This is a genomic window from Streptomyces sp. NPDC055400, from assembly GCF_053644375.1.
This window is the reverse complement of the sequence record NZ_JBSHLM010000004.1, coordinates 1-228,773: the sequence shown is the minus strand read 5'-3', so window position 1 is coordinate 228,773 and position 228,773 is coordinate 1. Positions and strand designations below refer to the sequence as shown.

Below are 228,773 nucleotides of genomic sequence, written 5' to 3'. Positions count from 1 at the left end.
CGACGCCGCACCGCCCGCCGCGCCCACGAGGCCGCAGAGGACTCCGAGGGCTCCGGGCAGCGTGCGCCCGGGACGCTCGACGAGCTCCGGGTCGGCGACCGGCTCCGGGCGCGAGGGCGACCGCGGCGGCATCCGGCCCGGTACGCGCGGCTCCTCGCCGCCGCTCTGCCTGCGCGCGACAACAGCCGGCGGCAGCGGCAGCGAGACGGCCTCGGCCCCGTCCCGGTAGAGCAGATGGACCGGGATCTCCGTGGTGGCCTCGCCGTGGATCAGCCGGGCGGGGTGGCCGCCGGACGTCTCGGCTCCCGGCTCGTCGAAACCCGCGGCGCGTGAGCCCGCGGGCCCCCCTTGACCGTCACGCGCATCGCCGCCGTCGGCCTCCGCGGGCAGCTCGGGCCCCTCCGGCCGCTCCGTCATCGTACTCATCCTTGCCTCCGTGCTGGATCCGTACATCCGCGATGACCTCCGGCCTGGCGGGGCCGGAGGGTTCGGGGTGTGCGGCGAGGCGAGTCGCCGCGCACCCCCGGGGCCGCGTGCGGCCGGCCGGGCCTCACGCCCCGCCGGCGGCCGGCCGGTGGGCGATCACGAGAAGAGCCGTCGCCAGGTCTCGGGCCCCGGGTAGCCGTCGGCCGCGCCGCCGCGCCAGCCCTGGGACCGCTGGAACGCCTCGACGCCCCGCCGGTCGCCCTCACCCCAGCGGGGCCCCGGGCCCTTCGTGTAGTTCTTGCCGAACCCCTTCTTCACGAGTTGCCTGCCGAGCTGGGTGACGTACGCGTTGCTCGCGCCCGGCCGGAACATGCCGCGCCCGGGATAGGGCGGCACCTTGGACGCGGCGGGGCCGGGGCCGGCAGTGCCGGTGGTGGGCGGGATGTCCTTGCCCTTGCCGCCGACGAGATAGGCCCAGGTCTTGGGGCCGGGCCGGCCGTCGGCGGCCGAGCCGGTCCAGCCCTGCGCGCGCTGGAACGCCTGCGTGGCGAGCCGGTCGGCCTCACCCCAGCGCGGCCCGGGCCCGGTCTTGTAGAACCGGCTGCCGCCCCGGTCGACGAGCATCTTCCCGAGCCGCGTGACGTTGGCGCTGTTCGCCCCGGGACCGAACGACTTGACGCCCGGGAACTCCGTCGACACCGAACCGCCGACCGCCACCTTCGCCTGCTTCAGCCCCTTGTAGCGATAGGGGACATAGTGGGACGAGTTGCTCCAGTAGGCATAGGGCGTGGACTGCTTGCGGGTGCGGGGCGGCGTCTGCTCGTACGCGACGTAGTAGGTGTGCGTGTAATCGGTCCAGCCGCCGAAGATGACGACGTGCGAGCCCTTCTGAGGGTTCGACGGATTGTGGAAGAGCAGCATGTCGCCGGGCTGCAGCTGCTCGCGCGTGATGCGCGTCCCGAATTTGTTGAGACTCCCGGTCCATTCGTTGCTGCCGAGCTTCCACACCATGGAGACGAAGCCGGAGCAGTCCTGCCGGTAGCCGTCGCTCCAGAACTTGACCATGCTGTACGGCACCTTGGCGGCGATCCAGAGCTTGGCCCGGTTGATGATCGCCGCGCGGGTCGTGGCCGGCAGTCCGGTCACCTGGCCCGGCGGCCCGGCCGGGCTGCCCGCCGGTCCGTGCAGCGGGCCCGAGCCGCCCTGCGGGGTCGGGGGCTCGTCCGAGGACGGCAGCCCCGGCCTGGCCGGTCCATGGGCGGCCGCGACGGCGGGCACCGTGTGCGCGCCGCCGATGACCGTGCCGGCCGCGGCGGCGAGGACGAGGGCGCGCCGGGCGCCGTGGGCGGCGGGGTGGCCGCCGAGCCCGATCGTCAGCGACGACGGGGCGCTCCCGGCGGCACGCCGCCAGTGAAGGCACCCCGGGCAGTCACAGTCGCTCGCAGGATCGAATTCCTCGAACACCGGAGCTTCCATGCGATTCCCCTCACACTCCAGAATGAAATGTCCGACTATCAGTACAAACGGAAGCCTCTCAACTCTCTGGCGATATCGCATGTTGACGGTCCAAATGATGCATTTACCTGACAAATAGGGTGATACGGACAGGCGTGGTGGTCCGGAGCACCCCAGGGATTCAGGTAGAGTTCTCCAGGTCAGCAGGCGCCGCTAGCTCAGTTGGTTAGAGCAGCTGACTCTTAATCAGCGGGTCCGGGGTTCGAGTCCCTGGCGGCGCACCGACACAGCGATGGCCCTCCACGAAAGTGGGGGGCCATCGCTATATACCGGCCCGCCCCGACACAGCGAAGGCCCTCCGCGCGAGTGGAGGGCCTTCGCCATTGCCGGACCCTCCTCGTAAGCGGGAGTCTTTCTGCTGTTCGGGGGGCGTACGGACGCCGTTCCTGCCGATAACGTGGGGCCATGGCGCGCGACCTCCAGGAGCGGATCAAAAAGCTCATCATCGACCGGCGGCTTCCCTCCGGTGCCTCCCTGCCCACCGAGCCCGAGCTGATGGAGCTCCTCGGCGTCAGCCGGAACTCCGTGCGCGAGGCGCTCAAGGCCCTCCAGGCGATGGGCATCGTGGAGATCCGGCACGGCTTCGGCACGTACGTCGGGCCGATGTCCATGGCCCCCATGATCGAGGGGCTCACCTTCCGCACCGTCGCCGGGCACTACCGCGGCGAGGACAGCCTGCTCCAGCTCCTCGAACTGCGCGAGGCCGTCGAGACCGGCCTCATCGCGCGCCTCGCCGGCCGCGTCCCCGACGCCGACCTCGCCGAACTGGACGCCCTCGTCGACCGCATGGACACCGAGGCCGCGGCCGACGGCGCCGTGAGCCCGGGCACGGACCGCGCCTTCCACGCAACGCTCTACCGCGGCCTCGGGAACCCGCTGCTCGGCGAGGTCATGGAGGCGTTCTGGGACGCCTTCCACCGCGTGCGCACCGACCTCGTCGCCATCCCGCACGACCCGAAGGTCACCGGACTCCAGCACCGCGAGATCGTCGATGCCGTGCGCTCCGGCGACCCGCTGCGGGCGGAGCGTGCCATAAGGGAGCACTTCGGCGACATCCGCGCCCGGCTGAGCACCCCGGCGGACACCCGCGGCGAGCGCCCCGCGAGCAACACCTGAGCGCCCCGGCGAACAGCCCGGCGGGCACCGCCGGCAAGCAGCGCCTGAGCACCCCGGCGACTACCCCTGCAGGCAGCCCCGCGGGCACCCCCGGCGAACGCTCCGGCGCGCGCCCGATGCGCGGCACCTGAGCCCCCGGCGTGCGCCCCGTGGCCAACGCCGGCGTGCCCCGTCCGCCCCAACAGGCGCACCAAATCGCGCGTATGACCGGTAAACAGCTTGTTTCGCTTCCTTTCGCCCTTGCGATCATGATGAGGTGCATAGAACCCTGTCCTGGAGCCATTGGCTCCGATGAGGCAGGCGGTACACGGCAGTTGGGGCCGGCACTCGGCAGGCGCCGGTTGCGCTCGACTCAGGGGTGGGGGCCCCGTTCATGAAGCGATGCCGAGGGGGGCATCATGCAACCGGAAGGCCGTCGTCTCAGTCTTAGACGGGGGACCGTGGCCTGCCACTGACACGTCCGGCGAGGTCGAGGGGGACCGACCCGGACGGATGACCGACGACCACGCAGTGACTTGCGTGCGGGGGGAATGACTCATGACGTCGACGCCGACGGGCGCCCGGCAGAACTTCGATCCGTCCCAGACCACCCAGCTACGCGTGCCGCCGCATCGCACCGGCGGCTTCCGGCGCATCAAGAAGAGCCTGCCGCGCTACGACTACGAGCACTACAGCCGGCTCGCGGGCCCGCTGACCCAGCCCGAACCCGGCAAGCCGTACAAGGTGCAGTACCGCTCGCTGCTCTCGCAGGAGCCGCACCGGCTGCGGGCCGCGCTGATGCTGGGCGCCGCGCCGCTGCTCTCCCTCGTGCTGCTCTTCTGGCTGCTCCAGCCCGAGCACTGGACCGAACGGGACTACCCGGCCTACGACTTCCTGCCCGCGCTCGACGTCGTGATGCTGGTGTCGATCGGCCTGATCGAGTTCTTCCGCTGCATGAACGTGCTGTCGAACGCGCACGCCACGCTCGTCGCCCGTGACCCGATCCCGGTGGTGCCCGAGACCGGCACGAGAGTCGCGTTCCTGACCTCGTTCGTGCCCGGCAAGGAACCGATCGAGATGGTCACGAAGACCCTGGAGGCGGCGGTCAAGCTGCGCCACCGGGGCCTGTTGCACATCTGGCTCCTCGACGAGGGCGACGACTACGAGGTGAAGGAGGTCTGCGAGCGCCTCGGCGTGCACCACTTCTCCCGCAAGGGCGTGGCGAAGTGGAACCAGGCCAAGGGCCCGCACCGCGCCAGGACCAAGCACGGCAACTACAACGCCTGGCTGGACGCGCACGGCGACGAATACGACTTCTTCGCCTCTGTCGACACCGACCACGTGCCGCTGCCCAACTACCTGGAGCGGATGCTCGGCTTCTTCCGCGACCCGGACGTCGGCTTCGTCATCGGCCCCCAGGTGTACGGGAACTACGACAACTTCGTCACCAAGGCCGCCGAGTCGCAGCAGTTCCTCTTCCACGCGCTGATCCAGCGCGCGGGCAACCGCTACGGCGCGCCCATGTTCGTCGGCACGTCGAACGCCGTACGCATCAGGACCCTCAAGCAGATCGGCGGTCTGTACGACTCGATCACCGAGGACATGGCGACCGGCTTCGAGATCCACCGCGCCAAGAACCCGGCCACCGGCCGGAAGTGGCGGTCCGTCTACACGCCGGACGTGCTCGCCGTCGGTGAGGGCCCGAGCGCCTGGACGGACTTCTTCACCCAGCAGATGCGCTGGTCGCGCGGCACGTACGAGACGATCCTCAAGCAGTACTGGAAGGGCTGGTACTCGCTCCCGCCGAGCAAGCTCTTCAACTACACGATGATGATCATCTTCTACCCGATGTCGGCCCTCAACTGGATCCTGGCGGCGCTGAGCTGCGCCCTGTTCCTGGGCCTCGGCGCCTCGGGTGTGAACATCGACCCGACGGTCTGGCTGATGCTGTACGGCAACGCGTCGGCGCTGCAGATCGGCCTCTACATCTGGAACCGCCGGCACAACGTCTCACCGCACGAGCCCGAGGGCTCCGGCGGTGTGGCCGGCATGGTGATGTCCGCGCTGTCCGCACCGCTGTACGCGAAGGCGCTGTTCGACGCGGCCCTGCGCCGCAAGAGCAAGTTCGTCGTCACGCCGAAGGGCGACTCGGCCAGCCCCGACCGCTGGTTCGGGACGTTCCGGTACCACTGGTACTTCGTCCTCGTCTTCGCCGGGTCGATCGCCGCCGGCTTCGTGTACGGCCACTCGCACCCGGCGATGATCACGTGGGCCTGCTTCGCCCTGCTGATCACGGCGCTGCCGATGTTCGCCTGGCGGTACATGCTGCGCCAGGACAGGAAGCAGCCGAAGCCGCCCGCCGCCGGAGCGTCCGCGCCGCCGCAGCAGGCTCAGCAGGCCGGTGCGCACGCCGCGCAGCCGCACGCCGTGCCGCAGCAGAAGCCCACCTGGGCCGCCGACGGGGGCAACGACCAGACCATGCAGATTTCCCTGGGGGGACGTAACAAGTGAAAGACGGTGCCAGCCGCCGCCGTGCCCGACGCATAGCCATCGGCTCGGTGGTGGTGCTAGCGCTTGCCGGGATGAACGGGCCGTGGCTCTACCGGTTCGGGTCGGCCAAGTACCACGACTACAAGATCAACAGGCCCGAGTACAAGGCCGAGAACGGCAAGTGGGACATCGTCGAGTTCCCCAAGGAGTACCGGCAGAACACCATCCACGCCGCACTGCTGCACACGGGCAAGATCCTGCTCGTGGCCGGCTCCGGGAACAACCAGGACAACTTCGACGCGAAGAAGTTCGACACCCGGCTGTGGGACCCGGTGAAGGGGACGATCAAGAAGATCCCCACGCCCAGCGACCTGTTCTGCACGGGCCACACCCAGCTGGCCAACGGCAACCTGCTCATCGCGGGCGGCACCAAGAGCTACGAGAAGCTCAAGGGCGACGTCACCAAGGCCGGCGGCCTGATGATCGTCCACAACGAGGACCCGGACGAGCCGAAGACGATCCCCAAGGGGTCCAGGTTCACCGGCAAGGAGAACGGCAAGACCTTCGTCACCAGCGAGAACATCACCATCGAGCGGGCGAGGAAGGTCTTCGACCCCAAGACGGGCAAGTTCCTGCGCAACGACCCGGGCATCCGCCGGGTCTACGTCGAGGCGCAGAAGAGCGGCACGAAGTACGAGACGGGCACCCAGGACAACTACCGCGTGCAGGGCCTCAAGGGCGCCGACGCACGCAACGTCTACGGCATCGCGCAGAAGCTCGCCCTCGACAAGAAGGACTTCCAGGGGATCAGGGACAGCTACGAGTTCGACCCGGTCGCCGAGAAGTACATCAAGGTCGACCCGATGAACGAGGCGCGCTGGTACCCGACGCTGACCACGCTCTCGGACGGCAAGGTCCTCTCGGTCTCCGGGCTCGACGACATCGGCCAGCTCGTCCCCGGCAAGAACGAGACGTACGACCCGAAGACCAGGAAGTGGACGTACACCAAGGGGATCCGCCAGTTCCCGACCTACCCGGCCCTCTTCCAGATGGAGGACGGGAAGATCTTCTACTCGGGCGCCAACGCGGGCTACGGGCCCGACAACGTCGGCCGCACGCCCGGCATCTGGGACCTCGGGACCAACAAGTTCCGGAAGATCCCCGGGCTGAGCGATCCGAAGCTGATGGAGACCGCCGGCACGGTCGAGCTGCCGCCCGCGCAGGACCAGCGCTACATGGTGGTCGGCGGCGGCGGGGTCGGCGAGTCCAGGGAGTCGAGCCGCAGGACGCGGATCGTCGACCTGAAGGCCAAGGACCCGAAGTTCGTCGACGGCCCCGAGCTGGAGAAGGGCACGCGCTACCCGCAGTCCTCCACGCTCCCCGACGACACGGTCCTGGTGTCCGGCGGCTCGGAGGACTACCGCGGCCGAGGCGACTCGAACATCCACCAGGCGCGGCTGTACGACGTGAAGACCAACACGTTCAAGCGCGTCGCCGACCCGCTCGTCGGACGCAACTACCACTCGGGCTCGATCCTGCTGCCCGACGGCCGCGTGATGTTCTTCGGCTCGGACTCGCTCTACGCCGACAAGGCGAACACCAAGCCCGGCGTCTTCGAGCAGCGCATCGAGATCTACACCCCGCCGTACCTGTACCAGGACGCGCGGCCGAGCCTCACCGGCGGCACGAAGACCGTCGCGCGCGGCGGCACGGCGACGTACCAGTCGGACCACGCGACGGCGATCAGGACGGCCCGGCTGATCAGGCCGAGCGCGTCCACGCACGTCACGGACGTCGACCAGACGTCGATCGCCCTCGGCCTGAAGAAGTCGAAGGACAGTGTCACGGTGACCGTCCCGAATGACCGCAGCCTGGTCGAGTCGGGCTGGTACATGCTGTTCGTGACGGACGATCAGGGCACGCCCAGCAAGGCGCAGTGGGTGCACGTGCCGTAGGGGACCGTACGTAAGGGGGTGGGGGGCAAAAGCCCCGCACCCCCTTGCTGCTTTCCCTGCCGCCGGCCCTACTTACTGGCCTTGGCGAGACCGATCGCGTACTCCGGCCACCAGGCGCCCGCCTTCGGACCGCCCTTGCAGTCGCCGTCCGACTCGCCGGGCCGCTTGACCCACAGGTACGCCTTGACCAGGGGGTCGCCGGTCTTGGTGCCGGGCTCCTCGCCCAGCGCACGGCCGGGCGGGTTGCACCAGCGCTGGTCCGGATCGCCGCCCGTGTAGGGGCCGTTCCCGTTGCGGCTGGTGTCGATGACGAACGGCTTGTTGCCGACCTTCGCCGAGAGCTCCTTGCCGTACTTCACGGAGTCCTCGGTGGTGTAGAAGTTCGACACGTTGACCGAGAAGCCGTCGGCCTGGTCGATGCCGGACCACTGGAGCGGCTGGAAGATCTGGTCGGGCTTGCCCCAGCCGGCGTTCCCCGCGTCGAGGTAGACCGTCGTGTTCTTCAGCGACTTGAGCTTGCCGACGGCGCCCTTGAGGAGGTCGTAGCGCTCCTCGTGGAACTCCTCCGGCGTGCAGTTGTCCACCATGTGCTGCACGGCGTCCGGCTCCAGGATCACCGTCGCGTGCCGGTCGCCGATGCCCTTGGCGACACTGTCGATGAACGCCCGGTACTGGTTCCCGTCGGCCGCGCCGCCCTTGGAGAACTGGCCGCAGTCGCGGTGCGGGATGTTGTAGAGCACGAGCAGGGCGTCCCGGTCGGCCTGGTCGGCGGCCTCGGTGTAGCCCCGGGCCTGGTCCTCCGCGTTCTCCGGGAGGATCCACTCGCCGCTCGGCTGCTCGGCTATCTTCCGGATCTGCTCGGCGTCGTCCTTCTTGCCGGACTTCTCGTAGGCGGCGACCTGCTTGGCTGCGCTGCCGTCCGGGTTGACCCAGTACGGGTCGGACCCCTTCGGCTGCTGTTTCACGGGTGACGGTGAGCCGTTCTTGTCCTTGCCGTCCCCGGAGGAACAACCGGACACCAGCAGCGCCGCCCCCACGGCCGCCGCTACCGCCCTCACCCCCCAGGCGCCGACACCGCGTACGCGGCCTGCGTCCTTGCGGTACATCCACTCCCCCTTGGGTGCCCTGTACGACTCTCAATCCTGGCATACGGGCCGTCGCGACCACGAGGGCGGACAGGGTTCGTCAAATACCTGTTACAGCCCCCGCGTTCGGCGTTCACCGGGTGAGCGAGAGCGCATCCGGACTTGGCGTCAAACAGCCTCTAGGCCATGTCGCCCATCCGCTCTACAGTCGTCGTGAGCGGCCCGAGCCCCCGCCGGCACCACCCCTTCGAGAGGGCAGGTCTCTCTCCCGACCTCCCGCGCCGACGCCGGGTTACTCCCGCAGCCCGAGCGCGCGCGGTCGAGGACCAGCCCGGTCGGCGGCTTCCCCCGGGGGGAGCGGGTCGCCGGCCGGGCCAGGTTGTCAGCTCGCGGACGCGGGCGCGTTGGTCACTGCGGTGAGGTACGCGGACACGACCACGTTGGCGGTGTAGGTGTGCGACGCCCGGTCGAAGGAGCCGCCGCACGTGATCAGCCGCAGCTCGGCCCGGTCGGACTTCCGCTGCCCGTACGCCTTCCGCGCGTCGAACCGTGCGCGGCTGAAGACCTGCACGTCGTCGACGGTGAACTCGGCGACGGAGCCGTCGTCCCGCCCGACCCGCACCTTGTCGCCCGGCTTGGCCGAGCTGAGGTGGTAGAAGACGGCCGGCCGGGTGTCCGTGTCGACGTGCCCGACGAGCAGGGCCGTGCCGCGCTCGCCCGGCTTCGCGCCGCCGCCGTACCAGCCGACGACGCCTGCCTGCGAGAAGGGCGGCGGGTCGATCGCGCCGGCCCCGTCGAGGCCGCTGACCGTCACCGGCGCCTCGATCTTCAGCGCGGAGACGTCGACGGTCTGCGGCTTCGCGCCGGACACCGGCATCGGCTTGTGCGCGGGCGGCAGTTCGATGCCGGGCGGCCGTCCCACTGCGGCCGCGTCGCCGGTCGTGGGCGCGGACAGGCCGTGGAAGTCGGTGACTTCACGGCCCCACACCCACAGGCCGAGCAGCAGTACGGCCCAGGCCACTCCGGTCACGAGCCGCCCGTTGCCATGAGGTCGTTCGCCGTCAGCCATGATCGGCCCCCGCTCAGTCGGAGCGGCGCCGGCGGACGCTGCGGAAGGCCACGGCCACGGCCGCGACCGCCGCGAGCACCAGACCGATCACCGCGTGCCAGGTGCCGGGGCCCTCCCCGCGCACTTCCTCGGCGATCTCGGTGCTGTGGGCCGCGGTGAGCTGCGCGGTCCCGCCGCCGCCCGCGTGCACGGCCGCGGTGGGGGTCGGCGTGGGCCGGCCCGGCTGCAGGACCTGGACGCTGCCCCTGACCTTGTCGTCGGCGCCGTCGCAGGTCACCCTGACCTCGTAGACCCCGGGCGTCGCTGACGCGCGGATCCGGGCCTGCGTCGTCAGGGTGGGCTGGTCGGCGGACCGGGCGAGGTCGCCGGGCGTCTCGAAGGCATCCGAGTAGACCTTGCCCCTGGAATCCCTGCAACCGGAGACCCTGAGGTCGACCTGGGTCCCCGGGGCGGGGGCGTACGGGGTGACGGTGATGGAACCGGTGGATCCGTCGGGTTCCCCGCCTTCCGCGTGGGCGGCGGCGACGGGCAGTGTCACCAGAACGGCCGCCGCCCCTATGGCACGGAGAGCGAACATCTCTCTACGCATTGTGAACCTCCTGTATGGAAGGGTCACGCGCGCAGGCCCGATCCGCATCCCGGGGCCGCCGGAAAACGCCGGCCCCGGGAGCGGGATCAGACGAGTTCGACCAGGTCAGCGATGGAATTGACGACCTCGGAAGGCCGGAAGGGGTAACGGTCGACGTCGGCCCTGCCGGTCAGTCCGGTCAGGACGAGGAAGGTCTTCATCCCGGCCTCCAGGCCCGCGAGGACGTCGGTGTCCATGCGGTCGCCGATCATGGCGCTGGACTCCGAGTGCGCCCCGATCGCGTTCAGGCCGGTCCGCATCATCAGTGGGTTCGGCTTGCCCGCGAAGTAGGGCTGCTTGCCGGTCGCCTTGGTGATCAGCGCGGCGACGGCGCCGGTGGCGGGCAGCGGGCCCTCGGTGGAGGGGCCGGTCTCGTCCGGGTTGGTGCAGATGAAGCGGGCGCCGTTGTTGATCAGGCGGACGGCCTTCGTCATGGCCTCGAACGAATAGGTGCGCGTCTCTCCGAGAACCACGTAATCGGGGTCGTGGTCGGTGAGGACGTACCCGATGTCGTGCAGCGCCGTCGTCAGGCCGGCCTCGCCGATGACGTACGCCGTGCCGCCGGGACGCTGGTCGTCGAGGAACTTGGCGGTGGCAAGGGCCGACGTCCAGATGTTCTCGACCGGCACCTCCAGGCCCATGCGGGTCAGCCGGGCCTGGAGGTCGCGGGCGGTGTAGATCGAGTTGTTCGTCAGCACGAGGAAGGGCTTGCCCGACTCACGGAGCTTCTTGACGAAAGCATCGGCGCCGGGGATCGGCACACCCTCGTGGATGAGCACACCGTCCATGTCGGTGAGCCACGATTCGATGGGCTTGCGCTCTGCCATGTGCCGGTCTCCTGCCATACAAGAAAACACTGGGGCCAAGAAATAGCTGGGACGCCGGGACCACTCTGTGCCGACGCCCCCAAGCCTAATCAGCACCGGCTGATCTTGACCCCGCCGAGCCCGCGGCAGTGGTCCGCAGGTCAGCTGCCCGTCGCCGACTTCCAGTCCTCCACGTACGTCTGGAGGTTCTTGTCGATGTCGTTCCAGTCGGGCTCGAAGATCTCGACGCCGTCCATCACCTTGGACAGGGCGATGGCGTTCTCGTCGGTGGCCTTGACGTCCTTGCGCGCGGAGAAGCCGCCGCCGATGGAGCTGACCTGCTGCTGCGCCTTAGTGGACAGCATGAAGTCGAGGAGCTTCTTGCCGTTCTCGCTGTGCGGGGCGTTCTTCACGAGGCCGCCGGCGTAGGGCAGGGCGAACGAGGTCGGCTTGCCGCCGGCCTTCTTCGGGAACCACAGGCCTAGGTTCGGCATGGTCTTGGACTGCGCGAAATTCATCTGCACATCGCCGTTGGCGACGAGGAGTTCACCCTTGTCGACCTTGGGGGCGAGCTTGCCGGTGGAGGCGGACGGGCCGACGTTGTTGGCCTGGAGCTTCTTCAGGTAGTCCATGGCGGGCTTGTTGCCGCCGAAGTCGTGCATGGCCTTGACGACCACGGCGGTGCCGTCGCCGGCGACGCCGGGCGTGGAGTACTGGAGCTTGTTCTTGTACTTGCCGTCGAGCAGCTCGTCCCACGTGGTGGGCGGCGTCTTCAGGTCCTTCTTGTTGTAGACGAAGCCGAAGTAGTTGTTGACGACGGAGGTCCAGGTGCCGTCGGCGCCCTTGTCGGCCCCATCGACCTGGTCGGCGTCCTGGGGCGTGTACTTCTCCAGGAGGCCCTTGCCGTCGGCCTGCTGGATGAACGGCGGGAGCGTCACGATCACGTCGGCCTGGGTGTTCGACTTCTCGCGGGCGGCGCGCTGCACCATCTCGCCGGAGCCGCCCTCGACGTAGTTGACCTTGATGCCGGTCTTCTTCGTGAAGTCCTTGAAGACCTGGTCGTACCAGCCGTCGCCGTTCTCGCCCTTGAGGCCGTCCGCGCTGTACACGGTGACGGACTTCTCGTCGGAGGCGGCGGAGTTGCCGCCGCAGGCGGAGAGGGTGGCGGCGAGGGCGAGGCTTCCGGTGACGGCGGCGATCGGCTTGAGCGTGTTTCTGCGCATGGCGAGGTGAACTCCTTGCAGGGATACGGGTATGAGGGTCAGCGGTATGAGGCTTTGGTGCGGATCCGCGAGACGAGCAGCAGGACGAACAGCGTCGTCGCCATGAGGATCACGGAGATCGCCGATCCGGTGAACAGGGAGCCGCGGTCGGTGATCGCGTAGATCTGCACGGGCAGCGGCATCCAGTCCGGCGGGTAGAGCATCATCGTGGCGCTCAGCTCGCCCATGGACAGGGCGAAGCAGAGTCCCGCGGCCGCGTTCAGCGACGGCAGCAGGAGGGGCAGCTTGACCTTCCACAGGACGTACGAGGGGCGGGCGCCGAGGGAGGCTGCGGCCTGTTCGTACGCGGGGTCAAGTCGTACGATCGCGGCCGAAACCGACTGATAGGCGAACGCCGTGACAAGAATCGTGTGCGCCAGGATGACGATCCAGCGGGTGCCGTTGAGCACCAGCGGCGGCTTGGAGAACGCGACGAGTACGGCGAGGCCGACCACGACGGACGGCACGGCGACCGGCAGCATGAACAGGGCGTCGAGGACCCTGCGGCCGCCCTTCTTGAGCGCGGCGGCCGCGAGCGCGGCCCAGGTGCCGATCAGGAGGGCGAGGAGGCTGGCGCTGACGGCGGTGACCAGGCTGGTGGTCAGTGCCTGGAGGGACGCGCCGCTGGTGGCGGCCTGGTAGTGGCCGCCGGTGAATCCGGTCGGGAAGGCGCTCGACCAGTTCGTGGCGAACGACGCGGCGACGATGACGAGCAGCGGCAGCGCGAACAGAGGCAGGAAGAGGGCGAAGAAGAGGACCCAGGTGGCCCACTTGCCCTTACGGCTATGCACCAGCACGGCGGCTCACCACCCGGTAGAGGCCGTAGAGGCCCACGGAGATCAGGACGTTGACGACGGCGACCACGCACGCGCCCGGGTAGTCGGACTCCAGGATCGCCTTGCTGTACACGAGCATCGGGAGCGTGGTGACGCCCTTGGCGCCGGTGAAGAGCACGATGCCGAACTCGTTGAGGCACATGACGAGGACGAGGCTGCCGCCGGCGGCGAGCGCGGGCAGCGCCTCGGGCAGGATGACCTGCCGGATGATGCGGGCGGGCTTCGCGCCCAGGGAGGACGCCACCTCCAGCTGCGCGGTCTCGATCTGCGAGAACGAGGCGAGCAGGGGCCGCATCACGAACGGTGTGAAGTACGTGATCTCGGCGAGGAGCACGCCCCACGGGGTGGTGAGGAACTGGAAGGGCCCGGCGGCGGCGCCCGTGACGTCCGTCCACAGTCCGTTGGCCATGCCCACGGACCCGTAGACGAAGAGCAGCGCGAGGGTGATGAGGAAGGACGGGAAGGAGAGGAACACGTCGATGAACTTGGCGACGGCCTTCCCCCCGGGGAACGGGACGAACGCGATCACGAGCGCGAGCGCGAACCCGAGCACGAGGCATCCGACGGTCGCCCCGACCGCCAGCCACACCGTCGTCCCGAGCGCCTCCCGGAACGCGGACGACGCGAAGACGTCGGCGTACGGCTTGAGGGAGGTGCCGCCGGTGTCGGGCTGCACGGACTGCTGCACGACGAGGCCGAGCGGGTAGAGGAACACGAGGGCGAGTACGGCGACGGGCGGCAGCGCCCACACAAACTTCGGCGTCCCCGTGCGGGGCTTCGCGGCCTTGCTCACCGGCGTGCTCAGCGTGGCGCTAGCCATCCTTGCTCACCCCGGCCGAGAGCAGCACCGCGTCCTCGGGTGCGAAGTGCACGGTGACCTCGTCGCCGAGCGCGGGCGGGGTGCGCAGTTCGCGCAGGTCGGCCTTGAGCCGGTGCCCGTCCACGTCGACGTACAGGCGGTGGGTGGAGCCGCGCCACTGGACCTCGGACACGGAGCCGGTGAGGGCGTTGGGCCCGTCGCCGAGTCCGACGAGGTGGGGGCGCACGCACAGGGTGGCGGACACCCCGGAGGCGACGTCGCCGGTGGGCACCTTCAGCTCGGCTCCGGCGAAGGACACCGATCCCGAACCCACCTGTACGGGAAGGAGGTTGGCGTTGCCCACGAAGGAGGCGGTGAACTCGGTGCGGGGCCTGCGGTACAGCTCCTGCGGGGTCCCGCAGTCCTGGAGCCGCGCCTTGTCCATGACCGCGATCCGGTCGGCGAGGGTGAGCGCCTCGACCTGGTCGTGGGTGACGTAGAGGATCGACACGTCGGGCAGCTCGCGGTGGAGTCTGGCCAGTTCGGCCAGCATGCCGGAGCGCAGCTGCGCGTCGAGCGCGGACAGCGGCTCGTCGAGCAGGAGCACCCCGGGCCGGATGGCGAGGGCCCGCGCGATGGCCACCCGCTGCTGCTGTCCGCCGGACAGCTCGCGCGGGTAGCGCTTCGCGTAGGACGCCATGCCGGTCATCTCGAGTGCCTCGGTGACCCGGGCGGGGATCTCGGCCTTGGCGACCTTCTGGGCCTTCAGACCGAAGGCGACGTTGTCCTCCACGCGCAGGTGCGGGAAGAGGGCGTACTGCTGGACGACCATGCCGATACCGCGCCGGTGGGGCGGCAGGTCCGTGACGTCGCGGTCGCCGATCAGGACGCGGCCCGACGCGGGCCGCACGAATCCGGCGACGGCGCGCAGGGCCGTCGTCTTGCCGGAGCCGGACGGGCCGAGCAGCGCCATGACCTCGCCGGGCTCGACCGTCAGGTCGAGGGAGTGGAGGACGGTGTTCGTGCCGTAGGCGACGGACACCTTGTCGAAGCGGATGCCGCTGGCCATCAGCTCTCAGCTCCCGGGCGCACGGCGGGTATGGGGTCGGTCTTCTCTCTCACGGCGGCCACGCTCCTCGGGGTGGATGGCCCGTATTGGTCCGCACGGCAACGGGACGGTGAACGGGCACCCAAGGTTGGCCTAGACCCGTTACGTTCCCGTTACCGAAGTGGGTCAACTGCCACCCCGGGGCGGTCAGTTGCCCAAACGCGTGGTGAACGAGAACCGGTCCCCCCGGTAAAGCGTCCGCACCCTTTCCGTGGGCCGGCCGCTCGTGTCGGACGACACCCGGTGAATGAGAATCATCGGCAGGGCGGGCGGCGTGCCGATCAGGAGGGCCTCGCGCGGCGTGGCCAGCACGGTCTCGATGCGCTCGTCGGCGGACCCGAACTCGATCCCGAGCCGCTCGTGCACATACGTGTAGAAGGACGAGTCCGGGTCGAAGTCGACGTCGAGGCGTGGCATCCGGGCCACGGCGACGTAGGTGCTCTCCAGGCCGACGCGCTCGTCGTCGGCGAGCAGCACACGCTCCATGTGCCACACCGGCTCGCCCCGCTCGACCGCGATCTCGTCGGCGAGGGCGGGCGGGCACGGGAAGCGGTCGAGGCCGATGAGCGTACGGCCGGGGCGGCGGCCCTGCCGGCGCACGCCCTCGGTGTAGCTGGCCATCGACAGCGGCTGCTCCAGCTTGGGCCCGGCCACGACCGTCGCCCGGCCCTGACGGCGCAGGCGCCCTTCGAGCAGCAGCTCGCGCAGCGCCTGGCGCACGGTCTCGCGCGCCACCTCGAAACGCAGGGCCAGATCCCGCTCCGTGGGCAGCGGCTCGCCCTCGCCCAGCTCGTCGAGGAGCGCGGAGACATGGGCCTTGACCGCGTAGTACTTCGGGATGCGGCCGTGCTCGGGGATGCCGGCGCGTACGGGTGCGCCAGGCGCCTGGTCGTTCGGGTAATCCACTCAGGGATATTCGCAGACATTTGTTAACGGGGTGTCGGGGGCGGCCCGGGAGTGCGGTGCGCGCGGCGGCGCGCGGCGGGCGGTGTGGCCGGAATCCGCCCCTCACTCGCGGCCGGAGCGCAGCCGCCGGGAGCCCGCCACGAGGGCCGCGCCGCCGACGAACAGGGCGCCGGACGCGAGGCCGAGACCGCGCAGGGAACCCGGCCCGGTCCGCGCGAGCTCGTCGGGCGGGAGGGGGCGGCCGTCGGGGTCGGCCCCGACGCCTGCGTCTTCGCCCGCATCTGCGCCCGTGTCATCGCCTGCGTCTTCGCCCGTATCTGCATCGGTGCCGGTGCCGGCGCCTGAGTCGCTGCCGGTCGTCGGGCCGGTAGTGGGGCGGGTCGTGGAGCCGGTGGTGGGGCCCGTCGTGGGGCCCGTCGTGGGGCTGGTCCCGTCGGTGGGGCGGGCGCTCGCGGTGCCGCTGTCCCGGCCCGGCTTACGCAGGCCGTCATCCCCGGTGTCGGGTTCGTCGCGCCGCTCGCCGGGACGCCTTCCGGACTGCTCGCCCTCCTCGTCGTCGGTGAGCGTGAACCGGTAGGCGCCCGACTCCCCCACCCAGTCGCCGTCGTCGTCCCGGCGTCGCACGACGGCCGCGTTGGCGACGACGCTGTTCGGCTCGGCGTCGGAGGTGAACGTGAGCCGCGCCTTGACGGTGACCGTCTTGCCCGGGCCGACCCGGAAGCCGGGGAAGCCGTCGTCGAAGACGCCGACGTTCTCGTCCCACTCGGTCCGCTCGAAGCGCACGGGGTGGTAGCGCTTGCCGTCGGAGAACTCCAGCTGGATCTGCCGCGTCGCCAGCGTCCGCTTCTTGTCGATGAGCACGACGACGGGGTGGATGCCGGCGCACTCGGCATCGGTCTTGTTCGTGAGGACGAGGGACCAGGTGCGGAAGCCGCCGCCGGGGTGGTACGTCGTGGGGCCGCCGCGGATCCGGGTGCTGATCGGGAAGTCGGCGGGGTACTGGGCGGCGCAGGTGGGCTCGAGCGGGGCGGACCCGGCCGGGACCGGATCGGCCGCGCGGGCGGGGCCGCCGGTCACCACGGAGGTCAGGGCCACGGCAGTGACGGCGAGCGGGATACGCGGTCGCATGAGGAGCCTTTGTGATCGCGGGGCGGGACGGGTACTGCCGTGGCGACCGTGTCACGCGCGACGCGCCCCGTGCCGGACCAGCAGGGCCCCGTACGGCCCGATGCCCGAGCGATTCCGCTCGATCAGCTCAGATTTCCTTCATTCCGGTTGACCGGGAATGTCCCTCATCCTGCTGGCCGGAAAGTGACCGTGCGCACGTCCGTACAGGGGGGCGAGGACCAGCTGGGCGGCGCCCTCGACCACCGCGGTCGCGGCGCCGGGCGCGCGCAGGACCGGGACCTCGACCGTGCCGCCGCGCCGCGCCCGCTCGCCGAGCACCGCCCGCACCCCTTCGACGAAGCTCTCCTCGGCGGCCGCGACCGTGCGCCCGCCGAGCAGGACGAGGTCGATGTCGAGGAGGCCGACCATGTTCGCCGCGCCCTCGCCGAGCACGCGCGCGGCCTCGTCGAAGGATCCGGCCGCGACCGCCGCGAGGCACAGCGCCTCGATGCAGCCGCGGTTGCCGCAGCCGCAGAGCGGGCCGTCCAGCTGGATCACCTGGTGGCCGAATTCGCCCGCTCCCGTGCGCGGCCCGCGATACGGCGTGCCGCCCAGGACGAGTCCGGCGCCGAGCCCCGTACCGAGGTGGAGGTACGCGAACGAGTCGCCGCATCCGGCGAGCGCGAGGCCGAGCGCGGCCGCGTTGGTGTCCTTGTCCACGACCACGGGAAGCCCGAGCCGCTCCGCGAGCGCGTCCCGCAGCGGGAACCCGTCCCACTCGGGGAACCCGGTGACGCGGTGCAGCACGCCGGAGGAGTGGTCGAGGGGCCCGGGCAGCGCGACGCCCACACCGAGGACGCGGGGGGTGAGGGGCGCCGGGTGTACCGGGTCCTGCGCGTCGGGGCTGTCCGGGTCCCGGTCGTCCGCGTTCCCGGCGCCCGCGCCCGCATCCGCTCCCGCGCCCGCATCCGTGAGCAGTGCCTCCACCTCGCTCGCCGCCGCCTCCACCACCGCGTCGCCGCCCGCGCCGAAGGCGAGCGGGGCGCGGCGTTCGGCGACGACCGTGCCCGCGAGGTCGACCAGGACCGCCGTCAGTTCGTCGCGGTCCAGGTGGAGCCCGACCGCGTGCCCCGCGTCCGGCACGAGGCGCAGGACGGTGCGCGGCTTGCCGCCCGTCGAGGCGCGGCGGCCGGTGTCCGTCACCAGGCCCTGCTCCCGGAGCCGCGCCGTGATCTTGCTGACGCCCTGCGGGGTGAGGCCCGTGCGCTCGGCCAGTTCGAGCCTGCTGATGCCCGCGTCGCCGGCCGTGCGCAGCAGATCGAGTACGAGTGCGGCGTTATGGCCTCGCAGCACCGTCAGATTGACCCCGGAGTAAGCCCTGTTCACTCCCCCATTGTCCCTTCCGCTTGCACTTTGGCAACACCGTTGCTTAAGTGGATGCATGACTGAAGGCATGACATCAGGTACGGCTGGGGCCACCGGCTCCCCCCTCCGCGTCGGTCTCGTCGGCTACGGCCTGGCGGGCTCCGTCTTCCACGCCCCGCTGATCGCGGCGACCGACGGCCTCGTACTCGACACGGTCGTCACCTCGAACCCGGAACGGCAGGCGCAGGCCCGCGCCTCCTTCGGTGACGGCATCCGCTTCGTGGCCACGCCCGACGAGCTGTGGCCCCTGGCCGACGAGCTCGACCTGATCGTCATCGCCTCCCCGAACAAGACGCACGTACCGATCGCGACGGCCGCCCTCAAGGCGGGCCTCCCGGTCGTCGTCGACAAGCCGATCGCCGGCACCGCGGCCGAGGCGCGCGAGCTCGCGGCCCTCGCCGGGGAGCGCGGCCTGCTCCTCTCGGTCTTCCAGAACCGCCGCTGGGACAACGACTTCCTGACGCTGCGGAGCCTGATCGCGGACGGTGAACTCGGCAGCCTCGGCGACATCTGGCGCTTCGAGTCGCGCTTCGAGCGCTGGCGGCCGCAGCCCAAGGGCGGCTGGCGCGAGTCCGGCGACCCGGAAGAGATCGGAGGTCTCCTCTACGATCTCGGCAGCCACGTCGTCGACCAGGCCCTGGTCCTGTTCGGCCCGGCGGTCTCGGTCTACGCGGAGTCGGACGTGCGGCGCGCGGGCGCGGCGGCCGACGACGACACGTTCATCGCGATCACGCACGCGAGCGGCGTCCGCTCCCACCTGTACGTCTCCGCGACCGCGGCCCAGCTCGGCCCGCGCTTCCGCGTCCTCGGCTCGCAGGCCGGCTATGTGAAGTACGGCCTCGACCCTCAGGAGGCGGTGCTGCGCGAGGGCACGATCCCGGCGGCCGGCGAGCCCTGGGGCGTGGAGCCCGAGTCGATGTGGGGGCGGATCGGTTCCGGAGAGTCGCCTCTGACCGGCGGCGGACGCCCCGTCGAGACGCTCCCCGGCGCCTACCCCGCGTACTACGCGGCCATCGCCGCCGCGCTGCGCGGCACCGGCGAGAACCCGGTCACCGCCGAGCAGGCCGCGGCCGCGCTCGACGTCCTGGAGGCGGCCCGCCGCTCGGCCCGCGACGGTGTGACGGTGGCCCTGTGAGCGCGCCGACGGCCGAGGAGATCGAAGAGCAGGAGCGCCGCCTGGTCCTGCCCAGGTTCGGTTACGAGGACGCCTGGGAGCTGGGCTCGCTGCTCGTCGAGCTGGCCCGGGAGCGCAACGCGCCGGTGGCGATCGACATCACGCGCGGCGGCCAGCAGCTCTTCCACGCGGCGCTCCCGGGCTCGACCCCGGACAACGACGCCTGGATCGCCCGCAAGCGCCGCGTCGTCGAGCGCTATGCCTGCTCGTCGCTGCTGGTCGGAACCCGTTTCCGGGCGAAGGGCACGACGTTCGAGGACTCGTCCAGGCTCGACCCGGACACGTACGCGGCACACGGCGGCGCGTTCCCGCTCGCCGTCGAGGGCGCGGGAGTCATCGGAGCGGTGGTGGTCTCCGGCCTCCCCCAGCTGGAGGACCACGCACTGGTGGTCAAGGCCCTCGACCTCTTCATCGCCGGGTAAGGGGAAGCGCCCCTGAAAGGGGCGCGGGGAACTGCGCGCTCAGCCACAACGGACCGCGGCCGACAAACGACCGCCACCCGATGGCCCCCGCAGTTCCCCACCTGACCCAGCGGAGCGCTTACGCGTCCTTGAGCTCCTGGCGCTGGCGCCCCAGACCCTCGATCTCCAGCTCCACCACGTCCCCGGCGCGCAGGTACGGCTTCGGCTCGGGCTGCCCCATCGCCACGCCCGCCGGCGTCCCCGTGTTGATCACGTCGCCCGGGTACAGGGTCATGAACTGGCTGACGTACCGGACCACCTCGGCGACCGGGAAGATCTGGTCGGCCGTGGAGCCGTTCTGCTTCAGCTCGCCGTTGACCCACAGTTTCAGGCCGAGCGCCTGCGGGTCCGGGACCTCGTCCGCCGTCACGAGCCAGGGGCCCAGCGGGTTGAACGTCTCGCAGTTCTTGCCCTTGTCCCACGTGCCGCCGCGCTCGATCTGGAACTCGCGCTCGGAGACGTCGTGCGCCACCGCGTATCCGGCGATGTGCGCCAGGGCCTCCTCGTGCGACTCCAGGTAGCGCGCCGTGCGCCCGATGACGATCGCCAGCTCGACCTCCCAGTCCGTCTTCACGGACTTGCGCGGTACGAGCACGGTGTCGTCGGGGCCGACGACCGTGTCCGCCGCCTTGAAGAAGACAACGGGCTCCGACGGCGGCTCGGCGCCGGTCTCGGCGGCGTGGTCGTGGTAGTTCAGGCCGATGCACACGACCTTGCCGATCCGCGCGACCGGCGGGCCGACCCGCAGGCCGTCCGCGTCCAGCACGGGCAGCTCGCCGGACTCGGCGGCGGCCCGTACGCGGCCCAGCGCCGCGTCGTCGGCGAGCAGTTCCCCATCGATGTCGGGGACGACTCCGCCCAGGTCACGCAGGACACCTTCGGCATCGAGCAGGGCCGGGCGCTCCGCCCCCGCGGTACCGACTCGCAGCAGCTTCATGGTTGAGACTCCTTGATCGAGGAGGGACCTCCCGACGGGTGCAGCCATCGGAGGACTGGTCGATCGTCCAAGGTCCGCGTCCAGTCCGCAATACCCCGTTCACGGACTGGACCTCCCCCAAGCTCTCGAAGAGCAGGGGGACCCCCGCCTAGGCAGGAGCAAGCGCCGCGGCAGAGGGCATGTCGCGGTAGAGGACAGCCCGCTCGACGGCGCTCCACGTCGTGCTCGTGACCACGTACAGGGCGGCCGCGAGCGGCACGAAGCCCACCGTGAACAGCGTCATGAACGACATCAGCGGCATGATCTTCGTCATCGAGGCCATCGCGCCCGCGCCCGGCGCCTGCGGCCCGTCCGTGGCGGCGGCCGGCAGCACCGGCTGAGCCGCCATCTGACGCTTCGTACGCCCGTAGTTGAAGCTCGCCACCGCCGCGATGATCGCGAACAGGACCAGATAGACGACGCCCTGCGCGCCGAAGAGCCCGCCGTCCGCGAGCGCGTCCTTGAAGCGCCCGCCGAGCGGCGCGGCGCCGAGGGTGTGGCCGAGCAGGGCGTTGGGCTCGCCGCCGATGCTGCCGTTCGAGAACAGGTGGTAGAGCAGGAAGAAGGCGGGGAGCTGGAAGAGGCTCGGCAGGCAGCCGGACAGCGGCGAGACCTTCTCCTCCTTGTGCAGCTCCATGATCGCCTTCTGGAGCTTCTCGGGGCTCTTCCTGTGCTTCTTGCGCAGCTCGGCGATGCGCGGCTGGAGCTTGGCGCGCTGGCGCTGCCCGCGGGCCGAGGCCCGGGACAGGGGGTGCACGAGAAGACGTACGAACGCGGTGAACAGGACGATCGCCGCCGCGGTCGCCGAGGTGTGGAAGATCGGGTCGAGCAGGTCGGCGATGTGCTCGACCAGGCTGGCGAAGACAGACATGAACGTCGACATGGGTGAGCCCTCCGGGGGTCCCGTCGTGCCGGAATCGGAAGACCGCCGGGAAGGGCGGCCGATCGGCGTGACGGCCCGTAGGGGACTGCGGGTGGAGCGGGTCCCCTACGCGGCCGTCAGGAGGAGACGGCCGGGTGCTCGGGGTCGGCTGCGCCCGCGGGCGTCGGGATCGCGCTGCGGCAGGAACGCGGTGCGCTGCGCACGGTCGCGCATCGTGGTGCGGACCCGGGTGCGGGGCACGGCGGGGGCGCTGCGCGCGGCGAGCAGGGAGCAGACGGCGAGTGCGGAGCCCGCGGCGGCGGTCGCGGCGAGCGCGACGGCGGCGGTGAGGCTGCCGGTGTCGACGAGAACGGTCTCGACGAGGAGGAAGAGGAGCAGGGCGGCGGGCCGCAGGGCCGTGCCCCAGGTGCGCGTCATGTCCGGCGTCCCTCCTTCCCGCTGCTCGGTCCCGTCCACGTGTTGTGGCGTTCCGCCCCGTCGACGTGTTGTGGCGTTCTGCCCGTTATACAGGATGAGCCCGGATCGGATGAAGGGGCGGCTTCTCGGCCCCGCGCTCACCGGGGCCGCGTCCACTCGCTCACCGGGGCCGCATCGACCGCAGCTTCCCCCACACCGCGAGCCGGAACTTGGACGTGTACTCGGGCGTGCAGGTGGTGAGCGTGATGTAGTACCCCGGCTCGCTGTACCCGGCGCCCCGCACGACCGCGCTGCGCGGCACGCCCGCGATGACGCCGCCGTCGCGGGCGGAGGTCTGCGCGAGGGTCTTGTCGACGACGTACGTGTACTCGGCGCCGCGCGTACGCACCTGGACCTCGTCGCCCTTGCGCAGCCGGTTGATGTAGCGGAAGGGCTCCCCGTGGGTGTTGCGGTGCCCGGCGAGCGCGAAGTTCCCGGCGCGGCCGGGCTGGGCGGTGGCGGGGTAGTGGCCGACGTAGCCCTTGTTGAGGACGTTCTGCTTCCCGACGCCCTCGGCGACGGGGACGGTGAGGCCGAGGCGGGGGATGGTGAGGACGGCGTAGGCCTGGTCCCAGCGGGGTTTGGGGGGTGCGGTGGCGGGAGTGGTGCGCCGGGTGGACCGGCTGCCGTCGCCGCCCGCCCCGGATCCGGCCGGGCTGTCGCCGGCGGCCGGAACGGAGGCTCGGTCCCGGCCCCCGTCGCCCTGCCCGTCCGAGGGGGTGGCCGCCCACTCCCGCTCCAGCGCCCGCACCTTGCGCTCGGCGCCGGCCCGGGCCTCGCGGTTGGTCCACCACAGCTGATGGACGACGAGAAGGAGAAGGACGACCCCAACGGTGACGGTGATCTCGGCGCCGGTCCACAGGGTGCGGCGCAGGGTCGAGGGGCGCGGCCCCTGCGGACGACCGAGGGTCGAGGGGCGGCGACCGAACGCACGGCGTCCCGCGCGCAGAGCCGAGTGCCGTCGCCCGGACGCACGGAGTCCCGCGCGCGGCCCCTGCCGCACGACGACAGGGCGCCGCTCCCGATCCCGGTCCCGGCCCCCTCGCCACTCCCGCTTCCGCTTCCGCTCGCGCACGGCCGCAAGATAGACCCTGCCTCCGTAACTCACCAGTCACCTTCTCGGCCGTAAACGACCGAGCTTGTTCGCTCTGAAGCGTCTACACCTTGTCGCGCTCCCGACTGTCCCCTACGACGGGACGGTCACGGGTCGCATCTCCCCTTCGGCTCCGGCTATGCCGGGGTGGCGGGGACGGGCATGGTGACAAATGCCCACGCCGAGCGTGCGCGCTCGCGCACGTTGACCCCGGCGACGACGTCGGCGGGTCCAGCGAGACCGCACCGACGACAACAGAAGTGGTCCCGAGTGGGCCGGTTGGCCTTCTCGGTATGGCCGCAGCGCGGGCAGCGCTGCGAGGTATGGGCCGGATCCACCTCAAGGAAAGCCACCCCGGCCTGTCGGGCCTTGTAGGCGAGATGCTGTCCGAGCTGGTGGAAGGGCCAGGAGGAGAGCGTGCCGCGCTGGTCGCGTCGAAGCCGTACCCGGTCCCGGATCCCGTCGAGTTCTTCGACGGCGATCCCACGACCGGTGCGTTGCGCAACCGACACGATCTCCTTGCTGATGCGGTGGTTCAGGTGGGTGGCATGCCGCTTCTCCTTCTTCGACCGCCGCGCCAGACGGCGGGTGGCCGAGCACGTCTGCTTCTTCTGCAGCTCAGCCCGTTTGCGGGCGCACCAGTTCCGGTAGCGCCGCAAGCCGCGGCCCTGGTAGTTGGTGCCGTCGGAGGTGGTGGCGAGGCTGACGATGCCGCGATCGACACCGATGAAGTCCGCCGGCTCCACGACGTCGGGTTCGGGCAGGTCGCAGGTGGCGATCAGGAACCACTTCCCGCCGCGCTGCACGAGATCGGACTCACCCTTACGGTGCTCGTCCAGGACCTTCAGCTGGCCGGCGGAGCCGGTATAGCGAAGGGTCTTCATCCGGCCGTCGACAGTCCAGATCGAGACCGTGCGTGCATCGCTCTGCCAGGACAGGCAGCGGTCGTCGAACGGCTGCGCCGCCTCGGGCCGGAAGCTGACCGGGCTGTTCATCGCCTTGCGGTAGCGCTTCGAGGTGGCCTTGCCGAGGAGTCCGGCCCTGGCCTGAGCAGCCAGCGTGGCGTAGGCATCGACGACCTTCTTCACCACCCGCACCGCGGGCTGCGCCGATAGTCCGAAGGCCGCCTTGATGTCTGCGTAGAGAAGTTTCTGCAGCCCGTTGCGGTCCTTCACACCCGTGCCGAACGCGACGGATGCGACGTGGGTGGCAGCCCGGTTGCAGGCGCGCAGGGTCGTTTCCAGAGCCGCCGCCTGCTCGGGCGTCGGCAGCAGCTTGACCTGCACCACCAGCTTCATGACACCTGACGCTAGAGCCAACCCCCGTACACACAACCGACTTTCGTATCCTTTTGCGCGATCCGGTGACGTCCTGGACAGGTGTTCGCATTTCCCGGCGCCGCCGGGCAGAACCGATCGCGGGCGCTCCGCACCCTTACGAAGCCGACGGCATACGGCGACGCTCCGCGTCGCGAACACAGGAGCCGATTCCCCCCTGGCGTGAACGCCAGGGCCTCCTCAACAGAGCCAGGTGAAGACCGGCCGGCTGTCTGCGGGACCGGCCAGTCCCCCACCCCTGCCGCCCGACCGGTCCGCCCTTAAGATCGCGCCTCATGGGTCCCCTCTGGCTGCTCGCACTGATCCCGTTCGCAACGGGCCTCTTCCTGTCCGTCTCGCAGGTTCTGCAACTCGTCACCGAGACGCTCCGGCGCAGCACCGGCACAGTGGTCGACGCGACCGTGACGGGCCACGTCGCGTCCAACGAGGCGTCGTACGCGGCGCTGCACCCGGTGGTCAGCTGGACGGCGGCCGACGGCACGGCGCACGAACAGGCGCTGCCCGACGAGGTGGGCCCCCACGCACTCCCGGAAGGCCGCCGCGTACGCATACGCGTCGACCCGGCGCACCCCGCGCTCGCGGCCCTGGACACCGACCGCCGCTACCGCTCCTGCGTGGCCTGGCTGTGGACGGGAACGGTCCTGTGGGCGGGAACGCTGGCCGTGGTGGTCGGGCGCTTGGCGTACATATGGAACGAAAGCAACGGATACGTGAGCCGGTGGTGACCTGGCGCCGGTGACGGTGGTCGGCAGTACCGTGTCCCCCATGCGCCCCGACACGCCTGCTACGCCCGCCGAGCCTGTAGACCCTGTCAACCACATCGCCGAAGCCGAGCGCCTGGAGCGCATCGCCGGCCTGTACCCGGAGGACGCGGAGCAGCTGCTCCTCCAGGCCGCGGCGCACTACGAACTGGCGGATGTCCGCCAACGCGCGGCCTCGCTGTACGACGGCCTCATCGCCGGACCGCCGTCCGAGCTGGAGCAGCCGCATCTGGTGAAGGCCCTGATGGCCGCGAACCTGTGGGAGTACGGCCACGAGGCGGAGGCCCGCGCGATCATCACGGGCATCCGGACGGCGGCCCCGAAGGACCCGGCCGCGTACGTGATCGTGGCGGGGGCCCTGGAGTCGCACGACGAACTGGAAGCGGCGCACGAGTCCTTCACGGAGGCCCTGACGCTGCTCCTGCCGGAGGCGGAGCGCACCAACCCGCCGTACGAGACGCACTCGCTCCTCCTGGGCCGCCACCGCGTACGCCGCCTGATCGGCCTGGAGCACGACGAGTGGGACGCGCTCGCCGACCGCGTCCACAAGTCCGAGGTGACCCTGGACGAACTCCACGACCCGAACCGGACGTGGGCGCTCGGCTCGGACAACCCGGCGGAACTGAGGGCCGAAATCCTGCGCCTGCGCGCGGAGTTGGGCTCGTACAGGCAGGCACTGTCCCGCCCGTTCCCGGTGGCGGTACTGCACTGGACGGAGTCGGAACTATCGGAACTGGTGGCGGCCTACCCCTCCCTGTCCGCCGAATACCCCTCCCACGAGGAGCACTTGGCGACCATAGAGTCCTCCCTCCGCGAACTCGCGGCCTCCGGCACCCCGAACCTGGGCATCGTCACGGGCACGGTCCCGTCGTACGAGGCGTTCGCGGCGTCGGAGTCCTCGTCCCCGACGGACGCCTCCCTGCTCCCGCAGTACGCCACGACGCTCGCGGCCCGAGGCCGAGCGGTGCCGTGGCCGCCGGAGCGGGGGGCGGAGTGCTGGTGCGGGTCGGGGCGGGGGTATGGGGAGTGTCATGGGGCTGAGGGGTAGAGGTTCATGGGCCTCGGCCGAGTGATCCAGCGGGGCGCGTCAGGAACGGCAGCCCACTCAAAACTCCTCACCCAGCCAGAACATCGTTAGCCCCTGATAGAACGTCTGCATAAGCCAGATGACTTTCGGGGGCAAGCGTGTCTGACATCAGCAACTCAACGTCGGTTCCGTCAGCCGGGCTGTACGAGCAACTCATCACCATGCGTTTTGAGAAGCAGCTCAAGGAACTAGCCAACCTCGGATGGAATCCGGTCAGCGGTGCCGTCGGCGAGCAGTCCGTTCCCCACGTGCTAGCACGGCACGTCGCCTCGACGGTGAAGCGAGTCCTCGAAGGCGTAGCAGCCGAAGAGCGAGTGCACGCCGCCAACCACATCCTGGAGTCCATAGGCACCCTGGACGGTGCTCGGGAGTGGGTAGAGCTGGTGGCCGATGGGCCTCACCAACTCCTGGCCCTGGCAAGGCAAGAGGCGCCAGGCGTCTTCGCCATCCGGCCTGCCACTCCCCTCTCTGATGCTGGGCTCATCACCAACTCACCAGATGACCCCAGCCTCGGCTTCGAGCTGCGCGCCGAGCTCGCCACCGCAGACCGCGTGGACCTACTCTGTGCCTTCGTCAAATGGCATGGCTTGCACGTCATCGAAAAGTCCTTGGCAGCAGCGCGCGAGCGGGGTGTACCTATTCGCGTCCTCACGACCACCTACATCGGCGCTACCGACCGCCGAGCCCTGGATCGGTTGGTAACTGAATTCAATGCCGAAGTTAAGGTCAATTACGAGACACGGTCGACGCGACTCCATGCCAAAGCCTGGCTGTTCCATCGCAATAGCGGGTACGACACCGGGTATGTAGGCAGTTCCAACCTCTCCAAAGCGGCTCTCCTCGACGGCTTGGAGTGGAACGTACGGCTGTCCTCCGTTGCTACACCCGATGTAATGCGCAAGTTCGGAGCAACGTTTGACGCGTACTGGAGCGATCCATCCTTTGAGTCGTACGATCCAGAAGCTGACGGGACACGCCTAAAGGAAGCGCTCCTCATCGCGAGCGGCTCCTCGTCGAAAACAGACGCCCCTCGCAGCATCACACTCTCTGGCCTCGAAGTCCGCCCGTACGCGCATCAGCGCGACATGCTCGAGCGCCTCGAGGTCGAGCGAGAGGTACACGATCGGCACAGCAACCTTCTTGTGGCCGCTACTGGAACCGGTAAGACAGTGATGGCCGCGCTCGACTACAAGCAGCTCCGTAAAAAGGCTGGACGCGACCTGCGGTTGCTGTTCGTCGCGCATCGCAAGGAAATCCTCCAGCAGTCGATGCGTACGTATCAAGACGTGCTGGTGGACGCCAACTTCGGGGAGGCGATGCACAGTGGAGAGTCACCCGAGCAGCGGACACATGTGTTTGCCAGCGTTCAGTCACTCAATACACGCGCCTTGGAAAGCTTGCCGTCTGATCACTTTGACGTGATCGTCATCGATGAATTCCATCACGGAACCGCACCGACGTACCGAAAGATCATCGAGCACTTCAAGCCTATGGAACTGCTCGGACTGACTGCAACGCCGGAGCGAGCAGACGGCCACAACATCCAGGATGAGTTCTTCGATGGGCGGATCGCTGCTGAAATGCGGCTCTGGGAAGCCCTAGAGAACGACCTTCTCAGCCCTTTCCACTACTTCGGCGTCAGCGACAATACCGACTTGAGCTCAGTAACTTGGAAGCGGGGCGGCTATGACGAAACCGCCCTCAGTAACGTAGTTACGGGCAATAAAACCCGAGCTCGGCTCATCGTAAAGAAAGTCCAAGAGAAGATCGCAGATCCGGGATCCATGCGAGCCCTGGGATTCTGCGTCTCGGTCCGGCACGCAGAGTTTATGGCCGACTTCTTCCGATCCGCTGGACTGAATGCCGTCGCACTGTCCGGCAAGACAGACGCGGGTGAGCGCAAGCGGGCACTTGACGACCTCAAGACTGGGGATCTCCAAGTCATCTTCTCGGTCGACCTCTTTAACGAGGGGTTGGATATTCCCGATGTGGATACGTTGCTCTTGCTACGCCCTACGGCCAGCGCAACGGTCTTCCTTCAGCAACTCGGACGCGGTTTGCGGCGCACCGAGGACAAGGCTGTACTGATGGTGCTCGACTTCATCGGCCAGCACCGCAAGGAGTTCCGCTTCGAGAACCAGTTTCGGGCACTGACAAACCTCACGCGCAAGCGACTCCTCGACCACATTGAAGCGGACTTCCCTCAGCTTCCATCGGGTTGCCAGATCCTCCTAGAGGAGAAGGCCAAGCGCACCATCCTCGACAACATCAAGGCACAAATCGGCGTGAACGTGACTGCGCTCTCCCGAGAGGTAGCGGACTACGGCGAGACTCGGTTGAGCCGCTACCTCGAGGAAAGCGGACGAGAGTTGAAGGAGCTCTACCGCGGTAGTGGCAACTCGTGGACGGGCCTGCTCCGCAGAGCTCGGCTCCTCAAGAGCGAGCCGCCAACAGGTGAAGCTGCACTCCTCAAGCGCGTGCCATCCTTCCTGCACGTCGACGATCCGCTCCGGGTGGCGGCATACACACGGATGCTCGAGGACGACGCGCCCGCCTATGTGGACCTCGACGGGCAAGGGCAGGCCTACGCCCGCATGCTCTTCTTCCAGTTGTGGCCGCTAGGCGGCACTACGCGCAAAGGCTTCGCGGACTATGACGCCGGGTTCGCCGCCCTACGCGAGCAGCACGCAATGCGCAGCGAGTTGCGTCAAGTACTCGCATACAACCTCGCCCACACCGAACATGTCCCGATCCCCCTGCTTGGCGACCATGCCGGGGTGCCGCTGACCGTCCACGCCTCGTACACCCGCGAGGAGATCCTTCCGGCGCTTGGTCAGTCGTACATCGGAGGGTTTATGCCGGGCGACTTCCGCGAAGGTGTGAAGTGGTGTGAGTCCTTAAAGACGGATGCCCTGCTGATCACCCGGGAGAAGAACGAGAAGGACTTCTCCCCGCAAACTCGCTACCACGACTATGCCGTGACTACGAAGCTCTTCCACTGGGAGTCTCAGAACCAGACGTCGGAGAGCTCTCCCACCGGACAGCGCTACCAGCACCATGTCGCCGAAGGCAGTCACGTTCTTCTCTTCGTGCGCCGATACAAGAGCACCGATATCGGCGGGGCCCAACCATGGATGCTGCTTGGCCCGGCAGAGTACGACAAGCACGAGGGCAGCAAGCCGATGGCGATCACGTGGAAGCTCAAGCACGAGATTCCGGCGGAAGTGTGGACGTACTCGGCCGTAGCCGCAAGCTAGTCACGGTCAGCGGAGGGCCACGATCGCCCCGGTCGTGGCCCTCCTATGTGGGGGACTGGCGCGGGTCGCGCAGCACCTGCCCGGCGAACTCAAGGCAACTAGTCCGTAGGGACGTCACGTCTCGGCCCTCCTCTGCCCACCGAGCCCATCTCAACTCAAGGTTTCCTGCGGCATCGGCGACTCCATGTTGGGCTTGCGTTAATGCCACTGCAGCTTCAGCCGTCTTGGCTCTGAGGAGCTGGGCCAAGCGCACCGCTTCATCAGGACCCCAGAGGGCCAGTTGGCGCGTACAGGACTGCAAGGTAAAGATGTGGTTGGTGAGTTCGTCACGTTCGGCATCGGGAAAACTGCCACCGCGACGTATCACGGCAGCTGCTCGCTTCAGCGCGTCCTCTGCCGCCGAGTGAGCATCCAGTAGCTTCGTGCAGGCCTGTTGCCGCTGCTCGCGTACCCACTGAAGATGTTCCGCTGCGGCTTGCCGCTCCATTTGGACGAGCGCCGGCCGGGTACGGATGGCCACCGAACCGTCAGCACTACCAACTCCTCTTCAGCGAACCAAGAGTGATCGACTCCGTGACCCCACACAACGTAATCACCCTGCTGGGCCAGGAGCACACGGCGACCGGGGAGTTCCACGTGGAAGCGACCGCTGATGAGGACCACGAGAGCCGTTCGTTCCTTGCCCCTGACCCACTGCATTCGCTCGTCGCCACGCGAGTGGACGCCCCATTTGATCCCTACAGCCTCACTGTGGCGAGGATCTGCGGCGTTCTTGAAGTGCCCGAGGAGCCATCCCCGGTCCAGCGCCGCGTCCTCGCCCGCGTGTCCCACACACACTGCCGTTCATGTATCTGGCCGCTAGCCGCCGCCCGTTTCGCCGCTCACAGGAGCGTGACTAGTGCTGTGACCGGGATGGTCCACCGTGATCGGAAGGCGGCTCGCGGGACGAGCACACGCGCAACGGCTGGTATTACTGGGGCATGCAGGAAGAGACGGCACGCTCCGCGATCGACACGTTCATCTCCGCGTTTAACGCCTCGGACGACAACTATGTGACTGCCCTGCTCTCCCAGGCCCTGACCTCAGACGTGGTCTTCTGGGGGCCGTTGGGTCGCAGCGAAGGAATCGCGGCGGTCGAGCGGTTCGTGCTGGACATCCGGCGCCACCCGGCGGGGACCGGCACGATGGTGCGCTGCTCAGCGGTGGACATGCCTGACGAGTGGGCCCGGTACCAGTGGGTCTTCACCACGCCGGATGGAGGCCCCCGCCTGGCGGGAACGGACGTCGTCCATCTGCGGCGGAGCCTCATCGATCAGGTCATCGTCTTTGCGGGCGAGATCGAGCCGTCCGCCTCCTGAATCGTCCTTCTGTCGCTGTCCTTCTCGTGAACTTGTCCCTTTCGGCACTCCGGGGCTGCGGTTCACGGTCGGTCAGGCTGCGGCATTGAGGGGGCGTCTGCCGCAGCGGATGACCTTCTCGCTGCGGATGCGGGCGCGTTCCTTGCGTTGGGCGGCAAGTACGTCGGGGTGGCGGGCGTTGGCGTTGCGCCAGCGCAAGTAGCGGTGCAGTGCCTGGGCGGCGCCCGCACGGAATTCCGCAACACGCCCTGGTCGGTCAACAGGCTCCCATTCCCCGGGGGTTCGTCGGCGTCGTGCCGTAGTGGGTGCCCGATCGGGAGGTGCGGCAGCGTTGCGATGACTGTCATACCTCCAGCCCGAGAGTCAGGAGTGGAGGCTTCCGGCCTTGATCGCTGTGACGAACGAGGACCAGCCAGTCGCAGGGAAGACCAGTGCGGGCCCGTTCGGGGTCTTGGAGTCGCGGACGGGGATGCCTACGGGGTGGTTGTCCAGGACTTCCAGGCAGCTGCCGCCCTGGTCGTTGCTGTAGGAGGACTTCCGCCAGCCCTTCAGTGACGCCGCGTGCGGGATGCTTCGGTCAGTCATGGCGTTCGTAGTCCCTTGCTGTTGCCCTGAGTAGAGCCAATGATTCCTTGAGCGGCAGCGCGTTGCCCAGGGCGAAATCGTAGCGATGTTGCAGCTCCTGAACCACGGATGGGCTGTCGTGGATCTTTCCCATGTACAGCCCCTCGCCGTACGCCATGGGTGGCTGGTCCTCGAACCACATCAGCGTGAGCATGTTGTTCAGCAGGGGATGGATGCCCAACGTGAAAGGCAGTACGTGTAGTTGGATCCGGCCGACCTCGATGAGGCTCGTGAGATGACCGATCTGCTCCGCCATCACGTGCGGGCCGCCGATTTGGCGGCGTAGTACGGCTTCGTCCAGTAAGGCCCACACTACGGGCGCCACTGGATCCGCAAGGATCTTTGCGCGCTCAAGGCGTGTGACAAGGCGCCTGTCACGCTCCTCTTGCCCCACAGGAGGGAACGACGTGCCCAGAACCGCACGTGCGTACCTTTCCGTTTGGAGGATGCCCGGGATGAAGGACAACGCGAACTCGCGGATGATGGTGGCCTGCTGTTCGAGCTGAAGGGCCGTCTCAAAGTACTCGGCGACCGCCGCATCTTCCGCCGGCAGGAAGCTACTCAGCACGTCCCCCGTGTTCAGCGCCTTGTCCAGCCGCTGCGCATCCTCCTTTGACGGAAGACGACGCCCGGCTTCAATGTGCGCGATGTGCGAACGCGTCATGATCGCCCTGGCGGCCAGCTCCTGTTGAGTCAGGCCAGCCGCCTCGCGCTGAGCCCTGAACCAATCCCCATAGGTGCTACTCATCGTCAACTCCCGTGTGACAGCGGCCTAGTCACCACAAACCCCCTGGTGAGCGTAATGGTCGCCGTACCACTCTGTAAGTAGATCGCTACACAGCGATGTCCATGCAGGTCGACCTGCCCTCAGGTACGGAAGACCCCCGCGACCGCTAACGACGGTCCGGGGGCATGGCCACCAACCTCACTGGAGTTGATGACGTGTTGAACTCTATCGCCCGACTTATCGAGCCACTGCTGCGGCTTGCGTGGCCCGCATCCGGGCGGCATCGACAGCACACGGCGGCGCCGCTGGACCCCGTACCCGTAGTCCCCACTCCGCCCCGCCGCCCCTCCCCGCACACGGCGCCCCTCCGCGGAGAAGACTCCCGACTCGTCCGCCCCTACCTCCTCGCCCACGAGCAGCGGGAGCAGGCGAAGCGGCAGCGCTCCCGTCGCCGCGCCCTCTGGCTGGCCGTGCATGGCGTGGACATCGGCCCGCGCCGCATCCACGGCATCGAGGTGGTCGCGTGATTCACCAGGGCCACGACGCCACATCCGTCAGCCGGCCCAGGCTCCTGCCCTGGTCCAACCTCGACGGGAATCCCTGCTACCTCCTCAGCGACGGCACGGGCAGCAGCCCTCTCACCCGCGTCGCCGACAGCGTCGAGTCCGTTCAGCTCGACATGGCCGAAGAGCTCCTCGACCACGCCACCGACCTGCTCGGCGACAGCAGGCCGACCGCGCACCAACTCCGCTTCCTGGCAGCCCGATTGGCCGAGGCACTTCACGACGTGCACCGCATCGCCCGTAGCAGAGGCGCCCGCCTCCCCGTGCCTGATGGCCATGACGACGAGCCGGCCAGACGCTGAGTTACAGACGAGCGCGGGTCAGTAAGAGATCGCAGATGACGCCCGGTTCCCGCGCGGCGTCCGTCAAGGCTGGTCATACCAAGTGAACGAAGCGATGCGCCAGCCCTCCGGCAGGCGGACGAACTGGATGGACTTCGTGCCGCCGCCCTCGAACGGTTCGCCGTTCATGACGCCTGACTTGCGGTACTCGCCGAAGCGCGCTGCGATGTCGCCCGCGATCTCGGTCCGTTCGGTCGTCTCCCACTCGGAGAACTCAACCAACCGGCCGTCCGACAGGAGCTTGCGGCGCGGCTCGATGAACTCGTCCACCGTGTAGGCCGTGGTCGCCGGGCCGGTGCTCACGATCAGCGCACCCGGGATCGTGAGCCGGCGGATCCGGTCGACGTCCGCCTCGCTGCCGCCCCTGTTGTCGAACGCGCCGAAGAACTCGGCCGTGATCGCGTCTATCTCGGACTTGGCGGCCATGGCGGTGTCAGTGGTGTTGGGCATGGCCGGGAACGTAGCACCCCAGCCTTCGGTCGCGAATCGTCTTATTGGGCGGCTTTCAATTTCCTTACGCGGAGCATGTCTTGGGGTACCTGTACCCGTGTCCCGTGCCACATGTCCCGTGACCGACTGTTTGCTGGCCCCCTACTCCCCGCCCGGCCCCCGTCCCTCCCCGTAATCCGCCACGAACCCGCCCCCGCCCACCTGCACCGCCACCCGCGCCAGCCACCCCGACGGGCTGTACGGCGCCGGAGGGTCGACCTCCATGCCCAGTTCCGCCAGCGCCTGTGCGTAGTCGGATTCGTCGAGGGGCAGCGCCAGCAGCTCGTGGAGTTCTCCGGCCAGGCGCGCCACCAGGTGCGGGTCGGTCGTGGCCGCGTAGTCGGCGATCGCCTCGTCGTGGTCGGCGAACTCGTCCGGCATGTCCTGGGAGAACCAGCCGCCGAGGAACTGCGCCGCCTCCGGGTAGCGGGCGTGCCACTCCCAGTGGGTCAACGGGGAGGTGAGCGGCGGGACTTCGCCCTCTTCGATGCTGTGGCCAGTGCCCAGGGGCGCGTGTGCCAGGTGTGGCGCAGATAGGCGGTGAGGGCGGTGCTCGGCTTGTCCTCGGTGTCGTCGGCGGCCTGGCCGGCGTAGGCGCGCATCACCTGGTCCAGCTCGCCGTAACGTCGGTCGTGTTCGAGGGGGTTCATGGGCAGGGCTGCGGCGTCCTCTACGGGGTGATACGGGTGGCTACAGGTAGACCGGGAACGTGGCGTGCACGACGAAGCCGTGCGGGCTCGCGTCGTCCCGCTTGACGATCACGCGTGCGGACCGTACGTCGACGGGGTCGCGGCCCGCCAGCATCATCGCCTGGAGCAGCACCCGGCCGACCGGGTCGGGGCGGGGGCGCGAGCTCGCGCAACGGCTGCGCGACCAGGGTGGCCCACCGACGGCGGCCTGGCCGCACGGCAAGCCGTCCATCGGCGGAGCGTCCACCTTCGAATCGGTCGAGAAGGCTCAGGAACTCACCCAGCACAACATCGACGAGAATTCCGAAGAGAGGACGGTCATGACCGGGTGGCTCGGCTTCTGGTTGGCGGCCGAGTCGTGCTTCCACTCGTATGCACCGCGAGCCGCATACGACGGCGCCCTGGATCCCCGTACGCGGGGAACCGAACCTGCCCGCAGGTGCCGCAATCCCGCGCGTTAGCCTCGAATCGGTCCACGTCCACCCCGGGCCGCACATGACGGAGAAGCGAGGCAGTGATGGCGAAGGTACCGGCGGCCGCGGTGGCCGCGAGCGGGATTGTCGGCGGGTACGCCGTGGCCCGGTTCACCAAGAAGCGGCAGCTCGGCGGCGTCGTGCTGGCCACCGCCGGCATCGCGGCCGGGGCTCAGTGGCGGCAGGCCGCCGGGGGCAGGGTCGCCGCCGTGCTCGGTGGTGCCTATGTCGCCGCCTTCGCCGGGTCGCACCCGCTCGCCAAGAAGCTCGGCGCCTGGCCCGCCGTGTTCACGGCCGCCGGGGGCGTCGCCGCCGCGTCGTACGTGCTGGCCGACCGGCGCTCCTAGACCCTGATCCGGACGAAAGGCTCTAGCCCGGCTGCCGGTGCCCCAGCACGTTCACCACTCGCCCCTCCGGGTCCCGTACGAAGAAGCGGCGCACGCCCCACTCCTCGTCGCGCAGGTCGTGGACGATCTCCGCGCCGGATGCCCGTACCTGCTCGTAGACCGCGTCCACGTCCTCGACCTCCACGCTGAGGTCCGGGATCACGGGCGCGGTCTCGTCGTGGGTGAGGAAGCTGACCTGGGCGGTCGGGTTGGAGGGGGACACGAGGGTCATCACCCAGCCCATGTTCATCGCCTCCTCGAAGCCGAGCAGGCCGTAGAAGCCGCGGTTCTCGGCCATCGACTCCGGGGACTTCGTCGTGAGGTTCGGGGCGATCCTGCGGATGCTCATCGGGGGGCTCCCGGGCGGTGGGGTGAGGTGGCGTGGGGTCCGGTCGGTGCACGGACTCCCGGTCATCCTTGCGGAAGGCGCGGGTCACCTCCCCCTGAACGTCGACCTGTACGCGCCCGGCGACACTCCGAGGCCCGCCTGGAAGTGCTGCCTGAGCGACGCGCCCGTGCCGAAGCCGGCCTCCGTCGCGATGCGGTCGACGGTGTGGTCGGTCTGTTCCAGGAGTTCGCGCGCGCGGTCCACGCGGCGCTGCGTCAGCCACTGGACCGGGGTGAGGCCGGTCTCCTCCCGGAAGCGGCGGCTGTATGTGCGCACGGACATGGCTTCGCGCGCGGCCAGCTCGGCGAGGGTGAGGGGCTCGGCGAGGCGGGTGAGGGCCCACGCGCGCGACGCGGAGGTGGACGTCAACCCCTCTGATTCCACGGGGCGTTGGATGTACTGCGCCTGGCCGCCCTCCCGGTGCGGCGGCACCACCGTGCGGCGCGCCACCTCCGCGGCGACGGCCGCGCCGTGGTCGCGGCGGATCATGTGGAGGCACAGGTCGATGCCCGCCGCCTCGCCCGCCGACGTGAGGATCCGGCCCTCGTCGACGTACAGGACACCGGGGTCCACCGTCACGGACGGGAACGTACGCGCGAAGAGATCGGCCGACATCCAGTGCGTCGTCGCGCGCCGGCCGTCCAGGAGTCCGGCGGCGGCGAGGACGAACGAGCCGGTGCAGATGGAGGCGATGCGGCGGGGGCTGGACCCGCGCGCGTCGTCCGCCCCGCGCAGGGCCTCGGCCAGCTCCGTCGGCAGGCCGCCCGGCCCGAGGCCCTCGTCCGTCTCGTGCGACGCCGGTACGAGGACCGTGTCCGCGGCCGCCACCGTCGCCAGGCCGTGCTCCGCGTAGATCGGGAAGTCCGCGTCGGTACGGATCCTGCCGGGGCGCGGGGCGCAGGTGCGGACGTCGTAGAGCGGCTCGCCCGTAGCGGAGCGTGCCGTGCCGAACAGCTGGTGGACCAGGCCGAGTTCCATGGGCAGGACGCCGTCCCTCACGAGGACGGCGACGGTCCGGCGCCGGCCGCGCTCCGGGGTCGCGCGCCTTACGGAAGTCATGGCCAGATTCTTTCACATCATGGCCATCTGGCCAGTCGTGGCGGCGGGTGCCTCCGTCACAGAGTGAAGCCATGAAGCCGCATCCCCGCAAACCCCGATCGCCCTGGACCGTCGCCGCCGGTGCCGCGCTCGCCATCGTCACGGCCGGGGCGTTCAGCACGCTCGCCGGTCTGCTCGTCGGGCCGCTGCACGAGGATCTCGGCTGGTCACGGGCGTCGGTCGGGCTCGGCTCGCTCGTGAACATGGTCGTGTACGGGGCGAGCGCCCCCTTCGCCGCGGCGCTCATGGACCGGCTCGGGATGCGGCGCGTCGCCGTCGGCGCCCTGTGCCTCGTCGGGGCCGGGGCCGGGCTCGCGACGACGATGACCGCGCCCTGGCAGTTCGTCCTGTACTGGGGCGTGCTGGTGGGCCTGGGGACGGGGGCGACCGCGACGACGTTCGCGGCGACGGTCACCGAGCGGTGGTTCGTCGCGCGGCGCGGGCTCGTCACCGGGCTGCTCACGGCGGCGAGCGTCGTGGGGCAGTTCGTGTTCCTGCCGGTGCTGTCGTGGGTGATCGACGCGTACTCGTGGCGGGCCGCCGCCGCGGCACTCGCGCTCGCGGCCGCCGGCGCGCTGCCGGTGGTGTGGGCCGCGGTGCGCGATCCGCGCAAGGGGCCGGCCCGTACCGACGACGTCGCCCGGCACGCCCTGCGCACGCTCGCCCGCGCCGCCCGCACCGGCCCGTTCTGGCTGCTCGCCGGGACCTTCGCCGTCTGCGGCGCCTCGACGAACGGGGTGATGTGGACGCACTTCGCGCCCGCCGCCCACGACCACGGGATGCCGGTGACGGTCGCCGCGTCGCTGCTCTCCCTCATCGGGATCTTCAATGTCGCGGGGACGGTGGCGTCCGGATGGCTGACGGACCGGGCCGATCCGCGCCGGCTGCTCGCCGTGTACTACGCCCTGCGCGGCCTCACCCTCCTCGCCCTGCCGCTGCTCCTGACGTCGGCCGTGGACGCGCCGCTCGTCGCGTTCACCGTCGTCTTCGGGCTGCTCGACGTGGCGACCGTGCCGCCGACGATCGCGCTGTGCCGCGCCCACTACGGGGCGAACGCGCCGGTCGTGTTCGGCTGGGTGAGCGCCGCGCACCAGGTCGGGGCCGGGGCCGTGGCGCTCGCGGGCGGGATGGCGCGGGACGCCTTCGGCTCGTACGACCCGGTGTGGGTGGGCGCGGGCGCGCTGTGCGCGGGGGCGGCGCTCCTCGCGCTGACCGTACGGAGGCCGCGGGGGCAGCGCGTCACGCCCCCAGCGCCCGCGACACCGCGTAGATCGCGAGCCCTGCCAGCGAGCCCACCACCGTGCCGTTGATCCGGATGAACTGCAGGTCACGGCCGATGTGCGCCTCGATCTTCTTCGAGGTGTGCTCGGCGTCCCAGCCCGCCACGGTGTCGGTGATCAGCGAGGTGATCTCCTTGCGGTACGTCGTCACGACGTACGTGGCCGCACCCTCGACCCAGCCGTCGACCTTGTCCTGGAGGCGCGCGTCCGTCGCCATCCGGGAACCGAGGGAGAGCAGCGAGGCCCGTACGCGCAGCCGCAGCTGGCTGCGCTCGTCCTCCGCCGCCGCGACGATCATGGCGCGCACCGCGGACCAGGCGGAGGCGATCAGGTCCTGGACCTCGGGACGGGCGATGACCTCGGACTTCAGTCGCTCGACGCGCGCCCGCGTGTCCGTGTCGGACTGGAGGTCGGAGGCGAAGTCTCCGAGGAAGCGGTCGAGGGCGCCGCGGGCCGGGTGCCCGGGCATGTCGCGCATCTCGGTGACGAAGCGGAGCAGCTCCTTGTAGACGCGGTCGCCGACCTTCCTGTCGACGAACCGCGGGGTCCAGCCGGGGGCGCCGCCCTGCACCGCGTCCATCACGGAGTCCTCGTGCCGCACCAGCCAGTCGTGGGCCCGTGCGCAGATGAGGTCCACGGCCCGCTTGTGGCCGCCGTCGGCGACGATCTTCTCCAGCATCTTGCCTATGCCGGGCGCGACCTCCTGCGCGTCGGCCCGGCGCGTGATCGCCTCGCCGACGACGGCCTGGACGTCCGAGTCGCGCAGCACGGTGAGGGCGCCGCGCAGGGCGGTGGCGAGCTCGGCCGTCACCCGATCGGCGTGCTCCGGTTCGGCCAGCCAGGTGCCGAGCCGGCTGCCGATGCCGACGGCGCGCAGCCGCTGCCGTACGACGTCGGAGGAGAGGAAGTTCTCCCCGACGAACTCGCCGAGGGAGACGCCCAGCTGGTCCTTCTTGGTGGGGATGATCGCCGTGTGCGGGATGGGGATTCCGAGGGGGCGGCGGAAGAGCGCGGTGACCGCGAACCAGTCGGCGAGGGCGCCGACCATGCCCGCTTCGGCGGCGGCGGCGACATAGCCCGCCCAGGCGCCGGCGCCGGAGTTCTGGCCCCATTTGGCGAGTACGTAGATGACCGCGACGAGCAGGAGCAGACCGGTGGCGGTGGTCTTCATCCGGCGTACGCCGCGCTGCTTCTCCACGTCGGCGGGGCTGAAGGAGCCGGGGCCCGCGCCGAACGGGGCCGGCCGCGTACTGAATGAGGAGCCGCCCGCGCGGGCATGCTCACTCATGCCCGCTTCGCCCGTTTCCTCCATACCCTGCGAGCCGCGCGCGGCCGCCGCGCGCTTCGCGTCCTCCGCTTCGTCCACTCAGCTCACTCCGCCCGTCACCAGTCCGCTCATCCGGCAGTCCCCCGTGTCATCCCTCTCACACATTGTCCCTACCTGACCGACTCCCGGAACGGACGACAAGTTCCCCGCGTCTCAAAAGGCGGAGGGGGGCAGTGTCGGCTTCCTCCCGACCCATGACGCATCATGGGATCATCACACCGGAGCCTCGGGCTCCCGCTGCCCGAGGAGACACCCCCGCATGACCAAGCGCCACGGTTATGCCCTGTTGGCCGCGGTCGCGGCCCTGGTCGTCGTGATTTCGGCCGCCATATACCTGGGCGTCTCCGGCGCCTTCGACGGCTCGCAGCGCACGGTCAGCGCGGGCCCCCAGCACCCGCAGAACTCGGCGGCCCCCGCCTCCACCGGCACCTGGTCGGGCAGTTGGTCGGCCTCCCCCGCGGGCGGCGAGCCCGGCACGGAGACCGACGGCCTCGCGGGCCGCACCGTGCGCAACGTCGTGCACACCAGCATCGGCGGCACGAGCGCCCGCATCACGTTCTCCAACCTCTTCGGGCAGCAGCCGCTCAGCATCACGCACGCCTCGGTCGCCGTCGCGGCCGCGCCCAACACCCCGGCCGCCGCGGCGGGCACCCTGCGCCGCCTCACCTTCGGCGGCAACACCTCGGTCGTGATCCCGGCCGGCTCCCAGGCCATGAGCGACGCCGTTCGGCTGCACGTCCCGCACGACGCGGACATGCTCGTCACGAGCTACTCGCCCACCCCGTCGGGCCCGGTCACCTACCACCCGCAGGCCCGCCAGATGTCGTACGTGGCCCAGGGCGACCGCGCGGAGGACGCGACCGGCGCCCCGTTCACGCAGCAGACCCCCTTCTGGCGCTACGTCACCGCGCTCGACGTGCTGAGCAACGAGTCGGACGGCACCGTCGTCGTGATAGGCGACTCCCTGACCGACGGCGTCACCTCGACGGTGGGCGCCAACCGGCGCTGGACGGACGACCTCGCCGACCGGCTGCGCGACGAGAACGGCGCGGCCCGCTACGGCGTCGTCAACCAGGGCATCAGCGGCAACCGCATCCTGTCCGACGGCCTCGGCCGCCCCGCGAACAACCCGAGCGGCCTCTCGCGCTTCGACCGGGACGTCCTCGACCGGTCCGGCGTCAAGGCCGTCGTGATCGCGCTCGGCGTCAACGACATCCTGCGCAACCCGCACCAGACCGACCCCGACAAGATCGTCGAGGGGCTGCGGGAGCTGACCCGGCAGGCGCACACCCGCGGACTGCGCGTGGTCGGCGCGACGCTCATGCCGTTCCAGGGCCACCGCGGCTACGAGCCCCGCCTCGAAGGCGTGCGCCAGGCCGTGAACGCGCAGATCCGCTCCGGCAAGGTCTTCGACGAGTTCGTCGACTTCGACAAGGCGCTGCGCGACCCGTACAACCCGCGCAAGCTCCTGCCCGCGTACGACTCCGGTGACCACCTGCACCCGAGCGACTCCGGCTTCCGCAAGATGGCGGACACGTTCAACCTGACGACGCTGAAGGGGTCGACGCCGGCCGAGCTGTAGCGCCCGGCCCGGCTCCACCACCGCCGCTCACGGCGCGGCTGCAGCACGGCTCACGGCACGGCTGCACCACCCGCCCACGGCACGCTGCACCACCCGCCCACGGCACCGGCTGCGCTACCCGCTCAGGGCGCGGGTGCGCTACCGCTCACGCCTCTCGCGGCGCTCCTCCGCCCGCTCCCACTGGCGCTCGCGCCGCTCCTCGTGGCGCTCGTGCCGCAGCTGATGGCGTTCGGCGTGCCGCTCGCGGTGCCCCTCGAGCGCCTCAAGGTGCGCGGCCATGCGGTCCAGCTTGTCCTGGCGGCGCTCCTCCTTGAAGCGACGGCGCTCCTCGCGCCTCGCCTTGCGCTCCACGCCGACGCCGCCCATCAGGGCGAACCCCCGCACGACGACCCGCGGGGAGCCCGGCGTGCCCTCGCCCGACGCCCGGTCGTCGACGCCGCCCATGATGCCGAAGCCCTTGACGGTGACATCCAGCTCCGGCGGCACCTTGACGTGGATCCCGCCCATGATCGCGAAGCAGTTGATGACCACGTCGCGGGACGCGAACCGCGCCTCCCGCAGATCGATCTCGCCTCCGCCGAACATCGCGAACGAGGTGAACCTCTCGCCCACCGTCCAGCGCCCCTTGCGGCCGAACCCGCCGAAGAACGCGAGCGCCCACGTGGACGTGGCCTCCCCGCCGATCCGCGTCCGCCAGTCGAGCGCGCCCTCGGGCCGCGGCTCCTTCACAAAGCTCACCGGGGTCTGAGGCGCCGCCGCGCCCGCCGCCGGCAGATCACGCGTGAGGGGCGCCAGCTCGCCGTACGTACGCGCCTTGTACACGGCCTCGAGCCGCTCGTCGAACTCCTCCATGTCCAGGCGCCCCTCGGCGAGGGCGTCCCGCAGGACCTCCGCGACCCGGTCCCGGTCGGCGTCGGAGGCCCGCAGCTCGGGCAGGTCGTTCGGCTCGGGGCGCTCAGGGCGTTCGTCCGTCATGGGAACAGCCTACGAGGGCGCGGCCGTTCCTCCCAGGGACGGCTCCTCACGGGCGTACATCCGGGCGATCACGGACTCGATGTCCGGCTCCCGCACCGACAGGTCCGCCAGCGGATACTGAGCCGCGATCTGCGCGACCAGGGGCGCCGCCGACTGCGCGGCCGGGAACGCCAGCCACTGGCGCGGCCCGTCCACCTTCACCACCCGCGTGAACTCCACCGCCAGCGGCGGCAGTTCACGCTCCAGGTCGACCACGAGGGTCCGCTCGCTCTCCCCCACCTGGTGCAGGCCGGCGAGCTGCCCGTCGTACATCAGGCGGCCGTGGTCGATGACCATGACGCGTTTGCACAGCTGCTCGATGTCGGTCAGGTCGTGCGTGGTCAGCAGCACCGTCGTGCCGCGCTCCTCGTTCAACTCCCGCAGGAACCCCCGCACCTTGACCTTGGAGACGACATCGAGACCGATGGTCGGCTCGTCGAGGTAGAGCACCTCGGGGTCGTGCAGCAGGGCCGCCGCGATGTCGCCGCGCATGCGCTGCCCGAGGGAGAGCTGCCGTACCGGCGTGTCCAACAGGCCGCCCAGTTCCAGGAGTTCGACGCACCGGTCGAGGTTCTCCCGGTAGCGGGCGTCAGGGATGCGGTACATGCGGTGCATCAGCCGGTACGAGTCGATCAGCGGCAGGTCCCACCACAGCGTCGTGCGCTGCCCGAACACCACGCCGATCCGCCGCGCGAGCCGCGTCCGCTCCCGGGACGGCTCGATGCCCGCGACCCGCAGCCGGCCCGCGCTGGGCGTGAGGATGCCGGTCAGCATCTTGATCGTGGTCGACTTGCCGGCGCCGTTCGGCCCGATGTAGCCGACCATCTCGCCGCGCGGCACGCCGAAGGTCAGCGAGTCGACGGCCCGCACCTGATGGCGCTCGCGCCGCAGCAGGCCCGTCTTCCTGCGCACGTCGAAGACCTTCTCCACGCCGTCGACCTCGATGAAGTCCTCAGTCATACGCCTTCAGCTCCCGGTGCTGCGGTACGAACGGACACCCGCGCGCCAGGCCAGACCCGCGAGCACGCAGCTCGTGGCGGCCACCAGCGGCGGCGTGAAGGCGAGCCACCAGGGCAGGCCGATGGGATAGGGGCGGCCGAGCACGTACAGCGCGGGCAGCCAGTTGACGAAGGCCAGCGGCACGACGAACGTCACGCCGATCACGAAGTCCCTGGCGAACACCGTCGGCGGGTACTGGAGCAGCGTCAGCCCGCCGAACGTGAACGCGCTCTGCGCCTCGGCCGCGTCCTGCGCCCAGAACTGGAACGCCGCCCCGGCCACGTACACCGCGCCGAAGATCGCAGCGCCGCTCAGCACCATCACCGGCAGCAGGAGCAGCCTGGCGGGCGTCCAGTCGAGGTCGAGGCGCGTCAGGGACCAGCCGAGGACCAGGGCACCCTGGAGGAAACGGCCGAGGCGGCGCAGGCCGAAGCGGTCCGCGGCGACCTGGACGAGCACCGGGGCGGGGCGCACCAGGAACGCGTCGAGGGAGCCGTCGCGCACCCGCAGCCCGAGATCGTCGACGCTGCCGAGCAGAAGGGCGGTGATCCCGAAGGAGACGGAGGCGGTCCCGTACAGGAAGGCGGTCTCCGCGAAGCTGTAGCCGCCGATCGAGGTCGCCTGCGAGAACATCATCCAGATCACGACGAAATCGAGCGCCGTGACAAGGAAGTTGGTGAGGACCGCGGCCGCGAACGACGTGCGGTAGACCAGGGTGGAGCGGATCCACATCGCGGCGATCAGGCCGTAGACGCGTACGCTCCCGCCGACGTCAGCCACCTTGAAGCACCACCTTGCGTGTCGCGGAGGACTGGAGGAGGCGGCCCGCGGCGAGCAGGACGACCGCCCACCCGGCCTGGAAGGCGTACGCGGCAAGGACCTCGGCCGCGCCGGAGCGGGCCCCGAGGAGGATGTCGGCCGGCATCTGGAGCAGCGACGCCCACGGCAGCACCCGCGCGATGTCGCCCAGCGCGCCGGGCATCGCGTTCAGCGGCAGCAGCAGCCCCGTGAAGAACATCCCCACCAGACCGCCGAACTGCAGCACGCCCGACCCGTCGAGCAGCCAGAACGCGCTCAACGCCAGCACATAGCGAATCGCGAAGCTCACCACCACCGCCAGCACCACCGCCACCAGGAACTCCAGCCACACCACCGGATCGCCCGGCAGCGCCAGCGGAAAGGCGAGCGCGCCCACCGTCAGCGGCACCAGGCCCCGGCTGAACAACTGGAACACCGCCCGCCCCAAGTCCCCGGCCAGCCACCACAGTTGAAGGTCGACGGGCCGGTACAGATCCACGGCGATGTCGCCGTTGCGGATCCGCGCCACCATGTCGACGGCGAAACCCGCGTTGAATATCGACAGGGCCTGCGCGAGCGCCTGCCCGATCCACACATACGTCAGCGCCTGCGCCTGGTCGTACCCGCCGAGCCCCGGCCGCTCGTCCCACAGCGCCATGTACGTGTACGCCACGATGAACCCGAAGACGGTGTTCGTGAACACGCCCGCCGCGGTGGCCGAACGGTACGTCGCGTAGCGCCGGAACCCTCCGGCGGCGACGGCCGCGTACAGCCGGAAAGTCCCCACCGACAAGCTCCCGCCCTCGTCTTCCGTTCTGGACCAAAGCGCAGGAGCCTAGCGGGAACAGGGTGTACCGTGCCACGCATTTTCGGGACCCCCGGCGCGTGCCACGCCCCGGCCGCGCCGCCCATCGATGCCAGAGTGTCCGGCAGGAAGTAAAGAGGCGTACGTGACGTACGGAGGGAAACAGGAGTTCCACAGGGCATGAGCGACGAGCCGCAGCAGCCGAAGGCCGCACAGTCCGGGAACGCCGGGAAGGCCGGGAAGCCGGCGAAACGCACACGCCCCCGTCGCACGGGCCGGCGCCGCCTGATCCCCACCTGGCGCATGGTCCTCGGCACGGTCTTCGGCTTCCTGCTCCTGTGCATCGGCCTGTTCACCCTCGGCTACGTCCTCGTCAAGATCCCGCCCGCCAACGCCACCGCCACCGCGCAGAGCAACGTCTATCTGTACGCCGACGGCAGCCAGCTCGCCCGCGACGGCGAGATCAACCGCGAGAACGTCTCCCTCTCCCAGATCCCCAGGCCCGTCCAGCACACCGTCCTGGCCGCGGAGGACCGCGACTTCTACAGCGAGTCCGCCATCGACCCCAAGGCGATGGTCCGCGCCGCCTGGAACACCCTCACCGGCAAGGGCAAACAGTCCGGCTCGACGATCACCCAGCAGTACGTGAAGAACTACTACCTGGGCCAGGAACAGACCATCACCCGCAAGGTGAAGGAGTTCTTCATCTCGATCAAGCTGGACCGCGAGGAGAGCAAGGACCACATCCTCGAGGGCTACCTCAACACCAGCTACTTCGGCCGCAACGCCTATGGCATCCAGGCCGCCGCCCAGGCCTACTACGGCGTCGACGTCGAGGACCTCACCACCGCGCAGGGCGCCTACCTCGCGGCCCTCCTCAACGCCCCCAACTCGTACGACGTCATCGCCCACCCCGAGAACAAGGCGCGGGCCGTCGCCCGCTGGAACTACGTCCTCGACGGCATGGTCAAGGAGCACTGGCTCAGCCCGGCCGACCGCCAGAAGATGACGTTCCCCCTGCCCGACGACGCCAAGGGCCCCGCCGGGATGTCCGGCCAGCGCGGCTACCTCGTCCAGGCCGTCAAGGACTACCTCACGGACAAGGGCGTCATCGACGAGGACACCCTGGCCGTCGGCGGCTACCGCATCACCACCACGCTCCAGAAGAACAAGCAGGACGCCTTCGTCAAAGCCGTCGACGACCAGCTGATGTCCAAGCTCGACAAGAAGAACCGCGCGGCCGACCGCAACGTCCGCGCCGGAGGCGCGGCCATCGACCCCGCGACCGGCAAGGTCCTCGCGATGTACGGCGGCATCGACTACACGAAGCAGTACGTCAACAACGCCACGCGCCGCGACTACCAGGTCGGCTCCACGTTCAAGCCGTTCGTCTTCACCTCGGCCGTGGAGAACGCCTCCACCACCCAGGACGGCCGCACCATCACCCCGAACACCGTCTACGACGGCACCAACGCACGCCCCGTGGAAGGCTGGAGCGGCGGCTACTACGCCCCCGAGAACGAGGACAAGACCGACTACGGCCCCATCACCGTCCGCACCGCCACCGACAAGTCCGTCAACGCGGTCTACGCGCAGATGGCCGTCGACGTCGGCTCCGACAAGGTCAAGCAGACCGCGATCTCCCTCGGCCTCCCCGAGAACACCCCCGACCTGACCGAGTCCCCCTCGATCGCGCTCGGCCCGGCCACGGCCAGCGTCCTCGACATGACCGAGGCGTACGCCACCCTCGCCAACCACGGCAAGCGCGCCACGTACGCCCTCGTCACCGATGTCACCAAGGACGGCGAGAGCGTCGACCTGCCCGACCAGCGCACCAAGCGCGCCGTCACCCGCGAGTCCGCCGACACGACCACGTCCGTCCTGCAGAGCGTCGTCGAGGGCGGCACCGGCACCGCCGCCCTCGCCGCGGACCGGCCCGCCGCCGGCAAGACCGGCACCGCCGAGGAGGACACGGCGGCCTGGTTCGCCGGCTACACCCCCGACCTCGTCACCGTCGTCGCCGTCATGGGCCAGAACCCCTCGACCGGCGCCCACACCCCGCTGTACGGGGCGCTCGGAATGCCCCGCGTCAACGGCGGCGGCTTCCCGGCGCAGATCTGGGCCCAGTTCACCAAGGCCGCGCTCCAGGGCAGTGCGCCCAAGGACTTCGACCTGGACCTGGAGTCCGGCGCCGATCAGCCCGAGATCCCCTCGGCCGCACCGGACGAACCGTCCATCGAACCGAGCACCGGCGAGCCCTCCAGCGAACCCCCGTCCGAACCGGCGTCGTCCGGCCCCCCGACCGCACCGTCCACACCGGCCGAGCCCACCCTTGAGACTCCGTCACAGGAACCGAACCCACCGTCAGGACCGGTGAACGAACTGTTCGGTGACTCGGAGACGACCCGCGACTCCGAACCCGACCCCGGGCAGTGACCGGGGTCGGCGTCCAGGGGGACCCTAGTGGCCCGACGTCGCCTTCAGCCCCACGATCGCCACGATCAGCAGCACGATGAAGAAGATCCGCGCGGCCGTCGCCGGCTCACCGAGCGCCAGCATGCCGACGACGGTCGCACCGGCCGCACCGATGCCCACCCACACGCCGTAGGCCGTACCGATCGGCAGGGTCTTGGCGGCGTAGGAGAGCAGCACCATGCTGGCGACGATGCCCGCGCCGGTGAACACGCTCGGCCACAGCCGGGTGAACCCGTCCGTGAACTTCATGCCGATCGACCAGCCGACCTCGAGAAAACCGGCGATCACGATAAGAACCCAGGCCATGACAGGCACCTCCGTCAGTTGGATCAACAGGGGTGCGTCGTCTTTGCGATACCCGGTACGGCGCGTCTCGTCGGGATCACCCAAAGGTAGCAAAGAACGCACAAAAGGGCTGGTGACAACGGTCACCAGCCCTCTCGCGAAGTAACTACGAGACGTACTGCTCTATACGAGACGCACTGCTCTACAGGTACAACCCCGTCGAATCCTGGGAACCCTCGAACCGGTCCGCGGCCACCGCGTGCAGATCGCGCTCACGCATCAGCACGTACGCCACGCCCCGCACCTCGACCTCGGCCAGGTCCTCCGGGTCGTACAGCACCCGGTCGCCCGGCTCCACCGTCCGCACGTTCTGCCCGACGGCCACCACCACGGCCCAGGCCAGGCGCCGCCCGACCGCCGCCGTCGCCGGAATCAGGATGCCGCCGCCGCTGCGCCGCTCGCCCTCGGCGGTGTCCTGCCGCACGAGCACACGGTCGTGCAGCATGCGGATGGGCAGCTTGTCGTGCTGGGTGCTGTTCTTCTCGCTGTTGGCGCTCACGCCCCGAACCTACCTGCCGCGGCCACGCCCGTACGCAGCAAGGGTCAGCGCTTGCGGCGCCGCGCGGTCACCGCGAGCAGCCCCACGAGACCGACCACGACGACAGCCGCCGGAAGGATGCGCTCCACACGCGGCGCGCCCTCCTCGGAGACGAACTGCGCCTTCACGTCCGACACCAGCCGGTTCGCACTCACATAGGCACGCCCGACGGAGTGGTCGACACTCGCGACGAACTTGGCCTTCGCGTCACCGACGATCGTCTTCGGGTGCACCCGCACCCCGATCTCGTCGAGAGTCTCGGCCAGCGCCTCGCGACGGCGCTTTATGTCCGCCTCGATCTGCGCCGGGGTCCGCGCATCCGACGTTCTCGACGTGTCCGACACCGCGCTGCCTCCGTGGTCGCTGTTATGGCACTGGTCGTGGACAGTCTGTCAGCTCGGCGGCCGCCGCACCCCACGGCACCCCCATTACGCTCGGGTCCCGTACCCGTATCCCGTACGAGGAGTCCCACCATGAGCGAGCGACTGACGACCGGCGACACCGCCCCCGCCTTCACGCTGCCCGACGCGGACGGCAACGAGGTCTCCCTCGCCGACCACAAGGGCCGCAGGACGATCGTCTACTTCTACCCGGCCGCCCTCACCCCCGGCTGCACGAAGCAGGCCTGCGACTTCACGGACAACCTCGACGTCCTCGCGGGCGCGGGCTACGACGTGATCGGCATCTCCCCCGACAAGCCGGAGAAGCTCGCGAAGTTCCGCGAGAAGGAGAACCTCAAGGTCACGCTCCTCGCCGACCCCTCGAAGGAGACCCTCGAGGCGTACGGCGCCTACGGCGAGAAGAAGCTCTACGGCAAGACGGTGACGGGCGTGATCCGCTCCACGATCGTCGTGGACGAGGACGGCAAGGTCGAGCGGGCCCTCTACAACGTGAAGGCCACCGGCCACGTAGCGAAGATCATCAAGGATCTCGGGATCTGACCCGCCGGGCCGCGGACCACCGCAGGCCTTCCGGGTACGCGCAGATGTGACGGAAGTCCCCTTCACAAGGGACTTCCGTTTGCGATCGCTACCTCTGAGCAAGTGATTCCCTGGAACAACGCGTCCACAGAAGGGATCACTCCATGTCGGGCGTCCTCGACCCGGAGCAGACCGGGTCTGCCGCCGACCCCGCGGCGGTCAAACGCCACAGGACCCTCTTCCGCGCCGTGAAGCGCAGGAAGAACCCGCCTCTGCGGCGCACGGACATCACCGTCACCGACGAGGCAGCCGTGAAGCGGGCGGTCAAGGCCGCCTCGCTCGGCAATGCCATGGAGTGGTTCGACTTCGGCATCTACAGCTACCTCGCCGTCACCATCGGCCACGTCTTCTTCCCCTCCGGGAACGCGACGGTCCAGCTGATCTCCTCTTTCGCGACCTTCGCCGTCTCGTTCCTGGTCCGCCCCATCGGCGGCATGGTGTTCGGCCCCATGGGTGACAAAATCGGCCGCAAGACGGTCCTCGCGGCGACGATGATCCTCATGGCGATCGGCACGTTCGCCATCGGACTGATCCCGTCCTACGCCACCATCGGCTTCTGGGCACCCGTCCTGCTGATCTTCTTCCGCCTCGTCCAGGGCTTCTCCACCGGTGGCGAATACGGCGGCGCCTCGACCTTCATCGCCGAGTACGCGCCCGACAAACGCCGCGGATTCTTCGGCAGCTTCCTGGAGTTCGGCACCCTCGCCGGCTACGTCGGCGCGGCGGGCCTGGTCACCGTCCTCACCACCCTCCTCGGCAGCGCGGGCATGGAGTCCTGGGGCTGGCGCGTCCCGTTCCTGGTCGCCGGCCCGATCGGCCTCGTCGGCCTCTACCTGCGGCTGCGCCTCGACGAGACGCCCGCCTTCCAGAAACTGGAAGACGAGTCCTCGCACCGGGCCTCGGACGCCGCGTCGCACGTCGAGACCACCGCCAAGGGCGACCTGGCCAGGATCTTCCGCGACTACTGGCCGACGCTCATCCTGTGCATCTGCCTGGTCGGCGCCTACAACGTCACCGACTACATGCTCCTGTCGTACATGCCGACGTACCTGTCCGACGAGATGGGCTACAAGGAGTCCCACGGACTGCTCATCCTCATCGGCACCATGATCGTCCTCATGCTGGTCATCAACCAGGTCGGCAGGCTCTCCGACCGCTTCGGCCGCAAGCCGCTCCTCATGGCCGGGATGCTGGGCTTCTTCTTCCTCTCCATCCCCTCGTTCCTGCTGGTCAAGAACGGCGCCCTGTGGGCGGTCTCGCTCGGCATGCTGCTGCTCGGCCTGTCCCTGGTCTGCATGCTCGGCACAATGTCGGCGGCGCTCCCGGCCCTCTTCCCCACCCAGGTCCGCTACGGCTCGCTCTCCGTGGGCTACAACCTCTCGGCGTCGATCTTCGGCGGCACGACCCCGCTGGTCATCACCGCCCTGATCAGCGTCACGGGCACGGACATGATGCCCGCGTACTACGCCATGGCGGCGGCCCTGGTCGGCATCATCGCGGTGGCCTGCATGAAGGAAACGGCCCAACAGCCCCTGGCGGGCTCCCCACCGTCGGTGGGGACACCGGAGGAGGCAGCAGAACTGGTGGAGTCCCAGGCGCGAGCGCCGAGGTTCTGAACCACGCGGCCCCGCAGCTGGTGCTGGAGATCGACCACATCAACGGCGACCGCCCCGACAACCAGCAGGAGAATCTGCGTCACCTGCGCCCCAATTGCCATGCCCTGATCGCCACTTGGAGCAGAGGCGGCAGGGGCACACCCCTGCCGCCCGACTCCGCCGTACACTGACGGGACGGACTGCGCCAGGAAGGCGTGATGTCCGTTTTATCGCGGTCGTGATGGAATGGCAGACATGTCGGGTTTAGGTCCCGGTGGGAGAAATCCCGTGAGGGTTCGAATCCCTCCGACCGCACACACAAGGGCGCTCCCCAGCGGGGAGCGCCCTTCGTCGTACGCAGCGAGAGCTCAGCCCAACAACTCCCGCACCACCGGCACCAGCGCCCGAAATGCCTTCCCCCGGTGGGAGATCGCGTTCTTCTCGTCCGGGGTCAGCTCCGCGCACGTGCGCGTCTCCCCGTCCGGCTGGAGGATCGGGTCGTAGCCGAAGCCGTTCGAGCCCGCGGGGGCGTGGCGCAGGGTGCCCCTCAGTTGGCCCTCGACCACTCGTTCCGTGCCGTCCGGCAGGGCCAGCGCCGCTGCGCACGCGAAGTGGGCGGCGCGGTGGGTGTCTGCGTCGATGTCGCCGAGCTGGGCGAGGAGGAGGTCGAGGTTGGCCTTGTCGTCGCCGTGGTGGCCGGCCCAGCGGGCGGAGAAGATGCCGGGCGCTCCGCCGAGTACGTCGACGCACAGGCCCGAGTCGTCGGCGACGGCGGGCAGGCCGGTGGCCTGGGCGAGGGCGTGGGCCTTGAGGAGGGCGTTCTCGGCGAAGGTGACGCCGGTTTCCCTGACGTCGGGGATGTCGGGGTAGGCGTCCGCGCCGACGAGGTCGTGGGGCAGGCCTGCGTCGGCGAGGATCGCCCTGAGCTCGGTGATCTTGCCGGCGTTGCGGGTGGCGAGGATGAGGCGGGTCATGGGGACCAGTATCGCGCCCGTGTTCATGCCGGTGTTCATGCCGGTGTTACGGCGTGCAGACCTTGGTCAGTTCGCCGGCGGCGTCCGTGACGGGGCTGATGTCGGGGGTTTCGTCGCCGTTCTTGATGGCCGTGCGGACGTCGCCCACGGCGGTGTTGAGGTCGTCGACGGCCTGGGAGACGTCGGCGTTGTCGGTCTTGTCGCCGATCTTGTCGAGGTTCCTGTCGATGGAGTCGAGCGCCTTGTCGGCCTGCGCGGGGTCGTTCGTCGCGTTCTCGACGGCCTGCTGGAGGTCGCTGACGCTGTCGGCGATGGAGTCGGCGGTCTGGACGCAGTCGAGCGCCTTGTCGAGCGCGCCGCAGCCGGCGGCGGCCGGTACGGCGATGAGTGCCGCGGTGGCGGCTATGACGGCGATGCGGCGACGGTGGCGTGGGCGCGCGGCCATGGATCGGTCCTCCCCTTGTGTGCGGACGGGCGCACGGCGAGATGCCGTGCGCCCGTCCGTAGTGACGCGGTTGGCGTCTTTCGGGTTGCCACCCTACTTGGCGTTCTCTTTACCTTTCCAGGGTGGCCTCGAGTGCCGCGCGCTGGGCGGTGGCGAGGTCGGCGCAGCCGGAAACGGCGAGGTCGAGAAGGGAGTTGAGTTCGTCGCGGGCGAACGGCTCGGCCTCGGCGGTGCCTTGGACCTCGACGAAGCGGCCGTCGCCGGTGCAGACGACGTTCATGTCGGTGTCGGCGCGCACGTCTTCCTCGTAGCAGAGGTCGAGGAGGGGGATGCCGCCGACGATGCCGACGGAGACGGCGGAGACGGTGCCGGTGAGGGGCTGGCGGCCGGCCTTGATGAGCTTCTTGCCCTGGGCCCAGGTGATGGCGTCGGCGAGGGCGACGTAGGCGCCGGTGATGGCGGCGGTGCGGGTGCCGCCGTCGGCCTGGAGGACGTCGCAGTCGAGGACGATGGTGTTCTCGCCGAGGGCCTTGTAGTCGATGACGGCGCGCAGCGAGCGGCCGATGAGGCGGCTGATTTCGTGGGTGCGGCCGCCGATCTTGCCGCGGACGGATTCGCGGTCGCCGCGGGTGTTGGTGGCGCGGGGGAGCATCGAGTACTCGGCGGTGACCCAGCCTTCGCCGCTGCCCTTGCGCCAGCGGGGGACGCCTTCGGTGACGGAGGCGGTGCAGAAGACTTTGGTGTCGCCGAAGGAGACGAGGACGGAGCCTTCTGCGTGCTTGCTCCACCCGCGTTCGATGGTGATGGGGCGGAGCTGTTCGGGGGTGCGGCCGTCGATGCGAGACATGGGAGGGAGCCTAGCGAAAACGTCGAAGGCCCCGTTCCGGGTGTCGGGTGCGGGGCCCTCTTCGTGTGGTGCCTAGGCGGGTTGCCGGGGTCTCACATCATGTCTTCGATGTCGGCGGCGATGGGGTCGGCGTCGGTGCCGATGACGACCTGGATGGCGGTGCCCATCTTGACGACGCCGTGGGCGCCGGCGGCCTTCAGGGCGGCTTCGTCGACCTTGCTGGGGTCGATGACCTCGGTGCGCAGGCGGGTGATGCAGCCCTCGACCTCTTCGATGTTGTCGAGCCCGCCGAGCCCGGCGACGATCTTCTCAGCCTTGGTGGCCATGTGGTTCTCCCTGACTTCTCTCTCGGCCCGCCATGGGCCCGCTTTGTCACGGTAGCCCACGGTTGGCCCATCTTCACGAGCGGTCATGTAGCCCGTGACGAATGATGACGATCACGGAGTCATGCCCTCACAGGCTGGCGCCGGCCGACCCGTCCCGCAACTGGTCTACACCAGTTTCCCACGACCGCCAAACGTACCGCCACAGTGGCTTGTTCCGGGAGGACGCCTATGAGCGCCGACAGCGCGGCCGTCTATAAACCCAGTCCCTGGAACAACCTCTTCCAGGGACTGCAGAAGATGGGTCGCAGTCTCCAACTCCCCATCGCCGTACTGCCGGCGGCCGGCATCCTGAACCGGCTCGGGCAGCCGGACGTCTTCGGTGACCAGGGCCTGGGGTGGACCGATGTCTCCAAGGTGATGGTCGGCGCCGGTGGCGCCCTGCTCGACGGCGCGCTCGGTCTTCCGCTGCTGTTCTGCATCGGTGTGGCGATCGGCATGGCCAAGAAGGCGGACGGTTCGACGGCGCTCGCGGCGGTCGTCGGCTTCCTCGTCTACTACAACGTCCTGCGCCAGTTCCCCGAGGGCTGTCCGGCCGGTTCCCAGGCGGTCGCCACTGGGTGCCAGGTGACGGTGAACCACACGGTGGCGGCGTACACCTACCAGAACCCGGGTGTCTTCGGCGGCATCGTCATGGGTCTGCTCGCCTCCTTCTTCTGGCAGCGCTTCCACCGCACCAAGCTGGTCGACTGGCTCGGCTTCTTCAACGGCCGCCGTCTCGTCCCGATCATCATGGCCTTCGTCGCCATCGCCGTCGCCGCGATCTGTCTGTGGATCTGGCCGCCGATCGGTGACGCCCTGGAGAGTTTCAGCGACTGGCTCGTGGGTCTTGACTGGCTCGGCTCCGGCATCTTCGGCATCGCGAACCGCGCGTTGCTGGTGATCGGCCTGCACCAGTTCCTGAACGTGCCCATCTGGTTCCAGTTCGGCACCTACACGAAGCCGGACGGCACCGAGGTGCACGGTGACATCAACATGTTCCTGGCGGGCGACCCGAACGCGGGCCAGTTCACGTCGGGCTTCTTCCCGATCATGATGTTCGCGCTGCCGGCCGCGTGCCTGGCGATGACGCACTGCGCGCGCCCTGAGCGCCGCAAGGTGGTCGGCGGCCTGATGCTGTCGGTGGCCCTGACGTCGTTCGTCACCGGCATCACCGAGCCGATCGAGTACTCGTTCCTCTTCGTGGCGCCGGTGCTCTACGCGATCCACGCTGTCCTCACCGGCGTTTCGATGGCGGTGACGTGGGCGCTCGGTGTGCATGACGGCTTCAGTTTCTCGGCGGGGCTGATCGACTACGTCATCAACTGGAGTCTGGCGACGAAGCCTTGGCTGATCATCCCGATCGGGCTGGCCTTCGCGGCGGTCTACTACGTGATCTTCCGGTTCGCCATCACCAAGTTCGACCTGAAGACACCTGGCCGCGAGCCCGAGGACCAGGTCGAGGACGTCACGAAGGCCTGACCTCCCGCTTCCCCTCCACATCCCCAAAGCCCCCGGACCTCCTGGTCCGGGGGTTTTGTTCCGCGCCGTCGCATATGACCGAGCGCACAGGGATCCCGCGAAAGAGCAGGTTCCTTATACGACCTTCACCGTGCTACAACAGGTCTACACCACTGAGTGGTGTAGACCACGCGGCCGCAGGGCCGGGTTCCCGAGACGCCGCCGTCCTCACCTTGTCCCCCGGGCGGCGCCTTGCCTACTGGAGGAAGTTGTGACCACGGCCAGTGCCGCCCCCGCGGCCGCCAAGAAGAAGGGCGCGGGCGCGATGGCTGTCATGCAGCGCATCGGCCGCAGCCTCATGCTGCCGGTCGCGGTGCTGCCCGCCGCCGCGCTCCTGGTCCGGTTCGGGCAGCCCGACATGCTCGGCAAGGACTCGTTCCCCACCTTCATCACCAAGCTGGCGTCGTACATGTCGGCCGGCGGCGGCGCGCTGCTCGACAACATGCCGCTGCTGTTCTGCGTCGGCATCGCCATCGGCTTCGCCAAGAAGTCCGACGGCTCCACCGCGCTCGCGGCCGTCACCGGCTACCTCGTGTTCCAGAAGGTGCTCGCCACCTTCACGGACAGCAACCTGCCGAAGGTCGCCGCCGTCGTCGACGGCAAGATCGTCATGAACGAGGCGCCGGTCAACGCCGGTGTGCTCGGCGGTGTGGTCATGGGCGTCGTCGTGGCCCTGCTCTACCAGAAGTTCTACCGGACCAAGCTGCCCGACTGGGCGGGCTTCTTCGGCGGCCGCCGCCTCGTCCCGATCCTCTCCGCCTTCGCGGGCCTGGTCATCGGCATCGTGTTCGGTCTCATCTGGCCCGTGCTCGGCGCCGGTCTGCACAACTTCGGTGAGTGGCTGGTCGGCTCGGGCGCGGTCGGCGCCGGCATCTTCGGTGTCGCCAACCGCGCGCTGATCCCGATCGGCATGCACCACCTCCTCAACTCGTTCCCGTGGTTCCAGGCCGGTACGTACGAGGGCAAGAGCGGCGACATCGCGCGCTTCCTCCAGGGCGACCCGAGCGCCGGCCAGTTCATGACCGGCTTCTTCCCGATCATGATGTTCGCCCTCCCGGCGGCCTGCCTCGCGATCGTCCACTGCGCCCGCCCCGAGCGCCGCAAGGTCGTCGGCGGCATGATGTTCTCGCTCGCCGCCACCGCGTTCGTCACCGGTGTGACCGAGCCGATCGAGTTCACGTTCATGTTCATCGCCCCGGCCCTGTACGCGATCCACGCGGTGCTCACCGGTGTCTCGATGGCGCTGACCTGGGGGCTCGGCATGAAGGACGGCTTCGGCTTCTCCGCCGGCGCGGTCGACTACTTCCTCAACCTCGGCATCGCGACCAACCCGTTGGGTCTCGCGCTGGTCGGCCTCTGCTTCGCGGTGGTCTACTACGTGATCTTCCGGTTCGCGATCACCAAGTTCAACATTCCTACGCCGGGCCGTGAGTCCGACGAGGAACTGGCCGAGATCCTCAAGGCCGAGAGCAAGTAGGCCCCGGCCCCCCGCACCACGGCGAAGGCCCCCGGAACCGATTCGGTTCCGGGGGCCTTCGCCGTGCCGGGCTCAGATCTCGTACACCCGCCCGGGCGCGGCCAGTTCGGCCGGACCGTCGTACGCGGCGCGGGCGTCCGCGAGGTTGACCTGGGGGTCCGTCCACGGCGGGATGTGGGTCAGGACGAGGCGGCGGGCACCGGCCCGGGTCGCGGACTCGCCCGCCTCGCGGCCGTTGAGGTGGAGGTCGGGGATGTTCTCCTTGCCGTGCGTGAACGCCGCCTCGCACAGGAACAGGTCGCTGTCCGCGGCGAGTTCCTCGAGCGCGACGCACACGCCCGTGTCACCGGAGTACGTGAGCGACCTGCCGCCGTGCTCGACGCGGATGCCGTACGCCTCGACGGGGTGGCACACCTTCTCCGTGCGCACCGTGAACGGGCCGATGTCGTGCCAGCCCGGCTTCACGGTGTGGAAGTCGAAGACCTCGCTCATCGAGGAGGCGGAGGGCGTGTCCGCGTAGGCCGTGGTCAGGCGCTGTTCCGTGCCCTCGGGGCCGTAGACCGGTATCGGGGCGCAGCGGCCGCCGTCGTGGCGGTAGTAGCGCGCCACGAAGTAGCCGCACATGTCGATGCAGTGGTCGGCGTGCAGATGGCTGAGGAAGATCGCGTCGAGGTCGTAGAGACCGCAGTGGCGCTGCAGCTCGCCCAGGGCGCCGTTGCCCATGTCGAGTAGCAGCCGGAAGCCGTCGGCCTCGACGAGGTAGCTCGAGCAGGCCGAATCCGCGGACGGGAACGACCCCGAGCAGCCGACGACGGTGAGCTTCATAAGAGCTGGAACCTCCGCGCTGGCAGTCAGAGAGCGGGATGGGAGCAGGACGGGAACAGAAAGAAGAGGGGTCGAGCGGTCCGTCGAGCGTAAGGCGCAAAAGGGCCGGTCGCTCCTCCGTCGTGGGCCGTTGTGGGAGAACTCACCTGCGCTGTCACCGGTTCGGGGGGCGTGCGTCGGGTGCGGCGTCGCGCGGGTGCCACCGGTACCGTCGTCCGTATGGACACGTCATGGTGGCTCGCGCTCGCCGCGGTGCTGCTGCTCGCGCTCGTCGCGGCGCTCGTCGACGGGTGGGGGCGCGGGCACCGTCGTCGGCCCGGCGGCCGGACCCGCCCGCCGCGGGGACCGCGCGCTCGCGGCGAGCGGCCGCAGCCGGGCGAGATCTGGTGGGCTCAGGTGCCGTACGAGGACGGACCGGGCGGCAAGGACAGGCCGTGCCTCGTGCTGGCCGTGCACCGGCGGCGGGTACGCGTCGCGAAGATCACCAGCAAGTACCACGACGAGCGGGCCGGGGTGATCGCGCTGCCGCCCGGGTCGGTCGGGGACGCGCACGGCAGACCGAGCTTCCTGGAGACGGACGAGCTGCGTGAGGTTCCCGTGGGGGACTTCCGGCGCAGGGCCGGGGTGCTGGATCCGGTGGTGTGGGACCAGGTCCGGTATCTGGCGGGGTGACGGCGGCCGGCTTACGTGAGGAAGCGGGCTGACGCGAGAGCGGGGGCCGGGCCGCATTGCTGCCGGCCCGGCCCCCGCTCTCACGATGCGTGCTTACGCCCAGAGCTGACCGTGCAGCGTCTCGATCGCTTCTTCGGTCGTGGCCGCCGTGTAGACGCCGGTCGACAGGTACTTCCAGCCGCCGTCGGCCACCACGAAGACGATGTCGGCGGACTCTCCGGCCGCGACCGCCTTGCGGCCGACGCCGATCGCCGCGTGCAGGGCCGCTCCGGTGGAGACGCCCGCGAAGATGCCCTCCTGCTGGAGGAGTTCACGGGTGCGGGTCACCGCGTCCGCGGAGCCCACCGAGAAGCGGGTGGTCAGGACGGAGGCGTCGTACAACTCGGGTACGAACCCCTCGTCGAGGTTGCGCAGGCCGTAGACCAGGTCGTCGTAGCGCGGCTCCGCGGCGACGATCTTGACGTCCGGCTTGTGTTCGCGCAGGTAGCGGCCGACGCCCATGAGGGTCCCCGTCGTGCCGAGGCCCGCCACGAAGTGCGTGACGGACGGCAGGTCGGCGAGGATCTCGGGGCCGGTCGTCGCGTAGTGGGCGCCCGCGTTGTCCGGGTTGCCGTACTGATAGAGCATCACCCAGTCCGGGTGCTGCGCGCTCAGTTCCTTGGCGATGCGCACGGCCGTGTTGGAGCCGCCCGCCGCGGGCGACGGGATGATCTCGGCGCCCCACATGGCGAGCAGGTCCCTGCGCTCCTGCGAGGTGTTCTCCGGCATGACGCACACCATGCGGTAGCCCTTGAGGCGGGCCGCCATGGCCAGCGAGATGCCGGTGTTGCCCGAGGTCGGCTCCAGGATGGTGCAGCCGGGGGTGAGCCGGCCGTCCTTCTCGGCCTGCTCGATCATGTGGAGCGCGGGGCGGTCCTTGATGGAGCCGGTCGGGTTGCGGTCCTCCAGCTTCGCCCAGATCCGTACGTCCTCGGACGGCGAGAGCCGCGGCAGCCGCACCAGGGGCGTGTTGCCGACCGCGGCGAGCGGGGAGTCGTACCGCATCCCGATCAGGCCATGCCGCCGGCCACGGCCGGCAGGATCGTGACGTTGTCGCCGTCGGCGAGCTTGGTGGTGATGCCGTCCAGGAAGCGGACGTCCTCGTCGTTCAGGTAGACGTTCACGAAGCGGCGCAGCTGCTCGCCGTCCACGATGCGCGCCTGGATGCCCGTGTGGCGGGTCTCGAGGTCGGCGAAGAGCTCGGCGAGCGTGTCCCCGCTGCCCTCGACGGACTTCTGGCCGTCGGTGTAGGTGCGGAGGATGGTCGGGATGCGGACCTCGATGGCCATGGCTGAGGGCTCCTGTCGGGAGAATTCACGTGGTGTGGTCGCGCGGCGGCGCGGGGCAGTGCCTGGGTGTACGGGGTACGGGGTCGTACGCGGGTGCGGCGCCGCGGCTCACGGCCGTACGGCGAATCGGTTCAGCGCGGACAGATGGCGCTGGCGAGGCGGCACAGGTCGACGTGAAGGCGCGCCACGAGCAGCATGCCCGGCGTCTTGTCACTCACGTCGTGGAGAACCATGGGCTCATCGTATCGATTCCCGGCGGGGGTCCCCGAATGTGATCTCAGCATGCGGTCGATATCCGTCCGAATTCTGGGACAACAGAATGTATGGGGCCGGAGTCTACGGGGTGATCTCGACCTCTTCCTCGGTCACGACACCCTCGACGATCCGGAACGAGCGGAACTGGAAGGGTCCCGCGTCGTCGGTGTCCGCGGTGGAGACGAGGACGTAGTGGGCGCCCGGCTCGTTCGCGTACGTGATGTCGGTGCGGGAGGGGTGGGCCTCGGTCGCGGTGTGCGAGTGGTAGATGATCACGGGCTCCTCGTCCCGGTCGTCCATCTCGCGGTACAGCTTCAGCAGGTCGCCCGAGTCGAACTCGTAGAACGTGGGCGAGCGGGCGGCGTTGAGCATCGGGATGAAGCGCTCGGGCCGGCCGGTGCCCACCGGTCCCGCGACGACGCCGCACGCCTCGTCGGGGTGGTCGGCGCGCGCGTGGGCGACGATCTGGTCGTGGAGGGCCTGGGTCAGGGTCAGCATGGGGCTCAGGATAAGCAGACGGGCCCTGCCGTACCGGAGTGCGGTACGGCAGGGCCCGGATGCTGAGACGCGGGGGGTTGCCCCTCAATGCTGGACTGCTGGACTACTTGGACTGCTCGGACTTCTCCGGCTGCTTGCGCTTCGCGAACGCCGCGCTCTGCGGGTTGCGGCTGCGCAGGACGACGTAGGAGATGCCGAGGATGACGGCCCACAGCGGCGCGCAGTAGAGCGAGACGCGGGCGTCCTTGTCGATGCCCATCAGCACGATCACCATGCCGATGAAGGCGAGCGCCAGGATGCTGGGGATGATGCCGCCGGGAGCCTTGAAGGAGGACTGGGGCAGCTCGCCGCGGTCGGCCTTGATGCGGTAGCGGATCTGGCAGATCAGGATGACGATCCAGGCCCACATGCCGGAGATGGTGGCGAAGGAGACGACGTAGTTGAACGCCTCGCCGGGCCACTGGTAGTTGATCCAGACGCCGACCAGCATCATCGCGGCGGAGACCGTCGTGCCGATGAGGGGCGTGCCGGACTTGGTCAGCTTGGTGAAGAACTTCGGGCCCTGGCCGTTGAGCGCGAGGTCGCGCAGCATGCGGCCGGTGGAGTACATGCCGGAGTTGCAGGACGACAGGGCCGCGGTCAGGACGACGAAGTTGACGATGGCGGCGCCGACGCCGAGGCCCATCTTCTCGAAGGCGGCGACGAACGGGGAGACGCCCGGCTGGAAGTTCGTCCACGGCACGACCGAGAGGATCATGATCAGCGCGCCGACGTAGAAGACGGCGATGCGCCACGGCACGGTGTTGATGGCCTTGGGCAGGACGGTCTTCGGGTCCTTGGACTCGCCCGCGGTGACGCCGACGAGCTCGACGGCGAGGAAGGCGAACATGACCATCTGGAGGGTCATGAGGGTGGAGCCGATGCCGTTCGGGAAGAAGCCGCCGTCGGACCACAGGTGCGTGACGGAGGCGGTGTCGCCCGCGTCGGAGAAGCCGACCGTGAGGATGCCGGCGCAGATGAGGATCATGCCGACGATCGCGGTGACCTTCACCATCGAGAACCAGAACTCCAGCTCGCCGAAGAGCTTCACGGAGATCAGGTTCACGGCGTAGAGGATGAGGGTGAAGACGAGCGCGGTGAGCCATTGCGGGACGCCGTCGTGGGTCCAGTACTTCATGTACTGGGCGGCCGCGGTGACCTCGGTGATGCCGGTGACGACCCAGAAGAGCCAGTACGTCCAGCCGGTCACGAAGCCCGCGAAGGGGCCGATGAACTCACGCGCGTACTCCGAGAAGGAGCCCGAGACGGGGCGGTACATGAGGAGCTCGCCGAGCGCCCGCATGATGAAGAAGATGACGAGGCCCGCGATGGCGTACGCGAGGATCAGGCTGGGGCCCGCCTTCGAGATGCCCTTGCCCGCGCCGAGGAAGAGGCCGGTCCCGATGGCGCCGCCGATGGCGATCATCTGGATCTGCCGGGCACCGAGACCGCGCTGGTAGCCCTCGCCCTCACCGGACTCGCCGGGGGCCTGCACGGCCTCATTGCCGTCGTGTTGCTTTCCGACCTGCACTGAGGTCATGGTGTTGCGCCTTTCTCCATGCCGATCCGTGCCGCTGCGGCTCGGATCGACTGTGACGATCCTCGGGGTTCTGGCCCCCTGGATGGATGGAGCTGTGCCTACCGGCGGTCTGCCGGTCGGGGCGCACCCGACGGGACAGGGGTGGCGTCCGTCGGGCGGTCGTGAAGATTTATCACGGCGGCAACACTGATCGAGAAAGCCGCGTGTGGCACACACCACTGGAAAAACCGGACAAAAAGCCCCTCGTATGGCATACGCGACCGCTCAAGTGACAGGATCGTTATCCGGAATTGAGCAACCGCTGAGCGAACGCGCTTACATGCGGACTCTCAGCGTCCGGTCGATATGTCCCGACAGATCAGGGCATAAGGGTTTCGACCAGAGTCTCCTGGAGCCCACCCAGCCACAGATACGCCATCACCATCGGCTTGCGCGGGTCCTCGTCCGGGAGTCGGTAGAGGAGGTCCGTGTCCTCTTCGTCCGTGATGTCGAGGCGGGTGCCGATGGCGAGGCGCAGATCGTTGAGCGCGCGCATCCAGCGCACGGACTCCTCGGGCGAGAGCTTGAGGACCGCTCCCCCTTCGCCGGAGGACGTCAGCGCGTCGAGCGATCGGATCACGGCGAGCGCGTCCTCGCGCTTGCCGGCCCGCAGGTCGTTCTCGGTGAAGCGCCTGAACTCGGCGGCGTGCGCGCGCTGTTCGTCCGCCTTGTCCACCGTCGCCTCCTCGTCGCCCGGCCCGCCGTAGGCGTCGGGGAAGAGGCGCTGGAGGACCGGATCGGACGGCGGCTCGCTCGGGCCCTCCGCGAAGAGTTCGGCGAGCGGGTCGTCGGGCGCGTCCCCGCCGGGCCCGGGGCCGATCAGCTCCAGGAGCTGGACCGCCAGGGAGCGGATGATCGAGATCTCGACCTCGTCGAGCGCGACGGCAGCGCCGCCGCCGGGAATCGGTTCGAAGTGTCCTGGCATCAGGTGCGTCGCTACTCCGTCGCTGCTTGCGTGCGCTACTTGCGGTCCTGCTGAAGGGTGGCCCACAGACCGTAGCCGTGCATGGCCTGAACGTCGCGTTCCATCTCCTCGCGGGACCCGCTGGAGACGACCGCGCGACCCTTCTGGTGCACGTCGAGCATCAGTTTGGTCGCCTTGTCCTTCGAGTATCCGAAGTACGTCTGGAAGACATACGTCACGTAACTCATGAGGTTGACCGGGTCGTTGTGCACGAGCGTGATCCAGGGGACGTCCGGCTCGGGTACGGCGAAGGTCTCCTCCGCCGACTCGGTGCGTTCGATCTCTAGGGGTGCAGGAGCCGTCACACAGCCCATGCTGCCACTAGGGGGCGGCGACCGCACAAATGGGCCACGGAAATCGTCACACTGACGCTAATTGGGGGTAGCATCCCGGATATGAACACAGCGGACCTTGGCCTGCCGGTGGATGTTCCGTCGACAGCGCTCTTCACCGATCACTACGAGCTCACGATGCTCCAGGCCGCGCTCAAGGCGGGCACGGCCGACCGGCGCTCGGTCTTCGAGGTCTTCACGCGCAGGCTGCCCGAGGGCCGCCGCTACGGCGTCGTGGCGGGCACGGGCCGGGTGCTGGACGCCGTCGAGAACTTCCGGTTCAACGCCGGCGAACTGGGCTTTCTGCGCGAGCGCGGCATCATCGACGAGCCGACCCTCGAATGGCTGGCCGCCTACCGCTTCAGCGGCGACATCTGGGGCTACCCCGAGGGCGAGGTGTACTTCCCCGGCTCCCCCATCCTGCGGGTCGAGGGCTCCTTCGCGGAGTGCGTCCTCCTCGAGACGGTGATCCTCTCCATCCTCAACCACGACTCGGCGATCGCCGCCGCCGCCTCCCGCATGGCCTCCGCCGCGGGCGGCCGGCCGCTGATCGAGATGGGCGCGCGCCGCACGCACGAGCTGGCCGCCGTCGCCGCGTCCCGCGCCGCGTACGTGGGCGGCTTCGCCACCACGTCGGACCTCGCGGCCGGCTTCCGGTACGGGATCCCGACGGTCGGCACGTCCGCGCACGCCTTCACGCTGCTGCACGACACCGAGCGCGACGCGTTCCGCGCCCAGGTCGACTCCCTCGGCGAGGGCACGACCCTGCTCGTGGACACGTACGACGTCACGGAGGCCGTGCGCCTCGCCGTGGAGATCGCCGGGCCCGGGCTCGGCGCCGTGCGCATCGACTCCGGGGACCTGCTGCTCGTCGCGCACCGCGTCCGCGGGCAGCTCGACGAACTCGGCGCCACCGAGACGAAGATCGTCGTCACCTCGGACCTCGACGAGTACGCCATCGCCTCGCTCGCGGCCGCGCCCGTGGACGCGTACGGCGTGGGAACGCAGCTGGTCACCGGCTCGGGGCACCCGACGTGCTCCATGGTCTACAAGCTCGTCGCGCGCGCCGAGTCCACCGACCCGAAGGCGCCGCTGCTGCCCGTGGCGAAGAAGTCCATGGGCGCGAAGACGTCCGTGGGCGGGCGCAAGTGGGCCGCACGGCGGCGCGACGACCAGGGTGCCGCCGAGGCCGAGGTGATCGGCACGGGTCCCGTCCCGGCCGAGCTCGTCGACCGGCAGCTCCTGGCCGAGCTGGTCAAGGGCGGCACGGTCGTCGCGCGCGAGCCGCTGGACGCGGTACGCGCGCGGCACATCGAGGCGCTCGGCGGGCTGCCGCTCTCGGCGACGCAGCTCTCGCGCGGGGAAGCCGTGATCCCTACGGAGTATCTGGTGGACGCGCCCGCCTGACACTCAAACGCCCCCTCCCGCAACGCACTTCAAGTCTCTACGCTCGAAGTCTCCCAGCCGAAGGACACCCGCCATGCGCCGCGCCTTGATCGTCGTAGATGTGCAGAACGACTTCTGTGAGGGCGGCAGCCTCGCGGTGGCGGGCGGGGCCGATGTGGCCGCGGCCGTCACCGAGCTGATCGGGCAGGCGCCCGCGGGGTACCGGCACGTCGTGGCCACCCGCGATCACCACATCGCGCCCGGTGACCACTTCTCCGAGTCCCCGGACTACGTCCACTCCTGGCCCCCGCACTGCGTGGCGGGCACGGAGGGCATCGGGTTCCACCCGAACTTCGCGCCCGTCGTCGCGTCCGGTGCGATCGACGCGGTGTTCGACAAGGGGGCGTACGCGGCCGCGTACAGCGGGTTCGAGGGGATCGACGAGAACGGGGTGTCCTTGGCGGACTGGCTCCGGGCCCGGGGGATCACCGAGGTGGATGTGGTCGGGATCGCCACGGATCACTGCGTTCGCGCCACCGCGCTGGATGCGGTGCGGGAGGGGTTCCGGGTGCAGGTGTTGCTTGATCTGACGGCGGGGGTGGCCGCGGGGACCACTGCGGCCGCGCTGGACGAGATGCGGGGCGCCGGGGTCGAGCTCAGCGGCAAGCCTGTCGTCTGAGCTCTTCCTCCCCTCAAACGCCGGAGGGGCTGGTCGCCGGGGTGGAGGCCGAGCTGGAGTAGACGGCCCGGCCGGGCTGTCTCGGTCTCAGGAGCGCTCTGATCGGGTGCCAGAGTTCGCCCGCCGTGCAGTGGGGGGCGGCTCGCCACAGGAGGCCGTCAGGGTGGTGCAGTACCGCCGTGATCTCGTCCGGCGTGGGGGGCTCCGCGTTGCCCCGCAGGTAGATCGCCCGCAGGCCCAGGTTGCGCAGCCGGGTCAGGGCACGGGCGCGGTTCGCCGCGTGCACCAGGACCCGTACCGCGCCGTCGTCCGGCGACGGGCTTGGCACGGTCAGCGCCACCACCACGGTGCCGTTCGGCAGCTTGCAGAACCCTCCTGCGGACATGACTGTCACACCCCCGTGAGACGTAGTGTCAATAAGAAACCCACAGGACGCACCTAAACACGATCGGCCGCCGCCCGCTAGAGGGCGACGGCCGATCATGCTCTGACCTGCGGCGATGTGGACTACTTCACCGAGGGGCCCACCTTCACCGTGATCGACGAGCCGTCGAGCGGCTGCCCGACGATCGAGATCCGGGTGTTGGTGTCAGTTGTCTGGACACTGCCGGTCGCGTCCTCCTTGTACCAGTACGTGCCCTTGTGGTCGTCGAAGACCGGGACGCCCTGCTGTGCCGGGATCTTGGTCTCGACGCCGAGCCTGTGCAGCGAGAAGCCCGGGTTCGGGAACCAGCTGAACGCGGCGTCGTACGGCTGGATCTTGTTGGTGATGTACTTGCCGTCGGCCCACTTGAGCGGCTTGGCGTGGGCGTCGACCGGCAGGATCAGGCCCTTGCCGGGGTGCTGGCCGACGTTGTTGTTGCGCTGCGAGGTGTCCCACTGCCAGATCATCAGGCCGGGACGGTACGAGTAGTGCTCGACCCAGTCGTTCTTCGCACCGCCGTCGCGCCAGCCGAAGTTGTACGGGCCGACCTTGAGGGTCTTGTCGTAGGAGACGTACTGGCGGTTCTCCGCGAGGTAGAACTGCGGGAAGTCGCCCGTCACGGCGGCGCCGACGCGCGAGAAACCGCGCGCGGTCCAGCCGTTGTCGTCACCCTCGGCGTTGTCGGTGAACAGCGCCTGGCCGTCCGCCTTGACGGTGAGGTTGTCGGCGGTGAAGCCCATGCCGCCGGCGCCGCCGTCCGTCTTGTAGCGGAAGCGGACGCTGATCTTCTGGCCCGCGTAGGCGTCCAGCGGGAACACCAGGTGCTGGAACTTGCCGGAGACGCCGGTCAGGGCCGGCTTGTCGCCGCCGTCGCGCGGGATGGTGACGCCGTCGGCGGTGCCGTCGATCGTCTTCCAGCTGGCGCCGTCGTCCGTGGACACCTGCGTGTACAGGTAGTCGTAGTCCTTCTCGATGTCGTACCAGCCGTCGAGTTCGAGGGCCGCCTTCGACTTGCCGGTCAGATCGACCGGGCGCGTCAGGGTGTTGGAGAGGTCGTCACCGTAGTCCGACCACCACTGCTTCGCGCCCTCGGTGGGCTTCACGATGTCGGTGGTGACGTTCTTCTTCTCGGGCAGCTCGACGACGAGGGCCTGCTTGCGCTTGGTGTTGTACGCCGAAACACCCAGCGTGTGCGTCGACTTGGTCGCCGCCTTGGCCTTGTCGTAGTTGAGCCAGCCGAGCTGCAGCTTGTCCCAGGCGGTCATGTCGCCCGGCATGTCGCCGATGGCGTCCTTGCCGGTGCCGAGCCAGGAGCCGGCCGACATCAGGGACCAGAAGCCGACCGAGTTCTCGCCGCTGTACGAGGTGTCGTACAGGTCGGGCAGGCCGAGGTCGTGGCCGTACTCGTGGGCGAAGACGCCGAGGCCGCCGTTCTCCGGCTGCATCGTGTAGTCACCCACCCAGATGCCGGTGTCGCCGACCGGGGTGCCGCCCGCCTTGAAGCCCGTCGGGCCGGTGTCGCCGTCGTCGCGGCCGTAGGCGTAACCGCGGTGCGCCCACAGGGAGTCGCCGCCCTGCGCGCCGCCGCCGGCCGACCCGTCCTCGCCCGCATGGACGATCTGGAAGTGGTCGATGTAGCCGTCGGGCTCGTTGAAGTTGCCGTCGTTGTCGTGGTCCGTGCGGTCCCACTGGTCGTACTGGGACAGGTCCGCCTTGATGTCGGCGTCGGACTTGCCGGCCGCCTTCTGCTGCTCGACCCACGCGGTCACGCCGTCGCGGACCAGGTCCTCGACGTTCGGGCAGTTGTCGGCGCCGCAGTAGTTGGAGCCGTAACGGGCCTCGTTGTAGGGGACCTTGGCCCAGTCCGAGACCTCGCCGTCGACCGAGTAGCGGCCCGACGACGTCTTCTCGTAGTAGGTCTTCAGCGAGTCGACTCCCTTGCCCGTACCGAAGTACAGGTCCTGGAAGTGCTTGCTGCTGTAGTCCTTCTGCCAGGCCGTGCTGTTGTTCCTGGCACGATCCGGCTCGGCTATCTGGTTGTGCAGCGGGCCGGGCGTGCCCCCGTACTTGGGCTTCAGGTCAGGCGTGTCGTCGTCGGCGCGGTCGACCAGCGTCGTGTTGTCGACCTTGTCGCCGAACTCCGTCAGGATCGTGAAGATCTTGTCGGTCCGCTCCCGGCCCAGCTCGACGTACTTGTCCTTGCCGAGCTTCACGACCTGCGAGCCGTCGCGCTGGACGACCTTCGACTTCCCGGAGAGCACCTGCTCCAGCGCGGTCTTGCGCTGCTGCTCCATCTGCCGGCTGAAGGGGCCGCCGATGACGTGCCCCTTGCCCCCGTACGTCTTGCCGTGCGACGTGGAGCTTCCTACGGCCGGGGTGTCGGCCTGGGCGCCCGTCGCGAGGACCGATCCGGCAGCCGCGGTCGCGGCCAGCGTCACGAGCACGGCGACGGATCTCAACGCCCGTCTCTTGGTGGTCACTTGATGGTTCCCCTCCTCCGTGGCCTCTCGGCCACGTATCACAAGTGACGCTATTTGACCGGAGGTGAAGGAGAAATAACAGACCTTGACTGGGACAATCGCAGTGCACTATGCAGGGGCGTGGCACCGGTATCCGGACGCGGGCTTCCCCCCAACGGGCGCGCCGAACCGTCCACTTCGTGGACTCGGTGACTCCGTGCGCCCCCCGTGCACCGGCACCGTGGGTTAGGTCACGCTTACCGCCCGTTCTCCTCGGGCATGCGTCGGATGAGAGTCATTTGACGGCGCGCTACGGCCAAGTCGACCCGGCTCCGCACCCCTTACATATGCAGCTGCCAATGGCTCCTGCTATACGCCAGTGAAGCAAGCATCCGCTGTCCCGAGGACGGATAACGCCATGCCGCGTCCGACTGCCGCACAGCTCGCCTACGGTTCCGCGACCGTGATCTTCTCGACACTCGCCATGCTGCTGTTGTCGCAGACGAGTTCGGGCCTCGGCCTCGCGGTCATCGCCCTGGCCGCACTCGGCCTCGGTCTCCTCGTGGCGCTGACGGTCCCCCTGCCGAAGTCGCGGCCCGCCGCCGCGCCGGCACCCGGGACCGCCGACGCCGGGGTCGTCACGGACGAGCGGGTGCCGGTGCGGCGGGCCGTCGTGCCCGCGGCGGCCCCGCAGGCCGCCCCCGAGTCCGTGTACGAGGTCGCGCCGTCCGGCACACGCGGACCGGCGGGCCCGTGATCCACGGACCCGCCACAAACACCGCCCCGCGTCTGCTCAGCCGGTGCTGACCACCACCGTCTTCGCGGCCTTGTCGTGCAGGCCCTGCTTGTAGGGCTTGTCGAAGAAGCTCCAGCCGCCGCAGATCGCGGTCCAGATGCAGGCGCAGCAGAACACCGCCGGCAGCCACAGGACCGCGGCGCGCACCAGGTTGGTCTGGACGCTGGGCGTGGCCCCGTCGTTGAGGTTCGCCACGCGCAGCTTGAGCAGCCGCTTGCCCAGGGTCTGGCCGGTCTTCGCGGTCATGAACGTGTCGTACCCGATGTAGAGGACCGCGGCGAGGACGGACTGGCCGAACTGCCTGCCGTACTGGATCTTGTCGGGGTTCGTCTGGTACTCGGCGATCCCGAACGCCCAGGACAGCAGCCCCACGACGATGCTGACCAGGATGATGTCGATGATCCGCGCGAGCACGCGCTTGCCGCTGTCCGCCAGGGGCGGCATCCCGGCCAGCGGGTCATCCCCGTAGGGGCCACCGCCGTAGGGGTCACCCCCATAGGGGCCTCCTTCACCGCCGCCGCCGTACGGGGGCGGTGGGGTGCCGCCGGGCGGGGGCGGCGGGGAGTCGTACGGGTTCCCCGGGCCCGGGGGGTTCTGCGGACCCTGCGGGTTCTGCGGGTCCTGGGGAGTCCCGTACGGGTCCTGCGGGCCGTCGTACGGTGAGCCACCGCCGCTCTGGGACGGCGGCGGCTTTCTGAACGGGTCGTCTTCCGGGGGCTGGCCTGAGCCGGGGGGCGGCGGTTCGGTGCTCATGGCCCGAGTCGACCGCGAACCCCCCGATTCCGCATCCGGCGAGCCGCCGTCCGGGGTACGACGGCCCGCCCCTGCGATGGCCGGGCGGGACGGCGGGGGTCAGCCCGCGACGAACGTACGGGCCGCCTTGTCGTGCCAGCACTGGCGCCACGGCCGGTCGAACAGGCACCACAGCACGCCGACGACGCCGATGGCCAGCAGGCCCGTCACGCTGTACACCAGCCAGCGCCGAAGCGCCGCGCCGAACGCGGGCGGCTCGTGCTCCTCGATGTCCCGCACCTGGAGCCCGCACACCTTCTTGCCCAGGGTGCGGCCCCACTTGGCGGTCGGCAGGGCCTCGTAGAGGACACCGGCGACGAGGAGGACGGCGAGGACGATGCCCAGGTAGGCGCCGGTCGTGCCGTCCAGCAGCCAGACCGTGGCCTGGCGGCCCGACGCCTTCGCCGCGTCGATCTTCCCGTCGATGTGGTCGACGGCCTTGGTCCCGAGCGGGACGGCCGCCACCGCGGTGATCGCGCCGAGCACCACCGTGTCGATGAGCCGGGCCGCGAGACGCTTGCCGGGCCCTGCGGGCCGCGCCGACGCCTGCGCCTGGGCCGCCGCCAGGAACGGGTCGTTGGCCACGGGCTTCCACGGCGTGACGGGGCCTTCCGGCTCCGCGGGTTCGCCTGCGGCAGGCTGAGCGAACTGGCCGGGCTGCCCGGACTGACCGGGTTGGGCGAGCTGGTGCACCTGCTGCGCCCAGGACGGCGAGCCGCCTCCGGGGCCGGAGGTCATGGGGGTGGCGGATGCGGCACCGGCGGCCTGCGGCGGGACCGCGCCAGGTCGGCCGGGGTGGGGCTGCTGCGCCGGGGTGGGGGCCTGGGGTGCGTGCGGGTGAAGGGGGGCGGCTTGGGCGGCGTGCGCCTGCTGGGCCTGCACCTGCTGGGCCTGGGGCTGCTGCGCCGGTCCCTGCGGGGCGAAGCCCGCTTGAGGCTGCGGCTGGGAGCCGGGCCTGGGCAGGGCGTCGGGCTGCTGGGGCGCGGGCTGCTGGGGCGCCTGCGAGTGCTGGGCGATGGGCGGTTGGGGCTGAGCCTGCTGGCCCTGGCTCTGGCCCTGACCCTGCTGCCCCTGTACCGCGGGCCCTTGCTGGCCCGGCACCTGCCGGGCGGACAGCGCTCGCATCGTCATCGTGCCCTCGGGGCGGTCCACGGGCGCCGTGGGCCGGCGGAACGTGACGGTCCCTTCCGTGGGCGGCGTCGGGGGCTCCGGCTGTGCGGGGCGGTTCGTGACCGCGCCGTCCGCGTGCTCCTCCTGATGCTGCTGCGGAGCAGGCACGCGCGGGTCGGCGCCCCAGGACACACGGCGGTCCTGCTCGCCGCCGAAGCCGGTCTGGCGGGACGCGTCCGCCTGCCAGGCCGTGGCGGGTTCGGGTGCGGCCGGCTCGTCCGAGTACCGCTCCGGCTCCTCGTCGAGGAAGACCGGGCCGGTCTCCTCGACGGGCAATGGCGAAGGAGAGGGAGAAGGCGGAGGGGTGGGGGCGGGCTCTGGGGCGGGGGCCGGGGTCACCCCGGCGGGGGCGGCGAGGGGTTCGCCGTCGGACGGGGCCGGGCGGCTCGTGCCGGGCACCCACGCGGCACCGTTCCAGTACCGGACATATCCGGGAATGGACGGGTCGGGGTAGTACCCGTCGCGGGGCCTGTCGTCGCCGGGGGCCGGAGTTGGGGCGCTCATGTCCGTCGTCCCGTATCTGCTCGGGGGTTTTGTTGGGGGTCCACATCTATCAGACCACCGCCCGCCCCCGGGCGGGTCCGCTCGTACGGACCACTTTCCGGGGACGCCGGAAAAACTTTCCGGAACTCGCGTAATGCTCCGCGCCCTTCGCCCTCTCTCCTTGCACGGGCCCGCTCTCGCGTGCCCCCGCACGACCCGTACGAGGAGAGGAAACGCACGACATGCACACCGTGGTGGAACGTGAACTCGAGCTGAGGCTCGTCCTGTCGCCCGAGCGCAGCATCCCCGTCCCTGCCCGGCTCACCTACCGCACCGACGACCCGTACGCCGTCCACATCGCCTTTCACATCGGCTCCGAGAACCCGGTCAACTGGACGTTCGCGCGCGAGCTGCTGGTGGAGGGGGTGTTCCGGCCGTGCGGGCACGGGGACGTGCGCGTGTGGCCGACGAAGGTCGACCGCCGCAGCGTCGTCCTCATGGCGCTGAGTTCACCGGACGGCGACGCGCTCCTGGAAGCGCCCGCCGCCGCCGTGTCCTCGTGGCTGGAGCGGACGCTGCGGGTGGTCCCTCCGGGCTCTGAGTCCGGGCGGCTCGGCATCGACGACGGCCTCGCCGAGCTGCTCGCACCCACCGGCGGCCGCGTCGACGAACTGTGGCTGAGCGACCCGTGGCCCTCGGACGAGTCCAAGGACGGTGAATGAGCGCGCGTCCGACGGGGGCGGATGCCTGCAGAAGAACGAACCAGGAGCGGCGGGCGTCAGAAGAGCTTGCCCGGGTTGAGCAGGCCGAGCGGGTCGAAGGCCGCCTTGACGGCGCGCTGCATCTCGATGCCGACCGGGCCGAGCTCGCGGGCCAGCCACTCCTTCTTGAGGACGCCGACGCCGTGTTCGCCGGTGATGGTCCCGCCGAGTTCGAGACCGAGCGCCATGATCTCGTCGAAGGACTCGCGGGCCCGCCGGCCCTCGTCGGCGTCCTGGGCGTCGAAGCAGACGGTGGGGTGCGTGTTGCCGTCGCCCGCGTGGCAGCAGACGCCGATCGTCAGGCCGTACTTCTCGGCGATCCGGTCGACGCCGCTGAGCATCTCGGCGAGCCTCGAGCGCGGCACGCACACGTCGTCGATCATCGTCGTGCCCTTGACGGCTTCGAGCGCGGTGAGCGAGAGGCGACGGGCCTGGAGAAGGAGTTCGGACTCGGCGGCGTCCTCGGCGGGGACGACCTGGGTCGCGCCCGCGGCTTCGCACAGGGCGCCGACGGCGGCGAGGTCGGCGGCCGGGTCGAGGGTGTCGAAGGCCGCGAGGAGCAGCGCCTCGGTGGTCTCGGGCAGCCCCATGTTCGCCATCGCGTTGACGGCCTTCACGGTCGTACGGTCCATGAGTTCGAGCAGTGACGGGACGTGACCGCCCTCCATGATCTTGCAGACCGCGTCGCAGGCGGCGTCCGTGGAGGCGAATTCGGCGGCCAGGACCAGCTGCTGCGGCGGCTCGGGCCTGAGCGCGAGCGTGGCCCGTACGACGATGCCGAGGCTGCCCTCGGAGCCGACGAACAGACGCGTGAGGTCGTAGCCCGCGACGCCCTTGGCGGTGCGGCGTCCCGTGGACAGGAGCCGGCCGTCGGCGAGGACGACGTCGAGTCCGAGGACGTACTCCGCCGTCACCCCGTACTTCACGCAGCACAGGCCGCCCGACGCCGTGCCGATGTTCCCGCCGATGGTGCACATTTCCCAACTGGACGGGTCCGGCGGGTAGTAGAGGCCCTTTTCGTTGACGGCCCGGGAGAGCGTGGCGTTGATGACGCCCGGCTCGACGACCGCGATCCTGTCGACGGTGTTGATCTCCAGGATGCGGTCCATCTTGACCAGGGACAGCACGACGCAGCCCTCGGACGCGTTGGCCGCGCCGGACAGGCCCGTGCGGGCGCCCTGCGGGACGACCGGGACGCGCAGCTCGGTCGCGGTGCGCATGACGTGCTGGACCTGCTCGACGGTGCGGGGCAGTACCACGACGGCGGGCGCGCCCGCGGCGCAGAAGCTGGCCATGTCGTTGGCGTACGAGGCCGTGACGTCGGGGTCGGTGAGGACCGCCCCGGCCGGGAGGCCTTCCTGAAGTCGTTCGGTGAGTGTGCGGCTCATGATCACAGCGTCGCACTCGGGGCCATCGGTGTGAACCCGTCTGAGACGCCCTTCACGTGCCGGGATGTTGCCGTGATGTGCTCTTCGTATTGACGCACAGTGTGCGTCATGAAGACCGAGCGGACCGGGCAGATCGAAGCGGAGCGGCCGGCTGCGGCCACTGGTCACGAGCCGGGGCGCCCTCTGTCCCCGCTGGCGAAGGGCGCACTGGTCAGCGCCGTCACGGGGGCCCTGGTGCTCGGCGGCATCCTGCTGGTGCCGCCGTCCTCGCCGGAGCGCGGCGCGGCGCCCGCTCCGGGGTCCGCCGGCCGCGCGGCGACCGCGGAGGCCGCGGGGGCCGAGGCGTCGCTGCCCGATCTGACGGCCCTCATCAGGGACCGCGAGTCGTATCTGCGGGCCCATCCGCGTGACGACCGGTCGTGGGCGGTGCTCGGGGCCGCCTACGTGGAGCGGGGGCTGAGGACGGCCGACTCGGCGTACTACCCGAAGGCGGAGCGCGCCCTGCGGACCTCGCTGAAGACGCGGCCCGCCGGGAACGTGGACGCCCTGAACGGGCTCGCCGCGCTCGCCAACGCGCGGCACGACTACCGCGCCGCGAAGAAGTGGGGCGAGGCGTCCGTGAAGCTGGCGCCGAAGCGGTGGACGACGTATCCGCTGCTCATCGACGCCTACGGGCAGCTCGGGGACTACAAGGCCGTGGACCGGGCCCTGGAGAAGCTGACGAAACTGCACTCGGGCGCGGCCGTGATGGCACGCGAGGGGCAGGTCTACCGGGCCCGCGGCTGGCGTGACGACGCGCTCGCGTCGCTGACCGACGCGGCGGCGCTCGCCTCGACGCCGTCCGAGCAGGCCGCGTGCCTGCACCGGGCGGGCGAGCTGACGTGGGAGCGGGGCCAGCCCGCACAGGCGCTGAACTACTTCGCCCAGGCCCTCGCGGCCGACCCCGACCAGGACGCCTCGCTCGCCGGGAAGGGCCGCGCCCTGACGTCGCTGGGCCGTACGACGGAGGCGCTCCAGGCGTACCGGAGCGTGCTCGCCAAACGCCCGCGGCCCGAATACGCCCTGGAACTGGGCGAGTTGTACGAGTCGATGGGGTTCAGCGACGCGGCGAAGGAGCAGTACGACCTGCTACGGGAGCGGGTGGACGCGGACGGGGCGAACGGGGTCGACGACTCGCTCCTCCTCGGCCGGTTCGAGGCGGACCACGGGGAACCGCGGGCGGCCGTGACCCGGCTACGGGCCGAGTGGGGGCGGGCGCCCAGCGTGCAGACCGCGGACGCGCTCGGCTGGGCGCTGCACAAGGCGGGCGACGACAAGGAGGCGCTGACGTACGCGAAGCGCGCGACGGACCCGGAGCACGGGGGCACCGTACGCAGTGCGCTGATCGCCTACCACCGGGGGGAGGTGGAGAGGGAGCTGGAGCTGGACGGGCCCGCCCGCCGGCACATCGGCGAGGCTCTGCGCATCAACCCGGCGTTCTCGCCGCTCCTGGCCCCGCTCGCGAAGGAGGCGCTGGCCGCGCTGGGCGCCCCGTCGACCGAAGGGCCGCCCGAGAAGGTGCGGAAGCCGAAGACGAACGCGGCACCGTCGCCGAGGCCCCACGCGGCGCCCCGGAGCCCGGCCCCCGAGCGCCCCGGATCCCGGCGTCCGCCGGGCGAAAGCCCCGCGGCCCGCCCGGCCGCCCCCGTCGCGCCGCCCAAGTCCGCGGCCCCGCCGGCCACGCCTCCGGCAGCCTCGGCCCCGGCCCCGGCCAATCCGTCGTCCCAGCAGGCTCCTCAGGCGCCCAAGTCCCCAGGCACGTAACCCCCCGAAACCCGGGGCCCCGGAACCCTAGGGCCTGGCTAGATCACGCCCGTCCCGATGAGCCCGTTCCGCGTGATCAGGGACGCCAGTTCTTCCTCGCTCAGGCGGTCCGTTCCCGCGGGGCGCCTGGGCAGGACCATGTACCGCGTCTCCGCGCTGGAGTCCCAGACCGTGATGCCCACGGACTCCGGGAGCGTCACGCCGAACTCGGCGAGGACGCCGCGCGGGTCCCGCACGACACGGGAGCGGTACGCCTCGCTCTTGTACCAGCCGGGCGAGGGCCCGAGCAGGCGCAGGGGGTAGCAGGAGCACAGCGTGCAGACGATGACGTTGTGGGTGTCGGCGGTGTTCTCGACGACGCGCAGCCGCTGCTTCTGAACTCCCCCGGCGGCGAAGCCCAGTTCACCCACCGCTGCGGTGCCGTCGGCGAGGAGCCGCTCGTGGTAGGCCGGGTCGGTCCACGCGCGGGCCACGACCTTCGCGCCGTTCACGGGCGAGGCGCCCGCCAGGAACCCGTCGATGACCTCGTCGACGGTGTCGCCCCCGACGATGCCCCGCGCCTCCAACAGGCTTTCCAGGCGCCGCACCTGACGGGAGATCACCGCGTCCTCGTGCGTACCGGACATCACTCGGCCTCCCTCAGATAGCTCTCCGACAGGTCGAGTACGACGTGGTGGTCGCCCTCGCCCCACAGCTCGCGCGCCGCGAACCGGACCGCGTAGATCATCTCGACGGGGGCGTCGTCCCGCCCCTGCGCGCGCACGTCGGCGAGCGGCGCCCGGCCCTCCGGCTCGACCACGACGCCCCGCTTGCCGCGGGCGTACCGCGGCAGGCGTGTGTGGTGCGGCGGGTCGTGCGGGTACGTGCGGACGCGGGCGCCGGCCGCGAACCGGTCAGTCATCGCGCAGCGCCCCTTCCTCGATGACGCCCTTGCGTTCGAGGAGCGTGCGGATCGCGTGGAACCACCGCTCGTAGTACGAGGCCGCCAGGTACTCGCCCGGCGGCATCGTCTCGATGGCGTCCCTGAATTCGTCGAGGTTGAAGACCCCTTTGACGAGGAGCGCGCGCTGGAGGGCGAAGACGCGCGCCTCCCAGTCCGCGTGAAAGGGCTCGGCGTCGTCGCTGGTGTCGATGGCGCCGAACCCTGTCATGCCGCCCACGTCATTGATCCTGGCCATGACACCAGCCTAGACGCGGTCCCTACAGATTGCCGCGCTTGTCCTGCTCGCGCTCGATCGCCTCGAAGAGGGCCTTGAAGTTGCCCTTTCCGAAGCCCATCGAGCCGTGCCGCTCGATCATCTCGAAGAAGACGGTCGGCTTGTCCTGGACCGGCTTGGTGAAGATCTGCAGCAGGTAGCCGTCCTCGTCGCGGTCGACGAGGATCTTCTGCTCGCGCAGGGTCTCGACGGGCACGCGCGTCTCGCCGGCCCACTCGCCGAGCGTGTCGTAGTACGAGTCGGGGGTGTCGAGGAACTGGACGCCCGCGGCGCGCATGGTGCGTACGGACTCGACGATGTCGTTCGTGGCGAGCGCGATGTGCTGGACGCCGGCGCCGCCGTAGAACTCCAGGTACTCGTCGATCTGGGACTTCTTCTTGGCGATGGCCGGCTCGTTGATCGGGAACTTGACCTTGAGCGTGCCGTCCGCGACGACCTTCGACATCAGCGCGCTGTACTCGGTCGCGATGTCGTCGCCCACGAACTCCTTCATGTTCGTGAAGCCCATGACCTTGTTGTAGAACGCCACCCACTCGTTCATCCGGCCGAGCTCGACGTTGCCGACGCAGTGGTCGATGGCCTGGAAGGTCCGCTTGGCGGGCGGCGCGACCATCGGGGCGGCGGCCTCGAAGCCCGGCAGGTAGGGGCCGTCGTACCCGGTGCGCTCGACCAGCGTGTGGCGGGTCTTGCCGTACGTGGCGATCGCGGCGCGCACGACGGTGCCGTGCTCGTCCTTGGACTCGTACGGCTCGGTGATGCCGCGGGCGCCGTGCTCGACGGCGTACGCGTACGCGGCGCGGGCGTCCGGGACCTCGATGGCGAGGTCGACGACGCCGTCGCCGTGCTCGGCCACGTGGTCGGCGAGGAAGTGGCCCCAGTCGGTGGCGACCTTGATGACGGAGGTGAACACGAAGCGGGCGGAGCCGTTCGTGAGCACGTAGGAGGCCGTCTCGCGGCTGCCGTTCTCCGGGCCCGAGTAGGCCACGAGCTTCATGCCGAAGGCGGTCGAGTAGTAGTGGGCGGCCTGTTTGGCGTTGCCCACGGCGAAGACGACCGCGTCCATTCCCTTCACCGGGAAGGGATCGGCCTCGCGCGCGGTGTCGGGGGTGGTCTGGGTGTTCGCAGAAGTAGCTGCCATGGCCCGAGGCTCTCTCCGAACCACAAGGTGCGCAATAGTTTGAGATTCCGGTGGTCAATCTGCTCAGCGGATTGTCAATATGGGCGGGCGATCTGTACAGGATGACCACCACGGAGGCCCGTATGGCGATCGATCATCTGGACGGGCAGCTGATCCTGCTGCTCGCGCGCGAGCCCCGGATCGGGGTGCTCGAGGCGTCCCGGCGCCTGGGCGTCGCGCGTGGCACCGTGCAGGCGCGCCTCGACCGGCTTCAGTCGAACGGAGTCATCCGGGGCTTCGGACCTCAGGTGGACCCGGCGGCCCTCGGCTATCCGGTCACGGCGTTCGCCACGCTGCAGATCCGGCAGGGCCAAGGCCCCGACGTCAGGGCGCACTTGACGACCGTCCCCGAGGTCCTCGAACTCCACACGACGACCGGCACCGGCGACATGCTGTGCCGTCTCGTGGCCCGCTCGAACGCCGATCTCCAGCGGGTGATCGACCGGGTCGTGGGTTTTGATGGCATCGTCCGGGCTTCCACCGCGATCGTCATGGAGAACCCCGTTCCGCTGCGGATCATCCCGCTCGTGGAGCAGGCCTCGTCGGATTCCTGACGCGCACGTCCTAGGCGCGCACGTCCTGGACGCTCGCGGAGTCCGCCCGGACGAGGTGCGTGCCGGCGCTGCGTCTTCCCGGGGACAACCCCGGACCACCGGCTGAAGCCGGCCGGACGACAGCCCGGCGCAAGGAGGTGAGGCCCGTGAACTTCTGGGACTACATCAGCGCGGCCCATCAGCAGCTGCTGGCGGACGCCTACCAGCACGCCAGCGTGGTCTTCCAGTGCATGGTCGTCGCGACCGTCATCGGCGTGGTGATCGGCGTGGTCACCTACCGCAGCGAGTGGGCGGGCAACCTCGCCACCACGACGACCTCGACCATCCTGACGATCCCCTCGCTCGCCATGATCGGTCTCCTCATCCCGATCGTCGGCCTCGGCGTCCCCCCGACGGTCATCTCGCTCACCCTGTACGGGCTGCTGCCCATCGTGCGGAACTCGATCGTGGGCCTGCGGGGCGTGGACCCCTCCCTGATCGACGCGGCGCGCGGCATCGGCATGTCCCGCACGGCCCGGCTCGCCAAGGTGGAGCTGCCTCTCGCCTGGCCGCCGATCCTCACCGGGATCCGGGTCTCCACCCAGATGCTGATGGGCATCGCCGCCATCGCGGCCTACGCGTCGGGCCCCGGGCTCGGCAACGAGATCTTCCGCGGCATCGCGTCCCTGGGCAGCAAGAACGCGCTGAACCAGGTGCTCGCGGGCACGGTCGGCATCATCATCCTCGCGCTCCTCTTCGACGCCGCGTACGTCCTCATCGGCCGCCTGACCATCCCGAGGGGGATCCGTGTCTGATTCCTTGCCCGAGACCCCCACGGCCGCCGCCACGGCGACCGCAACCGCCGATGGCGGTGCCGGGGAGTCCGGCTCCACGACCGGGGCGACGATCGAGCTGGAGAACCTCACCAAGCGCTACCCCGGATCGGCCGCGCCCGCCGTGGACAACGTCAGCCTGGAGATCAAGGCCGGCGAGACCGTCATCTTCGTAGGACCCTCGGGTGGCGGCAAGACCACCCTCCTCAAGATGATCAACCGGCTCATCGAGCCGACCAGCGGCCGCATCAGGATCGGTGGCGAGGACGTCACGGACATGGACCCGGTGAAGCTCCGGCGCAAGGTCGGCTACGCGATCCAGTCCTCGGGGCTCTTCCCCCACATGACGGTCGCGCAGAACATCGCCCTGGTGCCGAAGATGATCGGCTGGTCCAAGTCGAAGATCAAGGCGCGCGTCGAGGAGATGCTGGACCTGGTCGGCCTCGACCCGGGCGAGTTCCGCGGCCGCTACCCACGCCAGCTCTCCGGAGGCCAGCAGCAGCGCGTGGGCGTGGCACGGGCGCTGGCGGCCGACCCGCCCGTGCTCCTGATGGACGAGCCGTTCGGCGCGGTCGACCCGATCACCCGCGACCACCTCCAGGACGAGCTGATCCGCCTCCAGCGGGAGCTGCACAAGACGATCGTCTTCGTCACCCACGACTTCGACGAGGCGATCAAGATCGGCGACCGCATCGTGGTCCTGCGCGAGCGCTCGCACATCGCCCAGTTCGACACCCCCGAGGCCATCCTCACCAACCCCGTCGACGACTTCGTGTCCGGCTTCGTCGGCGCGGGCGCGGCCCTCAAGCGCCTCAACCTCACCCGCGTACGGGACGTGGAGGTCACCGACTACCCGACGGTGCAGGTCGACGACCCCCTGCAGACCATTTTCGACAAGCTGCGCGACGCGGGCACCAACGAACTGCTCCTGCTCGACAAGCGGCGCCGCCCCTACAAGTGGCTGCGGCGCGGCGACCTGATGCGCGCCAAGGGGTCACTGGCCCGCGCGGGAACCCTCGTGCACGACACGGTGACCCGGGACGCGACCCTGCGCGACGCGCTCGAAGCGGTCCTGACCGACAACGCGGGACGCGTCGCGGTCACCGGGCGGCGCGGCGAGTACGAGGGCGTCGTCGACATGGAGACGCTGATGAACTCCGTACACGAACTCCTGGACGCCGACCGGCTCGAGGCCGTGGAGCACCAGCACGAGCTGGAGGAGCTGCGGGCCCAGCAGACCCATCAGGAGCAGGAAGGCGAGGGGGGACTGAAGGCGTGAACACCCCCAAGTCGCCTCCGGACAAGCGTCCGGAGGGCGAGCACGAGGTGAAGGGCGTCGCGTTCCGCGACGAGGGCGAGGCCGAGCAGGAGGCACCACCACCGCCGCAGGTCCGCGAGAAGCGCCGGATCTCCTGGCAGAAGCTCACGTTCCTGCCGGCCGTGATCGTGGCCGTGCTGCTGGCCACCTGGCTCTGGTTCCAGCAGGCCACCCTGGACACGATCACCGAGAACGCCATCTCGGGCGGTCAGGTGTGGAAGCTCGTCAAGCAGCACATCTACCTGACGGTGGTCTCCACGTTCTTCGTGCTGATCATCGCGATCCCGCTGGGCATCCTGCTGACCCGCAGGATGTTCCGCAAGGCGACCCCGTTCGCCCTCGCCTTCGCCAACATGGGCCAGGCCACCCCCGCGATCGGCCTGCTCGCCCTGCTGGTGATCTGGCTGGGCATCGGCCGGCGGTCGGCCCTGATCGGCATCATCATCTACGCGATCCTGCCCGTGCTCTCCAACACCATCGCGGGCCTGAAGGCGAACGACCCCACACTCCTCGAATCGGCGCGCGGTATCGGCATGTCACCGTTCGGCGTCCTCACCAAGGTCGAACTCCCGCTGGCCGTACCGCTGATCCTCGCGGGCGTGCGCACGGCGCTCGTCCTGAACGTCGGCACGGCGACCCTCGCCACGTTCGGCGGCGGCGGCGGACTCGGCGTCCTGATCACCACCGGCATCACCAACCAGCGCATGCCGGTCCTGGTGCTCGGCTCGGTCCTGACCGTCGCGCTGGCCCTGCTCGTGGACTGGCTGGCGTCGCTCGCCGAGCTCCTTCTGCGGCCACGCGGACTGGAGGCGCGGACATGAGGCGTACGCACCGTGCGGCGGCGGCAGCGGGCCTCGTCGCGTCACTGCTCGCGGGCTGCGGACTGACCAGCGGCAGCCCGCTGGTCGACGACGTGAAACCGGGCTCGATCGGCAAGGGTGAGCCGCTCAAGGGCGCCAATATCACCGTCACGTCCAAGGAGTTCACCGAACAGCTGATCCTCGGCGCCATGATGGGCATCGCCTTCAAGGCGGCCGGCGCCGACGTCCTCGACCGCACCGGCATCCAGGGCTCCATCGGCGCCCGCGAGGCCGTCAAGAGCGGTGAGGCGGACGGGATGTACGAATACACGGGCACCGCCTGGATCACCTATCTGGGCCACTCCACCCCCATCCCGGACCCGCAGGCCCAGTGGCAGGCCGTGCACGACGCCGACCTCAAGAACGGCATCACCTGGCTGCCGAAGTCCGCACTCAACAACACGTACGCGCTGGCCATGAACGAGGCCAACTTCAAGAAGTACGGCACGAAGACCCTCTCGGACGTGGCCGCCCTCGCCAAGAAGAACCCCAAGGCCGTAACGCTGTGCGTGGAGAGCGAGTTCGCCAACCGCGCGGACGGGCTGCACGGCATGGAGAAGGCGTACGGCATGAAGATCCCGACCGCGAACGTCACGCAGATGGACACCGGGATCATCTACACGCAGGCCGCGAAGGGCACCTGCACCTTCGGCGAGGTCTTCACGACCGATGGCCGCATCAGGGCGATGAAGCTCAGGGTGATGGCGGACGACAAGCACTTCTTCCCGAACTACAACGCGGCCCCGGAGATGAACACCAAGTCCCTGGAGAAGTATCCGGCGATGGCGAAGGTCATCGAACCGATCACGAAGAAGCTCAACAACACGGTCGCGCAGGAGCTGAACGCGAAGGTGGACGTCGAGGGCCAGGACCCGCACACCGTGGCGAAGGAGTGGCTGGTGCAGGAGGGGTTCGTGACGGAGTGAGCCGGCCCTGGGTCTAACAGCTGGGGACCTTGCTCCCGTCACCCTTGTCCAGGGCCGTCAGCGCCGAGACCGCGCCCCGGAGCGTCGTCACGGGGATCAGCCGCATGCCCTTGGGCACCTCGGCCTTGGCGTCGCCGCACTCCGCCCTCGGCACCAGGAACACCTTGGCGCCGTCGCGCCAGGCGGCCTGCGTCTTGAGCGACACCCCGCCGACGGCGCCGACCTTCCCGCCGGAGGTGATGGTGCCCGTACCTGCGATGGAACGGCCGCCCGTGAGATCGCCCCCGCTGCCGTTGCCGTCCAGCTTGTCGACGATGCCGAGGGAGAAGAAGAGCCCCGCGCTCGGCCCGCCGACGTCAGCGAGCTGGAGGTTCACCTTCACCTCGTCCGGGGACTTGCCCAGAAAGCCGAGCGCGGCCTCGGTCGCGGAGTCCTGCGACTTCTTCATCTCGCCGAGGTTGTGCTGCTCGATCTCCTTGGTGGAGTCACCCGAGGGGTACACGGCGTCGCGGGGCATGACGGCACGGTCCGTACGGAACCAGCTGTCGACGACGTCACCCAGGCTCACGTCCGCGTCGGGCCCGGTCGCCACGATCGTCACCATGCGCAGCTTCCCCGTGGTCTCCCGGGTGGGCGCCCCGGAGATCTCGATGACGGGCTTCCCCTTCGAATCCCCGAGCACATCGGTGGTCGGCCCGGGCTGCGCCAGCGCGAACGGCAACGGCGCAAACCCCGCCACGGCAAGCAGAGCCACCACAGGCAGAGCACACACGGCAAGGGCCCTGGGCCGAGAAATCCGAGAGAGAAGCACGAGCCCAATCTAACGCGAGGGACACACGGGACGAGGGCGCCCCATAGAGGCACGGGGAACCGCGCGACCAGCCACACCCGCCCCGCAGCCAACAACGAACCGGTCGTTCAAGGGGCGCGGGGAACTGCGCGACCAGCCACACCCGGCCCGCAGAAGACAACGGACCGCTTCACTCAGGGGCGCGGGGAACTGCGCACCCAGCCGAGACGAACCCGCAGAAGACAACGGACCGCCGACAAGGGGCGCGGGGAACTGCGCAAACCGCCCGGCACTGATACCCCGCACAAATAACCGGCACGCAGCGCGCCTAGCGCAACGCGTCGGCAACCTCCCGCGCCGCATCAAGAACCCGCGGCCCCACCCGCTCAGGGACGGAGTCCGAAAGCATCACGACCCCCACACTCCCCTCGAGCCCGCCCACCCCCACCAGCGGCGCCGCGGCGCCACAGGCACCGGCCTCCAGCTCCCCGTGGGTCAGCGTGTAACCGGGCTCAGGCACCAGCCCCTGCCGCGCAGCGAGTATGGCGCGGCCCGCGGCCCCCCGGTCGAGCGGATGCCGGAAACCGGCCCGGTACGCCACGTGATAGTCCGTCCAGGTCGGCTCGACGACGGCCACGGCGAGCGCTTCCGAGCCGTCGACCAACGTGAGATGCGCGGTGGCCCCGATGTCCTCGGCAAGGGACCGCAGCGCCGGCAGCGCAGCTTCCCGTACCAGCGGATGCACCTGGCGGCCCAGGCGCAGCACGCCGAGCCCCACCCGCGCCCGCCCTCCGAGGTCGCGTCGGACCAGGGCGTGCTGTTCGAGCGTGGCGAGCAGGCGGTACACGACGGTGCGGTTCACGCCGAGCTTGTTGGACAGCTCGGTGACCGTCAGTCCGTGGTCGGTGTCGGCGAGCAGCTTGAGGACACGCAGTCCCCGGTCGAGCGTCTGGGAGGTCTCCGCGGTCACGACGCCCACTCCTTAGTGGTGAAGGCGGCGGCCCCCTCCGCGGCGGTTGCGACGCCGGTCCCGTGGGCGACGCGCGTCAGAGGCCGCCGGTCGGCAATCGACCCGGTTCGGATGGTCCCGGGCGGAGGCGCATGGCGCACCGGCTGCGCTCCGCGGCGGCTCTGCCACGGGGCGTGTGCGTTGCCGGGAATGTAGCGAGGTCGTCCCGCTCAGCGGAAGACTCCGTCCAGAATCCGGGCAGTAACTATCCTGACCTGTACCGATTGCCCCGATACGCGGGGGGTGACCAACGGAGCGTGCACCACGTCTGCACGTAGCGCACACGATTCCCGGCACGCGCGACCCGGCCCGCCGCGGGCCCCCATGAACCCCACGGGTCACAGAGGCCCCGCGCAACGCCCCTTGAGGGACGTCACTTCATCCGGGTGGCCCACTCCTGGACCTTCGCGATGCGCTGCCGCAACTGCCCGGCCGTGGCCTCCGCGCTCGGCGGCCCCCCGCACACCCGCCGCAGCTCGGTGTGGATGACGCCGTGCGGCTTGCCGCTCTGATGTACGTACGCCCCGACCATCGCGTTCAGCGACTTGCGGAGTTCGAGGAGCTCCTTGTGCGAGACGACGGGCCGCCGCTCGGCCGGCATCTCGAGAAGATCGGCCTCACTGTCCGGCTTCTTCTTGCTGTGCGCGATCTGCCGGGCCTGCCGCTTCTGGAGCAGCATCTGCACCTGGTCGGGTTCGAGGAGCCCGGGAATGCCGAGGTAGTCCTGCTCCTCCTCGCTGCCCGGGTGCGCCTGCATGCCGAACTCGGCACCGTCGTAGAGGACCCGGTCGAACGTGGCCTCGGACTCGAGCGCCTCGAAGGAGAACTGCTCCTGCTCCCCCGTGTCCTCGTCCTCCTGTTTGTTCGCCTCGTCCATCTCCTGCTCGGACTCGGCGTAGGGGTCCTCCTCCCCGTCCTTCTTCGGCTTGTCGAGCACGTGGTCGCGCTCGACCTCCATCTCGTTGGCGAAGCCGAGGAGGTCGGGGACGGTGGGCAGGAAGACGGACGCGGTCTCGCCGCGCCGCCGTGAACGGACGAAACGGCCCACGGCCTGCGCGAAGAAGAGCGGGGTCGAGATCGTCGTCGCGTAGACACCCACGGCGAGCCGGGGCACGTCGACGCCCTCGGACACCATGCGGACGGCGACCATCCAGCGGTCGTTGCTCGCCGAGAAGTCGTCGATCCGCTTCGAAGCACCGGTGTCGTCGGAGAGGACGGTGGTGGGCTTTGTGCCGGTGATCTCCCGGATCAGCTTGGCGTAGGCGCGGGCGGAGTCCTGGTCGGCGGCGATGACGAGACCGCCGGCGTCCGGGATGCCCTTGCGGACCTCGGTGAGCCGCTGGTCGGCGGCGCGCAGCACGCTCGGCATCCACTCGCCGCGCGGGTCGAGGGCCGTACGCCAGGCCTGGCTGATGGCGTCCTTGGTCATGGGTTCGCCGAGCCGGGCGGCGATCTCGTCGCCGGCCTTCGTGCGCCACCGCATGTTGCCGCTGTACGAGAGGAAGATGACGGGCCGCACGACGCCGTCGCCGAGCGCGCTGCCGTAGCCGTACGTGTAGTCGGCGGAGGAGCGCCGGATGCCGTCCCTGCCCTCCTCGTACTGGACGAAGGGGATGGGGTTGGTGTCGGAGCGGAACGGCGTTCCGGTGAGGGCGAGTCGGCGGGTCGCCGGCTCGAAGGCCTCCAGGCACGCCTCGCCCCACGACTTGCTGTCGCCGGCGTGGTGGATCTCGTCGAGGATGACGAGGGTCTTGCGCTGCTCGCTGCGGTTGCGGTGCAGCATCGGCCGCACGCCCACACCCGCGTACGTGACGGCGACGCCCTGGTACTCCTTGTTGAGCGGACCCGCGCTGTACTCGGGGTCCAGCTTGATCCCTATGCGCGCGGCGGCCTCGGCCCACTGCTTCTTCAGGTGCTCGGTCGGCGCGACCACGGTCACCTGCTGCACGACATGGTGGTGCAGCAGCCAGGACGCGAGGGTGAGCGCGAACGTCGTCTTGCCGGCGCCCGGGGTGGCGACGGCGAGGAAGTCGCGCGGCTGCTCCTGGAGGTACCTCTCCATGGCCCCTTGCTGCCAGGCACGCAGCTTGCCCGCGGTGCCCCAGGGGGCGCGGCCGGGGAAGGCGGGTGAGAGGTGGTGGGAGGAGACGGAAGAGGCGGTGGCGGCGGTGGTAGTCACGGTCTCCGGGTTCGACGAGCGCGGGAACGGGGCGACGAGGCGGGTTACGCGTAGGGGGACGGGGCGACGAGAAGCGGTACGGGGCGATGATCGGAGCGGTCGGGTACGTACGACAACCGGGCCACCCTACCGGTGGGCCCCTCACTTCCCGGGGCAGACTCGGGGGCTCGGGCACTGGATGCGACAGGCCTCACATCGGTCGTGCGGTGGGCCTCACTTCGGTCGTGCGGTGGGCCTCGCACCTGTCATGCCGGGGCCCCGCACCCGTCATGCCGGGGGCCTCGCACCCGTCCGTCAGCGCCGCTCGGCCCGTACGCGCGTGGCCACCCACGCCCCCGCCAGCGCGACCGCGGCCATCGGCAGGAATACGGCTGCGAACGCCGCCGGATGCGAGCCGCCGGCCGCCGTGGCGCCGTACCCGGCCCCCACCGCTCCGCCCCCGAGCGCGGCGAACGCGGCGCCGCCCACGGCCAGCAGGACGACGTTGGAGAGGCCGTCCGAGATCTGCAGCGCGGCCGAGTTCGCCCCCGCCTCCTCCGGCGCGGACAACTGGAGCAGCAGCACGCTCGTCGACGAGATCACCAGGCCCATCCCGAGACACCCGAAGCCCCACGCCACCGCCACGATCCACACCGGCACGGCCGGGATCAGCACGCTCGGCGCGGTCACGATGGCCGCGGCCACCAGGACCATCCCGCCCGCCATCATGCGCTCCCGGTACGGCTCGAGGCCCGGCCGGGACTGCACGTACGAGCCCAGCGCCCAGGTGGCCCCGCCCGCCGCCAGTGACAGCCCGGCCGTCATCGGCGAGAGCCCGCGCTGGGTGACGAGCATCAGCGGCACGAAGGACTCGGCCGCGATGAAGGATCCGGCGGCGACCCCGCGCAGGAGGACGACGGCGGGCAGCCCGCGGGCGGCGCAGTAGGTGCCCCGGGGCAGCAGCCCGAGCACCGCCGGCACGAGCAGGGCGACGCCCACGGCGCCGGGGAGAAGGGACACCCAGGCCAGGTCCTGGGCCGCGTACTGAAGGAACCCGGCGCCGAAGGAGATCCCGAGAGCGAGCCGGATGCGGCGCCGGTCGACGGCGCCCGGGTCGGCGCCCTCGGCGGGCCCGGAGGCGCGGCGCCGGATCTGCGGCAGGGCGAGCGCGAGCGGGAACACGACCAGCACGGGGATCCCGATGAACACCCACCGCCACCCGAGGTGCTCGGTCACGGCGCCGGACGCGAGCGGCCCGACGACGGAGGGGACCACCCAGCTCGCGGCGAAGGCGGCCATGATCGCGGGCCGCAGGCGCTCCGGATAGGCGCGGCTGACAACGACGTACAACGCCACGATGACCAGCCCGCCCCCCAGCCCCTGCACGGCCCGCCCGGCGATGAACATCCACATGGACGCCGCGGTGCCGGCGAGCAGCAGCCCGGCCGCGAACGCCGCGATCCCCGCCCCCAGAGGCGCCAGCGGCCCGCGCCGGTCGGCCCACTGCCCGGACAGCACCATGCCGAAGAGGCTGGTGGTGAAGTAGGCGGAGAAGGCGAACGCGTACAGCGACACCCCGTCGAGCTCACGCGCGGCCACGGGCATGGCGGTCCCGACGGCGGTGGCCTCGAACGCGATCAGCAGAACGACGGAAACGATGCCGATGCTGAGGGCGCGATAGCCGCGCCCGAGCACGGCTTCGCCGGTCTTGACGTCGGCAGCGAGACCGGCGGCGAGTTCGGCACCGGGGTCGGCGGGGATGTCGGAGGCGATGTCCCGGGCGACATCGCCTCCGACACCGGACGGTTCCAGATCGGTCATGGGCTTCAGAGTAAGGGGCACGACACCGATTGACCCCTGTCGATGGTCCTCGTTCCCCTGGTCCCTTGGTCGTACGACTCCTCGTACGCGCCCCGCCCACCATGAACGCCGTGTGGCAGTCACATTGCGCCCCACGCGGCCCTCTTGGCGCGGCGGCCCACGGGCCGTACGGTCAAGACATCGGGTTCAACGAAATTTGTTCCGAACTCAGTTGGCCGTGTGCCCGAGTGGTTTAGGGATTCGCCTGCAAAGCGAAGCACACCGGTTCGATTCCGGTCACGGCCTCGACCAGCTCAACGGAGCTGAGCCGCAGCCTTAGGGGTGGCCCACCATTGGTGGGCCACCCCTAAGACGTTCCGGCGACACCACGGCGACCGCCCGCCCTACGCCGTGTCAGCCGATACTCGGCACCCCATCAGGGAGGCGAGTCGCGCTGCCACAGCCTTCCACCCGCTGCCCCAGGGCTCGCGCGCTGTCCGCCGCCAGTGCCGCGACTCTCGCCATGGTGGGCCGATCCTTCAGCTTCCCGCTCTCGCCTCCCAGACTGACAGTTACCTGAAGCAGGCCGTCGTGCCCGTTGACGCGGGGGCAGTTCACAAAGAGCTTGACGGCGCGGCCCTCCACATACCCCTTGGCCTTCCCAAGACCGACGGGCAGATTCCCCGGCTTCCTGGCGTCCCGATCGACATCTTCTTTCCTGTACCCGTCGGGCCAAAAGATCATGTAGTAGCCAATGTGAACCGACTTTCCGCCACCCGAGAGAACACATTTGCCGGGCGCTGACAGCGATCCCCGCGGCGAGAAGTCGAACGCGTACTCCTCGAAGGCTTCCCCTCGCTCCGGCAGCAGTGGCCGGAGCGAATCACCGGGCAGAGACCGCGAACACACGCGGTCGGGCACAGCAACGAGCGGGTCGTCGGACAGCCAGAACTTCCAGACGCCGAATCCGGCCAGCAATGCCACGATCAATGCAACAGGAACGACAACCCCCTTGCGCCAGCCCGCACGTTCCGGCTCTGAAGCTATGTCTTGCATGAGACCTTCCCTGCCGCCTACTGCTGACCCTGACCGTAGCTGTCCTTCACCTACTCGGACGCAGTAGTGGCCATGCTCTTCGCCTGGATATCGCTGACACCTGCCTCTCTGGCCGCCGTATATGTCGCGTCACGTTCTCGCCAGTCGACCGTTCCTGGCATCGAGCCACGCCGTCAAGGTCGACCGGACACGTCACCCACGACGGGCCGCCCGTCACCCGCCCCATTACTGGGCTGCACCGCCCATCACCCGGACGTGGGGTGACCAGCGCGTCGGGTCCGTCGTTGCCCAGAATCCCGCCTCGTCTCAAGAGAGTTGAGAGTTGAGCGAGGGGTGCGGGATGCGAGCACGGACACACGGGGAGGACATCAACACCATGGTCATCGGACCTGCTCAGGGGCAGCAGAACCTCGCTTCGTCGCCGGCGCGGAAGCGCGCCGCGGCCCGGGCGATCGAGAACCACATCGAACCCGACACGCGCCGCTCAGGCGAGTGGGCGGATGACGACACAGGGGCGGCCGTCAGGGCGTTCGACGCGAAGGACGGGCACGGCTGGGTCACGTCATCGGCCCTGAAGAAGGCGCACAAGGCCTGGGGGGATCAGGTGAAGTCCCTTATGAACAGGCTGAGTTCGGAGAAGGTGTCGCTGCGCGCCACCACGGCGCTTCTCCAGGGGACGGACTTCGGGGTAGGGGCACATGTCCGGACGTCGTCATCGCTCGACCGCTACTGACCGCCGTACGACCTGCCCCCGACCGGCGCACGAGGACCGACCCATGCCCACGTACCACGAGATCATGACCACCGACCTCGCCACGCTCACCACGGCGGCCGACCGCTGGGACGGTATGGCGAAGGAATTCGGAAAGCGGGAGACGGAATACAAACGGGATGTGCACGGCATCACGCCCGGCCCACCGTCCCCGTCCACCTGGACCGGCCTGAGCGCCGACGCGGCCGGGAAACGTTTCGACGTAACGCTCCACGAATTCCAGAACGCCCAGACGGAAGCGAAGGCGATCGCCTCGCTCCTCCGGGATGCTCACGCGCAGTTCGCCACCTTGCGCGGCCACCTCAAGTCCGAACGCCAGGAAGCAGTCAAGGCCGGCATAAAGGTCTCGGACCGGGGAGTGGTGGCGTACGACGAGGAACGCGCGGCCGCGAGCGAGTCCGGCTCGGCAATGCACGACCCCGGCAGCAGGGCCGAGGTTCACAGGGCGGTCGAATCCTGGCAGGGGCGCATCGACAAGGCGGTGCGCGCGGTAGGGGACGCCGATACGGGCGTTGAGATCGCACTGAGCGCAGCGGTCTTCGACTCCGACCTCACCGACGGTACAGGCAACGGCTTCAACTCCCGCGCCAAGGGCGACATCGAACAATACGAGGTCGACGTCGCAAAGGAATCCGCCCGCAAGCTCGCCAACGGCGAGCGACTCACGCCTCACCAAATGGCCGAACTGCAACGCTCGTTGCGCGACAACAGCCGTGACCCGGCATTCAGTCGCACCCTTCTGGACAGCCTGGGCCCGAGCGGCACGATCCGCCTGACCAATAACCTGGGCGATCTCGCCCACGTGACGGACCCCCGGCACGCGGCGGACTACGCATCCCTCGAAACGGGCCTCGCCAACTCCCTCGCGACGGCCACCAAGAACCCCAATTCCACGTGGTACAAGGACTGGCGGACGGAAATGCGAAGGGCGGGCGTCGCGCGCTACGAGACCGAATTCCAGGCGGCCAGGCTGGACAAGGTCCGCGGATACCAGTCACTGGTCACGCTCATGCAGCACGGCGACGGGTACGGGCGGGACTTCCTGGAGGACCTCGGCGACGACATGATCAAGGCCGAGAAGAAGAACCCCGATATCTGGGACCTCAAGGGCGAATACAGCGGGAAGAAGGACGGGTGGTTCGCCAACGACCCGGTCGACGGAGTACTCGGCGTCATGAGCCACGAGCCCGCCACGGCCGCGCATTACCTCAAAGACGACGACCGCATGAAGTACCTGATGCACGACCGCGACTGGAAGATCACGCTGCACACGGAGGAAACGCCGAAGGCGACGGTGTACACGCCGTCCCTCGACACGGACACCCACGCGGGCTTCGCAGCGGCGCTCCAGGCGGGAGCGACGGGCCTGGACCCATCGGACCCGAACGCGAAGTACGTGGACCACTCCGCGGACAACAACAAGGTGTTCAAGTCGTCGCTGAAGTACCTGGCGGATGAGGGCGACAAGTTCCCGGCGTCATTGCGGGAGCCTATGGCGAAGATTCTGGTGAATCATGGGGATACGGTGCATGCGGCGGCCGGCGCAATCGACATGAACGAGGCACCGCTGGCGCAGGACCAGCTCTACGAGGTCGTGAAGCAGGTATCCAAGGACCAGGGGTCGTATGCGGCACTGAACAGTGGCATCAACCATGCCATGGTGGCTGATATTCACGAACCGCACCAAAAGTATCCTCACGACTCACTGATTCAAGCAGGCCGAACCGTGGGGTTCCTTGAGCAAGCTCGAGTTGAATCTGCCGGAGACCCGAAGACCGCGGAGTTCAAGCACAAGTGGGTGGTCGATCAGGCCATCGGCTATATCCCCGTAGGCGGCGACGAAATTCAATCCGGAGTTGACTACGTGACGGACAGATGGCTCGCCGACGAGCAGAAGAAGCTGGACGACAAGGCCGCCGACGAAAACATCGCCCACTACAGGGACCGGAACGAGCAGCTGACGGCCATCGCAGAGCAGTGGCGCAAGGTCCACGGCACCGACGACGACTCAGCTTACGGTTCCCAGAATGAGATCAACCAAGCTGCAACGGCGGGAGTCGACTGCGCTCGGGGCGTGTCAGGAGACAAGAACCAGTGAAACTCACCCGGACCCTGATCAGACTCGCAGCACCATTGACTTGCGTTCCCCTGCTCTCGCTTGCCGCTTGCAGTGGTCCACAGCCAGAGATCCCAAAGAAGATCTGCGGAACAGGAGTCGCCCCAAAGATCACCAAGCCGCTACTCAGGTCCACAGGGAAAGTCAGTGAGTGGCGCACCGCAGGATGGGGCGGCAAGGGGCACGACGTGTGCACCGTTTCCGTCGACAATGCCGAGGCCTTTGACGTCACCTTGACATGGCATACGGATTCCATCGACCCCTTGAAGTACGCGTCACCGAATAACTCCGTAACGGGCTTATGGGATCCAGAGCGCATGAACTTGGCGGATCGAGCCGCAATTGGCGATGACGGAGCGATCGCCACAACGCGATGCCAAGGGGATCAAATCGAGTACTTCACGTTGGCCCTCAAACTGGCCCACGATCGCAAGGTGCCGCACCTGAAGAGCGACATCACCACGTTCATGCGTGCCTACATGCCCGCCACCATGAAAACCGTGGGCTGCACTCACCCCTGACGAGCGAGCGCATGCGACGCGTCATCCCCCAGCCGCAAGAATGACGCCCCCACCCACAACAATCACCGCGAACGCGACGAACACCGCCACGAACAGCAGCAGTTTCCCCGCGGAGGGGCCCGGCTCGTAAGAGCGCGGCTCGGGTCCGGCCGCCGGATCCTGGCGACCTGAAGGCTCACCTGTCGTCACCACTACCGTCCTCTCTCCGCGAAGTTCGCACTCCCAAAGTACGACCCCGCCGAGACCCGCAGTCAGCGACCCCGCCCCCGTCGGCGCGCCAGGCAGCCTCTCACCCGCGGAGTGAACCTCCCCGCGCAGAGCGAACCTAACGACCGGTCGCACGGGGCCCCGTGTCAGATACGGGGCCCCACCGACCACTCCTGCCACCCCCGTGACGCGGCAGTGCCGCCACACCATAGGCCTGGACCACTGCAAATCCACGGTGCGGCCATTGAATGATCACCGGGCTTCCGCAAACGGAATGAGGGCCGCCCAGCCACGGGGGAAGCTGGACGGCCCTCTTACTCAAGAGTAAGTACACGGCGGCGGATGCGTGCCCTCAGATAGCCGAAGTTTGCTCGATCTGCACGCCCGGCGCGCGACCGTCACACACACGTCTGCGCTGGTCATCGCCATGAACGAGTCGTGCGGGCGGCGCCGCGAGGCCACGCCGATCCGGCTGGAGTCGACCGTCAGCCCGGTCACTCACCCCCACCAGGCCCGCCACCGGAAGGACCACCACCCGGGCCACCGGATGAGCCACCAGACGGGTCGCCCAACACATCACCGGACGCATCACCAGCCGCGCCACCGAACACACCCCCACAAGCCGCCCGATACGCGGCCTCGGCGCTCGTACGGACCAGGCGCGCATCGATGGCGCTGCGCATGATGAGGAGCCGGTAGTAGAAGGGCGCACTCAGCGCAGCAATGACTTCGTATGCATCCGTATCCGGAGGAACCTCGCCCCGAGCGACGGCCCGCCGCACCAACTGCGTCACGACCTCGGTCCGCGCCGTGAAGGCACCACGGACGATCTCCGCGATACGGGGGTCGTGCGCGGCGGCGGCGACGACGGCCTCGATGAGGTTGCGGCTACGCGGCATGGCGTGGAAGTCGGCGATGGCCTGGGCCAGTTCGTACAGGTCCTGCCGGAACTCACCGGAGTCCGGAGTGTGGATGGTCCGGCTGTGCTGGGCCAGCAGATCGACGACGACCCCCTCGACGCTGCGCCAGCGACGCCTGATCGTCGAGACGTGCACACCGGAACGCGCCGCGAGCTTGTCGAGCGTGAGCCCGCCGAACCCGGTCTCGTCGAGCTCCTCCAGAGTGGCCCGGAGAACGGCCGCGCGGGTGCGGGCCGTGCGCCCGCCCGGACGGGCGGCGCCGGGCTGTGGTCGCTCAGTCATCGACGCCAATCTAATAGGCACCGGATCTTCACGTGCGGTCCGGCCCATTCCTCCCGGTTCAGCACCTTCCGTCAGCCGTGTCGCCCGATAACGTGAGGGCACCTTAATGCGCGGTGGCGAGCGTTAGAGCGTCGTCGCGCAAGGTAGTACGGGGGTACGCGAGGCGCAGGCCAAAAGGCCTGCGCCTCGAACAACGGGGGACATCACCACCGCTGCCGCGCCGGCACCGCCGCGCGGCAGCGGTGCCATGCCCTAGGCGGAGGGCCCCACCGCGGTGACCAGACGACAAGTGCGAGGATTCGGGCTCGGGCCGCGTGGTGGCGGGCAAGAAGGCCCCGCTCAGGAGCGGCCCGCACTCCGGCTGCGGCACGATCATGACCGTGGATTCCAGCTGATGGCGGAGCAACTAGTAGCCGAACTGGCCAATAACGCGATCACCCACGGCCGCGTACCGGGCAGGGACTTCCGCCTGACACTCACGCTCACACCGACGGACACGCTGCGTATCGAGGTGACGGACGCACGAGGAGACACAATGCCGCGCGAGCCGGGCTACGGCCTGCTCCTGGTCGAGGCATTGGCGGACGCCTGGGGTACGAGGCTGGACCCACCCCCAACGAAGACGGTATGGGCCGAATTGGCATCATCAAAGCCGTCCTGACCACATCGAGGTCTTCACGACGCGGTAGCCCAATACCCGGTCGGTCACGCGGTCAAAACCAATAAACCCGGGAGAGAACCCTCCCCAACCTCCCCCAACCCCCGGCGCTGCCCGACGGAAGCCCGACTGGGGATGACGTTCGCAGGCTGAGGCCCGACCACGGCCCTGGGGTTGCCTCCAACCGAGACGCGATCGCTTCACCCTCCCGAACCTCAACCCACGAAAGTCAGCCCCCACGCACAGAAGCAGAACAACGAGAGAGATGGAGGCATCAGCAACCACCCCCAAAGACCAACCACGCAATCCAAGAACCCGAACCCGCGCCCGCTCACCCACAAGGGTGATCAGACCCAACTCAGCTTGCAGAAAGCCCCGTTCACACCCCACGCTCACCCAGAGCAACACAACTCGAGAGCCTCGAGAACATAGAACGGCCCCCGCAGGGACTGGCATCCCAAGGCGAGGGCCTGACCACCAAGGAAGTTAGGCCCCTTCCCGATGGCTGATCAGCAGCTTAACGCGCCCCCGCGCGCCCAGCCCCAGGTTCCGACGGACGTTCCCCCGGGCGGCATCCGTCACATCAACCGCCGCCACGCGGACCGCTTCACGGTCGTAGGCAACCACCTGGTCCAACACCGCCAACTCTCCCTCACGGCAATCGGCCTGGCGGCCCACATCCAGTCGCTCCCACCCGGGGCAAGCGCCACGATCAAAACCCTGGCGGCCCGCTTCCCGGAGGGCGAGGTCCGCATCGCAGCGGCGTTACGCGAACTGGAAGCACACGGCTACCTGACCCGAACCCGAGAACGCCTGCCGTCAGGCCGAGTGATCACGCGCACGACGTCGTACAACAACCCACCGACGACGATTGGCAGTTCAGCGCCAAAGCCCTCGCGGAAACCCCACACTCCGGCAACTCCCCCGCGCCCAAATCTGCCAATCACCGCCTCAACACCACCGGCCGCGACCTCCGAGCACTCAACGCCCTCCGAACCGGCCGTGTCACTCCTCGCAGGCCTACGCCGCTACGACCCCCGGCTCCTGCTCGCAACCCGCGACGTACACCGCCTGGCGCCAGCGGTGGCGACATGGCTGGACCGAGGCATCACCCCAGAAGCAATCCGCCGAACCCTCACAGCCGGCCTCCCCCAGGACCTCCTCCGCAGCCCGGCAGCCCTCCTGTCCCACCGCCTGACGGAGCTACTCCCGCCCCCCTGCCCCCACGCGCACCAACGGCCCCGCCCTCACCCCGCCCGGCCCCCCCTCCAGAACTGTGACGGCTGCGACCGAGCATTCCGCTCCCCAGAGCCAGGCAAATGCGCCACATTCCGCCCCTCCCTACAGGAGGCCGCGTAACCAAATGCCCCACGAACACCGCAATACGAAGCCCTACTTGGCGATGCGAGAGCAGCTCCACACTCTGGACGACACACTTCCCGGCAGATTGGAGATCACGCGGGAGGGGATCATTCACGACGCCACGAGGCCCAACGGTCCCCACGAGCTGACTGTGCTCCGCATCAGGAGACGCCTGGAACAGGCAATGCCGGATGACCTCGTCGCCCACACGGGAGCCCCCGACGTGGAGGATTTTCCCCACCAGATCCTGCGCCGCCCGGATGTCATCGTGATCGCCGAGGCCGACATGGAGGGCGAGGGCGCATTCGATCCGCGCACTCTGCTGGCCGCCATCGAGGTGGTCTCCCACTCCAACCCGGACAACGACTGGGTAAGCAAGATGAGGGACTACCCGCTCCTGGGCATCCCCGCCTACGTGATCTTCGATCCTCGAACGGGCACCGGCGCCGCGATGACAGACATCCACCCCACACCTGAGGGCCCGCGCTACGCAACCCGCAAGGACTTCGTCTACGGCGAGACTGTCACCGTCGCCGACGGGACAATCCCCACGGGCACACTCCCCCGCTACCCCTGACCATCCCGCTCACTCCTCACGCCGGGCGCTCACGGACCGTCGCGGGATCACGGGGCGCTGACCACCGTAGTGCGCGTTCGGATTGTGCTGACCGCTGCACAGGGCGGCGCGGGTGGCTGCGTGCTGCGGCGTTTGCGGCGTGCGCTGCCGGGACTGCGATGCCGCAGCCATAAGTGCGGCGCCGCCCATGCCCATCCACAAGAGGTGTTGCTGTCGCCATCCCTGGACACCACGCCGGTGAGGCGGACTTGTCGCCTTCCGGGGCCCCCGGAGGGTCGGTGGACGGTGACTTGGCGGCTGCGACGGGGTAGGCCGGGAAAGGGTACTTTCTCCCCTTAGGACTGACAGCCTCCAAAGAATGAGGACGTGACGGACGCAGCCCCCGCTACGACGACTACTCGCCCGGCAGGAGGCTGCCCCTGGAAGGTCACCGCCGTCGTGATGGGAATTCTCCTCGTCCTCACCGGGGCCGACAATGAATCCCGTTCAGTTCATTCACCGTCTGACCCCGGGGCCCGCTACTGAGCGTCATCGAGGCCCTGAACTCCGCCGTCACCCGACCGAGGAGGGCGGTTCCGAAGGAATGGCCGGCTTGTTCTGACACCTCAGGGCCCGCGCCATCACTTGCGTTGAATGCAAGAGGTGCTTCATGTGCTCTCGGGCTGACGTATCACCAGTGAGGGTATCTGTCATCACCCCGGCCAGCGGCGTCTCATCTAGCTGCTGAGGCGGTGTACCCGAAATCTTGCACCTGACATACACCCCGTACTCGGCCTTACCGTGGACGTCCTGCCGTTGATGAAGTTGCACATCGGAGTTCAAAGACGTCATGGTCCCGCCCTCTTCGCCGGAATCAGAGTTGAACGGCACAGACGAAGGACCGTACACGAGGGTGAACACCTTCTCTCTGCCCGAAACATAGCGTCTGACATCACAGATCTCCGCTGCCCAATTCTGGGCATCAGGATCATACGGATTCATTTGCTTGTAATATTCCGAGCGCGCCTCTTTCAGGTCCGTACCGGAATCACCTCCGTCAACTTCGAGCTTACCCGCTTCCCGTTCGAACCACGCCACGCCGGCCGTTCCGAGCGCCTCTCCGCAAGCGCTCCTCGGAGACCCTGCCTCTTTGCCTCCATCAGTACAAGCGGTCACCACGAGGGCCATCATTATCGGGAAAAGCATGTGAACGGGTTTTTTCATGCTTAGAATCCTCGAACATCATCGGTATCGCTGCGGGCCGCACCTCTGTTGTAAGCGTCTTCGGCTTCTACCGATAGATCCCAGACGTCATCGTCTTTCTTTTCATGCGCTTGCGCATAATTCAGAAGTGGCGTCATAGCATTATGTTGACCGGTTTTCTTGGCCTTATCAATGCTCTCAAGCGCGTCCTGCTTGTTGTCGAACTCGTTCGCCTTGAGCCAATCGAGCGTCTCGTTCCCCGCCTGAGTTTCCGCAGCCCCTCCGACAACCTCGAAGGCCAACGGGACGGCGATCGCTGCTGCGGCATGAGTAGGAATGATCACTTCTGAGGCGACACCCACAGTCGTGCCCACTACAGCACCGGTGAAGAAATCACGCCATGCTCCCTGTTTCTCCAGCTCTCTATTGGCCGCATCCTTCGCTTCGCCATATTCGTTACCAATGCTCTCGAAACGCGCTTGGTCAAGCAGGCCATGCATCATGATGCTGTGCATGGCTACACGCTTCACGTCCCCTTCATCGTCTCCCTGGGCGACCATCAGGCTGGTCCCGTATGCCTGCTGCGCCGCAGAGACGGTGTTGTAGGACCCTTCATCGCTTCCTAGAGCCCGAAGGAAGTTCGTTGCGTTCTGCGAACCAAAGTCCTGGAGATGATGCTCGGCATTGCCAAAGCGACTGTTGCGACCATTATCTCCGGAACTACCCCCGAAATCAGCTTCCGAATAGTTGATACTGTCGATATGCCCAGCCGCGATGTTCGCAAGGCTGTCACGTATCCCCGGCTGCTTGTCTATGGTCTCTGCCGAATTATAGTTACCCACGACTCTTGAGACGAGTTCGGTACGCGCTTCGCGCGCCGCGATCTGCTCCTCGGTCTTCATGAGCGGGATGTGAGGGTCCTTGTCGTCGTAGTCATAACCCAAGGTTGCCGATTCCAGCGCGTGACCGAGGTATTTGAAGCCGGTCGGCTTCCCATCATCGCCCATCGGCCACTTACGAGCGTCGTCGCCGTGGCCCACAAGATAATCCCAGTTGCTGACCTTTTTCCCGTCCTCAGAGGTGGATTCACCAAAGAAGTCGAGCGCGGCCTCTGGGTTGTGACTCATTCCCTCCATATAGCCAGCTACAGGGTCGTTCGCGGCCCCCGTAGGAGGGTAATTCAGGTTCGTGGTGTCGCGCCACATGACGTCAGGATCGCCACGGAATCCGCGTTCGAACTTAAGAAGCCCCTGCCCGTAGTCATGCATAAAGTCGGAATCGAACTTGCCCTTGCGCATCAAGCTGCTCATGACCTGGAAGCCATACGGCCCCATAGGGAGGCCCTGGATGGGGAAGGGCTTGCTTCCGGCAGCGATCACATCATGCTTCCAGTCCTGCATCGCCTGACTGTTGCCGTGGGAAGCGTTGGCGAGGGTCATGCTGAGATTGTCCTGGACATGCGCCAACAGCTTGGCCCGATCTCCATCTACTGCACCACCAGGCGGGGCAGCAAGGTCGCGCCAGAACTGGAGCGTGCCCTTTGCCCCCAGATCGGTGGCCAACGTTTCGGTGAAGCCAGGATTGTCACGCTGATCCCTGAGCGAGTCGTTGTAACGCCTCAGCTCCGCGTCACTCCAATCCTTTACGTCCCCCTCACGGATCTTCTTGGCCCAGTACTTCGCGTCCGCCTCGCCCTGCATACGGTCGGCGTCCTTCAGGCCACTCACGCCCTGATCGGAGAAGTCGTATCCGTGCTTGGCGAAGCCCCGCAGCGCACGCGCGGCGATGCGGTCGTCCTCGTGCGCCTCCCAGAGGATGCGCTTGACCCTGGCCTGGGCCGCGTCCAGTTCGGCATCCGTAGGCTTGTGGATCTTGTCATCATTGCCGGCGGCGGCGCCTGACGGGACCGCGGAGTGAGCTTCACCCTTTTCGTCGATATAAATGCTGCTCTTCGCCACATCATCGATGGCGGTTTTCAAGTCCGCCTTATGCTTCGTGAACGCTGCGTGCGCATCACGCAAAATTGCGAGGACACTCTCGGCCTCTGTAACCACGTCGTCGAACTCCGAGGCCGTCTTGGTCACGAAGCTTTTACCGACAGTGGCGTTGACCCCGTTCCAATTCGCTGCTTCAGTGCGGGACTTGAGCTGCGCCGCAGTGACGCCCGAGCCGTCGGCGCTGCCGCCCTCTCCCGTTGCGAGATCCCGTAGCTTGCGGACCATATGTTCCCAGTCCGTGACCGCCGTCTTAAGGGTCCCAAGCCGCAAATTGGTGAGTTGCCCAGCTGTCAGCATGCCCGTCCCCGTCACTTGAGATAGTCCTGAATGCGCGAGGGAGTCATAAGGTGCCCCGTGGCGTCGCGCATGCCCATCTGGATGTGAACATCGTCCTTCGCGTGCTGGGCACGTGTGAAGTCGAGATGGTTCGAGATATGGGCGCAAGCTTCCTTGAGCGTGGCCAGCTGAGTGTTCCACGCGTCGTGCAACTCGAGCAGGCCCGAACCCATGTCGAGGCCATCGTTGAAGAGGTCGATCGAGGCGTCGAAGATGCTGGGGCGGGCGTAGTCGCCGTCGACCCTCAGCCGTTCGCGCAGGTCGTGTGCCATATTGCCAAGCTTGCCCAGTTCATCATCGTGGACGACCAGGTCACCGTCCTCACTCCGGCCGCCTCCCGGGCCACCAGAGTTGAGCTCCAACTTCGCGGATTCCTTCTCCGCGGCTTTGGCCTTGAGCTGCTCCCACTCGTCCCACGCCATGACGTGAACCTTCCCCCGTACGTTGGTCGTTCATATGGACGCCTTCGCACCATGCACGTTAGCAACTGGCACGGTCCCTGTGCCGGGCCAGGGAGAGAGCGCATACTATGCGCGCTTTTGTTGATTCTTTCCCTCCCCCACACATATGCACCAGGCTGTCTGGGGTACAGCGTTCACGCCGACCCATTCGCCGGGCACAGTCAGGACGCCATGCGGGGCTGGGCACTTGGGCAGTGCTTACTGACCGGCGGAGGGGCGAAGGTCAAAGTCGAGTACCGGCTGCTCCAGGGTGGCGACTACACCCGCGCCAACGCCGAGCGCAATGCCCGCAAGTCCGGCCATACGCCGCTGACGCTCGGGGACGCGATCGGGTATCTGAACGGCACCGGCGCCCACGTTTTCGTCAACTGCCCAGTGCGTTCGGGCGGCGTCGAGCTTCTGTCAGTCAGGTCGGCATGGGCAGCGGCGGAACAGACATAAAGGGCCGCGCCGTTTGCGCCAGCGCGGCGGCGCTCGCCGCCGACACTGTCCGGCACGCCGCCCAGGACATCCGGCAGTGCGCCGACGCGGAGAACCTGCCGGATGGTGCGCCTGCCGTCGGGTGAGCCGGGGCGCCTTCGGTCTCTCGGCCTACCGAGGAGGGTTCGCGGTGCCGGTGCGATCGTTCCGTACACCGCAGCCCAACCGCCCCATGAGCTGCCCGCTCAGTCCCCTTCCGCCCCTCTAGTAGTCTCGCCGAGCAGTTGAAACGGACGGGGGTAGTTACATATGCGCATGCCAGAGGTTGGGGTGAGGAGCGGCGGTCAGGCCCTTCGACGTACAGGTCCCTACACCGTCATCACCCGCCTCGACGCCCCCTCCTCCCAACGCCCCACCCCCGTACCCGTCCCAGAGACCCGCTACATCGCCCGTAGCGCCGACGGTGACCGGACGGTTCTACTCAGCATTCCGCTCGCCGGCGCCGACTCCCAACGCTTCATGGTCGAGGCCGACGCCTCCCGTTACCTGCTGGGTCCATGGGTCTCGCCCGCCACGGAGGTGGCCCCGCCCGGCGAATCCCCATGGCACGCCCGCCCCTATGTGCCCGCGCTGCCGCTGCCCACCGCGCTGGCCGTGCACGGCGGCCCGCTCCCCGAGCGGACCGTCCGCGCCGTCGGTGCCGCTCTCGCCGAGACCCTCGCCATCGCGCACGGCCAGAACCTGACGTACGCGGGCGTCTCCCCCGCCGCCGTTCTGCTCGCTGCCGACGGCCCACGCCTGACCTGCTTCGGAGCCGTACGGGCTGCCGCTCCCGACGGCACCGCGCGTTCCGGTCTCCCCGGGCTCGATCCGGGAAGCCTGCCGCCGGAACAGGCCACGGGCGGGCGGCCACGACCCATGGGCGACGTATACGCGCTCGGGGCGTCCCTCGCGTACGCCGCAACCGGCACCACAGCCCCGGAACGGGACGAGCTGCCGCCCGCGCTGCGGGCGGTCACCGGACGGTGCCTTGCACGCGACCCGGGCGAGCGGCCTCAACTCGCCGAATTGCAGGAGGTGTTCACCCCGGCCTCCACATCGCCCGTCGCCACGCAGACCGGGTCACGCGCCACCGCCCTCCTGAGGCCCGGCTGGCTGCCGGCCCGCGTCATCGCCGCCATCGCCCATCAATCGGCGGCGCTGCTCGCCTCGGAGCCCCACTCGCTCGCCCCGACCTACCGCCCTCAGGACTGACAGCGACCAATGCCCTCCCCACTCACGCACGACGACCCCGTCGCCCTCGGCGCCTACCGGCTCCTGGCCCGCCTCGGCAGCGGCGGCATGGGCACCGTCTATCTCGGGCGCACGGCCCGCGGCCGTACCGTCGCGCTCAAGACCATGCACGCGCGCATCGCCGCCGATCCGGATTCCCGTACCCGCTTCCGTCTCGAGGTCGATGCCGCGCGCGTCATCGGCGGCCGGTACGGGGCTCAGGTCGTGGACGCCGATCCGCACGCCGAGACGCCGTGGCTCGCCACCGAGTACGTGCTCGGGCCACCGCTCGACGAAGCCGTCCAGTGGAACGGCCCCCTGCCGGAGGCGTCGGTTCGGGCGCTGGGGGCCGCGCTCGCCAACGCCCTCGGGCAGCTGCACCGCTCCGACGTCGTCCATCGCGATCTCAAGCCGTCCAACATCATGGTCACCGCGTACGGGCCTAAGGTCATCGACTTCGGTATCGCCCGGGCGATCGGGGACGCCCGGCTCACGCGGACCGGCGCCGCCGTCGGCACGCCCGCCTTCATGTCCCCCGAGCAGGCGACCGGACAGGAACACGACGCGGCAGGCGACGTGTTCGCACTTGCGGGCGTCCTGGTCTACGCGGCGACCGGCCACGGCCCGTTCGGACAGGGCCAGCCGGCGGACTTGCTGTACCGGGTGCGGTACGGGGAACCCGACCTCGGCGCCGTACCCCCGTCCCTCCTCCCCCTCCTGACCCGCTGCCTCGCCAAGGACCCGGCGCTCCGCCCCACCACCACTGAGATCGCGGCCCAACTCCACGACGGCAGAGGCGAATTCGCCGACCACCTCCCGGATACGGTCCTCGCGGAGATCGGGCGTCGGGCGAGCGAAGTGTGGGGTGTGGCGGAGCAGCTGATGGCCGCGCCTGCCGAGGGCCCTTCCCCGCCAGCTCCAGCGCCTGCGCAGACGACCGCCGGACACTCCCTCTCCCGGCGTCGGCTCCTGACCCTCGGCGGTGGTGTCGCAGCAGGCGTCACCGCGGCAGCAGGAGGGTTCTGGTACTGGCACGCCCAGTCCGGGGCGGGATCCGATCCCGGGCCTCACGGCCGGCAGGCCGACGACGGTGCGAGCACCAAGCGGACGACGGGGCTCGCCCCCTTGTGGAAGCTTTCGGACCGCGACCGCCGGCACGAGCTCGGCCCGCTCGTCCCTCATCCCGTTCAGGGCACCGTCCTCATGGACCGCGGAGGCCTCGCCGGGCTGGCCCCGACCATCGGGGCCGCGATCTGGAGCGCCATCAGCGGAGCCGGGAGTTGGCAGTACGCCGTTGCCGGCGACAAGGTCTACCGCATCGAGGTGCGCGACCCGGACTCGAACCAGAAGCGTCCCCCACTCGAGGTTCACAGCGTGAGCAGCGACAGCGGCCAGACCCTCGCCACTGTCGCCCGCCTCTCCGACAGCAACGGCAGGCTCAGCGGCAACCAGCTCCTGTGCGTCTCTGACCAGGTCCTCTACCTGGCTGTCGGGGACGGCACGGACCCGCCCAACGGCACGGGAGAGTTCCTCGCGAGCCAGAAGTGGACCCTGCGTGCCGTGAACGTCCGCACCGGCAGGACCCTGTGGACGCAGCCGCTGCCCTCGCGGCCCGACAACAGCATGCGACTGCACTTCCTCGCCGCGCGGGTCATCGGCAACCGCCTGGTGACGTTCCAGGAGCGCGAGGAGGGTTCCGTACGCGTCGTCGTGCGAAACGCCCTGACCGGTGCGGTGAGTTGGGACAAGCCCTATCCCGTCGTGGACCCCGAGACCGTACGCGAAGGCATCGCGGCGGACGACTCGCACATCTACCTGGGCGCCGGGCAGCTGCGGGCCCTGCGCCTGAGCGACGGCCGGCAGGTCTGGTCTTCCAAGCCGGCCCACGGATACGGCGAGACGTACGGACCCCCGGCCCTCACATCCGGTGTCCTGTACGCGGTGGTGGAAGGGGCCGGCCTGGTCGCCGTGGACCCACGCAGCGGAAAGCAGCGATGGGCGGAGAAGAGCAGCGTCGCGGGCAATGCCTTCACGACCTGCCGTCCCGTCGTCGGCCGCCGGTACGCCTACTACCGGAACGGCGTGACGCTCAGAGCCGTCAGCCTCTCCTCGCACACCGCCGCACGGACCTACGTCACGTCCGGCGAAAGATTCTTCGGTGATGAGCAGAACGACGTCATCATCGCGGTCGACGCCAAATATGTGGCCGCGTACCCCCTTGCGTGACCCGCGCGCACAAGCCCCCTCCTCCGCCCCAGAAAGCCAACTCCCATGAAACCCCTCGGCACCGGCGCCCCCCTCCGCCTCGGCCCGTACCGTCTGCTCGGCGTCCTGGGCGAGGGAGGAATGGGCAAGGTCTACGTCGGCCAGGACGCCGCCGGGACCCCGGCGGCTGTCAAGGTGCTACGCCCCGAACTCGCCCATGACACACATCTGGCACAGCGTTTCGTCCGCGAGGCACAGGCAGCGCAAGCCGTACGGAGTCCGGGTATCGCCGCCGTACTCGGGGCTCAGACCGAGGGCGGACGCCCGTGGATCGCCACCGAGTTCCTTGCCGGGCCCACCCTCGACCAGGCCGTGGACGCCTACGGTCCGCTCGACGAAGACTCCGTACGGGCCCTCGCGGCCTCGCTGGCCCGCACCCTCGCCGACATCCACGCGACCGGGTTCATCCACCGCGACCTCAAGCCGCCGAACATCGTCATGACGTCGAACGGACCGCGCGTCATCGACTTCGGCATCGCCCGCCCCGAGCACGGTCTCACCCTCACCACGACCGGCCAGGTCCCCGTCACCCCCGGCTACGGCGCTCCCGAGCAGGTCCTCGGGCAGCGCGTCTCGCCGGCCGCTGACGTGTTCTCCCTCGGCGCGGTCCTCGTCTACGCGGCCGCCGGCAGGGCCGCGTACACCGGCGGGCACATCGCCGCAGTCCAGTACGAGGTGGTCCACGGCGAGCCCCAACTGGACGGCATCGCAGACTCGTTGAGAACCCTGATCGGTCCATGCCTCGCCAAGGACGCGGCGGCCCGCCCCGCTCCGGGGCAGATCACGGCCGCGTTCGAGGAGCCCGGAAAGACCCGTCGGATCTGGCGGCGCGGACCACTCGCCGAGGCGATCAAGGAACGCGAGGACAGTGCCCGGCAGTTGACGGGACAGGTCTCGCCCGCGGCGACACCGGGCCTGACCCGGCGGCGGCTGATCACCGGCGTCGCCGCGGGAGGCACGATCCTCGCGACAGCGGGAGGAGGCACCGCCTGGTGGCTGGGAGCGCAGAAGAAGGAGGAGGCACAGCAAAGCAAGGACCCCTTCTACATTCCGCCGCCGGTACGCACGCCCAAGGCCACGCTCGACACCGGAGCGGGCAGCACTCCCACAAGCCTGTGGACGGCATCCGACGTGATGGACGGCCCGCACCAGGGTCTGCTTCCCGTACGGGACGTCCTCGTCTTCGCGGCCCTGAGCGGCGGATTCTCCGCGCACGACGTCAGAAACGGGAAGAAGAAGTGGACCGTACCCGAGGCGCAGGTCAAGGCCCGCTGCCTCTCGCTGTCGGACCAGCTGGTCGCGCTGGCGGACGATCAGGGAACGCTCCGCACCTTTGTCGCCTCCACCGGTCGGCCCAAGTGGACGTGCCGGGCGGCGGAGGCGAAGGCACTCGTCGCCGCGGACGACGACGCGGTGTACGTGATCACCAAGAACGACCGACTGCGCAGTATCGGCCGGTCCGACGCGAAGATCCGCTGGACCTCCGAATTCCCCGCCGAGTACCGGGGAAAGGTCCAGTACCGCGCGGTCATCGGTGACGGACTACTGGTGTTCGTGGGAGACGACGGCGGCATCGTCACGATGGCCACAGGCGACGGCCATCCCGTATGGTCCTTCCTGCAGAAGACGGATCTGGGCATCGCCCCGGCCGTCCACAAGGGAATCCTCTACGTCAACGGCGAGACCCTGACGGCTCGCCGCTTGCGGGACGGGAAGAAGCTGTGGGAATCCCATCCCGCGTACCACCTCGGCGCGAAAGCCTGGGGACCACCCTTGGTGGACGGGAAATCGATCTACGCCAATGACGGGGACCACACCCGGCGCATCCACATGAAGGACGGCTCAGTGGCTTGGTCGACGCTGGGCAAGGCGAGCTATTTCAGCCCCGTGCTGCGACAAGGAAGCGGGCTGTGGGCCTACTTGTACAGGGAGGACTCGGCTCAGATCAGCACCATGAAGATCGAGGACGGCACAGCCGCTTGGGCGTACGACCTGCCCAAGACGGAGTACCTAGACGTGGCGGCTGACGGCAACCGCGTCTTCGTGCAGCACGACACCTCGATCACGGCCCTGTCGGTCTTCTGACCTCCGGCCCCTGCTGCCCGTTGGAGGGGGAATTCGGGCTGTAGTAGTGGTTCGAGGAAGGCGGCGGGGCGTACGCCGGGTGCTGTGGCCCGCCCGGAACGTAGGGTGGCATAGCGGGCGGCGACTGGGTGACCCGGCGCTGACGACGTCGAACCAGCGGAACGGCGACGCCCGCGCCGATCAGCACAGCTGCGCCCACGCCGATCCCGATGCCCAGCGAGGCGTTGCTGTCGCTCTCCTTGCCGACGGTCGACGTCGCAGCGCCCGAGGCCTTCGGCGACGGGTACGTGATCACCTCGGGGGCCGGGTAGTCCGGGAGGGGGTACTTGTCGGCCGGGCCCTGGTCGCCCGGGGTCTTCAGGGCGATGCGGGGGCGGACGATGCCGTAGCCGATGGCGTCGTTGCGCTTCGCGCCGTCGGTGGGTCCTCCGATGGTGTTGAGCATGACTCGCAGGACCTGGTTGTTGGTCCAGTCGGGGTGCTTGGCCCAAATGAGGGCCGCGCTGGCGGAGGCGATGGCTGTGGCGTCACTGGTGCCGTAGGTCTTGCAGAAGCCGGTCTTGCCCGTGCAGGCGTGAACCATGGCTTCGCCTGGGGCAGAGATGTCGACCTGCTTGCCGTAGGTCGACCACGACGTCCGGTGCAAGTCCTTGCCGATTGCGCCAACGCCGACCACGCCTGGTGTTGCCGCAGGATATTCGAGCGTATTGCCCTTGTTCCCACTGTTGCCAGTTCCAGCAAAGATCAACGAGCCCTTCTTCAGTGCGTAGTCGACAGCTGCCGAAAGCTGAGGCGAGCCCTGCGCCTGCGCCTGAGAAATATTGATGACCTTCGCGCCTTCGTCGGCCGCGTACCGGATTCCCTTGACCAGCGCGTCGAGGAACTCTGCGCTCGATTCGGCCTCACTGGACGCCTCCATGGCGTCCGGCAGACGGATCGGGAGGATCTTTGCGCCCGGCGACAGGCCGAGAGAGCCCTGTCCGCCTCCGTAAGCACTTGTCCCAGCGATCAATGCAGCCATGCCGGTGCCGTGGCCCTCGTAGTCAGTGTATTCATCTCCCGACTGACTGGCCGGCGCGAGATCCTTGCCTATGAGGATCCTGCCTCGCAGATCTGGGTGGTTACGGTCCACCCCCGTGTCGATGACGGCGACCGTGACCCCCTTGCCCGTGCTGGTCTTCCACATGCCGTTCGCCTGCATGGCATCGAGATACCACTGCTGGGACCGGATGGAATCCGCATGAGCCGGGGCGGTTGCCACACCTGCCAGCAGCAAACCAAGAACGGCTGAGACGGCCGCGCCACGACGTCGTAGTCGACGTCGGGAGCAAGTAGACCCGGTCCTATCCGTAGTCGTCACGCAGACGGACCCGGCCCCTGCGGACCGCCGCCGTACAACGAGTTCGCGTCGTGGCTCGTGGGGTGGTTCTGCGGAGCGCCGTAGGGCTGGTACGGAGGCTGCCCGGGAGCGGGGGTGGGCGCGTACGGGTACGCAGGCGGCTGCTGAGTTGCGCTCCGCTTGCGGCTGCGGGTGACACCGACGGCGACGCCCGCACCGATCACCACAGCGGCGCCGACGCCGATGCCGATCCAGACCGGGGTGTTGCTGTCATCGTTCTTGGACGCGGCGGAGCCGGCGTCGTCCGGGGCCTGGTAGCCAGTGGGCTTGGAAGGCTCGGCGGACGGCGACTTGGCGGCCACGGGGTACTCCGGCAGCGGGAACGTGTCGGCCGGGCCCGGGTTGCCGGGGTTCGTCAGGGCGATGCGGGGGCGGACGATTCCGTAGCCGATGAAGTCGCTGCGCTTCGCACCGTTGGTGGGTCCGCCAGCAGTGTTGAGCATGACCCGGAGAACCTGGTTGTTGGTCCAGTTCGGGTGCTTGGACCAGATCAGGGCGGCGCTGGCGGAGGCGACAGCAGTGGCGTCACTTGTGCCGTGGCTCTTGCAGAGACCGGTCGCGCTTGCCTTGGTCCCACAAGCGTGGACCATTTCGTCGCCTGGAGCTGAGATGTCCACCTGCGGACCATGGGTGGATTCGGCCGTCACGCCGAGGTCCTTACCGACGGCACTTACCCCTACCACCCCTGGAGCGGCAGCGGGATACTCCACTGTGTTTCCGTCCTTACCGCTATTACCGGAGGACGCGAAAATCAGCGAACCCTTCTTCAACGCGTAGTCCACGGCCCCCGTGAGCTGGTCCGACCCTGACAGGACGCCCTGGGAGATGTTGATGACCTTGGCGCCATGATCCACCGCGTATCGGATCGCCTTGGGCGCGAGCTCGTTGAACTGCCCAGCCGATTGGTACTGGTTCCCCAGCTTGCCCCCGTCCGGGATCCGGATCGGAAGGATCTTGGCGTCCGGGGCGAGACCGAACGAACCCTGCCCGCCATCACGCGCCCCGGTTCCGGCAATCAGCCCGGCCATTCCTGTGCCGTGACCGGCATAGTCGTTGTGCTCGTCACCTGGCTCCGTCGGCGCGAGATCCAGGCCGTCCAGCACCCGCCCGCGAAGATCGGCGTTTTGCGGGTCGACGCCCGAGTCAATAACCGCGACGGTGACGCCCGAACCCTTGCTGGTGCGCCACATGCTCTCCGCCTTCATGACGGTGAGGTACCACTGATCGTCGCGTGGCGTTTTCGCCAGGGCAGGTGTGGCTGCAGCGCCCACCAACAGCAGACCGAGGGCTGCGGAAGAAACAGCTCGGCGAGCGTACCGACTCGTGCTGGTGGGCATGCAACTACCTCTCGGTGTTCTCTGATGTGCCGTCAACGACCGGCGGCGCATTACGCCGGGTGTCCGGCTGCCAGGTTCCCTCGTCCTCAACGAGGTAGTCGGGCCGCGAACCCTGTGCTTGGCTGCGCCCTCCGTCGGGGCGAGCGCCCTGAGGCGTAGCTCCGCCGTGTCCTGCCTGGCCCGTACGGTGCGATTCCTCTGGTGCAGCGCCGGCAGCAGGCCCCTGGCCGCGTACCAGGCCTGAGCCACCCGAACTGAAAGCACGACTGTTCGCACGGCCTGGCTGCTGTGGACGACCGCCCACGATGCCGCCGTTCTCGCCAGTCGCTCCAGCCACCCTGCGGCCCGCAGCAGTCCCCTGGGGGTTCCCGCTCGCGCCGATGGTGGTCGGCTTGGCACCCGTCGGACCCTGCCCTGTGGCGTTCCGGCTGTTGGCTACGCCCTCAGTCCCAATCACGTTGCCGCGGGGAATTCCCTTCGCAGGCTGACCCGTTACTGGTTGGGGTCGGCCTCCCATCACACCGTTATTGGTCGGCAAGCGGCCGCTCGGAGTGCCGGTCCGTCCCGTGGAGGTGGCGTTCTGGCCCGGCATCATCGGACCACGCGCGCCAGGCGTCGATGGGCGACCCAAGGCGTTCTCCGAAGGCATGCCTCCGGGTCGCACAGTTCCCTTGGCGTTCGGCGAGATCCCACGCGCCGTAGGTCCGGTGCCACGCCCGGTGAGGGGGCCTTGGCCTCGGTTGCTTCCGTACGCGGGCGAGACAGGAATGACGGGACCAGTGACCAGCGGCGGGGTGACGTTGGGCCCCATCACGCTCGGTCCGGGCTGCGCCGGGCCCGGAGGCGTCACCGGCGGTTTGACGTCGGGGAGCGTACCGACCGAGTCGATGCCCATATGCGTTGGACGCTCGTCGATGACCGGGGTGGGCTGCTCTGGCGTGACAGAGCCTCGGCGCACCGGGGTCACGCCCGGCCTAACTACCGCGTCTGGCACCACAGTTCCGGTTACAGGGGCCGTCCGACGGGCCGCTCCTCCGTACCCCTCCGTACTGTCACGCTGGCTAACCTCCGGCACAAACGCCATAGGCGGCGGCGGGAACTTCGGCCTCGGCAAGGCATCCATCTGCGTAGAGGACAGCGAATACGCTTGCCCCAGCTTCCGCATCTCGCCGGCGGCTTCCTGCCGCACCTTCTCCTTGTCCGCCGCGATCGCCTGCAGTTCGCTCGACGACTTGCGCGCGACGGCTGCGGCGTCCGGGTCGTTGTGAGCAGCGGTTGCGGCGTCCAGGTTCGCCTTGGCGCTCGCCTTGTCACGCGGGATGGAGGCCTGCGCGGTACCGATCGCTTCCGATGCGCGAGTCAGCCATTTCGCTGAATCCTGGCTGAAATCGCCCAGCGCCAAGGTCGCATTGGCCAAATCTCCCGACCAGGTGCGAAATGCCTCCGCGCCCTCACCCTTCCACTTCACCCACTGGGGGCGAACCTTCAGGTCCTCAGCGATCGAGTGGATCTCTTTGGCCGCTGCCTTGAGCTTTTCAGCAGCGGCCTGCACCGATCCTGAGTTCGCTTGATCGAGCCAGTCGAGCATCGCTTCGTGGCTCATGCCGTCGAACGGGTCTCGTGCCATCAGGCCGCTCCATGCTTGTTACCGGCACTGGGGGTCGCCTCGGGCTTCGGCGACGACGAAGAAGCGGGCTCATCCGGCTTGCTCTTGGTGCCCTCGGCATCTTCCTTGCCGATGTCATCCATTTTCGGCCCCTCCCCCTGATGCCACAGCTTGGACTTCTCCGGGTCGTAATCGCCCCCGTAGTGGTCCTTCGTCTCCGCCGCGATCGCTGCCATCCGGTCGCGGATGTCGGTGTCGATGTTCGAGTAGCCCTTGTGGGAAGCGAGCACCGCGATCCCCATGCCCTCGATGGAGTCGGACAGGACCTTCGACAGGTTCTCCAGCTGCGTGAGTACTGTCTGGTACGACGTGAACAGACCGGCGGCGTCGCCCCAACCGCCCGCGCCGCCCCCGAACTGATGGCGGCTGAGCGGTTCCTGGCCGATCTTCTTCGGTCCCGCGTCCGACCCGCTGAGGTCCTTGATGAGCTGATCAACCCGCTGCTGGAACTTGGTGAACGACTCCAGCTCGGTGACGATGTCACCCACCGCCGCCTGCGCAGCCCCCACCGCTCCGAGTACGCCGAAGAAGGCCCACGGCGACTCGCTGCCGCCGCCCTTGTCCGCTGCCTCTGCCATCGCGTCCTCCCCGTTCCCCGCGTCCCCGTGTCCCGTACAGACCGCTCGTCGAGCGGCGGCGGCCGGCGTCGTTCAGACCGCTCGTCCCGTCGTGTCGTCCGCCGAAGGTCATCGGCCGGCGCCCTCGTCTACGAAGTCTCGACAACAACTCTAGCCAAACGCACTGTCAGTTCACACGCCGCCCGTTGCAGAGTCCATCGACATCGCGTCACACAACGACACGTCACGTCACAAGTTGCAACGGGCAATGGGGGCTTGGAGATTCACTCCGTTGACGACGCCATCGCCGGAGCGGACGCCTTCGTCACCACCGCCGCCTGCGGCCGGATCGGCAGACGGTTCACCGGGCGGCCCGTGGCCGCGCGGACCGCTGAGGCCACCGCCGCCGGGGACGCGACCACCGGGACCGCGCTGGCCGCCTTCGCTCCGAAGGGGGCCACTACGTCCCGTTCCTCGACCAGTTTCACGATGCGGATGTCGGGGGCGTCCAGGGACGTCGGGAGTGCGTAGCCCGTGAAGTCGGGGTGGCGGACCAGGCCCCTGGGGGTGCGGAGGTTCTCCGTGAGGGCCGCGCCCACGCCCTGCGTGACGCCCGCTTCGATACGGGCCGCCAGCTGGGCGGGGTTGAGGACCCGGCCCACGTCCTGGGCTACCGCGAGCTCCACCACCCGTACCGAACCGAGTTCGATGTCCACGTCGACCACCGCGCGGATCGCGCAGAACGCGAGGCCCACGAAGGCGTCGCCCTGGCCGTCGGCGTCGAGGGGTTCGGTGGGGTGCGGGCGGCACTGGGCCGTGGCCCACAGTTCCTTGCCGTCCATGGCCTCGGTGACCGTCGTCGAGAGGACTCCGTCGTACGACGTGATCTTGCCGTCGGCGATCTGGAGCAGCTCCGTGGACATGCCGAACTTGTGGGCGAGGGGCTGGAGGAGTTGGGTGCGGACCATTTTCGCCGCCCGTTCCACCGCTCCGCCGGAGACCCACGTGTGGCGGCCCCGGCAACCCGGGCCCGCCGGCGGCTGGTCCGTGTCGACGGGGGCGACCTGGACCTCGTCGATGCCGAGGGTGTCCTGGACGATCTGGCGGGCCAGGGTCGTGAAGCCCTGGCCGGTTTCGACCGCCGCGCAGATGACCGTCGCCACGCCGTCGTGGACCTTCACCGTCGCCGTCGACACCTCGTCGGTGCCTTCCGCGCCGAGCATGTGCACCATCCCGATGCCGTAGCCGACGCCGCGGCGCACCGCACCCGGCTCGCCCGCGCCCTCGGGGCCGCCGGGCAGCAGCCACTGGTCCTCGGGGGTGTCCCTGGGGAGCTCCGGGAGCGGGAAGTCCCGCACCGCGCCAAGGAGTTCGGCGACCGGCGCCGGGCACGTCACCGTCTGTCCGGTCGGGAGCACGTCGCCCGTAGCCATGGCGTTGCGCAGGCGCAGCTCCGCCGGGTCGATGCCGAGCTTCTTCGCCAGCTTGTCCATCTGCGCCTCGTACGCGGCGCAGACCTGGAGGGCACCCTCTCCGCGTACGTGGCCGGACGGCGGGTTGTTCGTACGTACCGCCCAGCCCTCGATGAAGGCGTGCGGGACGACGTACGGGCCGCAGGCGAAGGAGACCGCGGCGGCGAGCGCCTCCGAGGACGTGTCGGCGTACGCGCCCGCGTCGAGGAGGATCTGCGCCTCGACCTTGACCAGCTTGCCCTCGGCGTCCGCGTGGTGGCGGTAGCGCAGGAGGGTGGGGTGGCGGTGGGTGTGGCCGAGGAAGGACTCCTCGCGCGTAGCGGTGAGTTTGACCGGGCAGCCGGTCCTCAACGCGAGTAGTCCGAGCGGGAGTTGGAAGCTCTGGTCCTCGCGGTCGCCGGTCGCGCCGGGCACGCCCGTGACGACGACCTTCACGCGCTCGGGTTCGAGGCCGTAGCGGGCGGCGGCGAGGTCGCGGTCGCCGTGCGGGTCGGTGGAGGCGATGTAGAGCTCCACTCCCCCGTCGGGCCGCGGGACGGCGAGGCCGGCCTCGGCGCCGATGGGGGCCGGGTCCTGGCGGCCGATGCGGTACTGGCCCTCGACAACGATTTCGCCGACCGCGTCCTGGTCGCCGTGGCGCAGGGGGATGTGGCGGATGAGGTTGCCGTCGGGGTGCAGGGGCTCGGCGGCGAAGGACTGCTCGGGGTCGGTGACCGGTTCGAGCAGCTCGTACTCGACGATGACGGCCGCGGCCGCCATGCGCGCGGTGTCCGGGTGGTCGGCGGCGACGGCGGCGATGGCCTCGCCGTGATGGCGTACGACGTCGGAGGCGAACACCGGGCGGTCCGCGGCGCGGTGGCCGGGCAGGGGCGCTCCGGGGACGTCCTCGTGCGTGATGACCGCCCGTACACCGGGCATCTCCCGCGCGTGGGTCGTGTCGATGGAGAGGATCCGCGCGTGCGGGTGCGGGGAGCGCAGGACGGCCGCCCACAGCAGGCCCTCGGCCCACAGGTCGGCCGCGTACGGGAAGGTGCCCTCCGTCTTGGCGCGCGCCTCGGCGGCCGCCAGGGAGGCCCCGAGGCCGTGCGGCAGCGGCTCGGCCACGGGGGCCGCGGGCGCGGTGGCTGCTGCTTCGTCACTCACGCCAGGCCTCCGTCCTGAATACCTTCGGTCGCGCTGGGTCCCGCCTGGTGCGGGATACGGGCTGCGCCCCCGGCGTCACCCGCAAAGGCGGCCGGGCCCGTCGAGTCCGTCTCGGCGGCCGCGGCCGTCGCCGTCGCCTCGCGTTCCGTGACGACCTGCTGTACGGCGTCCAGGATCCCGCGGTAGCCGGAACAGCGGCACAGGTTGCCGCACAGCGCCTGCCGGGTCTCCAGCTCGGTGGGGGCCGGGTTGCCCTCAAGGAGGTCGTGCACCGTCATCGCCATGCCGGGCACGCAGAACCCGCACTGGACGGCGCAGCCGCCGGCGAGGGCGCGCTGCACGTCGGAGGGCTGTCCGTCGGCGGCCAGGCCCTCCACGGTGCGTACTTCGCTGCCGGCCGCGGTGGCGCCGGGCACGAGGCAGGAGGCTACGAGGCGGCCGTCGACCTGCACGTTGCAGGCGCCGCACTCGCCCTGCGAGCAGCCGTCCTTGGCCCCGGCGAGGCCGAGGCGTTCGCGCAGGACGTAGAGCAGGGACTCGCCGATCCAGGCGCCGGTGACGGGGCGGTCGGTGCCGTTGACCCGCAGGACGTAGGAGGCGAGGGGGTGGTCGTCGTGGAGAGGGGCGACCACGGCGTCGGGGTCGGGCTCGTCGGGGGTGGCGTCCTCGGGGGCAGGGGCTTCGGCGGCCTCAGGGGTCTCGGGACCCTCGTCGGCCTCAGGAGCCTCCTGGACCTCACGGAGCTCGGAAGCCTCGGCGGCCGGCATCCGCACCGGCCCCTCCGCCGGCTCGGCAGCCACGTCCGCGAACGCGTGCGCCTCGTCGGCCACGGTCCCGACCGGCTCGGTTTCGCCGTGTACGTCGCGTACGTCGTCTGCGTTCCCCTGTGCCGGCTCCGGCTCCGGCGCGAACTCGGGCTCAGGCTCCCCCGCCGGCTCCCGCGCCCATTCCTCCGCCGCCCAGGGCGCGACCGCGCCCCCCGGCAGCGTCGCCGGAGGCGTCCGGCCCCACTGCGCGGCGAGGGACGACGTGGTGAACTCGCCCGACTCGTCCGGAAGATCCCCCTCGGCGATCACCGGGATCGACCACTGCCCGGTCTGCCCGGCCTGCCCCGCCGGTTCGGCCTGCCTCGCAGGTTCGGCCACCGGATGCTCGTGGGCGGGCGGCTGCTCGACGTCCGAGAAGTTCCACTGCCCGGTCGCCCCGGCCCCGTGGCCGTACGAAGGCATCGCCTCCGGAGCCGCCGGCTCGATGCGTTCCGCGTGTTCCGCGTGTTCGGCAGGTTCGGGCCAGTGCACCTCACCCGTAGCCGCCCCCGTGGGCGCCGCCTGCGCGCCCGTCAGGTCGGGCGGCAGCACCCACACGCCCGTCGCCGCCGGGTCCGTGGCCGCGGGGCCGCCGGGCGCGATGGTGATCTGCGGCGGCACGTAGCCGTGTCCCGGCGCGGCCAGCGGCACGTCGGGGAGGCCGCCCTCGGGGAGCTGCACGAAGGCGGTGGCGTCCGCGTCGTAGTCGCCCTGGGGCAGCGGCTCCCAGCCGCCGCCCTGGTGGCCACCGTGGTTGTGCTCGTCAGTCACGACAGCGCCCTCCCAAGTGCACGTCGGGCCAGCGCGGCGACCGTGCGCCGCAGGTGCAGTACGGCGGGCGGCAGCTGTTCCTGGGTGCCGTCCGGCGCCGGGGCGGCGTCGGGGATGCAGGCCGCGGCGACGTACTCGCCGAACGCGGTCAGCGCCTCGGGCACGAGCATCCGCTCGCCGTCCCAGTCGATGAGCGAGGCCACCCACTGCTCGGCCTCCAGGGGCCGCAGCGGCATGGGCGCGACGGCGCCGACCGCGCACCGTACGCCGCGCCTCGCGGGGTCGAGGACGAGCGCGACGGACGCGAGGGCGCGGCCGGGGCCGGTGCGGCCGGTGGCCTTGAGGAAGGTCTGCGGGGCGTGCAGGAGCGGCACGCGTACGAAGCCGATGAGCTCGCCGGGGCTGAGCATCTCCATGCCCGCGAGCAGGTGGGAGACGGGGACCTCGCGCCGCGCGCCGCCGGGGCCCGCGATGATGAGGGTCGCTTCGAGGGCGGCCAGGACCGGCAGGGTGTCGCCGGTCGCGGCGGCGGAGGCGATGTTGCCGCCGAGGGTGCCCGCGTTACGGATCTGGGGCGGTCCGGCGGCGCGGGCCGCGGCCGCGAGGGCGGGGATCAGGGCGGCAAAGTCGGGGCGTCCGATGCGGGCGTGGGTGAGGCCGGCGCCGAGCAGGGCGTGACCGTCCTGGTACTGCCAGCCGCGGATCTCGCTGATGCGGCCGAGGCCGACGAGGGCGGCGGGGCGCAGCAGTCCGGCGTTGACCGAGGCCATCAGATCGGTGCCGCCCGCGACCGGGACCGCGGCGGGCATGGCGGAGAGTGCTGCCACGGCCTCGTCCAGCGAGCCCGGGAGCGTCACGGCCTGCGTTGCGTGCGTGGTCAAACCGGCTGCCCCTTCCCGATGTCCGGCACTTCGCCCGGCGGCTTCGGCTGGTGAACCGTCGTTCGCGCCGTTACGCCTGTTCCGCCGTACGGTACGTGCTGACAGGCCGGACGTGGCAACTCTGGCACATCTTCCCGGGGGCCCGGCGAGGGGGTCCGCTAGGAGGCTTTCGCCCCGGGGACCAGGGAGATGGGTCGTTTTCGCCCCTGGTCACCGGTCGGCGCCCATTGCCACTCTTCGGTGATTTTTGTAAGGCTTTTTCGTGCGGTCCCACGGTCCCAGGGCCGGAGCCCCGGGGCACGCGTACGGCGGGCGTCTCACACGTTCGGGGGCGCCCCCTCGATCGGGCGTCCGAGCACACCCGGTCGCTGCTGCCACGGAAGGGGGCCCGTGGGCGGGCGGTAGCCGACGCCGAGGGCGTCGAGGCGGGCGTAGTGGGCGGTCATGCGGCGCCGGAAGTCCGCGTAGTCGCGCTCGGCGGGTGCGGGCAGGGCGCTCCAGGCGACCTCGGCGAACGCGGCCAGGCGTGGGAACACCTGGTAGTCGACGCGCTCCTGGCTCTCCATCACCTCGGTCCACACGTTGGCCTGGGTGCCGAGGACGTGCCGCGCCTCGTCCTCGGTGAGCTGCGGGGGGACGGGCTCGAAGCGGTAGACGTCCTCCAGCGTGCGGACGTATCCGATGGGCATCGGCTCGTCGTCGCCCGGCGCCTGACGGTGGTCCAGGTACACCTGCTGCTCGGGGCACATGACGACGTCGTGTCCGGCGCGGGCCGCGGTGATGCCGCCCTGGTAGCCGCGCCAGGACGACACGGCGGCGCCGGGCGCGAGGCCGCCCTCCAGGATCTCGTCCCAGCCGATCAGGCGGCGGCCGCGTTCGGTGAGCCAGGTGTCGAAGTGCCGGATGAACCAGGACTGCAGCTCCTCCTCGTCCTTCAGGCCGAGTTCGGCGATCCGGGCCTGCGCGGCGGGCGACTGCTTCCACTGGTCCTTGGGGCACTCGTCGCCGCCGATGTGAATGAACGGCGAGACGTCGGCGGGGAAGAGGCCGAGGAGTTCCTCGAATACGCCCTCGTAGAAGCGCAGGGTGTGGTCGGTCGGCGCGAGTACGTTCGGGGTTACTCCCCAGTTGTCCCAGACGGTGAGCGAGGCGGTGTCGACGACGTCCGTGTTGCCGAGTTCCGGATAGGCCGCGATGGCCGCCTGGGAGTGGCCCGGGACATCGATCTCGGGGACGACGCGGATATGCCGCTGGGCGGCGTACGCGACGATCTCGCGGATGTCGTCCTGCGTGTAGAAGCCGCCGTGCGGACGGTCGTCCCACAAAGGTGAGGCGCGGTGGCCGAATTTCGTGCGTGCGCGCCAGGCTCCGTGCTCCGTGAGCCTGGGATGGCGCTTGATCTCGACGCGCCATCCCTGGTCGTCGGTGAGGTGGAAGTGGAAGACGTTCAGTTTGTGCGCGGCGAGCAGGTCGAGATAGCGCAGGACGCCGTCCTTGGGCATGAAGTGGCGTGACACGTCGAGCATCAGGCCGCGCCAGGCGAAGCGGGGGGCGTCCTCGACGGTGCCGGTGGGGACCGTCCATGTGCGGCCCGGACCGACGGGCGCGCGCCGGAACGCGTCGGGGCCGAGGAGCTGACGGAACGTCTGGGCTCCCCAGAAGACACCGGCCGCGCTGCCGCCCTCGATACGGACCGCCCGCCGGCCGACACTCATCCGGTAGGCCTCCGGGCCGAGTTCCGTGTCGATGCGCAGCTCGATACGGGTGTCGCCGTCACGCAGGTCGACGCCGGTGCCGGCGTCGTTCAGGGCGAGGCCGGTGGCCGCTCCGACGGTGGAGCGCAGCCAGCGGGCGACGCCCTCGGTGCCCGCGCCGGCGTCGATCGTGGTGGTGTCGCCGAGTTCGTGGAGGCCGTCGCCGGGCGCCGTCCGGCGGGGTGCGGGAATGAGATCTGCCGAGGTCACTGACATCAGTCCTTAACCGCGCCGCCGAGCCCGGACACCAGGCGCCGCTGTACGAGTACGAAGAAGACCAGTACCGGAATGGTCATTACCGTCGACGCCGCCATGATGCCGCCCCAGTCGTTCTCATCGGGTTTGAAGAAGACGAGCAGGGCCATGGGCAGGGTCGACTGCGAGGTGTCGCTGATGATGAAGGACTTCGCGAACAGGAAGTCGTTCCAGGTGGAGATGAACGAGAACACGCTGGTCGCCACGAGACCGGGAAAGACCAGCGGGAAAAGGATCTGCCAGAGGAACCTGGTGCGGCTCGCGCCGTCGATGTACGCCGCCTCCTCGAGCGCTTCAGGGACGGCCTTCACAAAGCCCCGGAGCATCCACACGGCGAACGGCAGCGAGAACGCCAGGTGCGGCAGGATCAGTGAGCCCAGCGTGTTGAGCTGCCCGAAATCCCGCATGAGGAAGAAGAGCGGAATGGTGAGGGCCTCGACGGGCACCATCTGCGCCACCAGGAACATGATGAGAAGCGTCGTGCGGAACCTGAACCGGAACCTTGTCACCGCGGTCGCCGCGAGGAATGCGACGAGGGCGGAGAGCACGACGACGGTGCCCGCGACGATCAGGCTGTTGAGGAAGTACCGGCCGAATTCCTGCTGTTGGAAGACGCGCCGGAAGGAGTCGAGGGACGGCGCGAGCGTCCAGGGCCTCGGCTCGGCCGACTCGATCTCCCCGGCCGGCTTGAAGGCGCCGAGCACCATCCAGTAGAGGGGGAAGGCGACGACGAGAGCGATCAGGAGAGCGGACGCCTCGGCAGCGAGCCGCCACGGCCGCCGCACCCTCACCCGGACCCGTACGGACCTCACAGCGCGCACGGGACTCGCAGCGCGTACGGAGCTCACAGCTCCTCCCCTCTGCGGCGCAGGATCCGCAGGTAGCCGAGCGTGACGGCGAGCAGGATCAGCAGCATGACGACGCCGATCGCCGAGCCGAGGCTGTACTGGCTCGACGCGAAGGCCTTCTGGTACGCGTACACGTTGAGCACGAGGTTCTGGCCCGCGATGCCGCCGCCGTTGGTCATGACGTAGATCTGGGTGAACACCTTGAAGTCCCAGATGACCGACTGGACGGTGACGACGAGGAGGATCGGCCGCAGCATCGGCGCGAGCACCGAGCGCCAGATCCGCCACTGCGAGGCCCCGTCGAGGGCCGCCGCCTCGACGACCTCCTCCGGGACCGCCCTGATGCCCGCGTACACGGTGACCATCACGAACGGGAAGGAGCACCACACCACTTCGAGCAGGACGAGTGCGAAGGCGCTGTAGCGGCCGTACGTCCACGAGAAGTCGCCGAGCCCCAACACCCGGTTGACCGGGCCGAAGTCCGGGTCGAAGAGGAACATCCAGACCGTGGAGCCGGTGACGGCGGGGGTCGCCCAGGCGCCGAGCGCGGCCAGCATCAGGGCGAGCCGGGGCAGGGCGCGTACGCGGGTGAGCAGGACGGCGAGGGCGCAGCCGACGGCGAGGGTGGAGACGACGCACACGGCGGCGAACAGGACCGTGGCGAGCAGCACCTGCCGGAACTGCTCGTCGGCGAAGAGCGTCGCGTAGTTCCCGAGCCCCTGGAACGTGGTCGGTTCGCCGCCGCTGACCTGGGCCTGGGTGTATTCGAGGAACGAGATCAGGCCGAGTTGGCAGACGGGGTAGACGAGGAGCCCGCCGAGGAGGAGCAGGGCGGGGGCGAGATAGAGCCAGGGGGTCCAGGCGCCGGTGCGGCGGGCGGTGGTGGTGGCCACGCGGTCAGCCCGCGGTGCGGAAGGCGGCGTCCATCTTCTTCGCCGCGTCCCGCGAGGCCGTCGCCACGTCCTTACGTCCGCTGACGATCTCCTGGAACATGGTCGGCAGGACGAGCGAGGCGTCTATCTGGCCCCACGCGGGCGAGGCGGGCACGAACCTGGCGCCGGCGCCGAGGGTCTTGATGAAGGGCGCGACGAAGGGCTCCTTCTTCGCGACGCTCTCGCGGACGTCCGTGTACGTGGGCAGGAAGCCCATCGCGTCGAAGAGTTCGCCCTGCGTCTTCTTCGAGGCGAGGCTCTTCATGAGGTCGACGGCGAGCGTGCGGTGCGAGGTGCTCCTGAGGACGCCGATGTTGTTGCCGCCCGCGAAGGCCGGCGCGATGTCGCCCTTGTCCGCGCCGGGCAGCGGCACGACGGCGTACTTGCCCTTGACCTTGCCGTCCTCCATGGCCTGGTGACTGAAGTCGCCGCCGATGGCCATGCCGGCCTTGCCGGAGGCGAAGGCGGTGACGGTGTCGTTGCCGCCCATGCCGGCGCACTTGGCCGCGGGACAGTTGTCGCCGCCGAAGAGGGACGTGTAGGCCTCGATGCCCTTGCGCGCGGCCGGGCTGTCGATGGCCGACTCGTAGGATCCGCCCTTCTTCTCGGCGAGTTCGCCGCCCTGGGACCAGATGAACGGCATCGCGCCGTACGTGTACGCGCCGCCGACCGCGAAGCCGTACAGGTCCGGCCTGGCCTTGTGGATCTTCCGTGCCGTGGCGGCGAGCTGGGCCTGTGTCGTCGGGACGCCGAGCTTGAGGTCCTTGAAGACGTCGGTGCGGTAGTAGAGGGCGCGCACGCCGACGAAGTAGGGGGCGCCGTAGATCTTTCCGCCGACGGTCACGGACTCCTCGGCCGTCGGGTCGGTGTCCTTGGCCTCGGACCAGGCGCCGAACTCCTTGGTCACGTCGGCGAGGCCGCCGTCCTTGACGTATCCGGCGGTGTCGGTGTTGCCGTACTCGATGACGTCGGGGGCGCTCTTCGGGTCGTTGAAAGCGGCCTTGATCTTCTCGGCGCGGGTCTCGACGGGTATGTACTCGACCTTGACGTCGGCGCCCTTGTGGTCCTTCTCGAAGGCGGCGACGGCCGCGTCGACGACCTTCTGCTTCGGCTGGTTGTTGACCTCCTGGAAGAGCCAGACACGCAGGGTCCCGCTCTTGTCGTCCCCGGCGGAGCCGTTGTCCGAGGTCCCGGGGGCGCAGGCGGTGGCGAGGGCAAGTGCGGCCAGGGGCAAGGCCATTCGGACGGGGAGCTTCATGGGGCAGCCTCCGAAGTGTCGTTGCAACATACGCAATGGCGGTTTTGCTGTGCACAACACAGAGGAGGCTAGGAGGTCCAGACCACTGAGCGCAACGGTCGCGCAGGCAGCACAAAGGCCCCCATGGCGCGACAGATGCGCACCTCGGGGGCCTTTCGCAGCAGCCTCAGGAACCTTCCGCGGCGACGCGAACCGCCGCTTCCCGCCCTCTCGCTCCTGCCTCTACTTCTTGTCCTTGCCGCCCTTGTCCTTGTCGCCGCCGGCGCCCATGGACTCGTAGATCTCCTTGCACATGGGACACACGGGGTACTTCTTCGGGTCCCGGCCCGGCACCCAGACCTTGCCGCAGAGCGCGACGACCGGCGTCCCCTCGAGGGCGCTCGCCATGATCTTGTCCTTCTGGACATAGTGGGCGTAGCGCTCGTGGTCGCCGTCACCGTGCGACGTCTGCGGCGTCGGCTCTACGAGGGTCCCCGTACCTGTCCCGCGCTCGGGCTCAAGAGTGCTCATAAAGGCCAAGGGTACTTAAGCGCCGGGAGAAGGGGCAGCGGCCTCGGGGTGAAGGGCCCGCACGCCCGGTTTCCGCCGGTCACGGCACCGGCCGGCGGCCTCAGTTGAGCGACGGATCGTCCGGGTAGGTCGCCACCATCGCCAGGTCGCTGCGCTGGCGGCGCAGCACCGCGCGCCACAGCCCTTCGGGGTCCGTCGACGAGACGTCGCCCGGCTCCGACTCGACGACGTACCAGGCGCCGTCCGTCAGCTCGGACTCCAGCTGGCGCGGGCCCCAGCCGGCGTACCCCGCGAAGATCCGCAGGGATCCGAGGGCGGAGGCGAGCAGCTCGGGAGGGGCCTCCAGGTCGACCAGGCCGATCGCGCCGTGGACGCGGCGCCAGCCGAGGGGCCCTTCGTCGCCGGGGATCACCGCGACGCCGAGCGCCGAGTCGAGCGAGACCGGGCCGCCCTGGAAGACGACCCCCGGATCCCCGGCGAGCTCGCCCCAGCCCTCCAGGATGTCCCCGACCCCGACCGGCGTGGGCCGGTTGAGGACGACGCCGAGCGAGCCCTCCTCGTCGTGGTCGAGGAGCAGCACGACCGCCCGGTCGAAGTTCGGGTCCGCGAGGGCGGGTGTGGCCACGAGCAGCCGCCCTGTGAGCGAGGACACCTCGGTCATGCCAGACATGATCCCGCATCTTGCCGCCGAGCGGGGAGTCAATGCCCCTTCCCGGGTGCGCCCAGCTCAGAGACGCCTCGCGCGCCCCGGGTGTGCGCCGTGAACCGCCTCCGGAAGGTGACCCTCCGCGCCCGTTTAGCGACATTTCGTGTTGTAGCGAAGTCATGACGTCCTCCCTGCGCACTTGGGCTTACGGAAGGGGGGTAGGCGGCCCTTACGCTTATGCCTTGGCCCGCCCAGCGGCCCGGCCCGAAAGGCCTCGCCCGACGGCTCCGCCCTGCGGGCCTGTCCATCTGTCCTGTCCATCTCATCGGAACGCGAGATTCATGACCGTCACCGACGATGTACTGCTTGTCCACGGCGGAACCCCGCTGGAGGGCGAGATCCGTGTCCGCGGCGCGAAGAACCTCGTGCCCAAGGCCATGGTCGCCGCGCTGCTCGGCAGCGAGCCGAGCCGGCTGCGCAACGTCCCGGACATCCGTGACGTCCGGGTCGTACGCGGCCTCCTCCAGCTGCACGGCGTGACGGTCCGCCCGGGTGAGGAACCCGGCGAGCTGATCATGGACCCGTCGCACGTGGAGAGCGCCAACGTCGCCGACATCGACGCGCACGCGGGCTCCTCGCGCATTCCGATCCTGCTGTGCGGGCCGCTCCTGCACCGGCTCGGCCACGCGTTCATCCCGGGTCTCGGCGGCTGCGACATCGGCGGCCGGCCGATCGACTTCCACTTCGAGGTGCTCCGCCAGTTCGGCGCGACCATCGAGAAGCGGGCGGACGGCCAGTACCTGGAGGCCCCGCAGCGGCTGCGCGGCACGAAGATCCGGCTGCCGTACCCGTCGGTCGGCGCGACCGAGCAGGTCCTCCTGACGGCCGTGCTGGCCGAGGGTGTGACCGAACTCTCGAACGCGGCCGTGGAGCCCGAGATCGAGGACCTCATCTGCGTCCTGCAGAAGATGGGCGCGATCATCGCCATGGACACCGACCGGACCATCCGGGTCACGGGTGTCGACAAGCTCGGCGGCTACACGCACCGCGCCCTCTCGGACCGCCTGGAGGCCGCGTCGTGGGCGTCGGCCGCGCTGGCGACCGAGGGCAACATCTACGTCCGCGGCGCCCAGCAGCGCTCGATGATGACGTTCCTGAACACCTACCGCAAGGTCGGCGGCGCCTTCGAGATCGACGACGAGGGCATCCGCTTCTGGCACCCGGGCGGCTCGCTGAAGTCGATCGCCCTGGAGACGGACGTCCACCCCGGCTTCCAGACCGACTGGCAGCAGCCGCTCGTCGTGGCCCTGACGCAGGCCTCGGGCCTGTCCATCGTCCACGAGACGGTCTACGAGTCCCGGCTGGGCTTCACGTCCGCGCTGAACCAGATGGGCGCGCACATCCAGCTCTACCGCGAGTGCCTGGGCGGCTCGGACTGCCGCTTCGGCCAGCGCAACTTCCTGCACTCCGCGGTCGTGTCGGGCCCGACGAAGCTCCAGGGCGCCGATCTGGTCATCCCCGACCTGCGCGGCGGCTTCTCGTACCTGATCGCCGCACTGGCCGCCCAGGGCACGAGCCGTGTCCACGGCATCGACCTGATCAACCGCGGCTACGAGAACTTCATGGAAAAGCTGGTGGAACTCGGCGCGAAGGTCGAGCTCCCGGGCAAGGCGCTCGGCTAGCGCCGAGCTGGGCGGTATTCGTCTGCGGCCCCCGGTGGGGGCTGGTCGCGCAGTTCCCCGCGGAACTGCGCGACCGGCCACGACGAAGCCCGCAGACGCTCACACAGAACGCCACGAGGGGCGGTACCCGGGAATCCCCGGGTACCGCCCCTCGCGCTTGCCTGACAGGCGCTTACTTGCCCTTGGCGGCTTCCTTGAGCTTGGAGCCCGCGGACACCTTCACGCTGAAACCGGCCGGGATGTTGATCGGCTCGCCGGTCTGCGGGTTGCGGGCGGTGCGAGCGGCACGGTGCGTGCGCTCGAAGGTCAGGAAGCCGGGGATGGTGACCTTCTCGTCGCCCTTGGCAACGATCTCGCCGACCGTCTCGGCGAACGCGGCCAGCACGGCGTCGGCGTCCTTGCGGGTCACCTCGGCGCGGTCGGCCAGCGCGGCCACCAGCTCACTGCGGTTCATGTTTGTACTCCCGTGTTCTTCTTGCCGTTGAGGCGTGCCACGCGGCGGAGCCGCATGTTGGGCACAGCGAAGCCGATGCTGCCAGGGTCCTCGGTCAGGCCCCGGACCCGGGTCCGTCTTCAGACCCTCGCGCCCGAAGACGCATCCTGCCCCCACCAGCGGCGGGAAAGCCAATCCGGCGCCCTCGGGGGTCACCGAAATGCGTCGCCGTCCCGGACTGGGGCGGGGTCGGGGCCGTGCTTCCCGGCCACCCTAGAGGGCAGCCAGGGGCCCCGCATTCCGCGACGCGCCGGGCCTCAGGAGGCCGTGGCGCCTGTCACAGCAACGCCGGCGGCCTTCGCGGCGTTACGCACCGCTCCGGCGACGGCGCCCGCGACCTTGTCGTTGAAGACGCTCGGAATGATGTAGTTGGGGTTGAGCTCGTCCTCGCTCACCACGTCCGCCAGGGCGGCCGCGGCGGCCAGCATCATCTCCGTGTTGACCGTACGCGACTGGGCGTCGAGGAGGCCACGGAAGACGCCCGGGAACACGAGGACGTTGTTGATCTGGTTCGGGAAGTCCGAGCGGCCCGTGGCCACAACTGCCGCCGTCTGACGGGCGATTGCGGGGTCGACCTCGGGGTCGGGGTTCGCGAGCGCGAACACGATCGCACCCTCGGCCATGGCCGCCACGTCGTCCCCGTCGAGCACGTTCGGAGCGGAGACCCCGATGAACACGTCGGCGCCGCGCACGGCCTCCTTGAGCGTGCCCGTGAGGCCCTCGGGGTTGGTGTTGTCGGCGATCCAGCGCAGCGGCGAATCGGCCTTCGCGTCGACGAGGTCCGCGCGGTCCGCGTGGACGACACCGTGGATGTCGGCGACGACCGCGTTCTTGACGCCGGCCGCGATCAGGAGCTTGAGAATCGCCGTGCCGGCCGCACCCGCACCGGACATGACGACGCGGATGTCGCCGATGGCCTTACCCGCGACACGCAGGGCGTTCGTCAGGGCGGCGAGGACGACGATGGCCGTGCCGTGCTGGTCGTCGTGGAAGACCGGGATGTCGAGGGCCTCGCGCAGGCGGGCCTCGATCTCGAAGCAGCGCGGCGCGGAGATGTCCTCGAGGTTGATGCCCGCGAAGCCGGGGGCGATGGCCTTGACGATCTCGACGATCGCGTCGGTGTCCTGGGTGTCCAGGCAGATCGGCCAGGCATCGATGTCGGCGAAGCGCTTGAAGAGGGCCGCCTTGCCCTCCATGACCGGCATGGCGGCCATCGGGCCGATGTTGCCGAGGCCGAGCACGGCGGAGCCGTCCGTCACGACCGCAACGGTGTTCCGCTTGATCGTCAGACGCCGGGCGTCCTCGGGGTTCTCGGCGATCGCCATGCACACGCGGGCCACACCCGGCGTGTAGATCATGGACAGGTCGTCACGGTTGCGGATGGGATGCTTCGACTGCATCTCGATCTTGCCGCCGAGGTGCATCAGGAACGTACGGTCGGAGACCTTGCCGAGGACGACGCCCTCGATGCCGTTCAGGCCCTCGACGATCTCGTCGGCGTGAGAGGTGGAGCTCGCGGCGATCGTGACGTCGATACGGAGTTTCTCGTGGCCGGACGCCGTCACGTCGAGACCGGTCACCGAGCCTCCGTGGGACTCCACGGCCGTCGTGAGTTGGGATACCGCTGTTCCGCTGGCGGGCACCTCAAGGCGGACCGTCATCGAGTAGGAGACGCTGGGCGCCGTTGCCATGGCCGACTTCCTCTGCTTTCACCGTGTGGCTGCTGCTGTTTTTCCGTCCGATCGTCGCACCTACCGCTGAGTACGTGGTAGCCGCCCCGGATTGCGAACGTTTTGTTCACCGCCCGGACAGCACCCCGGTCGCGCACTTTCGGAAAGTTGTTTCCACCATACGAGAAGTGCTGGGAAACAGAAAGAGGTCCACGTCAGGTGACGTGGACCTCTTCCTACGTTGATGACACCGGCCCGCCATGCTCGCCTCGCGGCAAGTGGTCGCTCGTAGCGACGAAGGTTGGGCCCGGGGGCTTGGATCGAGCCGGTGCCACGTCCAAGGTAACAAAGGATCCCCGTAAGGCAATTCCCATCCCTCGAACTCATTCACGCAGCAGGTCCGGCACCCCGTCCGCGTCGGGCTCGTCGCGGCTGCCCGAGACGACCGTGAGCTGCTGCGTGGCGCGGGTCAGCGCCACGTACAGGACGCGCAGGCCCGCCGGGGACTCGTCGGCGATCTCCGCGGGCGACACGACGACCGTCGCGTCGTACTCCAGGCCCTTGGCCTCGAGGCTGCCGAGCGCGACCACGCGGTCGCCGAGCCCGGCCAGCCAGCGCGCCGCCTCGTCCCGCCGGTTCATCGCCACGACGACGCCGACCGTGCCGTCGACCTGGTCGAGCAGGCGCGCCGCTTCCTCGCGGACGGTGGACCCGAGGCCGTCCCGTACGACCGCGAACCGCGGGCGCACGCCCGTCGAGCGGACCGCCGAAGGGGACTCGGAGCCCGGCATGGCGAGCGCGAGGACCTTGGCGGCGAGCTCGGCGATCTCGGCCGGGTTGCGGTAGTTCACGGTGAGCGTGAAGCGGCGGCGCGGGCGGGAGCCGAGGGCCTCGTCACGGGCCTCGGCCGCCTCGTCGGGGTCCGACCAGGACGACTGGGCGGGGTCGCCGACCACCGTCCAGGTCGCGTGCCGGCCGCGGCGGCCGACCATCCGCCACTGCATGGGCGTGAGGTCCTGCGCCTCGTCGACGATGACGTGCGCGTACTCCGTGCGCTCCTGGGCCAGGCGCTCGGCGCGCTCGCGCTGCGTCTCCTCGCGCGAGGGCATCAGCTCCTCCAGACCGGTGAGCTGGTCCAGGGGGTCGTACTCGCGCTTCTTCTTCGGGCGTACGGGGGTGCCCAGTACCGCGTTCAGCTCGTCGAGGAGCGCCACGTCGTGCACCGACAGGGCGTCGCGGCGCAGCGAGCGGGCGACCTTGCGGACCTCGCCGGGGTTGAGGATCCGGCGTGCCCAGCGGCCGAGGCGACGCTCGTCGCCCATCGCGGCGAGGACCCCGCGCGGGGTCAGCTCGGGCCACCACGCGTCGAGGAAGCGGATGAAGTCGTCCTCGGAGGTGATGTCGTCGTCGAACGACGAGCGCAGCTCCGCGGCGAGTTCCGGGTCGCTGTGGCGGGTACCCGCGCCGGACTGCGACCACAGGGCGTCCAGGAGGAGCTTGCGGGCGCGCGGGCGGAGCATGTTGACGGGGGCGGTGCCGCTCAGCGCGTTCTGGCGGATCCTCGCCAGGTCGGCGGCCTCCAGTTCGAGGCGGCGGCCGAAAGCGACGACGCGCAGGCGCGTGGGCTGCTCGGCGGGGGCCGCCGCGTCGTCGTCGGGCTCCTCGCCGAAGGCCAGCTGGCCCGTGCCCCGCGACGGCTCCTTCGCGGGCGTGCCCGCCTCGAGCGCGCCGCGCGCGGCCTTGCGCAGGACGCGCAGCATCCGCGAGGAGCCCTTGACACGGGCCACCGCCGGGGAGTCGTAGACCGTGGCCTGCGCCCCGGAGACGTCGTCGGCCAGCGAGCCGACCGCGCGGATCGCGACCTGGCCCTCCTCGCCGAGCGAGGGCAGGACGCCCTCGGTGTAGGCGACGAGGAGCGGGGTCGGGGAGACGATCAGGATGCCGCCCGCGTACCGGCGGCGGTCCTGGTAGAGCAGATACGCGGCGCGGTGCAGGGCGACGGCGGTCTTGCCGGTGCCGGGGCCGCCCTCCACGTACGTCACCGAGGCGGCGGGCGCCCGGATCACCAGGTCCTGCTCGGCCTGGATGGACGCCACGATGTCGCGCATGGTGTGGCTGCGGGCCTGGCCGAGGGCGGCCATCAGGGCGCCGTCGCCGATGACGGGCAGCTGCTCGCCGTCGAGGTGCGCGGTGAGCTCCGGGCGCATCAGGTCGTCCTCGACGCCGAGCACCTTGCGGCCCTTGGAGCGGATGACCCGGCGGCGTACGACCCGTCCCGGATCGACCGGGGTCGAGCGGTAGAAGGGCGCGGCGGCCGGCGCGCGCCAGTCGATGACCAGGGGCGAGTAGTCGGCGTCCAGGACGCCGATCCGGCCGATGTGGAGCGTCTCGGCGATGTCGGCGGTCCGCTTCCCGTCAGCGTCCTCGCGCACGGACCCCTCCGCGGGCTCCACGGCCGTGTAAGCGCCGTCCGGGCCCTTCTTGCCGTCCTTGCCGAGCAGCAGGTCGATCCGGCCGAAGAGGAAGTCCTCGAACTCGTTGTTGAGCCGGTTGAGGTGGACTCCGGCGCGGAACACCTGGGCGTCGCGCTCGGCGAGGGCGCCGGGCGTGCCGACCTGCCCCCGCTGGGCCGCGTCGTTCATCAGGAACTCGGCCTCGTGGATCTTTTCCTCGAGCCGGCGGTACACCTGGTCGAGGTGTTCCTGTTCGACACCGATCTCGCGATCCCGTACGGAATCGCGGTCCTGGTCGAGCGCGGTTTGCTGATGAGCCTGAGCGGCCACCGGGCCCCCTTCTGACGTGCTGGGCAGCCGTCAAAGGTACGCGAAGGGAGGCCCGGGAGGCTACGCATCCGGCTGCCGGGGCTACGCGTCGACCTCCACGAGGCGTTTGCCGTCGAGGGTCTCGACCTCGAAGTGGTCGATGGCGTTGCGCTCGAACGCGGCGCCCCCGTGCACGTACAGGGGGTACTTCGACGCCCCGTGCTTGCTGCCGGGAATGCCGTAACCCCACTGCGGGACGGACCAGGTGGTGACCGTCTCGCGCCGGCCGTTCTTCCCGACCGCGATCAGGGAGCACTTCAGCGGGCCCTTGACGTTCTTCAGCTCCAGGACGGTGTGGGTGCCCCAGGCCTTCTTCTCCATGCCGATGGTGGCGGTGACCTTCGTGGCCGGGTCGGTCGCCCTGACCTTCTCGTCCATGTGGTTGAAGAACGCGTCCTCGGCGGGGCTGGTGGGGTGGGCCCCCTCGGCGACGTTGTCGGTCCCGCCGTCGTTCACGGCGAGCACGGTCAGCGGGCCGCCGATGATCAGCGCGGCGGCGGCCGCCACCAGGTACATCCCGCGGCGGCGCTTGCGTGCCCGCCTCTGCGCCACCTCGTCGAAGAGCCGGCCGGCGAGCCGGTCGCTCGGTCGGGCGCCGAGCTGCGCACCGAGGCGTTCTCTGCCGGGGGTGCCCTGCGGTTCGGGGATGTCCGCGAGCGCGGCGAGCATCGGCTCCATGCCGGCGAACTCCTCCAGCTGGCGCGCGCACAGCTCACAGCCCGCCAGATGCGCTTCGAAGGCGCTCGCCTCGGCGTCGTCGAGGACGCCGAGCACGTAGGCACCGACCGTCTCGTGAACGTCACCGGACCCATGCGGTCCGTAGTCGTCGTACGAGGCACTCATGCCGTCACCCCCCGCTCCTCCAGCGCCAGCTTCATGGAACGCAGCGCGTAGAACACCCGTGAGCGCACCGTTCCGCTGGGTATACCGAGTGTCTCGGCCGCCTCGTTGACCGTACGCCCCTTGAAGTACGTCTCCACCAGCACCTCGCGGTGGGCGGGCGTCAGGTCCTCGAGCGCGTCCGAAAGGGTCATCAGCCACAGCGCCTTGTCGATCTCGTCCTCCGCGGGGATGACCTCCAGCGGCGACGGATCGACCTCCTGCGGCCGGGCCTGCCGGCTGCGGTGGCCGTCGATGACGATGCGCCGGGCGACCGTCACCAGCCAGGGGCGTACCGAACCGGTCGCTCGGTTGAGCTGACCGGCGTTCTTCCAGGCACGGATGAGCGTTTCCTGTACGACATCTTCGGCGCGCTGCCGGTCTCCCGCCACCAGCCTGAGCACATAGGCCAGAAGCGGACCCGCGTGCTCGCGGTAGAGCGCGCGCATCAGCTCCTCGTCGGGCTCAGGAGGCTGCGGCGCGCGATGTCGTGCCCTCGGCGGGCGTTCATCGGCCACGGCGGAATCCTTGCGCACGCCTACCTCCGCTGTCCCCTGGTTGAGCGTTCCGGCTGGGTCGCCGCTCGGCTGGACGCACCCCAGTACGTAAGAGGTCCGCGATGTGTTCAATCGATCCGCCGGGACATGCCAAAAGGGGTTTCGGGGCGGTCTTCGGGTGATCTTCAGGCCCGGGCGAGTGCCGCCCTGCGCCGGTGTCGCGCCACCCGCTCACGGTTGCCGCACACCTCGCTGGAGCACCAGCGGCGGCGCCGCCCCCGGGACGTGTCGAGATAGATGATCGGGCAGCTGTCGCCCTCGCAGCGGCGCAGGCAGGAGCGGGCGACCGGGTCCGTGAGGAGCTCCACGGCGTCACGGGCGACGGCGGAGAGCAACTCGCCGCAGCCGGGGTCGGCGTGGAGGGCCCTGGCGAGGGTGCCGTCGGTGCCGCGGGTCGCGCGGGGTGCGGGCGGCGCCGCGCGCGCGAGGGTGTTGACCCGCTCCAGGGCGGCGGACGCGGGCCTGCCGTCGAGTTCACCGCGCACCAACTGGCCGATATGACCGCGCAGTTCGACCATCTCGGCGAGCCAGGCGGCGTCGGCGTCCCGCAGCGGCGTGTCCGCGGGCACGAGCCCCGAGCCGACCAGCCAGGCCCGCAACCGCCCCACCGAGTCGAGCCGTTCGTCGGGGTGCGCCGTGGCCAGGAGATCCAGCGAACTGCGCCCGGAGTCGAAGCGCAGCTCGTACGAGGACGATGACGATGGCGATGCCATTCCCCTACAGTGCCCGCCCGCACGCACCGCCGGAACCCCTGGTACCGGGCCCCTCACGAAGGGTTCACGCTCCTCCGCGCCACCGCGGCCCACCACGGCCTCGTCGTGCTCCACGACGGCAAGGAACTCGCCGCCGCGGGCCTGCCGGCGGCCCTCGACGGGCACAGCGTTCACCGCACGCCGAACCGACTCAGTCCGTCCCGTACTTGGAGTCCGCCGCCGGGTCCAGGGCCAGGCGGTAGCCGCGCTTGACCACCGTCTGGATCAGCTTGGGGGTGCCGAGGGCCGTACGGAGTCTGGCCATCGCCGTTTCCACCGCGTGTTCGTCGCTGCCCGCGCCGGGCAGCGCGCGCAGGAGTTCGGCGCGGGGGACCACCCAGCCGGGGCGGCGCGAGAGGGAACGCAGGAGCGACATCCCGGCGGGCGGTACGGGGTGCAGGTCGCCGTCGACCAGGACGGCCTGGCCGCGGATCTCCACGCGGTGGCCCGCGATCGGCAACGTACGGGCCCTGCCCGGGAGCTCGGCGCACAGGAGCTGGACGAGCGGCCCGAGGCGGAAGCGCTCGGGCTGCACCGTGTCCACGCCGTGGGCCTGGAGCGGCAGCGCGGTGACGGGGCCGACGCAGGCGGGCAGGACGTCGTGGCGCAGGGCGGCGAGCAACTCCGGGAGCTGGCCCCGCAGTTCGGCCCGGGAGAGCAGGGACACGGCGGCGGGCGCGCTGGTGAACGTGAGCGCGTCGACGCCCCGCGTGAGGGTCGCGTCGAGCAGCCGGTCGAGAGGCCCGATGTCCTCCGGCGGCATCCACCGGTACACCGGCACCCCCACGACATCGGCGCCCGCCTCGCGCAGCGCCTCGACGAACCCGGGCAGCGGCTCGCCGTGCAGCTGGACGGCGACCCGGCGGCCGTCGACGCCCTCGTCGAGGAGCCGTTCGAGGACCTCGGCCATCGACTCGGACGACGGGGACCACTCCTCGGTGAGCCCGGCGGCCCTGACGGCGCCCTTGACCTTGGGCCCGCGGGCGAGCAGTTCCACGCCGCGCAGCCGGGCGACGAGCGCCTCGCCCAGGCCCCAGCCGTCGGCGGCCTCGATCCAGCCGCGGAACCCGATCGCGGTGGTCGCGACGACGACGTCGGGCGCGTGGTCGACGATCTCCTTGGTCGCCGCGAGGAGCTCGCTGTCGTCGGCGAGCGGGACGATGCGCAGCGCGGGCGCGTGCAGGACGGCGGCGCCGCGCCGCTGGAGCAGCGCGCCGAGTTCGTCGGCGCGGCGCGCGGCGGTCACGCCCACGGTGAAGCCCGCGAGGGGGCCGTGCTGCCCCGCCGGAGGGCCCTGCTGTGCGTCGTACATCTGGCTCTCGTCCCGCTCGGGTGGTTCTGCCGGGGTCGACCGAGCCTGTCAAGTTCCCGTGACGGGCTCGGTTCCCCATGATGTCAGCGGTGTTACGTCACACCTCGGCGTAGCTGAGCCGGGGCTCCGTCTCGGCGGCCTCGACGGGAGCCTCGGCACCCGCCGGGCGGCGAAGGTATACGGCCCAGGTGAGGGCGAAGCACACCGCGTAGAAGACGAGGAACCCGACGAAGGCGGCCGTGCCGGTGCCCGCGGTCTGGAAGGACTGGCGGAAGGCGAGGTTGATGCCGAGCCCGCCGAGCGCGCCCACCGCGCCGATCAGCCCCATCGAGGCCCCGGACAGGCGCCGCCCGTACGCCGCGGCCTCCTCCCCCGTAAGCCCTCGGGCCGCTGCCTTGGCCTGGAAGATGCCGGGGATCATCTTGTACGTCGACCCGTTGCCGAGCCCGGTGAGCACGAACAGGGCGATGAACGCCGTGGTGAACAGCGGCAGCGACTTCTGCGTCGACGCGAGGACGACCACGGCGGTGGCGGCGGCCATGCCGACGAAGTTCCACAGCGTGATGCGGGCGCCGCCGAACCGGTCGGCGAGCCGGCCGCCCACGGGCCGGATCAGGGAGCCGAGCAGCGGCCCGATGAACGTGATCGACGCGGCCTGCAGCGGCGTCCTGCCGAACTGCGTCTGCAGGACGAGCCCGAACGCGAAGCTGTAGCCGATGAACGACCCGAACGTCCCCACGTAGAGGAACGACATGATCCACGTGTGCGGGTCGCGCACGGCCTCCTTGGCGGCGCCGGTGTCGTTCTTCACGGTCGCGAGGTTGTCCATGAACAGCGCGGCACAGATCGCCGACACCGCGATGAGCGGGATGTAGATCCCGAGCAGGACGCGCGGCCCGCCGCTCGCGCCGATCACGGCGAGCCCGGCGAGTTGCACGACGGGGACACCGATGTTGCCGCCGCCCGCGTTCAGGCCGAGCGCCCAGCCCTTCTTCCGCAGCGGGAAGAAGGAGTTGATGTTGGTCATCGACGAGGCGAAGTTGCCGCCGCCGACCCCGGTGAGCAGCGCGCACACCATGAACGTCGTGTACGAGGTCCCCGGCTCCATCACGGCGAACGCGGCAACCGTCGGGACCAGGAGCAGGCTCGCCGCGAAGATCGTCCAGTTCCGACCGCCGAAGCGGGCGACGGCGAAGGTGTAGGGCACGCGGACGACCGCGCCGACCAGCGTGGCCATCGAGACCAGGAAGAACTTGCCGGCCGGGTCGATGCCGTACTCGGGCCCCATGAACAGGACCATCACGGACCACAGGGTCCAGATCGAGAACCCGATGTGCTCGGACAGGATGGAGAACGCGAGATTGCGCCGCGCGACCTTCTCGCCGCCCTCGCGCGACCAGAACGTCTCGTCCTCCGGATCCCACCTCTGGATCCAACTCCGGGCTGCCATCACACGCCTCCAGGGTCACGGTTCTCGGCTGATGACCTCGAACGTAGGGAGGCGGGATTACCGCGCTGTGCCGCACCGTGACCGCCGGGGAACGTTGCTCTCACCGTACGCGGGGCCCGGCGGTGAGCTTCGCTCCACGGCGTGGGTCAGGTCGTGGGCGTGGATCAGGACGTGGGGCGTTGGTTCAGCTCGTGGTGCCCGCCCACTTGAGGCCGGCCGAGCCGCCCTTGTCCCACTTCAGCGTGACCACGTCGTCGGCCTGCGTCAGGTTCGCGCCGAAGACCTCGTCGCCGGTGTCCTTGCCCATGCACTTGACGGCGATCCGGAACGCCCCGCCGCTGCGGTTCTCCCCGATGCCGGTGCAGATGCCCTTACCGCCCGCGTCGATGTAGGACACGCTGTACTTGCCCTTGGCCGTGCCGGTCGCGACCTTGTCGCCGACCGTGAGGGTCCTGGCCTGCTCGTCCTGCCACTGGCCCTGGTAGCCGGTGGACCCGGCGGGCCGCTCCTCCGCCGTCCCCGTGACATCGGACGGCTCCTCGACGGGGTCCTTCGTCGCGGGGTCCTCGGTCGCGGGGTCGTCGGAGGGCTCGTCCGATGTGGTGGGCTCCGCGGACACGGAGTCCTGCGCCTTCGGCTTGTCGCCGCCTCCGCCGCTGCTCGTGGCGAGGAAGATCCCGCCGACGATCACGACGAGCGCGACGACCGCGGACCCGACGATGACGGCGGTCCGGCGCGTGTTGCCGCCCGGCGGGGGCGGGGGCGGCGGATAGGCGCCTCCGCCGTAGGGCGGCTGCCCGCCGTACGAGGGCTGCCCGTACGGGGGTTGGCCCTGCGGCTGTCCCTGCGGGGGCTGACCGTAGGGGGGTTGGGCTCCGTATCCGGGCTGGTCGCCGTAGCCGGGCTGTCCCCCGTAAGCGGACCGGTCCCCGTAGCCGGGCCGGCTCTGAGGTGCCGGTGCCGGTGGCGGGGTCTGCGGTATCTGCGGCGGAGCCGGTGGCGGGGTCGGCGCGCCGGCGTACGGGTTGTCCTGCCCGCCGCCGGACGGCACCGGCGGCGGGGTGGGAGGCGGTCCGTACGCCGGGTGGTGCCCGGATCCGTCCTGCGGCGGCCGGCCGGGAGGCTGTGTCATGTCGGTCCGGGTTCCCCTCGTGGTCATACGGTCACTGGTCGCTCACGCCCCAACCTCCCCCACCCCCACCGGCCGCACAACCCCGTCTATGGGGACGCCCCCTAGCGGCTGTGTGCCCGCTTCTTGACGCCGTTCGGCCACAGCCGCGGGCGCCGCTTGGCGGCCAGGTCCTCGATCCAGCCCGTGCCGAGGACCGCGAGGGCGATCAGCGGCCAGGTCAGCACGAACATCCAGAGCATGTACGTGGAGTCGAGGGCGCCGCTCCATCTCGCGTCCTCCATGAACGGCAGGTTGTACGCGAGGTCGATGATCGGCACCGTGGCCATGATCAGCATGTTGTGCCAGAGATAGATCGTGACCGCGCGGTTGTTGGACAGCGTGATGAGCTTGTCCCACTTGGCGAGCCGGCCGGGCAGCTCCTGCCAGGACGGCGAGTACTGGAGCAGGATGACGACGAACCCGAAGGACCAGGTCGCCTGCGCCAGCGGGATGTCGTTCAGGTCCCAGCCGTCCGGCCCGAGATGGCCCGAGGCCCACCACAGTCCGAACGCCATCACGATCGCCGAGCAGGACACCGCGAGATAGCGCGGCACCTTCGCGAGGACGCCCTCGTGGTGGGCGAAGCCGAGGACCCAGCAGCCGCCGTAGACCGCGAAGTCGGTGACCGCGTTCCCCGTCTCGCCGGGGATGGTGACGATGCCCGTACCGACGACGGCCGTCAGCGCGAGCGGCGCGAGCAGCGTCGCCCACGGCACCTTGCGGAACGCCCGGAGCAGCAGCGGGGAGGCGATGACGAACCAGAGGTAGGCCCGCAGGTACCAGAGCGGGCCCGCGGCCTGCGCCGGCCAGGTGTCCTCCAGGAGGCCCGCCTTGTCGCCGAGGTGCCAGGGGAACGACGGCGCACCGACAGGCACAAAGTAGTTGAACAGGCTGATCCAGCCCCAGGTCCCGCCGCTGTCGGGGTCCTCGCCGGGGTTCCAGCCGCCCAGGAAGAGCAGGGCGAGGACGACGACGCTGAACGCCCACATGGGCGGCAGGAGCCGGCGGATACGGCCCCTGATCACACCGATCGCGGGCCGGCTCAGGGAGCGCGCCATCAGCGATCCGGCGAGCGCGAACATCACGCCCATGGACGGGAAGAGGACCGTCAGCCAGGCCCACCCGAAGAGGTGGTAGGCGACGACGCGGACGAGCGCGATGGAGCGCAGCAGGTCCAGATAGCGGTCGCGGCCCGGCTTCTCGGGCGTGGCGGCCTGCGCGGGCGGGGCGGGCGGAGCGGGCGCGGGCGCCGCTTCCGGTGTGAACGGCACCTGCGGGAACGGTACGTGCGGCATGCGCCGCGTCTGCTGGAACCCGCTCTGGCCGCCGGTGGCGGGAGTGGGATACGTCATGCGACGGGCCTCCGATCGTTGCCACGCGAAGCCCGCTGGCGCGGAATCGCCCCCGGTGCCTCCACCGCTCCGGTGCGCCGCAGCTTCTGCCAGCGCAGCCGGCCGCCGGTGAGCGCGGTGATCCAGGACTGGAGCAGCACGACGTACATCAGCTGCCGGTAGAGGATCTGCTGGAGCGGGAGTGAGATGAGATGGGTCATGCGTTCGCGGTCGAGCCGGAAGGCGTACGCCGCGCAGACGGCCTGGATGGCGAGGACGCCGAGCCAGGCGACGATCGTCTTCTCGGTGGGGCCGAACACGAGGCCGTAGAGCAGGAAGACGTCGATGAGGGGCGCCAGGAGCGGCGCGAGGACCATGAAGAGGGCGACGAAGGGCAGTCCGATCCGGCCGAAGCGCCCGGAGGGGCCCGACTCGATCACGGAGCGGCGGTGCTTCCAGATCGCCTGCATCGTGCCGTACGACCACCGGTAGCGCTGGGACCAGAGCTGCTGGACCGACTCCGGGGCCTCGGTCCAGGCGCGGGCCTTCTCGGCGTAGACGACGCGCCAGCCGTCCCGGTGCAGGGCCATGGTGACGTCGGTGTCCTCGGCGAGCGTGTCGTCGCTCATGCCGCCGATGCGCTCCAGGGCGCTGCGGCGGAAGGCGCCCACGGCCCCGGGGATCGTGGGCATGCAGCGCAGCATGTCGTACATGCGGCGGTCGAGGTTGAAGCCCATCACGTACTCGATGTGCTGCCAGGCCCCGATCAGGGAGTCCTTGTTGCCGACCTTCGCGTTGCCCGCGACGGCGCCGACGCGGCGGTCGCCGAAGGGCTGGACGAGCTCGCGGACGGTGGACGGCTCGAAGACCGTGTCGCCGTCCATCATCACGATCAGGTCGTAACGTGCGTTGGCGAGGCCGCGGTTGAGGGCGGCCGGCTTGCCCGCGTTGTGCTGGCGGACCACCCGGACGCCCGGCAGGCGCAGATTCTCGACGATGCGGGCCGTGCCGTCGGTCGAGCCGTCGTCGATGACGATGATCTCGATGGGGTGCTCGCTCGACATGAGTGAACGCACCGTGTTCTCGATGCACTTGGCCTCGTTGAACGCCGGGACCAGGACCGACACCGGTTCGGTGACGGCCGGTCCCCAGGAGAATCCGCGGCGCCGCACGCGCCGGGCGTGCGCCCCGGACAGGAGGAGCATCAGGCCGAAGCGGGTGAAGACGAGGACGCCGATGACCGCGAGTCCTACGGCGAGGACGTCCGTCACGTTGTCCGAGGCCTCGACGGCGTAGATCCACGCCTTGCCCTTGGCCAGTTCGAGACCGTGCACGGGCGTGTGGGCGCTGGGTGCCCCGAGCGCTTCGGTGAGGTTGACGAAGTCGTATCCCTGGCCCTGGAGCTGGGGGAGGAAACGGTCGAGGGCGGCGACGGTCTGCGAGCGGTCGCCTCCGGAGTCGTGCATCAGGACGATCGCGCCCTTGCCGCCGTGGGGCGTGGCACGGCTGATGATCTCGTCGACGCCGGGGCGCTTCCAGTCCTCACTGTCGGTGTTGTTGACGACGGTGATGTATCCGCGGCTGCCGATGTACTTGGTCACCGGCCACGACTTGTCGTCCATGGCGTCGGCGAACGAGGAGTAGGGCGGCCGGAACAGCGAGGTGCGGATGCCGGCCGCGCCCGCCAGGGCCGTCTGGTTCTGGGTGAGTTCCCAGTCGATGCGGCTCTTGGACTGGTACGAGAGGTCGGGGTGGTTGAACGTGTGCAGGCCGACCTCGTGCCCCTCGTCGACCATGCGTTTGACCAGGTCCGGGTAGCGGGAGGCCATGGTGCCGGTGACGAAGAAGACGCCGTGCGCGTGGTGTTCCCTCAGGACGTCGAGGACCTTCGGGGTCCACTGCGGGTCGGGGCCGTCGTCGAAGGTGAGGACGAGCCGGTGGTCGGGCACGCTCATGCCGGTCTCACGCCCGCCGCGCGTGTCGATGACGGGTCCGCCCTCGAGGATCTTCTCGGGCACGTGATCGGTGGCGGCGGGCGGCTGGATGCGGTGGTCGGCGAGGATCTCGCTGTGCACGTACCCGCGGAGCATGAGCATCGCGAGCAGGGCGACAAGGAGCAGCGACGGAAGCAGATAGCGCATGGGCAGGCGGCGGCGACGCGGCGCCCTGCGGCTGCTGCGTGAGCGGGAGGACATTTACAGGATGCCGCTTTCCGGGGACGGGGCCGATGATGGTCCGGCCGGACTCCGACTCGGGTCGACGGGCGCGAGGGACGACTCGGCGGGCGACGCCGCGACGGTCTCGGTGCCGCCCTGGGCCACCGGGGACTCCGTCGGCTCGACGGGCGCTCCGCTGTCGGACGGGGACGGCTCGCCGGGGCCCGGTGAGCCGGGCTCCTGCGAGGGTCCGGGGCCCGGGTCGGCGGGCGAATGACCTGGGTCGGGCTTGCCGGCGCCGTCGGACGGCTTCGGGTCGGGCGACGTGCCGGGCTTGTCGTCCGGCTTGGCGCTCTCGCTGCCCTCGGGCCCGGTCGACGAGCCGGCACCCGGCTCGCTGGACGCCGTTCCCGTGCCGGAGGCGCTGGGACCGGCCGTGGCTCCCGTCGACGAGGACGGCTCGGCCGCCGGGGCGGCCGGCAGCGGCGGTGTGTCCACCTTGCCCGCGGGCTTGTCGCGGTCCTGGCCCGTGATGGGCAGCCAGGGAGCGTTCGAGTTCCCGGAGAGCAGCGTCGCCACGATGACCACGGCGTAGACGGCGCAGATCATCCCGACGATCGCGCCGAAGCGGCGGTACCTGCGGTTGCGCCGGCCCGAGTCGTCTACGAAGACCGGGACTTCCTTGTCGGCGGCACCCTCGCGCCGCGCAGCGATGAGTTCGTCCAACTGACGTCCTGTGCCGTCGAGTTGGACCGTCACTTCATTAGGATCGTGAGTCTGCCCGGAACGGGCATTTTCTCGCCAGTGTTCCACCGTACGCACATCCCCCCAAGGACATGAACATGGGTGCGCGCACGACGTACCGAGCTCTCGTCGTTCGGACCGGGCCCCCACCCGATCCGAGCGCCCCCCTTATCACAATCCGCTCGGACCAAGAATGTAGCGCACGCGAGTGACAGCCACGCCCAACCCTCAGTCCTGACTCATCATGATGAGTGCATCTATGGCCGGAATCCAGGCGCCTGGGGGCTTACGGAGCCAGTCGTTCTCCTCCGCGAGCGTGGCCGCCGCCGCTCGGAGCGCGTCGATCCCCGGGTGCACGAGCCCCGTCGGCCACACCAGCGACACCGGCGACAGGGGCACGGGGTCGGTCAGGGGCCTCACGACGGAGCCGGGCATGGCCGGGAAGTCCCCCGCGGCGAGCACCGGGGTCCCCGTCTTGGCCATGATCCGCCGGAACTCCTCGACGCCCACGGCGAGGGGCGCGGGCGCCGCGACCGCTATCCCGCGCCCCTCGAAGAGCCGCCCGGCCAGGTCGGTCCACTCCGGTGTCCGGGGATTGCCCGCGCCCGCGTATACCGTCTCGCCCGCGAGCCGCCCGAGCGGAACGGCGTCCAGAGCGGCGAGAGGATGGTCCTCGGGCAGGACCACCGTCATCGGCTCGTACCGCACGGGCTGCTGCGAAAGGCGCGCCCGCACCGCCGGGTCGAGCCCCGCGTACCGCCCGAAGGACGCGTCCAGGCGGCCCGCCGTCATCTCGGCGGCGGCCCCGGTCAGGCCGCTCTCGTAGCGGGCCATCAGCTCGCACTGGGGGGCGAACTCGCGGGCCCGCTCCAGGATGCGCTCGAAGACGAGGCCGGGGCTGTTCACGTCGACGAGCAGCGGCCGCGTCCCCGCTGCCGGGCGGCGCACGAAGGCGGCGAGCAGTTCGTCCTGCGCATCCAGCACCCGCCGCGCGTACGGCAGCAGCCGCGCACCGTCCGCGGTCAGGGCGACCTGGCGCGTGCTCCGCGCGAACAGCTCGGCGCCGAGCTCGCGTTCGAGGCGGCGAATGTCCCTGCTGAGGGCCTGCTGGGCGACATAGAGCCGGGCGGCGGCGCGGGTGAAGTGCAGCTCCTCGGCAACGGCGAGGAAGGCGCGCAGCAGCCGGGGCTCCAGGTGGGCGGGGGCCGGTGTGCCGGGCGCGGCTGACTGGTCGGGCATCCGGCGAACTTACAACGCGGGCGCGTGAATCGGTACGGAGAAGGTGTTGGACCGGGCGCACGGCCCACGACGACGCTGATCACATGCCCGACGCGATATCCGAGCCCGCCACCGCCCCCCCGGCCTCCACCGCCCCGCCACAGCCCGGCCGCTCCCCGTACGTCCGACTGCTCTCCACCCCCGGCGCGCTCGCCTTCACCCTCGGGAACCTCCTCGCCCGGCTCCCCATGGGCATGTTCAGCGTCAGCGCCGTCATCATGATCGCCGGGGCGCACGGCTCGTACGCGCTCGCCGGAGCCGTCACCGCGACCGGGATGGCCGCGACCGCGGTCGTCGCCCCGTGGACGGCGCGCCTCGTGGACCGGTACGGGCAGGCCAGGATCGCCGTGCCCGCCACGACGGTGGCGGCCTGCGGATCGCTGGCGCTCCTCCTCTGTGTGCACTACGGAGCGCCCGGCTGGACCCTCTTCGCCGCCTACGCGGCGACGGCCACCACGCCCAACACGGGCGGCATGTCACGCGCCCGCTGGGCCCATCTCCTCAAGGGCGACCCGGCCGCCCTGCACACCGCGAACTCCTTCGAACAGGCGGTGGACGAGCTGTGTTTCATGCTCGGCCCGGTCCTCGCCGCCTTCCTGTGCGGGTCACTCTTCCCGGAGGCCGGCACCCTGATCGGCGCGGTCCTGCTGCTCACCGGGGTGCTCGTCTTCGCCGCGCAGCGCACCACGGAACCGCCCACCCAAGGGCGCACGGCCACGAAATCGCCCCTCCGCGCGCGCGGGATGCCCGTTCTCCTGGCGTCGTTCCTCGCCACCGGCGCCGTGTTCGGCTCGATGGAGGTGGTCACGATCGCGTTCGCGGACGAGGACGGCCACAAGGCGGCGGCCGGCGCGGTCCTCGCACTCCAGGCGGCCGGTTCCTGTGTGGCGGGGCTGGTCTACGGGGCCGTACGGCCGGCCGGTCCCGCGGCGCGGCGCCACCCGTGGTGCGTCGCCGCGATGACCGTCCTGCTGGCCCTCCCCCTGCTCGCGGCGCTCACCGGCTCTCTCCTTGTGGTCGCCGGGGCTCTCCTTGTGGCCGGCATGGCGACGGCCCCGACGATGGTCACGGGCATGACGCTGGTCCAGGCCCGCACCCCCGAGGGCCAGTTGAACGAGGGCATGACCCTCGCCGTGACCGGCCTGCTCGGGGGCATCGCCTCCGGTGCGGCGGCGGGCGGCTCCGCGGTGGAGCGCTTCGGCCCCACCGCGGGCTACGTGATCCCGGCCGCCGCGTCGGCGTGCGCGCTCGTACTGGCGCTCACCGGTTACGTACGAAGCGACGCGCGCGACCGTACGTAGTCACCCTCGCCCGGACCCGCAGCGGTCAGCACGCGGCCGTCAGCACGCGGCCGGTTTGCGCCACGAGCACTCCAGGTCGCCCTTGCGTTCGGAGACCGGCACGGAGCGCAGCGAGCGCGGCTTCACCGCCACCGCCGCGTCGGCGTCGGACTTCGCGAGCGTCACCACGATCGCGTCCTCGAGGGGCTTCACCGAGCCGACCAGGTAGTTGTTCTGGACGATGCTGTAGACGAGTTCGCGTCCGCCGGCGTCCTTGACGTAGCCGGAGAGCGCGGACGCGCCGGTCAGGGAGCCGGTCTTGCCGCGGGCGTTGAGCGCGGCCGGGGTGTTGCACATGCGCGAGCGCAGGGTGCCGCCGACGAACCGGTCCGGGTCGCAGGCCACCGGCAGCGACTTGTACCAGTCGCCGAACCACGGCTCGGAGCGGACCGCGAGCAGCAGTTTCGCGATCTGGCCCGCCGGGATGTTGTCCATCCGGGAGAGCCCGGACCCGTCGGCCTGGCGCAGCCGCCCGGTGTCGACGCCGATGCCCTTCAGATAGCCGCTGATCGCCGCGAGCCCGTCGTCCCAGTTCCCCGGGCGGCCGGTCGCCTTCGCCCCCATGGCCTTGGTGAGGATCTCGGCGTGCATGTTGTTGCTCAGCTTCATGAACGGGATCAGCAGGTCCTTCAGGGGCATGGAGTCGTGCGTGGCGAGCCGCACGGCGCCCTTCGGGGTGGCGCTCCCGAGCTTCGTGGAGCCCGTCACCTTCACACCGTGCGCGGCGAGCGCATCGCGGAAGACGGCGGCCGCGTATCCGGTGGGCTCCCAGACCGTGACCCACTCCTTGGTGGTGGAGCCGCCGACGGGCACGGTGCCGCTGACGGTCACGGTGTTCGTGCCGTGCTGCCGCTCGACGGTGAGGGTGTCGTCACCGCCGGCCGCGACGGTGGTGGCCCGCACATCGATGTCGACGTAATGCGTTTTCGGTGTGAGGGTGATCTTCGGCTTGTCGCCCGCCTTCGCGCCCGGCGAGGCCTGGACGATGACCGTTCCGGTGTCGTAGTCGGTGTCGGGCGCGACGCTCAGGGCGGAGATCTGCGCCGAGTAGTACGAGGACTCGTCGTCGGCGGCCCAGGAGCGGCCGAGCCGCTGGCTGTCGAACGCGCTGTCGTCGGCCACGAGGTGCCCGCTGACCGACTTCACGCCCGACGCGGCGACCTCGGCGGCGAGCTCGTCGTAGTCCTTGGCAAGGGCGGTCGGGTCACCGGTGCCGCGCAGATACAGATCGCCGTCGAGGACGCTCCCCCGGCGCCGCCCGTCGCCGAGCACGTCGGTGGTGAACCGGTAGCCGGTGCCGAGGAGTTCGGTCGCCGCGGTCGAGGTGAGGAGCTTGGTGTTGGACGCGGGCATCAGGCGCCCGGTGGGGTTGTGCTGGTAGATGATGTCGCCGCTCCCGGCGTCGGCGACGACGACGCTCGCCGCGCCGCCCTCCATGGACGGGTCACCGAGGATGGTGTCGATGGCCTCAGGGAGGCCGGTGCCGTCGCCGTCGGCACCGGCCGGTGATCCCCAGGTCAGGCCCGCCGCGAGCGCGACGAGGGCGGGCCAGACGAGGTAACGCCGTTGACGTGCAAGCGGATTGAGGAGTCGTCTCACAGGTCCGTCGGGTCTACTCATGCCTCAGGAGCATCCCCGATCGAGGCGCCCGGGAACAGGGCGCCTCGCCGGTGGCCCGGAGCGCCGTGGCGCGGCGCCCCGGACCGCCGGGTCCCGCTCAGTTCTGCCGCAGGGCGGGCATCGGAACCGGAATGCTGTACGCGGTCGCCCCGCCGCCGACGCCGCCCTCGCAGGTGTTGGGCGGCGCGGTCCCGGTGCCGCGCGTGGAGGGCCGCTCGGCCGCCCAGAACATATAGCCGAGCATCCCGGAGCTCGCCCCCGCCCCGTTCGGCGCGACGCTCTGGGTGAACGAACCGGTCGACTTCTGCAGCGAGTTCGCGAAGTCGGTGCACTCGGGCAGCGACTTGCTCTGGTCGGCGATGTACACGGACCCGGTGAACTTGGCCGGCGCGAGCGGCGGCACCACGGGCGAGTAGGTGGGCTTCCCGTCCACGTGCTCCTGCCAGTTGGCGATCGCCGAACTGCTGGAGGGCTGCCGGGCGGGCACCATGGCGTTGGCGTAGTCGAGCACGGGCGTGTCGGTACGCAGCCAGTCGGCGGTCGCCTTCCGGTTGATGTCGATCAGCCACCGGTCACCGGCGGCGGTGTCGAGGGTGAGCCGGGCCGTGGGGTCGGCCCCCGAGGCATCGTAGGGGTGCACGGACCGGTAGGCGTCGATGAAGGACTGCAGCCCGGTGAGATCGGGACCGGAATTCTGCTCGTAGTCGATCTCGATACCGACCCCGAGATCGTTCGCGACGGCCGCCGCGTTGAGGCCGAGCTGCGTCGGATTCTCGGCGAGCGCCGCATCCCATGCGTCGGTGTACGTGATTCCGCCGATGGACAGCATCACGCGCATTCCGCGCGAGGTGAAGTACTGGACGATCTCTTTGGTCATGCCTTTGGGCACGCCGTTCGCGGTGGTCGTGTCATTCGTGCGGTGCAGCAGTTTCTGCGGTTCCGCAAAGCTGAGGACGACGAGATTGACGGAGGGCCGCCCGTCGCCGCGGTCGACGAGCCAGTGATTCTGCGAGTCGAACTCACTGACACTGCGCACGGTGCCCCAGATGCAGGCGTCGTTGCCGCAGTGCCAGGCACCGTAGATCTGGGCGGGCGTGGCGGCGGCGGTGACCGCCGTGGCCGACGGGGCCCGCGGAACGACGAGCGCGAGGACAAGCCCCAGGGCGGCGAGCAGGCTGTTGCGTACCGGTCTGTGGCGCATACGGACCTCCGGGGAGGGAGCGGCCTACGGGAGGTGGGGGGCGCGGGCAGCGTGACAGGTCCAGACCAACTCGGCAAGGGGGCGTCGTCCACGTTCCTCGGACCTGCGGCCCCCGGACACGACGAAGGCCCCGCAGTCCGGGGACTGCGGGGCCTCAGCCTCACATGGGAATTGTGGAGATGGCGGGAATCGAACCCGCGTCCAACGGTGCAGAATCAGGGCTTCTCCGTGTGCAGTTCGCTTCGATTTTCTCAGCCCCGGAGATCACGCGAACAAGTCTCCGACGGGCTCAGTCACTGTTTGATTTCCTTCTAGGCCCCGTGACCGGGCTTAGAAGTTTAGATCCCTTGATGATGCCAGGATCCGGGTCGGGATCACCCCCGGGCTGACACTTCGCAAGTCGCTACTTAGGCAGCGAGGGCGAAGGAATCGCGCTTGGTGTTGGCGATTATTGGTTGCGACATATGGTTAACGAGATCATTGCCGCTTCCTCGACACGCTTCCCCTGCTTCGACATCCGCTGTCGAAACCGATCATCCCCATGTTGATTTTTCAAATCCGGATCTTTCGATCCGGGGCGTCCCGTCACCAGCGGGACATCACCCATCGTACGTGACCGACGAGCGACGGTGCCAGCCTATTACCTGGCGGAGGGCGGCGTCAGCGTTCGCGGGCCCGCTGGCGGCGCTTCGCCGCCGCGATGGCGCGGTCCGAGTCCCTGCGGTCCTGCTGCTCGCGCAGCGTCTGCCGCTTGTCGTACTCCTTCTTGCCCTTGGCGAGCGCGATCTCGGCCTTCGCGCGGCCGTCCTTGAAGTAGATCGCGAGAGTCACGATCGTGTGACCCGTCTCCTGGGACTTCGACTCCAGCTTGTCGATCTCGTCGCGGTGCAGGAGCAGCTTGCGCTTGCGGCGCACGGCGTGGTTGGTCCAGGTGCCCTGGCTGTACTCGGGGATGTGGGCGTTGTGCAGCCACGCCTCGTTCTGGTCGATCTGGACGAAGGCGTCGGTCAGGGAGGTGCGGCCCTGGCGCAGCGACTTGACCTCCGTGCCGGTCAGCACGATGCCGGCCTCGTAGGTGTCCATGATCAAGTAATCGTGGCGCGCCTTCTTGTTCTGCGCGACGATCTTGCGCTTGCCGTCAGCGCCCTTTGCGGACTTACCGGACGCGCCCTGCTTGGGCTGTGATTCCTTCGGTACGAACATTCCCTTAGACATAGTGCGACCATTTTCGCACTACGAGGGGTCCCCGAGGCCACTCAATACTGTCTCGGCCCGCTGCCGCGCGCCCTCGTCGGCCTCGAGGTCGGGGGTGATGCCCCGTCCGTCGACGCCGCGGCCGGTGGGGGTGCGGTAGTGGCCGACGGTCAGCTCGGCGACGGAGCCGTCGGGGAGCCGGCTCGGCATCTGGACCGAGCCCTTGCCGAAGGTCTTCGAGCCCACGACGACCGCGCGGCCACGGTCCTGGAGGGCCCCGGTGAGCAGCTCGGCCGCGCTCATCGTGCCGCTGTCGACGAGCGCGACCACCGGTCTGGAGGTGTCGCCGCCGCGCTCGGCGTGCAGGGCGCGCTGCCGTCCGCGTACGTCGTACGTCGCCACGAGCCCGCCGTCGAAGAACGCCGACGCCGCGGTGACCGCCTCCGTGACCAGGCCGCCGGAATTGCCGCGCAGGTCGAGGAGGACGCCGTCGCCGTGGGGGGCGTCGCGCACGGCGGACCGTACGCGCTCGCCCGAGCCCTTGGTGAAGGCCGCGACCTTGATCAGGACGGTGCCGCCGGGGAGGCGGGAGACGGTGACGGACTCGGTGGCGAGGTTGGCCCGGCGCAGGATCTCGGTCCACGCGCGCGTGCCGCGCTCCAGGCCGAGCCGGACCGCCGTCCCCGCGTGCTCGCCGCGCAGCAGGGAGACGACCTCGGTGACGGGGCGGCCGTCGACGGGCCGGCCGTCGACGGTGCGGAGCCGGTCGCCGGGGCGCACGCCCGCATGGGCCGCGGGGGACCCGGAACCGACCTTGGAGACCTCGATGCGGCCGTCGGCGGTGCGCCGGGCCCAGAGGCCGACGCCCGTGTACTGGCCGTCGAGTTCCTGCTCGAACTCCTTGTACTCACCCTGCGAGTACACCGCGCCCCAGCGGTCGCCGCTGCGGCTGACGGCCTCTTCGGCAGCCTGCGTAGGGGACTTGCCGTCGGCCATCGCCCCGGCGGCCGCGTCCGTCGCGTCCTCGTGTCCGGCGCCGGTGACCGAACCGGCCGGAAGTTCCTCGGACTTGTGGCTGTCGGCGCTCCACGAACCCGTCGCGACGCCGGTCGCGAGGACGCTCGCGAAGACCAATGTCAGGGCTGCCCCGCGGCCGAAGCGGCGGGGCCGGGAGAACAACTCGGGGCCCGACATGACGGTGAGTCTAGGACAACGCGAAGCGCCGTACGGCTCGTTGAACCGCACGGCGCCCTGTGACTCCGGGGAGTCTTGTCACACCTTCAGATACTTGCGCAACGCGAAGAAAGCGGCGATCGCGGGCATCAGCAGGCCGATCGCGAGGACGAGCGGCAGCTTGGCCAGGACCGCGTCCCAGCCGATGAAGTTGATCAGGTTCAGCTTCTCCGAGAGCGCCAGACCGTGGTCGATCATGAAGTAGCGGCCCACGAGGAGCATGCCGCAGGCGACCACACCGCCGATGACTCCGGCGACGGCGGCCTCCATGATGAACGGCATCTGGATGTAGAAGCTGGACGCGCCGACCAGGCGCATGATGCCGGTCTCTCTGCGGCGGCTGAACGCCGAGACGCGCACGGTGTTGACGATCAGCATCAGCGCGACGACGAGCATCAGCGCCATCACGGCGAGCGCCGCCCAGTTCATGCCGTTGAGGAGTCCGAAGAGGTTGTCCAGGATGCCCTTCTGGTCCTGCACGGACTGGACGCCGTCACGCCCGTCGAAGGCGGTCGCGACGACCTGGTACTTCTCCGGGTCCTTGAGCTTGATCCGGTACGACTCCTGGAGCTGGTCCGGCGTCAGCGAGCTGGCCAGCGGGGAGTCGCCGAACTGCTCCTTGTAGTGCTTGTACGCCTGGTCCGCCGTCTCGTGGGAGACCTTCTCGACGACCGGCATCTTGTCCAGGTCGGAGACGATCTGCTGCTTCTGCTCGGCGGTGACGGCTCCCTTGGCGCACTTCGGGTCCGACTCGGCGTCGCCCTTGTTGCACAGGAAGATCGAGACGTTGACCTTGTCGTACCAGTAGCCCTTCATCGTGCTCACCTGGTCACGCATGAGCAGGGAGCCGCCGAACAGGGCGAGCGAGAGGGCGACCGAGACGATGACCGCGAAGGTCATCGTGAGATTTCGGCGGAGACCGACGCCGATCTCCGACAGGACGAATTGGGCGCGCATGGCTCTGCTCAGGCCTTTCTCAGTGCTCTGGTGCTCACGGGGCTCAGTGCTGGTAGCCGTAGACGCCGCGCGACTGGTCGCGGACGAGACGGCCCTTCTCCAGCTCGATGACGCGCTTGCGCATCTGGTCCACGATCTGCTGATCGTGGGTGGCCATCACGACGGTCGTCCCGGTGCGGTTGATCCGGTCAAGGAGTTTCATGATGCCGACCGAGGTCTGCGGATCGAGGTTGCCGGTCGGCTCGTCGGCGATCAGGAGCTTGGGGCGGTTCACGAAGGCGCGGGCGATGGCCACGCGCTGCTGCTCACCACCGGAGAGCTCGCCGGGCATCCGGTCCTCCTTGCCGCCCAGGCCGACGAGGTCGAGCACCTGGGGCACGGACTTGCGGATCTCGCCCCTGGACTTGCCGATGACTTCCTGCGCGAAGGCGACGTTCTCGCCGACGGTCTTGTTGGGCAGGAGCCGGAAGTCCTGGAAGACCGTGCCGAGCTGGCGGCGCATCTGCGGCACCTTCCAGTTGGACAGTCGCGCCAGGTCCTTGCCCAGGACGTGCACCTGGCCGTGGCTGGTGCGCTCCTCGCGCAGGATCAGCCGCAGGAAGGTGGACTTTCCGGAGCCGGAAGATCCCACAAGGAAGACGAATTCGCCGCGCTCGACCTCGAGGGACACATCCCTGAGGGCGGGCCGGGTCTGCTTGGGGTAGGCCTTGGAGACGTTGTCGAATCGGATCACGGGTGCGCCTCGGTGCATCGTGGGCGTCGGGGGTAGGTGAGCGTGACCATACGCGAACCGGGCTCCGCGGCGCAGTCGGCATCCTTGGATGAGTGTTTTGTCCCGTTGATTGCCTGGTCGTGAGCGGGTCAGGGCGGGGACGGAACGGGTCCAAAGGGGCAGCATCCGGGGAGGCGCGCCGAAATCCCTGGAAGCTGGCACAGTGGTAGGGGGAACGGTTGCGGTCCCCGGAGCGTTGTGCGGAGAGAATGACGCTGTGGCGGCTCCGCCGCGCGGGAGGAGGAAGAGCGCATGACCTATGACCGGCTGGTGTGCGCGAACTGCGCGGCGCCCGTGAGCGAGGGCCGCTGCCCCGTGTGCCGGGCGAACCGCGAGCGGCTTCAGCAGGAGAGCCCGTTCGCGGGGCTTCACCCGATGGCCCTGATAGCCCTGGTGGCTGTGCTCATCGCGGCGGTGGCGCTCCTCGCGCACCAGACCGTCTAGGACACGAGGAAGGGCCCGGAGCGACGCTCCGGGCCCTTCTCGCGTTACGTGCGGACGTACACGACGTACGTGACGTACGCGCCTACGGCCGCTTAGGCAACCGTGCGGCCGCCGCCGACGAGGCGGGGCAGCAGGCGGAAGCCGATGCCGCCGGCGATCATCGTCGCGGCGCCGATCAGCAGGAACGTGGTCTCGGCGGCGCCGGTCTCGGCCAGCTCACCGCCGGACTTGCCGTTCTGGGCCGGCTGGGCGGCCGGCACGGAGCCGGTGTCCTGCAGGCTGTCCTTGCCCTGACCCTGCTCGACCGGGCTGTTGCCGCCGTCGGGGTCGGTGTTGCCGTTCCCGCCGCCGTGGTTGCCGCCACCACCGTGGTTGCCGCCGCCGTTCCCGCCACCGTTACCGCCGCCGTTGCCCGGGGTGGTCGGGTCCTCGGTGGGCTCGGTGGGCTCCTCGGTCGGGTCCGTCGGGGGCTCCACGGTGGGAGGCTCCTCCGTCGGCGGGTCCGTCGGCGGCAACGAGGTCGGCGGCTCCTCGGTCGGAGGGGTCGGGTCCTCGTCGCCGCCGATCGCGACACCGGCGCCGACGCCGTCGCCGCCCGCGTGCACGTTCACGCCGGCGCCCGGAAGGTTGACGCCGATGTCGAGGGCCGAAGCGGCGCCCGCGGCGGTCAGCGACGCACCCGCCGCGATCACCGCACCGGCTGCTATCCGCGCGACACGGATGCGCGTCTTCTTGGTCATCTGCCTGCTACCCCCAGTAGCTAATCGTTGATGGAGCAGCGCGCGGGACGGGGGCCGCCCGGGGGTATTCGGCGCCTGCCGGCACGTCCCCCGGTGCACACGCGTCCCACTGATACGCATGCCGCGCGTCAGCCTTCCCAGTTTTCATGTCAGCGTCAAGGTCGTTGCGTACGCGATGCCCGAATTCAGGGGAGTTGACCGCCGTACGGACATGTGACTGTGACGTAAAAGGCAACTGCCGCCCAATGGGCGGCAGTTGCCTTGTCGACAAAGCTGGAAAAGACCTGAGGTTACTTCTCCTGCTGCTTGCGCCAGCGAATTCCCGCTTCGAGGAATCCGTCGATTTCGCCGTCGAGCACCGACTGCGGATTACCGACCTCGAATTCCGTCCGGAGGTCCTTGACCATCTGGTACGGGTGCAGGACGTACGAACGCATCTGGTTGCCCCACGAGCTGCCGCCGTCCTTGAGGGCGTCCATCTTGGCCCGCTCCTCCTGACGCTGCCGCTCGAGGAGCTTCGCCTGCAGAACGTTCATGGCCGTGGCCTTGTTCTGGATCTGCGAGCGCTCGTTCTGGCAGGAGACCACGATGCCGGTGGGCAGGTGCGTCAGGCGGACCGCGGAGTCCGTCGTGTTCACGCCCTGGCCGCCGGGGCCCGAGGAGCGGTACACGTCGACGCGCAGCTCGGACTCGTCGATGTCGATGTGGTCGGTCGTCTCGACGACCGGGAGCACCTCGACGCCCGCGAAGGACGTCTGGCGGCGGCCCTGGTTGTCGAAGGGGGAGATACGGACCAGCCGGTGCGTGCCCTGCTCGACCGAGAGCGTCCCGTACGCGTACGGGATCTGCACGGCGAAGGTGGTCGACTTGATGCCGGCCTCTTCCGCGTACGACGTCTCGTAGACCTCGGTCTTGTAGCCGTGGCGCTCGGCCCAGCGCAGGTACATGCGCTGGAGCTGCTCGGCGAAGTCCGCGGCGTCGACGCCGCCCGCCTCGGCGCGGATGTTGACCAGCGCCTCACGGGAGTCGTACTCACCGGACAGGAGGGTGCGGACCTCCATCTCGTCCAGCGCCTTCTTGACGGAGGTCAGCTCGGACTCGGCCTCGGTACGGGTGTCCGGATCGTCCTCCTCCTCGGCCATCTCGAAGAGCACGCTCAGGTCGTCGATCCTGCCGCGCAGGGTCTCCGCCTTGCGCACCTCGGCCTGGAGGTGGCTCAGCTTGCTGGTGATCTTCTGTGCCGCGTCGGGGTCGTCCCACAGGGACGGTGCGGCCGCCTGCTCCTCGAGCACGGCGATATCTGCCCTCAGCTTGTCGAGGTCCAGGACGGCCTCGATCGACTCCATGGTCGAGGAGAGGGACTTGAGCTCTTCGGAAACGTCGACGACTGCCACGACACCAGCGTAACGGCTGGGGCAAGTGCTCCGGTCCTGGTGGCCGCGGGGCCGGGTCCGGACGCTGCGCCGGGCCGTCTCAGGGGGAGGCGGGGGCCGACTGTCCGGGGTTCTTGCCGGGGGTGGCGTCCGCGTCGTCGCCGCCCACGGCCGCCCATGTGCCGATGCCGGCCGCCGCCACCAGGACGGCTCCGGCGACGCCGAGGGTGATCCTGCGGCGGCGGGCGGAGGCGCGGTGACGGGCCGAGCCGGGGCGGGGCGCTCCGGCCGCGCGGGGGGCGCGGGCGGTGCCGCGGGCTCCGCCCGCCAGCTCGTCGGGGGCCGGGACGCGCATCGACGTGTGCGTGTCCCTGTTCGAGTCGGCCGGGGTCGCGCCGGGGACCAGGGGGACGGCGCCGCGGCGGGCGGCGGGCGCCTCGGGCGCGGCCGGGGCGGCCTCCGGTTCCGGGTCGGGCACGGTGTCCGGCTCGTCCACGTCGAGCGGCGCCATCCCGGCGAGCTGGGGCAGCTGCTCGCGCAGGCGGGCTCCCAGCTCCGAGGCGCGCAGACGGGACGCGGGCGCCTTCGCCAGGCACTGGACGAGGAGCTGCCACAGCTCGTCGGGGATGCCGGGCAGCGGGACGACCGTCTCCGTGACGTGCCGGCGCAGGATCGCGCCGGGGTGGCCGCCGCCGAAGGGCGTGAACCCGGCGAGCAGCTCGTACAGGACCGTCGCCAGGGCGTAGATGTCGACGGCGGCGCGCGGCGGGAGGCCCTCGATGAGCTCGGGGGCGAGGTAGTCCGGAGTGCCGATGATCTTCGTGGCGCGGGTGCGGCGCGGGGAGTCGATGAGCTTGGCGACGCCGAAGTCGGTCAGGAGCGCCGGGTGGGAGCCGCCGGGGCCGAGGGGGCCCTGCATGTCCAGGAGGACGTTCTCCGGCTTCACGTCGCGGTGCACGATCCCGGCGGCGTGCGCGGCGGCGAGGCCGTCCGCGATGTCGGCGACGATGGCGACCGCGGCCTCGGGGGCCAGGCGCCGCTCGCGGTCGAGGCGCGTGCGCAGGTCGGTGCCGCGTACGAGGTCCATGACCAGGGCGAGGTCGTTCCCGTCGACCACCAGGTCACGGACGCCGACCACGCGCGGGTGGTCCAGGCTGAGCAGGGCCGTGCGCTCCTGGACGAAGCGGCCCACGAGCTCCTGGTCGGAGGCCAGGTCCTCACGCAACAGCTTGATGGCGACGGGCCCCTCGGGTCCCTCGCCCAGCCACACCGTGCCGGCGCTGCCGCGTCCCAGGATCTGGTTCGCGGTGTACCGGCTGCCGATCTTCCGTGCCAAGACTGCTCCTACAGACGCGTGTTGGCGCCCAAGCTACGCGGCTCGGACGCCAACCATCACATCCACGGGGGAAATCACCCCCCGGAAGTCGACAAATCTCCAACCTCACGGCCGAAGCGGGGCCGTGAGGCGTTTTCAGTTGCCGGCACCCCCGCTGCCCGAACCCCCGCCGCCGAGGTCGCCGATCCAGCCGGTGACCGTGTCGTACCAGTCCGACAGCTGGGCCCAGTAGCCCTTGCCCGTGCCGATCCAGTCCTGGAGCGGGGTGAACTCCCAGACGAGCCAGCTCACCACGAACAGCATGACGATCATGAAGAGGCAGCCCTTGAGGCAGCCGAGCCCCGGGATCTTCATCCGGTTCGCACTGCGCTGCCTGGACTGCCGCGGCTCGCGCTGCGGCGCCTGCGGCTGCGGCTGGCGCGGCTGCTGCGGCGGCGCGTACTGCTGCCGCTGGGGCTGCGGCGCGTACTGCTGCTGGGGCTGCTGGGGCGCGTACTGCTGCTGTGGCTGCTGCGGGCGCCCCTGCTGGCGCTGTGGCCGGCGGCGCAGCGGGTCTTCGTTCGGGTTCAGGTACTGGACCTGCGTCTGCTCGTTGCGGTCGCGGGCCGCCCGCATCTGGTTCTGCCAGGGGTGCGGGTCGTCCGGGTTCGCGCCCGGCTGGTGCGGCGGGACCGGCGGCATGACGGCCGTCGGGTCGGCGGCTCCCCGGTTCGGCAGGACCGAGGTGGGGTCGGCGTCGCCTGTGCCGGTCGAATGCATGACGCTCGTCGCCGCGTTCGGGTCGTACGAGCCGGCATTGCCGGGCAGGACCTGCGTCGGGTCGGCCGCGCCGGGCACGCCCGGCACCTGCGCGGGCGCCGGGTCCGGCATCAGGAGGGCTCCGACGCCCTCGGCCGCCGCGATCTGCGCGGAGTTCGCGTGCACGCCGACGCCCTCGGCGACGGCGCGCAGGCCGCGGGCGAGGTTCTCGGCGCTGGGGCGCTCCTCGGGGTTCTTGCGCAGGCAGCGCTCTATGACCGTCCACAGCGGGTCGGGCACGGTGGACGGGCGGCGCGGTTCGGCGCTCAGGTGCTGGTGCAGGACCTCGAGCGCGGAGCCGCCGGAGAACGGGGGCCGGCCGGTGACCAGCTCGTACAGCAGGATTCCGGCGCCGTAGATGTCCACCGCGCTGGTCTGCGGGCGGCCCTCGGCGGACTCCGGCGCGACGTACGCGGGCGTGCCGACGAACTCGTGGGTGCGGGTCAGGCCCGGGGAGTCGGCGAGGCGGGCGATGCCGAAGTCGGTGAGCATCGGGTGCATCTCGGCGTGTTCCCCGGCGGTCTGCTTCAGCAGGACGTTCGCCGGCTTCAGGTCGCGGTGCACGACGCCGTCCGCGTGGCTCGCCGCGAGCGCGTCCGCGACCTGGGCGGTCAGCAGGGACGCGGCCACCGGGGAGAAGGGGCCGTTCTCGCGGAGGTAGCGGTGCAGGTCGGGGCCGTCGACCAGGTCCATGACGAGGGCGAGGAGCTCGCCCTCGACGACCAGGTCGCGGGTACGCACGATGTTGGGGTGTGTCAGGCGGAGCAGCACGGAGCGCTCGCGCAGGAAGCGCATCACGACATCCGCGTCGTTGGCGAGCTCCTCCTTGAGGACCTTGATCGCCACGGTCTCGCCGGGCTGCCCGGCGACGGCCGCCTCGGCCCCCGCGGTCTCCCGCTGGCGGGCCCGCCACACGGTGCCCGTGGCGCCGCGTCCGAGCGGCTCCTCGAGCAGGTATTTACTGCCTACCGGCCGCACGTCATGCGCTCCCTGCTTGCTGCGTACTGGCGTACTGCTTGGTCTTGCTCGTTCTCGGGTGTTCCGACCCACTGTAGTGCCGTCGGACAACCCGGTGTCTGTTGATCTTCCGCGACTCCCCGCCCGCCACGGCCGCGTTCGACGGAAAGACGCTCGGGGTGGGCTGTTGGTTGCCGCCGGCAAGGGGGTGAGCGGTCCCAAGCGGCATCATGCAGGCACTTTTGCGGGCAGAGCCGACCAATCAAGATCACTTACGGGTGGCCGACGGGCGTGTTGTCGGTGGCAAGTGCGAGGATGCCTCTCGTACTGGCCTACGTGCCCGTTGTGCGGTGGGGGATCTGCGGTGGGGTGACCGCGGTGCAGCCCCTTCCCGGGCGCCCGCGCAGAAGGGACCGCTGACGCGATGCAGATCCGGCTGACCGTCGTAGACCCCCTGGGGACGCGCCCCGACCCGCAAGACCGCGCGGCGTCGTGCGACGTGCTGGTGACCGCCCCGGCGGGCACCGCGCTCGCCGCGGTGGCCTCCGCCCTGGTGACGGCCGTCGCGGGCGGCGAGGGCACGGCGATTCTCTACGCGGGACCCGAGCGGCTCGACGGGCAGCGCTGCACGCTGGGCGAGCCGCCGCTGACCGACGGGGCCGTGCTGTCCTTGGGTGTTCCCGCCGATCCGGGACCCGAGATCGAGGGCGCGGCGGCGCAGCTCCATGTGGTGGCGGGGCCCGACGCGGGCGGTGTGCATCTGCTGCACGGCGGCGAGATCCGCGTGGGCCGCTCCGCGGACGCCGATGTCGCGCTCGACGACCCCGATGTGTCCCGTATGCACTGCGCTGTGACGCTCGGCACGGACGGCCGGGTGACGGTCACGGACCTGGGCTCGACGAACGGGACGACGGTCGACGGCAGCCCCGTGGGGGACCGCCCCGCCCGGCTCGCCCCCGGCGCGCTCCTGCGGCTCGGCGAGTCCACGCTGCGGCTGGCCCCCGAGGGCGCCGCCGGTTCCTCATCTTTCACTGGATTCTCAGGTTCCTCGGCGCCCGTGCTGCGGACGGCGCCCGACGGCGAGGGCCACGTGCGCGTGACGGCGCCGGACGCGGGCGGCTCCGAAGACCCCTCCTCCCGGCCCCCTCTCGCGGGCGAGACCCGGCACGCGTACGGGCCCGCCGCACTCGCCGCCGGATCCGGGCCCGTCGTACCCGAGCAGGGCGGGCCGCCCGCCGCAGAGAGCACGCCGACCATCACCCCCGCGCGCGGGACACCCGTGCCGCGCGAGCAGCGCAGGCGCGGCGGCCTCGGCGCCTGGGCGCGGCGCCTGGCCGGAGGGCGTACAGGCGAGGACGTGTCCCCGTACGACACCGGCGCCCACCACGGAGAGCCGCCGCACATCCCCGAGACCTTCGCCCCCACCTCCCCCTCCTCCAGGGGATCCTCCGAGTCCTGGCCCGACGCGGCCGCGCTGCTGCTCACCGCGCTCGGCCCGGGGCCACGGCTCTGGGAGCGCGGCCCCGGGCACCCCGAGGCGCTCGCGGTGCGGCTCGGCACGGACGACCGGACGGCACCGGACCGCACGGGGCTGCTGCCCGGCGTCCCGGTGACGGTGGGGCTGCGGGAGGCGGGCGCGCTCGGTATCGCCGGGCCGCGGGCGCGGCTGTCGGGCGTGGCCCGTTCCGTCGTCGCGCAGCTCGCGGCGCTGCACTCGCCGGACGCCCTGGAGATCGTCCTGGTCAGCACGGACCGGTCGCGCGGCGTCCAGGACCGGGCTGCCGAGTGGTCCTGGCTCGGCTGGCTCCCCCATCTGCGTCCCGCGCACGGCCAGGACTGCCGGCTCCTCCTGGCGTACGACCGCGAGCAGGCCGTGGCCCGTACGGGCGAGCTCCTGCGCCGCCTCGACGACCACATCGCCGACGAGTCCCGCCGCCCGGACGCCGGGACGGCGGCCGCCCGCGCGGGGCAGCAGCCGGCCGGCTTCGGCCCCATGGTGCCGAGGTCCCGTTCGGGTGAAGCCGCAGACGCCGGCGAGCGCGGTGGCCGGATGCCCGGGCCGTACGGGCACGAGGGCGCGGGAGGCCTGCCCGGCGACAACCCCGAGGACGTCCACGCCGATTTCCGGCCCACCGCCGACTGGGACCGTCATACGACGGACCGCCCCGCCGGGCACCCCGCCGCCGAGGAGACACGGCCGCCCCAGGAGCCCGGCGCCGGGCCCCGCTGGACCGGCCCGCTGACCGTCCTCGTCGTCGACGGGGACCCGGGGTCGGCCGGGCTGCGCGAGGCCACCGTGCGGCTCGCGACGGAAGGCGGCCGGGCCGGGATCCATGTCATCTGTCTCGCCGAGGCCCCCGCGTCCTCGCCCGCGTCGCCGGTCACGCAGACCTACGAAATGGCGTGCGCCGTGTCACCCGCGTTCAAGTCGTGCGGCGCCGTCGCGCTGCTCAGCGGGGACGTGGCGACGGCGCTGCGGCTGATGCGGACGTCGCACGGCCAGGTCGTCGGGCACGGCACGGTCGCCGCGATCGACGCGGTGTCGGCGGCCTGGGCCGAGCGCTTCGCGCGGGCCCTCGCCCCCTTGCGCACCGACAGCGGCCCCAGCGAGCCGCACCCCAGAGTCTCCGCACCGCTGCCCCAGATCGCCCGCCTCCTGGACGAGTTGGGCCTCGCGCGGGCCACGCCCGCTTCCCTGATGGCCCGCTGGGCCGCCGCCGGGGACGACACGGAGGCGCTCGGCGGGCGCGCGTGGGCCGTGCTCGGCGCCGGACCGCGTGGACCGGTCGTCGTGGACCTGGCCGCCGAGGGCCCCCATCTGCTGATCGAGGGCCCGGCGGGCAGTGGCCGTACGGAGCTGCTGCGCTCGATCGCCGCGTCGCTCGCGGCGGCCGAGCGTCCTGACCGGCTCGGGCTCGTCCTCGTCGACGGGCGGGACGGCACCGGCGGCGCCGACCGGGGCGACGGACTGCGCGTCTGCACGGACCTGCCGCACGTCACGACCCATCTGGCCGCCAACGACCCGGTGCGCATGCGGGAGTTCGCCCAGTCGCTCGCCGCCGAGCTGAAGCGCCGCGCCGAGCTGCTCGGGCGCCGGCACTTCGCCGAGTGGCACACCCAGCGCGAGGTGTCCGGCCGGATCGTCGCCCAGCGCACCGCGCCGCCCCGCACGGCCGACCAGGGCGCCGGCGACCTGGACACGCCGCCCAGTTCGACCCTGCGCCTGCGGCCCGCGGCCGCCCGCAAGGAGGCCGACCCGGCCCCGCCCCTGCCCCGTCTCGTGGTCCTGGTGGACGACCTGGACGCGCTGCTCTCACCCCCGCTCGGCTCGCCGGGGCGGCCCGCCGCGGGATCGGTCGTACGGGCCCTGGAGGCCGTCGTCCGGGACGGCGAACGCCTGGGGGTGCATCTGGTAGCGGCCCGCGCGTCCGCTTCCGAGCCGGCGTGGGGCGTGGCGCTGCGGGTCGTGCTCGACACCCCGTCCGCCGGTCCCGACGACCCGGCGCCCGGTCGCGGCCGGCTCTCCGGCGCCGACGGACGCGAGCTGGCGTTCCAGGCGGGCCGGGTCACGGGGCGGATCCCCCGTACGGCCACGCAGCGGCCCACGGTGGTGCCGCTCGACTGGACGCGGATGGGCGACCCGCCGACCCGGCGCCCCGTGAGGGAGCTGGGGAACGGGCCGACCGATCTCGCCCTGCTGGCCAGCGCGCTGGAGCGGGCCGCCCGTTCCGTCGCGGCGCGGGAGGTACCGTCGCTTCTGTGACGGGGCCTCCGGCGGGGCGGCCCGGAAATTTTCCAACTCCCCATGTTCGAGGCCGACATCACGACCCCGTCACGATCTTGGAGCTGACACCGCAGGTGCCCTTGCCTGTTCTCCCTGGCCGGGCGTAGAACCAGACGCCACGGGACGGCGCACATACGTACGCTCAGCGTTCGGTGTGTACGTTCAGCGTTCGGGACGAGAACGGGGCAGCGATGCGCAGCATTCGTACACGCACGACATCAAGGGCGTCGAGGACGTCCGGGGCCGCGAAAGCCGCAGCGGCCGCTCTGACCGCGGGCGCCCTCGCGCTGACGCTGACCGCCTGTGGCGGCGGGGACGGCAAGGACAAGGGCGGCAAGGACACGAGCGGCGGCGGCGAGAGCAGCAGCGCCTCCGTCAAGCTGCCCAAGCTCGACGGGCAGACCCTGGAGGTCGCGGCCGTCTGGACCGGGCCGGAGCAGGACAACTTCACCAAGGTCCTCAAAGAGTTCGAGAAGCGCACCGGCGCCAAGGTCAACTTCGTGCCGACGGGCAACAACACCGCCACGTTCCTCAGTACGAAGATCGAGGGCGGCAAGCCGCCGGACGTGGCGTTCCTGCCGCAGGTCGGCGTGCTGCACCAGTTCGCCGACAAGGGCTGGATCAAGCCGCTGGGCAGTGACGCGCAGGCCCAGGTCGACAAGAACTTCTCGGCCGGGTGGAAGAACCTCGGGGCGTACAAGGGCAAGCAGTACGGCGTCTATGTGAAGGCCGCCAACAAGTCGCTGGTCTGGTACAACACCGCCGCGTTCGAGGCGGCCGGGATCAGCAAGACCCCCAAGACCTGGGACGACTTCCTGTCCACCGCGCAGACGCTGTCCGACGCCGGCTCCCCCGCCGTCTCCATCGGCGGCGCGGACGGCTGGACGCTCACCGACTGGTTCGAGAACGTCTATCTCTCCCAGGCGGGCCCGGAGAAGTACGACCAGCTCGCCACCCACAAGATCAAGTGGACGGACCCCTCCGTGAAGGAGGCACTGACCACGCTCGCCCAGCTGTGGGGCAAGGACGACCTGATCGCGGGCGGCCGCAAGGGCGCGCTCGGCACGGAGTTCCCGAAGTCCGTCACGCAGACGTTCTCCGGCGACAATCCCGCCGCGATGGTCTACGAGGGCGACTTCGTGACCGCCAACATCAACGCCGACACCAAGGCCAAGGTCGGCACGGACGCCAAGGTCTTCCCGTTCCCGGCGGTCGGCGATAAGGCCCCCGTGGTCAGCGGCGGCGACGTGGCGGTGGCACTCAAGGGCGGCGAGGGCGCCCAGGCGCTCGTCACGTTCCTCTCCTCGACCGACGCGGCCGAGATCTGGGCGGCGCAGGGCGGCTACCTCTCCCCCAACAAGGAGATGGACACGTCCAAGTACAAGGACGCGGTCACCCGGGACATCGCGAAGGCGCTGCTCGCGGCGGGCGACGACTTCCGCTTCGACATGTCCGACCAGGCGCCCGCGGCGTTCGGCGGCACGCAGGGCGTCGGCGAGTGGAAGGGCCTCCAGGACTTCCTGAAGAACCCGAAGGACGTCGCCGGGACCCAGCGCCGACTCGAGGCCGACGCCGCCAAGGCGTACAAGAACGGCTGACGGCGCGGTATGTCGTCCTCCGTGGCGAAGGCGGGGGGCGCCGGCGCACTGCCGCCGGCGCCGTCCGCAGCACCGCGCAAGAGCGTGATCGGGACCCGGCCGTGGGTGGCGGCGCTGTTCCTGCTGCCCGCGCTCGTCCTGCTCGGCGCGCTCGTGGTCTACCCGATCGGGTACTCGGTCTGGCGCAGCCTCTACGACTCCGGCGGCTCCCATTTCGTCGGCGTCGACAACTACATCGACATCTTCCGCGACGACCAGACGCTGGTCGCGGTCAGGAACACCGCGATCTGGGTGGCCGTGGCGCCGGCCCTGTGCACGGCGCTCGGCCTGATCTTCGCGGTGCTGACCGAACGGGTGCGCTGGGGCACGGCGTTCAAGCTGATCGTCTTCATGCCGATGGCGATCTCGATGCTGGCGGCGGGCATCATCTTCCGCCTGGTCTACGAGCAGGACCCGAACCAGGGCGCGGCCAACGCGATCGTGACGTCCGTGCACGACGCGTTCACCGACGCCTCCGTGTACCCGAAGGCGCGCCCTGCCGTCGGCAGTGACCTCAAGGCGTCCGGCGGCGGTTCGTTCACGACGAAGCAGACCGCGCAGGCCGGCACCCCGGCGTTCCTGCCGCTGGTCGGCATCGCGCCCGACAAGGTGCCGGGCAGCCCGCAGAACGCCAAGGCGGCGAGCGCCGGGGGCGACAAGGTCACCGGGACGGTCTGGCTGGACTTCAAGCTCGGCGGAGGCGGCACGAAGGGCTCCGTCGACGCGGGCGAGAAGGCCCTGAAGGGCGTCAAGGTGGAGGCGGTGAAGGGCGGCAAGGTAGTCGCGTCCACCTCCAGCGGCGACGACGGCACCTTCACCCTGCCCAAGTCGGCCGACGGAGCCCAGCTCCGGCTCCCGGGCTCGAACTTCGCGACCGCCTACAACGGCGTCGAGTGGCTCGGCCCGGCCCTCGTGACGCCGTCGATCATCGGCGCGTACGCCTGGATGTGGGCGGGCTTCGCGATGGTCCTGATCGCGGCCGGGCTCGCGGGCATCGACCGCAACCTCCTGGAGGCGGCGCGCGTCGACGGGGCGAACGAGTGGCAGGTGTTCCGCAAGGTCACCGTGCCGCTGCTCGCGCCGGTCCTCACCGTCGTCCTGGTCACGCTGATGATCAACGTGATGAAGATCTTCGACCTGATCTACATCATCGCGCCGCAGCCGTCCCAGGACGACGCCAACGTCCTGGCGCTCCAGCTGTTCCTGTCCGCGTTCGGCGGCCAGGGGAACTTCGGCGCGGGCAGCGCGATCGGCGTGCTGCTCCTGCTGCTCGTCCTCCCGGTGATGTGGGTCAACATCCGCCGGCTGCGGAAGGAGCGTCAGCGGTGACCGCACTCGACACGTCCGTGCGCGCCAAGCGTTCGCTGCCCGCCCGGATCGCGAGCGGCGCGGCGGGCGGGGCGCTGCGCGCCTTCCTGCTCGTGGTCGGCCTGTTCTGGCTGGTGCCGACCTTCGGACTGCTGGTCTCCTCGTTCCGCGATCCGACGGACATCGCCGCGTCGGGCTGGTGGAAGGTCTTCACCGCCCCGGCCCAGCTGACGACCAAGAGCTATCAGTCGCTCCTGGAGAAGGACGAGATCACCCACGCCCTGTTCAACACGATCTGGATCACGGTCCCGGCGACGCTCCTCGTCGTGATCATCGGGTCGATGGCCGGATACGCCTTCGCCTGCATGGACTTCAAGGGCCGCGACGGCTGGTTCATGGCGGTCGTCGGGCTGCTCGTGGTGCCGGTGCAGGTGGCGCTGATCCCGCTGTCCGAACTCTTCGGGAAGATCGGCATCTTCGGCAGCATCATCGGCGTCATCCTGTTCCACGTCGGCTTCGGGCTGCCGTTCGCGATCTTCCTGCTGCGCAACTTCTTCGCGGAGATCCCCCGTGAACTCCTGGAGGCGGCGCGGCTCGACGGCGCGGGAGAGGCACGGCTCTTCGCCACGGTGGTCCTGCCGCTCGGCGGCCCGGCCATCGCGTCGCTCGGCATCTTCCAGTTCCTGTGGGTGTGGAACGACATGCTGGTCGCGCTGATCTTCTCCGACTCCGGCTCGCAGCCGCTGACGGTCGCGCTCCAGCAGCAGGTGCGGCAGTTCAGCGGGAACATCGAGATCCTGGCGCCCGGCGCCTTCATCTCGATGGTGATCCCGCTGGCCGTGTTCTTCGCCTTCCAGCGGCAGTTCGTGTCCGGTGTGATGGCAGGAGCGGTGAAATAGCCGCATCCGCAGGCGAATCGAGGGGCGGACCGGTCACGGTTCGCCCCTCTTCGGCCGACGAGGGGTCCCTCGTATGCCACATCTGGCGTAACCGGATCACTCCATCGGCCGTTGCCGGGCAGTATGCCCGTGCCGACCCATGGATGTGCCTTGCCCCGGTTCAGTGTCATCGTCCCCGTGTACAAGGTGCAGGCCTACCTGCACGCGTGCCTCGAATCCGTCCTGGAACAGTCGTGTTCCGATCTCGAGGTGATCGCGGTCGACGACTGCTCGCCGGACGCGAGCGGCGCGATCGCCGACGAGTTCGCGGCGCGGGACAAGCGGGTGCACACGGTGCGTCTGCCGGAGAACGTGGGGCTGGGCCGTGCCCGCAACGCCGGTCTCGAACACGCCACCGGGGACTACGTCCTCTTCCTCGACAGCGACGACACCCTCACGCCGGGCGCGCTCCAGGCGATCACGGACCGCGTCGAGGAGACCGGCGGCCCCGACGTCCTGGTCTACGACTACGCCCGCACGTACTGGACGGGCGAGGCCGTGCGCAACCAGTACGCGGACCGTCTCACGCAGGACGGACCGGCGCCGTTCGCGCTCGCCGACCGGCCCGAGATCCTCCAACTCCTCATGGTGGTCTGGAACAAGGCGTACCGGCGCGCCTTCATCGAGGAGCAGGGCTTCACCTTCCCGCCCGGCTACTACGAGGACACCCCCTGGACCTATCCGGTCCTGATGTCGGCGCGGACGATCGCCACCCTCGACCGGGTCTGCGTCCACTACCGCCAGCGCCGCCGGGGCAACATCCTGGGCACCACGTCCCGCGGGCACTTCGACGTCTTCGACCAGTACGACCGTGTCTTCGCGTTCCTCGACGCGCACCCCGAACTCGCGTCCGCGTGGCGCCCGTTGCTGTTCCGGCGGATGGTCGAGCACTTCGCCACGGTGTTCACGCACCCGGACCGGCTGGCGCGCGGCGCCCGCCCCGACTTCCTGCGCAGGGCCCGCGCGCACTACCGCCGTTACCGCGTCCCCGGCGCGCCCGTCGCCGCCCGCGACCGCCTCCGGCACGGCCTGGTGCGGCTCGGTTCGCACCGCACGTACCGGTCGCTGGCCGCGGCGATGCGTCTCGTGCGGCGGGTCCGGAGGTTCACGGACCGGCTGCGGCGTACCGCCCGGGCGGCCGTCCTCCAGGCGCACTACCGCGTGCAGCTGCGGCTCCCGGTGCGCGCGGACCGGGCCGTGTTCTCCAGCTACGGGGGGCGTGGCTACGGCTGCAACCCGGGCGCCCTGGAAGCCGCTTTCCGGGCGCACGCGCCGCACGTCGCCACCGCGTGGATCGCCGGGCCCGAGCACCACCACACCCTGCCGTCCGGCACCCGTGCCCTGAGTCCCGGGACCGCCGCCTACTGGACGGCACTGGCCCGCTCCAAGTACCTGGTCAACAACGTCGACTTCGACCGCAGGCTGGTCAAGCGTCCCGGCCAGGTCGTGATCCAGACGCAGCACGGCACGCCCCTGAAGAAGATGGGCCTCGACCTCCAGGACCACCCGGCGGCGGCCCGCGGCCAGGACTTCGACCAGCTCCTGCGCTCCGTCGACACCTGGGACTACGTCCTGTCCGCCAACCGGCACTCCACCCTCGTGTGGGAGCGCGTCTACCCGTCCGCGTACACGACGCTGGAGTACGGGTATCCGCGCAACGACGCCTTCCACCGGGCGAGTTCGCGGGACATGGCCCGCGTCCGCGAGAGCCTCGGCATTCCCCAGGGCGCGACGGCGATCCTGTACGCGCCCACCCACCGCGACTACCGCCGCACCCAGCGCTGCGCTCTCGACCTGGAGCGGGTGCTGCGCCGGCTCGGCACGGACTTCGTCGTCCTGACCCGCGCCCACCCGCTGCACCAGGCACCTTTCGCCCAGGGCGCCGGCCGTGTCGTCGACGTCTCCGACCATCCGAGCGTCGAGTCGCTGTGCCTCGCGGCGGACGCGCTCGTCACCGACTACTCGTCCCTGATGTTCGACTACGCCAACCTCGACCGGCCCATCGTGATCCACGCCGACGACTGGGAGGCGTACGAGGCGTCGCGCGGCACGTACTTCGACCTGCGCACGTCCCCGCCCGGCGCCGTCGCCCGCAGCGAGGACGAGCTGATCGACATCTTCGCGACGGGGCACTGGCGCGGCTCGCGCTCGGCGCAGCTGCGGGCCGCGTTCCGCGAGCGCTTCTGCCCGTACGACGACGGGCGGGCAGCCGAGCGGGTCGTGCGGCACGTCGTGCTCGGCGAGTACGAGAAGGCGGCGGCCCGGTCCGAGCGCGGGGTGCCGCTCCCCGGGCCGCGCCCGAAGCCCGCGGGTGAGCGGGTCGGCCCGCGCGCCTGAGCACGGAGGGCGCGGGGCCGGGCCTCACCGCTCCAGCAGGGCGAACAGCTCCTCCCAGCGTTCCAGGACGCGCTCCTCGGAGAACCGCTGCACATTGACCCTGGCCCGCTCCCCCATCGCGTCCCGCAGTCGCGGGTTGCCGGTGAGGCGCAGGAGGCGATCGGCGAGGGCGGCGGTGTCGCCGGGGGGTGCGAGGAGGCCGTCCTCGCCGTCGCGCACGATCTCCCGCACCCCGGGCGCGCAGTCGAACGCGGCGCACGGCACGGCGCTCGCCATGGCCTCCATCAGCGCGAGGGGGAAACCCTCGCCGCGCGACGACTGGACGAACACGGCGCTCCCGGCGAGCGCCCCCGCCACGTCGTCCGTGCGGCCCATCCACTCCACCGAGCCGTCGAGGCCCAGCTCGGTGCACTGGCGCCGCAGGTCCGGCTCGTCGGCCCCGGCACCGTAGATCCGCAGCGTCCAGCCGGGCCGGCGCGGGGCGACCTCGGCCCACGTGTCGACGAGCATGTCGATGCCCTTCTGGTCGGCGAGGCGGCCGATGCTGCAGACGACCTTCGCGGTGCGCGGCGAGGGGATCTCGGGCAGGTGGGCGAGGGCGTTCGGCATCGCGCCGACGTTGTGCATGCCGTCGGCGATCCAGTCGTCGGCGTCCTCCTGGGTGAGGGCGAGCCAGCGGTCGGCGGACGGGTAGTTCCGCTTGACGGACCGGTAGCGGTGGCAGGCCCGCGTATAGGCGTACGACTCGTGGCTCATGCCGATGATCCGCAGGCCCGATGTGTCCGCCTCGCGCAGCCACTCCATGGGCCACACCTGGGTCACGACGGCCACGGCGCCGGGGCGGGCGGCGCGGAAGAGCTCCGAGAGGCGGGCGACGGCGCGCCCCCGGTCCGCGAGGCGTGCGGCTTCGCGGCGGTGCGCGGCGAGGCTGAGGCGGGCGAGGCCGCGCACGGGGCGCGGGCTCGGGGGATGGGCGCGGTAGAGGCTGGTCACCTCGTAGCCGAGGTCGGCGGGGAGGGTGAGCTTGAGCTCCGCCTCGTGGACGCCGATGACGTGGACGCGGTGGCCCGCGCGCTGGAAGAGACGGGCCATCTGGTGGGTCCAGGCGGTGACGCCGCCCAGTTCGTCGACGGTGTTGGCGACGAGGAAGAGGTCACGGCCCGTGCGCGGGGCGGTCGGGGGGGTCGATGCGATCATGCTCAGCCCTTCTTCCCTTGGATGAGGTCGGCGGCCGCGCGGGCGGCGCCGCCGTCGTCGTACGAGCCGAACTCGGCGGCGAACGCGCGGCGTGCCGCCTGCCACTCCCCGTCCGCCTTCTTGAGCCCGTCGAGGGTCCGCAGCAGCTCCTCCTGCGTCTCGACGACGGGCCCGGCAGCGGTCGTGCGCAGGTCGAAGTAGGTGCCGCGGTCGGCCGCGTAGGCGTCGAGGTCCGGCGCGAAGTGGACGAGGGGCCGGTCGAGGAGGGCGTAGTCGAACATGATCGACGAGTAGTCGGTGATCAACACATCGGCGAGGACCAGGAGTTCACTCACGTCGTGGTGGCCGGAGACGTCGATGACGGTGCCGGGCGGGGTGACGGGCAGGCTCGCCGTCTCCATGTAGTGGGCGCGCACGAGCAGGACGTGCGTGTCGCCGAAGCGCTCGGCGAATTCCCGTACATCGAGCGGCAGTTGGACCTTCCTCCCCTTCTTCGGTACGCCGCGGAACGTGGGGGCGTACAGCACCACCGTGCGGTGGTCCCCGATGCCGAGTTCCGCGGCGGGCGCCGGGCGCGGGAAGCGGCCCTCGCGCTCGTCGCGCCCGCGCGCCTCCACGAGGCGGTCGTTGCGCGGGTATCCGGCGCGCAGCAGCCGCTCCTCGGGGATGCGGTACGCGCGGGCGAGGGTCCGCACGTCGTGTTCCGAGCGGACCATGAAGTGGTCGAACCGGCCGACCGCGCGCCGCAGCTTCTCGCGCTCGGGCGCGTTCCGCGTCCTGTGCCGCGCCTCGTCGAACCCCATGCGCTTGTACGCGGATCCGTGCCAGGTCTGCAGATACGTGGTGTGGCGCGGCTTGTCGAGGGCGTGCGGGAACCCCTGGTTGTCGACCCACCACTCGGCGCGGGCCAGGGCCCACAGATACCGCCAGGACCAGCGGCGCACGAGCCGCGCGCCGTCCGGGAATCCGGCGGGGGACGAGGCGTACGACCAGACGCAGCGCACCCGGGCGCCGCGCGCCAGGAGTTCCTCGTACACGGCGCGCGGGCTGTCCCCGTAGCTCTTTCCCATGTGGCTCTCGAAGACGACGAGGCCCTTGCTGACGGGCAGCCTGGCCAGGATCCGCCGGTACACGCGCAGCTTGACCCGCTGGGAGTGCAGCGCCTCGCGCTTCTTGTTCAGGGCGCGCAGTACGGGCTTCAGCCTGCGGGCGGGCCTGAAGTGGGTGACGTAGTGCAGGGCGGCCTGCGCGGTGCGGGCCGCCCTGCGGCGGGGAAGCAGGCAGACGGCCAGGTGGTGCCCGGCCGTGACGTAGGGCTGCCACGTGTCGGCGGTGAGGCGCGTCAGGCGGGGGCGGGCCGGGAGAGCGGTGGCCCGGGTGGGGACGGTTGCCTTGTCGGCGACCAGGTCGGTGGTGACGGGAACGCCGTCCACGGTGAGGACGAACCGCAGGTCCCACACCCGGTCGCCGATGCCGCGCGGGCGCAGTGCGCCGGTGAGGGGCAGCTCGGCCCGCCACACGACACCCCCGTCCTCCTGGCGTACGTCTGCCACCGGCACGGAGAGCGTGTGCGCGCGGCCGCCGCGGACCGAGACGTCGAGGCGGGCGGCGAGCGCGGGCCGGTCGTCCAGAAGGCCGAGCGGCACGACGAGCCGTCCCTCGACGGCGAGCACCGCGCCCTGGCGCAGGCAGTGTGTGACGCGGTTGAGGAGACGGAGGTCGGTGAACTCCCGGTACTGGTGGCCGAGTTCGGTGACGTCGAACGTGTCGTCGTCGGCGTGTTCAGCGCTCCAGCGGACGCGCCCGCCGCCCGTCATGACGAGCGGCGAGACGACGGTGCCGGGCCGGGCCAGGGCGTACGCGGCGGCCTGCACGCCGTCGGCGTCCGAGTCGGCGAGGAGTTGTACGCCGATGCGCTCGACGGGCGGCAGAGCGCGCAGCGCGTCCGGGGCGACGAGGCCCCGCAGGCTCGGGGCGAGGGAGTCCGCCGTCTCGCGGCGGTCTTCGGGGCCGAGCGCCACGAACGCGCGGACGCACGGGACGACGTGGTCGGTGAGGAAGGCGCTCTCGCGGGCCGCGCGCAGGGCGTCGCCGTCCAGGAGCTCCAGCGTGCCGCGCTGGGCGTCGGCGGCGCGGGGCAGGTCCCGTACCGGGTCGGCCGGCGCGCATCCGGTGGTGATCAGGTTCGGGACGAGCGCGATGCGCCGGGCGGCGAGCGCGGCCCGCACCCCGAAGAGGGCCTGTCCGGCGCCGGACAGCGCGCCGAGTGCGCCGCGCCGCACGCAGAACCCGGCGCTCAGGCTGTCGCGCGTGACGAGTTCGGGCGCGTCCGCGAGGTCCTCGACGACGCGGGACCTGGCGTGCAGCTCCCTGTGCCAGGCGGGCGCCTTGTCCCAGCGGCCCGCGACCACGTCGGCGTCCGTGCGGCGGCCCGCCTCGAAGAGGTTGCGGCAGGCGTGCCGTTCGAGCCGCTCGCCCGGGGCGGCCACCATGACGTACCGGCCGCGGGCGGCGGCGAGGCCCAGGTCGCGCAGGACGCACGCGGGGCTCTCGGCGCCGGCGTGGACGAGCCGGATCCGGTGCGGGTCACCCGCCGCGAGCGACGCGGCCGTCTCGTCCGCCCCGGCCGTGACGAGGACGGCCTCGGTGCCGGCCAGCGTCTGGTCGAGCACGGAACGCACGGTGGCGCGCAGGGCGGCGGCGTCCGTGCCGCAGACGACGACGCAGCTGATGTCATACACCTCGGGCGTGCTCATCGGCGGCCTCCCGGCAGCATGGCGTCGGCGACGTGGGCGGCGGCGCGCCCGTCGTCCAGGTCGCAGAACACCTCGCGGAAGCGGCGGTAGGCGTCCTCGTGCCCGGCGGTCGCGGCGGCCGGGTCGCGCAGCGCCTCGACGACCTCCTCGCCGGTGGTGAGCAGCGGTCCCGGCGCCTGCGCGACGAAGTCGAAGTAGAAGCCTCGGAGCGTGTCCCGGTAGTGGTCGAGGTCGTAGGTGTGGAAGAGCATCGGCCGGCCGGTCTGCGCGAAGTCGAACATCAGCGACGAGTAGTCGGTCACCAGCACGTCGCTGATCAGGAGGAGTTCACCCACGTCCGGGTGACGGGTCACGTCGCGCACGAAGCCGGACGTGGTGCCCGGGACGGTGCCGCCGACGAGGTAGTGGCGGCGCACGAGGAGGACGTGGTCCTCGCCGAGGGCCCGCTCGGCCGCCGCCAGGTCGAGGCGGAGGTCGAGCCCGTAACGGCCGCCCCTGCGCGGCTGGTTCTCGCGCCAGGTGGGGGCGTAGAGGACGACGCGCCTGCCCTCGGGGATGCCGAGGCGTTCGCGGACCGCGGCGGCGACCTTGGCGCGGTCCGCCGCGTGCAGCAGGTCGTTGCGCGGGTAGCCGGACTCCAGGACCTCGCCGTGGTAGCCGAACGCGCCCCGCAGGACGGGGGTGGAGAAACGGTTCGGGGAGACGAGCAGGTTCCACTGCGCGGCGCGCTCCGGCAGCGTCGCGATGTAACGCTGGTCGCCGGACGGGCTGTCCGCCAGGTCGCGGCCGATGCGCTTGAGCGGGGTGCCGTGCCAGGTCTGTACGACGTACTGGTCCTCGGCGCGCTCGAACCAGTCGGGCAGCTGCGTGTTGGTGACGACATAGCGGCTGCGGGCCAGGGCCTCGTACCACTCGGTGCTCCACAGGGCCACGGGCCGGCAGCTCGCGGGCACCATGACCTGCTGGTCGCGCACGACCCAGAGATGCTCAAGGGGTTCGCCGCGGGCGACGAGCTCCTCGTGCACGGCGCGCGGCGAGTCCGAGTACTGGCGGCCGTCGAAGCTGGAGTACAGGACCGTGTCGGTGCGGGGCTCGACGCGCAGGGACGCGTAGCGGGCGCGTAGCGCGCTCTGCTGGGCGCCGCCGCGCTCCGTGACGGCGAGGACGGATCCCGACCCGATGACGAGGCGGTCGTAGTGGCGGCGCCCGACGCTGAAGTCCCGGCCGCCCAGGGCCCGTACGAGGGGCAGGCTCTGGTGCCGGGCGGGCGCGACATGGACCTGGCGGTACCGGCCGGGGTCGGTCTCGCCCCGCTCGCGAAGGAACAGGTACCAGCGGCCCTCGGCGAGCGGCAGGACTCCGGCGGGGCCCGCGACCGCGTCCGGACACAGCGCCGCGTCGAACCGCCCGCCGGACACCTCGACCGGAAGGACGGCCTCCTCGTCGTGGCCGCTGTGCTGGAGCAGCAGCTCCCACGCCGCCTCGGACTCCTCGGGGAAGCTGCCCCCGACGGTGAGCCGCCCGTCCTCGCCCCAGCTCAGGGTGTCGACAAGCGGCCGTACGGTCTGGTTGCGCAGCTCGACGTTCCCCGCGGCGTTGGCGAGTACGAGCAGTTCGCGCCCGGCGCCGAGCGGGTACCGGCCCGCCGGGGTGTCCGGGCGGACCGCGAGGGCCGACCACTCGTCGTCCCCGCGCACCAGGCCGACGCCCCACGGGTCGGTCTTGCGGGGCACGCCGGAGTCGTCGGTCCCGGTGTCCGCGATCAGGTCGAGGCGCAGCTCGGCGGCGAAGGCGCGGCCCGAGCGCTCCACGGGGAGGTCGTACGCCTCCTTGGTGTGCCAGTTCTCGACGCGCAGCGCCTTGAGGCCGGCGGGCGCTCCCGGCGCGAGCTCCCCCTCCAGCCTGAGGGTGCCGCCGGACTCCTCGTGGCACACGAGCCGGGCCTTCACGCGCTCGGCCCGCAGCCGGAGCCGGCCGGCGCTGAGCCGGGGGGTGATCCGCAGGAAGTCGTCCAGGTAGCGCACGGGCAGCTCGGCGAGCCCGCCCATCCGCACGGGCCCCGTACGCAGCAGGCCGCCTCCGAAGGCGGCCATCTCGACGTTCCAGGTGGCGCTCGGCCGCTTGGTGACGAGCCTGGCCGGGTCGATGACCGTCTCGAACCCGGACCGGTCGTAGCTGTGCAGCCCCTGCTTGGAGCGGTACGTCGCCTCGCGGGAGCGGACGGTGCGGACCCTCAGGGGCACCGCGCGCCGCTTGCCCGCCCGCAGCCACGCGAACTTGGCGCGCGCCCCGACCCGGCCCGCCGGCAGGTTCCGTACATAGGCGAAGCCCTTGAGCCGCAGCCGTCCGTCCTCGTCCCAGGACGCCTCGGTGATGTGCGACTTCAGCGGAAGATCGGCCTTGCGGAGCGCGGTCACGCCGCGCGGCAGGGACCCGGTGACGGGCGGGAAGTGCGCCCGGCGCCGGCGCGGCCCGCGCGCCACGAACGTCGTGCCGTTGCTCTTCTCGTACGTCATGAACGCGAGCAGCTCGGTCAGGCGGCGCTCCCGGATGAGCTGCCACTTGACGCGCAGGGCCAGCGGAAGACCGGCGAGGACGGCCGGGTCGACGGTGTCCGCGAAGGAGTTGGCGTAGTCGAGGAAGGCCTCGTGGTACGCGGCGTCGCCGAGCGGCAGCGCCTCCATGAACAGCCACAGGTCCCCGGCGAGCACCGTCGCGTCGTAACGCCGTTTGCCCTCCAGCCAGCCCGCGGCCTCCGGGGTGCCGGCCGTCTCGCGCGCCTTGTCCCCGAGGAAGCCGCTGGCCGAGCGGACGGCGGCGGTGCGGTCGGCGACGGCGCGCGGCCTCGCCCGCCGGTTGGTGATGGAGCCGTCCCGGTCGCGCCACAGGTAGACGGGCCCGGACAGGACGTCGACGCTGCGGGCGAGGAAGTGCGCGGGGACCATGACGGGGGTGTCCTCGAAGAGCACGCCCACGGGGAACGCGAACGCGTGGCGGTCCCAGAAGTCCTTGCGGAACACCTTGTTGCAGGCGATGCGGTCCCCGAGCAGGTCCCACTGCCGGGTGACGTGGGTGGCGGCGCGGTCCTTGCCCATCACCTTGCGGAACATGGCGGACTGCTCGGTCGTCCCGTCGACGCGCAGCCGGTGCACATTGCCGGTGGCGAAGTCGGAGCCCGACTCCTCCAGGGCGTCGAGCATGCGCTCGTACGCGTCGTGCGGCACCACGTCGTCGCTGTCCACGAAGGCGAGATGCGCGCCCGTGGCCAGGGCCGCACCCGCGTTGCGCGCCGCGCCGAGGCCCGCGTTCCGCTGCCCGACGTAACGGAAGCGCCGGTCGCGCCCGGCCATGGCGCGCGCGATCAGCGGACTTCCGTCGGTGGAGCCGTCGTCGACCATCACGACTTCGAGGTCGGGCATGGTCTGCGCGGCCAGCGACTCCAGGCAGGCATCGAGGTACGCCTCGACGTTGTAGATGGGGACGACGACGGTCAGTCGTGGTGTCATGCGGTGCGCACATTCCTTCCGGAGAACTGACGGGCACGGCTGCGCGACCCGCGAGGACCTACTGGTTAACAACCGGCCCTGTGGATCCGGGTCACCACGCCTGAGCCATTCGGGTGATCACGCAAGCGATCCCGCGCAGCGGGCCGGCGGGCGGCCGCGCTGTGCGGGATCGGTCGGGTCGGGGGTGCGGGACACGGCGGCACCGGGTCAGGGCTTGACGGCGATGCGCCCCTCGTCCATGCGCAGGAGCAACAGCCGCTCACCGGTCTTCTCCAGGAACTCGTCGACGGCCTGCCGCGAGCCCTGCCAGTAGCCGTAGTCGTCGATGAGGAGGACTCCGCCGGGCACCAACCGGTCGTAGAGATGGTCGAGTTCGTGCTTGGTGGAGGCGTACCAGTCGGTGTCCAGGCGCAGGATCGAGATCTGCTCGGGAGCCTGCCGGGGGACGGTGTCCTCGACCCTGCCCTGCACGAAGTGGAGCCGGTCGGCGGGGTAAGGGACGCCCTGGAAACCGGACTTGACGTCGTCGAGGGTGGCGACGGCCCAGATCGGGCGGTCCTTGCCCTGGGCGGCGAGCAGTTCCCCGGCGGACTTGCCGTCGCGCCTGAGGTCCTCCTCGGTGGGCGGCGTCATGCCCTCGTACGTGTCGAAGAGGTAGAGGCCGCGCTCCGTGTCGCCCTGCGAGAGGAGGGTCTTGGCGCAGGCCTGCATCGAACCGCCGCGCCACACGCCGCACTCGACGATGTCGCCGGGGATGTTGTGCCGGACGATGTGGCGGGTGGCGAGGATGAAGGCGTTGAGCCGCTCCGGTGAGGTCATCGTGTACGGCTTGACCGCACGGATGACGGCCTTCGCCTCGTCGTCGTAGTCCTCGGGGAGGACCAGGCCCTTGGGTTTCGGCGTCGCCTCGGGCTTGGGCGCCGGGGCCGGCGGCGCGGGCTCGGACGCGCGGGCGGCGCGCCGGGGAGCGGGCACCGGTACGCGGGTCAGCTGGTACCCGGTGAGCTGCTTGATGACGCCATTCACTGCGCTTCGCCATGCCATGCGCGGCACCTTACGTCCGCGTTGTTCCGCATGTCACTTTTCGTCAACCCGCAGGCGTTTCTCACCATTTGATGCGCCGACCGGCTTGGGAAGGGTCAGCGGCCGGCCGCACCGCTCCCGTCCCGCGAGCGGCGTCGGCAGCGGCACCCCGTCGACACCGCCGACGCGATTGGCCCACCAGCGCGTCGTCGAGCGCACGAACGCCATGGTCAGACGCGGGTACTTGGCCGGCTTGCGGAAGACGCCGACGGTGTCGCCCCAGTAGGCGTGCTTGGCGTCGATGCTGCCGTAGGCGTGCCGGATGCCCTTCATCGGCGGGAAGTCGGTGTACACCTCGCGCAGTTCGAGACGTGTGTACGCGGCGAGGGCGCGCATCCCGTCCGGGTAGTAGCGCCAGCAGTCCTGCGCGTCGTGCACATGGCCGCGCGAGGGGGCCGTGATGAACGCGGTGCCCTCCGGCTTGAGGACCCGGGCGATCTCCAGCATCGAGGCCCAGAAGAACGGGATGTGCTCGAAGGCCTGGCCGGAGATGAGGAAGTCGGCGCTGCTGGAGCGAACCGGGATGCGGTACGGCTTCGCCATCACCGCGTCCACATTGCGCCCCTCCAGCACGTCGACGCCGACGTACTCGGTGTCGTACCCCTCCAGGAGCGACTTGTGGGTGCGCACCTGCCCGTCCGAGACCCGCGCGCCGAGGTCGACCACCCGCAGCCGCCGCCCGCGCGGCAGGTAGCTCCGGACACAGAGCTCCATCTGTTCGTACGCGGACTGGTGCATGGCGGCCTCCATCAAGGGGGTTGGGTGACTTGATGGCTTTTCAACGCGCAGGTCCGCGTGGGGTCACCGTGCGGGACGGCCCGGCGTATGCCGGGACCACCCCGTGACACCCCTGGCCGAGTACGGGGTGAGGGTGGCGCCGCAGGCGCCGGTGTGGTCCTGACCTGCGATCAAGTCGTCGAGGTGGGGTTTGGCCCAGGCGCGTACGGCGGTGATCCGGGCCGGGTCGGGGACGGCGTCGGCCCGGACGAAGTCACCGCCGTTCTGCTGCCGGTACAGCGGGACGTACCCGGCGTCCGCCAGGCGTGCGGGGGTCAGGCCCGGCTTGTCCACCCAGGCCGCGTGGACGTGCAGGAGTTCGGGACGCTCGGCGCGAAGGACATGGTCACGCAAGGCGCTCATGCGGCCGGAGGCGTACGCCCTCGCGACACGGCGGTCCGTCAGGCCGGCCAGGTCCAGTACGCGCAGCCGCGTGGTGAGCAGCGTGCCGCCGAGGTCGGGCAGGGCGACGGTGGCGTGGCGCAGGCCGAGGCGCTCGGCGTACGTGTTGAACACCTGGCCGTAGCGTTCCGCGACGAAGCACATGGAGAGCGTCGGGTGAGCCTTGAACGAGGCCTCGCGCTCGGCCTGTCCGGCGTGGGCGAGGACCAGCGCGCCGGTCAGCGCCGCGGCGAGGACGGCCCGGCCGCGCGCCCCCTCCCCCTCCCACAGCGCTACGGCCGACAGCGCGGCGACGGCCGCCGCGAGCACCCACACCGGCGTCGCGAACCGGTACAGGGCCATCCAGTCCCGGCCGAGCACCCCGTACGCGAGCAGCGACAGGAGCAGCGGCACGAGCAGCGCCACCAGGGCCCGCCGCCCCTGGCCGGGCCGCGCGAGGACAGAGCCGGCGCAGAGCGCGCCGATGAGCGCGAAGGCCCAGCCGGCGTACGTCAACAGGTCGCCGGTCTGGGTGAGTTGGGCGAGTCGCGGGGTCTGCTGCGCCTTGGCGACCGCGGTGTTCGGCACCCACAGGCCGAAGACGGCGTGCCGCCACAGCAGGAACGCCCCGTAGGGCACGGCGACGACACCCGCGTGCAGGGCCAGCGCGCGGACCGAGCGGGGCAGCTCGCGCCGGCGCACGAAGAGGGCCAGGACGAGGGGGTAGGCGCCCGCGAGTACGGCTCCGTCGGGGCGGGTCAGCGCGGCGAGCAGGGCGATCGTGGCGGCGGCGACGGCGGTGCGGGGGGCGGTGAGGCCGCCGCGGGTGACGCCCCGGACGAGGAGCGCGGCCGTCGCGGCGGCGCTCAGCCCGTACAGCGGATTCTCCAGGCCCGAGAAGGACCAGGCCACGTAGGACAGGTTCGTGGCGAGGGCCGTGCCCGCCAGGAGCGTTACCGCCCAGGCGCGGCCGGGGAGCACGGCGCGGGCCGTCCACGCGATGCACGCGAGCGTGCCGGCCGTGCACAGCAGGGCGAGCGCTTTCGGGTAGAGCACGAGGTCGCTGACGCCCAGGAACGCGCCGTGGTCGAAGAGTCCGAGTCTGCGGCCGAGGACCATCAGGGCGAGCCAGGACGGGTTGGAGTAGCCCTCCACAGGTGCGGCGCCCGGGAGTTGGACCGGGCCGAGGCCCTCGTCGACGCTGCGCGCGTACGCGAAGGTGACGGCGGCGTCGTCGACGATCCAGCGACCGAGTCCCGCGGCCCTGACCGCGATCAGCGCCGTCGCGGCGAGGACGGCGGCGGGGTCGGCCCACCGGCACCGGCGGGACGGGGGCGAGGCGCGTGCGGCGGGCACGGTCCGCGGCGGGTCGGGGCGGCGGTTGCCGGGGAGGGCGGGGAGCATGGCGTTCACGGTGACTCCAGCGTGGGCTCGGTGGGCGCGGCGGCAGGCGGCCCCGCGGAGGCCGCGCACGTGGGCGCCGGGCCGCCCACACGCGCGTACAGGCGCAGCAGCCCGCTGCGGCGTCTCGACTCGGCGAGGGGGGTGAAGTCCCGTTCCAGGAGCGTGAGTTCGGTGCGTTCGGTCGCGTCACGGGTGCGCCAGCCGGGGCGGCCCGCTCCCGCGTCGAAGAGGACCCAGACGCGGGTCAGGCACGCCATCCGGGCGCGCAGTTCGGCCGGGCTCGCGTCCACTCCGTACAGGGTTCCGGAGCGGGCGCCCGTCGACTTCAGGGCCACGTCGCGCACACCGGCCACGGCGCGCGGATACGTCTCCGTCAGGCGCCGGCCGGTCTTCGGCAGGTAGAGCAGCGCGTCGCCGGGCCGCAGGTCCCGCTCCGCCATCCGCGCCACCGACCCGAAGTCGTCCCCGCGGCTCTCGGGCGACCGCTCGCGCAGCTGCGCCGGGAACTGCATCCAGAACGCCACCGCGACCAGCGCGGCCCCGGCGGTCACCTGGACGTACCGGGAAGGGCGCACCCGGTGCGGCAGGCGCCGCAGGACCGCGTCCCCGCCGGCCGCCACCAGCAGGGGCAGCCCGGCGAACGCGAAGAACGTGTAGCGCGGCGCGTACAGCGGCTGCCACTGCGAGACGGTCAGCAGCAGCGCGGGCGGCACCACGGCCAGCGGCAGCGCGACCGCCACGAGTCCGCACGCCCCCCGGCGGACCGAGGGGGCGAGCACCGCGGCGGCGGCGAGCAGAAGCGTGGTGTGGAAGACGGCACCGGGGCGCCCGGCGGCGAGCCGCAGCAACGCCTGCGCGTCCTCCCAGCCCGGCCTGCGGATCCACGCCACCTGGAAGCTCTGCCCCCGCGCCGCGTCGGCGAGGGGCAGGACGAGCAGGACGGCGGCAGCGGCGGCGGACGCCCAGCCCCGCCACAGCACGGGGGCGGCGCGTGAGACGAGGAGGGTGACGGCGTGCGCGGCGAGGACGAGCACGGCGAACTCGTGGAGCCACGCGGTCACCGTCACGAGCCCGGCGTACCCGGCCCAGGCGGGCCACGACGGATGCCGTACGCAGTGGACGAGCATGAGCGTCGCCGCGGCGGCGCCCGCCGCGACGATCGCGTACGAGCGGCCCTCCTGCGCGTAGTAGCTGGTGAACGGCGAGGCGGCGTACAGGAGTCCGGCCCACAGGCCCACGCGGGGCCGGGCCAGGCGGATCCCGATCACGGCGACGAGGCAGGCCGCCGCGGTCGCGCCGAGGACGGACGGCAGTCGCATCAGGTAGGCGTCGGTCTGCCCGCCGAGCACGAAGTGGATCAGTACGTAGTAGAGGCCGTGGACGGCGTCGACGTTGCCGAGGAGGTGGTGGATCTGGGGCAGGGAGCGGGTGGCGACGAGCATCGTCGCGGCCTCGTCCCGCCAGATCGTGCCGCGGTCGAGCCCCCAGAGTCCGAGGGCCAGCATCACCAGGCCCGGCAGCAGGACCGCGGTCACGGCGGCCGCGGCGGCGGGAAGGGCCCTGGGGGTGCGGCCGCGCGGACCGTCCGACGAGATGCGCACGCGCCGATCTTGTCCCAATTGATCGGATTTGTGACGCAGCCTTGCCGTCCTTGCCCAGGGAGCGAGCGGCGGCAACCGGCCATCACGGGCACTTCGCGCGCACGGGCGGGGTGCTCGCGCGGGTCAACGGGGGCCCCAGGGAACGTCGACACCCTGGAGGCAGGGCGAGCACCCCGCGAACAGGACGACTACTCGACGACGAGGTCGACGTCGATGTTGCCGCGGGTCGCGTTCGAGTACGGGCAGACCTGGTGGGCCTGTTCGACGAGCTTGCGGCCGGTCTCGGCGTCGACCGTCTCCGGCAGCTCCACGCGCAGCGTCACCGCGAGCCCGAAGCCCTCGCCCTGCTTGCCGATGCCGACCTCGGCGGTCACCGCGGCGTCGCTGACGTCGACCTTCGCGGCGCGGCCGACCAGGCCGAGCGCGCTGGCGAAACAGGCGGAGTACCCGGCGGCGAAGAGCTGCTCGGGGTTGGTGCCCTGGCCGCCGGCGCCGCCCATCTCCGTGGGGATGGCCAGCTGGAGGTCGAGGCGGCCGTCGGAGCTGACGGCGCGGCCGTCACGGCCGTGGGTGGCGGTGGCTACGGCGGTGTAGATCGCTTCCATGAAAAACATCCTCCTGCAGTGGGGCCGCGGTGACGTCCGCGGTGGAGTGCGTGCTGCGCTGACGGACACAAGTAGAGCACACAATTCAGTTGTGCACAATCAAGTTGTGCACCGACGCGTCCCGGTTACCCTGGACCCATGACCACCGAGACGGCCGAGACACCCGGCGACGAGGAATTCCTGCGGCTCGACCGCCAGATCTGCTTCTCCCTGAACGCCGCGTCGCGCGCGTTCGGCGGCGTCTACCGCACGCTCCTCAAGGACCTGGGCCTGACCTACCCCCAGTACCTGGTCATGCTCGTGCTCTGGGAGGACGGCGAGCTGCCCGTGAAGCGGCTCGGGGAGCGGCTGCGGCTCGACTCGGGCACGCTGTCGCCGCTGCTCAAGCGACTGGAGGCGGCCGGCCTCGTCCAGCGGGAGCGCAGCGCGCGCGACGAGCGCTCGGTGAACGTCCGGCCGACCGGCGCGGGCACCGAGCTGCGGAAGCGCGCGGCGCTCGTGCCGCGCCGGATCGCGGCCGCGACGGGGTTCGACCTGGCGGAGATCGAGGACATGCGCGCCCGCCTGGACCGCCTGACGACGGCGCTGGACGGGGCGGCTCTGGACGCGTAGCGGGCCACCGGCGCCGGAGCCGGCGCCACTCCGCCCGACACGAAAGCCGCATTCTGCCGATTATCACCGCATATACGGGCATTCGCTCGTACGCTCGCACAGGTGACGCTCGAGACTCAGCCGCCCACCACCTCAGCGCCCGTCCACGCGACCTGGGTCCGCCCAGGACCCCTCGCACGGGCGGCGTTCCCCCTGACCTGGCTGGCCACCCGCGCCGCGATGCTCGCCCTGCTCGTCACGGACGACCGCGCCCCGCTCGGCGTCGGAGGCGTCGCGCACGAGGTGCACACGCTGTACGCCCGCTGGTACGCCACCCTCGCCGGCGGCGCCTTCCCCGCCGGTGACGCGATGTGGCAGTACCCGCCCGGCGCGGGCCCCGTCCTCCTGGCTCCCGGACTGATCCCCGGCCTCACGTACTTCCAGGCCTTCGTCGCGCTCACGCTCGCCACGGACGCCCTGGTCACGCTCGCCCTCGCCCGGACCGGCGCGCGGCCGAGACGCAGTACGGGCGGCGCCTGGCTGTGGGTGGCCGGGCTGCCGCTCCTGCTCCACGTCCCGCTGGCCCGCTACGACATCGAGGTCACCGCGCTCGCCGTGTTCGCGCTGCTGTTCATGGGGCGGTACCCGCGCGCGGGCGGCGTGCTCGCGGCGTGCGGCGCGCTGGTGAAGGTGTGGCCGGCGCTCACCCTGCTCGGCACGCCCCGGGGACGTACCAGCCGGGAGGCGTGGACGGCGGCGCTCACCTCCGCCGTCGCGATCCTGCTGGCCCTCGCGGTCGCGTTCCGCTCGCCGTTCTCGTTCCTGCGCCACCAGGGCGAGCGGGGGGTGCAGATCGAGTCGCTGGGCGGCACGGTCCTGTCGTTCGCGCGGCGGGCGGGCTGGTCCGGGCACATCCGCTACCAGTTCGGGGCGATGGAGTACGTCGGCCCGCACGTGGGCGCGGTGGCCGCGGCCTCCCTGGTGCTCACGGCCGTCGCGGCGGCGCTGCTGCTGTTCTGGCGGCTGCGGGCGGTGACCTGGAGCCCCGCGACGCCGTTCGACGCGGCCCTGTGCGCCGTCCTGCTCTTCACCGTCACCAGCCGCGTGATCAGCCCGCAGTACCTGATCTGGCTGCTCGGGCTCGCCGCGGTCTGCCTCACCTCGCACCGCACCACCCAGCGCCTCGTCGCCGTACTCGTCGTGGCAGCGGCCGGCCTGAGCGCGCTCGCGTACCCGGTCCTGTACCGCGACGTCGAGGCGGCCACCTGGACGGGCTCGCTGCTGATGCTGGCGCGCAACGGCCTGCTCCTCGCAGGTGCCGTCCTCTCGTTCCGTTCCCTCTGGAAAGGATCAGAGGCATAGGAACTTTACTTACCGGACAATTACCGCAAACGCCTAGGATTTCCTTCTGTGGAAGCAGTGCAGCCCCAGCCCCAGCAGCCGTCGCCCCCGCAGTCACAGGTTTCCGTCGTCGTCATCGGCTACAACGACGCCGCACGGGTCCCCGACGCCGTACGCTCCGCCCTCTCCCAGGGCCCCGCGGTCCGCGAGGTGATCGCCGTCGACGACTGTTCGACGGACGGCAGCGGCGAGCTGCTCCGGCGCACGGCGGACGACGAGCCACGTCTGAAGGTGGTGCGCCGCGCCACGAACAGCGGCGGCTGCGGCACCCCGCGCAACGACGGCATCGACACGGCCTCGGCCCCGTACGTCATGTTCCTGGACAGCGACGACGTGCTGCCGCCCGGCGCCGTCGACGCCCTCCTCGGCGCGGCGCTCGCCCACGGCACCGAGGTCGCCGCCGGCCTGTGCCTGCGCCGCGAACTCCCCTCGGGCCGCGACATCCCGTGGCAGCCGGAGCTGTACGCCAGACCCGCCGTGGTCCCCCACCCGGAGCGCCGCCCCCGCCTCGTCCACGACACCCTCTGCGTCAACAAGCTCTACCGCACGGACTTCCTGCGCGAGCACGGGATCCGCTTCCCCGACGGCCGCTTCGTCTACGAGGACTTCGTGTTCACCGCGCGCGTGCTCGCCGCCGGACCGCGCATCGCGCTCGTCCCCGACACGGTCTACATCTGGAACGTGCGCCGCGACGCCGACCGCCTGTCGCTCTCCCTCGACCGGGCCGGACTCGACAACTGGACCGGCCGCATCGAGGCGCACCGCCAGTCCGTCGACATCCTCCTGACCGCCTCGCACAAGCGCCTGGCGCGCGCCGCCCGCACCCGTTTCCTCGACCACAGCCTGCGCATGTACGCCCGCGAGCTCGACCTGCGCAGCCCCGAGTACCGCGCCGAGTGGTGGAACCGCACCCGCGCCTACCTCGCCACCTTCGACACGGCCGACATCGACGCGGCGCCCGCCCCCGGCCGCGTCGTCGCCCGCGTGATCCTCGCCTCCGACCACCCGCGCGACCTGCCCCGCCTCAAGGAGGTCGCGGCCCGCCCCGCCCGGCTGCGCCCGCCCTACGCACGCGCCGCGGACGGCACGCCGATCTGGTCCGACGACCTCCCCCAGGTGACCCTCGAACACCTCCTCGTACGCCCCATGGGCCTCCTCCCCATCGCCATAGAGGCGGAACTGCGGCCACGCGCGCGTGGCTCACGGCTGCGGCTGCGCCTGCACGACCTGTACGGGCGCGTCGCCGAGGCGGGCCCCGCCACCGTCGACATCGAGGTCATCGACCGCCGGCGCCACCGCCCCGCCAGGCGCCGCACCGTGACCCTCGTACCCGGGCGCGACGCCGGGACCTGGGAGGCCAAGGCGTCCCTCGACCTGTCCGCGCTCGCCGCCGGCACCTGGGACCTGCGCCTCCACGTGAACTTCGCGGACGGCACGAGCCGCGACGCGAGCGCCCACGCCGTCACCGGCCCCGGCCTCCTGCGCCGCACCGCCCTGCCGAGCCTGCGCCACGGCGTGCTGCTCGCCCATCCGTACGCGACCCACTCCGGAGCCCTCGCCGTACGCCTCGCACCCGGCGTACGCGGAGCCCTGGCGGTAGCACGCGGCCGCCTCAACCGCCTGGTTCACTAAGGGCTGCCTTCACATCGCCGTGGGGCAGGCGGGAATGTGAAGACAGGCCCTAGAACGCCGACCGCACGCGCCCGACGAGACACGACACGACCGAGGGGACCCTGAACCGACATGACCTGGCTGATCACCGGCGGTGCCGGATACATCGGGGCGCACGTCGTCCGCGCCATGCAGGAGGCGGGCGAGCGGACCGTGGTCTACGACGACCTGTCCACCGGCGTCGCCGAGCGCGTCCCGGACGGCGTACCCCTCGTCGTCGCCTCGACCCTGGACGCGGACGCCGTGGCGCGCACCATCGCCGGGCACGGCATCACCGGCGTCGTCCACCTCGCCGCGAAGAAACAGGTCGGCGAGTCGGTGGAGCGGCCGCTGCACTACTACCACGAGAACGTCGAGGGCCTGCGCGTCCTCCTGGACGCGGTCGCAGCGGGCGGCGTCCCGTCCTTCGTCTTCTCCTCGTCCGCCGCGGTGTACGGCATGCCCGACGTCGACCTCGTCACCGAGGACACCCCGTGCCTGCCGATGAGCCCGTACGGCGAGACGAAGCTCGCCGGCGAGTGGCTCGTCCGCGCGACGGGCCGGGCACACGCCCTGGCCACGGCCTCCCTGCGCTACTTCAACGTGGCGGGCGCGGCCACCCCCGAACTGGCCGACACCGGCGTCTTCAACCTCGTACCGATGGTCTTCGAGAGGCTCACCGACGGCGAGGCCCCGCGGATCTTCGGCGCGGACTACCCGACTCCGGACGGGACCTGCGTACGCGACTACATCCACGTCGTCGACCTCGCCGAGGCCCACGTGGCCGCCGCCCGCCGGCTCTCCGGCGCGGCCCCCGGCACGGACCTCACCCTCAACATCGGCCGCGGCGAAGGCGTCTCGGTCCTGGAGATGGTCGAGCTGATCAACACGACGACGGGCCACGGCAGCGACCCCGTCGTCACCCCGCGCCGCCCCGGCGACCCGGCCCGCGTCGTCGCCTCCGCGGACCGCATCGCTACGGAGCTCGGCTGGACGGCGAAGCGCGACGTACGCGACATGGTCGAGTCGGCGTGGCAGGGATGGGTGCGGGTGCACGGGACCGCCGTGAGGTGAGCCCCGTTCGGCGCGCGCCCGTGAGGCCGGAGATCCACCCGGCGATCAGCGTGGTCACGGGCTGAACCAGCCGTAGGCGGCGGATGCCGGCTCCTACGCCCGGTTGAGGTAGGCCAGGACGGCGAGCACCCGCCGGTGACCGCTGTCGCTCGGGGGCAGCCCGAGCTTCGCGAAGACATTGCCGATGTGCTTGCTGACGGCCCGCTCGGACACGACCAGCGTCTGCGCGATCGTCGTGTTGTCCCGGCCCTCCGCCATCAGCTCCAGCACCTGGCGCTCGCGCGGCGTGAGCCCGTCGACCGGGTCGTCCCGGCGCCGGCTGAGCAACTCCGTGACGACCTCGGGGTCGAGCGCCGTGCCGCCCCCGGCCACCCGGTCGAGCGCGTCGAGGAACTCGTCGACCCGGCCGACCCGGTCCTTGAGCAGATAGCCGACACGGCTCGCGCCGTCACCCAGGAGTTCGGCGGCATACGACTCCTCGACATACTGCGACAGCACCAGAACCGGCAGCCCCGGCAAGGACTTCCGGGCCTCCAGAGCCGCTCGCAGCCCCTCGTCCCGGAACCCCGGCGGCATCCGCACATCGAGCACCGCCACCTCCGGCCGGTGCTCCAGCAGCGCGGGCAGCACCTCGGGCCCGCTCTCGGCGACGGCCACGACCTCGTGCCCGGCCGACCTCAGCAGCAGGACGAGCCCCTCGCGCAGGAGCGCGTTGTCCTCAGCGATCACCACACGCACGGCAGCTCCACCTCGATCACGGTCGGCCCCCCGACGGGGCTCGACACCTCCGTCGTCCCGTCGAGCGCGGCAACCCGGCGCCGCATGCCGAGCAGCCCCGAGCCGCCCGACTGCCGCGCGCCGCCCCGCCCCTCATCCCGCACGGAAACCCTCAACCCGGCCTGCGTACGCGCCAGTTCCACGGTCGCCCGGTCGGCGCCGCTGTGCTTCGCCGCGTTCGTCAGCGCCTCCGCGACCACGAAGTACGCCGCCGCCTCCACGGCCGCCGGGGCGCGCGGCCCGTCCGCCACACCGTCCTCGTGCACCGTCACGTCGAGCCCGCTACCGGCGGCGAGCGCCCGCACGGCGCCGGCCAGGCCACGGTCGGTGAGGATCGGCGGATGGATACCGCGCACCACGTGCCGCAGCTCGGCGAGCGCCTCCTCCGCCTGGTCCTGCGCGTCGTCCATGAGCTTGCGGGCAGCCGCCGGATCACGGTCGTACGCCCGCTTGGCCAGCCCGATCCGCATCGACAGGGAGACGAGGCGGGCCTGCGCCCCGTCGTGCAAGTCCCGTTCGATACGCCGCAGTTCGGCCCCGTGCGCGGCCACCGCTCCCGCCCGCGTCGCCGTCAGCTGCTCGATCCGGTCCGTGAGCCGCGCACTCGGCGGGGGCGCGAGGAGCGCGCCGGACCAGGAGGCATCGAGGTCCGCGAGCCGCGCCACGAGCGGCAGCACCACCGCGCGCCGCCCGAGCAGCCCGCACCACACGCCGTCCACGAGCAGCCCGAACGCCCAGACCACCAGGGACACGTACAGCAGCAGCCACCCGTACAGGAAGTGCGCGGCGAGCCAGCGCAGGTCACGCCACGTGCAGGGGTCCGAGACCCCGGCACGCACGCGCTCGGCGAGCATCCCCGTGAGCGGGACGTACGCCTCCGGGACCTCCCGCCCCGACCAGGCCGCCACGCGCCGCCGCTTGAACCCGGCGATACGACGCAGGAGCAGCACGGTCTCGGGCAGCACCCCGGCGCCGACCACGAGCAGGGTCAGCACGGCCGTGAAGAGCAGCAGCCCGATGAAGAGGTAGGAGACGAGCGCCAGACCGGCGGCCACGGCCAACTGCCCTGTGGCACACGCCGCCCCCCGCACCGTCTCCCGCATGGCCATGACCATGGCCACAGGCTAGGGGGTGTCCGCACGAGTACGCCGTCGAGCCCACTCCCCTCCGACGGTGTAGCGCGCTACACCGTGAGTCCGGTGGAGGGCACCCTCGCCCGGGCACCCGCACCACGACAGACTTGCCGCAACAGCGCCCGCCACACGTCGGAAGGAACCAGCTCATGAAGGCCCTGCTCTGGCTCGTCCTCATCGCGGCCCTCGCCGTCAACGTCTCCACCAGCTTCGCCTTCGACGGCGTCCCGCAGGTCCTGATCAGCGTCGGAACGGGCCTGGCGGCACTGGCCTGCGGGGCGACCCTGTTCATGCTGCGCCGCAGGGACGCGTGAGCGGCCGAGCCGTCCGTCTCGCCCGGGCCCGGGCCTGCGCTCGCGCCTGCGCCTGCGCGTGCAAACTCAAGAGCGGATTGCGTGGCTGATGGGGGTGGGTGGTTGCGGGAGCCTCCATCAGTTTTCCGTTCGTCTGCGGACTGGTGGGGGCCGCCTTTCCCCCATGCCGGTCAGTGAGCGGGTACGAATTGATCAACCTCCCTTACAGGCAACGGCCAACAGCAACTGCGAAAGACAAGGCAGCAGCAGGGGGAGGGGAGGGTGGGGGCTCTGGGAGAGCGCGGGTGGGTGGGGGTGAGTGGGGGCTTCAGGTACCAGGCAGCGCGGGTGAATGACCCAGATCTGCCAATCTTCGGGGCGCGGGCGGGGCCAGCCCAAGGCAGGACTGCGTCCAACCGGCCGAGCTCTGCTGATGTCGGCGACCTCTGGCAGATTCGGGCCACCAGCTCACCAGTCCTGAAGGATGGGAGGGCGAAGAGAAGGTGGCTGACGACCTGACTGCTGCGACCGGCATCTCCATCCTGTCCGGCGTACGCACCACGACGCGCTGCGGGCCGACCGTCGCCGTCCGCAGGGCCTTCTTCTGCGCGGGCGAGATCATCTGGAACACGGTGGCGTACGTCGACTCGACTTGCACGGGCCGAGCCCCTGGTCCTGGCCTTCTTCGCGGCGGGGCCGGCCACTTCGCAGTCCGTGTCGATGTCTCCGGGCGCGGGCTGGTTCCCGGTCAGGGTGGCCGACGGCTACTCGGTCAGACCGGAGGCGACGGCGTGACCGACGGCTCTCCTGCCCGCCAACACATGAAGGGGCACGCAGGATCCGGGGGGGGAGCCGACGGGCGCCGGGGCCCGTTCGAGCCGGGAATCTCAAGGCTCTGGCCGGATGTCCGTGACTTCGCGGGTTGCTATCCAGCAGCCACGACTGGGCCGGCCGTGACCTGGGGACGGTTGGGGAGCAGGGACGAGAGGTTGTCCCGTACGAAGTCCGCCGCCGTGCTGACCGACTCTTCGGCCCCGGACTGGTCTTCAAAGACACTGGTGGAGACCATCACCCCGTCCCCGGCGTCCACCCAGTAGTAGGCCACGAAACCGGGGGCCCGGCGGAGGAGAGGCACGAATCCCTCGTCCACTCGGCGACCTGCCTCGGCAGAGTCAGTCACTCCTTCGTAACGCCGGATTACTGCGTACATAGCTGATCCCCTCATGGATCCCAAGGTCGCCTTGCGCGAAACGACCTACCCCAACCGAGCGTCTCTCGCCCGGAGAACGTTCGGACATGACCCGGATAGGCGCATCACACGCACCGGTGATCCAGTCCCGGCATCTGCTGTGGCCAGGGCCCGCCGCGGCCGATGTCAGCGGCCCAGATCTGCCAATCCCCTGGGCGAGGTCCATGCCGCCCCAAGGCAGGGCTGACTGCGTCTACCCGGCCGGAAACTGCTGATGCCGGGACCATGGGCAGATTCGGGCCATGAACCCACCACCCGGAGGGAATCAGGGGCAGCCAACTCGCCGCCCAAGGCCGCGCGCCACAGCCCTCCAACTCGCGGACCCCGGCGGCGCCTCGGGCAACGGAACCGGCCGAAGCCTCACCCCCCTCTCGCCCTCACCCCTTCTCGCCCCCTCCACCTCTCACCCTCTCCACGCCAGTCGGCGCGCGACTCCACCCGGCGCTCTCCGCCAGCCAGTGCTCCCCTCCAGCCCGACAGCCCGTCAGGGCGCTCCCCTCCACCCGGCGCTCCCCGCCAGCCCGTCAACCCGCCAGCCCGAAGGCTCGGCTACCTGAGTCATGCCTCTGCCTCGCGCCCCGCCCCTCCCCCGCCTCCTACTGCTGCCTCCTGCTGCCGCCCGTCTGCCCTCCTCCCCCCACCCTCCTGTTGCTGCCGTTCTCCCCCCGGCCCGACCCGGCGGGCTTCGCCCACGGCATCCGCCCCGCCCCCTCCCCACCCTCAGTTCCTCAAACAGCCGCTGCCAGTCCCGAACCCCGTACGCGCCTCAGTTGGGGAGGCCAGCCCCCACCAGTCCCAGACGGACGGATGGACGGATTGACGGACGGATGGACGGACGGAAGGACGGAAGGACGGACGGAAGACTGACGGAGGCTCCCGCACCCACCCACCCACCCACGCAGTCCGCTTTTGATCAGTTCACGCGTCACGCGTCACGTCCGACCAGGAGCAGGACCCGCCCAACTCCGTACCCGCGCGGAATGGCTCAGATCTGCCGATCCTCCGGTCAAGGCCGACTGCACCCCAGGTCAGACTGCATACCCCCCGCCGTGATCGCCCATAACGGCAGCCTCTGGCAGATTGCGGCCACACACGGCCACACTCCGCCACACCGCCACACACTCACCACCCACGGCACTCCACGGCACTCCACAGGCAGCCCGAGGAGCGAGCCGCGCCCTCGCCGCCTCCACCCCCCTCCAGTCCCCCTCCAGTCCCCCTCCAGTCCCCTCCACCCCCAGCCCCGCCAACCGCCGGAAGCCCGACCACCCACCACCCGATCCCAGCCCACTTCCCCCTCCCCACCTTCCTGTTGCTGCCGCTTTTCCCCGCAGCCCGACCCAGCGCGCTTCGCCCACGACCCCCACCCCACCCCTCCCCTCCCCACCCCACCCCACCCGCAGTTCCTCACACAACCGCTGCCAACCCCGAACCCCGTACGCGCCTCAATTGGGGAAAGCCGGCCCCCACCAGTCCGCAGACGAACCGAAAACTGATGGAGGCTCCCGCAACCACCCACCCCCACCAGCCACGCAATCCGCTTTTGATCAGTTCACCCGGGGCACCGGCAACTCCGCCCACGTCGTCTTCCTCGGCGCCGGCCCATGCGCCACGCCCCAGCGCGCCGTCAGGGCCTCGACCATGAGCAGGCCCCGCCCCGACTCCTCCTCGGCGCCGGGATGGCGCAACTCCGGGACCCGCTCCCCCCTCGTATCCGTGACCTCGATGCGGATCACTCCGCGAGTCGCCAGGAGCGTGAACCGGAAGTCCCGGCCGGGCACCCGTCCATGCGTCACGGCATTCGCCGCCAGCTCCGCCACGACGTGCGCTGCCGCTTCGAACGGGAGTCCCCAGGCGCGGAGTTGCTCCGTCGTGAGCAGCCTGGCCAGGCGCGCTCCGCGTGGCGTGGCCGAGAGCAGCACGGTGAACTGGCGTGCGGTTGCTTGGAGTTGAGTTTCCGTTTCCATGTCACTCAGCGTGTCGGAGCGCGGACGCCTTGAGCAGTCATGACTCCGATGCGTAGAGGGACTGTCCAGAGCCTGTCCACTCGTGTCCGGGCTGTCCACAGCGGTCCTAGGGGTAACGGAACGTCGGAGGTGGCGCCGGTGAGTGCGGACGAGGCGGGATGGGAAGTCGACCCGGACGACGAGTCGGGTGCGGCGGTGGTGGCAACGGTGGGGCGGCAGTTGCGGATGCGCCGGGAGGCGGCGGGGCTGCGGGTCGGCGAGTTCGCGGCGGCGATCGGGTACGGGGAGGATCTGATCTACAAGGTCGAGGCGGGTAAGCGGATCCCGCGCCCGGAGTACCTGGACAAGGCCGACGAGGCGCTCCGCGCGGGCGGGCTGATCTCGGCGATGACGCATGACGTGGCGGAGGTCCGGTACCCGAAGAAGGTTCGGGATCTGGCCGGTATGGAGGCCCGCGCAGTCGAGTTGGGGGTCTACGTGGCGCACGGCCTGCATGGGCTTTTGCAGACGCCGGGGCACGCGAAGGCGCTGTTCGAGGCCAGGCAGCCGGCGTATTCGCAGGACGAGGTCTCGCGGATGGTGGCCGCACGCATGGCGCGGCGATCGATCTTCCAGCGCTCCCCCGCGCCTGCCCTCAGCTTCGTCCAGGAGGAGTCAGCACTCAGGAGGCCCATCGGAGGCACAATGGAGTGGCGGCAACAGCTCGAACACCTGTGGGAGGTCGGGCAGTTGCGCAATGTCACGCTTCAGGTGATGCCTACTCACCGCGAGGCTCATCCCGGGATGGACGGGAAGATCGAGGTACTGAAGTTCAAGGACGGTACGACGGTGGGCCGCTCAGAGGGGATGCTCAACGGCCGTCCCGTATCCGACGCGAAGCAACTTCAGGTCCTTGAACTGCGATATGGCACCATCCGGGCGGAGGCTCTCACCCCTCGGGAGACGCCGACGTTCATCGAGCAACTACTGGGAGAAGCATGATCCTCAGGGCTTCCGGGCTGTCTTGGTTCAAGAGCAGCTACAGCAGCGACGGAAACGAGGGCGACTGCATCGAAGTAGCCACCACCCCCACCACCGTCCACATCCGCGACTCCAAAACCACCCTCGGCGCCCACCTCACGGTCACCCCCACCACTTGGACCGCCTTCGTCGCCTTCGCCTCCGGAAGCTGACGGAGTCACAACACCCGCAACCCCGCCGCAGTAGCCCCCGCCAGCCGCCCCAGATACCCCTTGGGCAGCGGCGTCCGTACCACCACCGCGCGCCAGTACAGCGGGCCCGAGATCAGGTCGAGGGCGAGGTCCTCGTCGAGGTCCTCCCTGACCTCCCCGCGTGCGGCGGCGCTGCGCACGATGCCGCTCGCCACCCCGTGCTGCCCCTCGCGCAGTGCCTTCTGCATGGCCTCGGCGATTTCCGGGTTGCGGGCGGCCTCGGCCTGGAGGTCGGGGATGATCTGGCCGGCGACCGGGTGCTTCAGGGCCCGGGATGTGACCTCGTACAGGAGGCGCAGGTCGCCTTCCAGGGAACCCGTGTCGGGGGCCGGCAGCCCCTGGACCGCTATGGCGGAGACCAGGTCCAGGACCAGGTGCAGCTTGGAGCGCCAGCGGCGGTAGACGGCTGTCTTGCCGACGCCCGCGCGGCGCGCGATCCCCTCGATGGACATACGGGCGTAGCCCACGGCGGCGAGCTCGTCGAAGACGGCTGCCCGGATGGCGTCGGTCACATCCTCACGGAGGACGGCTGCCCCTGCGGGGGCCCGGCGACGCGCTGGCGATGGGGGTCCCCCCTGCTCGAGCGAAGCCGAGAGCTCGGGGGAGGAGTCGGCGTTGGTCGTCATGGTGAACAGCTTACGGCGTTACGACGAAACGGTTGCGTTCCGACGTAGCGACGCCCTACGCTCGCGTCACGACGATACGGACCCGTTCCGACGTCTCCGACCCTTTGAGCGAAAGCAGCGGATGTGAGTCAGGCAGTCGACACACCTCCCCCGCCGGTGGCCACCGCCCCGGTGGAAGATCCCGCGCAGCTGGCCGCGCGGTACGGCCTCTCGGTCAGCGGCGCGCGCCCGACCCTCGCCGAGTACGTGGGCCAGCTCTGGCAGCGGCGCCACTTCATCACCGCGTTCGCGACGGCCAAGCTCACGGCGCAGTACAGCCAGGCGAAGCTCGGCCAGGTGTGGCAGGTGGCGACCCCGCTCCTGAACGCGGCGGTCTACTACTTCATCTTCGGCGTGCTGATGGGCACGAAGCACAACGTGCCGGACTATGTGCCGTTCCTGGTCACCGGCGTGTTCGTGTGGACGTTCACGCAGAGCTCGATCATGGCGGGCACGCGCGCGATCTCCGGCAACCTCGGTCTCGTACGGGCGCTGCACTTTCCGCGCGCCGCGCTGCCGGTGTCGTTCGCGCTCCAGCAGCTCCAGCAGCTGCTGTTCTCGATGTGCGCGCTGGTGGTGATCCTGCTCTGCTTCGGCGTTCCGCCGGCCCTCTCGTGGTTCCTGGTCCTGCCGGTCCTGCTGCTGCAGTTCGTCTTCAACACCGGTGTGGCCCTCGTGATGGCGAGGATGGGCGCGCGGACGCCGGACATCGCGCAGCTGATGCCGTTCCTGCTGCGTACGTGGATGTACACGTCCGGCGTGATGTGGAGCATCGACAAGGTGCTCAAGAACCAGCACCTGCCGCACGTCGTGCACGTACTGCTGTCCGCGAACCCGGCCGCCGTCTACATCGACCTGATGCGCTTCGCCCTGATCGACAGCTTCCACCGCGGTCAGCTGCCGCCCCATGTGTGGGCGATCGCGGCCGGGTGGGCACTGGTCGCGGGCGTCGGCGGGTTCATCTACTTCTGGAAGGCAGAGGAGACGTACGGCCGTGGCTGACACCTCCGGGGAGCGGATCCCCACCGTCATCGTCGACAACGTCGACATCGTGTACCGCGTGAACGGCACCGGGGCGGGCCGCGGCACCGCGACCGCCGCGCTCGGCCGCATCATCGGCGGGCGCAAGAAGGCCGAGGCGCGGGCCGGCGTGCGCAAGGTGCACGCGGTGAAGAAGGTGTCGTTCACCGCGTACAAGGGCGAGGCGATCGGCCTGATCGGCACGAACGGGTCGGGCAAGTCGACGCTGCTCAAGGCGGTGGCGGGGCTGCTGCCGACGGAGAACGGCCGGATCTTCACGCATGGCCAGCCGTCCCTGCTCGGCGTGAACGCGGCGCTGATGAACGACCTCACGGGCGAGCGCAACGTCCATCTCGGCGGCCTCGCCATGGGCATGAGCCGCGAGGAGGTGCGCGAGCGCTACGACGACATCGTCGGCTTCTCCGGCATCAACGAGAAGGGCGACTTCATCACGCTGCCCATGCGGACGTACTCCTCCGGCATGGCCGCCCGGCTCCGGTTCTCCATCGCGGCCGCCAAGGACCACGACGTGCTGCTGATCGACGAGGCCCTGGCCACCGGTGACCGGTCCTTCCAGAAGCGCTCGGAGTCCCGCATCCGCGAGCTGCGCAAGGAGGCCGGCACGGTCTTCCTCGTCAGTCACAACAACAAGTCGATCCGCGACACCTGCGACCGGGTCCTGTGGCTGGAGCGCGGCGAGCTGCGGATGGACGGTCCGACGGACGAGGTCCTCAAGGCGTACGAGGCGTTCACCAATCCGAACGACGGCAAGGCGGAACCGAAGAAGGCCAAGGTCGCCGTTTCCGCCTGAGGCTGATGCGGGCGGCCCACTCCCTTTATCCCTTTTATCTGATTGGTGACACTATGGTGCGCCAGGAGGAGAAGGGACGGGGACCGTGCAGGAACTCAGCGTCATCGTGTACGGCCGGGACGTGCAGGGGCATCTCGCCGACTGCCTGGACAGCGTGACCGGCCAGTTGCCCGAGGGGGCGGAGCTCGTCGTCGCCGCCGTGGACGATCCGGCGCCGACCGCCGACGTGCCGGGCAGCGTCACCGTTCTGGCCCTGCCCGGCGCCACTTCCGACGAGGAGGCCCGCGCGGCCGGCGGCGAGCGGGCCTCGGGCGAGTGGCTGCTGTTCGTCCACGCCAAGGACCGCGTGCCCCCGGGCGCGCTGCGGGCGCTGCGGGACCGGGTCGCGGGTCTCCCGGACGGCGCCGACCGCGTGGACGTCGTACTCACCGACCATGTGCACTCGAACTGGCGCACTTCCGGCGCCCCGGGCCCCGACGCCCGGCTGCTCGCCAGGGCGGGCGGCCGCGATCTGCCTCTCGCGGACTGCCCCGACCTGCTGCGGGTCACCCCGTTGCTCGGGAACCGCGCCCTGCGCGCCGCGTTCTGGCGGGACCACCGCGACCAACTGGCCGCCACCGACGAGCGGTTCGCGGCCCGCGCCGCCCTCGTCCTCGCCGACCGCGTCACCGCGCTCCAGCACGTGGTCCTCGACGAGCGCAGGCTGCGCCCCACGAGCCTGCCGCCGCTCACCCCGGAGAAGTACTACGCGCCCGTCGGCCTGTACGAGGACCTCCAGCGCCTGATGGCCGGCCTCGGCACGCCGACCGGGCCCCGCGCGGTCCTCTACGACGTGATGGCGACCGAGTGCATGCGGATCGTGGCCCGCGCCGGGATGCCGGAGCCGGTGGGCCGCGAGTTCTTCCGCCGGGCCTCGCGCGCGGCCGTCGCGTGGCGGCCGGAGGGCTACCGCAGGCCCGCGGGACTCGAAGGCATCCGGCGCCGCCTGCTCGAAGAGGACGCGTACGCCCGGTACCGCGCCTTCCAGAGCGTCAACCACAAGCGGCGCGCCCTGAAGTCCGCGGCCCGGGAGCGCAAGCGGCGGATCGGCGCGAAGGTCCGCGGCCACCGCTACCGGCGGGAGCTGCGCCGGCCCGTGGACCCGGACCTGGCCGTGTTCTCCGCGTACTGGGACCGCGGGGTCGCCTGCAATCCGGGCGCGATCGCCGCGAAGCTCGCCGAACTCGCGCCACGCGTCCACCAGGTGTGGGTGGTCCGCGCGGCCGACGCGCCGCTCCTGCCGCCCGGCACCGACCATGTCGTGCCCGGCTCCCGCCGCTACTGGGAGGTCCTGGCCCGCGCCAAGTACCTCGTCAACAACGTCAACTTCGCGAACGCCGTGGTCAAGCGCCCCGAAGCCGTCCACGTCATGACCCACCACGGCACGCCCCTCAAGCGCATGGGCCTGGACCAGATCGAGTACCCGACCGCGTCCAAGGGCCTCAACTTCCGCCAGCTCCTGGCCCGCGTCGACAAGTGGGACTACAGCATCACGTCGAACAGCCACTCCACGCGGATCTGGGAGCGCGCCTACCCCACGCACTACGTCCCGCTGGAGTACGGCTATCCGCGCAACGACGTCTTCTACAGCGCGACGGCCGCCGACATCCGCGCCGTCCGCGACCGCCTCGGCATCGCGCCGGGCCGGCGGGCCGTCCTGTACGCACCGACGCACCGCGACTACGAGGGCTCCTGGACCCCGCGCCTGGACCTCGTCACGCTCGCCGACCGGCTCGGCGACGGCACCGTCCTCCTCGTGCGCGGCCACTACTTCTACGGCGGGGCGGCCTCGCCGCTCGCGGACCTGCGCCGCAGCGGGCGAGTCGTCGACGTGTCCACGTACGACCCGGTCGAGGACCTCTGCCTCGCCGCGGACGCCCTGGTCACGGACTACTCGTCGATCATGTTCGACTACGCCAATCTGGACCGCCCGATCGTGATCTACGCGGACGACTGGGAGATGTACGCGAAGACCCGCGGGGTCTACTTCGACCTGATCGCCGAGGCGCCCGGGCCCGTCGCCCGTACGCAGGACGAGCTGACGGACATCCTCGCCTCGGGCGCGTGGCGCGACGAGGCGTCGGGGAAGGCGCGGGCCGCGTTCCGGCGCCGGTTCTGCGAGTTCGACGACGGTCACGCCGCCGAGCGGGTCGTACGCCGGGTCTTCCTCGGCGAGAGCGAGGCGGCGCTGCCGCCGGTGATCCCTGTCGACGAGCGCGTCCCCGCGCCCACCCCCGAGGAGGCGGCCCGCCGATGACCACGCCCACGAGGACGATCACGCCCGACGTCACGGTCACCGTCATCGTCTACAACGACGCCGGGCGGCTGCCGCGCGCCGTCGCCTCGGTCCTGGAGCAGACGCACGCCAACCTCGAGGTCGTCATCAGCGACGACCACTCGACGGACGCCACCCCCGAGGTGGCGCGCCGCCTCGCCGCCGCGGACCCACGGGTGCGCTACCTGAGACTGCCGGAGAACAGCGGCGGGTGCAGCGCGCCCCGCAACCGCGCGCTCGACATCGCCCGCGCCCCGTATCTGATGTTCCTCGACAGCGACGACGAACTCCCGCCGGAGTCGGTGGAGCTGCTGCTCGCGGCGCACCGGGAGCGGGAGATCGACTTCGCGATGGGCGCGGTCGAACGGATCCGCGTCGACACGGGCCGCACGTCGACGTGGATGCCGCACCTGGTCGCGGAGCGCCGCACGGTCGACGGGATCGACGCCGAACCCGGCTTGTTCTTCGAGCACTTGTCGACGAGCAAGATGTACAAGCGGGAGTTCCTCGACCGCAACCAGCTGCGCTTCCCCGAGGGCATCCACTACGAGGACCAGCTGTTCTCGGCGCAGGCGTACTGCCTCGCGAAGTCCTTCACCGTCATCCCCGAGCCGGTCTACCGCTGGTACATCGCGCCGTTCGTCGAGGCGGACGCCGCGTCGATCTCCAACCAGCGGCACAAGCTGACCAACGTCCGCGACCGCGTCCACGTGCAGGAACTCATCGACGATTTCCTCGTGGCGGGCGGCCACACGGGGGTGCGCGAGGACAAGGACTACAAGTTCCTCAAGCACGACTTCCGGATGTACGCGGGCGATCTGCCCTACCGGGACGACGCGTGGCTGGCCGGATTCGCCGAGATCGTGAACCCGTATCTGGCGACACTGTCCCCGAACGCGTACGCACGGCTGCCGCGCCCCGAGCGGGTCGTCCTGCAACTGGTGCGCGACGGCCGCCTGCGCGACGCCCGGCTCGCGGCGCGCGGGCTCGGCCATGTGGTGGCCCCGCGCGAGACCGCCACGGACGCGTCCGGTGCCGTCTACTGGGGGGCAGTGGTCCCGTCGTCGGACGCGGCGCGCGCTGAACTCGACCTGTCCGACCAGGAGTTGTTCTCGCGCCCGTTCCCCGGCGCCCAGTTCCGCCACGAGATCACGCGGATCGAGCGCGGGCCCGGCGCCGGCGTCGACCTGTCGGTGCGCACGTACGATCCCGGTCTGCGCCTCGCCGTCGGCCCGCACGTCGCCTCGCTGGTCGTGGCGCCGGGGCGGCGCCGTATGACGACGCGGCTGCGGCTCGACCCGGTGCGGCCCGGCGTCTTCGAGGGCCGGGTGCGGCTCGATCTGGCGGCGGCCCCGCTCCCGGTGCACGGCTTCGACGGCGTACGGCATCCGCTGCTCCAGCTCCAGGACCACGGGCTGCGCAACACCTCCGTCCTGCTCGCGCCGCTGGACTTCCCCGCGCTCACCGCGCGTGTCGGGTACCACTCGGGGGCGGCCCCGCACCGGGTGACGCTGGAGCCGGAGGGCCGGGGCGGCGGGCGCCTCCAGATCCGCTGGGAGCCGGCCGGGCTCACGGCCCGGGTGACGCACCCGGTGGCGTGCAGGCTGGCCACGGCTTCGGAGGGGCGCGTACGGAACGCGGTACGCCTGGTGAGGAGCGCGCTGCGCTAGGGCCAGACGCCGCGGGGCAGGCGGGAATGTGAAGACAGGCCTAAGGGGTGACGACCTCGTACAAGGTCTGGCCGCCCGGGCCCGTCGTGACCTTGTGCAGTGCGGGGTCGGTGGCGGCGAGGCCCGCGTCGCCCTGGTGGCTCACGATCCACCGCACCTCGTAGCGGCGCAGGACGTCGAGTCGTGCGGCCCGCCCGGTGCCGGGGGCGAAGTAGGTCCCGACAGCGCTGGCGCGGGCCGCCTCGTCGGGCAGGAAGAAGTCCGGGTAGCCGGGAGCCACGGTGTAGGGCCCGTACGCGGGGATCTGGCGCGCGGGGAAGTCCGTGGCGAGGACCACGTCCCCGTACTTCACCCAGGGCGTCACCCAGTAGTAGCCGCGCCACGGTGGCTTGTAGTGGTCGGCGACCGGCTTGGGCAGGACGTCTCGCGGGACGACGTAGCCGAGTACGCCCGACTGGGTCCACGCGCCCGCGAGGAGCGCCGCGCCGAGCACCGCCGCGAACGCCGTACGCAGCGCCCTGCGGCCCGCCCCGCGCTCTGCCCCGAACACCTCCAGGCCCGCCGCGACCTGCGCCGGGATCACCGCGGCCGGCAGGATCCGGCCCCACGAGTAGTGCCCGCTCACCCAGCCCGCGGCGAACATCAGCACCCCGAGCGCGAAGAAGACCACGAGCGGATCGCGCCGGTCCCTGCGCCATCGCAGGGCGAGCGCGAACACGCCGGGCAGCAGGAGCCAGTACCGGCCGGGCAGGTTCCGGTACAGGGCCTGGTGAATCTCCTCCAGGCCCTGCGCGTGGAAGAGGTCGAAGAACGAGTAGTACGGCCACGCGGCGAGCACGACCGCGCCGAGGGCGAGCCCGGCCACGAGCCGCGCCCACACCGCGCGTGCCGGCCAGGGCCGCGCCCCGGCCACCATCGCGAGGGCGCCGAACGACGCGACGACGCCCGAGAACTGATGGCTCAGCAGGATCACGGACCACAGCAGCCCGAGACCGAGGAACCCGGGCATGCCCGAACGGCGCGCGAGCGCCCCGCGCAGCAGCGCCCAGAAGTGGAAGGACAGCCCGAGCGCGAAGGTGCTGGGGTAGGAGACGGTCAGGGCAAGGGAGTCGAGGCCGAGGAAGCCGCTCCACTTGAACAGGCTCGTGCCCCACAGGAGGAGCAGGCACAGGAGGACGAGCGCGGTGACCGCCGTGCGCCGGGAGCGGCTCGCGGACGCTTCGGTGAACGTGCCGGTGAACCGCCACACGCCGGTCACGAGCAGCGTCAGCGAGATCAGCGCGGCGATGCGCAGGACGGTGAAGGTGCCGAGGCCGGTGGCGTCGGCGAGGACGCCGAGGAACACCGTCCACGGCGAGTAGTACGGGCTCGGCGTCTTCTCGTCGACGAGCGGGTTGCCCGGGTCGAGGAGATCGTGGCGCAGGCGCTCGACGGTGGCCGCGTGGATGCCGAGATCGCCCGCCCAGGGCAGCCGGATCGCGACGGCCACGAGCAGGACGACGAGCAGCAGGAGGACCAGGGGGGCCGCGGCCTTGAGGGCCGCGTTACTCGCGGCGCGCATCGTGCTGGAAGACCCACGTGCGGTAGACGAGGAAGCGGAACGCCGAGGCGAGGACGATGGACAGTGCCTTGGCGATGTTCGACGCGAGTGGGCCGGTCATCGAGGCGCCGTGGTATCCGGCGTAGAACAGGACGCTCTCCATCAGGACGCCGAGCGCGCTGAAGCCGAAGAACAGCGCGATCTGGCTGCGGGTGCGCGAGTCGCGGTCCCGGTAGGCGAAGAAGCGGAAGCCCAGGTAGTTGGTGCCCATGGCGACACAGCTGGCCAGGACCGTCGCGGTCATCGGGGCCCGGCCGATGCCGTGCAGCAGGAGGTTGAAGACGAGGAAGTTGACGGCGACGCCGCTGCCGCCGACGACGCCGAACTTGGCGACCTCCATGGACAGGCGGCGCACCCGGACCCGGACGGGAGCGACGACGGGCACCTCGCGCGCCGTGGTCTGCACCGTCATCGGCGCGCCCTCGCCCGCAGCTTCCACGGCATGGTGACGGATTCGAGCTGCACCATCAGGTTCATCTTGGACTCGCCGACCGTGCGGTCCTCGAAGTGGATGGGGACCTCCATGACGCCGAAGCCGCGGCGCACGGCGCGGTACTTCATCTCGACCTGGAAGCTGTAGCCCGCGCTGTCCACGGACGCCAGGTCGATGGCGCGCAGCGCGTCCTCGCGCCACAGGTTGAAGCCGCCGGTGATGTCGCGGACACGGGTGCCGAGGATCGTGCCCGCGTAGGTGTTGGCCCAGCGGGACAGGAGCCTGCGGTGCACGCCCCACGCCTCGGAGAGCGTGCCGCCCTGGACGTAGCGGCTGCCGATGGTGACTCCGGCGCCGGTGGCGAGGGCGGTGCCGAGGAGGGCGGGGACCTTGTCGGCGGGGTGGCTGCCGTCGGCGTCCATCTGGAGGACGTAGCGCGCCCCGTCGGCGACGGCCCGCGCCATGCCGGCCGCGTAGGCCCGGCCGAGGCCCTCCTTACCGGCGCGGTGCAGGACGCTCATCCGGTCGCGCCCGTGCCGCTCGGCGTACCGCTCGGCGATGTCGCCGGTGCCGTCGGGGCTGGAGTCGTCGACGACGAGGAGGCGCAGGCCCGGGAGGGGGAGCGCCATGAGGGCGTCGGCCATGCCGGGCAGGTTGCCCGCCTCGTTGTACGTCGGCATGACGACGGTGAGGGGGGTGCGGGCCCAGTCGTCGGGCAGTGGTCGGGCGGCGGCCGGTGTGGCCCCGATGTCGGGAGAGTTCGTGTTCACTGTTGGGTCAGCCCTTCTCCGGCGAGCGAGGAGAAGCGGACGGTCCGGTCGGGCAGTACGGCCTCGCACCACACCCGGGTTCCGTTCCGCAGTTCGTTGTGGGCGCCGACGTGGGCGCCGTCACCGATGACGCTGCCGTGCAGGACGGAGCGCCGCCCGATCCGCGCACCCGCGCCGACCAGGCTCTTCCTGACATAGGCACCGGCATCCACGGTCGCGCCGTCATGCAGCACGGAACCGTGGACGACGGCCCCTGAACCTACCCGGACGCCCGCCCCGACGACGGTGCCCTCGGCGAGCCAGGCGTCGGCGGCGACCTTGGCGCCGGGCAGTACGAGGGACTCGCCGCGCACTCCGGGCACGGCGGGTGAGTGGATGACCCCGCGCACGAGGTCGGCGGAGGCCTGCACGAAGGCTTCGGGCCGGCCGAGGTCGAGCCAGTAGGAGTCCTCGACCAGTCCGTGCAGATAGGCGCCCGCGGCGAGCAGGCCGGGGAACGTCTCGCGCTCGAGGGAGACGGCCCGCCCGGCGGGGATGTGGTCGATGACGGACCTGCGGAACACGTAGGAGCCCGCGTTGATCTGGTCCGTGACGATCTCCTCGGGCGTCTGCGGCTTCTCGGTGAAGGCGAGCACGCAGCCGTCGGCGTCGGTCGGTACGAGCCCGAAGGCGCGGGGGTCGTCGACGCGGGCGAGGTGGAGGGTGACGTCGGCTTCGCGCTCGCGGTGCCGGTTGATGAGGGCGCGCGTGTCGAGGCCGGTGAGGATGTCGCCGTTGCAGACGAGGACGGGTTCCTCGGGAGCGGAGATCAGGCGGCGTGCCGCGTGCCGGATCGCGCCGCCGGTCCCCAGCGCCTCGTACTCGACGGCGTACTCGAGGTGGACCCCGAACGCCGATCCGTCGCCGAAGTACGGCTCGAAGACTTCGGCGAGATAGCAGGTGGCGAGGACGATGTGGCGCACGCCCGCGCCGGCGAGCCGGGCGATCTGATGGGCCAGGAAGGGGACTCCGGCCGCGCGCACCATGGGCTTGGGCGTGTTGACCGTGAGCGGCCGCAGCCGGGTGCCCAGCCCGCCGACCAGCAGAATCGCTTCCGTCATGGACCCTTCCCGACCTCTCCGCTGCGCGCCGCTAATCTGACAATCGGGTCCACTTTAGACGTAATGCCCGAGTTGATGGCTTATGACGAACCTCATGGGGCCGACGCGCCTTTAGGAGCAACCGATTGGGCGCGCGGTCCATCAGGCCACAACCGGTCAAGAGGCCGGCCGGAGAAGGGGAAGAGAACGGAAAGAGTCCGGAAGGTGAAATGGGGGGCGCCCCGCACCGGAGTTCCGGTGCGGGGCGCCCCCGTCGCTTCGAGCGGACCCTACGAGTGGGTGCGCAGCAGCGTCCTCATCGTGCGCATCGCGACCGACAGGTTCGCCAGGTCGAAGGCATCCGAGCTCTGGATCTCCTCCAGGGTCGTCCGCGCGCGGCCCAGGATCGGCGCGTTCTTCTCCTGCCACGCGTCGAAGCGCTGCTCCGGAGTCGACACGCCGTTCCCGGCGGCCAGCACATCGGCCGTGAGAGCCGCGTGCGCCGCGTACAGGTCCTCGCGGATCGAGGCGCGGGCCATCGACTGCCAGCGGTCGGACCGCGGCAGCTCGATGATCCGGTCCATCAGCTGCGCGATGGACAGCCGGTCCGCGAGGTCGTAGTACACCTCGGCGACGGCCAGGGGGTCCTTGCCGGTGCGGTCGGCGATCGCCACGACGTCGAGCGTCGGGAAGGCCGAGGAGAACCCGGCGACCCGCTGGGCCAGCTCCTCCGGCACACCCGCCGCGGTCAGCTCGTCCAGGATCGACTGGTACCACTCGGCGTCCGCGCCGCGCAGCATCTTCGGCATGGCCGACCACACCTGGGCGACGCCCTCGCGGAAGAAGTCGATGGTCTCGGCGAGCTGGAGCGGCTGCGGCCGGTTGTTGAGCAGCCAGCGCGTGCCGCGCTCGACCAGGCGGCGCGAGTGCAGCCTGATCCGGGTCTGGACGTCCGCGGCGACGACATTGTCGAGCGACTCGACCGCGTCCCAGACCTCGCCGAGGCCGAAGATCTCGCGCGCGGCGAGCTGCGCCCGCACGATCTCCTCCAGGGACGCCCCGGTCTCCTCGCGCAGCCGGTGCAGGAACGTCGAACCGCCGGTGTTCACCGTGTCGTTGACCAGCACCGTGGTGATGATCTCGCGGCGCAGCGCGTGCCCGTCGACCGCGTCGGTGAACCGCTCGCGCAGCGCCTGCGGGAAGTAGGCGTGCAGGAGCCTGCGCAGGTACGGGTCGTCCGGCAGCGACGTCTGGATCAGCTCGTGCGCGGCCGTGATCTTCGTGTACGCGAGGAGGACGGCCAGCTCGGGCTGGCTCAGGCCGCGCCGGGAGTTCAGCAGTTCCTTGACCTGCCGGTCGGCCGGCAGGAACTCCAGGGCCCGGTCGAGGTTCCCCTCGCGGACCAGGCGGCGCATGAAGCGCTGGTGGGCGTGGAGCAGGTCGGGCGCCTGGGCGACCGCGTTGGCCAGGGCCGTGTTCTGGGCGTAGTTGTTGCGCAGGACCAGGGCGCCGACCTCGTCGGTCATCTCGGCGAGCAGCTTGTTGCGCTGCTTGACGGTCATGTCGCCGTCGGCGACGAGCGCGTTGAGCAGGATCTTGATGTTCACCTCGTGGTCGGAGGTGTCCACGCCCGCGCTGTTGTCGATGGCGTCGGTGTTGACCTTGCCGCCGCTGCGCGCGAACTCGATACGGCCCAGCTGGGTCGCGCCGAGGTTGCCGCCCTCGCCGATCACCTTGGCCCGCACGTCCTGGCCGTCCACGCGGATCGCGTCGTTGGCCTTGTCGCCGACGTCCGCGTTCGACTCGGCGGACGACTTCACGTACGTGCCGATGCCGCCGTTCCACAGCAGGTCGACCCGTGCGTGCAGGATCGCCTTCATCAGGTCGGCCGGCGTCATCTTCGCGGCGCCCGACTCGATGCCGAGTGCCTCGCGGATGTGCGCGTTGAGCTGGATCGCCTTCGCGGAGCGCGGGAAGATCCCGCCGCCCGCGGAGATCAGTTCCTTGTTGTAGTCCGCCCACGAGGAGCGCGGCAGGTCGAACAGGCGGCGGCGCTCGGCGTACGAGGTGGCCGCGTCGGGCCGCGGGTCGATGAAGATGTGCCGGTGGTCGAACGCGGCGACCAGGCGGATGTGCTCGGAGAGCAGCATGCCGTTGCCGAACACGTCACCGGACATGTCGCCGACGCCGACGACCGTGAAGTCCTCGGTCTGCGTGTCGGTGCCCAGCTCCCGGAAGTGCCGCTTCACGGACTCCCAGGCGCCGCGGGCGGTGATGCCCATGCCCTTGTGGTCGTAGCCCGCCGAGCCGCCGGAGGCGAAGGCGTCACCGAGCCAGAAGTTGTACGACTCGGCGACGGCGTTGGCGATGTCGGAGAACGTCGCCGTGCCCTTGTCGGCCGCGACCACGAGGTACGTGTCGTCCTCGTCGTGGCGCACGACGTCGGCCGGGGGCACGACCTCGCCGGCCACCAGATTGTCGGTGATGTCGAGCAGCGCCGAGATGAAGGTCTTGTACGACGCGACGCCCTCGGCCAGCCACGCGTCACGGTCGACGCTCGGGTCAGGCAGGTTCTTCGCGACGAAGCCGCCCTTGGCGCCGACCGGCACGATGACGGTGTTCTTCACCATCTGCGCCTTGACCAGGCCGAGGACCTCGGTACGGAAGTCCTCACGCCGGTCGGACCAGCGCAGACCACCGCGCGCGACCTTGCCGAAGCGCAGGTGCACGCCCTCGACCCGCGGCGAGTACACCCAGATCTCGTAGGCCGGGCGCGGCGCGGGCAGGTCGGGGATGGCCTGCGGGTCGAACTTCATGGAGACGTACGCGTGCGGCGTGCCGTCGTCGCGCTTCTGGAAGAAGTTCGTCCGCAGCGTCGCCTTGATGACCGTCAGGAAGGATCGCAGGATCCGGTCCTCGTCCAGGCTCGCGACCTGGTCGAGCGCGCCGTCGAGCTCCTCCAGGAGCCCGTCGATCAGCTCGGTCCCGGCCCGCTGGCGCTCCGGCGACATGCGCGCCTCGAAGAGGCTCACCAGGAGGCGGGTGGTGTGGACGTTGTTACGGAGGGTGTCCTCCATGTAGTCCTGGCTGAACGTCGCACCGGCCTGGCGCAGGTACTTGGCGTACGCGCGCAGCACCATCGCCTGCCGCCAGTTCAGGCCGGCGCTCAGGACGAGGGAGTTGAAGCCGTCGTTCTCGGCGGCGCCGGTCCAGGTCGCCGTGAAGGCCTCCTGGAAGCGCTCGCGGCCGTCGTCACCGAGGTAGTCGCCGTTGCCGTTGGACTTGGGCATCTGCAGACCGAAGTCGTAGATCCACGCGGTGGTCCGGTCCGAGCAGCGCAGCTCGTAGGGGCGCTCGTCGATGACCTCGACGCCGAGCTGGTTGAGCACCGGCAGGACGGACGAGAGGGAGACCGGGGCGCCGGTGCGGTAGATCTTGAAGCGGCGCTCGCCAGGGGCGGCGCCCACGGGCTCGTACAGCGAGAGCGCGAAGTCCTTCTCGCCGCGCTTGAGCGCCTCGAGGTGGACCAGGTCGGCGACCGCCGCGCGCGGCGAGTGGTCGGCCTTGTAGCCCTCGGGGAAGGCGCCGGAGTAGCGACGGCCCAGCTCGGCCGCGCGCTCCTCGCCGCACTCCGCGTTCAGTGCCTCGCCGAAGCCGTCGGCCCACGAGCGGGCGGCGTCGACGAGCCGCGCCTCGATGCGCTCGGTGTCGGCCTCGGTCAGCACGGGCAGCTCGGTGCCCGGCTCGACGCGGATGACGAAGTGCAGCCGGGACAGGATCGACTCGGTGTTCCAGGCCGTGAAGTCGACGCTGGTGCCGTTGAGCTCTTCCTTGAGGATGTCGATGATCCGCAGGCGGACACCGGTGGTGTAGCGGTCGCGCGGCAGGTAGACGAGGGCCGAGTAGTAGCGGCCGTACTCGTCCTGGCGCAGGTAGAGCCGCAGCCGGCGGCGCTCCTGGAGGTAGAGGACGCTGGTGACGATGGCGCGCAGCTCGTCGGCCGGGGTCTGGAACAGCTCGTCGCGCGGGTACGTCTCCAGGATCTGGAGCAGGTCGCGGCCGTCGTGGCTGTTGGGCGAGAATCCGGCGCCCCGCAGCACTTCCTGCACCTTGCGGCGCACGACCGGGACGCGCCGGACGGACTCCGTGTACGCGGCGCTCGAGAAGAGGCCGAGGAAGCGGCGCTCGCCGATGACGTTGCCCTCGGCGTCGAACTTCTTCACGCCGACGTAGTCGAGGTACGAGGGGCGGTGCACGGTGGCGCGGCTGTTGGCCTTGGTCAGCACGAGGATCTTGTGCTCGCGGGCCTTGGCGCGCGCGTCGGCGGGCAGCCGGCTGAAGGACGGGCTCACCGGGTGGTGGTCGTCGCCGCCGTGCTGCGGGTCGGAGCGCAGGATGCCGAGGCCGGTGCCGGGCACGGCGGACAGCGAGTCGTCGTCGCGCAGCTCGTACTCGCGGTAGCCGAGGAAGGTGAAGTGGTCGGCGGACAGCCAGCGCAGCAGCTCGCGGGCCTCCTCGATGTCCTGGGCGCGCAGGTCGTCGGCGGTGGGCTCGCTCGGCAGGTCGTCGGCAATACGCAGCGCCGAGTCCCGCATCTTCTCCCAGTCCTCGACGGCCTCACGGACGTCGGACAGGACACGCAGCAGGTCGGAGGTGATCTGCTTCAGGTCGGCGCGGTCGGTCTCCCGGTCCATCTCCACGTGGATCCACGACTCGGTGAGCGTGTCGTGGCCGTCGGCGGCGCTGCCCGCGGGCAGGACCTCCAGGAGCTTGCCGGTGAGGTCGCGGCGCACGGTGACCTGCGGGTGGATCACGACGTGGATGCCGCGGCCCTGGCGGGACAGCTCGTTGGTGACCGAGTCGACCAGGAACGGCATGTCGTCGGTGACGACCTCGACGACGGAGTGGCTGCAGGTCCAGCCGTTCTCCTCGACCGTCGGCGTGTGGACCCGGACGTTCGCGGTGCCCTGCGGGCGGACCTCCGCGAGCCGGTAGTGGGAGACGGCCGCGCCGAAGGCGTCGACCGGGTCGCGGTCGGCCAGGTCCTCGGGGGCGGTGTGCAGGTAGTAGCGCTGGAGGAACGCGAGCACGGACTCCTGGTCCGGAGCCCCCTCACCATTCGTCCCGGCCGGGAGATGGCCCCCAGCCGGGCTGTTCTCAGCTACCCGGGCGGCCCGTGCGAGCAGCTCGGCCTTGGCTTCGTCCAGCTTGGTCTGCATTGTCCTCTGGCTCCTGTCGCGCGCCGTTGCGTGACGTTGAAGAAAGTGATGCGGCACAACGCCACGACGCGGGGTCTCCGGTCGATGTCGACGGTATGCCGGGATGAGAGATGAGCGGGCGATTATCCGCCACTTTTGGCGTATTTCCTGCCCGGAGCCGGGACGGCATCCATGTTCCGTCCCGAAGGGAATGGTCAGCGGAGCACCGGGCACGGATGTAGATCTCCGTGTGCTCCCGGCGCGGGCAGGGAGCGACGATGCCCCCGCGAGATATCGCGCTGATCACGGGTCAAGGCTATCGCCCCTCCCCCGGGAGTCGTCATGAGCCGTATGTGTACAAATACAGCGGTCGAACTTTGACACTCTGCACAGGGACAGCGACGCGGATGGATGCGTCGGGGGGTTGCCTAACGGTCCGGCCGGGTCCACGTTGAGGAGGAGACACCCCGGTCCGAAGGCTCCGAGGGGAGCGCACAGCCATGGCACCCAAGATCCTCCTGGTGACCGGCGACGCCGCCGAGTCGCTGGAAGTCCTGTACCCCTACCAGCGCCTGCGCGAGGAGGGCTACGACGTCCACATCGCCGCCCCGGAGCGCAAGAAGCTGCAGTTCGTCGTCCATGACTTCGAACCGGGGTTCGACACGTACACGGAGAAGCCCGGCTACACCTGGCCCGCCGATCTCGCGTTCGCCGAGGTCGAGCCCGAACAGTACGTCGCTGTCGTGATCCCGGGCGGCCGCGCCCCCGAGTATCTGCGCAACGACCCGGAGCTGCGCAAGATCCTGAAGTCTTTTTTCGACGCGGACAAGCCCGTGGCCCAGATCTGCCACGGTCCGCTGCTGACGGCGGCGGTCGACGGTCTGCGCGGGCGCCGCGTCACGGCGTATCCCGCGCTCGAGCCCGACATGCAGGCGGCGGGCGCGGCTTTCCGGGACGCGGAAGTGGTGGTCGACGGGACGCTGGTGTCGTCGCGCGCCTGGCCGGACCACTCGGGGTGGATGCGGGAGTTCCTCACGGTGCTGCGGGCCAAGGCGCCGGTGACCTGAGGGTCCGAGGATCTGAGGGGCCGCACGGGACGGTGGGTGGCTGCCCGCCGACGAGGGCAGCCACCACGTACGGCGCTCCTGGACGACACGGCGGAGCCCCGTTGCCACGACAGCCGACGGAGTTGACCGGATCACTGCCCGGCGCTCCGCCGCGCCGGACCACCTGGGGAACGGCACACCCCAGCCCGTACGCAGCCGGCAGCGGAGCGTGAGCGCATTCGCTCACTGCGCCAGGCGTTCCGCCACCCCCACGGCCTCGGCGAGAGTGTCCACGACCGGGGCCCCCACGCCTTCGAGACTGGCCCTGCTGTGCGATCCGCCGGTGTAGAGCACGGCCCGCGCGCCCGCGTGCAGCGCCGCCACCGCGTCGTCGGCGGCGTCCCCGATCACCACCGTGCACCCCGGCGCCACCCCCGCGCCGGCCAGCGCTCCGAGGTGGCGGACCATGTGCTCGGCCTTGCTGCCGCCGGAGGGGCCGGTGCGCCCGTCGACCCGCAGGAAGTGCGACTCGATCCCGAACTCCCGCACCAGCGGAACGAGTTCGTCATGTCCGTACATGCTGAGGATCGACTGGCTGCGGCCCGCCGAGCTCCAGTCGGCGAGGAGCAGCTCGGCCCCGTCGGCGAGTCGGCAGGCCCTGCGGTGGAGCGTGTAGTGCTGCTGGAATGCGGTGTCCATGCGCTCCCACTCGGCCTCGGTGGGCAGCCGTCCCATCAGCCGCTGGTAGAAGCGGGGGATCGGCACGCAGTACAGCTCTCTGTACCGCTCCAGGGTGATCGGCTCGAGTCCGATCTCCTCGAAGGCCGCGTTCGTCGCGCTGATGACGGCGTCGTTGTCGTGGAACAGCGTCCCGTTCCAGTCCCAGACGATGTGTGCTCCGGCTGCGTGCTTCCCCATGCCAAGAACGTACCCGCCGGGACCGACAATCGTACGTTCGCGCAGGTCAGCCGCTCAGACCGAGCAGGTTCGGGATCTCCTGCGTGGCGAACCAGAGGAGCTCGTGATCCTCGGCGCCGTCGACGACGAACTGCGCGTCGTCGTCGCCCTGGTCCGCCGCCCCGAGCGCCGCGGCGGCCGCGGTCACGTCCTTCTCGGCCTCCCCTGAGTCCACATGCACCGCGGCGGCCTTGGCGAGCCTGACCGCGTTCGCGATCCGCACCTCGCCGAGCGCGCCCGGGTCGAGCCCGCGATCCGGGTCGGCCACGGCGGCGCCGTCCGGCACGTCGAGGGCGACCACGACGCGCTTGCGCGGGGCGTCCGGCTCCCCGGCGATCATCCGCAGGGAGGCGAGAGCCGCGCGGCTGAGGGCCGCGTACTCCAGCTCCTCGATGTCGTCGGAGACGTACCACTCGCGCAGCGCGGGCGTCACGGCGTACGCGGTGAGCGGTGCGGGCCCCAGTTCGCCCGCCTTGTGCGCCTCGGCGAGACGGGGCAGGGACAGGGGGACGTACACGCGCATGGCTGGCCACCTTCGTCGGCGAGAGGGGCTTCAGGATACGTGCGGGAGTCCCCCTTCGGGGTGCCGGTCACCCCTGTCCGCACGTCCACACGGGACCCCTGCGTGACCCTCCCGAGCCCCGTCCGCACAGGGCTCGTCCGCCGTCCGATCACCCGGATAGGTGAACCTTCCGGCCGCCCGCGCCGGGCCCCTGCGGCCTTGTGAGCGGCACCCCGGGCCGCGTACAAGATCCCCAAGCGAAGTTACCGATCGGTATCCACCGGTCGGAAGCCGAACGGGGACCCAGACATGCACGAGCCCACTGCCCATGAGCCGCCGCTGCGCAAGGTGATGGACCAGCCGCGCCGCCGCCCCAGGACGACCCGGCCCCCGGGCGGCCGACCGCCCGGCAGGCAGGACGCCCGGCGCCCCGGCGCGCGGCCCGTGCGCGTCCCGCCCCAGCTGCCGCCGCACCCCGCCGAGCTGTTCACCGAGCGCCTCCTGCTGATGCTCAGCGGCCAGCGCCCCGTCCACTGGGCCTCCCGTCACTTCGCCGGATCCCTCTACGACGCCCTGATCCGGCTCGCCGAGAACCAGCCCCTCAGCGACCGGGGACGCCGGCCCGTCGTCCGCGGCATCGGCCACTACGAGCCCGAACCCGGCGTCTACGAAGTCTTCGCCCGGATCAGCGCGGGCCCCCGGCTGCACGCCCTCGCCTTCCGCCTGCACCGGGGCGACGACCACCGCTGGCTCTGCACGGCCGTCGAAATGAGCGGACGCCCGCCCCGCGGCAGCGATGCGTGAGCCCCGCCGCCGTCAGCGCGCCGGCCGCGCGTCGAGCCAGGCGTCGACCTCGTTCAGCCCCGTCACCGGCAGCGAGGGGTCGTCGACGCCCTCGTACACCGTGTACGTCACCCGGGTCCCGGCCCGCGCCCGCGCCGCCGCGGTCTCCCTCGATGGTGACGGCCGGCACCGTCGTGCCCGCGATGCCCTGCGCGATCGGCACCGGCTCGCGGTAACGGGTGACGAGCGGCGCGGCTCGGCGGGCCGGCAGCACGGCGAGTCCGGGCGCTCCGGTGCGGGGCGTCCCGTACACGAAGCCGGCGTTCTCCAGCCCCTCGCCGGCCTTCCGGCCGCCCCCGCTGTCCCGCCCCGACACCGACGAAGGGGGCCGGGCACCCTGTGCCCGGCCCCTTCACACGCGCTCCGTCACAGCGCGCCGCGCACTACTTCTTGCGGCGGCGCCCGCCCTTCTGCTGCTTACGACGCTCCGCGCGCGTGAGGCCGTCGGCCTCGGAGCGCGCCGGGCCGTCCTCGGTGACGTAGTCCATCTCGTCCACGCCGCCCTCGGCGTTCGGCGCCTGGAAGTGCAGGCGGTCCGGACGCTGTGGGGCGTCGAGGCCCTTGGCGCGGATCTCGGGACGGCCGACACCGGCGGGCACCGCGTCCTGCTTGTCCAGGGACGGCGCCGTGTCCTGCACGGGGACCTCCTCGACCTGCTGCTCGACCTGGACCTCCAGGTTGAACAGGTAGCCGACGGACTCCTCCTTGATGCCCTCCATCATGGCGGTGAACATGTCGAAGCCCTCGCGCTGGTACTCGACCAGCGGATCCTTCTGCGCCATCGCGCGCAGGCCGATGCCCTCCTGGAGGTAGTCCATCTCGTAGAGGTGCTCACGCCACTTGCGGTCCAGGACGGAGAGAACCACGCGGCGCTCCAGCTCACGCATGATCTCGGAGCCGAGCTGCTCCTCACGCGCCGCGTACTGCGCGTGGATGTCCTCCTTGACGGACTCGCCGATGAACTCGGCCGTCAGACCCGCGCGGTCACCCGCGGCCTCCTCCAGCTCGTCGACGGTGACCTTCACCGGGTAGAGCTGCTTGAAGGCGCCCCACAGCCGGTCCAGGTCCCACTCCTCGGCGAAGCCGTCGGCGGTCTCCGCGCCGATGTACTCGTCGATCGTGTCGTCCATGAAGTGCTGGATCTGCTCGTGCAGGTCCTCGCCCTCCAGGACGCGGCGCCGCTCGCCGTAGATGACCTCACGCTGCCGGTTGAGGACCTCGTCGTACTTGAGGACGTTCTTCCGGGTCTCGAAGTTCTGCTGCTCGACCTGCGACTGGGCCGACGCGATGGCGCGCGTGACCATCTTGTTCTCGATCGGCACGTCGTCCGGGACATTCGCCATCGACATGACGCGCTCGACCATCTGGGCCTTGAACAGGCGCATCAGGTCGTCACCGAGCGACAGGTAGAAGCGGGACTCGCCCGGGTCTCCCTGACGGCCGGAGCGGCCGCGCAGCTGGTTGTCGATACGGCGCGACTCGTGCCGCTCCGTGCCGAGGACGTAGAGCCCGCCGAGGTCCTTGACCTCCTCGAACTCGGCCTTCACCGCCTGCTCGGCCCGCTCCAGGGCGTCCGGCAGCGCCGCGGCCCACTCCTCGACGTGCTCGACCGGGTCCAGGCCGCGCTGACGCAGCTCCGCCTCGGCGAGGTCGTCCGGGTTGCCGCCGAGCTTGATGTCGGTGCCTCGGCCGGCCATGTTCGTGGCGACGGTGACGGCGCCCTTGCGGCCGGCCTGGGCGACGATCGTCGCCTCACGGTCGTGCTGCTTCGCGTTCAGCACCTCGTGCTGCACACCGCGCTTGGACAGCTGCTGCGAGAGGTACTCCGACTTCTCGACGGACGTCGTACCGACGAGGATCGGCTGGCCCTGCTCGTGCTTCTCGGCGATGTCGTCGACGACCGCGTCGAACTTGGCGACCTCGGTGCGGTAGATCAGGTCGGCCTGGTCCTTGCGGACCATCGGCTTGTTCGTCGGGATCGGGACGACGCCGAGCTTGTAGATCTGGTGGAACTCGGCGGCCTCGGTCATGGCCGTACCGGTCATGCCGGAGAGCTTGTCGTAGAGGCGGAAGAAGTTCTGCAGGGTGATCGTGGCGAGCGTCTGGTTCTCGTCCTTGATGTCCACCCCTTCCTTCGCCTCGATCGCCTGGTGCATGCCCTCGTTGTAGCGGCGGCCGGCGAGGATACGGCCGGTGTGCTCGTCGACGATCATGACTTCGCCGTCGATGACGACGTAGTCCTTGTCCTTCTTGAACAGTTCCTTCGCCTTGATGGCGTTGTTCAGATAGCCGACGAGCGGGGTGTTCACCGACTCGTAGAGGTTGTCGATGCCCAGCCAGTCCTCGACCTTGGCGACGCCGGGCTCGTGGATGGCGACGGTGCGCTTCTTCTCGTCGACCTCGTAGTCGCCGGTCTCCTCGATGCCCTTCAGCGGATTACCGGCCTCGCCCTTCTTCAGGCGGGTGACCAGCTTCGCGAAGTCGCCGTACCACTTGGTGGCCTGGTCGGCGGGGCCGGAGATGATCAGCGGCGTACGGGCCTCGTCGACGAGGATCGAGTCGACCTCGTCGACCACCGCGAAGTTGTGGCCGCGCTGGACGAGCTCGTCCTGGGACCACGCCATGTTGTCGCGGAGGTAGTCGAAACCGAACTCGTTGTTCGTGCCGTACGTGATGTCGCAGTTGTACTGCTCGCGGCGCTGCGCCGGCGTCATGTTCGCCAGGATGCAGCCCACGCTGAGGCCGAGGAACTTGTGGACGCGGCCCATCATTTCGGAGTCGCGCTCGGCCAGGTAGTCGTTCACCGTGATCAGGTGGACGCCCTTGCCGGACAGCGCGTTCAGGTACGTGGGGAGCGTGCCGACGAGGGTCTTGCCCTCACCGGTCTTCATCTCGGCCACGTAGCCGAGGTGGAGGGCGGCGCCGCCCATCAGCTGCACATCGTAGGGACGCTGGCCGAGCACGCGCCTGGCCGCCTCGCGGACGGTGGCGAAGGCCTCGGGGAGCAGGTCGTCGAGGCTCTCGCCGCCGGCGAACCTCTCCTTGTACTCATCGGTGAGGGCCCGCAGCTCGGCGTCGGAGAGGCTGACGAAATCCTCTTCGAGGGAGTTGACCTGGTCCGCGATGCGGTGCAGCTTGCGCAGGATCTTGCCTTCGCCTGCACGCATGATCTTCGAGAGGACGGACACGGGGGTTGGTCTCCTTGCCGGTCGGGCCTGGCACGGTCGGGTGTGACGGTATAGAGCAACGGCCATCGTATGCGAGGACCCCGGCGCGCCGGGAGGTCTGCCGTAACCACAGCCACAAGGTCAACGCACGAGGACCGCTCAAGGTGCCGCACGAAGCTGTGCACCCCGACTGCGAAAGGTAACAGCGCGCTCACCCCGCGATATCTGCTGGCGTCATGGCCGGCCTCCGAGCAGAATCGGCCGATGGAACCCGTCGCACTCACCACCGACCGCCTGCGGCTGCGCACGTTCACCGCCGAGGACACCGACGAGGTGTATCTCGCGGCCCAGGACCCCGACATCCAGCGCTGGACCACGATCCCCTCGCCCTACGCGCGCGTGGACGCCGAACACTTCGTCGGTCGCATGGTCCCGGACGGCTGGCGGGCCGACACGGAGTACACCTTCGCCGTGCGGCTCCATGACGACAGCCCCGTGATCGCCGCCGCGAGCCTGCACCACCCGCGCGCGGGCGCCTGGGAGGTCGGCTTCTGGACCGGCAAGGAGTACCGCGGCCGCGGCTACATGACCGAGGCAGTCCTCGCCCTGGCCCGCTGGGCCTTCACCGACCTGGCCTGTACGCGACTGGAGTGGCGCGCCGAGGTCGGCAACGTCGGCTCGCGCACCGTCGCCGAGAAGGCCGGCTTCACCATGGAGGGCGTCATGCGGGCGGGCCTGCCCAACAAGGGCGTACTGCGCGACTGCTGGGTCGCCTCGCTCCTCCCCTCGGACCTCGGCATCCCGGCAGTGCTGCCCTACCTTCCGGCGCCGGCGTGACGCCTTCCGGCGCCGGCCCCGACCCCCGCCCGCCAGGCCCGACTGTCAGTGCCGCGCCCTATCGTTCGGGGCATGACGACCACGCCGCGCCCCACCACCGAACTCTCCGCCGACGAAGCCCGCCGCATCGCGCTGCGGGCCCAGGGGTTCCTCGGCGCGCCGGACCGCAAGGGCGGGGTCCGCGGCGTGCTCCGTCACCTCGGAGCGGTCCAGCTCGACACCATCTCCGTGCTGGCCCGCTCGCACGAACTCATCCCGTACGCGCGCCTGGGCGCGGTCGGCCGCAGAACGGTCGAGGACGCGTACTGGACCCCGGGCACGGCCGGCGCGCCGCACGCCTTCGAGTACTGGTCGCACGCCGCGTGCATCCTGCCCGTCGAGGAGTGGCCGCACTTCGCGTTCCGCCGCCGCGCCTACCGCACCCGCCCGCACTGGTACCACGACCTGCCCGACGGCGCGTACGAGCAGGTCATCAAGCAGCTGCGCACCGAAGGCCCGCTCACGGCCACGGAGTTGGGCGGCGCGAAGAACAAGGGCGAGTGGTGGGACTGGTCCGCGGCGAAGGTCGCCGTGGAGCGCGCCCTCATGTACGGCGAGGTGGTGTGCACACAGCGCCGCAGCTGGAAGCGGGTGTACGACCTCGCAGAGCGCGCCGTCCCGGCCGAGCTGCTCCATGACGAACTGGACGACCGGGAGTGCCTTCGCCGCCTGGTCCGCCTCGCCGGACAGTCCCTCGGCATCGGCACACGCTCCGACATCGCCGACTACCACCGCCTGAAGCACGAGCAGTTCGACGCGGTCGTCGAGGACGCGGGCCTGGTTCCCGTGACCGTGCAGGGCTGGGGAAAGCCGGCGTGGGCGGACCCGGAGGCGCTCGGCACCGTCCCGCGCGGCCGTCACCGTACGACGCTGCTCTCGCCCTTCGACTCCCTGATCTGGGAGCGGGCCCGCACGGAGCGGATCTTCGGCTTCACGCACCGCCTGGAGGCGTACGTCCCCAAGCCGAAGCGGGTGCACGGCTACTTCGCGATGCCGGTCCTCGCGGGCGGGCACCTGGTGGGCCGCGTCGACCCCGCGCGCGACGGGAGCACGCTGGTCGCCAGGCAGATCTCCCTGGACGGCCCGAAGGCGGTCCCGGCCGTGGCGCAGGCGCTGCGGGAGGCGGCGGAGTGGGTGGGCTGCGACGCGGTCCGGATCGAGCGCGTCGACGCCCCTGACCTCAAGCCGGCCCTGGTCACCGCCCTCGGCTGACCGCAGTCACCTGACCCCTGTCACCCGGTGGCCGTCACCGGATCTCGAGGATCTTCTCCCGCATCGCGTACACCACGGCCTCCATTCTGGAGTGCAGCTGGAGCTTCTCCAGGATGTTGCGCACATGGTTCTTCACGGTGTTCTCGGAGATGAACAGTTCCTTCGCGATATCGCGGTTGTTCATGCCCGTGGCCACCAGCTTCAGGACTTCCAGCTCGCGGTCGGTCAGCCGCGGCGCCGGAACGAGGCGCCGCTCGTCCGTGCGCTGGATCATCGACTTGAATTCGGTGAGGAGCTTCGACGCCATCGAGGGGCTGATCTGCGACTGCCCGTCGGCGACGGCGCGAATGGCCGTGGCCACCTCGTCCGTGGAGATCTCCTTCAGCAGATAGCCCGTCGCACCCGCCTTGATCGCGTCGTAGAGATCCGCTTCCTCGTCACTGATGGTCAGCATGATGATCTTGGCGCTGGGGGCGACCTCCTTGATGGAGGTGCATGCCTCGATCCCGCCGCGCTTGGGCATCCGCACATCCATCAGGATGATGTCGGGCAGCAGATCGGCCGCCTTGTCCACGGCCTCGGCGCCGTCACCCGCCTCGCCGACGACCTGGATGTCCTCCTCGGCCGCGAGAACGATCTCGAGCCCGCGCCGGAACAGCGCGTGGTCGTCCACCACGAGGACCCTGATCGGCTCCTTGCGCGGCGCGCTCTCGTCCGGGCCCATGCCCTGGACCCCGCCACCGGCCGTACCGGCGCCGTCGTCCCGCATCGGTCCGAAGCTGTCCGCCATCGTTCCTCCCCCTGAAGGCCATGGCCCGTCTTCCTGTGCCACGCCAACCCGAGGCAGCGGCACACCGGTTGACCCGGCCCGGCCATGATTTCATGCCTTGGCGCCGGTGCGGTGACCGAGCGGTGCGCAGAGGGTCGCACAAGGGTGCCCCTGGGGGCGCACGCGCTCCCAGGGGCACCCTTCACGGCTGTCTCCCGCGGGCTCAGCGGCGTGGTTCCGCCGACCTCAGCCGCCGAGCGCCCCGCCCGCTTCGGACGACTGCGCCTGGGTGACCATCGGGTCCGTGTTGAGGTGGATCACGCCGTAGTCGTAGGCGTGGCGCCGGTAGACGACGCTGGGCTCCTTGGTCTCGGAGTCGACGAAGAGGTAGAAGTCGTGCCCGACCAGCTCCATCTCGTAGAGCGCCTGGTCGAGCGACATGGGCGCAGCGACGTGCGTCTTCTCGCGAACGATGAGCGGGCCTTCGCCCTGGACCTCGAGGGAGCCGATCCTCGTGGTCGGTACTCCGCCGGGCTCCTCGTTGTTGACCACCGAGCCGTCCCCGTTCAGAGTCGCCGTGGCGACGACGTCGGGGACTTCCGCGGCCGTGAGCCTGCCGTTCCCGCGGCGGGTGGTCCGCTTGCTGTGTTCCTTGCGCAGGCGCGCCTCGAGCTTGTCCGTTGCCAGGTCGAGCGCCGCATACGGGTCACTGGCCGCGGCTTCCGCCCTGATGACCGGGCCACGGCTGCGGAGTGTGATCTCTACGCGGTCGCAGCGGTCGGCCTGTCGGGGGTTGGGCTCCTTGGACACCTCCACGTCGAGGCTGATCACCTTGCCGTCGAACTTCTGGATCTTCTCCAGCTTCAGCTTCTCGGCCACGTGCTTGCGGAACCGCTCGGGCACCTCGGTCTTGCGGCCCTTGACGACGATGTCCACGCAGAACTCCGTTCCCGGATCGCCCCGCTCCATCGGCGGAGCATCTCCCTCTTGCACCAGACTCCGGCCACTTCCGGAGTCCCTGACTCGGCGACTTCCACCTCCTCCTCCCCCATGGACAAGATCTACACCCCATCATCGCGGGTGATTGCCGAAAAAACCTGCGGCGCCCACGACACTGGCATTCCTGATTGCTGGGGATGGCGTCCGCCATTCCTCACAACCGAACATATCTCGCCCGGACGGATGTCGTCACCCTCTACTGACGCGTACCTCCATTCAGGTGAATTTACCCCCTCACCACCTGCAACGACGCAGGTTTACACTCAGTTCCGGTTTATTTCGAAAGAACCCGGAGAGGCTGCGACCACTGCCGCACTGATCAAGTTGCGCGCGGGCAATTCCCGTGCCGTTTCCACCCATCCCGGTGTGATCCCGCCGCTCTCATCCTCTGCCGTCCCGGCCACTGCGGCACGTATTGCGCGGGCCGCCTCCGCCAATGAGGCGCCCGTGGTCATGACGTCGTCGACCAGCACGATCCGGCCACCCGAGGCGAGGAGCCCACGCGCTCCCGCGGGCACCTCCAGAGCCCCGGCGAGATTGGCCAGACGCCGCCGCGAGTCGAGCCCGGCCTGATCGGCGACAACCCGCCGCTGACGCAACGCGGCGCACACCCTCGCGGGAACCCCCACCCGACGCAGCTCAGCCGCCGCGGCATACGCAATCCGCCGCGAAGGATCATGCCCCCGCGCCCGAACAGCCTTCCGTGCGGAGGGGACGGGGATCAGGAGGACGAGGGGGGTGGGGGGAGGGGGTTGTGGGGTTGGTTGGGGGCGGGCGGTTGGTTGGGGGCGGGCGCTTGATTGGGGCCGGGCGCCGAGTGGAGTGCGGGCGGTTGATTGGGGGCCGGCAGTTGGTTGGGGCCGGGCGCCGGATTGAGTGCGGGCGGTTGATTGGGTGCGCACGCCTGCTTGGGTACGCGCGCCTACCTGGGTGCGGACGCCACCCGTCTGCGTGCGCATGTCTCGGGGCGTATGCACATCTGCCTGTGTGGGCCCAGCTGTCCGTGTACGCCTGTCTACGGGGCCCCCACCCCCGCCCCCTCCCCCATCCCCCGTTTCGCCGAGTCCCGCCCGCACCGCCCCCGCGAGGGCCGCGCCCAGGGGCTCCGCGAGCCCCAACGCCCCCCGCTCCTTGTGCGCGAGCAGTACGGCCCGCACCGCGTCCTGGTACGGAGCGGCCGCGTGCACCACCGGCAGCCCGGGCGGCTCAGGGTTCGGCCGCACCCGGCCCGGCGCGCCGCCGCACAGGGCGTCCCCGCAGCGCGCGCAGAGCGTCGTACGCGGCCGACCGCAGCCTCCACACTCGGCCGGCAGCACAAGATCTCCGAGGTCCTGCAACCACCCCCGCATGTCCACCACTGTGCCAACAGGGGCGCCCTGCGACCACCCCTGTGGATAACTGCCTGTGGACAACTCCAGGACGTGCACACTCCGTTGCAACCGGAGGACTCAACTCCGTCCGGGGCGAGGGGAATACGGCGTCTCTCACGGCCTCCGCGCCCCTAGCCCCCGCCCCCTACCCCGGATAAACCGGCGCTGTCCCGTCCTTGAGCACGGTCTGCCACGGCAGGCCCGGCGGCAGCCGGACGATCCCGTCGTCCGAGTGGGCGACGAGTGGCAGGCGGTCGTCCTCGGACGCCGCGATCTCCTTCACGCCCGTCAGGCCGGGCAGCGCCTGCCCCGTCGGCGCCGAGCCGTCGCACTGGACGTAACTCAGCTGCTGCACGCCCCCGGACTCGCGTCCGACCACGACGAGGCGGCTTCCGCCGGCCCACGACATGGCCGTGACCTCCTCCATCTGGGGTGCCGCGGCGCGCAGTTCGTCGACCGAGACCGACAGCTTGCCGTCCGGTCCAAAGTCGCGTTCGACCCGTCCTATCCGCAGCGTGGTCTTGCCGTCCTCGGCCACGAGCAGCGCGATCCGCACCCCGTCGGCCGACAGCTTCACGGCCTCGATCCGCCCGTCGTCGAGCCCGGAGACGTCGACTTCGTGGATCTCGTCCGCCATGCCCCGGCCGAACATCAGCAGCCGCGGCTTCTTCGGGTCGCGGTCGGCCACCCACAGATCGCCGAGCCCGTCCCAACTGGGCGTCGTGAGCCGGTCCTTCTCGGATTTGGCGTTGCTGCGTACGACCGCGTCGCCGAGCGAAGCACCCGACACGAACGACCCGACGAACAGGGCGCTCCCGTTGTTCGACACGGCCGCGGCCTGCGTCTCGTCACGCGAGACGGCGACCGAGCGCATCCGCTGCTCGCCGTCGCCGAGCGGCCCCGGCACCCGCTCCGGGTCCTTCGCGGTGCGGGATGCGCCCGACATCTGCACGAGCCTGCCCTTGTCGTCCAGGAAGTACTGGTCGTCGGCGGACCCGGAGGTGCGGGGTTCCACGAGGGCCTCGGCGTCGCTCTCACCCAGGACGCACAACTGCGACCCGTTCGAGCGTTCGAGTTCGATCTGTGACACGTTCGCCGACGTCACATCCCGCAGGGAGAACAGGAGTTGGGCGGCCATCTCCTTGCAGCGGGCCTGCCCGACGTGGTCGGCCTTTGCGTTCAGCGGGACCTTCAGGTTGTTCTCGTCGTCGGGCGCGAGCGATTTCACGCCCTTGCGCAGCCGCGTGTCGGAGGGGAACGTCGTGGTCACGACCGGGTTCAGCCAGTGCGTGGGCCCCGAAAGCAGGGCGCGCACCGTCTGCGTGAGGGGGTCTATCCACTGACGTACGTACACGGGGTCGGCGACCAGCCTCTTCTGACGGCTGGTCGAACCCGAGCCCGATCCCCCACCGCTCTCCGCGCGGCCGGGGGACTCGTCCAGCGCGTAGTAGTACTTGTTGACGGACTGGTAGATGCGCTGGAAGTCGGACTGCCCGAGGACGACGCCCTGCGGCAGCCCGTCGATGCGCCACTGCTTGCCCTTGGGGCTGTTCTCCTGCACGAGGTGCAAAGTCTTGCTGTACGAGGTGCCTTCGGGCCGGTACGCCTGCTGCTGGTCCACGAACGCGACCTGATGGCCGCTCAGTGTGAACGTACGGCCCTCGTCGCCGGCGCTCGGCCTGCTCGCCTGTCCCGTGCTCGGTCCGTCCGTGAGGACAGTGGTGCGCTCCTCCGGGTGCCAGCCCTTGGCGGCCTTCTCCGTGAGGTACTTGCGCGCCATCGTGTACTGCGGATCGTCGCTGGTCAGCGCTTCGAGGAAGCCCTCGACGATGCTGACGGGCCCGGCGTTCTCGCGGGGCGGCATCGCGAAGACGCGCACCTGCGAGTCGGGCCGCTGTGACGCCTCCACGGCCTGGAGTCCGCCGTTGTCCGGCATGGACGCGCAGCCGCTGAGCACCAGTGCGCCGCAGCCGAGCAGCACACCTGTACGCAGCCTGCGCCGCCGTCCGGCCGGCTGTGGCCGCCCCCGCTCACCGCGCACGCCCGCCCCCACTTCCCTCGCCGCTGCCGCCGGTCCCCCCGGCCCGTCCGGCCTGCTCGTCCCGGGGTCCCTCCGGACCCCCGGTGTCCTGACCGCGCGCCGCCGGTGCGGCCGCGTCACCGCGGGCCACGACCCGCGAGCCGTTCCCGGGCAGCGCCGCGGGGTCGACCGCGTACCGGGCCGCGGCCGGTTCCTTCGCCAGTACGGGCGACGGCACGCGGGACGTGCCCGCTGCCTGCGCCGGGACCGTCGCCAGCTTGCCGGCGCCCCCGCCGAGCGGAAGCCCTGCCTCGCTCAGGCCGCGGTTGCGCCGGGAGTCCTCCGGCTCCAGCGGTATCGGGGACCCGCGCAGGGGTTCGTCCGCCGTCCGCGGGAGTGTCAGCCGGAACTGCGATCCGCCGCCGGGCTCGCCCCACGCCTGGAGCCAGCCGCCGTGCAGCCGGGCGTCCTCGAGGGCGATGGACAGGCCGAGGCCCGTACCGCCGGTGGTACGCGCGCGTGCCGGGTCGGCGCGCCAGAAGCGGCTGAAGACGCGGGTGGCCTCGCCGGGCTTCAGACCCACGCCGTAGTCGCGTACGGCGACGGCGACCGCGCCGCCGGCCGCGGCGAGCCGCACGACCACGTCCCTGCCCTCGCCGTGCTCGACGGCGTTGACGACGAGGTTGCGCAGGACGCGCTCGACGCGCCGCGCGTCCGCCTCGGCGACCACGGGCTGCTGGTCCCCGACGATCCGTATGTGTGTGCCCTTGCGGTCGGCGAGCGGCTCGGCGCCGCCCACCACACGCCGTACGACGTCCCGCAGGTCTATCGGTTCGGCCTCGAGGGCCGCCGCGCCCGCGTCGAACCGGCTGATCTCCAGAAGATCCGCGAGCAGCGATTCGAACCGGTCCAGCTGATCGGCGAGCAGTTCCGCCGACCGCGCGGTGACCGGGTCGAAGTCCACGCGCGCCTCATGGATCACGTCGGCGGCCATGCGCACCGTCGTGAGCGGCGTCCGCAGCTCGTGCGACACGTCGGACACAAAGCGCCGCTGCATCCGCGACAGATCCTCCAGCTGCTGGATCTTCGTATGCAGGTTCTGCGCCATCTTGTTGAAGGCTTCACCGAGCCGGGCGATGTCGTCCTCGCCGGTGACCTTCATACGTTCCTGGAGGCGTCCCGCGGAGAGCCTTTCGGCGACGCCGGCTGCCATCCGTACGGGCGTGACGACCTGCCGTACGACGAGCCAGGCGATGGCGCCGAGCAGCACCACGACGAACAGTCCGGCCGTGGCGAGCGTGCCCTTGACCAGGCCGAGCGACTTCTCTTCCTGGGTGAGCGGGAAGAGGTAGTACAGCTGGTAGGCGTGGCCCTTCGGGTCGGTCATCTGTTTGCCGATGACGAGACCGGGCTGCGAGTCCTTGCCGTCCTCGTAGACGATGCGCGTGTACTCCTGGGACGCACCCGTCATCTTCTCGACCCGCTCGCGCAGGTCGTCGGGGACGCTGGGGTCGAGGACGCCGCCGGAGGCGCGCGGTCCGCGGACGCTGTCACCGCTGTCGGCCCCGGGCGGGCTGAGCGTCACGACGTCGAAGGCGCTCTGGCCGCCGGAGGAGAGCTGGGTGACCAGCTCGCTCATCCAGTTGTTCGGCGTCAGAGGGGCGCGGCTGTCCGTCGTCGCCCCGTCGCGCGCCCCGGCCGCGGCCGTGTCGGCCTTGTCCTTGGCGGCCCGGAAGCCGCCCTCGGCCTGGCTCTGCGACGCCTTCACCTTGGCGTCGAGCAGGCCGTTGCGCACGGAGCCGATGACGACGATGCCGAGCAGCAGCACGACACCGAGCGACATCAGCAGCGTCGTGACAACGATCTTGAGCTGGATGTTGCGCCGCCACAGGCGCCTGGCGGGCAGCAGCGGCCGCCGCACCCAGCGCGTGAACAGGCGCAGCACCGGGCTGCCGTTCATCCCGCCCTGGAGCAGCCGACCGCCGTCGAGGACCCGGCGCAGCACGGAGCCGCGCCCGGCCTTCGGTCCCACAGGCCGCCCCGAGCGGATTCCCGGCCCCCCGGGTGCCGGAGCGGCACTGTCTCGGGACATGTCAGCTCGGTCCGGCCTTGTAACCGACGCCACGGACGGTCACCACGATCTCCGGACGCTCGGGGTCCTTCTCGACCTTCGAGCGCAGCCGCTGCACATGCACGTTCACCAGGCGGGTGTCGGCCGCGTGCCGGTAACCCCACACCTGCTCGAGGAGGACCTCACGCGTGAACACCTGCCACGGCTTGCGGGCGAGCGCCACCAGGAGGTCGAACTCCAGAGGTGTCAGCGCGATCGACTGCCCCTCCCGCTTCACGGAGTGCCCGGCCACGTCGATGACCAGGTCACCGATGGCGAGCTGCTCGGGCGCGGGCTCCTCGGACCTCCGCAGCCGCGCCCGGATGCGGGCCACGAGCTCCTTCGGCTTGAACGGCTTCACGATGTAGTCGTCGGCGCCCGACTCGAGGCCCACCACGACGTCCACCGTGTCGCTCTTCGCGGTCAGCATCACGATCGGCACGCCGGACTCCGCCCTGATCAGGCGGCACACCTCGATGCCGTCCCGGCCGGGAAGCATCAGGTCCAGAAGGACCAGATCCGGCTTGGACTCACGGAAAGCGGCCAGCGCCTTGTCGCCGTCTGCTACGAACGACGGCTCAAAACCTTCACCACGCAGCACAATGCCGAGCATCTCGGCCAGTGCGGTGTCGTCGTCGACGACAAGGACTCGTCCCTTCATAGGCCACATCATCCCATTACTTAATCGTTACCTGGCGTGACCTGGCACACAGCTCGCCCAGTCCTTCAACTGTCACAGGGGAAACCACTCCCCACTCCGTGACGATCGCCGTCACCAACTCGGGCGGCGTCACATCGAATGCGGGGTTGTACGCCTGCGTCCCCAGCGGAGCCACCGGAAACACGCCTCCCGCCTCAACCCCGGCCATCGGCACCTGGGGTGCCGTGACCTCCGTCACTTCATGTCCGGCCCGCTGTTCCACCTCGACGGACGATCCGTCGGGGGTGTCCGGGTCCACGGTCGTACCCGGCGCCACCACGATGAACGGCACATGGTGGTACTTGGCAAGAACCGCGAGCGGATAGGTCCCCACCTTGTTCGCGACGGAACCGTCCGCCACGATCCGGTCGGCCCCGACCAGCACCGCGTCCACCTCACCGGCCGCGAACAGCGACCCCGCCGCATTATCCGTGAGCAGCGTGTACGCCATCCCCGCCCGCGCCGCCTCGTACGCGGTCAGCCGCGAGCCCTGGAGCAGCGGCCGCGTCTCGTCCACCCACAGCCGCGTCAGCCGCCCCACCCGGTGCGCGGCGAGCGCCACCGCGAACGCGGTGCCCTCGCCCCCGGAGACCAGCGCCCCCGTGTTGCAGTGCGTGAGGATCCGGTGCTGTCCGCCCGGCATCAGCTCGTCGAGCAGCGCGAGGCCGTGCCCGGCCATGGCGGCGCTGGCCTCGGCGTCCTCCCGGTGCAGCGCCCGCGCGGCGGCGAGCGCGTCCCGGGCGGCCCGCTCCCGGTCCCCCTCGGCGCCGAGCCCGGCCTGGTACGCCGCATGGGCCCGGCGCACCCCCTTCGCGAGATTAACCGCTGTGGGCCGCGCGCCGGCCAGCGCGGCCGCCGCCTCGTCCACGTCGAACCCCCGTGCAGCGGCCAGGGCGACGCCGTACGCCCCCGCGATGCCAAGGACTGGCGCTCCCCGCACAGCGAGCGTCCTGATCGCCTGGACGAGCCCCTGCGCGTCGGTGCAGACCAGCTCGACCTCCTCCACGGGCAGCCTGGTCTGGTCGAGCAGGACGAGCGCGGGCCCCTCGGCCGGCTCCTCCCATCGGAGTACGGGTATGTCGGTGGGCCGCTTGTCGTCGCCGGTTTGCGCGTACTGATCAGCCATCCGTCCAGTCTGCCCCGTACCCGGCGGACAATTGAAGGTGTGCAGCCCATACGGCACCCGGTCAACTCCGAGCCACACCGTGGCACGATGGGCGCCAAGCTGCCGCCGCGACCGCGGCCGGGCACCGTGAAGGAGCGACGATGAACGACACTCCGGGCTGGGCCTCGCCCGGATCCGCCCCCTCCGACGGCCAGGACGGCCAGGACGACCATGCCCAGGACGGCAAGGACGCCGCTCCCGACCCGAAGTGGTCCAAGGAGCAGCCGCCGCCCGCGCAGTGGTCCGCCCCGTCCGGCCAGGGCCAGGCCCCGCCCCCTCCGTCGCCTCCCTCCCAGGGTTGGGGCGGCGGACCGCCCCAAGGCCCCGCGGGCCCCGGCGGTTACGGCGGTGGTGGCGGCTACGGCGGCCCGGGCGGTGGCTACGGCGCCGGATGGGGCTCCTGGCAGGGCAGGCCCGCAGCCGCCAAGCCCGGCGTCATCCCGCTGCGCCCGCTCGGCGTCGGCGAGATCCTGGACGGCGCCGTGTCGACGATGCGCGCGCACTGGCGCACCGTCCTCGGGATCTCGCTCTCCGTCGCCGTACTCATCGAGATCGTGGTCGTCCTCCTCCAGGGTCTCGTCCTGAACAACTCGACGAACATGGACGCCCTCGACGACCCGAGCGCCACGGCGAGCGAACTGACGCGCGCCGTCGGCGACACCCTGGTCAGCTCGGGCGTCGTCCAGATCGTCTACCTGCTCGGCACCATCGTCGCCACGGCCCTGCTCACGACCGTGACCAGCCGGGCCGTACTCGGCAAGTCCGTGACGACCGGGGAGGCCTGGAAGGACGCCAGGCCCCAACTCCTCAAGCTGGCCGGCCTGACGCTCCTCCTGCCGCTCATCGCCGCCGCCGTCCTGCTCGCCTGCATGCTGCCGGGCATCCTCGTCGCCGTCATAGGCTCCTCGGACGCCGGCGCCCCGCTCATCGCCCTCGGCGCCCTCGGCGGCGCCGTCCTGGCGATCTGGCTGATGATCCGCTTCTCGCTCGCCTCGCCCGCCCTGATGCTGGAGAAGCAGAGCATCCTGAAGTCGATGAGCCGCTCCGCCAAGCTGGTCCGCGGCTCCTGGTGGCGGGTCTTCGGCATCCAGCTGCTCGCCGGGATCATCGCCGGACTCGTCACGTCGATCATCGTCATCCCGTTCACCTTCCTCGCCGGCGCCATGGGCGGCGAAGGCGTCAGCGGATTCCTCGACGGCGGCACCGGTGACGTCGGCTGGACGTTCCTCATCGTCACCGGCGTCGGCTCCGTGATCGGCTCCATGCTCACGTTCCCGATCACGGCGGGCGTCACCGTGCTCCTCTACATCGACCAGCGCATCCGCCGCGAGGCCCTCGACCTCGAACTCGGCCGCGCGGCAGGCCTCCAGAGCTACGGCGACACCACCGGCCCCACCCCGGGGAGCTGATGCGGTGAGCCTCTCGGGGGGAGTGCTCTGGGCTGCCGCGCTGCGCTCGCGCACCGGCGGCGACGAACCACCGGTGACCATCCCGCGCGACCCCGCGCGGGAAGCGGCCCGGCGCGAACTGTCCGAGCCCGCATACCACCAGGACGACCCGAGCCTCCTCCAGCGGGGCCTCAACCGCTTCTGGGAATGGCTCGACAAGCTGTTCTCCGCCGCTGCCGGGGCGACCCCCGGCGGCGGATTCGGCCTGCTCGTCATCGTGCTCGCGGTCGTGGCCCTCGCCGTCGCCCTGTGGTGGCGCCTGGGCACCCCGCACCGCTCCCCCCACTCCACCGCCACCCTCTTCGACGACCGCCCCCGCAGCGCCGCCGAACACCGCGCGGCCGCCGAGGCACACGCCGCCCAGGGCCACTGGACCCAGGCCGTGCAGGAACGGATGCGCGCCATCGTCCGCTCCCTGGAGGAGCGCGCACTCCTCGACCCGCGTCCCGGCCGCACCGCCGACGAGGCCGCCACCGAAGCAGGCCGCACCCTGCCCTCCCACACGGACCGACTGCGCACAGCCGCCCGCGACTTCGACGACGTCACATACGGCGGCCGCACCGCCACCCCGCAGACGTACGAGCGCCTTACCACGCTCGACAGCGAGCTGGACCGCACCACCCCCACGCTCACCGGCAGTTCCCCCCGAGGAGCCGCCGAGTGACCACCCAGCACCCGACGGCCCCCGCCGCCAACCCGCCGAACGCACAAGACCCCGCACCACCGGCGAACCCCGGCGAGCAGCCTCCGGCCACCTCCACGGCCCGCACCCCACGCCAGCTCTGGACCCGCACACGCGGCCTGCTCATCGCCGCCGTGATCCTGGTGATCGCTGCCGTCGTCATCGCGCTCGTCCGCTCCGGCGCCGCCCATGGCCGCCTCGACCCGCGCTCCGCCGACCCGGCGGGCAGCCGCGCCGTCGCCCAACTCCTGTCCGACCGGGGCGTCTCCACGCGCGTGGTCACCACCACCGCCGAGGCCCGCGACGCGGCAGGCCCCGACACCACCCTCCTCGTCGCGTACCCGGACCTGCTCACCGACCGCCAGCAGGCCCAACTGCACGCCGCCACCACCGACTCCGGCGGCCGCACCGTCCTGATCGCCCCCGGCGACCCCTCGCTCGACACGCTCGCCCCCGACGTCACCGCGGACCCCGCCCCCAGCCTCGACGCACTCGCGCGCCCCGGATGCTCCCTGTCCGACGCCCGCCGCGCCGGCGACGCCGAGACCGGCGGCCGCCGCTACGCCACGTACCCCACGGACGCCGACACCTGCTACCGCAGCGAAAGCCTCCCCACCCTCCTGCGCCTGCCGGAGGCCAAGGGCGGCGACACCGTCCTCATCGGCGCCCCCGACATCTTCCTCAACGAACGTCTCGACAAGCACGGCAACGCCTCGCTCGCCCTGCAACTCCTCGGTTCCCGCCCCCACTTGGTCTGGTACCTCCCCTCCCTCTCCGACGACGCCGCGGCCACCGACTCCGAGCGCCGCGGTTTCTTCGACCTGCTCCCCTCGGGCTGGCTCTGGGGCACCCTGCAACTCTTCATCGCGGCGGTCCTCGCCGCGTTCTGGCGCGGCCGCCGCCTCGGCCGACTGGTCCCCGAACGCCTCCCCGTGGCGATCCGCGCCTCCGAAGCCGTCGAAGGCCGCGCCCGCCTCTACCGCAAGGCCAACGCCCGCGACCGTGCCGCCTCCGCTCTGCGCACCGCCACCCGTACCCGCCTCGCCCCCCTCATCGGCGTCCCCCCGTCCCAGGCCCACACGCCCGAGACCCTGCTCCCCGCCCTGACCGCCGCACTCCACGCCTCCGGCCAGGACCCGCGCCCCCTCCTCTTCGGCCCGCCGCCGGCCAACGACGCGGCCCTGACAGCCCTCGCCGACCAACTCGACGCCCTCGAAAGAGAGGTACGCCACTCATGATGGCCCCGACCACTGACAACGCCGGGCCCACCGGAGATCCCCGCAGCTCACGGGCGTCTCTGGAGGCCCTGCGCGCGGAGATCGCCAAGGCCGTCGTCGGCCAGGACCCCGCGGTCACGGGCCTCGTCGTGGCGCTCCTCTGCCGCGGCCACGTCCTCCTCGAAGGCGTCCCCGGCGTCGCCAAGACCCTCCTCGTACGCGCCCTCGCCGCCTCCCTCGAACTCGACACGAAGCGCGTCCAGTTCACCCCGGACCTGATGCCGAGCGACGTCACGGGCTCCCTCGTCTACGACGCTCGCACCGCCGAGTTCTCGTTCCAGCCCGGCCCCGTCTTCACCAACCTCCTCCTCGCGGACGAGATCAACCGCACCCCGCCCAAGACCCAGTCCTCCCTCCTCGAAGCCATGGAGGAACGCCAGGTCACGGTCGACGGCACCCCCCGCCCGCTCCCCGACCCCTTCCTGGTCGCGGCGACGCAGAACCCCGTCGAGTACGAGGGCACGTACCCCCTCCCCGAGGCCCAGCTGGACCGTTTCCTCCTCAAGCTCACGGTCCCCCTCCCCTCCCGCCAGGACGAGATCGACGTCCTCACCCGCCACGCGCAAGGCTTCAACCCACGCGACCTGCGCTCCGCGGGCGTACGCCCCGTAGCCACCGCCGCCGACCTGGAAACCGCCCGGGCAGCCGTGGCGAAGACCTCGATCTCCCCCGAGATCACGGCCTACGTCGTCGACATCTGCCGCTCCACGCGCGAATCCCCGTCCCTCACCCTGGGCGTCTCCCCGCGCGGCGCGACGGCGCTCCTGTCCACGGCCCGCGCCTGGGCCTGGCTGACGGGCCGCGACTACGTCATCCCCGACGACGTGAAGGCACTCGCCCTGCCCACGCTCCGCCACCGGATCCAGCTCCGCCCCGAGGCCGAGATGGAGGGCGTCACGCCCGACTCGGTCATCAACGCGATCCTGGCCCACGTCCCCGTTCCCCGCTGACGCAAGGCTCCGCACCCCATGGCCCTCACCGGACGCACCGCCCTGCTCGCCGCCCTGGGCTCCCTCCCCGTAGGCATCTGGGAGCCCAGCTGGACCGGCATCCTGGCCGTGAACACCCCCCTGGCCCTGGCCTGCGCCTGCGACTTCGCCCTGGCCGCCCCGGTACGACGCCTGCGCCTCACCCATTCGGGCGACACCGCGGTACGCCTGGGCGACCCGGCCGACGTCACCCTCACCGTCACCAATCCCTCGCGCCGCCCCCTGCGCGCCCAGCTCCGCGACGCCTGGCCACCCAGCAGCTGGCTCCCCGGCACCGAGGTCGAGGCGTCCCGCCACCGCGTGACGATCCCCCCGGGCGAGCGCCGCCGCATCATCACCCGTCTGCTCCCCACCCGAAGGGGTGACCGAAAGGCCGACCGGGTGACGATCCGCTCGTACGGCCCGCTGGGTCTCTTCACCCGCCAGGGCAGCCACGACGTCCCCTGGACGGTCCGTGTCCTCCCCCCGTTCCACAGCCGCAAGCACCTGCCCTCGAAACTGGCCCGCCTGCGCGAACTCGACGGTCGCACCAGCGTGCTGACGCGCGGCGAGGGCACCGAATTCGACAGCTTGCGCGAGTACGTTCCCGGGGACGACACCCGCTCCATCGACTGGCGCGCCACCGCCCGCCAGTCCACACTCGCGGTCCGCACCTGGCGCCCGGAACGCGACCGCCACATCCTTCTGGTCCTCGACACGGGCCGCACCTCCGCCGGCCGCGTAGGCGACGCCCCCCGCCTCGACGCCTCGATGGACGCCGCGCTCCTCCTCGGCGCACTGGCGTCCAGAGCCGGCGACCGCGTCGACCTGCTCGCCTACGACCGCCGCATCCGCGCCCTAATCCAGGGCCGCGCGGCCGGCGAACTCCTGCCGGGCCTGGTCACCGCCATGGCCCCACTGGAGCCGGAACTCGTCGAAACAGACGCCCGCGGCCTGACGGCAGCGGTCCTGCACACAGCTCCCCGCCGCTCACTCGTCGTCCTCCTCACGAGCCTCGACGCGGCTCCGGTGGAGGAGGGCCTCCTCCCGGTCCTCTCCCGCCTCACGAAACGACACACCGTATTGGTGGCTTCGGTGGCGGACCCGACGATCGCGGAAATGGCCGGCTCCCGCGGAAACACCCAAGCGGTCTACGACGCCGCCGCCGCGGCCCAGGCCCAAGCGGAACGCCGCCGCACGGCGGAATTGCTCATCCGCCGAGGAGTCACGGTCGTCGACGCCACCCCGAATGACCTCGCACCGGCGCTGGCGGACGCCTACCTCGCTTTGAAGGCAGCAGGCCGGCTCTGAATGCAAGAAAAGGGCCGGTCCCAGAAAAGGGACCGGTCTGGAACTCGCACGGGAACGCAAAAAAGCCTCGTTCCCCGAGTTTTCACTCGGGGAACGAGGCTTTTTATCAAAAATAGTTCGGCGGCGTCCTACTCTCCCACAGGGTCCCCCCTGCAGTACCATCGGCGCTGTGAGGCTTAGCTTCCGGGTTCGGAATGTAACCGGGCGTTTCCCTCACGCTATGACCACCGAAACACTATGAAACTGTCAACCGCACCACGCTCTGTGACAAACGTGGGGTTGTTCGTGGTTTCAGAACCAACACAGTGGACGCGAGCAACTGAGGACAAGCCCTCGGCCTATTAGTACCAGTCACCTCCACCCGTTACCGGGCTTCCAGATCTGGCCTATCAAC

General features: G+C 70.4%; 192 protein-coding genes, 3 tRNA genes, 1 rRNA gene, 1 other RNA gene, 4 pseudogenes and 1 riboswitch (1 of these 202 running past the window's edge). Of the genes and pseudogenes, 70 read left to right on the top strand and 131 right to left on the bottom strand.

Annotated elements, in window-relative coordinates; genetic code table 11:
* Positions 1-426, bottom strand: the 5' portion of a protein-coding gene (locus ACWIGU_RS12330) for an SPFH domain-containing protein (RefSeq protein WP_454399974.1). The gene continues 819 nt to the left of window position 1, outside the view; the window shows 426 of its 1,245 coding nt (coding positions 1-426); its start codon is at positions 424-426; its stop codon lies off the left edge, out of view.
* A gap of 156 nt (positions 427-582) precedes the next feature.
* Positions 583-1,902: a peptidoglycan-binding protein gene (locus ACWIGU_RS12325; protein WP_454399972.1), complete on the bottom strand. Its 1,320-nt coding sequence runs from the start codon at positions 1,900-1,902 to the stop codon at positions 583-585.
* 186 nt (positions 1,903-2,088) lie between these two features.
* Between ACWIGU_RS12325 and ACWIGU_RS12320 the strand changes: the two genes are divergently transcribed.
* The 4 genes from ACWIGU_RS12320 (at position 2,089) to ACWIGU_RS12305 (ending at position 7,481) form a co-directional block, all read left to right on the top strand.
* Positions 2,089-2,162 (top strand) — tRNA-Lys (locus ACWIGU_RS12320).
* Between the two features lie 184 nt (positions 2,163-2,346).
* Positions 2,347-3,057: a FadR/GntR family transcriptional regulator gene (locus ACWIGU_RS12315; RefSeq protein WP_326775604.1), complete on the top strand. Its 711-nt coding sequence runs from the start codon at positions 2,347-2,349 to the stop codon at positions 3,055-3,057.
* A 537-nt stretch (positions 3,058-3,594) separates the two neighbouring features.
* Positions 3,595-5,547, top strand: coding sequence for a glycosyltransferase family 2 protein (locus ACWIGU_RS12310; protein WP_454399970.1), 1,953 nt, complete (start codon positions 3,595-3,597; stop codon positions 5,545-5,547).
* Positions 5,544-7,481: a galactose oxidase-like domain-containing protein gene (locus ACWIGU_RS12305; protein ID WP_454399968.1), complete on the top strand. Its 1,938-nt coding sequence runs from the start codon at positions 5,544-5,546 to the stop codon at positions 7,479-7,481. Before ACWIGU_RS12310 ends, ACWIGU_RS12305 begins: the two co-directional genes overlap by 4 nt.
* Before the next feature lie 68 nt (positions 7,482-7,549).
* Here the strand turns inward: ACWIGU_RS12305 and ACWIGU_RS12300 are convergent, their stop codons facing one another.
* From ACWIGU_RS12300 to ACWIGU_RS12250, 11 genes are all read right to left on the bottom strand, one after another.
* Entirely contained in the window at positions 7,550-8,587 is a 1,038-nt protein-coding gene (locus tag ACWIGU_RS12300; protein ID WP_454399966.1) for a glycoside hydrolase family 6 protein, read from the bottom strand.
* Positions 8,588-8,948: 361 nt separating this feature from the next.
* Positions 8,949-9,635: a class F sortase gene (locus tag ACWIGU_RS12295; protein WP_454399964.1), complete on the bottom strand. Its 687-nt coding sequence runs from the start codon at positions 9,633-9,635 to the stop codon at positions 8,949-8,951.
* A 13-nt stretch (positions 9,636-9,648) separates the two neighbouring features.
* The gene (locus ACWIGU_RS12290; protein WP_454399962.1) at positions 9,649-10,212 is read right to left on the bottom strand and encodes a hypothetical protein; all 564 of its coding nucleotides are present in this window, start codon (positions 10,210-10,212) and stop codon (positions 9,649-9,651) included.
* Between the two features lie 98 nt (positions 10,213-10,310).
* A complete protein-coding gene (locus ACWIGU_RS12285; protein ID WP_356273178.1) occupies positions 10,311-11,090 on the bottom strand; it encodes an HAD-IIA family hydrolase in 780 nt (259 codons plus the stop codon).
* 140 nt (positions 11,091-11,230) lie between these two features.
* Positions 11,231-12,292, bottom strand: coding sequence for a 2-aminoethylphosphonate ABC transporter substrate-binding protein (locus ACWIGU_RS12280; protein WP_454399959.1), 1,062 nt, complete (start codon positions 12,290-12,292; stop codon positions 11,231-11,233).
* 38 nt (positions 12,293-12,330) lie between these two features.
* Positions 12,331-13,128: an ABC transporter permease gene (locus ACWIGU_RS12275; protein ID WP_454399957.1), complete on the bottom strand. Its 798-nt coding sequence runs from the start codon at positions 13,126-13,128 to the stop codon at positions 12,331-12,333.
* Entirely contained in the window at positions 13,115-13,987 is an 873-nt protein-coding gene (locus ACWIGU_RS12270) for a 2-aminoethylphosphonate ABC transporter permease subunit (protein WP_454399956.1), read from the bottom strand. Before ACWIGU_RS12270 ends, ACWIGU_RS12275 begins: the two co-directional genes overlap by 14 nt.
* On the bottom strand, positions 13,980-15,035 hold the full coding sequence (locus ACWIGU_RS12265; protein ID WP_454399954.1) for an ABC transporter ATP-binding protein: 1,056 nt from the start codon (positions 15,033-15,035) through the stop codon (positions 13,980-13,982). The genes ACWIGU_RS12270 and ACWIGU_RS12265 overlap by 8 nt, the downstream gene beginning before the upstream one ends.
* A gap of 186 nt (positions 15,036-15,221) precedes the next feature.
* Positions 15,222-15,980 (bottom strand): GntR family transcriptional regulator, encoded by a 759-nt coding sequence (locus ACWIGU_RS12260; RefSeq protein ID WP_454399952.1) that lies wholly within the window; start codon positions 15,978-15,980, stop codon positions 15,222-15,224.
* A gap of 102 nt (positions 15,981-16,082) precedes the next feature.
* Complete coding sequence (locus ACWIGU_RS12255; RefSeq protein ID WP_454399950.1) at positions 16,083-17,108, bottom strand: hypothetical protein; 1,026 nt, start codon at positions 17,106-17,108, stop codon at positions 16,083-16,085.
* 138 nt (positions 17,109-17,246) lie between these two features.
* Positions 17,247-18,473, bottom strand: a complete 1,227-nt coding sequence (locus ACWIGU_RS12250; protein ID WP_454399948.1) for an ROK family protein — start codon at positions 18,471-18,473, stop codon at positions 17,247-17,249.
* A gap of 55 nt (positions 18,474-18,528) precedes the next feature.
* Here ACWIGU_RS12250 and ACWIGU_RS12245 point away from each other — a divergent pair, with 55 nt between their 5' ends.
* Together ACWIGU_RS12245 and ACWIGU_RS12240 are read left to right on the top strand one after the other, a co-directional pair.
* Positions 18,529-19,647 carry a Gfo/Idh/MocA family oxidoreductase gene (locus tag ACWIGU_RS12245; RefSeq protein ID WP_454399946.1) on the top strand — a complete coding sequence of 373 codons (1,119 nt, stop codon included), beginning with the start codon at positions 18,529-18,531 and terminating at the stop codon, positions 19,645-19,647.
* Positions 19,644-20,108: a heme-degrading domain-containing protein gene (locus tag ACWIGU_RS12240; RefSeq protein ID WP_454399944.1), complete on the top strand. Its 465-nt coding sequence runs from the start codon at positions 19,644-19,646 to the stop codon at positions 20,106-20,108. The genes ACWIGU_RS12245 and ACWIGU_RS12240 overlap by 4 nt, the downstream gene beginning before the upstream one ends.
* 118 nt (positions 20,109-20,226) lie before the next feature.
* Here the strand turns inward: ACWIGU_RS12240 and ACWIGU_RS12235 are convergent, their stop codons facing one another.
* The 5 genes from ACWIGU_RS12235 to ACWIGU_RS12215 all read right to left on the bottom strand — a co-directional run bounded on the left by ACWIGU_RS12235 (position 20,227) and on the right by ACWIGU_RS12215 (position 24,853).
* Positions 20,227-21,084: a fumarylacetoacetate hydrolase family protein gene (locus ACWIGU_RS12235; RefSeq protein ID WP_356273158.1), complete on the bottom strand. Its 858-nt coding sequence runs from the start codon at positions 21,082-21,084 to the stop codon at positions 20,227-20,229.
* Between the two features lie 148 nt (positions 21,085-21,232).
* Positions 21,233-22,006, bottom strand: a complete 774-nt coding sequence (locus tag ACWIGU_RS12230) for a YidC/Oxa1 family membrane protein insertase (protein ID WP_454399942.1) — start codon at positions 22,004-22,006, stop codon at positions 21,233-21,235.
* 105 nt (positions 22,007-22,111) lie between these two features.
* Entirely contained in the window at positions 22,112-22,423 is a 312-nt protein-coding gene (locus ACWIGU_RS12225) for a DUF6412 domain-containing protein (RefSeq protein WP_356273154.1), read from the bottom strand.
* Between the two features lie 160 nt (positions 22,424-22,583).
* Positions 22,584-23,336, bottom strand: a complete 753-nt coding sequence (locus tag ACWIGU_RS12220) for a class E sortase (protein ID WP_454400543.1) — start codon at positions 23,334-23,336, stop codon at positions 22,584-22,586.
* Positions 23,337-23,692: 356 nt separating this feature from the next.
* On the bottom strand, positions 23,693-24,853 hold the full coding sequence (locus ACWIGU_RS12215; RefSeq protein WP_454399940.1) for an RNA-guided endonuclease InsQ/TnpB family protein: 1,161 nt from the start codon (positions 24,851-24,853) through the stop codon (positions 23,693-23,695).
* A gap of 314 nt (positions 24,854-25,167) precedes the next feature.
* On the opposite strand from ACWIGU_RS12215, the gene ACWIGU_RS12210 reads away from it, so the two are divergent.
* From ACWIGU_RS12210 to ACWIGU_RS12200, 3 genes are all read left to right on the top strand, one after another.
* Entirely contained in the window at positions 25,168-25,617 is a 450-nt protein-coding gene (locus tag ACWIGU_RS12210) for a DUF3592 domain-containing protein (RefSeq protein ID WP_454399938.1), read from the top strand.
* A 40-nt stretch (positions 25,618-25,657) separates the two neighbouring features.
* Positions 25,658-26,701 (top strand): SEC-C metal-binding domain-containing protein, encoded by a 1,044-nt coding sequence (locus ACWIGU_RS12205; protein ID WP_454399936.1) that lies wholly within the window; start codon positions 25,658-25,660, stop codon positions 26,699-26,701.
* A gap of 200 nt (positions 26,702-26,901) precedes the next feature.
* Complete coding sequence (locus ACWIGU_RS12200) at positions 26,902-29,997, top strand: DUF3427 domain-containing protein (protein ID WP_454400541.1); 3,096 nt, start codon at positions 26,902-26,904, stop codon at positions 29,995-29,997.
* Positions 29,998-30,498: 501 nt separating this feature from the next.
* Here ACWIGU_RS12200 and ACWIGU_RS12195 read toward each other — a convergent pair.
* Positions 30,499-30,834, bottom strand: a pseudogene (locus ACWIGU_RS12195) (signal peptidase I); the annotation flags it as partial.
* A 143-nt stretch (positions 30,835-30,977) separates the two neighbouring features.
* On the opposite strand from ACWIGU_RS12195, the gene ACWIGU_RS12190 reads away from it, so the two are divergent.
* Positions 30,978-31,355 carry a nuclear transport factor 2 family protein gene (locus ACWIGU_RS12190; protein ID WP_266992928.1) on the top strand — a complete coding sequence of 126 codons (378 nt, stop codon included), beginning with the start codon at positions 30,978-30,980 and terminating at the stop codon, positions 31,353-31,355.
* 72 nt (positions 31,356-31,427) lie between these two features.
* On the opposite strand, the pseudogene ACWIGU_RS12185 reads toward ACWIGU_RS12190, so the two are convergent.
* The 3 genes and pseudogenes from ACWIGU_RS12185 to ACWIGU_RS12175 form a co-directional block, all read right to left on the bottom strand.
* Positions 31,428-31,571, bottom strand: a pseudogene (locus ACWIGU_RS12185) (IS630 family transposase); the annotation flags it as partial.
* 147 nt (positions 31,572-31,718) lie between these two features.
* A complete protein-coding gene (locus ACWIGU_RS12180) occupies positions 31,719-31,940 on the bottom strand; it encodes a DUF397 domain-containing protein (RefSeq protein ID WP_454399934.1) in 222 nt (73 codons plus the stop codon).
* Positions 31,933-32,727: a helix-turn-helix domain-containing protein gene (locus tag ACWIGU_RS12175; protein WP_356273144.1), complete on the bottom strand. Its 795-nt coding sequence runs from the start codon at positions 32,725-32,727 to the stop codon at positions 31,933-31,935. The genes ACWIGU_RS12180 and ACWIGU_RS12175 overlap by 8 nt, the downstream gene beginning before the upstream one ends.
* A gap of 194 nt (positions 32,728-32,921) precedes the next feature.
* Here ACWIGU_RS12175 and ACWIGU_RS12170 point away from each other — a divergent pair, with 194 nt between their 5' ends.
* A complete protein-coding gene (locus ACWIGU_RS12170) occupies positions 32,922-33,233 on the top strand; it encodes a hypothetical protein (RefSeq protein ID WP_454399932.1) in 312 nt (103 codons plus the stop codon).
* The gene (locus ACWIGU_RS12165; RefSeq protein ID WP_454399930.1) at positions 33,230-33,571 is read left to right on the top strand and encodes a hypothetical protein; all 342 of its coding nucleotides are present in this window, start codon (positions 33,230-33,232) and stop codon (positions 33,569-33,571) included. The genes ACWIGU_RS12170 and ACWIGU_RS12165 overlap by 4 nt, the downstream gene beginning before the upstream one ends.
* A 63-nt stretch (positions 33,572-33,634) precedes the next feature.
* On the opposite strand, the gene ACWIGU_RS12160 is transcribed toward ACWIGU_RS12165, so the two are convergent.
* The 3 genes and pseudogenes from ACWIGU_RS12160 to ACWIGU_RS12150 all read right to left on the bottom strand — a co-directional run.
* Complete coding sequence (locus ACWIGU_RS12160; RefSeq protein ID WP_454399928.1) at positions 33,635-34,060, bottom strand: DUF4440 domain-containing protein; 426 nt, start codon at positions 34,058-34,060, stop codon at positions 33,635-33,637.
* Positions 34,061-34,201: 141 nt separating this feature from the next.
* Positions 34,202-34,755 (bottom strand): annotated as a pseudogene (locus ACWIGU_RS12155) (contact-dependent growth inhibition system immunity protein).
* Between the two features lie 34 nt (positions 34,756-34,789).
* Positions 34,790-34,942 (bottom strand): annotated as a pseudogene (locus tag ACWIGU_RS12150) (RNase A-like domain-containing protein); the annotation flags it as partial.
* A 363-nt stretch (positions 34,943-35,305) separates the two neighbouring features.
* Between ACWIGU_RS12150 and ACWIGU_RS12145 the strand changes: the two are divergent.
* Positions 35,306-35,608 (top strand): hypothetical protein, encoded by a 303-nt coding sequence (locus tag ACWIGU_RS12145; protein ID WP_454399926.1) that lies wholly within the window; start codon positions 35,306-35,308, stop codon positions 35,606-35,608.
* A 22-nt stretch (positions 35,609-35,630) separates the two neighbouring features.
* Here the strand turns inward: ACWIGU_RS12145 and ACWIGU_RS12140 are convergent, their stop codons facing one another.
* Positions 35,631-35,996, bottom strand: a complete 366-nt coding sequence (locus ACWIGU_RS12140) for a VOC family protein (RefSeq protein ID WP_454399924.1) — start codon at positions 35,994-35,996, stop codon at positions 35,631-35,633.
* Positions 35,997-36,080: 84 nt separating this feature from the next.
* The gene (locus ACWIGU_RS12135; protein ID WP_454399922.1) at positions 36,081-37,094 is read right to left on the bottom strand and encodes a GlxA family transcriptional regulator; all 1,014 of its coding nucleotides are present in this window, start codon (positions 37,092-37,094) and stop codon (positions 36,081-36,083) included.
* A 71-nt stretch (positions 37,095-37,165) separates the two neighbouring features.
* Between ACWIGU_RS12135 and ACWIGU_RS12130 the strand changes: the two genes are divergently transcribed.
* A complete protein-coding gene (locus ACWIGU_RS12130) occupies positions 37,166-38,443 on the top strand; it encodes an MFS transporter (protein WP_454399920.1) in 1,278 nt (425 codons plus the stop codon).
* Here ACWIGU_RS12130 and ACWIGU_RS12125 read toward each other — a convergent pair.
* Positions 38,373-39,725 carry a DUF445 domain-containing protein gene (locus tag ACWIGU_RS12125; RefSeq protein WP_454400539.1) on the bottom strand — a complete coding sequence of 451 codons (1,353 nt, stop codon included), beginning with the start codon at positions 39,723-39,725 and terminating at the stop codon, positions 38,373-38,375. The two genes, ACWIGU_RS12130 and ACWIGU_RS12125, sit on opposite strands and share 71 nt — an antisense overlap.
* Positions 39,726-39,999: 274 nt before the next feature.
* Between ACWIGU_RS12125 and ACWIGU_RS12120 the strand changes: the two genes are divergently transcribed.
* Positions 40,000-41,322 carry an SGNH/GDSL hydrolase family protein gene (locus ACWIGU_RS12120; protein WP_454399918.1) on the top strand — a complete coding sequence of 441 codons (1,323 nt, stop codon included), beginning with the start codon at positions 40,000-40,002 and terminating at the stop codon, positions 41,320-41,322.
* A 138-nt stretch (positions 41,323-41,460) separates the two neighbouring features.
* On the opposite strand, the gene ACWIGU_RS12115 is transcribed toward ACWIGU_RS12120, so the two are convergent.
* From ACWIGU_RS12115 to ACWIGU_RS12100, 4 genes are read right to left on the bottom strand one after another with little or no spacing between them, the layout of a single operon-like run.
* Entirely contained in the window at positions 41,461-42,297 is an 837-nt protein-coding gene (locus ACWIGU_RS12115; protein WP_454399916.1) for a DUF1707 SHOCT-like domain-containing protein, read from the bottom strand.
* Between the two features lie 9 nt (positions 42,298-42,306).
* The gene (locus ACWIGU_RS12110) at positions 42,307-43,296 is read right to left on the bottom strand and encodes an ABC transporter ATP-binding protein (RefSeq protein WP_356273114.1); all 990 of its coding nucleotides are present in this window, start codon (positions 43,294-43,296) and stop codon (positions 42,307-42,309) included.
* Between the two features lie 6 nt (positions 43,297-43,302).
* Positions 43,303-44,067, bottom strand: coding sequence for an ABC transporter permease (locus tag ACWIGU_RS12105; RefSeq protein WP_454400537.1), 765 nt, complete (start codon positions 44,065-44,067; stop codon positions 43,303-43,305).
* A 40-nt stretch (positions 44,068-44,107) separates the two neighbouring features.
* On the bottom strand, positions 44,108-44,926 hold the full coding sequence (locus ACWIGU_RS12100) for an ABC transporter permease (RefSeq protein WP_356273112.1): 819 nt from the start codon (positions 44,924-44,926) through the stop codon (positions 44,108-44,110).
* 192 nt (positions 44,927-45,118) lie between these two features.
* Here ACWIGU_RS12100 and ACWIGU_RS12095 point away from each other — a divergent pair, with 192 nt between their 5' ends.
* Positions 45,119-47,374, top strand: a complete 2,256-nt coding sequence (locus ACWIGU_RS12095; protein ID WP_454399913.1) for a transglycosylase domain-containing protein — start codon at positions 45,119-45,121, stop codon at positions 47,372-47,374.
* A 24-nt stretch (positions 47,375-47,398) separates the two neighbouring features.
* On the opposite strand, the gene ACWIGU_RS12090 is transcribed toward ACWIGU_RS12095, so the two are convergent.
* The 3 genes from ACWIGU_RS12090 to ACWIGU_RS12080 all read right to left on the bottom strand — a co-directional run bounded on the left by ACWIGU_RS12090 (position 47,399) and on the right by ACWIGU_RS12080 (position 48,640).
* Positions 47,399-47,719, bottom strand: a complete 321-nt coding sequence (locus ACWIGU_RS12090) for a DMT family transporter (RefSeq protein WP_406106377.1) — start codon at positions 47,717-47,719, stop codon at positions 47,399-47,401.
* A 31-nt stretch (positions 47,720-47,750) separates the two neighbouring features.
* A riboswitch (guanidine-III (ykkC-III) riboswitch) is annotated at positions 47,751-47,813 on the bottom strand.
* Positions 47,814-47,900: 87 nt separating this feature from the next.
* Positions 47,901-48,203 carry a GroES family chaperonin gene (locus ACWIGU_RS12085; protein WP_199841797.1) on the bottom strand — a complete coding sequence of 101 codons (303 nt, stop codon included), beginning with the start codon at positions 48,201-48,203 and terminating at the stop codon, positions 47,901-47,903.
* Between the two features lie 98 nt (positions 48,204-48,301).
* On the bottom strand, positions 48,302-48,640 hold the full coding sequence (locus ACWIGU_RS12080; protein ID WP_454399911.1) for a DUF3618 domain-containing protein: 339 nt from the start codon (positions 48,638-48,640) through the stop codon (positions 48,302-48,304).
* A 129-nt stretch (positions 48,641-48,769) separates the two neighbouring features.
* On the opposite strand from ACWIGU_RS12080, the gene bcp reads away from it, so the two are divergent.
* The 3 genes from bcp (at position 48,770) to ACWIGU_RS12065 (ending at position 51,186) form a co-directional block, all read left to right on the top strand.
* Positions 48,770-49,237 carry a thioredoxin-dependent thiol peroxidase gene (gene bcp / locus ACWIGU_RS12075; protein WP_356273104.1) on the top strand — a complete coding sequence of 156 codons (468 nt, stop codon included), beginning with the start codon at positions 48,770-48,772 and terminating at the stop codon, positions 49,235-49,237.
* Between the two features lie 143 nt (positions 49,238-49,380).
* A complete protein-coding gene (gene proP / locus ACWIGU_RS12070; protein ID WP_454399909.1) occupies positions 49,381-50,892 on the top strand; it encodes a glycine betaine/L-proline transporter ProP in 1,512 nt (503 codons plus the stop codon).
* A 211-nt stretch (positions 50,893-51,103) separates the two neighbouring features.
* Positions 51,104-51,186 (top strand) — tRNA-Leu (locus ACWIGU_RS12065).
* Positions 51,187-51,239: 53 nt separating this feature from the next.
* On the opposite strand, the gene rdgB is transcribed toward ACWIGU_RS12065, so the two are convergent.
* The 4 genes from rdgB to ACWIGU_RS12045 form a co-directional block, all read right to left on the bottom strand.
* Positions 51,240-51,845 carry an RdgB/HAM1 family non-canonical purine NTP pyrophosphatase gene (gene rdgB / locus ACWIGU_RS12060; protein WP_454399907.1) on the bottom strand — a complete coding sequence of 202 codons (606 nt, stop codon included), beginning with the start codon at positions 51,843-51,845 and terminating at the stop codon, positions 51,240-51,242.
* A 46-nt stretch (positions 51,846-51,891) separates the two neighbouring features.
* On the bottom strand, positions 51,892-52,290 hold the full coding sequence (locus ACWIGU_RS12055) for a hypothetical protein (protein ID WP_454399905.1): 399 nt from the start codon (positions 52,288-52,290) through the stop codon (positions 51,892-51,894).
* Between the two features lie 109 nt (positions 52,291-52,399).
* Positions 52,400-53,137, bottom strand: coding sequence for a ribonuclease PH (gene rph, locus ACWIGU_RS12050; RefSeq protein WP_329573197.1), 738 nt, complete (start codon positions 53,135-53,137; stop codon positions 52,400-52,402).
* 92 nt (positions 53,138-53,229) lie between these two features.
* On the bottom strand, positions 53,230-53,550 hold the full coding sequence (locus ACWIGU_RS12045; RefSeq protein WP_454399903.1) for a glucose PTS transporter subunit EIIB: 321 nt from the start codon (positions 53,548-53,550) through the stop codon (positions 53,230-53,232).
* A 141-nt stretch (positions 53,551-53,691) separates the two neighbouring features.
* Between ACWIGU_RS12045 and ACWIGU_RS12040 the strand changes: the two genes are divergently transcribed.
* Together ACWIGU_RS12040 and ACWIGU_RS12035 are read left to right on the top strand one after the other, a co-directional pair.
* On the top strand, positions 53,692-54,981 hold the full coding sequence (locus tag ACWIGU_RS12040; RefSeq protein WP_454399901.1) for a PTS transporter subunit EIIC: 1,290 nt from the start codon (positions 53,692-53,694) through the stop codon (positions 54,979-54,981).
* Between the two features lie 250 nt (positions 54,982-55,231).
* On the top strand, positions 55,232-56,497 hold the full coding sequence (locus tag ACWIGU_RS12035) for a PTS transporter subunit EIIC (RefSeq protein WP_454399899.1): 1,266 nt from the start codon (positions 55,232-55,234) through the stop codon (positions 56,495-56,497).
* A gap of 72 nt (positions 56,498-56,569) precedes the next feature.
* Here the strand turns inward: ACWIGU_RS12035 and ACWIGU_RS12030 are convergent, their stop codons facing one another.
* Positions 56,570-57,322, bottom strand: coding sequence for an MBL fold metallo-hydrolase (locus ACWIGU_RS12030; RefSeq protein WP_454399897.1), 753 nt, complete (start codon positions 57,320-57,322; stop codon positions 56,570-56,572).
* A gap of 219 nt (positions 57,323-57,541) precedes the next feature.
* Between ACWIGU_RS12030 and ACWIGU_RS12025 the strand changes: the two genes are divergently transcribed.
* Positions 57,542-57,994, top strand: a complete 453-nt coding sequence (locus tag ACWIGU_RS12025) for a type II toxin-antitoxin system PemK/MazF family toxin (protein ID WP_454399895.1) — start codon at positions 57,542-57,544, stop codon at positions 57,992-57,994.
* A 93-nt stretch (positions 57,995-58,087) separates the two neighbouring features.
* On the opposite strand, the gene ACWIGU_RS12020 is transcribed toward ACWIGU_RS12025, so the two are convergent.
* From ACWIGU_RS12020 to clpS, 7 genes are all read right to left on the bottom strand, one after another.
* Positions 58,088-59,038 carry a PLP-dependent cysteine synthase family protein gene (locus ACWIGU_RS12020; RefSeq protein ID WP_356289146.1) on the bottom strand — a complete coding sequence of 317 codons (951 nt, stop codon included), beginning with the start codon at positions 59,036-59,038 and terminating at the stop codon, positions 58,088-58,090.
* Between the two features lie 5 nt (positions 59,039-59,043).
* Positions 59,044-59,322: a MoaD/ThiS family protein gene (locus ACWIGU_RS12015; protein WP_116512756.1), complete on the bottom strand. Its 279-nt coding sequence runs from the start codon at positions 59,320-59,322 to the stop codon at positions 59,044-59,046.
* Between the two features lie 131 nt (positions 59,323-59,453).
* A complete protein-coding gene (locus ACWIGU_RS12010; RefSeq protein WP_362906215.1) occupies positions 59,454-59,555 on the bottom strand; it encodes a putative leader peptide in 102 nt (33 codons plus the stop codon).
* A gap of 103 nt (positions 59,556-59,658) precedes the next feature.
* On the bottom strand, positions 59,659-60,075 hold the full coding sequence (locus ACWIGU_RS12005) for a M67 family metallopeptidase (RefSeq protein WP_356289143.1): 417 nt from the start codon (positions 60,073-60,075) through the stop codon (positions 59,659-59,661).
* A gap of 103 nt (positions 60,076-60,178) precedes the next feature.
* Positions 60,179-61,654 (bottom strand): amino acid permease, encoded by a 1,476-nt coding sequence (locus ACWIGU_RS12000; protein WP_454399892.1) that lies wholly within the window; start codon positions 61,652-61,654, stop codon positions 60,179-60,181.
* Between the two features lie 358 nt (positions 61,655-62,012).
* Complete coding sequence (locus ACWIGU_RS11995; protein ID WP_454399890.1) at positions 62,013-62,618, bottom strand: DUF2017 domain-containing protein; 606 nt, start codon at positions 62,616-62,618, stop codon at positions 62,013-62,015.
* Between the two features lie 35 nt (positions 62,619-62,653).
* Positions 62,654-62,971, bottom strand: a complete 318-nt coding sequence (clpS, locus tag ACWIGU_RS11990; RefSeq protein WP_100593970.1) for an ATP-dependent Clp protease adapter ClpS — start codon at positions 62,969-62,971, stop codon at positions 62,654-62,656.
* Positions 62,972-63,052: 81 nt separating this feature from the next.
* On the opposite strand from clpS, the gene ACWIGU_RS11985 reads away from it, so the two are divergent.
* Entirely contained in the window at positions 63,053-64,396 is a 1,344-nt protein-coding gene (locus ACWIGU_RS11985) for a nicotinate phosphoribosyltransferase (RefSeq protein WP_454399888.1), read from the top strand.
* Between the two features lie 73 nt (positions 64,397-64,469).
* A complete protein-coding gene (locus ACWIGU_RS11980; RefSeq protein ID WP_454399886.1) occupies positions 64,470-65,054 on the top strand; it encodes an isochorismatase family protein in 585 nt (194 codons plus the stop codon).
* Positions 65,055-65,067: 13 nt separating this feature from the next.
* Here ACWIGU_RS11980 and ACWIGU_RS11975 read toward each other — a convergent pair whose 3' ends face one another.
* Positions 65,068-65,439: a hypothetical protein gene (locus ACWIGU_RS11975; protein ID WP_454399884.1), complete on the bottom strand. Its 372-nt coding sequence runs from the start codon at positions 65,437-65,439 to the stop codon at positions 65,068-65,070.
* Positions 65,440-65,561: 122 nt separating this feature from the next.
* Positions 65,562-67,958, bottom strand: coding sequence for an immune inhibitor A domain-containing protein (locus ACWIGU_RS11970; protein ID WP_454399882.1), 2,397 nt, complete (start codon positions 67,956-67,958; stop codon positions 65,562-65,564).
* Between the two features lie 397 nt (positions 67,959-68,355).
* Here ACWIGU_RS11970 and ACWIGU_RS11965 point away from each other — a divergent pair, with 397 nt between their 5' ends.
* Positions 68,356-68,694, top strand: a complete 339-nt coding sequence (locus tag ACWIGU_RS11965; protein WP_454399880.1) for a hypothetical protein — start codon at positions 68,356-68,358, stop codon at positions 68,692-68,694.
* Between the two features lie 36 nt (positions 68,695-68,730).
* On the opposite strand, the gene ACWIGU_RS11960 is transcribed toward ACWIGU_RS11965, so the two are convergent.
* Positions 68,731-69,486 carry an RDD family protein gene (locus ACWIGU_RS11960; RefSeq protein ID WP_454399878.1) on the bottom strand — a complete coding sequence of 252 codons (756 nt, stop codon included), beginning with the start codon at positions 69,484-69,486 and terminating at the stop codon, positions 68,731-68,733.
* Between the two features lie 99 nt (positions 69,487-69,585).
* Positions 69,586-71,199, bottom strand: a complete 1,614-nt coding sequence (locus ACWIGU_RS11955) for an RDD family protein (RefSeq protein WP_454399877.1) — start codon at positions 71,197-71,199, stop codon at positions 69,586-69,588.
* A 221-nt stretch (positions 71,200-71,420) separates the two neighbouring features.
* On the opposite strand from ACWIGU_RS11955, the gene ACWIGU_RS11950 reads away from it, so the two are divergent.
* Positions 71,421-71,900, top strand: a complete 480-nt coding sequence (locus ACWIGU_RS11950; RefSeq protein WP_454399875.1) for an SsgA family sporulation/cell division regulator — start codon at positions 71,421-71,423, stop codon at positions 71,898-71,900.
* A gap of 56 nt (positions 71,901-71,956) precedes the next feature.
* On the opposite strand, the gene ACWIGU_RS11945 is transcribed toward ACWIGU_RS11950, so the two are convergent.
* Positions 71,957-73,327, bottom strand: coding sequence for an FAD-binding oxidoreductase (locus tag ACWIGU_RS11945; RefSeq protein ID WP_356289119.1), 1,371 nt, complete (start codon positions 73,325-73,327; stop codon positions 71,957-71,959).
* A 108-nt stretch (positions 73,328-73,435) separates the two neighbouring features.
* Here ACWIGU_RS11945 and ACWIGU_RS11940 point away from each other — a divergent pair, with 108 nt between their 5' ends.
* Positions 73,436-75,130, top strand: a complete 1,695-nt coding sequence (locus ACWIGU_RS11940; protein WP_454399872.1) for a tetratricopeptide repeat protein — start codon at positions 73,436-73,438, stop codon at positions 75,128-75,130.
* Positions 75,131-75,168: 38 nt separating this feature from the next.
* Here the strand turns inward: ACWIGU_RS11940 and nthA are convergent, their stop codons facing one another.
* Genes nthA through hppD form a run of 4 tightly spaced genes read right to left on the bottom strand, consistent with a single transcriptional unit; the run spans position 75,169 to position 77,485 of the window.
* Entirely contained in the window at positions 75,169-75,756 is a 588-nt protein-coding gene (nthA, locus tag ACWIGU_RS11935) for a nitrile hydratase subunit alpha (RefSeq protein ID WP_454399870.1), read from the bottom strand.
* Positions 75,756-76,031, bottom strand: coding sequence for an SH3-like domain-containing protein (locus ACWIGU_RS11930; protein ID WP_399973424.1), 276 nt, complete (start codon positions 76,029-76,031; stop codon positions 75,756-75,758). The genes nthA and ACWIGU_RS11930 overlap by 1 nt, the downstream gene beginning before the upstream one ends.
* On the bottom strand, positions 76,024-76,308 hold the full coding sequence (locus tag ACWIGU_RS11925) for an SH3-like domain-containing protein (RefSeq protein WP_100593958.1): 285 nt from the start codon (positions 76,306-76,308) through the stop codon (positions 76,024-76,026). Before ACWIGU_RS11925 ends, ACWIGU_RS11930 begins: the two co-directional genes overlap by 8 nt.
* 22 nt (positions 76,309-76,330) lie before the next feature.
* Complete coding sequence (gene hppD / locus ACWIGU_RS11920) at positions 76,331-77,485, bottom strand: 4-hydroxyphenylpyruvate dioxygenase (protein WP_454399868.1); 1,155 nt, start codon at positions 77,483-77,485, stop codon at positions 76,331-76,333.
* A 122-nt stretch (positions 77,486-77,607) separates the two neighbouring features.
* Here hppD and ACWIGU_RS11915 point away from each other — a divergent pair, with 122 nt between their 5' ends.
* The 5 genes from ACWIGU_RS11915 (at position 77,608) to ACWIGU_RS11895 (ending at position 81,994) form a co-directional block, all read left to right on the top strand.
* Positions 77,608-78,078: an Lrp/AsnC family transcriptional regulator gene (locus ACWIGU_RS11915; protein ID WP_100594293.1), complete on the top strand. Its 471-nt coding sequence runs from the start codon at positions 77,608-77,610 to the stop codon at positions 78,076-78,078.
* 146 nt (positions 78,079-78,224) lie between these two features.
* Positions 78,225-78,872 (top strand): ABC transporter permease, encoded by a 648-nt coding sequence (locus ACWIGU_RS11910; RefSeq protein WP_356289107.1) that lies wholly within the window; start codon positions 78,225-78,227, stop codon positions 78,870-78,872.
* Positions 78,873-78,963: 91 nt separating this feature from the next.
* Positions 78,964-80,169: a betaine/proline/choline family ABC transporter ATP-binding protein gene (locus ACWIGU_RS11905; RefSeq protein WP_454400535.1), complete on the top strand. Its 1,206-nt coding sequence runs from the start codon at positions 78,964-78,966 to the stop codon at positions 80,167-80,169.
* A complete protein-coding gene (locus ACWIGU_RS11900; protein ID WP_454399865.1) occupies positions 80,166-81,029 on the top strand; it encodes an ABC transporter permease in 864 nt (287 codons plus the stop codon). Before ACWIGU_RS11905 ends, ACWIGU_RS11900 begins: the two co-directional genes overlap by 4 nt.
* Complete coding sequence (locus tag ACWIGU_RS11895) at positions 81,026-81,994, top strand: glycine betaine ABC transporter substrate-binding protein (RefSeq protein ID WP_454399864.1); 969 nt, start codon at positions 81,026-81,028, stop codon at positions 81,992-81,994. The genes ACWIGU_RS11900 and ACWIGU_RS11895 overlap by 4 nt, the downstream gene beginning before the upstream one ends.
* Positions 81,995-82,007: 13 nt before the next feature.
* Here the strand turns inward: ACWIGU_RS11895 and ACWIGU_RS11890 are convergent, their stop codons facing one another.
* From ACWIGU_RS11890 to ACWIGU_RS11875, 4 genes are all read right to left on the bottom strand, one after another.
* Complete coding sequence (locus tag ACWIGU_RS11890; RefSeq protein ID WP_454399862.1) at positions 82,008-82,805, bottom strand: S16 family serine protease; 798 nt, start codon at positions 82,803-82,805, stop codon at positions 82,008-82,010.
* Between the two features lie 307 nt (positions 82,806-83,112).
* On the bottom strand, positions 83,113-83,754 hold the full coding sequence (locus tag ACWIGU_RS11885) for an IclR family transcriptional regulator (RefSeq protein ID WP_454399860.1): 642 nt from the start codon (positions 83,752-83,754) through the stop codon (positions 83,113-83,115).
* Positions 83,755-84,166: 412 nt separating this feature from the next.
* Positions 84,167-85,972 (bottom strand): DEAD/DEAH box helicase, encoded by a 1,806-nt coding sequence (locus tag ACWIGU_RS11880; RefSeq protein ID WP_454399858.1) that lies wholly within the window; start codon positions 85,970-85,972, stop codon positions 84,167-84,169.
* 294 nt (positions 85,973-86,266) lie between these two features.
* Positions 86,267-87,772 carry an MFS transporter gene (locus ACWIGU_RS11875; protein WP_454399856.1) on the bottom strand — a complete coding sequence of 502 codons (1,506 nt, stop codon included), beginning with the start codon at positions 87,770-87,772 and terminating at the stop codon, positions 86,267-86,269.
* A gap of 213 nt (positions 87,773-87,985) precedes the next feature.
* Between ACWIGU_RS11875 and ACWIGU_RS11870 the strand changes: the two genes are divergently transcribed.
* A tRNA-Cys gene (locus ACWIGU_RS11870) sits at positions 87,986-88,057 on the top strand.
* A gap of 108 nt (positions 88,058-88,165) precedes the next feature.
* Here the strand turns inward: ACWIGU_RS11870 and ACWIGU_RS11865 are convergent.
* A complete protein-coding gene (locus ACWIGU_RS11865) occupies positions 88,166-88,807 on the bottom strand; it encodes a hypothetical protein (RefSeq protein ID WP_454399854.1) in 642 nt (213 codons plus the stop codon).
* 340 nt (positions 88,808-89,147) lie between these two features.
* Here ACWIGU_RS11865 and ACWIGU_RS11860 point away from each other — a divergent pair, with 340 nt between their 5' ends.
* From ACWIGU_RS11860 to ACWIGU_RS11850, 3 genes are all read left to right on the top strand, one after another.
* Positions 89,148-89,540 (top strand): hypothetical protein, encoded by a 393-nt coding sequence (locus tag ACWIGU_RS11860; RefSeq protein WP_454399852.1) that lies wholly within the window; start codon positions 89,148-89,150, stop codon positions 89,538-89,540.
* 64 nt (positions 89,541-89,604) lie between these two features.
* Entirely contained in the window at positions 89,605-91,677 is a 2,073-nt protein-coding gene (locus ACWIGU_RS11855) for a hypothetical protein (protein ID WP_454399850.1), read from the top strand.
* Positions 91,678-91,883: 206 nt separating this feature from the next.
* Complete coding sequence (locus tag ACWIGU_RS11850) at positions 91,884-92,216, top strand: hypothetical protein (RefSeq protein ID WP_454399848.1); 333 nt, start codon at positions 91,884-91,886, stop codon at positions 92,214-92,216.
* A gap of 701 nt (positions 92,217-92,917) precedes the next feature.
* Here the strand turns inward: ACWIGU_RS11850 and ACWIGU_RS11845 are convergent.
* Complete coding sequence (locus ACWIGU_RS11845) at positions 92,918-93,625, bottom strand: TetR-like C-terminal domain-containing protein (RefSeq protein ID WP_454399846.1); 708 nt, start codon at positions 93,623-93,625, stop codon at positions 92,918-92,920.
* Positions 93,626-93,986: 361 nt separating this feature from the next.
* On the opposite strand from ACWIGU_RS11845, the gene ACWIGU_RS11840 reads away from it, so the two are divergent.
* Both ACWIGU_RS11840 and ACWIGU_RS11835 read left to right on the top strand, forming a co-directional pair.
* The gene (locus ACWIGU_RS11840) at positions 93,987-94,286 is read left to right on the top strand and encodes an ATP-binding protein (RefSeq protein WP_454400533.1); all 300 of its coding nucleotides are present in this window, start codon (positions 93,987-93,989) and stop codon (positions 94,284-94,286) included.
* 1,360 nt (positions 94,287-95,646) lie between these two features.
* Entirely contained in the window at positions 95,647-96,222 is a 576-nt protein-coding gene (locus tag ACWIGU_RS11835; RefSeq protein WP_454399844.1) for a Uma2 family endonuclease, read from the top strand.
* A gap of 552 nt (positions 96,223-96,774) precedes the next feature.
* Here the strand turns inward: ACWIGU_RS11835 and ACWIGU_RS11830 are convergent.
* From ACWIGU_RS11830 to ACWIGU_RS11820, 3 genes are read right to left on the bottom strand one after another with little or no spacing between them, the layout of a single operon-like run.
* Complete coding sequence (locus ACWIGU_RS11830) at positions 96,775-97,425, bottom strand: hypothetical protein (protein WP_454399842.1); 651 nt, start codon at positions 97,423-97,425, stop codon at positions 96,775-96,777.
* A 2-nt stretch (positions 97,426-97,427) separates the two neighbouring features.
* A complete protein-coding gene (locus ACWIGU_RS11825; protein ID WP_454399841.1) occupies positions 97,428-99,698 on the bottom strand; it encodes a DUF6571 family protein in 2,271 nt (756 codons plus the stop codon).
* An 11-nt stretch (positions 99,699-99,709) separates the two neighbouring features.
* Positions 99,710-100,159: a hypothetical protein gene (locus tag ACWIGU_RS11820; RefSeq protein WP_454399839.1), complete on the bottom strand. Its 450-nt coding sequence runs from the start codon at positions 100,157-100,159 to the stop codon at positions 99,710-99,712.
* A gap of 210 nt (positions 100,160-100,369) precedes the next feature.
* Here ACWIGU_RS11820 and ACWIGU_RS11815 point away from each other — a divergent pair, with 210 nt between their 5' ends.
* The 4 genes from ACWIGU_RS11815 (at position 100,370) to ACWIGU_RS11800 (ending at position 106,240) form a co-directional block, all read left to right on the top strand.
* On the top strand, positions 100,370-100,639 hold the full coding sequence (locus tag ACWIGU_RS11815; RefSeq protein ID WP_454399837.1) for a hypothetical protein: 270 nt from the start codon (positions 100,370-100,372) through the stop codon (positions 100,637-100,639).
* Positions 100,640-100,933: 294 nt separating this feature from the next.
* Positions 100,934-101,872 carry a serine/threonine protein kinase gene (locus ACWIGU_RS11810; protein WP_454399835.1) on the top strand — a complete coding sequence of 313 codons (939 nt, stop codon included), beginning with the start codon at positions 100,934-100,936 and terminating at the stop codon, positions 101,870-101,872.
* Between the two features lie 9 nt (positions 101,873-101,881).
* On the top strand, positions 101,882-104,116 hold the full coding sequence (locus tag ACWIGU_RS11805; protein ID WP_454399833.1) for a protein kinase domain-containing protein: 2,235 nt from the start codon (positions 101,882-101,884) through the stop codon (positions 104,114-104,116).
* Positions 104,117-104,161: 45 nt separating this feature from the next.
* Positions 104,162-106,240 carry a protein kinase domain-containing protein gene (locus ACWIGU_RS11800; RefSeq protein ID WP_454399831.1) on the top strand — a complete coding sequence of 693 codons (2,079 nt, stop codon included), beginning with the start codon at positions 104,162-104,164 and terminating at the stop codon, positions 106,238-106,240.
* Here the strand turns inward: ACWIGU_RS11800 and mycP (ACWIGU_RS11795) are convergent.
* From mycP (ACWIGU_RS11795) to ACWIGU_RS11735, 13 genes are all read right to left on the bottom strand, one after another.
* Entirely contained in the window at positions 106,218-107,516 is a 1,299-nt protein-coding gene (gene mycP, locus ACWIGU_RS11795; protein ID WP_454399829.1) for a type VII secretion-associated serine protease mycosin, read from the bottom strand. The two genes, ACWIGU_RS11800 and mycP (ACWIGU_RS11795), sit on opposite strands and share 23 nt — an antisense overlap.
* Before the next feature lie 80 nt (positions 107,517-107,596).
* Positions 107,597-108,976, bottom strand: a complete 1,380-nt coding sequence (gene mycP, locus ACWIGU_RS11790) for a type VII secretion-associated serine protease mycosin (RefSeq protein ID WP_454399827.1) — start codon at positions 108,974-108,976, stop codon at positions 107,597-107,599.
* Positions 108,977-108,980: 4 nt separating this feature from the next.
* Positions 108,981-110,603 (bottom strand): translation initiation factor IF-2, encoded by a 1,623-nt coding sequence (locus ACWIGU_RS11785; protein WP_454399825.1) that lies wholly within the window; start codon positions 110,601-110,603, stop codon positions 108,981-108,983.
* Entirely contained in the window at positions 110,603-111,220 is a 618-nt protein-coding gene (locus tag ACWIGU_RS11780) for a hypothetical protein (RefSeq protein ID WP_454399823.1), read from the bottom strand. Before ACWIGU_RS11780 ends, ACWIGU_RS11785 begins: the two co-directional genes overlap by 1 nt.
* Positions 111,221-111,483: 263 nt before the next feature.
* The gene (locus tag ACWIGU_RS11775; protein WP_454399821.1) at positions 111,484-113,814 is read right to left on the bottom strand and encodes a xanthine dehydrogenase family protein molybdopterin-binding subunit; all 2,331 of its coding nucleotides are present in this window, start codon (positions 113,812-113,814) and stop codon (positions 111,484-111,486) included.
* Positions 113,811-115,391, bottom strand: a complete 1,581-nt coding sequence (locus tag ACWIGU_RS11770; protein ID WP_454399819.1) for a 2Fe-2S iron-sulfur cluster-binding protein — start codon at positions 115,389-115,391, stop codon at positions 113,811-113,813. The genes ACWIGU_RS11775 and ACWIGU_RS11770 overlap by 4 nt, the downstream gene beginning before the upstream one ends.
* A complete protein-coding gene (locus ACWIGU_RS11765) occupies positions 115,388-116,272 on the bottom strand; it encodes an FAD binding domain-containing protein (RefSeq protein WP_454399817.1) in 885 nt (294 codons plus the stop codon). Before ACWIGU_RS11765 ends, ACWIGU_RS11770 begins: the two co-directional genes overlap by 4 nt.
* Before the next feature lie 317 nt (positions 116,273-116,589).
* Positions 116,590-118,242, bottom strand: a complete 1,653-nt coding sequence (locus ACWIGU_RS11760; protein WP_454399816.1) for a beta-N-acetylhexosaminidase — start codon at positions 118,240-118,242, stop codon at positions 116,590-116,592.
* On the bottom strand, positions 118,242-119,129 hold the full coding sequence (locus tag ACWIGU_RS11755; RefSeq protein ID WP_454399814.1) for a carbohydrate ABC transporter permease: 888 nt from the start codon (positions 119,127-119,129) through the stop codon (positions 118,242-118,244). The genes ACWIGU_RS11760 and ACWIGU_RS11755 overlap by 1 nt, the downstream gene beginning before the upstream one ends.
* Positions 119,126-120,022 carry a carbohydrate ABC transporter permease gene (locus ACWIGU_RS11750; RefSeq protein ID WP_454399812.1) on the bottom strand — a complete coding sequence of 299 codons (897 nt, stop codon included), beginning with the start codon at positions 120,020-120,022 and terminating at the stop codon, positions 119,126-119,128. The genes ACWIGU_RS11755 and ACWIGU_RS11750 overlap by 4 nt, the downstream gene beginning before the upstream one ends.
* 4 nt (positions 120,023-120,026) lie before the next feature.
* Positions 120,027-121,319 carry an extracellular solute-binding protein gene (locus tag ACWIGU_RS11745; protein ID WP_454399810.1) on the bottom strand — a complete coding sequence of 431 codons (1,293 nt, stop codon included), beginning with the start codon at positions 121,317-121,319 and terminating at the stop codon, positions 120,027-120,029.
* A gap of 222 nt (positions 121,320-121,541) precedes the next feature.
* The gene (locus ACWIGU_RS11740; RefSeq protein WP_100593929.1) at positions 121,542-121,829 is read right to left on the bottom strand and encodes a DUF3039 domain-containing protein; all 288 of its coding nucleotides are present in this window, start codon (positions 121,827-121,829) and stop codon (positions 121,542-121,544) included.
* 100 nt (positions 121,830-121,929) lie between these two features.
* Positions 121,930-122,490 (bottom strand): YqgE/AlgH family protein, encoded by a 561-nt coding sequence (locus tag ACWIGU_RS11735; protein ID WP_199841783.1) that lies wholly within the window; start codon positions 122,488-122,490, stop codon positions 121,930-121,932.
* A gap of 326 nt (positions 122,491-122,816) precedes the next feature.
* Here ACWIGU_RS11735 and murA point away from each other — a divergent pair, with 326 nt between their 5' ends.
* A complete protein-coding gene (murA, locus tag ACWIGU_RS11730) occupies positions 122,817-124,157 on the top strand; it encodes a UDP-N-acetylglucosamine 1-carboxyvinyltransferase (RefSeq protein WP_100593927.1) in 1,341 nt (446 codons plus the stop codon).
* A gap of 172 nt (positions 124,158-124,329) precedes the next feature.
* Here the strand turns inward: murA and ACWIGU_RS11725 are convergent, their stop codons facing one another.
* The 13 genes from ACWIGU_RS11725 to ACWIGU_RS11665 form a co-directional block, all read right to left on the bottom strand.
* Positions 124,330-124,611, bottom strand: a complete 282-nt coding sequence (locus tag ACWIGU_RS11725; RefSeq protein ID WP_030680681.1) for an HU family DNA-binding protein — start codon at positions 124,609-124,611, stop codon at positions 124,330-124,332.
* A gap of 296 nt (positions 124,612-124,907) precedes the next feature.
* The gene (locus ACWIGU_RS11720) at positions 124,908-126,341 is read right to left on the bottom strand and encodes a malic enzyme-like NAD(P)-binding protein (RefSeq protein WP_454399806.1); all 1,434 of its coding nucleotides are present in this window, start codon (positions 126,339-126,341) and stop codon (positions 124,908-124,910) included.
* 362 nt (positions 126,342-126,703) lie between these two features.
* The gene (locus ACWIGU_RS11715) at positions 126,704-129,103 is read right to left on the bottom strand and encodes a HelD family protein (RefSeq protein ID WP_454399805.1); all 2,400 of its coding nucleotides are present in this window, start codon (positions 129,101-129,103) and stop codon (positions 126,704-126,706) included.
* Positions 129,104-129,184: 81 nt separating this feature from the next.
* On the bottom strand, positions 129,185-129,985 hold the full coding sequence (locus ACWIGU_RS11710; protein WP_454399803.1) for an anti-sigma factor family protein: 801 nt from the start codon (positions 129,983-129,985) through the stop codon (positions 129,185-129,187).
* On the bottom strand, positions 129,982-130,557 hold the full coding sequence (locus tag ACWIGU_RS11705) for a sigma-70 family RNA polymerase sigma factor (RefSeq protein WP_100593923.1): 576 nt from the start codon (positions 130,555-130,557) through the stop codon (positions 129,982-129,984). The genes ACWIGU_RS11710 and ACWIGU_RS11705 overlap by 4 nt, the downstream gene beginning before the upstream one ends.
* 146 nt (positions 130,558-130,703) lie before the next feature.
* Positions 130,704-131,291: a CGNR zinc finger domain-containing protein gene (locus ACWIGU_RS11700; RefSeq protein WP_454399801.1), complete on the bottom strand. Its 588-nt coding sequence runs from the start codon at positions 131,289-131,291 to the stop codon at positions 130,704-130,706.
* Between the two features lie 190 nt (positions 131,292-131,481).
* Positions 131,482-132,642 (bottom strand): uroporphyrinogen-III synthase, encoded by a 1,161-nt coding sequence (locus tag ACWIGU_RS11695; protein WP_454399799.1) that lies wholly within the window; start codon positions 132,640-132,642, stop codon positions 131,482-131,484.
* A gap of 97 nt (positions 132,643-132,739) precedes the next feature.
* Positions 132,740-134,092, bottom strand: a complete 1,353-nt coding sequence (locus tag ACWIGU_RS11690; RefSeq protein WP_454399797.1) for a nitrate/nitrite transporter — start codon at positions 134,090-134,092, stop codon at positions 132,740-132,742.
* A gap of 184 nt (positions 134,093-134,276) precedes the next feature.
* A complete protein-coding gene (locus tag ACWIGU_RS11685; protein ID WP_454399795.1) occupies positions 134,277-135,224 on the bottom strand; it encodes a hypothetical protein in 948 nt (315 codons plus the stop codon).
* A 101-nt stretch (positions 135,225-135,325) separates the two neighbouring features.
* Positions 135,326-136,558 carry an acyltransferase family protein gene (locus tag ACWIGU_RS11680; RefSeq protein WP_454400531.1) on the bottom strand — a complete coding sequence of 411 codons (1,233 nt, stop codon included), beginning with the start codon at positions 136,556-136,558 and terminating at the stop codon, positions 135,326-135,328.
* Positions 136,559-136,611: 53 nt separating this feature from the next.
* Positions 136,612-138,789, bottom strand: coding sequence for a glycosyltransferase (locus ACWIGU_RS11675; RefSeq protein ID WP_454399793.1), 2,178 nt, complete (start codon positions 138,787-138,789; stop codon positions 136,612-136,614).
* A complete protein-coding gene (locus ACWIGU_RS11670; protein ID WP_454399791.1) occupies positions 138,790-139,509 on the bottom strand; it encodes a hypothetical protein in 720 nt (239 codons plus the stop codon). It lies immediately after the preceding gene.
* 213 nt (positions 139,510-139,722) lie between these two features.
* Positions 139,723-140,733: a LysR family transcriptional regulator gene (locus tag ACWIGU_RS11665; protein ID WP_454399789.1), complete on the bottom strand. Its 1,011-nt coding sequence runs from the start codon at positions 140,731-140,733 to the stop codon at positions 139,723-139,725.
* 83 nt (positions 140,734-140,816) lie between these two features.
* Between ACWIGU_RS11665 and ACWIGU_RS11660 the strand changes: the two genes are divergently transcribed.
* Positions 140,817-142,073: an MFS transporter gene (locus tag ACWIGU_RS11660; protein WP_454399787.1), complete on the top strand. Its 1,257-nt coding sequence runs from the start codon at positions 140,817-140,819 to the stop codon at positions 142,071-142,073.
* A 39-nt stretch (positions 142,074-142,112) separates the two neighbouring features.
* Here the strand turns inward: ACWIGU_RS11660 and dacB are convergent, their stop codons facing one another.
* The 7 genes from dacB to ftsE all read right to left on the bottom strand — a co-directional run bounded on the left by dacB (position 142,113) and on the right by ftsE (position 149,050).
* Positions 142,113-143,732 (bottom strand): D-alanyl-D-alanine carboxypeptidase/D-alanyl-D-alanine endopeptidase, encoded by a 1,620-nt coding sequence (gene dacB, locus ACWIGU_RS11655; protein ID WP_454399785.1) that lies wholly within the window; start codon positions 143,730-143,732, stop codon positions 142,113-142,115.
* Positions 143,733-143,829: 97 nt separating this feature from the next.
* The gene (locus tag ACWIGU_RS11650) at positions 143,830-144,933 is read right to left on the bottom strand and encodes a hypothetical protein (RefSeq protein ID WP_454399784.1); all 1,104 of its coding nucleotides are present in this window, start codon (positions 144,931-144,933) and stop codon (positions 143,830-143,832) included.
* Positions 144,934-145,104: 171 nt separating this feature from the next.
* Positions 145,105-145,474: a transfer-messenger RNA gene (ssrA, locus tag ACWIGU_RS11645) on the bottom strand.
* A 119-nt stretch (positions 145,475-145,593) separates the two neighbouring features.
* Positions 145,594-146,136 (bottom strand): SsrA-binding protein SmpB, encoded by a 543-nt coding sequence (smpB, locus tag ACWIGU_RS11640; RefSeq protein ID WP_454400529.1) that lies wholly within the window; start codon positions 146,134-146,136, stop codon positions 145,594-145,596.
* A 30-nt stretch (positions 146,137-146,166) separates the two neighbouring features.
* Positions 146,167-147,321, bottom strand: a complete 1,155-nt coding sequence (locus tag ACWIGU_RS11635; protein ID WP_454399782.1) for a S41 family peptidase — start codon at positions 147,319-147,321, stop codon at positions 146,167-146,169.
* A gap of 78 nt (positions 147,322-147,399) precedes the next feature.
* A complete protein-coding gene (ftsX, locus tag ACWIGU_RS11630; RefSeq protein WP_454399780.1) occupies positions 147,400-148,317 on the bottom strand; it encodes a permease-like cell division protein FtsX in 918 nt (305 codons plus the stop codon).
* 43 nt (positions 148,318-148,360) lie between these two features.
* On the bottom strand, positions 148,361-149,050 hold the full coding sequence (ftsE, locus tag ACWIGU_RS11625) for a cell division ATP-binding protein FtsE (protein WP_100593907.1): 690 nt from the start codon (positions 149,048-149,050) through the stop codon (positions 148,361-148,363).
* 291 nt (positions 149,051-149,341) lie between these two features.
* On the opposite strand from ftsE, the gene ACWIGU_RS11620 reads away from it, so the two are divergent.
* Positions 149,342-149,533, top strand: coding sequence for a hypothetical protein (locus ACWIGU_RS11620; RefSeq protein WP_100593906.1), 192 nt, complete (start codon positions 149,342-149,344; stop codon positions 149,531-149,533).
* A gap of 92 nt (positions 149,534-149,625) precedes the next feature.
* Here the strand turns inward: ACWIGU_RS11620 and ACWIGU_RS11615 are convergent, their stop codons facing one another.
* The 4 genes from ACWIGU_RS11615 to ACWIGU_RS11600 form a co-directional block, all read right to left on the bottom strand.
* A complete protein-coding gene (locus ACWIGU_RS11615; RefSeq protein WP_454399777.1) occupies positions 149,626-150,273 on the bottom strand; it encodes a hypothetical protein in 648 nt (215 codons plus the stop codon).
* Positions 150,274-150,563: 290 nt separating this feature from the next.
* Positions 150,564-151,667, bottom strand: a complete 1,104-nt coding sequence (gene prfB, locus ACWIGU_RS11610; RefSeq protein ID WP_454399775.1) for a peptide chain release factor 2 — start codon at positions 151,665-151,667, stop codon at positions 150,564-150,566.
* 79 nt (positions 151,668-151,746) lie between these two features.
* On the bottom strand, positions 151,747-152,982 hold the full coding sequence (locus ACWIGU_RS11605; protein WP_454399773.1) for a serine/threonine-protein kinase: 1,236 nt from the start codon (positions 152,980-152,982) through the stop codon (positions 151,747-151,749).
* Positions 152,983-153,117: 135 nt separating this feature from the next.
* Complete coding sequence (locus ACWIGU_RS11600) at positions 153,118-154,758, bottom strand: protein kinase domain-containing protein (protein WP_454399771.1); 1,641 nt, start codon at positions 154,756-154,758, stop codon at positions 153,118-153,120.
* 403 nt (positions 154,759-155,161) lie between these two features.
* Here ACWIGU_RS11600 and ACWIGU_RS11595 point away from each other — a divergent pair, with 403 nt between their 5' ends.
* The 5 genes from ACWIGU_RS11595 (at position 155,162) to ACWIGU_RS11575 (ending at position 164,741) form a co-directional block, all read left to right on the top strand.
* Entirely contained in the window at positions 155,162-158,500 is a 3,339-nt protein-coding gene (locus tag ACWIGU_RS11595) for an FHA domain-containing protein (RefSeq protein WP_454399769.1), read from the top strand.
* A gap of 212 nt (positions 158,501-158,712) precedes the next feature.
* On the top strand, positions 158,713-160,119 hold the full coding sequence (locus tag ACWIGU_RS11590; RefSeq protein ID WP_454399767.1) for an ABC transporter substrate-binding protein: 1,407 nt from the start codon (positions 158,713-158,715) through the stop codon (positions 160,117-160,119).
* Between the two features lie 9 nt (positions 160,120-160,128).
* Entirely contained in the window at positions 160,129-161,487 is a 1,359-nt protein-coding gene (locus ACWIGU_RS11585) for a carbohydrate ABC transporter permease (RefSeq protein WP_454399765.1), read from the top strand.
* Positions 161,484-162,365, top strand: coding sequence for a carbohydrate ABC transporter permease (locus ACWIGU_RS11580; RefSeq protein ID WP_454399763.1), 882 nt, complete (start codon positions 161,484-161,486; stop codon positions 162,363-162,365). Before ACWIGU_RS11585 ends, ACWIGU_RS11580 begins: the two co-directional genes overlap by 4 nt.
* 150 nt (positions 162,366-162,515) lie before the next feature.
* Positions 162,516-164,741, top strand: coding sequence for a bifunctional glycosyltransferase/CDP-glycerol:glycerophosphate glycerophosphotransferase (locus ACWIGU_RS11575; protein WP_454399761.1), 2,226 nt, complete (start codon positions 162,516-162,518; stop codon positions 164,739-164,741).
* 24 nt (positions 164,742-164,765) lie between these two features.
* Here the strand turns inward: ACWIGU_RS11575 and ACWIGU_RS11570 are convergent, their stop codons facing one another.
* The 8 genes from ACWIGU_RS11570 to ACWIGU_RS11535 form a co-directional block, all read right to left on the bottom strand.
* Positions 164,766-165,938, bottom strand: a complete 1,173-nt coding sequence (locus ACWIGU_RS11570; RefSeq protein WP_454399759.1) for a glycosyltransferase — start codon at positions 165,936-165,938, stop codon at positions 164,766-164,768.
* 2 nt (positions 165,939-165,940) lie between these two features.
* A complete protein-coding gene (locus tag ACWIGU_RS11565; protein ID WP_454399757.1) occupies positions 165,941-168,694 on the bottom strand; it encodes a CDP-glycerol glycerophosphotransferase family protein in 2,754 nt (917 codons plus the stop codon).
* Entirely contained in the window at positions 168,691-172,200 is a 3,510-nt protein-coding gene (locus tag ACWIGU_RS11560) for a bifunctional glycosyltransferase/CDP-glycerol:glycerophosphate glycerophosphotransferase (protein WP_454399755.1), read from the bottom strand. Before ACWIGU_RS11560 ends, ACWIGU_RS11565 begins: the two co-directional genes overlap by 4 nt.
* Before the next feature lie 207 nt (positions 172,201-172,407).
* Complete coding sequence (locus ACWIGU_RS11555; protein ID WP_454399753.1) at positions 172,408-173,244, bottom strand: TylF/MycF/NovP-related O-methyltransferase; 837 nt, start codon at positions 173,242-173,244, stop codon at positions 172,408-172,410.
* 33 nt (positions 173,245-173,277) lie between these two features.
* Positions 173,278-174,021: a methyltransferase domain-containing protein gene (locus ACWIGU_RS11550; protein WP_454399751.1), complete on the bottom strand. Its 744-nt coding sequence runs from the start codon at positions 174,019-174,021 to the stop codon at positions 173,278-173,280.
* A gap of 63 nt (positions 174,022-174,084) precedes the next feature.
* Positions 174,085-175,854 carry a hypothetical protein gene (locus ACWIGU_RS11545; RefSeq protein WP_454399749.1) on the bottom strand — a complete coding sequence of 590 codons (1,770 nt, stop codon included), beginning with the start codon at positions 175,852-175,854 and terminating at the stop codon, positions 174,085-174,087.
* Entirely contained in the window at positions 175,851-177,446 is a 1,596-nt protein-coding gene (locus tag ACWIGU_RS11540; RefSeq protein WP_454399747.1) for a glycosyltransferase family 39 protein, read from the bottom strand. The genes ACWIGU_RS11545 and ACWIGU_RS11540 overlap by 4 nt, the downstream gene beginning before the upstream one ends.
* Positions 177,447-177,634: 188 nt before the next feature.
* On the bottom strand, positions 177,635-178,051 hold the full coding sequence (locus tag ACWIGU_RS11535) for an organic hydroperoxide resistance protein (protein ID WP_356281091.1): 417 nt from the start codon (positions 178,049-178,051) through the stop codon (positions 177,635-177,637).
* 138 nt (positions 178,052-178,189) lie between these two features.
* Between ACWIGU_RS11535 and ACWIGU_RS11530 the strand changes: the two genes are divergently transcribed.
* The 4 genes from ACWIGU_RS11530 (at position 178,190) to galE (ending at position 182,767) form a co-directional block, all read left to right on the top strand.
* Entirely contained in the window at positions 178,190-178,663 is a 474-nt protein-coding gene (locus ACWIGU_RS11530; RefSeq protein WP_454399745.1) for a MarR family winged helix-turn-helix transcriptional regulator, read from the top strand.
* A gap of 102 nt (positions 178,664-178,765) precedes the next feature.
* Entirely contained in the window at positions 178,766-180,004 is a 1,239-nt protein-coding gene (locus ACWIGU_RS11525) for a glycosyltransferase 87 family protein (protein WP_454399743.1), read from the top strand.
* Between the two features lie 48 nt (positions 180,005-180,052).
* Complete coding sequence (locus ACWIGU_RS11520) at positions 180,053-181,675, top strand: glycosyltransferase family 2 protein (RefSeq protein ID WP_454399741.1); 1,623 nt, start codon at positions 180,053-180,055, stop codon at positions 181,673-181,675.
* 111 nt (positions 181,676-181,786) lie between these two features.
* Positions 181,787-182,767, top strand: coding sequence for a UDP-glucose 4-epimerase GalE (gene galE, locus ACWIGU_RS11515; RefSeq protein ID WP_454399739.1), 981 nt, complete (start codon positions 181,787-181,789; stop codon positions 182,765-182,767).
* 93 nt (positions 182,768-182,860) lie between these two features.
* On the opposite strand, the gene ACWIGU_RS11510 is transcribed toward galE, so the two are convergent.
* Together ACWIGU_RS11510 and ACWIGU_RS11505 are read right to left on the bottom strand one after the other, a co-directional pair.
* A complete protein-coding gene (locus ACWIGU_RS11510) occupies positions 182,861-183,505 on the bottom strand; it encodes a LuxR C-terminal-related transcriptional regulator (protein ID WP_454399737.1) in 645 nt (214 codons plus the stop codon).
* Entirely contained in the window at positions 183,493-184,647 is a 1,155-nt protein-coding gene (locus ACWIGU_RS11505; protein ID WP_454400527.1) for a sensor histidine kinase, read from the bottom strand. The genes ACWIGU_RS11510 and ACWIGU_RS11505 overlap by 13 nt, the downstream gene beginning before the upstream one ends.
* Positions 184,648-184,826: 179 nt before the next feature.
* On the opposite strand from ACWIGU_RS11505, the gene ACWIGU_RS11500 reads away from it, so the two are divergent.
* On the top strand, positions 184,827-184,991 hold the full coding sequence (locus ACWIGU_RS11500) for a hypothetical protein (RefSeq protein ID WP_384264461.1): 165 nt from the start codon (positions 184,827-184,829) through the stop codon (positions 184,989-184,991).
* A 904-nt stretch (positions 184,992-185,895) separates the two neighbouring features.
* Here ACWIGU_RS11500 and ACWIGU_RS11495 read toward each other — a convergent pair.
* Positions 185,896-186,105 carry a hypothetical protein gene (locus ACWIGU_RS11495; RefSeq protein WP_454399734.1) on the bottom strand — a complete coding sequence of 70 codons (210 nt, stop codon included), beginning with the start codon at positions 186,103-186,105 and terminating at the stop codon, positions 185,896-185,898.
* Positions 186,106-187,766: 1,661 nt separating this feature from the next.
* Positions 187,767-188,186 carry an ATP-binding protein gene (locus tag ACWIGU_RS11490; RefSeq protein ID WP_454399733.1) on the bottom strand — a complete coding sequence of 140 codons (420 nt, stop codon included), beginning with the start codon at positions 188,184-188,186 and terminating at the stop codon, positions 187,767-187,769.
* A gap of 138 nt (positions 188,187-188,324) precedes the next feature.
* Between ACWIGU_RS11490 and ACWIGU_RS11485 the strand changes: the two genes are divergently transcribed.
* Positions 188,325-189,167 carry a helix-turn-helix domain-containing protein gene (locus ACWIGU_RS11485; RefSeq protein ID WP_454399731.1) on the top strand — a complete coding sequence of 281 codons (843 nt, stop codon included), beginning with the start codon at positions 188,325-188,327 and terminating at the stop codon, positions 189,165-189,167.
* A complete protein-coding gene (locus ACWIGU_RS11480; RefSeq protein WP_454399730.1) occupies positions 189,164-189,358 on the top strand; it encodes a DUF397 domain-containing protein in 195 nt (64 codons plus the stop codon). Before ACWIGU_RS11485 ends, ACWIGU_RS11480 begins: the two co-directional genes overlap by 4 nt.
* Positions 189,359-189,363: 5 nt before the next feature.
* Here the strand turns inward: ACWIGU_RS11480 and ACWIGU_RS11475 are convergent, their stop codons facing one another.
* The gene (locus tag ACWIGU_RS11475; protein WP_454399728.1) at positions 189,364-190,023 is read right to left on the bottom strand and encodes a TetR/AcrR family transcriptional regulator; all 660 of its coding nucleotides are present in this window, start codon (positions 190,021-190,023) and stop codon (positions 189,364-189,366) included.
* Between the two features lie 123 nt (positions 190,024-190,146).
* Between ACWIGU_RS11475 and ACWIGU_RS11470 the strand changes: the two genes are divergently transcribed.
* The 4 genes from ACWIGU_RS11470 to ACWIGU_RS11455 all read left to right on the top strand — a co-directional run bounded on the left by ACWIGU_RS11470 (position 190,147) and on the right by ACWIGU_RS11455 (position 195,877).
* Positions 190,147-191,064, top strand: a complete 918-nt coding sequence (locus ACWIGU_RS11470; RefSeq protein WP_454399726.1) for an ABC transporter permease — start codon at positions 190,147-190,149, stop codon at positions 191,062-191,064.
* Positions 191,057-191,893, top strand: a complete 837-nt coding sequence (locus ACWIGU_RS11465) for an ABC transporter ATP-binding protein (protein ID WP_329573112.1) — start codon at positions 191,057-191,059, stop codon at positions 191,891-191,893. Before ACWIGU_RS11470 ends, ACWIGU_RS11465 begins: the two co-directional genes overlap by 8 nt.
* 85 nt (positions 191,894-191,978) lie before the next feature.
* The gene (locus ACWIGU_RS11460) at positions 191,979-194,189 is read left to right on the top strand and encodes a CDP-glycerol glycerophosphotransferase family protein (protein ID WP_454399724.1); all 2,211 of its coding nucleotides are present in this window, start codon (positions 191,979-191,981) and stop codon (positions 194,187-194,189) included.
* Positions 194,186-195,877 (top strand): glycosyltransferase family 2 protein, encoded by a 1,692-nt coding sequence (locus ACWIGU_RS11455; RefSeq protein ID WP_454399722.1) that lies wholly within the window; start codon positions 194,186-194,188, stop codon positions 195,875-195,877. Before ACWIGU_RS11460 ends, ACWIGU_RS11455 begins: the two co-directional genes overlap by 4 nt.
* Positions 195,878-195,917: 40 nt before the next feature.
* Here ACWIGU_RS11455 and ACWIGU_RS11450 read toward each other — a convergent pair whose 3' ends face one another.
* The 5 genes from ACWIGU_RS11450 to ACWIGU_RS11430 all read right to left on the bottom strand — a co-directional run bounded on the left by ACWIGU_RS11450 (position 195,918) and on the right by ACWIGU_RS11430 (position 204,978).
* A complete protein-coding gene (locus tag ACWIGU_RS11450) occupies positions 195,918-197,438 on the bottom strand; it encodes a hypothetical protein (protein WP_454399720.1) in 1,521 nt (506 codons plus the stop codon).
* The gene (locus ACWIGU_RS11445; protein WP_454399718.1) at positions 197,422-197,889 is read right to left on the bottom strand and encodes a GtrA family protein; all 468 of its coding nucleotides are present in this window, start codon (positions 197,887-197,889) and stop codon (positions 197,422-197,424) included. Before ACWIGU_RS11445 ends, ACWIGU_RS11450 begins: the two co-directional genes overlap by 17 nt.
* Positions 197,886-198,590, bottom strand: coding sequence for a polyprenol monophosphomannose synthase (locus ACWIGU_RS11440; protein ID WP_454400525.1), 705 nt, complete (start codon positions 198,588-198,590; stop codon positions 197,886-197,888). Before ACWIGU_RS11440 ends, ACWIGU_RS11445 begins: the two co-directional genes overlap by 4 nt.
* Before the next feature lie 86 nt (positions 198,591-198,676).
* Positions 198,677-199,780 carry a sugar phosphate nucleotidyltransferase gene (locus tag ACWIGU_RS11435; protein WP_454399716.1) on the bottom strand — a complete coding sequence of 368 codons (1,104 nt, stop codon included), beginning with the start codon at positions 199,778-199,780 and terminating at the stop codon, positions 198,677-198,679.
* Positions 199,781-200,049: 269 nt separating this feature from the next.
* Positions 200,050-204,978, bottom strand: coding sequence for an NAD-glutamate dehydrogenase (locus tag ACWIGU_RS11430; RefSeq protein ID WP_454399714.1), 4,929 nt, complete (start codon positions 204,976-204,978; stop codon positions 200,050-200,052).
* Positions 204,979-205,457: 479 nt separating this feature from the next.
* Between ACWIGU_RS11430 and ACWIGU_RS11425 the strand changes: the two genes are divergently transcribed.
* A complete protein-coding gene (locus ACWIGU_RS11425) occupies positions 205,458-206,024 on the top strand; it encodes a DJ-1/PfpI family protein (RefSeq protein ID WP_100598907.1) in 567 nt (188 codons plus the stop codon).
* Between the two features lie 222 nt (positions 206,025-206,246).
* On the opposite strand, the gene ACWIGU_RS11420 is transcribed toward ACWIGU_RS11425, so the two are convergent.
* Both ACWIGU_RS11420 and ACWIGU_RS11415 read right to left on the bottom strand, forming a co-directional pair.
* Positions 206,247-206,921 (bottom strand): HAD family hydrolase, encoded by a 675-nt coding sequence (locus tag ACWIGU_RS11420; RefSeq protein WP_454399712.1) that lies wholly within the window; start codon positions 206,919-206,921, stop codon positions 206,247-206,249.
* A 46-nt stretch (positions 206,922-206,967) separates the two neighbouring features.
* Positions 206,968-207,483 (bottom strand): DUF6912 family protein, encoded by a 516-nt coding sequence (locus ACWIGU_RS11415; RefSeq protein ID WP_454399710.1) that lies wholly within the window; start codon positions 207,481-207,483, stop codon positions 206,968-206,970.
* Between the two features lie 288 nt (positions 207,484-207,771).
* Between ACWIGU_RS11415 and ACWIGU_RS11410 the strand changes: the two genes are divergently transcribed.
* Complete coding sequence (locus tag ACWIGU_RS11410; RefSeq protein WP_454399708.1) at positions 207,772-208,266, top strand: Rv3235 family protein; 495 nt, start codon at positions 207,772-207,774, stop codon at positions 208,264-208,266.
* A 422-nt stretch (positions 208,267-208,688) separates the two neighbouring features.
* Here the strand turns inward: ACWIGU_RS11410 and secA are convergent, their stop codons facing one another.
* A complete protein-coding gene (gene secA / locus ACWIGU_RS11405) occupies positions 208,689-211,493 on the bottom strand; it encodes a preprotein translocase subunit SecA (RefSeq protein ID WP_356281157.1) in 2,805 nt (934 codons plus the stop codon).
* Between the two features lie 243 nt (positions 211,494-211,736).
* On the opposite strand from secA, the gene ACWIGU_RS11400 reads away from it, so the two are divergent.
* Together ACWIGU_RS11400 and ACWIGU_RS11395 are read left to right on the top strand one after the other, a co-directional pair.
* Entirely contained in the window at positions 211,737-212,309 is a 573-nt protein-coding gene (locus tag ACWIGU_RS11400; protein WP_454399705.1) for a GNAT family N-acetyltransferase, read from the top strand.
* Positions 212,310-212,381: 72 nt separating this feature from the next.
* The gene (locus tag ACWIGU_RS11395) at positions 212,382-213,560 is read left to right on the top strand and encodes a winged helix-turn-helix domain-containing protein (RefSeq protein ID WP_454399703.1); all 1,179 of its coding nucleotides are present in this window, start codon (positions 212,382-212,384) and stop codon (positions 213,558-213,560) included.
* A 34-nt stretch (positions 213,561-213,594) separates the two neighbouring features.
* On the opposite strand, the gene ACWIGU_RS11390 is transcribed toward ACWIGU_RS11395, so the two are convergent.
* From ACWIGU_RS11390 to mtnA, 7 genes are all read right to left on the bottom strand, one after another.
* Positions 213,595-214,350, bottom strand: coding sequence for a response regulator transcription factor (locus ACWIGU_RS11390; protein WP_356281166.1), 756 nt, complete (start codon positions 214,348-214,350; stop codon positions 213,595-213,597).
* A gap of 225 nt (positions 214,351-214,575) precedes the next feature.
* Positions 214,576-215,265: a ribosome hibernation-promoting factor, HPF/YfiA family gene (hpf, locus tag ACWIGU_RS11385; protein WP_454400523.1), complete on the bottom strand. Its 690-nt coding sequence runs from the start codon at positions 215,263-215,265 to the stop codon at positions 214,576-214,578.
* A gap of 326 nt (positions 215,266-215,591) precedes the next feature.
* Complete coding sequence (locus ACWIGU_RS11380; RefSeq protein WP_454399701.1) at positions 215,592-216,287, bottom strand: ComF family protein; 696 nt, start codon at positions 216,285-216,287, stop codon at positions 215,592-215,594.
* Between the two features lie 556 nt (positions 216,288-216,843).
* Positions 216,844-218,634, bottom strand: a complete 1,791-nt coding sequence (locus ACWIGU_RS11375; protein ID WP_454400521.1) for an LpqB family beta-propeller domain-containing protein — start codon at positions 218,632-218,634, stop codon at positions 216,844-216,846.
* A gap of 94 nt (positions 218,635-218,728) precedes the next feature.
* Positions 218,729-220,810, bottom strand: a complete 2,082-nt coding sequence (mtrB, locus tag ACWIGU_RS11370; protein ID WP_454399699.1) for an MtrAB system histidine kinase MtrB — start codon at positions 220,808-220,810, stop codon at positions 218,729-218,731.
* 1 nt (position 220,811) lies between these two features.
* Positions 220,812-221,501 carry a two-component system response regulator MtrA gene (mtrA, locus tag ACWIGU_RS11365; protein ID WP_189491636.1) on the bottom strand — a complete coding sequence of 230 codons (690 nt, stop codon included), beginning with the start codon at positions 221,499-221,501 and terminating at the stop codon, positions 220,812-220,814.
* 4 nt (positions 221,502-221,505) lie between these two features.
* Positions 221,506-222,654, bottom strand: a complete 1,149-nt coding sequence (gene mtnA, locus ACWIGU_RS11360) for an S-methyl-5-thioribose-1-phosphate isomerase (protein ID WP_454399697.1) — start codon at positions 222,652-222,654, stop codon at positions 221,506-221,508.
* Positions 222,655-222,794: 140 nt separating this feature from the next.
* Here mtnA and ACWIGU_RS11355 point away from each other — a divergent pair, with 140 nt between their 5' ends.
* From ACWIGU_RS11355 to ACWIGU_RS11335, 5 genes are read left to right on the top strand one after another with little or no spacing between them, the layout of a single operon-like run.
* On the top strand, positions 222,795-224,102 hold the full coding sequence (locus tag ACWIGU_RS11355; protein WP_454399695.1) for a glycerophosphoryl diester phosphodiesterase membrane domain-containing protein: 1,308 nt from the start codon (positions 222,795-222,797) through the stop codon (positions 224,100-224,102).
* A 4-nt stretch (positions 224,103-224,106) separates the two neighbouring features.
* Positions 224,107-224,805, top strand: coding sequence for a DUF4129 domain-containing protein (locus ACWIGU_RS11350; RefSeq protein ID WP_454399693.1), 699 nt, complete (start codon positions 224,107-224,109; stop codon positions 224,803-224,805).
* Entirely contained in the window at positions 224,802-226,061 is a 1,260-nt protein-coding gene (locus ACWIGU_RS11345) for a DUF4350 domain-containing protein (RefSeq protein ID WP_454399691.1), read from the top strand. The genes ACWIGU_RS11350 and ACWIGU_RS11345 overlap by 4 nt, the downstream gene beginning before the upstream one ends.
* Entirely contained in the window at positions 226,058-227,050 is a 993-nt protein-coding gene (locus ACWIGU_RS11340) for an AAA family ATPase (RefSeq protein WP_454399689.1), read from the top strand. The genes ACWIGU_RS11345 and ACWIGU_RS11340 overlap by 4 nt, the downstream gene beginning before the upstream one ends.
* 18 nt (positions 227,051-227,068) lie before the next feature.
* On the top strand, positions 227,069-228,379 hold the full coding sequence (locus tag ACWIGU_RS11335; RefSeq protein ID WP_454399687.1) for a DUF58 domain-containing protein: 1,311 nt from the start codon (positions 227,069-227,071) through the stop codon (positions 228,377-228,379).
* Positions 228,380-228,494: 115 nt separating this feature from the next.
* Here the strand turns inward: ACWIGU_RS11335 and rrf are convergent.
* A 5S ribosomal RNA gene (gene rrf / locus ACWIGU_RS11330) occupies positions 228,495-228,611 on the bottom strand.
* Positions 228,612-228,773: the final 162 nt, after the last annotated feature.

What these genes read in the sequence shown, in the direction of transcription:
- ACWIGU_RS11585 (WP_454399765.1), top strand. Translation starts at nt 160,129, where the DNA reads ATGTCGTCCTCCGTGGCGAAGGCGGGGGGCGCCGGCGCACTGCCGCCG.
- mtnA (WP_454399697.1), bottom strand. Translation starts at nt 222,654, where the DNA reads ATGGCTGATCAGTACGCGCAAACCGGCGACGACAAGCGGCCCACCGAC.
- mtrB (WP_454399699.1), bottom strand. Translation starts at nt 220,810, where the DNA reads ATGTCCCGAGACAGTGCCGCTCCGGCACCCGGGGGGCCGGGAATCCGC.
- ACWIGU_RS11595 (WP_454399769.1), top strand. Translation starts at nt 155,162, where the DNA reads ATGCAGATCCGGCTGACCGTCGTAGACCCCCTGGGGACGCGCCCCGAC.
- ACWIGU_RS11800 (WP_454399831.1), top strand. Translation starts at nt 104,162, where the DNA reads ATGAAACCCCTCGGCACCGGCGCCCCCCTCCGCCTCGGCCCGTACCGT.
- ACWIGU_RS12255 (WP_454399950.1), bottom strand. Translation starts at nt 17,108, where the DNA reads ATGCGACCGCGTATCCCGCTCGCCGTCACTGCCGTGGCCCTGACCTCC.
- ACWIGU_RS12290 (WP_454399962.1), bottom strand. Translation starts at nt 10,212, where the DNA reads ATGTTCGCTCTCCGTGCCATAGGGGCGGCGGCCGTTCTGGTGACACTG.
- ACWIGU_RS11860 (WP_454399852.1), top strand. Translation starts at nt 89,148, where the DNA reads ATGCGAGCACGGACACACGGGGAGGACATCAACACCATGGTCATCGGA.
- ACWIGU_RS11570 (WP_454399759.1), bottom strand. Translation starts at nt 165,938, where the DNA reads ATGATCGCATCGACCCCCCCGACCGCCCCGCGCACGGGCCGTGACCTC.
- ACWIGU_RS12190 (WP_266992928.1), top strand. Translation starts at nt 30,978, where the DNA reads ATGCAGGAAGAGACGGCACGCTCCGCGATCGACACGTTCATCTCCGCG.
- ACWIGU_RS11375 (WP_454400521.1), bottom strand. Translation starts at nt 218,634, where the DNA reads ATGCCGGACAACGGCGGACTCCAGGCCGTGGAGGCGTCACAGCGGCCC.
- ACWIGU_RS11660 (WP_454399787.1), top strand. Translation starts at nt 140,817, where the DNA reads ATGCCCGACGCGATATCCGAGCCCGCCACCGCCCCCCCGGCCTCCACC.
- ACWIGU_RS11400 (WP_454399705.1), top strand. Translation starts at nt 211,737, where the DNA reads ATGGAACCCGTCGCACTCACCACCGACCGCCTGCGGCTGCGCACGTTC.
- ACWIGU_RS12270 (WP_454399956.1), bottom strand. Translation starts at nt 13,987, where the DNA reads ATGGCTAGCGCCACGCTGAGCACGCCGGTGAGCAAGGCCGCGAAGCCC.
- ACWIGU_RS11740 (WP_100593929.1), bottom strand. Translation starts at nt 121,829, where the DNA reads ATGAGCACTCTTGAGCCCGAGCGCGGGACAGGTACGGGGACCCTCGTA.
- ACWIGU_RS11995 (WP_454399890.1), bottom strand. Translation starts at nt 62,618, where the DNA reads ATGCCAGGACACTTCGAACCGATTCCCGGCGGCGGCGCTGCCGTCGCG.
- ACWIGU_RS11560 (WP_454399755.1), bottom strand. Translation starts at nt 172,200, where the DNA reads ATGACACCACGACTGACCGTCGTCGTCCCCATCTACAACGTCGAGGCG.
- ACWIGU_RS11620 (WP_100593906.1), top strand. Translation starts at nt 149,342, where the DNA reads ATGACCTATGACCGGCTGGTGTGCGCGAACTGCGCGGCGCCCGTGAGC.
- ACWIGU_RS12010 (WP_362906215.1), bottom strand. Translation starts at nt 59,555, where the DNA reads ATGGTTCTCCACGACGTGAGTGACAAGACGCCGGGCATGCTGCTCGTG.
- ACWIGU_RS11830 (WP_454399842.1), bottom strand. Translation starts at nt 97,425, where the DNA reads ATGAAAAAACCCGTTCACATGCTTTTCCCGATAATGATGGCCCTCGTG.
- ACWIGU_RS11725 (WP_030680681.1), bottom strand. Translation starts at nt 124,611, where the DNA reads ATGAACCGCAGTGAGCTGGTGGCCGCGCTGGCCGACCGCGCCGAGGTG.
- ACWIGU_RS11965 (WP_454399880.1), top strand. Translation starts at nt 68,356, where the DNA reads ATGCCGCGTCCGACTGCCGCACAGCTCGCCTACGGTTCCGCGACCGTG.
- ACWIGU_RS12125 (WP_454400539.1), bottom strand. Translation starts at nt 39,725, where the DNA reads ATGGAGGAAACGGGCGAAGCGGGCATGAGTGAGCATGCCCGCGCGGGC.
- ACWIGU_RS11550 (WP_454399751.1), bottom strand. Translation starts at nt 174,021, where the DNA reads ATGCACCAGTCCGCGTACGAACAGATGGAGCTCTGTGTCCGGAGCTAC.
- ACWIGU_RS11805 (WP_454399833.1), top strand. Translation starts at nt 101,882, where the DNA reads ATGCCCTCCCCACTCACGCACGACGACCCCGTCGCCCTCGGCGCCTAC.
- ACWIGU_RS12085 (WP_199841797.1), bottom strand. Translation starts at nt 48,203, where the DNA reads ATGCTGCACGACCGTGTGCTCGTGCGGCAGGACACCGCCGAGGGCGAG.
- ACWIGU_RS11450 (WP_454399720.1), bottom strand. Translation starts at nt 197,438, where the DNA reads ATGCGCGCCGCGAGTAACGCGGCCCTCAAGGCCGCGGCCCCCCTGGTC.
- ACWIGU_RS11810 (WP_454399835.1), top strand. Translation starts at nt 100,934, where the DNA reads ATGCCAGAGGTTGGGGTGAGGAGCGGCGGTCAGGCCCTTCGACGTACA.
- ACWIGU_RS12180 (WP_454399934.1), bottom strand. Translation starts at nt 31,940, where the DNA reads ATGACTGACCGAAGCATCCCGCACGCGGCGTCACTGAAGGGCTGGCGG.
- ACWIGU_RS11355 (WP_454399695.1), top strand. Translation starts at nt 222,795, where the DNA reads ATGAACGACACTCCGGGCTGGGCCTCGCCCGGATCCGCCCCCTCCGAC.
- nthA (WP_454399870.1), bottom strand. Translation starts at nt 75,756, where the DNA reads ATGTCCGGTACGCACGAGGACGCGGTGATCTCCCGTCAGGTGCGGCGC.
- mycP (WP_454399827.1), bottom strand. Translation starts at nt 108,976, where the DNA reads ATGCCCACCAGCACGAGTCGGTACGCTCGCCGAGCTGTTTCTTCCGCA.
- ACWIGU_RS12105 (WP_454400537.1), bottom strand. Translation starts at nt 44,067, where the DNA reads ATGTGGATCCGCTCCACCCTGGTCTACCGCACGTCGTTCGCGGCCGCG.
- ACWIGU_RS11425 (WP_100598907.1), top strand. Translation starts at nt 205,458, where the DNA reads ATGGCACCCAAGATCCTCCTGGTGACCGGCGACGCCGCCGAGTCGCTG.
- ACWIGU_RS12045 (WP_454399903.1), bottom strand. Translation starts at nt 53,550, where the DNA reads ATGACCGCTCGTGAAGATGGGCCAACCGTGGGCTACCGTGACAAAGCG.
- ACWIGU_RS12120 (WP_454399918.1), top strand. Translation starts at nt 40,000, where the DNA reads ATGACCAAGCGCCACGGTTATGCCCTGTTGGCCGCGGTCGCGGCCCTG.
- ACWIGU_RS12245 (WP_454399946.1), top strand. Translation starts at nt 18,529, where the DNA reads ATGACTGAAGGCATGACATCAGGTACGGCTGGGGCCACCGGCTCCCCC.
- ACWIGU_RS11505 (WP_454400527.1), bottom strand. Translation starts at nt 184,647, where the DNA reads ATGCGGGAGACGGTGCGGGGGGCGGCGTGTGCCACAGGGCAGTTGGCC.
- ACWIGU_RS11680 (WP_454400531.1), bottom strand. Translation starts at nt 136,558, where the DNA reads ATGCCGCACGTACCGTTCCCGCAGGTGCCGTTCACACCGGAAGCGGCG.
- ACWIGU_RS11855 (WP_454399850.1), top strand. Translation starts at nt 89,605, where the DNA reads ATGACCACCGACCTCGCCACGCTCACCACGGCGGCCGACCGCTGGGAC.
- ACWIGU_RS11955 (WP_454399877.1), bottom strand. Translation starts at nt 71,199, where the DNA reads ATGAGCGCCCCAACTCCGGCCCCCGGCGACGACAGGCCCCGCGACGGG.
- ACWIGU_RS11785 (WP_454399825.1), bottom strand. Translation starts at nt 110,603, where the DNA reads ATGGCACGAGACCCGTTCGACGGCATGAGCCACGAAGCGATGCTCGAC.
- ACWIGU_RS12055 (WP_454399905.1), bottom strand. Translation starts at nt 52,290, where the DNA reads ATGGCCGCGCGCCCACGCCACCGTCGCCGCATCGCCGTCATAGCCGCC.
- ACWIGU_RS11735 (WP_199841783.1), bottom strand. Translation starts at nt 122,490, where the DNA reads ATGACCGAGGTGTCCTCGCTCACAGGGCGGCTGCTCGTGGCCACACCC.
- ACWIGU_RS11455 (WP_454399722.1), top strand. Translation starts at nt 194,186, where the DNA reads ATGACCACGCCCACGAGGACGATCACGCCCGACGTCACGGTCACCGTC.
- ACWIGU_RS11435 (WP_454399716.1), bottom strand. Translation starts at nt 199,780, where the DNA reads ATGACGGAAGCGATTCTGCTGGTCGGCGGGCTGGGCACCCGGCTGCGG.
- ftsX (WP_454399780.1), bottom strand. Translation starts at nt 148,317, where the DNA reads ATGCGCGCCCAATTCGTCCTGTCGGAGATCGGCGTCGGTCTCCGCCGA.
- ACWIGU_RS11665 (WP_454399789.1), bottom strand. Translation starts at nt 140,733, where the DNA reads ATGCCCGACCAGTCAGCCGCGCCCGGCACACCGGCCCCCGCCCACCTG.
- ACWIGU_RS11395 (WP_454399703.1), top strand. Translation starts at nt 212,382, where the DNA reads ATGACGACCACGCCGCGCCCCACCACCGAACTCTCCGCCGACGAAGCC.
- ACWIGU_RS11590 (WP_454399767.1), top strand. Translation starts at nt 158,713, where the DNA reads ATGCGCAGCATTCGTACACGCACGACATCAAGGGCGTCGAGGACGTCC.
- ACWIGU_RS11835 (WP_454399844.1), top strand. Translation starts at nt 95,647, where the DNA reads ATGCCCCACGAACACCGCAATACGAAGCCCTACTTGGCGATGCGAGAG.
- ACWIGU_RS12145 (WP_454399926.1), top strand. Translation starts at nt 35,306, where the DNA reads ATGGCGAAGGTACCGGCGGCCGCGGTGGCCGCGAGCGGGATTGTCGGC.
- proP (WP_454399909.1), top strand. Translation starts at nt 49,381, where the DNA reads ATGTCGGGCGTCCTCGACCCGGAGCAGACCGGGTCTGCCGCCGACCCC.
- ACWIGU_RS11945 (WP_356289119.1), bottom strand. Translation starts at nt 73,327, where the DNA reads ATGAGCCGCACACTCACCGAACGACTTCAGGAAGGCCTCCCGGCCGGG.
- ACWIGU_RS11695 (WP_454399799.1), bottom strand. Translation starts at nt 132,642, where the DNA reads ATGTACGACGCACAGCAGGGCCCTCCGGCGGGGCAGCACGGCCCCCTC.
- ACWIGU_RS11780 (WP_454399823.1), bottom strand. Translation starts at nt 111,220, where the DNA reads ATGGCAGAGGCAGCGGACAAGGGCGGCGGCAGCGAGTCGCCGTGGGCC.
- ACWIGU_RS12295 (WP_454399964.1), bottom strand. Translation starts at nt 9,635, where the DNA reads ATGGCTGACGGCGAACGACCTCATGGCAACGGGCGGCTCGTGACCGGA.
- ACWIGU_RS11710 (WP_454399803.1), bottom strand. Translation starts at nt 129,985, where the DNA reads ATGAGTGCCTCGTACGACGACTACGGACCGCATGGGTCCGGTGACGTT.
- ACWIGU_RS11700 (WP_454399801.1), bottom strand. Translation starts at nt 131,291, where the DNA reads ATGGCATCGCCATCGTCATCGTCCTCGTACGAGCTGCGCTTCGACTCC.
- ACWIGU_RS12325 (WP_454399972.1), bottom strand. Translation starts at nt 1,902, where the DNA reads ATGGAAGCTCCGGTGTTCGAGGAATTCGATCCTGCGAGCGACTGTGAC.
- ACWIGU_RS11430 (WP_454399714.1), bottom strand. Translation starts at nt 204,978, where the DNA reads ATGCAGACCAAGCTGGACGAAGCCAAGGCCGAGCTGCTCGCACGGGCC.
- clpS (WP_100593970.1), bottom strand. Translation starts at nt 62,971, where the DNA reads ATGGGCTGTGTGACGGCTCCTGCACCCCTAGAGATCGAACGCACCGAG.
- ACWIGU_RS11475 (WP_454399728.1), bottom strand. Translation starts at nt 190,023, where the DNA reads ATGACGACCAACGCCGACTCCTCCCCCGAGCTCTCGGCTTCGCTCGAG.
- ACWIGU_RS11745 (WP_454399810.1), bottom strand. Translation starts at nt 121,319, where the DNA reads ATGAAGCTCCCCGTCCGAATGGCCTTGCCCCTGGCCGCACTTGCCCTC.
- ACWIGU_RS11480 (WP_454399730.1), top strand. Translation starts at nt 189,164, where the DNA reads ATGATCCTCAGGGCTTCCGGGCTGTCTTGGTTCAAGAGCAGCTACAGC.
- ACWIGU_RS12040 (WP_454399901.1), top strand. Translation starts at nt 53,692, where the DNA reads ATGAGCGCCGACAGCGCGGCCGTCTATAAACCCAGTCCCTGGAACAAC.
- ACWIGU_RS11960 (WP_454399878.1), bottom strand. Translation starts at nt 69,486, where the DNA reads ATGAGCACCGAACCGCCGCCCCCCGGCTCAGGCCAGCCCCCGGAAGAC.
- ACWIGU_RS11340 (WP_454399689.1), top strand. Translation starts at nt 226,058, where the DNA reads ATGATGGCCCCGACCACTGACAACGCCGGGCCCACCGGAGATCCCCGC.
- ACWIGU_RS11720 (WP_454399806.1), bottom strand. Translation starts at nt 126,341, where the DNA reads ATGGCAACGGCGCCCAGCGTCTCCTACTCGATGACGGTCCGCCTTGAG.
- ACWIGU_RS12215 (WP_454399940.1), bottom strand. Translation starts at nt 24,853, where the DNA reads ATGAAGCTGGTGGTGCAGGTCAAGCTGCTGCCGACGCCCGAGCAGGCG.
- ACWIGU_RS12310 (WP_454399970.1), top strand. Translation starts at nt 3,595, where the DNA reads ATGACGTCGACGCCGACGGGCGCCCGGCAGAACTTCGATCCGTCCCAG.
- ACWIGU_RS12135 (WP_454399922.1), bottom strand. Translation starts at nt 37,094, where the DNA reads ATGACTTCCGTAAGGCGCGCGACCCCGGAGCGCGGCCGGCGCCGGACC.
- ACWIGU_RS11925 (WP_100593958.1), bottom strand. Translation starts at nt 76,308, where the DNA reads ATGGCCAGGATCAATGACGTGGGCGGCATGACAGGGTTCGGCGCCATC.
- ACWIGU_RS11380 (WP_454399701.1), bottom strand. Translation starts at nt 216,287, where the DNA reads ATGCGCACGCAGACGGGTGGCGTCCGCACCCAGGTAGGCGCGCGTACC.
- ACWIGU_RS12015 (WP_116512756.1), bottom strand. Translation starts at nt 59,322, where the DNA reads ATGGCCATCGAGGTCCGCATCCCGACCATCCTCCGCACCTACACCGAC.
- ACWIGU_RS12230 (WP_454399942.1), bottom strand. Translation starts at nt 22,006, where the DNA reads ATGTCGACGTTCATGTCTGTCTTCGCCAGCCTGGTCGAGCACATCGCC.
- ACWIGU_RS11940 (WP_454399872.1), top strand. Translation starts at nt 73,436, where the DNA reads ATGAAGACCGAGCGGACCGGGCAGATCGAAGCGGAGCGGCCGGCTGCG.
- ACWIGU_RS12025 (WP_454399895.1), top strand. Translation starts at nt 57,542, where the DNA reads ATGGACACGTCATGGTGGCTCGCGCTCGCCGCGGTGCTGCTGCTCGCG.
- mtrA (WP_189491636.1), bottom strand. Translation starts at nt 221,501, where the DNA reads ATGATGTGGCCTATGAAGGGACGAGTCCTTGTCGTCGACGACGACACC.
- ACWIGU_RS12000 (WP_454399892.1), bottom strand. Translation starts at nt 61,654, where the DNA reads ATGACCTCAGTGCAGGTCGGAAAGCAACACGACGGCAATGAGGCCGTG.
- ACWIGU_RS12005 (WP_356289143.1), bottom strand. Translation starts at nt 60,075, where the DNA reads ATGCTGACCCTGACCCAGGCCCTCCACGACCAGATCGTCGCCCACGCG.
- ACWIGU_RS11415 (WP_454399710.1), bottom strand. Translation starts at nt 207,483, where the DNA reads ATGCGCGTGTACGTCCCCCTGTCCCTGCCCCGTCTCGCCGAGGCGCAC.
- hppD (WP_454399868.1), bottom strand. Translation starts at nt 77,485, where the DNA reads ATGGCAGCTACTTCTGCGAACACCCAGACCACCCCCGACACCGCGCGC.
- ACWIGU_RS11410 (WP_454399708.1), top strand. Translation starts at nt 207,772, where the DNA reads ATGCACGAGCCCACTGCCCATGAGCCGCCGCTGCGCAAGGTGATGGAC.
- ACWIGU_RS11865 (WP_454399854.1), bottom strand. Translation starts at nt 88,807, where the DNA reads ATGCAAGACATAGCTTCAGAGCCGGAACGTGCGGGCTGGCGCAAGGGG.
- ACWIGU_RS11390 (WP_356281166.1), bottom strand. Translation starts at nt 214,350, where the DNA reads ATGGCGGACAGCTTCGGACCGATGCGGGACGACGGCGCCGGTACGGCC.
- ACWIGU_RS12175 (WP_356273144.1), bottom strand. Translation starts at nt 32,727, where the DNA reads ATGAGTAGCACCTATGGGGATTGGTTCAGGGCTCAGCGCGAGGCGGCT.
- ACWIGU_RS11950 (WP_454399875.1), top strand. Translation starts at nt 71,421, where the DNA reads ATGCACACCGTGGTGGAACGTGAACTCGAGCTGAGGCTCGTCCTGTCG.
- ACWIGU_RS11690 (WP_454399797.1), bottom strand. Translation starts at nt 134,092, where the DNA reads ATGGCAGCCCGGAGTTGGATCCAGAGGTGGGATCCGGAGGACGAGACG.
- ACWIGU_RS11895 (WP_454399864.1), top strand. Translation starts at nt 81,026, where the DNA reads ATGAGGCGTACGCACCGTGCGGCGGCGGCAGCGGGCCTCGTCGCGTCA.
- ACWIGU_RS11875 (WP_454399856.1), bottom strand. Translation starts at nt 87,772, where the DNA reads ATGACCGATCTGGAACCGTCCGGTGTCGGAGGCGATGTCGCCCGGGAC.
- ACWIGU_RS12205 (WP_454399936.1), top strand. Translation starts at nt 25,658, where the DNA reads ATGCGCCCCGACACGCCTGCTACGCCCGCCGAGCCTGTAGACCCTGTC.
- ACWIGU_RS12225 (WP_356273154.1), bottom strand. Translation starts at nt 22,423, where the DNA reads ATGACGCGCACCTGGGGCACGGCCCTGCGGCCCGCCGCCCTGCTCCTC.
- ACWIGU_RS11650 (WP_454399784.1), bottom strand. Translation starts at nt 144,933, where the DNA reads ATGCGCCACAGACCGGTACGCAACAGCCTGCTCGCCGCCCTGGGGCTT.
- ACWIGU_RS12090 (WP_406106377.1), bottom strand. Translation starts at nt 47,719, where the DNA reads ATGGCCTGGGTTCTTATCGTGATCGCCGGTTTTCTCGAGGTCGGCTGG.
- ACWIGU_RS11445 (WP_454399718.1), bottom strand. Translation starts at nt 197,889, where the DNA reads ATGACGGTGCAGACCACGGCGCGCGAGGTGCCCGTCGTCGCTCCCGTC.
- ACWIGU_RS11635 (WP_454399782.1), bottom strand. Translation starts at nt 147,321, where the DNA reads ATGTCGGGCCCCGAGTTGTTCTCCCGGCCCCGCCGCTTCGGCCGCGGG.
- galE (WP_454399739.1), top strand. Translation starts at nt 181,787, where the DNA reads ATGACCTGGCTGATCACCGGCGGTGCCGGATACATCGGGGCGCACGTC.
- ACWIGU_RS11915 (WP_100594293.1), top strand. Translation starts at nt 77,608, where the DNA reads ATGGCGATCGATCATCTGGACGGGCAGCTGATCCTGCTGCTCGCGCGC.
- ACWIGU_RS12300 (WP_454399966.1), bottom strand. Translation starts at nt 8,587, where the DNA reads ATGTACCGCAAGGACGCAGGCCGCGTACGCGGTGTCGGCGCCTGGGGG.
- ACWIGU_RS11555 (WP_454399753.1), bottom strand. Translation starts at nt 173,244, where the DNA reads ATGGCATGGCGAAGCGCAGTGAATGGCGTCATCAAGCAGCTCACCGGG.
- ACWIGU_RS12235 (WP_356273158.1), bottom strand. Translation starts at nt 21,084, where the DNA reads ATGAAGCTGCTGCGAGTCGGTACCGCGGGGGCGGAGCGCCCGGCCCTG.
- ACWIGU_RS12095 (WP_454399913.1), top strand. Translation starts at nt 45,119, where the DNA reads ATGAGCGACGAGCCGCAGCAGCCGAAGGCCGCACAGTCCGGGAACGCC.
- rdgB (WP_454399907.1), bottom strand. Translation starts at nt 51,845, where the DNA reads ATGACCCGCCTCATCCTCGCCACCCGCAACGCCGGCAAGATCACCGAG.
- ACWIGU_RS11815 (WP_454399837.1), top strand. Translation starts at nt 100,370, where the DNA reads ATGCGGGGCTGGGCACTTGGGCAGTGCTTACTGACCGGCGGAGGGGCG.
- ACWIGU_RS12130 (WP_454399920.1), top strand. Translation starts at nt 37,166, where the DNA reads ATGAAGCCGCATCCCCGCAAACCCCGATCGCCCTGGACCGTCGCCGCC.
- ACWIGU_RS11500 (WP_384264461.1), top strand. Translation starts at nt 184,827, where the DNA reads ATGAAGGCCCTGCTCTGGCTCGTCCTCATCGCGGCCCTCGCCGTCAAC.
- ACWIGU_RS11565 (WP_454399757.1), bottom strand. Translation starts at nt 168,694, where the DNA reads ATGAGCACGCCCGAGGTGTATGACATCAGCTGCGTCGTCGTCTGCGGC.
- ACWIGU_RS11675 (WP_454399793.1), bottom strand. Translation starts at nt 138,789, where the DNA reads ATGTCCTCCCGCTCACGCAGCAGCCGCAGGGCGCCGCGTCGCCGCCGC.
- ACWIGU_RS12115 (WP_454399916.1), bottom strand. Translation starts at nt 42,297, where the DNA reads ATGACGGACGAACGCCCTGAGCGCCCCGAGCCGAACGACCTGCCCGAG.
- ACWIGU_RS11825 (WP_454399841.1), bottom strand. Translation starts at nt 99,698, where the DNA reads ATGCTGACAGCTGGGCAACTCACCAATTTGCGGCTTGGGACCCTTAAG.
- ACWIGU_RS11760 (WP_454399816.1), bottom strand. Translation starts at nt 118,242, where the DNA reads ATGTCAGTGACCTCGGCAGATCTCATTCCCGCACCCCGCCGGACGGCG.
- ACWIGU_RS12140 (WP_454399924.1), bottom strand. Translation starts at nt 35,996, where the DNA reads ATGAGCATCCGCAGGATCGCCCCGAACCTCACGACGAAGTCCCCGGAG.
- smpB (WP_454400529.1), bottom strand. Translation starts at nt 146,136, where the DNA reads ATGTTCGTACCGAAGGAATCACAGCCCAAGCAGGGCGCGTCCGGTAAG.
- ACWIGU_RS11615 (WP_454399777.1), bottom strand. Translation starts at nt 150,273, where the DNA reads ATGACCAAGAAGACGCGCATCCGTGTCGCGCGGATAGCAGCCGGTGCG.
- ACWIGU_RS12020 (WP_356289146.1), bottom strand. Translation starts at nt 59,038, where the DNA reads ATGCGGTACGACTCCCCGCTCGCCGCGGTCGGCAACACGCCCCTGGTG.
- ACWIGU_RS12265 (WP_454399954.1), bottom strand. Translation starts at nt 15,035, where the DNA reads ATGGCCAGCGGCATCCGCTTCGACAAGGTGTCCGTCGCCTACGGCACG.
- ACWIGU_RS11440 (WP_454400525.1), bottom strand. Translation starts at nt 198,590, where the DNA reads ATGCCGACGTACAACGAGGCGGGCAACCTGCCCGGCATGGCCGACGCC.
- ACWIGU_RS12280 (WP_454399959.1), bottom strand. Translation starts at nt 12,292, where the DNA reads ATGCGCAGAAACACGCTCAAGCCGATCGCCGCCGTCACCGGAAGCCTC.
- ACWIGU_RS12030 (WP_454399897.1), bottom strand. Translation starts at nt 57,322, where the DNA reads ATGAAGCTCACCGTCGTCGGCTGCTCGGGGTCGTTCCCGTCCGCGGAT.
- murA (WP_100593927.1), top strand. Translation starts at nt 122,817, where the DNA reads ATGACCGTCACCGACGATGTACTGCTTGTCCACGGCGGAACCCCGCTG.
- rph (WP_329573197.1), bottom strand. Translation starts at nt 53,137, where the DNA reads ATGTCTCGCATCGACGGCCGCACCCCCGAACAGCTCCGCCCCATCACC.
- ACWIGU_RS12210 (WP_454399938.1), top strand. Translation starts at nt 25,168, where the DNA reads ATGGGTCCCCTCTGGCTGCTCGCACTGATCCCGTTCGCAACGGGCCTC.
- ACWIGU_RS11335 (WP_454399687.1), top strand. Translation starts at nt 227,069, where the DNA reads ATGGCCCTCACCGGACGCACCGCCCTGCTCGCCGCCCTGGGCTCCCTC.
- ACWIGU_RS11985 (WP_454399888.1), top strand. Translation starts at nt 63,053, where the DNA reads ATGAACACAGCGGACCTTGGCCTGCCGGTGGATGTTCCGTCGACAGCG.
- ACWIGU_RS12285 (WP_356273178.1), bottom strand. Translation starts at nt 11,090, where the DNA reads ATGGCAGAGCGCAAGCCCATCGAATCGTGGCTCACCGACATGGACGGT.
- ACWIGU_RS11845 (WP_454399846.1), bottom strand. Translation starts at nt 93,625, where the DNA reads ATGACTGAGCGACCACAGCCCGGCGCCGCCCGTCCGGGCGGGCGCACG.
- ACWIGU_RS11820 (WP_454399839.1), bottom strand. Translation starts at nt 100,159, where the DNA reads ATGGCGTGGGACGAGTGGGAGCAGCTCAAGGCCAAAGCCGCGGAGAAG.
- ACWIGU_RS11490 (WP_454399733.1), bottom strand. Translation starts at nt 188,186, where the DNA reads ATGGAAACGGAAACTCAACTCCAAGCAACCGCACGCCAGTTCACCGTG.
- ACWIGU_RS12200 (WP_454400541.1), top strand. Translation starts at nt 26,902, where the DNA reads ATGCGTTTTGAGAAGCAGCTCAAGGAACTAGCCAACCTCGGATGGAAT.
- ACWIGU_RS11975 (WP_454399884.1), bottom strand. Translation starts at nt 65,439, where the DNA reads ATGTCCGCAGGAGGGTTCTGCAAGCTGCCGAACGGCACCGTGGTGGTG.
- ACWIGU_RS11685 (WP_454399795.1), bottom strand. Translation starts at nt 135,224, where the DNA reads ATGACACAGCCTCCCGGCCGGCCGCCGCAGGACGGATCCGGGCACCAC.
- ACWIGU_RS11930 (WP_399973424.1), bottom strand. Translation starts at nt 76,031, where the DNA reads ATGACTGACCGGTTCGCGGCCGGCGCCCGCGTCCGCACGTACCCGCAC.
- ACWIGU_RS12160 (WP_454399928.1), bottom strand. Translation starts at nt 34,060, where the DNA reads ATGCCCAACACCACTGACACCGCCATGGCCGCCAAGTCCGAGATAGAC.
- ACWIGU_RS11980 (WP_454399886.1), top strand. Translation starts at nt 64,470, where the DNA reads ATGCGCCGCGCCTTGATCGTCGTAGATGTGCAGAACGACTTCTGTGAG.
- ACWIGU_RS11420 (WP_454399712.1), bottom strand. Translation starts at nt 206,921, where the DNA reads ATGGGGAAGCACGCAGCCGGAGCACACATCGTCTGGGACTGGAACGGG.
- ACWIGU_RS12315 (WP_326775604.1), top strand. Translation starts at nt 2,347, where the DNA reads ATGGCGCGCGACCTCCAGGAGCGGATCAAAAAGCTCATCATCGACCGG.
- ACWIGU_RS12110 (WP_356273114.1), bottom strand. Translation starts at nt 43,296, where the DNA reads ATGACTGAGGACTTCATCGAGGTCGACGGCGTGGAGAAGGTCTTCGAC.
- ACWIGU_RS11530 (WP_454399745.1), top strand. Translation starts at nt 178,190, where the DNA reads ATGACCACCGAGACGGCCGAGACACCCGGCGACGAGGAATTCCTGCGG.
- bcp (WP_356273104.1), top strand. Translation starts at nt 48,770, where the DNA reads ATGAGCGAGCGACTGACGACCGGCGACACCGCCCCCGCCTTCACGCTG.
- ACWIGU_RS11535 (WP_356281091.1), bottom strand. Translation starts at nt 178,051, where the DNA reads ATGGAAGCGATCTACACCGCCGTAGCCACCGCCACCCACGGCCGTGAC.
- dacB (WP_454399785.1), bottom strand. Translation starts at nt 143,732, where the DNA reads ATGAGTAGACCCGACGGACCTGTGAGACGACTCCTCAATCCGCTTGCA.